The organism is Sphingomonas sp., assembly GCF_029239295.1.
Classification (GTDB): Bacteria; Pseudomonadota; Alphaproteobacteria; order Sphingomonadales; family Sphingomonadaceae; genus Sphingomonas.
Genome location: NZ_JAQZBC010000004.1, coordinates 1 through 207583, shown reverse-complemented (window position 1 = coordinate 207583; position 207583 = coordinate 1). Strand labels below are relative to the sequence as shown.

Genomic DNA, 207583 nt, shown 5'->3' with positions numbered 1-207583 from the left:
CGCAACTTGACCCGCAACCCAGCGGGTATGACATAAACTTCACGACACGGGTCCATTCTCGATGAAAACTCCGGGTCAACTCTCAGTGCAAATCAACAGAAGGTGGCTTAAGCGACCTATTCAGCTTCTCACGCTGGATCGGTGGACACGATGAGGATCACCACGAAGGCACAAGCCTCATCACTCTCGAATACCGAGAGGTCGCCGCGCAGAAGGTGCGCGATATGCTGCCAGAGCTAGGTTTGGCCTGTTACGAGATCGACACCCAGACCGGACGCAGCAAGACGGTCCTGTTCGCATTTCCGGTAGCCGAACCGCTCGACCACATCGAGACAACGCGCGCCGCGAGCCTCATCGCAGAGATGCTGGAAGCCTCTGGCCTCAAGAGGCACTCATTCCTCTCCACCTATTTCTGGCGCTTCCGACACAACGGCTCAATCACGTTTCATGACGGGGTGCCGTTCTCTCGTAAGATCATCACTGCCGCCTTTGATGCTCAGGTCTATGTCGAGATCAAGAGGTGGATGCGATGAGCCGCGACGCATTGGATGCGATCGTGCTCAACGAGATTGCCGATCAGCCAGACCTCACTCCGAATGAGCGCATCAAGCGTGCCATCGATATTGCTTTGGCGCTCCTGAACGTCTCGATTGAAAAGCATGATTGAATGGCGAGCATTGGGTGGAAAGCGGACGTTGGCTGACAAGAGCAATCATGCCTGCCTCAGGCATCGGAAGAGGATCGAACCGTCTGTTGATCGTAGTCGATAGGACGACCGAAGATACAGGCGCGCGCGGGTGCCAGCGGCTTTTGGAGTCAGGATCACTGTCAGGAACCGAACCTCGTTAACCAACGGCTTGCCTGGATCGAGGCGACCTCCTCGAACAAACAAGTTGAGAAATGACCGTCGTCGCCCACGGACAGGGTTGGCGACTGCCAATCCGACACCGGAACGCTTCCCCAAACACGCTGCCACTTCACGGGGCGACATCGGCCCGGAAGCATCAAGCCTAAGCGACGAGCCGTAATCGTTTGGAATGGCCTCGCCTCGACTGCTTAACGTCAATGATACCAGCCCCAACAGAACAGGTGTGAGGATCTTTGGTGCCATCGCTCGAAGCATACTGGCACCCTCAACGTCCGCAACTGGGGCGGTAGCTGCCTGGCCGCTTCAAATTTCGCGGGTGCCGTCGTGAACGGCTGAGATTGGGTGGAAACCTGCGATCATAGGCCCATTCGCCAATATACGCGAAAAACGAATATCCCTTGAAGGGCTGCGACCGCCGCAAAGATTACGAACGCCGCGACCGAATAATGACTACCGACCTCGCCTAGAAAGAGACTTCCGACGAACACGAACCAAGCAGGAAGTCCGATCGTCACGGCTACGACCTTCACCCAGCCGGGCAACACGTCCCATTGAGTGTCGCGGTTTAAAGAGAAATCGGCGTCGTCATTCGGCATGGATATCTCGTGACACAATAACGCTGGTGTACGCTAGTGGGGCGATTAGGGACAATCGGCACCCAGACTAATGGGAAGCGGAAGAAAGCCGGCGTTCAGGTCATCAGCCTAGAGCGCGTTTAGGGCCTTCGGTGATCAAACAGCGCTTTAACAATCCGGTACATAGCTTCTGCTTCGCTTGTCAGACAGTAGATCGCATCCGACTTAATCCGCACGCCGTTCTTCACCAGCGTGAACTCGTCTGGGCCAACCGCATGACTAGGCGGGGGCGGCGGCCCTTCGAGCTGCTTCGAAGCGCAAGTGTTGTCGTTAACGCCGCTTGCGAAGGCGCGATCTGAAAGCTGGCGCACGTTCTCGAGCACGTCACCTTGCAGCCTACCGGTATGACGGGGTGTCATCGGAAACCCCTTAGGCCAGCCGGCGACAGGCGGAGTCACAACGTAGTCACCCGAGGTCAGATCTAGCTCCAGCGTCTGCGATGGCGTCCATTCTGACAGATCAACATTGATCGTCAGCTTGTCTCCGGCGTCAGCGGCGGCAGTACCGGAGCAGGCCAGTATGGCTAGCGACCCTGCCGCGATGTTGCTCGCCCAAGCTATTCTCATCAATCACCCTCTCCATGCAAAGCCATATCAGCGTGAAACATGTCAATGCGGAAGGGGTATCCGGAAGCTATGGCGCCTCCAGTCGCAAGCTAACTCGACCTCCAGCGGCGAACCGAAGATCTGACCGCTTCCGGCTAGTCCAGCGGGCCGCGCCAATGATTTGAACTGGGGCGGTTCCTGCCTGTCCGCTCGTGGAATGCCCCACCGTGCAAGAGCGGCCTAGATTGGGTGGAAACCGGACGTTACTCTGCAAAGGCGACGAAGGTCACGTAACCAACCGCCACCGCGGCAATCGCAAGGGATAAGACTTGAAGGTAAGGCGCGGCTGCACCGTGTCGCGATAGCCAAATGGCCATTGGGAAAAACAGCAGCAGCAGGAAATTGACCCAGCCGATTGCGCCGTGAGGGCCGCCCATTCCCAAGCCGGATACTGCCAGCAAAGCAAGCGCTGACGACACGCAGAGCGCGGTGCGATAGCGGATTGGTTCCAGGGTGTTGGCCATCGACCGCTGTATGAAGGTAGCAAACATTGTCGGCAATTGGGCGAAAGCGGACAGGCCGCTTTTCTCAGCTAACGGGCTTGAACCGAATCGATTGTTCGTGGTCTGTTCTCGTTATGAAGCACGATCCCTCTAGCCTCGCCCATACCCTCCTCACGGCGCCTGCTTGGGCGCGCGTTGGGCTTACCGCGCCGAGTAAGAGCATCCGCGAAGCAGCGGCAACCGAGTTAGCCGAGACGATCATCGGCGCGCTTCAGGCATCCCAACCCTGCTACGATGCTCGCCAAATGGCTCTGCCGCTGTGACGTGTCTGCCAATTACAAGATAGAGACGCTTAGCCAGATGTCCCGGCTGGGCCGCAATCTGGAAGTCAGGTGTGGATGCGGCCATAGGTCAGTCGTAGATGGAGAGAACTTCGCACGCTGGTTGTTTATAAATCGGTTCGACACCCGCGTTCACATGCCGCGGGAGAGGCTTCGTTGCTCAGTCTGCGGCTCTCGCCCGATCGGCATACGGCCCGCCTCGAACCAGCCCACCGCTCCCAACTGCTGGCCAAAAGATGAGGGCGCGTGGCGGCGCAGGATCGCTCGCCTGCGGGGCTGATCAGCTAAGGACCCCAGGAATCGCCGTTTTGCTTCAGCCCCAGATTTCGTTTGCGTAAGCTACATGCTTGAACGCCGGCAGCCCCGCGATCAGTTGCACCTGCACCTCGACCGCGCGCGCCTCCAGCCCCAGATACGCCACCGTCGCGACGATTGCCGCCATGCATCCCCCGCCCCTGTTATGCCGTCGTTCATAGCCGCTTTGTCAGCGCTGCAAACCATTCATCACCGTCTTGTCTTTGCAATACACCGGAGCCACATGCGCCCCATGCGCGATCGCCACCCTGCCATGCGGATCTTCCAGCTCACGCTCGGCGGTGTGCTGCTGGTGGGCGCGGCCGCGCTCGGGCCGCTGCCGGGACCGGGCGGCATCTTCCTGTTTGCCGGCGGCATGATCCTGATCCTGCGCAACTCGCGCCGGGCGCAGGTTCGCTGGGCGCGGATGAAGCGGCGGTGGCCGCGGGTCGGCAACATCGCCGATCGTGCAATGCGCCGTCGCAGCGCGCTTCGGCGCCGCGCGCGTGATCGGGTGCTGGGGTCGCGTTGACTTACCCGTCGCCTTCACCTATGCGGCGCCATGTTCGGGCTGCCCCTCGTGGCGGCCCTTCTTTTTCAGATTCGGGAATGAGCAATGAAGCGGACCTTTCAGCCGAGCAACCTGGTGCGGGCACGCCGTCACGGCTTCCGTGCGCGGATGGCGACGGTCGGCGGCCGCGCGGTGATCCGGGCACGTCGCGCCCGCGGTCGCAAGAAGCTGTCGGCCTAACAGCCGGGCAGCCTCGCGCAGGCGATACGATCATTCAGACGCTTACCCGCCGCCGGGATTTCCTGGCGGCGAACGCGGGCGAGCGCGCACCAATGCCTGGCTTCGTGCTGCTGGTGCGCCCCCGCAATGATGGCGACGCGACGATCCGCGTCGGCTATACCGTCACCAAGAAAATCGGCAACGCCGTGGTACGTAACCGGATGAAGCGCCGGCTGCGTGCGCTCGCGCGGGAACTGCTGCCGGCATCGGGTGTGCCCGGCGCGGATCATGTGCTGATTGGGCGAATGGGCGGGATCGAGCGGGATTACGCCAGCCTTCAGGCCGAACTTGGCAAAGCGTTGCGCAAGACGTCGTCGCGCGTCAACGCCAAGGTTCCGGGATGATCGCCCGCCTGCTGATCCTGGTGGCACGGCTCTGGCAACTTGGCCCGTCGCTGATCCTGCCGCCAACCTGTCGTTACCAGCCCAGCTGTTCGGCCTATGCAATCGAGGCCTTGCGCCGCTATGGCGCAGCACGAGGCAGCTGGCTCGCGGCAAAGCGCATCGCGCGATGTCATCCGTGGGGCGGGCACGGCTATGATCCGGTCCCATGATGGATTGGGCCCAGAGGGAATAAGGCGCTCGTGAACAAAGAGAACAAGAATTTCGTCCTGTTCGCGGTGATCGCGGCGCTGATCCTGTTCGGCTGGCCAGTGGTGCAGAACCGCTTCTTCCCGACCGCCAATCCCCCGGTGACGAAAATCGAGGACGGCAAGACTGAGGTCCTGCCGAACAAGAATGCCGATCCCACCGCTGACACGCCGGCCGCCAATCGCGACCGTGCGGTGGTGCTGCGCGAAACGCCACGGGTGCAGATCGACACGCCGACGATGCACGGCTCGATCAACCTGAAGGGCGCCCGGATCGACGATCTGGTGCTGAAGAATTACAAGGTCACCGTCGCGAAGGATTCGCCGCCGGTGCGCCTGCTGTCGCCGGCCGGCGCCCCGGAGGCGTATTTCGCTGCTTTTGGCTGGCGCGACGACGGCCTCTCGCCGCCCTCGTCCGATACGGTCTGGAAGGCTTCGTCGAACCTGCTCGCGCCGGGTAAGCCGGTGACGCTGACAGCCACCAACGACAAGGGCCAGCGCTTCTCGATCGAACTCACCGTCGACGACGGCTACATGTTCGGCGTCAAGCAGACGGTCGCCAATGCCGGCACCGGCGCTGTTCCGGTCGCTGCTTACGGCCTCGTCAATCGCGCTGGCGTGTCAAAGGATCCCGATAGCTGGACGATCCACGTCGGCCCGATGTCGGTCCACAATGACAAGGCCGACTATGACGTCGACTTCAAGGATCTGGACGAAACCCCGCAGCGCTTCTCCACCACCGGTGGCTGGCTCGGGTTCGCCGACAAATATTGGCTGACGGCGCTGATCCCGGATCAGGCGCGTCCGTTCGACGGGCAGTTCCGCGCCGGCGCCAACAAGGCGTACCAGGGCGATTACACCAGTAACGCCCAGCTGCTGCCGCCCGGTCGCCAGCTGACCCAGACCAGCCGCTTCTTCGCCGGTGCGAAGGAGGTGCGCCTGCTGGATCACTACACCGATAAGGAAGGCGTCACCCGGTTCGACTATGCCCTCGATTGGGGCTGGTTCCGCGTCGTTGAAAAGCCGATCTTCTATTATCTCGACTGGCTGTTCCGCCATGTCGGCAACTTCGGCGTCGCCATCATCCTGCTGACGCTGACGATCCGTCTGCTGATGTTCCCGATCGCGCAGCGCCAGTTCGCGTCGATGGCGAACATGCGCGCCGTGCAGCCGAAGATGAAAGCGATCCAGGAGCGCTTCAAGGACGACAAGCCGCGCATGCAGCAGGAGATCATGGCGCTGTACAAGGCGGAGAAGGTCAACCCGCTCGCGGGTTGCGCCCCCACCCTGCTCCAGATCCCGGTGTTCTACGCGCTGTACAAGATGCTGATGCTGACCATCGAAATGCGGCACCAGCCGTTCGTTGGCTGGATCAAGGATCTGTCCGCGCCGGATCCGTTGACCCCGGTCAACCTGTTCGGCCTGCTCGCCTTCACGCCGCCCTCGTTCCTCGCCATCGGTGTGATCCCGATCCTCCTCGGCATCAGCATGTACTTCCAGTTCAAGCTGAACCCGGCGCCGATGGATGACGCGCAGAAGCAGATCTTTGCGCTGATGCCGTGGGTGTTGATGTTCGTGATGGCGCCGTTCGCGGTCGGTCTCCAGGTGTACTGGATCACCTCCAACGTTCTCACGATTCTGCAGCAGAAGCTGCTCTACGCCCGCCATCCGGGCCTGAAGGAAGCACCATCGAAATGACCGTCTCGTCCTCCGACACCGGTGATACGCCCGGCGCAGCGCCGGTGCCGGAGGCTGCGAGTCACGTTGCGCCAGACATCAACGAGACGGCGGATCGCTCCGCCGACGAGATCGAGTTTGCGCGCAAGGTCTTTGCCGGCCGCATCGAGTTTCTGAAGTCGGCGCCCGCGCTGCAGTTCCTGCCCGATCCGCTGGTGCCGGAGGTGGCGTTTGCCGGCCGCTCGAACGTCGGCAAGTCGTCGCTGATCAACGCGCTGACGGGCCGCAAGACGCTCGCGCGTACCTCCGTCACACCGGGCCGCACGCAGGAACTGAACTTCTTCGACGTGGGCGATCCGCTGCTGTTCCGCCTCGTCGACATGCCCGGCTACGGCTTCGCCAAGGCGCCGAAGGACGTCGTCAAGAAATGGCGCTTCCTGGTGAACGATTTCCTGCGCGGACGTCAGGTGCTGAAGCGCGCCCTCGTACTGATCGACGCGCGCCACGGCGTGAAGGATGTCGACCGCGAGATCCTCGAAATGCTCGACAAGGCGGCGGTCAGCTACCGCATGGTCTTGACCAAGGCGGACAAGATCAAGGCGTCCGAACTGGTCGAGGTCACCGAACGCACGGTCGCCGAGGCACGCAAGCGCCCCGCCGCGCATCCGGAGATCATCGCCACCTCCGCTGAAAAGGGCATGGGCATCCCGGAACTGCGCGCCGCGGTGATCGAGGCGATCGGCTGACCGATCGCCTCGCCGCCCGGCTCAGCCGGTCGCTGCGATCTGGTACAGGAAATCGGCGAACACCGCGGTCGCTCCGTCATAACCGAGCACCTTCGGATTGGTGCTTTCGATCAACAGATATTCGTCGGGCGCATGCGCGCCATTGCCATGACCCAGCCCAAACTGTCCCGCGGGTAGCGACACCGGCGCGCCGGTGAAGATATAGCCCGGCCAGCTGCCCGCGAGCCGCGGATAGACCGTCGTCTTCACCCCCGCCCGCTCGCACGTCGCGCGTTCGGCCTTGATCAGCGCTGAATCCTCCGCCGTCTCGGTCGGGTCATAGCCGCCACCCACCTTGACGGCGATGTCCTTGAACCCGCGCTTGTCGAGATGCGCACGGACCTTGGCGACGCAATCGGCGTAGGTCTGGTTGGGTACCAGCCGGAAATCGAGCTTCGCCGTCGCCTTCGCGGGCAGGATCGTCTTGCCGCCCGGCCCGGTATAGCCCGCAACAAGCCCCTCGATATTGACCGTCGGCATCGCCGCCAGCCGCTCCAGCGTCGCCTGCCAGCTTTCCTCGCCGATCCACTTCTTCACCCCGGCCTGCCGCAGCGCGTCGGCCGAATCGCGTGCCCGCGCGCTCTCCGCGATCAGCGCCTTCTCGCGGGCGGTCAGCGGGCGGACCTTGTCGAACCAACCGTCGATCGTCGGTGTGTTTCCGTCCTCGGACACCAACGTGTCGAGCGCCTTGACCAGCCGCCACGCCGGCGCATCGATGATCGCCTTCTGGCTCGAATGGATGTCGCGCGTCGGCCCGCGATCCCAATTCTCGGCCGAGGCGATCAGCTCCAGCTCGACGATGCCCTTGGCGCCCAGGTTGATCGTGAAATCGCCCGTCGTCGGGTCCTGCCACATCGCCGGGATGATCACGCCGCTGCACTTCTTCAGCGCCGCCAGCACCTCAGGCCGCTCGACGATCTGTTTGAAATGCGGAGAGCCGATCTCCTCCTCGCCCTCCGCCACCAGTACCAGATTGACCGGCGGCTTCACGCCCGCGCGCTTGAACGCGTGAAGCGCGGCCAGCATCGCGCTTTCGGGCCCCTTCTGGTTCACCGCTCCGCGCCCGACCAGCACCTTGCCCAGCCCCGGCTTGTCGACCATCCGTCCTTCCAGCGGCGGCGATGTCCATTCCGCCGGGTCGAACTGCTTGACGTCGTACATGAAATACAGGCCCAGCGTCTTTGCCGCGCCATTATCCATCGTCGCGAACACGCCCGGCGCGCCATCGGTGGGGACGATGGTGGCGTGCTGAAAGCCCGCGTCGCGCGCCATATGCGCCATCATCGCCGCGCCCTTGTCCATGTCGCGGTTCTCCGCCGCGATGGAGGGTAGCGCGATCCACTGCCGCAGCCGCGCAATCGCCTCGTCATGGCCGGCGGCGACCGCGCGCCGGATCTTGTCCATGTTTCCAGCCTGCGCCGTCGCCGCTCCGGGCGCCAGCAACGCCGCCCCTGCCACCGCGCCACCCAGCAGCCCGCGTCGATCCGTCTCCATAATAGCCCCCCGTCTTTTGCGTTTCTCCGGGCGAATGTTGCACGGGGTCGCGCGCGGCTCTACCCCTTGCAGCCATGAAATTGATCATCGGCAACAAGGCCTATTCCTCCTGGTCGCTGCGCGGCTGGCTCGCCTGCAAACAGTCAGGCGTTCCGTTCGAGGAAGTCGTGGTGCCGCTCTACGATCAGGATTGGGACCGGCGTCGCGAGGGCGCCGAGTTCGCCCCCTCCTCGGGCAAGGTGCCGATCCTGTGGGATGGTGAGGCGGTGGTGTGGGACAGCCTGGCCATCATCGAATATCTTGCCGACAAGGTCGGGCGCGATGTCTTCTGGCCTGCCGACGATGCGGCACGGGCAATGGCACGGTCGATGGCGGCGGAAATGCACTCCAGCTTTGTCTCGCTCCGGCGCGAGCACAGCATGAACATCCGCCAGATCTATCCGCCGATCACACCGTCCGAGGGCGTGGTTGCAGACCTTTCGCGGATGATGGAATTGTGGGCGCAGGCCCGCGCGCGATGGGGCGGCGACGGCGATTTCCTGTTCGGCCAGTTCAGCGCCGTGGACATCATGTTCGCGCCGGTGTGCACCCGGATCGTCACCTATTCGCTGCCGGTCGCCCGCTTCGCGCAATCCTATATCGCCGCTGTGCTTGCCCACCCCTTCATGCAGGATTGGATCGCGGGCGCGCAGGAAGAGGATTGGGTGATCGAACAGTTTGAGCAGCCGGCACAGCAATGAGCGACGTTCTCGCGCTGACGCAGGCGCTGCTCGCTTGTGAAAGCGTCACGCCCGCCCGCGGGCCTGTGTTCGATGTGCTGGAGGCGGCATTACGCCCGCTCGGCTTCCAGGTCGATCGCTTCGTCGTCGGCGAGGCACCTGATGGGCCGGTAGAGAACCTGCTCGCTCTGCGCGGCAGCGGCGGGCCGCATATCGCCTTTGCCGGCCACCTCGACGTGGTCCCCCCCGGTCCGGGCTGGACGAGCGGCGCGTTTGAGCCGGAGGTTCGCGGCGACCTCCTCTACGGCCGCGGCGCCGTCGACATGAAAGGCGCCATCGCGGCCTTCGTCGCGGCGACGGCGCAGGTGGAGGGGCCCGGCACCATCAGCCTGCTGATTACCGGTGACGAGGAAGGTCCCGCGCTTTACGGCACCCGCGCGCTGATCGACCGCATGGCCGGGCGGGGCATTCGTCCCGATGCGTGTTTGGTGGGTGAGCCGACCTCCGCTGCCCGCCTAGGGGACATGATGAAGATCGGCCGGCGAGGCTCGGTCAACATCTGGATCGACGTTCCAGGCCGGCAGGGCCATGTCGCCTACCCCCACCTCGCGGACAATCCGATCCCCCGCCTCGTTGCTGCGCTTGCGGAGATCGATGCCATCGTCCTCGACGAGGGTACCGACTGGTTCCAGCCGTCCAATATCGAGGTGACCGACATCACCGTCGGCAACCCCTCGACGAATGTCATTCCAGCCAGCGCCAGCGCCCGCCTATCGATCCGCTTCAACGATCTGCATCGCGGTGAAGAACTCGGTGCTCGCATTGCCGCGATCGTCCATCGCCACGCGCCCGAAGCGATCGTCACGCCGAAGGTGTCGGGCGAAGCGTTTTTGACTGAACCCGGCGCGCTTTCCGCCACGCTGGCAGCTTCAATCGAGGCATGTACCGGGATCACGCCCGAACTCTCCACGACGGGTGGCACATCGGACGCGCGCTTCCTCGCCGCGGTCTGCCCGGTCATTGAGTTCGGCCTGGTCAACGCCACCATGCACAAGCTTGATGAAGCGGTCGCTGTATCTGATCTCCGCGCCCTGACGGCGATCTACGCCGATTTCCTCCGCCGCAGCTTCGGCTGACAAGGGCAACACTGCGCCTGGCGGGGCTGGCCGGGTATGACAAAGGCTCCCCCGGACCGGGTCCGGGAGAGCCTTTGCAAAAGATCGTCGAAGCGGGTGAGTCAGCCGCCCGTCAGGCAGCGTGCTCCGCCAGAACGGTCAGGCCATTCGCGTTCACTTCCGCGAATCCGCCCCGGATGGCGATCGTCTCCGGTGCGCCGCCCGCGGTCTTCTGGACCAGCAGATTGCCGTCGCGGATGGTCGACATCAATGGCGCATGACCCTCCAGCACGCCGAAGTCACCTTCGGTGCCGGGTACGGTGACCATGTAGACGCTCTCGCTGCGGACGAGGCGTTCAGGCGTGACGAGTTCGAAGTGCAGCATTTCTTCTTCTCACTCCCTTCCACACCGGAAGGGGCTGGGAGGGCCTGCGGGAGGGGCAGCGGCTTCGCCAATCCCCGCCCTCGACCCTCCTGTTGGACAGGAGGGAGGTGTGCTTACGCTTCCTGCGCCAGCTTCTCGGCCTTGGCGACGACTTCGTCGATGCCGCCGACCATGTAGAAAGCTGCTTCCGGCAGGTGATCGTACTCACCATTCACCACCGCCTTGAAGCTGCGCACCGTGTCCTCGATCTGCACGAACTTGCCCGGGATGTTGGTGAACACCTCGGCGACGTGGAACGGCTGGCTGAGGAAGCGCTGGATCTTGCGGGCGCGGCTGACGGTCAGCTTATCCTCTTCGGACAGCTCGTCCATGCCGAGGATGGCGATGATGTCCTGCAGCGACTTGTACTTCTGCAGGATCGTCTGCACGGCGCGCGCCGTCTCATAATGCTCCTGGCCGACGACACGCGGCTCGAGAACGCGGCTGGTCGAGTCCAGCGGATCCACCGCCGGGTAGATGCCGAGCTCGGAGATCGCGCGGTTAAGCACGGTCGTTGCGTCCAAGTGGGCGAACGACGTTGCCGGTGCCGGGTCGGTCAGATCGTCCGCGGGAACGTACACGGCCTGAACCGAGGTGATCGAACCCTTGTTGGTCGAGGTGATGCGCTCCTGCAGCGCGCCCATGTCGGTCGACAGCGTCGGCTGATAGCCCACGGCCGACGGAATACGGCCGAGCAGCGCCGACACCTCTGCACCCGCCTGGGTGAAGCGGAAGATGTTGTCGACGAAGAACAGCACGTCCTGGCCTTCGACATCGCGGAAATATTCGGCGATCGTCAGGCCCGACAGCGCGACGCGTGCGCGAGCGCCCGGCGGCTCGTTCATCTGGCCGAACACCAGCGCGACCTTCGAACCTTCGCTGATCGGGTTGCCGTCGGCGTCCTTGGCGATAACGCCGGCGTCGAGGAACTCGTGGTACAGATCGTTGCCCTCACGGGTACGCTCGCCCACGCCTGCGAACACCGAAGTGCCGCCATGGCCCTTCGCGATGTTGTTGATCAGCTCCTGGATCAGCACGGTCTTGCCGACGCCAGCGCCGCCGAACAGGCCGATCTTGCCGCCCTTCGCATAAGGCGCGAGCAGGTCGATCACCTTGATGCCGGTGACCAGGATCGAGCTTTCGGTCGACTGGTCGACGAACAGCGGGGCGGAGGCGTGGATCGGCGCATGGTGTTCCGAATTCACCGGGCCGCGCTCGTCGATCGGCTCGCCGACCACGTTCAGGATGCGGCCGAGCGTCGCCGGGCCGACCGGCACGGTGATCTGCGCGCCGGTATCGGTCACGTGCTGGCCGCGGGTCAGACCCTCGGTCGAATCCATCGCGATCGTGCGGACGGTGTTCTCGCCCAGGTGCTGCGCCACTTCGAGCACCAGCCGCTGGCCGTTGTTGCTCGTCTCCAGCGCCGACAGGATCGCCGGCAGGTGATCCTGCTCGAACGTCACGTCGACCACGGCGCCGATCACCTGGCTGATGCGGCCCACTTTGTTGCTGCCCGAAATGGTCGGGCGATCCTCGAGGACGGTGGCCATCTTGCTTCTACCTTCTTCGTCGTGCCTGCGGGTGCAGGATTGTGTCGTTGGACGTCGTGCGGGGCGTGTCGGCGGCTCAGCTGGCCGTCGGGTCGGTCCCGTTTAATATAGGGTTGCCGGGCGTAAAGGTCACGGCCAGCAACCGATCCTTATCGGTCGTCTTGCGATTGACGGCGTAGCGCGCACCGCCGGGCACCTTGCCCTCCGGCCGCGCCACCCCATGGATCGCCTTCACCGCTTCATCACCGCCAGCCACGCCAAGCTGGGTGAGCGCCTGGCCCATCCACTTGTCGAACTGGTCGCGCGCCTGCTGATCGCTCGACTGAAGCGGCTCGACCAGCGTGAAGGTGATCCGCGACAGCTTCTTCTCGTCACCGGCGGCAACGAACGTGGCCATCACCGGATCGGGTGCGGACGGATCGGTCATCGCCGTCGGCACGGCCTTCGACTGCCACTCGCTTCCGACCTTTTCATACGCGCCGGGCCGAAGCCCGATGCGCGCGAAATGGTCGATCGACGTGGCCGGATCGTCGAACACCCCCTGCCAGGTTCCCCCGGCAAGGTTGGGCGACACGAAGCTGCCGTTGCCCACCGCGTCCACCGACGCAGTTTCGTTGCCGACAGGCGTGCCGGAGCAACCCGCCAGGGCAAGCGTCGCCGCCGCCAGCAGGATGCCCGCCTTCATCACAGTGCTTCGGCGCCCGAGATGATCTCGACCAGCTCGGTCGTGATCGCCGCCTGACGTGCGCGATTGTACTGGATCGACAGGCGCTTGATCATGTCGCCGGCGTTGCGGGTCGCATTGTCCATCGCGGTCATGCGGCTGCCCTGCTCGGACGCGGCGTTTTCCTGCATCGCGCGGAATACCTGGATCGCAACGTTGCGCGGCAGCAGCTCGGCAAGGATCGCTTCCTCGTCGGGCTCATATTCCACGGCAGCGTCGCCGTCGTTCGCGGCAGCGACGGTCGAAGTCGGCACCGACACCGGAATGATCTGCTGCCCCGTGGGGATCTGCACCAGCGCAGACTGGAACTTGGCGTAGAACAGGTGCGCCACGTCGAACTCGCCCGCCTCGAAGCGCGCGATCAGGTCGTCGGCCACTTCACGCGCCTGCTGGAAACCCAGCATCTTGTGCTGGCCAAGCTCATGATCGGCAACGATCGCGTCCGGATAGAAGCGACGCAGCACGCGGCCCTTCTTGCCCGCCAGGTAGAAACGCACGGTCTTGCCCTGGCGCTCCAGCTCTTCGGCCTTCTTGCGCGCCGCGCGAACGATGTTGGTGTTGAACGCGCCGGCCAGGCCACGCTCCGACGTCGCGACGACGAGCAGGTGGACCTGATCCTTGCCGGTGCCCGCGAGCAGCTTGGGGCTGTTCTCGCTGACGGTCACCTTGGACGCGAGGCTGGCCATCACCGCTTCCAGCCGCTCCGCATAGGGGCGACCGGCGATCGCCGCTTCCTGCGCACGGCGCAGCTTCGCGGCGGCGACCATCTTCATCGCCTTGGTGATCTTCTGCGTCGACTTCACCGAGCCGATGCGGATCTTGAGGGCCTTGAGGCTTGCCATTCTAGTTCTTCACCGTCCCCTCACCCGTCATGCCGCGCCTACGCGGCCTCCCACTTTCCTGCATGGCAGAAGCGGGACCCCGGCCAGCCGCCGGGGTGACGAGGTGTGTTGCCCTATCCGTTACGCAAACGTCTTCGCAAAGGCGTCAAGCGCGCTCTTCACGCCCGCCTTGGCTTCGTCGCCCAGGTCGCGCGTGTCGCGGATCTTTGCCAGCGTGTCGCCATGCTGGTCGCGCATGAAGGCCAGCATTGCCGCTTCGTAGCGAACCACGTCCTGCACCGCGACATTGTCGAGGTAACCGTTCGTGCCGGCGAAGATCGACACCGTCTGCTCCTCGAACGGCAGCGGCGAGAACTGCGGCTGCTTCAGCAGCTCGGTCAGGCGCGCACCGCGGTTCAGCAGCTTCTGGGTCGACGCGTCGAGGTCGGAACCGAACTGAGCGAACGCTGCCATCTCGCGATACTGCGCCAGCTCCAGCTTGATCGAGCCCGAGACCTTCTTCATCGCCTTCGTCTGTGCCGCCGAACCCACGCGGCTCACCGACAGACCCACGTTGATCGCCGGACGGATGCCCGCGAAGAACAGGTCGGTTTCGAGGAAGATCTGGCCGTCGGTAATCGAGATTACGTTGGTCGGGATGTAGGCCGACACGTCGCCTGCCTGCGTCTCGATGATCGGCAGCGCGGTCAGCGAACCACCGCCATTGGCATCGTTCATCTTCGCCGCACGCTCCAGCAGGCGCGAGTGGAGATAGAACACGTCGCCCGGATACGCTTCACGGCCCGGCGGACGGCGCAGCAGCAGCGACATCTGACGATAGGCAACGGCCTGCTTCGACAGATCGTCGAACACGATCACGGCGTGCATGCCGTTGTCGCGGAAGAATTCACCCATCGCGGTGCCGGTGTACGGCGCCAGGAACTGCAGCGGTGCGGGGTCCGAAGCGGTCGCGGCGATGATGATGGAATATTCCATCGCGCCGTTTTCCTCGAGCGTGCGCACCAGCTGTGCGACGGTCGAACGCTTCTGGCCGACGGCAACGTAGACGCAGTAAAGCTTCTTCGTTTCGTCGTCGCCCTTGTTCACCTCGCGCTGGTTGATGAACGTGTCGATCGCGATCGCCGACTTGCCGGTCTGACGGTCACCGATGATCAGCTCGCGCTGGCCACGGCCGACCGGCACCAGTGCGTCGATCGCCTTCAGGCCGGTCTGCACCGGCTCATGCACCGACTTGCGCGGAATGATGCCCGGCGCCTTCACTTCGACGCGGCGACGCTCGGTCGACACGATCGGGCCCTTGCCGTCGATCGGGTTGCCCAGGCCATCGACCACGCGGCCCAGCAGGCCACGGCCGACCGGCACGTCCACGATGGTGCCGGTACGACGAACGGTGTCGCCTTCCTTGATCTCGGCGTCCGAGCCGAAGATCACGACGCCGACATTGTCGGCTTCCAGGTTCAGGGCCATGCCCTGCACGCCATTGGCGAACTCGACCATTTCGCCCGCCTGGACGTTGTCGAGGCCATAGATGCGCGCAATGCCGTCACCGACGCTGAGCACCTGGCCGGTCTCGCTGACCTGTGCCTCGGTGCCAAAGTTGGCGATCTGGTCCTTGATGACCTTGGAAATTTCTGCGGCGCGAATATCCATTGTTCTTAGCCCTTCATCGCGCTGGCGAGCGCATTCAAGCGGGTACGGATCGACGAATCGATCATCTGGGAGCCGACGCGGACAACAAGTCCGCCAAGCAGCGCAGGATCAACCGACAGGTCGACCGATACCTCGCGGCCGACGCGCTGGCGCAGCTGCTGCTTCAGTTCGGCGATCTGATCGTCGGTCAGCGGGTGCGCGCTGGTGACGTCAGCGGTGACTTCGCCGCGATGATGCGCGGCAAGCATGCGAAAGGCGCGAATGATCGCGGGCAGCTGCGCAAGCCGGCGATTCTGCGCCAGCACGCCCAGGAAGCTGCGCGTGGTGGGATCAACGCCGAGCTCGTCGGCGGTCGCCAGCACGGCCCTCCCTGCCGCTTCCCGCGGGACGACCGGAGAGGTCGTCAACGCCTTGAAATCGTCGGACTGATCCAGCGCGGCTCGAACCTTTGACAGGCTCGCCTCCACTGTATCGATCGTCCTTGCCTGTTCGGCGAGGTCAAACAGCGCAGTCGCATACCGACCGCCCAGGCTCGCCTGGATGCTGCCACCTAGATTACCGCTGGAACCATCCACGCGAGTCGAATCCCCGTTCGCACTAAGGTTAAACCCCCATGCGAAAACACGACGCGCGAATGGCGCCGACGCTTGGGTTGGCCGCCGCGTAGCAAAGGGGTAGCGTGGATGCAACAATCGGAAACGGAGGGATGACGATGGCAGACGGCGCGAAGGGCGAGATGATCCGCCTCCCGATGAGCGATGGGGCGGACATCGCGGTCTATCACGTCGATCCCGCCGGGGAGCGGCGCGGCGGCGTCGTCCTGGTACAGGAAATATTCGGGGTCACCGATCACATCCGCGACATGGCCGACGATTTCGCCGACGAAGGCTATGAAGTGCTCGCCCCCGCGCTATTTGACCGGGAGCATCCGGGGTTTGAGGCCGACTATAGCGGGCCGGGCTTCGAACGCGCGGTCGAATTGGCCCGTACGCTTCACCCCTTCGATCTGTCCCTGAAGGACACGCAAAGCTGCATCGATCGGCTGCGCGACGAGGGCCCGGTGTTCGTCATTGGCTATTGCTACGGCGGTTCGGTCGCCTGGGCAGCCGCGACGAAGCTGGACGGTGTGGCGGCGGCATCGGCCTATTATGGCAGCATGATCCCCGCCTTTGCGGCCGAGGCGCCGCCGCGCGTTCCGGTGATCGCGCATTTCGGCCGCTACGATCGTGGCATTCCGATGGAGGGCGTGGAGGCGGCGATCGCCAGCAATCACCCGCTCGCCGACATTTTCGTCTACGAGGCGGGCCACGGCTTCAACTCGGATCGGCGCAAGGATTATCACGCGCCGTCCGCAGAGCTCGCACGCGATCGCACGCTGACGCTGTTCCGCGAAACCGGCGGCTGAAAGGCCGCCGCCAGGCTTCCAGCGACGGCCCGGCGCGCAAACACCGCCCGCCACCGGCACCGGTTCAGGGCTGCGCGCCCGGCTCGCCCGGCGTCGCTTCGCCAGCCGCCAGCACGGCGCCGACGTCGTCCCCCGCCTCCATCGCCGTCAGCATTGCGAGTGCCGGATTGTTCGCCGCGCCGTGCGGATCATAGGCGACAGGTCGCAGCAGCCTTTTCGCCTCGGCATATTCCGATGCGCCGATGCGAGTCAGCGCTGCGGCCATCCTGACCGAACGATCCTGCCGCGCGAGTTCCTGCGCGCGGTACAGCCCCTTGATCGCCGACGCGGTCGGCTTGGCTCCCTCCATCTGGAAGCTCAGCCAGAACCACCACAACGGCTCGGCATCGTCGGGATCACTGCGATTGGCGGTGATGATGCTCCGCCGAGCGGCGGTCCATTGCGCCGGGTCGCGAACGCGCGCGTCGCGCAATTGGCGAAGCATCGCGGCCCCGCGGTACAGGTGCGCCTGTACAGATTTCGGGTCACGGGCGATCGCCCGGTCAGCCGCAGCGATCGCGCCCGCATAATCCTGCGTGTCAAAGGCCATTTCGGCGAGCCAGCCCTGCACGATCGGATTATCACCATGGCGCGCCGCGATCGGCCCTGCCTGGGCATGGACCTTGGCGGCCTTCGCCTCGTCCACGCCCCGCACCGATTGCATCCGCAGGTCGATCAGCTCCGCCTCGCCCGGGGACAGCCGCCGCACGTTCACTGTCGGCAAGGCCTGGTCGTCATACTTCATGGTCATCGCCGGCATGCGCGCCTTCGCCAGATATCCGTCCACCTCGACCGACATCGCCTTCAGGTCGCCGAACGCCTGCTCGGCAGCGGCAACACTCGGCGTGCCGGAGTTGAGCGTGCGCAGATACCCCTGGAACTGGCGGAACCGGTCAGGCCGGAATGTCAGGAAATGGGTCAGCAGCCAGCCGCGCCCATAGAATGCATCATACCGCTCGGCGCTGCCCAATCGCGATCGCAACGTCGGATCAAACATCTCCGACACGCGAAACCGCTGCCCCAGGAATAGCCCCCGCGCGCGATGCTGCGCCGGAACGCCGATCTGCACCGAATCGTCGCTGATCCGCATCGTCGACGCGAACTCGGCGAACCCTTCCGAATACCACGCCGGAAAGGCCAGATCGTACGACCCGAGCATGAAATGGTGCGCATATTCGTGGAACAGCACCAACTGCCCGATGCCATTATCGCCAAAGGATGCCGCCTTGCCACTGAACGCGATCGATCCACTCACCCGCGACAGGTAAAAACCCCCGACGTTCTGGCATCCGCACAGCGACCGCACCTGCGAATCATCGACCAGAAAGACGGTGACCTTGCGCGAGGCAATCTCGGGCTCGTCTCCCAGCTGACTGAACCGACGAAGTCCCCAGTCGAGCCGTTCCAGCGCCTCGGACTGACGCCGGAGCGTTTTCTCGCTGGTGTTGGAATATAGCACGAAGTGTCGCGACGACGCCTCCAGCCATTCGGCCGCAGCAGGCGTCGCCGCCAGGATCGCACCGCACAGCGCGACCAGTTTCCCCCAGGTCATCCATCCCCCATTTTTATCCCCGTTCCATGAGCTTAGCGGGGATTGTGGGGAAGAAAAGCGCTATTGCGACCGCCCCCGCGCCTGCACCGCGGCCCTGCGCGCCTCGACCGCTTCCGGCGTCACTGCGCGGTTCGCGGCGGACGATCGTTCATGCTCCAGCGCCATCGCTTCGCCGAACGGGCGCGCAAAGCCGTCGTCGATCAGCTTCTTGTAAGCGGCAATGAAATTTCCGTCCGCGGATGCGATGTCGGCGGCCAGCGCACGTGCGGCCGCCAGCAGTTCCCCGGCCGGCACCACCCGGTTCACCAGTCCCCAGCGCTCCGCGGTCGCCGCATCGATGAAATTGCCACTCAGCGACAATTCCTTTGCCCGCGAAATACCGATCAGCCGCGACAGCTTCTGGCTCAGTCCCCAGCCCGGCATCACCCCGACCCGCGCATGCGTATCAGCAAAGCGCGCATTCTCGCTGGCGATCAGGATGTCGCAGGCCAGCGCCACCTCAAATCCGCCGGTGATTGCAACGCCGTTGATCGCGCCAATCACCGGCTTGCGACACAGCTCGATCGCCTTGACCGGGTTCTCGTCCGCGCCGCGGGCATTGGCTGAACCGAGCGCGCCGGTCTGCGATCCCAGTTCCTTCAGGTCCAGCCCGGCGGTGAAGGCCCGCTCGCCCGCCCCCGTCAGCACCACGGCGCGCACGGCGTCGTCCTCGTCCACCTGCTTCATCACCTGGTACAGGCGTGATCGCAGCGCCGTGGACAATGCGTTCATCGCGCCCGGCCGGTTCAACGTCACCGTCGCCACGCCGCCGTCGATCTCCAGCAACACCAGATCGTCCATTCACCCTCTCCCGTTTCATTGTTCTGTTTTGATCGCAAGCCGTGGGATGCTCGCGTCTGCGCGCTGTCGTACATCAGCACCATGAGCGACGCCATCGACACCGAATCGGCCTGGGCTGCCTTCGCCGCGCGCGATCGTGCTGCCGACGGCCGCTTCGTCGTCGCGGTGCGCACGACCGGCATCTACTGCAAGCCAAGCTGCCCCGCGCGCCACCCGCGGCGCGAGAACGTGTCCTTCTATCCGGCGCCCGATCACGCGCGCGCTGCCGGATACCGCGCCTGCCTGCGCTGCCGCCCGGATGACATCGGCCGGGACCGTACCGCCGTCGCCCGCGCGATCACCCTGCTCGACGCGGCCGATCCCGCCCCATCGCTCGATCAGCTCGCCGCCGCCGTCGGCTATGCGCCGCACCATTTCCATCGCCTGTTCAAACGCGCCACCGGCGTGACACCCGCCGCTTATGCCCGCGGGCTGAAGGCACGCCGCGCGGCCGAGGCGCTTGCCGCCGGCGCCTCGATCTCGGCCGCCATCTATGACAGTGGCTATTCGGCCCCCAGCCGCTTCTACGCGCACGGCGCTCAACGGCTCGGCATGGCGCCCAGCGCGTGGAGCCGGGGCGGCGCGGGAGTCACGATCCGGTGGATCGTCACTGACACCAGCCTTGGCCCGATGCTGGTCGCCGCCACCGATCGCGGCATCTGCCGCATCGCTTTCGATGCCGCGCCCGACGATCTCGGCCGGCTTTTCCCCAATGCCCAGATCAGGCCCGGCGACGCCTCACTTGCCACCCTCGCCCGCCAGGTCGTCGCGCTCGTCGAATCACCGGCGCGCCATCACGATCTTCCGCTCGACGTGCTCGGCACCGCCTTTCAGGAGGCGATCTGGCAGGCGCTGCGCACCATCCCGGCGGGTGAGACGCGCAGCTATGCTGAGTTGGCCGCGCTCGCCGGCCGGCGGGGCGCCGTTCGCGCGGCGGGCAGCGCATGTGGCGCCAACCATGTCCCCGTGCTGATCCCCTGCCACCGCGTCACCCGCAGCGATGGCGCGATCGGTGGCTACGCCTTCGGTCCGGAGCGAAAGCGCGTGCTGCTCACCCGCGAACAGGCCGACGGCTCGGACGCCCCTGCGCGCCCCGTCGACTGACCAGCCAGCGCTTTGGTTAGGCAAATATAAAGCCTTGCCGCTTACCAAATCCGCTTGTGGTAGCAGGACGGACGGCATGAACGCTTTTGGGCGTCGTAACAACGCAGGTACGGCGGCACGCCCCGGTTTCGGTGTGGCGCGCCCGATGCAGGGGGGGGGCCCGGCGGCTCGCCCGGACGCTGGTGAACAGTTCCCGCCGCTCGAATCCCTGCCCTTCCCCGGTGAGCTCGCCGCTCCCGACATCATGGGGACGATGCCGGGGCTTCATACAGACGCGATGCAGCGCCTGGCCGATCGTCAAGCCACCTCGGGCGACGCCGGCAGCAGCCGCGTCGAGGGGTTTGAGGCGTCGATCCACAAGATCAAGGAACAGGTGCTCCCGCGCCTGCTCGAGCGCGTCGATCCGGAAGCCGCCGCGACGCTCGGCAAGGACGAGCTGGCCGAGGAATTTCGCCCGATCATCGGCGAAGTGCTCGCCGAACTGAAGCTCACCCTCAACCGCCGCGAACAGTTCGCGCTGGAAAAGGTGCTGGTCGACGAACTGCTCGGTCTGGGGCCGCTCGAGGAACTGCTGGCCGACCCCGAGATCTCGGACATCATGGTCAACGGCCCCGACCAGACCTTCATCGAGAAGAAGGGCAAGCTGCAGCTCGCCCAGATCCAGTTCCGCGACGAGGAGCATCTGTTCCAGATCGCGCAGCGCATCTGCAACTCGGTCGGCCGCCGCGTCGACCAGACCACGCCGCTCGCCGACGCCCGCCTGAAGGACGGCAGCCGCGTCAACGTGATCGTGCCCCCGCTCTCGCTGCGCGGCACTGCTATCTCGATCCGTAAGTTCTCGGCCAAGCCGATCACGCTCGACATGATGGCCGGCTTCGGATCCATGTCGCCCAAGATGGCGACCGCGCTGAAGATCGCCGGCGCCTGCCGTTTCAACATCGTCATTTCGGGCGGCACCGGCTCGGGCAAGACGACGATGCTGAACGCCCTGTCGAAGATGATCGACCCGGGTGAGCGCGTGCTGACGATCGAGGACGCGGCCGAACTTCGCCTGCAACAGCCGCACTGGCTGCCGCTTGAAACGCGGCCCGCGAACCTTGAGGGTCAGGGCGAAATCAGCATCCGCGATCTCGTCAAGAACGCGCTGCGTATGCGCCCGGATCGCATCATCCTGGGCGAAATCCGTGGCGCCGAATGTTTCGACATGCTCTCGGCGATGAACACCGGCCACGATGGCTCGATGTGTACGCTCCACTCCAACAGCCCGCGTGAGGCGCTGGCGCGTATGGAGAACATGGTGATGATGTCTGACATCAAGGTGCCGAAGGAGGCGATCAGCCGCCAGATCGCCGATTCCGTCGACATGATCATTCAGGTGAAGCGCCTGCGCGACGGCTCACGTCGCGTGACGAACGTCACCGAGGTGATTGGCATGGAAGGCCCCGTGATCGTCACGCAGGAGCTCTTCAAGTTCGAATATCTGGACGAGAGCGCCGACGGAAAGATCATCGGCGAATATCGCGCGATGGGCCTTCGCCCCTACACGATCGACAAGGCCAAGCAGTTCGGCTTCGATCAGGCGTTTCTCGAGGCGTGTCTCTGATCAGCCGCGGCTGACCCGATCTAATAATGAAAGGGGCAGCCGCCGGCCTTATCAGGCTAGCGGCTGTCCTTTTTCATGGGTCAGAAGCTCAGCCGTGCGGCCACCCGGATGTCGCGGCCGGCCAGCGGGACGAAATCCTTGGTGAACGACGCGTGGCGACGCGCGTCGACATCGAAGATGTTGTTCGCCGACACGATGAAGGTCGTCTCGCTTTCCCGTCCGAACGGCTTGAACGACAACGACGCGTTGACCAGCGTGAAATCCTCGGTCGGCGTCTCGAACGATGCGACGCGGTTCTGCGCGGTGACATGCTCCACCTCAACCCGGCCACCGAAGTCACCGGCCCGTGCGCTCAATCCGCCCAGCACGCGCAGCGGCGGGATACGCGGCACCGGCCCGCGATCGTTGGTCAGCGTCGCATTGACATAATCGGCGACGATATTGCCATCCAGCTCGAACCCGTTGGTGCGGATCAGGTCCGCCGTCAGCTCGCCCTCGACGCCATAATAGCGCGCACCAGCCTGGAAATACTGGAAGACCGGCAGTCCGTCGCGCTCCCCGCCGACCGCATTTTCATAGATGTAATCGTCGAACCAGGTGGCATAGCCGCTGACCTGGAAACGCACCGGCCCGGTACGGCCACGCGCGTACAGCTCCAGCCCCCAGCTCTTCTCGGTCTTGAAGTTGGGGTTTCCGATCTCGAACGCCTGGGTGGCGACGTGCGGGCCGTTGGAGAACAGTTCTTCGGCGGACGGCGCTCGTTCTGCGCGCGACCCGTTGATTCCGATGCGCACTTCCGGTCCGACGGCATAGGACAGGCCCAGTGCGCCAGAGAACGCGTTGAAGCTGCGGCTGACGCCGACGGTCGCCTCATCCTCGGGCGGCCCTACTCGCACCGCATTGGATCGCACCGCGGCATGTTCATAACGGCCGGCGAACTCGACCTCCCAATTGCCGCGGTTGATCTCCTGCAGCGTGAACAGGCCATATTGATCGGTCACGTTGGGCGGCACGAACGCTTCTGCGCCCACGGCTGAAAAGTCGCGGGTAAATCCCTGAAAACCGGTCACGCCGCGCCAGCCACCGCGATCCGCCTGAACCACTTCTACGCGGCCCTCGAACGCTTGCGAGTTGAACACGGTGCCGACCTCAGCGCCTTCGAATTCGGTATGTTCGTAATCGGCAAATCCGGCGCGGAAGCGGATACGATCGAGGAAGTCCCCCCCGGCGATCACTTCGCCGCGCATGTCCGCGCGGAACTGCTTCATCGCGATCGTCACGTCGCCATGATCATGACCTTCTTCCTCATGATCATGGTCGTGGTCGTGGTCGTGGTCGTGGTCGTGGTCGTGGTCGTGGTCATGGTCATGGTCATGGTCATGGTCATGGTCATGGCCGCCCTCACCATGCGCATGCCCGGCACCCGGCCGCTCCGGCACGCCATATTTGCTGTCATAATAGCCGACGGAGAAACCTAGGCTGCCCCCTTCGTTGATCAACGCCACGCCGGCGCCCAGCGTGTAGGTCTCGGTCCCGCTGTTGGGCAGCCGCCCACGGCGATTGGCCAGCGCGCGTGCCTCGGCGGCCTCCTCAACATGCCCCTCCGCCGCTTCCTCGGCGGCAATGCCGAGTTGCTCGTTCCGCAGCGTTGGCGACAATTGATACCCGCCGATCCGCAGGTCGTCCGACTTGCGATAGCTGCCGTCGACATGCGCGACGATCTGTGAGGAAAGCGCGACGTCGACACCGGCGCCGCCGCTACGCTCGTTCGCGGCCGAACCATAGGTGCCGATCGCGTCGACGTGATAGCCATGCTCGGGCACGCCGCGCGGAATGCGTCGGTCGATCACGTTTACCGCACCGCCGATCGCCTGGCTGCCGAACAGCATCACCGCCGGCCCGCGCAACACCTCGATCCGTTCCGCCGTCAGCGGGTCGATCGTGACGCCATGGTCGGTGGAGGTGTTGGATACGTCCAGCGACCCCAGTCCGTCGGTCAGCACCCGCACCCGCTCCCCCTGGAACCCGCGCAGCACAGGGCGCGACGCACCGGGGCTGAACGACGTCGCCGACACGCCCGGCAGGCTGGTCAGCGTGTCACCGATCTGCGGGCGAAGGTCACGGATCAACTCATCACCCGTGACGACAGACTTGCCCGCCAACAGGTTAAGATCACGTACGAAAGGGGCCGTGACGACGATCTCGCGATTGGCCTCGACATGGCCCGTCCGGGTCGGTGCACTGTCGTTGCTGCTGGTCGGCTCGTCGGCCGGCACTTCGGTCGACGGCGCGGCCGGTACGTCGGTCGATTGGGCAAATGCGGGGGCGGCGGTAAACGCAGTACCGGCCAGCAGAACGGCAAAGATCTTCAACGTGGTCCCTCCCTGAGTCACCTGCTCCCTAACCGCGACGTGATAACATCACAAGGCATGATTTACTGCGTTGATCCTCGGGTTGCGCTGCAGCGCGAAAATTACCAATTACGCCGAATGACCGACCCGGAGCCGCCTGACGATCAAGCGCTTCCCGCCGATGCCGAGCCTGAGCGGGAGCAGCTCGCCCGCGCGCCGCGCAACAGCGTTTTCCTGAGTGCCACGGTGGAGCGGTTTGGCGGCGGTGCCCCGACGCGCCATCGCGTCCGCGATCTGTCCACCGGCGGCGTTCGCCTCGATCAGGCGACCATGCTCCAGACCGGCGCCACGGTGCTGGTCTCGGTCGGCGCGCTGGAGGCGGTCGCGGCCACCATCGTGTGGGTCAAGGACGGTCAGGCCGGCATCAAATTCGCCGAGGCGATCGATCCCGACGCCGCCCGCGCGCGCGCCGCCGTCGCCCCGCGCCCGGCGCAGCAGGGCGCCGGATCCTCAGCGCCGGGGGCCCCATCCGTCGGCTGGATCCCCGCGCTCAAGAACCCCTACGGCCGCTAACCTCCCGCTAACTTCCCGCCTGCTCGGGCTTTCTCCCGCCATTCCAAGATTTTGTGTCGAGCCGAGCGTCGATTTTCGACGATGCGCGTTTGCAAGAGATCAAACGGGGAGATCGATCATGACGGAGGACCGCGACGAACTGATCCGGCAGCGCGCGTACCGGATCTGGCAGGAAGAAGGCGAGCCTGAGGGCCGCGACCACGACCATTGGACCCGCGCGGAGCAGGAACATGGCGCGGAGCCGTCCGATAAGGATGCGTTGCTGCCCGGCGCCGCCGACGATCTGCCCTTTGGCGAACCCGCCGACACCGGCAGCCAGGATAGCGCCGTGAGCAATAGCCACCCGCAAACCATCGCTGCTGAGCCGAGCGACAGCACGCAATCATCCCCCCCCGCCGCCGATTCAACCGGCGCCAAGAAGCCACGCCGCGGCAAGGGAAGCATCAGGGCGGTCACCTGATCGCCCGCGGCGCGCCGCTCTTACCTCCTCTGTCCGGGCGCTAGCCGCGTCACGCCCTCCCTCACCTTCGGGAGAGAGGAGCCGTCCGACGTTCGATCATCCCCCACCCCTACTCATCCTGCAGCGAGGCTCGCGCATTGCTCCCTTCGATTGACCGGCTCCAGCCCGGCACTCCCTACCCGCTCGGCGCCACCTTCGACGGCCTCGGCATCAATTTCGCGGTGTTCTCGGCGAACGCCGATGCGATCGAGCTGTGCCTGTTCGATCCCGCCGGCAAGCGCGAGATCAAGCGGTTCTGGCTGCCCGAATGCACCGATGAGGTGTTCCACGGCTATCTGCCCGACGTGGAGCCCGGCCTCCTCTACGGCTATCGCGCGCACGGCCGCTATGAGCCGGAGGCGGGCCACCGCTTCAATCCCAACAAGCTGCTGCTCGATCCCTATGCGCGAAAGCTCCACGGCCAGATCCGCTGGACCGATGCACTCCACGGCTATCGCATCGGCTCGCGGCGCGAGGATCTGAGCTTCGATAAGCGTGACAGCGCCGCCGCCATGCCCAAGGCGGTGGTCGTCGACGATCATTGGGACTGGTCACGCGATCGCCGCCCCAACACGCCCTGGTCGGAAACGGTCATCTACGAGGCGCACGTCAAGGGCCTGACGAAGCTGATGGAGGAAGTGCCCGCGCGCGATCGCGGCACCTATGCCGCGCTCGGCCACCCCGCCGTTATCCGCAACCTCCAGCGGCTCGGCGTCACCGCGATCGAGCTGCTCCCGATCCAGGCCTTCACGCAGGATCGCTTCCTGCAGGAGAAGGGCCTCAGGAATTACTGGGGCTACAACACGCTCGGCTTCTTCGCCCCCGAACAGGCCTATATGGCGCGCGAGCAGCAGGACGAGCTTCGCCGCGCCGTCTTCCGGCTCCACCAGGCCGGCATCGAAGTCATCATGGACGTGGTGTACAACCACACCTGCGAAGGCTCCGAAAAGGGTCCGACGCTCTCCTGGCGCGGGCTCGACAATGCCAGTTACTATCGCCTCGTCGCCGATAACCCCCGCTACACGATCAACGACACCGGCACCGGCAACACGCTCAACATGAGCAAGGCGCGCGTGATCCAGATGGTGGCGGACAGCTTGCGCTATTGGGCGACCAGCTTCGGCATCGACGGCTTCCGCTTCGATCTCGGCCTCACCCTCGGCCGCGAGGCGACCGGCTTCGATCCGGGCTCGGCCTTCTTCGATGTCGTGCGACAGGACCCGGTCCTCAGCCGGTTGAAGCTGATCGCGGAGCCATGGGATGTCGGCCCCGGCGGCTACCAGCTTGGCCGCTTCCCGCCGGGCTTTGCCGAGTGGAACGACAAATACCGCGACACGGTGCGCAGCTATTGGAAGGGCGATGCCGGCACCCGCGGCGATCTTGCCGCGCGGCTCTCCGGCTCGGGCGACCTGTTCGATCGCCGCGCCCGCCGCCCCTGGGCCAGCGTCAATTTCCTCGTCGCGCATGATGGCTTCACGCTCGCCGACACGGTGATGTACGAGGAGCGCCACAATGAGGCGAACGGCGAGGACAATCGCGACGGCCACGACAACAACCATTCGCGCAACTGGGGCGCGGAGGGGCCGACCGACGATCCCGCGATCAACGATGCGCGCGGCCGGGTCATGCGCTCGATGCTGACCACACTGCTCGCCTCGCTCGGCACGCCGATGCTGGTCGCCGGCGACGAATTCGGTCGCACGCAGCAAGGCAACAACAACGCCTATTGCCAGGATAATGAGATCAGCTGGCTCGACTGGAACGCCGCCGCCACGCCCGAGGGTCAGCAGCAGATCGATTTCACTGCCCGCCTGACGGAGCTTCGCCGCCGCTACCCCGTGCTTCGCGCACCGACCTTCCTCTACGGCCAGGATTCGCCCGGCCACGGCGTCAACGATGTCGAATGGTGGGACGAGCGTGGCGAGCGGCTCAGCGATGAGGATTGGCAGAATCCAGAGGGCCGCGCGCTCATGATGCGCCGCGCCGCGATGAACGACGCTGGCGAGGTGGAGGCCGTCTCGCTGCTCCTCAATGCCAGTAGCGATCCCGTCACCTTCCACCTGCCGAAACCCGACACCCGGCGCACCGTGCTGATCGACAGCGCGAAACCCGATCAGGGGGAGATCGACATCGGCAGCGAATATGAAGTCGCACCGCAGGGCGCGGTGCTGTTGAGCTGGACCAGCGCATGGGAGGATTAAACGCCTGGGGGCCGCAGCCGCTGGATGACGGCACCACGCGCTTCCGCCTCTGGGCGCCGGGCGCGCCGCAGGTCACGCTGGACTTTGACGGCACCCAGCTACCGATGACGCCGCAGGATGATGGCTGGCATGTCGCCGATCACGCGGTCGGCGCCGGTGCCCGCTACCGCTTCCACGTCGGCGACACACCCGTTCCCGACCCGGCCTCGCGCCGCCAGCACGGCGGCGTCCACGGCTGGAGCATCGTTCCCGATCACAGCCACGACTGGCGCGTGCCGGAGTGGCGCGGGCGTGCGTGGCACGAAATGGTGATCATGGAGCTTCATGCCGGCGTGCTCGGCGGCTTCAGCGGCGTCACTCAGCGGCTGCCGGCGATCGCCGCGCTTGGCGTCACGGCGATTCAGCTCATGCCGATCAACGCCTTCGCCGGCGATCGCGGCTGGGGCTATGACGGTGTCCTGCCCTATGCCGTGCACGAGGCTTATGGCTCCCCGGCAGAGCTGCGCACGCTGATCGACGCGGCGCACGAACTCGGGCTCAGCGTCTTCCTCGACGTGGTCTACAATCACTTCGGGCCCGACGGTAACTACCTCGGCCTCTATGCCGACCGCTTCTTCCACCGCGACGTGGCGACGCCGTGGGGCGGGGCAGTGGCGGTGGACGAAAAACCCGTCGCCCGCTTCTTCATCGACAATGCACTGATGTGGCTGCGCGATTATCGCTTCGATGGGCTTCGCTTCGATGCCGTCCACGCGATCGACAACCCCGCCTTCCTCGACGCCATGGCCGCCGAAATCCGCGAGGCGCTGCCGGACCGCCACGTCCATCTCGTGCTCGAGAACGAACATAACGACGCCGCCCGCCTCCACGCCGACGGCTATGACGCGCAGTGGAACGACGATTTCCACAATGTCATGCATGTCCTGCTGACCGGCGAGACCAGCGCCTATTATGCGGACTTCGCTGATCGTCCGGCAGAGCGGCTCGCCCGCGCCTTGTCGGAGGGCTTCATCTACCAGGGCGATCCCTCGCCCAATCAGGACGGCCGCCCGCGCGGCACCCCCAGCGGGCACCTCTCGCCAACCCGCTTCGTCAGCTTCCTCCAGAACCACGATCAGGTCGGCAACCGGGCGCTGGGCGATCGGCTCACCCTTCTCACCGATCCTGCAAAGCTGCGCGCTGCTACGGCGCTCATGCTGCTCGCGCCGCAAATCCCCTTGCTCTTCATGGGCGAGGAAGAGGGGAGCGAAAGCCCGTTCCTCTTCTTCACCGATTTCCACGATGATCTGGCCGACGCGGTGCGCGAGGGCCGCCGCCGTGAGTTCGCCAAATTTCCCGCCTTCGCCGATCCTGCGGCGCGCGAGCGGATCCCCGATCCCAACGCACCCGAGACCTTCCAGGCGTCGCTGCCACAGCCCGGTCCCGACGCGCTGGTCTGGCGCGCCTTTTACCAGGCCCTGCTGCGCCGGCGCCGTGAACACATCATCCCGCATCTCCCCGGCGCCGTCGCACTGGGGGCGGAGGCGATCGGCGATGCCGCAGTCATCGCGCGCTGGCAGCTCGGCGATGGCTCCCGACTGACCATCGCGATTGACCTTGCGGACGCCCCCGCCGCGCTGCCCGATGCCGGACGACCGGCGCCGATCTTCGCCACTGACGATCGTTTCGCCGCATGGATCGGATGACCGATCTTCACGCCGCCGCGGTCGCCGCCGGGCTCAAACGGCACTGGACCGACGCGAGCGGCCGGCCGCAGCAGGTCGACGACGCCATATTGGAGGCGCTGCTCGCCCGCCTCGATCTGACACCGGCAGATGAACCGTTCGTACCCGGCACGCTGGGCGCACCCATCGCCTTGCCCGGGGCCCCCGCCGGCACGGCCGATCTCATGCTGGAGGACGGAACCACGCTGCCACTGGCGATCGCCGGCGGCGGCATGGCGGCCCCCATCCACGTCATCGGCTACCATCGGCTGTCGATCGGGGGGCGCCGCTACACCCTTGCCGTCGGCCCGCCCCGTTGCCCGCAGCCGGTCGGGCGAAGCTGGGGCGTATCGGTCCAGATCCCCGCACTCCGCGATGATCGCCCCGCGGCCTATGGCGATTTCGGCACCCTCGCCCACTCGGCAACCGAGTTCGGGAATGCCGGTGCTGCCGCTGTGGCGATCAGCCCGACGCATGCGCTCTTCCCCGCCGATCCGCATCGCTTCAGCCCCTACGCCCCCTCCTCCCGGCTGTTCCACAATGTCATGCTCGCGGACCCGGCGCTGATCGGCGCGCCGTTCCCGCCCGAACCTTGCGCCGAGTTGATCGACTGGCCTGGCGCGCTCACCGAACGGCTGGCGCATCTGGGCCGCGTCTATCTGGCCAATTTCTCCCGGTACCAGGCCGCGACCGCCGCGTTCGCGGCCGAAAAGGGGCCGGACCTCGCCGCCCATGCCCTCTTCGATGCCCTGCACGGCCACCTCGGCGGCGCCGGATGGACCGACTGGCCAATCGCCTATCAGGATCCCGCCAGCCCCCCCGTCAGACGCTTCGCAACGGAGCATGCGGCGGAGGTTTCCTTCTTCGTCTTTCTTCAATGGTTGGCAGACCAAGGGCTTGCGTATGCACAGGAAAGTGCCCGTTCCCGCATGTCGATCGGGCTGATCGCTGACTTGGCGGTGGGCACCGATCGGGCGGGCAGCCATGGGTGGAGCCGGCGGTCCGATCTGCTCAGCGGCGTCTCGATCGGCGCGCCCCCTGATCCGCTCGGCCCGGACGGTCAGAATTGGGGCATCTCCGCGCTCGATCCCTACGCGCTTCAGCGCAGTGGATTTGCACCGTTTATCAAGACGATACGGACTGCTCTTCAGCACGCCGGCGGCCTGCGCATCGATCATGCGATCGGGCTCGATCACCTTTGGATCGTCCCTGATGGCGGCAGCGCGGCCGACGGCGCGTACCTCACCATGCCCGGCGATACGCTAAAGACCATTGTGGCGATCGAAGCCCATCGCGCCGAGGCCATCGTCATTGCCGAGGATCTCGGCACCGTCCCCGCAGGTCTGCGCGCCGATCTGTCGCGCCGCGGCATGCTCGGCATGCGCGTGCTCCCCTTCGAGCGCGATGTCACCGGCGCCTTCGTCTCGCCGGCCCGCTGGGATGCCGATGCTGTGGCGATGACCGGCACCCACGACACTCCGACAGTAGCTGGCTGGTGGAAAGGCCGCGACATTGAATGGCGTGAGCACATCAGCGGCATCGCCAATCCCACGGCCTTTGAGGAACGTACAGCCGAACGGAAGTCCTTGGCACAAGCGATTGGCTTGTCGCCGGTTTTAGCCGAGCCGCCGATCGATGAGGTTATGGAAGCGGTCGCTGATGCGCCCGCCGCGCTCGCCATCTTTCCGCTGGAGGATCTCCTCGGCCTGGAGGAGCAACCGAACCTGCCCGGCACCGTTGACCAGCATCCGAATTGGCGCCGGCGCATGCTCGCCACCACCGGCGCTCTTCTCGCCCGCCCTGATGTTCACCGGCGCGCTGCCATGTTGACCCAAAAGAGGCCTGGATGATCCCGCGCGCCACGTACCGCCTGCAATTCCACCGGGATTTCACCTTCGCCGATGCGGAGGCGATCGTTCCTTATCTGGACCGGCTGGGCATCAGCCACATCTACGCTTCCCCCGTCACCACCGCCGCGCCGGGCTCAACGCACGGTTATGACGTAGTCGACCCTACGCGCATCAACCCGGAACTGGGCGGCGAGGCCGGCTTTCGGCGCCTCGTTGCCAGTCTTCGCGCCCATGGCATGGGGATCATCATCGACATCGTACCCAACCATATGGGCGTGGCTGGCGATACCAACGGCTGGTGGAACGATGTCCTTCGCCATGGTCGCAACAGCTCCTACGCCGACGTCTTCGACATTGATTGGTCGCGCCCGATCCTCCTGCCGATACTCGGCAGCTCGCTGACCGACGCCTTGGCGGAGGGCGCACTGACGCTGGAGCATCATCAGGACCGTTGGTGGCTGACTGCCTATGGCAATCGGCGCCTTCCCTTGCGGGACGAGGATCAGGCAGCCGCCGATCAGCAGCCGATCGCCGCACTGCTCGATAGTCAGCATTACCGGCTCGCCTCATGGCGCACGGCCAATGACGAACTCAACTGGCGCCGCTTCTTCGCGATCAACGAACTGGCCGGGGTTCGGGTTGAGGATCCTGCCGTCTTGGACCGCACCCATGAACTCTACTTCCGCCTCCATGACGAAGGCCTGATCGATGGGGTGCGGATCGACCATGTCGACGGCCTCACCGATCCGTTGGGCTATTGCCGCGCCTTGCGGGCACGGCTGGGCGATGACGCATGGATCGTCATCGAAAAGATCCTCGGCCCTGGTGAGGAATTGTCGCCGGAGTGGGCGGTAAATGGCACCAGCGGCTATGATTTCATGGAAGAATCCGCCGCGCTGCTCCATCATCCATCAGGCGCCGAGCCGCTCGGCCGCTTGTGGCACGAGATCAGCGGCCGCCCCGCCGAACTCGCGCCGGAGGAGCTGCTCGCCGGTCAGCAGCTTCTCGCGTGGCAATTCAGCGGACAGCTGGAATTCTGCGTCGACGCCTTCGCCGCGATCGCGCCGGACGGGATCACCCGCGCGATGCTGCGCCGCGCAATCGAACGCCTGCTGTGGGTGTTCCCGGTGTACCGCACCTACGGCCCCACCCCGCCGGCCAGTGACGAAAGCGTGCGCGCCGCGGTGCGCGTCCGGGTCGCACGGCATATTCCGCCGGGCGAGACGCCAGTGGTCGATCTGGTGCTGCGCTGGCTGTCGGGCGAAGGCAGCCATTCAGAAGCCGTTCGCCGCTTCCAGCAACTCTCCGCGCCGATTGCGGCAAAGGCGCTCGAGGATACCGCCTTCTACCGCTACGGCCGGCTGCTCTCGCGCAACGATGTCGGGTTCGACGCAGGGCTGATGGCGCTCGATCCCGCCGCCTTTCACCTGCGCATGCAGGCGCGCGCGCAGCAATGGCCCACCGCTATGCTCACCACCGCCACGCACGATCACAAGCGAGGCGAGGACACGCGCGCGCGGCTGGCCGTGCTCAGCGCCATCCCCGATCGGTGGCGCGAGGTGGTCAGCGATTGGGAAGCGATGGCCGATCCGCTATCGCACGGCGTAGATTGCGGCGATCGCTACATGTTGTTCCAGGCGCTGCTCGGAGCATGGCCATCGGACGCTCGCGAGCTTGAGGACGGCACCCTTGGCGAGCGTATCAGCGCCTGGCAGACCAAGGCACTGCGCGAGGCGAAGCTGCGCTCCTCATGGGAGGCGCCTGACGAACGGTATGAGGCGTGCTGCAACGATCTGGCGCTGGCATTGATCGACAGCCCGGCGTTCGTGGCATCAATCAGCAGTTTCCTAGGCGAGATCGGCGAAGCGGCCCACCGCAACAGCTTGGTTCAGGTCGCGCTCCGCTGCACCATGCCTGGCGTGCCGGATCTCTACCAAGGCACCGAATTCGCCGACCTGAGCCTCGTTGATCCCGACAACCGCCGCCCGGTCGATTACCGGGCGCGTATCGCCGCGCTGGACGATCCGCCTGCCAAGATGCGGCTGATCGCCACCCTGTTGAACCTCCGTCGCACTCATCCAACGCTGTTCACCCAGGGCAGCTATGAGGCGGCAGTGGTTGACGGCGACGCTCGCCTGCTCGCGTTCGAGCGACGTCATGGCGACGCAATCTTCCGCTGTGCGATATCACTCGGCGAGGATCAGCCGGGCAGCGTGATCCGCTTCCCCTCTGGCGTCGTGCGGCAAGCAGCCTCGCTATTCGATAAAACACCCGTGTGGTTCGAACTCGCCTGAGGCCGCCGTTCCTCGACCAAGCGATTTGAAGGGCGGCAACGGCGAGCAGCGCATGCTGCTGTCGGCCATTCACATCCGGTCTGCGCGCCGCCGCTCGCTTGCTTGCGCCAGGACACCCATGGCCGCCGCATTGTCAGCCAGCGCGTCAGCCACTTGCCCGCGCCCGCGACGCAGCGCCACGCTCAACGTCGCCACTTCCTCCAGCTTCCGCGTGGCAAGCGCCAGCCAATCCGCGCTTGTCCGATCTGGAGGCGTGTCCGAGCCCCCATGGACCGGTGAACGCCCCAGCGAGCAGGAGGGCGCGATCTGGATCACGATCTTTCCAACCAGCGGCTCCAGCCGATCAAGGATGGCGACAAGGTCCGAGCGAGCGGCTTCGCGTCCGTCCACCACTCCCAGCGACAGTACGAGATCCTGTCGCCCCGCCCCCAGCACCAGCGCCAGTTGCTCCGGCGCACACACCAGGTCGAGATGAAGCCCCGCCACCGGCAAGCCAAGTGCGGCATCCAGATTGTCCCCGATCGCCCCGAAATAGGTCGCCAGCATGATCTTCGGGGCGCCCCGTCCCGCCAGCGACCAGTAGGTCGTCCGCAGCGCGGCGCGTACCGCCGCCGACATGTCCCGCACCATCACCGGCTCGTCGATCTGCACCCAGTCTGCGCCCGCCAGCTTCAGCTGCAGCAACAGCTCGGCATACACCGGCAGCAAGCGGTTCAGCAGAGACAGCGGATCGACGCTAGGATCGGTGGATTTCGCGAGATGCAGGAAGGTGACCGGCCCCAGGATCACCGGCCGGCAATGATATCCCAGCGCCTTCGCCTCGTTGAATTCGTTTAGCACCTTGCGCGTCGACAGCGCGAACTGCTGGTCGGGCGACACCTCGGGCACGATGTACTGGTCGCTGGTTTCAAACCATTGCGCGGTTTGCGATGCCTGAACCTCGCTGGGCACTACGCCGCCCCCCTGCGCCATCGCAAAAGCAAGGTCGAGCGAACCGGGCGGGCCGACCGGCCGGTATCGGTCGGGGATGGCACCCACCATCACGCTGGTATCCAGCACCTGATCATGGAGTGAGAAGTCATTGCAGGGGATCACATCAACCCCCGCTTGCCGTTGCCGCTCCCACCCTGCCGCGCGCAGTCCCTTCGCCGCGTCCTGCAGCTGGTCCGCGCTGAGCCTGCCGGCCAGATAGCCTTCGGTCGCACCGTTCAGTTCATGACGCGCGCCGACCCGCGGAAAGCCGAGGCAGGCGGCGGAAATGGTCATCGGGACGAAATTCCAATCGTGGCAACGCAAGGATCAGGACAGAACGCGCGAAGGCGCGACACGATGCGAATGGATTTGCTAGCAGGGCACAACGCCCCCCTGTGCGAGCAGAAGCGACACGACGCCCGCCAATAGCCAGCGATAGCGTCAGCTTCGCGACAACCGCGCATTCCGACCCATACGGTACGCGCGCCCGGTCATCTTGAACCGCTCGCGCGGGTACCCGCTGCTCAGTTCCTCACGTGCTCAAGGCGCTTCATCGGCGCCGTAGAACAGCTTCCCGATCTCGATCTCCGGCCGCCCCTGCGACACGCGATGGGCGTTAGTATCGCGCAGCGAATAGACGCAGCCGCAATATTCCTGCTGGTAGAAATGCTCGCGCTTGGAAATCTCGATCATCCGCGCCGCACCGCCGCCCTTGCGCCAGTTGAACGTCCAATAGCTCAGGTCGGGATAGTGTGACGCCGCGCGCTCGCCGCTGTCGTTGATCTGCGCCATGTTCTTCCAGCGTGAGATGCCGAGCGACGAGGTGATGACCGGAAAGCCATTCTCATAGGCATAAAGCGCCGTACGCTCGAACCGCATATCGAAACACATGGTGCAGCGGACACCCCGCTCCGGCTCCTGCTCCATCCCCTTGGCGCGCTTGAACCAGTTTACCGTGTCATAATCGGCATCGACGAACGGCACGTCGTGTTTCTCGGCAAAGCGGATATTCTCCTCCTTGCGCAGCAGATACTCTTCCTTGGGGTGAATGTTCGGATTGTAGAAGAAGATCGTGTAATCGATCCCGCTCGCCGTCATGGCTTCCATCACCTCGCCCGAACACGGCGCACAACAGCTGTGCAGCAGCACTTTCTTGTGGCCATCGGGCGGCGTCAGCAGGGGGCGTTCGATCTCGGTCATAAGGCGGCGATATACGGGAAGTCGCGGCGGAGGGCAAAAGCACGATCTTCGCAAAGTTCGCAGCGCCAGCAGCACGTATCCGCCGATCTTCGCCCTTTCGCCGGACGCCATGGGTTGCGTCCTTGCGGATAATGCACAAATGAAGGGACCGTGATCGTACGACGCGACGCGCACGCCCGGGTCTAGAGCCTCGTTCCTGTGCGCCGAGCAACGCCAGGTAGAGATTCGCCCATGAACAAAGCTTTCCGCAAACAGCTTCCCGGCAGCGACGTCGACTTCTTCGACACGCGTGAGGCGATCGAGGCGATCCGCCCCGGCGCCTATGACGGCCTGCCCTATGTCTCGCGCGTCCTGGCCGAGCAGCTCGTGCGCCGCTGCGATCCCGCCTTGCTCACCGATGCGCTGACCCAGATCGTCGAGCGCAAGCGCGATCTCGATTTCCCCTGGTATCCCGCCCGCGTGGTCTGCCACGACATCCTGGGCCAGACAGCGCTGGTGGACCTCGCCGGCCTGCGCGACGCCATTGCTGACAAGGGCGGCGATCCGGCGAAGGTGAACCCGGTCGTCCCGACCCAGCTGATCGTCGATCACAGCCTTGCGGTGGAGCATGGCGGCTTCGATCCGCAGGCGTTCGAAAAGAACCGCGCGATCGAGGATCGCCGCAACGAGGATCGCTTCCACTTCATCGAATGGACCAAGGAGGCGTTCCAGAACGTCGACGTGATCCCGGCCGGCAATGGCATCATGCACCAGATCAATCTGGAGAAGATGTCGCCCGTCATTCAGCTGCGCGACGGCGTCGCCTTCCCTGACACGTGCGTCGGCACGGACAGCCACACCCCGCACGTCGATGCGCTGGGCGTCATCGCCATCGGCGTCGGCGGGCTTGAGGCGGAAACGGTCATGCTTGGCCGCGCGTCGATGATGCGCCTGCCCGACATCGTCGGCGTGAAGCTCACCGGCAAGCGCCAGCCGGGCATCACTGCGACCGACATCGTGCTCGCGATCACCGAATTCCTCCGCAAGGAGCGAGTGGTCGGAGCGTGGCTCGAATTCTTCGGCGATGGTGCGGAAAGCCTCACGATCGGTGACCGCGCGACCATTTCCAACATGTGCCCGGAATATGGCGCCACCGCCTCGATGTTCTACATCGATCAGCAGACGATCGATTATCTCCTGCTCACCGGTCGCGAGCCCGCGCAGGTCAAGCTGGTCGAAACCTATGCCAAGCACACCGGCCTGTGGGCCGACGCGCTGACGGCCGCGCAGTACGAACGCGTGCTCGAATTCGACCTCTCGACAGTAGTCCGCAACCTCGCCGGTCCGTCCAACCCGCACCGTCGCCTTCCCACGTCGGCGCTCGAGGAAAGCGGCATCGCCGTGGGGCTGGCCGCCGCCCAGGCAGAAGAGCGCCAGGGATTGCTGCCCGACGGCGCGGTCATCATCGCCGCGATCACCAGCTGCACCAACACTTCGAACCCGCGCAACGTCGTTGCCGCTGGCCTCGTCGCGAAGAAGGCCAACGATCTTGGCCTAGTCCGCAAGCCCTGGGTGAAGACCAGCTTCGCGCCCGGCTCGATCGTCGCGCGTCTGTATCTGGAGGAATCGGGCCTGCTGCCGGAGCTGGAGAAGCTCGGCTTCGGTATCGTCGGCTTCGCCTGCACGACCTGCAACGGTATGTCTGGCGCGCTCGATCCGACGATCCAAAAGGAGATCATCGATCGCGATCTCTATGCGACTGCCGTCCTCTCCGGAAACCGCAACTTCGACGGGCGCATCCATCCCTATGCCAAGCAGGCGTTCCTCGCCTCGCCGCCGCTGGTGGTGGCCTATGCGATTGCCGGCACGATCCGCTTCGACATCGAACAGGACGTGCTCGGCGTCGTCGACGGCAAGGAGATCCGCCTCAAGGATCTGTGGCCGACCGATGAAGAGATCGACGCAATCGTTTCCGCGCATGTAAAGCCGGAGCAGTTCCGCTCGGTCTATGAGCCGATGTTCGGCGCCCGCGCCCGCTCGGCGGAGAAGATCAGCCCGCTGTACGATTGGCGCCCGACCTCCACCTACATCCGCCGCCCGCCCTATTGGGATACCGAGGGCGTCGGTGCGCTCGCGGCGCATCCGCGTACGCTGAAGGGCATGCGTCCGCTGGCGATCCTGCCGGACAACATCACCACCGACCACCTCTCGCCATCGAACGCGATCCTGCGCTCGTCCGCAGCAGGCGAATATCTGGCGAAGATGGGCGTGCCGGAGGAGGACTTTAACTCCTACGCCACCCACCGTGGCGATCACCTCACCGCAATGCGCGCGACCTTCGCCAACCCGCAGCTCGTCAACGAGATGGCGGTGGTCGACGGCCAGGTGAAGCGCGGCAGCCTCGCCCGCGTCGAGCCCGATGGCGTCGTCATGCGCATGTGGGAGGCGATGGAAACCTACCATGAGCGCCGGCAGCCGCTCATCATCATCGCCGGCGCCGATTACGGCCAGGGTTCGTCGCGCGACTGGGCGGCAAAGGGCGTTCGCCTCGCCGGTGTGGAGGCGATCGTCGCCGAAGGGTTCGAGCGTATCCACCGCACCAACCTCATCGGCATGGGCGTGCTGCCGTGCGAGTTCAAACCGGGCACGACGCGTCTGACGCTCGGTCTCGACGGCACCGAAACCTATGACGTTGTCGGTGAGCGTCGCCCGGGTGCGGAATTGACGCTCCTCATCCACCGCAAGAATGGAGAGACGGTCGAAGTGCCCGTCACCTGCCGACTCGACACCGCAGAGGAAGTCTCGATCTACGAGGCCGGCGGCGTGCTGCAGCGGTTCGCGCAGGACTTCCTGGCCTCGGAAGCGGAGGCCGCTTGATGGCCGGACAGGTCCGCATCCCCGCCACCTATATGCGCGGCGGCACCAGCAAGGGCGTGTTCTTCCGGCTGGAGGATCTGCCCGAAGCCGCCCGGGTTCCGGGGCCCGCGCGCGACAAGCTGTTCCAGCGCGTCATCGGCAGCCCCGATCCCTATGCCGCGCAGATCGACGGCATGGGCGGCGCGACGTCCAGCACCAGCAAGTGCGTCATCATCTCCCCCAGCAGCCAGCCGGGTCACGATGTCGACTACCTCTACGGTCAGGTGTCGATCGACACCGATTTCGTCGACTGGTCGGGCAATTGCGGCAACCTCTCCACCGGCGCGGGCGCCTTCGCGATCCACGCCGGCTATGTCGATGCGAACCGCGCCGAAAACGGCATGTGCACCGTCCGCATCTGGCAGGCGAACATCAACAAGACGATCATCGCCCACGTCCCCGTCTCAAATGGGGAAGTGCAGGAAACCGGCGACTTTGAACTCGATGGCGTCACCTTCCCATCGGCCGAGATCGTCCTCGAATTCGTCGACCCCGCCGACGACGGCGAAGAGGGCGGCTCGATGTTCCCGACCGGCAATCTCATCGACGAGCTCGACGTGCCGGAGGAAATCGTGCCGGGCGGCAAGCTCAAGGCAACGATGATCACCGCCGGCATCCCGACGATCTTCGTCAATGCCGCCGACATCGGCTTCACCGGCACCGAACTGCGGGAGGCGATCAATTCCAATCCGGATACGCTGCGCCGGTTCGAGGCGCTGCGCACGATCGGCGCGATGAAGATGGGCCTTATCAAGTCGCCCGAGGAAGCCGCCAAGCGGCAGCACACGCCAAAGATCGCCTTTGTCGCGCCACCGACCGACTATTCTTCGTCCAGCGGCAAGATCGTGAAGGCCGCGGACATCGACCTGCTCGTCCGCGCGCTGTCGATGGGCAAGCTCCATCACGCAATGATGGGTACCGCCTCGGTCGCCATCGCTACGGCGGCGGCGGTCCCTGGCACGCTCGTCAACCAGGCGGCTGGCGGCGGTGAGCGTCAGGCGGTCCGCTTCGGCCACCCGTCCGGCACGCTGCGCGTCGGCGCGGAGGTTCGCCAGGTTGATGGCCAGTGGACCGTCACCAAGGCGATCATGAGCCGCAGCGCGCGCATCCTGATGGAAGGCCATGTGCGCGTTCCCGAGGGAAGCTTCTGAACAGCCGACCAGCCCGCACCCTCGCGGGCTGCGCCACGGCAGCACCAGTTACACGCCCCTCGCCGGGCGACACGTAAAATCAGAAAGAGGACTGAAAGAGCATGACCGACACCGCCACCGCTCCCACCTTCAAGCCGAAGAAGTCCGTCGCCCTCTCCGGCGTCACCGCCGGCAACACCGCACTGTGCACCGTCGGCCGCACCGGCAACGACCTGCACTATCGCGGCTATGACATTCTCGATTTCGCCGAGACGGCCGAGTTCGAGGAAATCGCCCACCTGCTCGTCCACGGCTGGCTCCCCAATGCGGCTGAGCTCAAGGCTTATAAGACGAAGCTGAAGGCGCTCCGTGGCCTGCCGCTCGCCGTGAAGGAGGCGCTCGCCGCGCTCCCCGCCGCCGCTCACCCGATGGACGTGATGCGCACCGGCGTGTCGGCACTCGGCTGCGCGCTCCCCGAAAAGGACGATCATAACGCACCGGGCGCCCGCGACATCGCCGACCGGCTGATGGCCAGCCTCGGCTCGATGCTGCTCTATTGGTACCATCTGTCGAACAACGGCGTGGAGATCGATGTCGAGACCGACGACGAATCGATCGGCGGCCACTTCCTCCACCTGCTCCACGGCGAAGCGCCGAGCGAGAGCTGGGTGCAGGCGATGCACACCTCGCTGATCCTCTATGCCGAGCATGAGTTCAACGCGTCGACCTTCACCTCGCGCGTCATTGCCGGCACCGGCTCGGACATGCACTCGTGCATCACCGGTGCAATCGGCGCACTGCGCGGGCCCAAGCATGGCGGCGCCAATGAAGTCGCCTTTGAAATCCAGAAGCGCTACCAGAACCCGGACGAGGCAGAGGCCGATATCCGCAAGCGGATGGAAGCCAAGGAAGTCATCATCGGCTTCGGTCACCCGGTCTATACGATCAGCGATCCGCGCAACGTCGTGATCAAGCGCGTCGCCAAGAAGCTGTCGGACGAGGCAGGCTCGACCAAGATGTACGACATCGCCGACCGCCTCGAGACGGTGATGATGGACGTGAAGAAGATGTTCCCGAACCTCGATTGGTTCTCGGCCGTCTCCTACCACATGATGGGCATCCCCACCGCGATGTTCACGCCGCTCTTCGTGATCGCGCGCACCTCGGGCTGGGCGGCGCACGTGATCGAACAGCGCGAAGACAATAAGATCATCCGCCCCTCGGCCAATTACACCGGCCCCGAGGATCTCCAGTGGGTGCCGCTGGCCGAGCGCAAGTAAGCGCCCGCTGACGTAGTGAGAGGATCGGAGGCGCGGCCGTCGTCGAGGGCCGCGCCAAGCTACAAAAAATGCTGACGCATACCCAAATCTGACGTCGAATAAACAAGGACCGACAATGCCTTACCTCCTCGCCTCCGACCTCCCCACCGAATCCGCCGGCAAGCGCTTCCGCGCCGGCCTTGAGCGTCCCGGCATCTTCCAGTTGCCCGGCGCGCACAACGGCCAGGCCGCAATCCAGGCGCGCAACGCCGGCTTCGACGGCCTGTACCTCTCGGGCGCGGCGATGACCGCCTCGATGGGCCTGCCCGATCTCGGTATCATCACCGTCGATGAAGTTGCCTTCTTCATCCGCCAGATCGTCCGTTCGTCCGGCCTCCCGCTGCTCGTCGATGGCGACACCGGCTATGGCGAGGCGCTGAACGTCATGCACATGGTCCGCACCTTCGAGGACGCGGGCGCCGGCGCGGTCCACCTTGAGGACCAGATCCTGCCGAAGAAGTGTGGCCATCTGAACGGCAAGAACCTCGTCTCAGCGATGGACATGGCGACCAAGGTTGCCGCCGCGAAGAAGGCCGCGCGTGACATCGTCATCGTCGCCCGTACCGACGCCGCCGGCGTGGAGGGCTTCGACGCCGCGGTCGACCGCGCCAAGCTCTACGTCGAGGCCGGCGCCGACGCGATCTTCCCCGAGGCGCTCAACACCCGCGAGATGTTCGAGAAGTTCGCCAAGGCGATGCCGAACGTGCCGCTGCTCGCCAATATGACCGAATTCGGCAAGACCCCCTTCTACACCGCGGCCGAGTTCGAGGAGATGGGCTATAAGATGGTGATCTGGCCGGTCTCGTCCTTGCGCGTCGCCAACAAGGCGCAGGCAGAGCTCTACGCCTCGATCAAGGAAAACGGCGGCACCCACAAGTACGTCGACCGGATGCAGACCCGTCAGGAGCTGTACGACACGATCGGCTTGCACGATTTCGAGGAACTCGACGCCAGCATCATCAAGACGGTTGTTCCCGTGATGCCGCAGGAGGGCTGATCCCCCCCGTCTGCCCGGCTGGGATCGAGCCGGCCGGGCAGGCTCCTCTCTTTTCGCAACATCCGCAAAACGCTAAGCTCACGATCCGGTAACGCTGGCTCCCCGCCGACCCCTGGATGCGAAAGGTGCAAAGGCGCACATGCGGAAAACTTTCATGGGCGTGCGGCTGCGGCGGCTGCGCGAGGAACGGCGGCTGAAACAGGTCGAGCTTGCCCAGGCGCTCGGCATCTCGACCAGCTACCTCAACCAGATCGAACAGAATCAGCGCCCGCTGACCGTGCCGGTGCTGCTGAAGATCAACGCCGTCTTCGGCATCGATGTGCAACTCTTCTCGGAGGATGAAGAGGCCCGCCTCATCACCGACCTTCGCGACAGTCTCGCCGAGGCGCCCGAACCGATCTCGCTCGCCGAGATCCGCGAACTCGCCACCAACATGCCCGCCGTCGCCCGCACCCTGATCGGGCTCCAGCGGCGCCACCGCGAGATGATCGAGCGGACCGAGGCGATGGCCGATCAACTCGGCAACGAATGGCTCGCCGGCGGTTCAGCACGGATGCCGTTCGAACAGGTGCGCGAATTCTTCCACGCGCATTACAACCACATCGAACCGCTCGATCAGGCGGCCGAGCGGCTCTACCAGGAGGCCGGTTTCGCCCCGCGGATGGTCCATTCGGGGCTGATCGAGCGTCTGGCGCGGCTGCATGACATCCGCGTCGTCCATGCCCAACCCGGCTCGGTGCAGCGCCGCTACGATCCCGATACGCGCGTGCTGCACGTCTCGCCGGACCTTCGCCCGGGGCAGCAGGCGTTCCAGATGGCGACCCAGCTTGCCTTCCTCGAGGTCGGCGACCTGATCGACGATCTGGCGAGCAGCCCTGTCCTCACCGGCAGCGAGGCACGGCGCCTCGCGCGCATCGGGCTGGCCAATTACTTTGCCGGCGCGCTCCTCCTGCCCTATGGCGATTTCCTCGCCACGGCGGAGGCGCAGGCCTATGACATCGAACGACTGGGTCGCCATTTCGGCGTCGGGTTCGAAACGATATGCCACCGCCTCTCGACGCTCCAGCGGCCCGAAGCGCGCGGCGTTCCCTTCTTCTTCATACGCGTCGACCGCGCCGGCAACATCTCGAAGCGGCAATCCGCGACCGACTTCCACTTCTCGCGCGTGGGCGGCAGCTGTCCCTTGTGGAAAGTCTATGAGGCGTTCGCCCAGCCCGGCCGCGTCCTGCGTCAGGTCGCGCAAATGCCCGACGGCCGAACGTATCTTTGGGTCGCGCGGACGGTGCGGCGCACCGCCGGCGCCTTTGGCGAACCGGGCAAGACCTTTGCCATTGCGCTCGGCTGCGACATTCGCCACGCGCACCGGCTCGTCTATTCGCGCGGCTTCGACCTCAGCGATCCGTCGGCGGCCACGCCGATCGGTGTCGGGTGCAAAGTGTGCGAACGCACGGCCTGCCCGCAGCGGGCGTTCCCGATGATCGGCCGGGCGGTCGCGGCTGACGAGAACCGCAGCACGCTCACCCCCTATCCGGTTGCCTTCGCCAGCGGCAGCGACCGGCCCTAGCGCCTCAGTTGCCCAGCGCTTCCATCGCGCTGGCCAGATTACCGTTGTGGCTCGCCAGCGCTGCCGCCGCCGCCGCCGGGCTCGCCCCGCGCGCGATCAGCACCGCGCGCCGCACATCATCACCGCCCCGCGCGAGCGCCTCGCGCGCCAAGCCTTGGTCGACGCCCGCGATCGTCACGATCATGCGCTCGGCACGCGCCCGCAGCTTGGCGTTCGAAACGCGCATGTTGACCATCAACCCCGCGTGAACCAGCCCCAGCCGCACCATGATCGTGGTCGACAGCATGTTGAGCGCGGCCTTTTGCGCGGTACCCGCCTTCATCCGCGTCGACCCGGCGACAATCTCGCTTCCGGTGTCGGCCAGGATGGTATGCTCCGCGGCGGTCAGCAGCGGCGTCTCCGGATTGTTGGCGATCCCGATCGTCAGCGCGCCAGCGGCACGCGCCGCGTCGATCACAGCTACCGTATAGGGCGTGCGACCACTGGCCGCGACGCCGATCACCACATCCTGCGGCGTCAGGGACGAGGCAGCCACCGTCTCACGCGCTTCAACCGGGTCATCCTCCGCCCCCTCTGCGCTCTCGATCAGCGCGCGGGTGCCGCCCGCCATCAGGAACAGCAGCCGCTCGCGGGGCCAGTTATAGGTCGGGTACAGTTCGACCCCGTCCTGAACCGCGACACGGCCCGACGTGCCGGCCCCGGCATACACAAGCCGCCCCGTCTCGCCGAGCCGCCGCGCGGCCGCCTCTGCGGCGCCCGCGATCGCCGTCACTTGGCTCTTCAGCGCGGCGACCGCCGCCAGCTGCCCTTCCAGCATGGCTTCGACGGCGCTCGACGCGGGCCAACGATCGATGCTGGCGTAGCGCGGATCAACGGTTTCAGTGCTCACGCACGACGCTCCTTCACTGACGGTCGCTGGCCTTCATCGACGGGCGCGTCGTCGACAGCGAAGGCGCCGGTAAACCCGGCCAGCCGCAACGCCCCATGCAGCGCATCCCCCTTTGGCTCGCTGAGCTTTGCTGCGGTCCGGTCGCGCAGCCACGGGCGAAGATGGGGCGCCAGCCCCCCCAGCATCGCGCACGCCGGCGCGCCCCGCGCAAAGATCGTGTCGATGAAACATTCGACGTGCCCGGCGGCCTCCGTCACGATCGCACGCGCAATGTCATCGTCCTGCTCCGCATGGTCGATCACGATCGGTGCCAGCGCCGCGTAATCGGCCGGCCCTGCGCGATCCATCCACGCGATGGCGCGCGGGATCATCTCCTCGAACCGCGCGGTGATCGCACAGGTCAGCGGCGTCCGCTTGGTCCGACCGTCCAGCGCGCGTAGCGCATGGCGCATCGCCGATAGACCCAGCGCCGCACCACTTCCCTCGTCCGAAATGGGAAAGCCGTAGCCGCCGATCGAACAATCCACGCCATCGATGCGCAATTGCGCGATGCTTCCCGTGCCCAGGATCAACGTCGCGCCGTCCTGTCCGTCATGCGCGCCGATATTGGCGATCACTGCGTCCGACGCCCACGCCGTGCTGGCGAGCCCAAGCTCCATCGCCTCCAGCGCCGCGGCGCTGCCCGGACGCGAAATCCCGGCAATGCCGATCCCCGCCGCCACGCGCCCGCGATCCTCGCGGGTCAGGCCGGCGCTCCCCACCGCCTGATCGATCACTTCGTCGATCGCCGATCGCACTGCTTCCATGCCAAGGCGTGTGCTGGCAGGGCCGCTATGCCCGGTGCCGACGATCGTTCCGGCGGCATCCACCAGCCGGCCGCGGCAATGGCTGCCGCCCGCATCGATGCCAAGGTACCATTCCACCATGCTGGGCAATGTGTCCGTCCTGGCCGCCATCGGCCCATTCCCTTTGACCCCGCCGGTATAACCCCCAGTGATGCGGATCGCCTATCGCGCCTATAGCGGGATTGACGCGCGCGCCGCCGCGTAGAACGATCGGGCCATGACGCACATCGCCGCCGCTGCGGCGCCCGACCAGGACAGCATCCCCCGCGCGCCCGTCAACCGGCGCGGCATGGCGTTGTACGGGCTGCTTGGCTTTGCCGCTGGCCTGCCCTTCTACATGTTCTCCACCGTGCTCGCGCTCCGCTTGCAGGCGCATGGCGTGGCACTGGCGGTGATCGGCTTCTTCGCCTGGGTTCAGCTTCTTCCCACGCTGAAGTTCGTGTGGGCGCCGCTGTTGGATCGCTATGCCGTCCCGGGTTTCTCGCGCTTTTATGGCAAGCGGCGCGGCTGGCTGATGCTGGCGCAGCTGGGCATCTTCGTCTCGATGCTGGGGATGGCGCTCACCGCCGGCGATGACAGTCTGGCGATCACGGCATTGTTCGCGGTGCTGCTGGCGTTCTGGACAACGACGCTGGAGATCGCCGCCGACGCCTGGCGTATCGAGCTGTTCCCCTCCCAGGACGAACAGGGCCCGATCGTCGCGGCGAACCTGTGGGGCTATCGCAGCGCAATGGTCGCGGCCGGCAGCGGCGCGTTGCTGCTCGCCGACTGGAGCGGCTGGACGCTCGCCTATCTCGCCATCGCGTTGGCTGCGTTCCTGCCCTTCCCGGTCCTCGCCGCCATGAACGGCGCGGATGATCGCGACGTGGAGCGGTTCACCTCGCTCACCACCGGCATCCTCGCCAGCGTCATCATCCTGGCAGCGACCACCGTCGCGACGATGGCGATCGGCTGGCTGATCCTGCGCGCCGCGGAAGGGGCCGGAATCGATGCCGGCTCCAACGTCACGCCCTGGGTGCTCGGCCTGTGCATGTTGCCGTTCCTCGCCATGGCCGCCGCCTTGCCCCGCATCCGTTGTTCGCCGCCGACATCGAAGCTTCGGCGGTCGGTCGCGCTCGGGCCGTTCGTCAACTTCTTTTGGCGGTTCGGCTTCGGCGCGCTGGTGCTGATGGCGTTCGTGTCGCTCTACCGCATGGGCGACGTCCTCGCGCTCAACCTGTCGAAGCCGATGATCAAGGATCTGGGCTATTCGCTGTCGCAGATCGGCCGGGCCGACAGTCTGGTGGCGCTCGTCTCCAGCATCGTCGGCGTGGGGCTCGCCGGCTGGCTGGTGACACGCTGGAGCATGACATGGGCATTGACCGCCGGTGCGCTGCTCGCCGGGATCGGCAACTTTGCCTTTGTCTGGCTCGCGCAGCAGCCGGTCAACGAAACGCTGCTGTACATCGCGACCGGCGCTGATCAGTTCGGCAACGGTTTCGCGGGCACCGTGTTCGTCGTGTACCTGTCGCTGCTGGTCAATCCACGCTTCGCCGGCGCGCAATATGCCTTCCTCACCGGCTTCGCCTTCATGTTGCCGCGGCTGCTGGCCGGCGCGGGAGGGACGATCGTCGGCGCGATCGGCTACGACAATTTCTTTCTCCTCTCCGGCGCGCTCAGCGTGGTCACCATCGTGTTCCTTCCAGCGCTGGCCCGGATTCATTCTCGCCCGGATGACGACGCATGAGCGATACCGTGATTGACCAGGCTTTTGGGCCCGCTGCTCAGGCGATAGCATCCGGCCGCATCCCCGGCGCGACGCTCGGCATCGTCACGGCGCGCGGTGATCGTGCGGTCCGCCTGACTGGCGCTGCACAAAAGATACCGGTCGACCACGCGCTGACCCGCGAGCACTGGTTTGATCTCGCCTCACTGACAAAGGTCATCGCCACCACCACCTTTGTCCTGCGCCTCGCCGACGAGGGGCGGATCGACCTTGATCGCCCGCTCACCGATGCGATCCCCGACCTGCGGCAATATGACGTCGCCAACGCGCCCGAACGGCGCCTCACCTTTCGCGATTGCCTCGTCCACCGCACCTTCCTGCCCGCGGTCGAGCCGATCTACACCTATGGCGACAACCCCGCGCGGCTGCGCGCCTTCGTTCTGCAGCGCGAGTGGCGTCACGGCCCGCCGGTCTATTCCGACATCAACTTCATCCTGCTAGGCATTGCGCTCGAGCGACTGACCGGCGGGGGGATCGACGCGCTGCCGCTCGGCAACGGCCTCTGCTGGGGGCCGCCTCCCGGCCCTGCGGTCGCGACCGAATATTGCCAGTGGCGCGGACGCGTTCTCGTTGGCGAGGTGCACGACGAAAACTGCTCGGCCATGGGCGGGAAGATCGGCCACGCCGGCCTCTTCGGCACGGTCGATGGTGTGCTCGATTTCGCACAGGGGCTGCTCGACGGCACCGGGGCCAGCCCGGCGATGCTCGACGCCACGAAGACCCCGGTGGAGGGGCACCGCACGGCCGGCTGGGAAATTCGCTTCCCCGGCTGGTCCGGCGGGCAATCATGTTCGCCGGGCACCATCGGGCATACCGGCTTCACCGGCACTGGCCTGTGGGTGGACTTCGATCGCGGACTGGCTTGGACGCTGCTCACCAATCGCGTTCATCCGACGCGTCACTTCGACAGCGGCATCTTCACGCTGCGTCCGGAAACGGGCGAGGCGCTGATCGACGCCTTCGACGCCGCGCAGTCAGCCTAACCGCCCGCCTGATTCTTCCCGATCAGTTCGCCTCCGCCACCGCCACCAGCGCAGCGTCGATCGCCGCCGTCGCGCTGACGTCGCCCGGCATGTCGTTGGCATAAGCGGCAAAGGTGAACGTGCGCCCGCTCGCGGTGGTCATGTAACCGGCCAGCGCGTTGGAGGCGTTCAGCGTCCCCGTCTTGGCATACAACCGCCCGGCTAGCCGCGTGCCCTTGAAGCGGTTGGACAAGGTCCCGTCGACACCCGCCACCGGGAACGTTTCGCGCCATGCCGGTCCCCATGTCTGGGTGGCGCCCCAGCGAAGCAGGGCCACCGTCCCGCGCGGCGTCACGCGGTTGTAGTTCGACATGCCCGAGCCATCGGCAAAGTCATATTGCCACGGCGAGAGGCCCGCTTGATCGAGTACGCGCCTCACCGCCCGCTGCCCGTCCGCGACCGATCCGCTGCCGTCCACCGCGCCAACCCGGCGCAGCAGCAACTCGGTGTGGAGATTCTGGCTCACCTTGTTGGTGTGGATCAGATCTTCGCTCAGCGGCCCCGGTGCCAGCCGCGCCAGCACCTGTGGCTGGGGCGCACGCGCCGCCGGCGCCGTGCCGCGTACCTCGGGATCATCACCCGGCATCAGCGGCCGGTGACGCGCGGCCACCGTCCCCGTCACCTTGACACCCTGCTCACGCAGCAGGCCCGACAGCAGCCACGCCGCACGATGCGCGGGATCGTCTAGGCCGACCCGCATCTCGTACGGCGCGATGCCGGCCGGGATGGTCCCGGTCAGCCGCAACAGATCGGTGCCGGGCTCACGGGTGGCGCTGATCGCGCGCTTTCCGCCCGCCGGTACCGTGATCACCCGATTGTCGATCGTGAAATACCCGTCGCCGGCCACCACTGCCGACGCGCCGACCGCGCCCGGCGCGACTGACAGCGCCACTTCATTGTCGTCGATCGTCAGCGCGGAAATGGCGGTGCCATATTTCCCCACCATGTTGTTCCAGCTCATCCCCGCCGGCCAGCGTTCGTCAGGGAAGGCAGTATCGTCACCAATGACGTTGCGGACCTGCCGGGTCTGGCGTGCCACGGCGGCGGCAAGATCCTTCAGGCAGTTGCGTGTGCAATCCGCCGCGCTGGACAGTCGCGCGTCGCCCCCGCCCGCCAGGATCACGTCGCCATCCTCCAGGCGAACACTGGCGCCCGCCGCTTCGTCTGTCCCGTTCGTGTCGAGCAGCGCGAAGGCCGCAGCGGTCGTGTACAGCTTGGTATTGGATGCCGGCACGAACCGCTCATCGGGGCGCACCGCGACGATTTCGCGCCCGTCCTCGTCCACCACCAGCAACCCCAATCGGGTGCCTTGTGCCGCTTGCGCAATGGCGCTGGCAACCGGCGCCTCCGTCGCAGGCGGAGCGGCCGCGGCACTTTGGGCGATCGCCAGCAGGGGCAGCAGGACCAGCATCATTCGGCGTCAATCTCCTCTTTCAGCACCGCCAGGAACTCGCTCGCCAGCGCCGATGGTGGCCGGTCGAGCAGATGGATCGCGTGGAGGTCGAATGTCAGCGACGGACGCAGCGGCCGCATCGCCAGCCCCGGGCACAGCCATGCTTCGGCGGTAAAGCTGTCGACCACGGTCACGCCGACGCCGGCGCGTACCAGCCCTGCGGCGATGTAGAATGTCCGGGCCGCGACAACCTCGTTCAGCTCCAGCCCAAGGCGATCGAGCTCATCGGTCAGCAGCGTGCCGATCGGCCCACTTCCCGCGAGCGAGATGAACGGCCGGTCCACCAGATCGGACAGCTCGACCCGCGCTGGCGCGTCCGGCATGTCGGCTTCACGATACAGGACGACCAGTTCGCCCTCGCCCAGCCACGTCGTGTTCAGCGCCGCGCCGCGCGGCGGCTCGCTGGCGATCGCAATATCCGCTTCGCGCTCGTACAGCTTGCGCAGCAGGTCGTCGTGATGAACCGTCTGCAGGTCGAAATGCACCTTCGGATGCTTCTGCAGAAAACGCGATACCGCCATCGGCAACACGCCGAGCGCCAGGCTCGGCAACGCCGATATGCGCAACCGTCCGCCGCCGCCGCTGCGCATGTTGCGCCCCGCCTCGCGCAGCGCGCGGACCCGTTCCTGGATCTCGGCGACATCGGCAAACAGGTTGCGCGCGTCCTCCGTCGGGACCAGCCGGCCACCGGTACGCTGGAACAGGTCGAAGCCAAGCAGCGTCTCGGCATGCCGCAGCGTCTTGGAGACGGACGGCTGGGAGACGTTGAGTGCACGGGCGGCGGCGGAAACGGAGCCGTTGACGTACACGGCGTGGAATATTTCGATATGGCGCAGGTTCACCGGCAAGGTCCTACCGCCGATGCCATCACTCTACCACCCGCCCGCGATACCGCGCCTCGTCCAGCGCGCCCTCGGCCTTGGCGACCAGCGTCGCCACGGTGAGATTGGCAGAAGCGGACGGCACGGTGCGCGTCATGTCGAGCAAGCGGTCGAACGGCAGCACCAGCCCCACTACCAGCGCGGTCTGCTCCGGCGACACGCCCACGGCGGATAGCATCGCGGCCAGCATGAAAAGCGATGCCGACGGCACCGGCGCGGTGCCGAATGCCGCCAGCGCGCCGGTCGCCAGCATCACCACCAGCATCTGCGCATCGGGGATGATGCCCAGCGCCTGAAGCGCGAACTGTCCCAGCAGGCCGACGTACATCGCCGTCCCGTCCTTGCCGATCGCCGCGCCCAGCGGCAGCACGGTGGACGCAACGGGCTTTGCCACGCCCAGATTGTCATGCGCCACGCGCAGCGCGACCGGCAATGTCGCAGAGGAGGATGCGGTGGAGAAGGCGATCGCCAGTGCATCCACGATGCCCCGGAAAAAGCGGATCACCGGCAGCCGCGCGACCAGCGCGATCAGGCCGGCGTGCACCACCAGCATCTGCGCCAAAGAGGCGACGATCACGCACAGCGCCAGCCATCCGACATTGACGAATACCGCCGCGCCGTTCGCCGCGACGGCGTTGGCGATCAGGGCAAAGACACCAAAGGGCGTCACTTCCATCACGATCCGCACGATGTGCATCAGCACGGCGGCAAGGCCCTGCAGCAGCGCCACGACCGGCTTGCCCGCATTGCCGGCCAGCACGCTGCCGATGCCGAGCAGGATCGCCGTGAAGATGATCGCCAGCATGTCGCCCCTGGCCAGCGCCTCGATGATGTTGGCCGGTACGATCGACAGCAACTGGTCGCTCGGGGAAACCGCTGTCCCCAGCACGTGCGGCGCGACCCCTGCCAGCACGATCCCCTCGCCCGGCCGCACCAGCAGGCCCACCGCCATGCCCAGCGATACCGCGATCAGCGTCGTCGCCGCGAACAGCCCGATCGTGCGCCCGCCGATCGGCCCCAGCCGGCGCGGATCGCCCAAGCCGGCGATCCCGGCGGCGATCGTGATCAGCACGACCGGCACGACCAGCATCTTGATCAGCCGCACGAACAGGTCGCCGACGATCTTCACCGCCGGCGCCGCATCGGGCCAGAGCGAGCCGAGCAGCACCCCGAGCACCAGCCCGGCGACCACCCGCTTCCATAAAGTTATCGCGAACCATCCACGCAGGATGGTCACGCGGGCGTTCCCCAGAAACCGGGCGCCGGCGGCTGCATCCAGCCGGCCTCGTCGCGCACCCCGCCCTCGCGGTCATTGGCCAGCCACAATGGCCCGTCCAGATCGACGAACGACGCGCGCTCCGCGACCAGCATCGCCGGCGCAATGCCCAGCGACGACGAAACCATGCACCCCACCATCAAGCCAAACCCCATCCCCAGCGCCGCATCAGCGAGCGCCAGGGCTTCGGTCAGACCACCGGTCTTGTCGAGCTTGATGTTGACGTAATCATACCGGCCACGCAGCCGCGGCAGGTCGGCGCGCGTGTGCAGCGCCTCGTCGGCGCAGATCGGGATCTGGCTGCCCAGCCCGTCCAGCCCGGCATCGTCATCGGCCGGTACCGGCTGTTCCAGCAGGTCGACCCGGTACGACAGCAGCATGTCCTGCCAGCGTGCCACATCCTCCACGCGCCAGCTTTCGTTCGGATCGACGATGAGCCGCGGCGCAGGCGCAGCGGCGCGCACCGCCGCCAGTTGGGCTTCCGCCTCTTCGCGGTTGACCTTCAGCTTCAACAACGGAACGGCGGTGTGGCGGCGCGCGACGGCGGCCATCGCCTCGGGCGTATCGATGCCGATCGTGATCGCGGAGGCAAGCGGCTCCGGTGCCCCGCACCCGGCCAGCGCGGCAACGCTTGTGCCTGCCAGCTTCGCCTCGAGATCCCAGAGCGCGCAATCAATCGCGCTGCGCGCCGCGCCAGCCGGCATCGCGGCGGCGAGCTCCTCGCGTGAGGCGCCTGCCTCGACCAGCGCGCGCATCCCGGCGATCGCGACCAGCGAGCCGTCCACCGTCTCTCCATAACGCGGATAGGGAACGCCCTCGCCCCGCCCGACATGCTCGCCCTGCGCGATCGTGACGGTCACCACATCGGCGACTGTCTTTACCCCGCGCGAGATGCGGAACGGGGTGCTCAGCGGGAAGCCGTCGTGGCGGGCGTCAAGCGTTCGGCGCATGGGTCGCCAGCAGATGGTCGATGATGGGGTCGGCGCCGAAGCGGAACGGGTCGGTGCACGGCAGGCCATGCGCGTCGCTCGTCGCGGCCAGCAGGTCGCGGGCCTCGGCCTCGCCCAGCTTCGCGGTATTCAGCGCGATGCCGACGAATTGCACGCTGGGGCTGGTCAGCCGCGCAACGCGCAGGTTCGCGTCGATGCACTCGGCCAGATCGACCAGCGGGTAATGCGGCAGGCCGCGCATGTGCGGACGCGTCGGGTCATGGCACATGACCAGGGCATGCGGCTGGGCGCCATGCAGCAGCCCGGTCGACACGCCGGCAAAGGCGGGGTGGAACAGCGATCCCTGCCCTTCGATCAGATCCCAGCCATCGTCCTCACGCGCGGGCGACAGGTCCTCGATCGCGCCGGCGATGAAATCCGCCACCACCGCGTCCAGCGGCACGCCGTCGCCGGCAATCAGGATGCCGGTCTGGCCCGTCGCGCGGAAATCTGCCGTGACGCCCCGGCTGCGCAGCGCATCGCGCAGGCACAGCGTCGTGTACATCTTGCCCACCGAACAATCGGTGCCGACCGTCAGCAGCCGCTTGCCCGCGCGCTTCTTGCCGTTGCCGACCGGCAGGTCCGGGCGCGGATCGCGAATGTCGAACAATTGCACGCCGGCAGCCTTGGCCGCTTCCACCAGCCGGGGTTCATCCTTCAGCCGCTGGTGCAGCCCGCAGGCCAGGTTCATCCCCGCGGCGATCGCCGCCAGTGCGTCGGCCATCATCCATTCGGGGAAGCGTCCGCCCGCATTGGCGATGCCCAGCACCAGCGTGCGCGCGCCCGCCGCCGCGCCGGCCGCCGCGTCCATCCGCGGCAGGTCGAAGCTGAAGGGGCAATCGTCGTGCCGCCACTCACCGACGCAATCCTCGCGTCGGAACGTGGCCAGGCCGCGCGAGGTCTTGAGGCCGAACTCGTCGTCCGAATGGCCGAGGTACAGCAGATATGGTGCCGGAATGGTCATAGCGCTGGACGATAGATGCCGCCTGTAGGAGCCCGCCAATCGTGCTCGCGGCTTTGCCTATAACGCAAGGCTATTGCCCGCAATGTGCCGGCCGCGGACGTAGCAGCGCCCGACCCGCAGCCGCACCGGTGGTCGCGCCGTTCTTCAGCGCCAGCTTGCCGTTCACGAACAGCGCGCTGACGCCGGCACTCGGCTCGCGCGGCCGGATGTAATCGGCGCGCGGCGTATAACCGACGGGATCGAACACCACGACGTCGGCGAACGCGCCGGGTTTCAGATACCCGCGATCCTTGATGCGATACATGTCGGCGGTCGCGCCGGTCGATCGCCGGATGAACTGGCCGATCGTGATCACCGGCCGCTTCACGACATAATCCTGATACAGCTTCGGGAAGGTCGCATATTGCCGCGGATGACCGTTCGACCCGTCCGACGATGTCACCACCCAGGGCTGCTTCATGATCAGGTCGACGTCGCGCTCGGCCATGTTGAAGCTGGCAACGCCGGCGCCTGCCGGATCGGTCCCCTTGGCATTGGCCACGCGCAGGATGCGGACCGCGGCGTCGATCGGATCGATCTTCCATGTCGCCGCCATCTGCGCCAGCGTCTTGCCGGTCCACGGCTGCCCCTGGGAGATCAGCAGCAGCGATTCCGCTCCGCCCCGACGGCGCATGTTCTCGCGCATTTCCGCCTTGATCTTCGCCATCGTCGCGGGCGTGTCGAACCGCTTGATCATCGCCTGATAGCCGCCATCGACCGCCCACGCGGGCACCAGGGAGGCGTCAACGCTCGAACCGCTGGCGAGCCAGGGATATTGATCGGCGGTCACATCCTGCCCTGCCGCGCGCGCTTCCTCGATCGTGCGGATCAGTTCGGGCGCCTTGCCATGCAGGTCGACGCCCAGCGCCTTCAGATGCGCGAAATGCACCGGCGTGCCGGCGCGGCGGCCGATCTCGATCGCTTCCTTGGTGGAGGCGATCAAACCGATGTTATAGTTGGATTCATCGCGCTGATGGCTGTCATACATGCCCCCGCGCTTGCCCACCTCGGCGGCCACCGCTGCCACTTCATCGGTCTTGGCAAAGCTCTGCGGCGGATAGAACAGGCCGGCCGACAGGCCATAAGCGCCCTCGCACATCGCCTTGGCGGCCAGCCGCTTTTCCTCTGCCAGTTCGGCCGGCGTCGGCGCACGGTCGGCCTTGCCCAGCACGCGCTGCCGGATCCCGCCAAAGCCAACGAACGGCACCACATTGGTCCCGACGCCGCTCGCCTCCAGCTTGCGCGCGTCATCACCCACATCGGGCGTGCCATAGCCGTCGACGCCGATCACGATCGTCGAGACGCCCTGCGCCAGCCACGGCAGGTTGAGCCGCACCTTCGGATCGTCCGATCGGATGTAGCTGTCGGGATGGGTATGCGCGTCGATGAAGCCCGGCGCCACGATCTGCCCCTTGGCCTCCACGATCTGCCCGGCCCGCGTGCCGCGGCTTGGCCCGACATAGACGATGCGGTCGCCGGCGATCTCGACGTCGCCGGTGATCGGTGGGGTCTCCGCACCGGTGTAGATCGTGCCACCGCGGATCACGACATCCACCTTCGGCGCGGCGGCCGCGCCAAGCACCAACAGCGATCCGAGCGCCACGCCGGCGCGCAACATTCCACGCATCACTTGCCCTTCCCCTGCGGCGTCAGCGTCGAACGGCTGACCGCCACCGCGTCCACCGCGGCGCGGCTGAACGGCATCGGCTGCATTTCGCCCTTGATCCACGGCGCATATTGATCGCGGTAATGCGGCGAGCGCGGGTCGTTCGACTGCCCCGGCAGGTTCAGCATCACCGATTTGTCCCAGTCGCCCACGTCGATCACATGCAGGTAGCTCGCCCCGCCGCCGGTGCGCCAGCCCGGGCCATTGCCCAGCCAACGCGCCATGACGGTATAGCTGTCGCCGCCCGATCCCTCGCCCTCAATCGGGGGGAACGCCGCGGCGATGGCCGGGATGCTCGACAGCGGATGCGCGATCCGCACCTGGTGCAACGTGCCCCAGCGCCAGGCTGATGGATCGCTGCCCATCAGTCGCTGCGCCTCGGCCCAGCCGCTCGCCAGCGCCTCGTCCACCATCGCCGGCCGGCTTGCCGCACGGCGCAGCAGCTCGGATGGTGCGATCTCGTCCACCAGCTCCTTCGCCTGCTCCGGCACGATGGCCGCCAGCATCCGCTTGCCCAGGTCACGCCACACGATCTCGTACAGCGCCGCCGCGCCGCTATCCTTGTCCAGCTTCGCGTCCCACCCCGACAGCATCTTCACCGCCGGGGCCGCACCCGCGGACGGCTGCTTGGGTAGCAACGCCAGGAACTGCTTGGCCGGCGTCGACAGCGTGTCGAACTGCAATGCCACGCTGTCCGCCACCGAATGGCGCGGCTGCGATGCCAGCACCTCGGCGACGCGCTCGTAACGATAAGGGTCGCGGAACGAGAACGCCGGAATGCGATCGCGCGGCCAATTCGCCGGCAGGTTGTTCTGGTTGGCAGATGCGAACCAGCCCTTGGACGGGTTGAACTCGCTCGGCAGCACGCGGAAATCGCGATAGCTGTTCCAGTCGTAGCGCCCGTCGCCCGGCACCGGCATCAGCCCGTCGCCCTTCTTGCGCTGCGGAACGAAGCCGATCACTTGCCAGCCGTGGTTCCCGTCAACGTCGGCATAATGCAGGTTGGTGGGCGACGGGTGCAGCTTGAACGCTTCCTTCAGGCTGTTCCAGTCGCGCGACAGGTTGATCGCCACCATCGCGAACGATCCGAACCCGCCGGGCTGCATCCCGATCGACCCGAGCACCGTCGCCCGGCGCGCCGCCGGATCGTGCATGATCACCGGGCCCTGTACCGCGTAGCGCAGGACCACCTTCTGCGGCGGACCGTCCTTGACCGGGATCGTCTCCTCCACCCGCTCGAACCGCTTCCAGCCGCCGTCGTGGCGGTACCGCTCGGGATCGTTGGGATCCAGCTCCAGGACGAACAGATCCTGCTGGTCGATATGGAAATTGGTCCGGCCAAAGGCGAAACGGTCGGTATGCCCCTGCATGATGCCGGGCAGTCCAGGCGCGCCACCGCCAATCACGTCGAGACCCGGCGCGGTCAGATGCGCCACATGCCGCGGCCCGAACCCGCCGATCCCCAGATGCGGATCATTGGCCAGAATGGGGCGGCCAGTGCTGGTGCGGCTGCCAGCGACGGTCCAGGCGTTCGACCCCGCCTGCGCGCGGTCCAGATCCTCTTCTGGCTCACGCGTCGGCGTGTCGGGTCCGAACGGCAGCCGTCCCAGCTGAAGCACGCCCAGATCCGCATCACTCACCTTTGACGGGTCCAGCCCCTCCGGCACGGCCAGCTTCCACGTCGGCCGCAGCGGCGCGATCACCGCGTCCAGCTCCAGCATGCCGAGCGCGGCCAGTTTCGCACGGCGGATCTCGTCGTCGGCATTGCCGATTGAGCTGCCCCGCGCGCGCACCAGATCGCGGATGTCCCAGCGCAGCGGCGTCACCCCCAGGATGCGATATTCCGGCGGCAATAGGCTCGGGTCCTTCTCGACCTCGGCGATCCGCGCATTGATGCCTGCGACATATCCGGCCACGCAGTCGCGAACTTCCTTGGGTACGCGCGCCAGCTCGGCGTCCAGGTCGCCGCGATAATGGAACAGTCGGGCGACGGCATCATGCTTGGCAAAATCCGGCCCGAACGCTTCCGCCATCCGGCCCAGTTCGCGGCGATGCGCCAGGTCGATCTGGAACAGTCGGTCGCGCGCCACGACATAGCCCTGTCCGAAAAACGCATCCGCCTTAGTCTGCGCGCGGATATGCGGCACGCCCCAGCGATCGTCGATGATCTCGATCGGTGCCGAAAGCCCCGCCACGCGGGTCGGTGCTGTCGCCGGTACCGACTGGCCGTGGCAGGCGGCAGACACCAGCACGGTCGCCGCCGAACCAAGCAGAAATAGGCGCCGGTCGAGCATTGCTATCCTTTCGTCGTGGGTCCCGCCACAGGCTAACCCCCTCGGCGGCGGGCCGTCCATGACAAGCAGGTCGCGTCTCATAGCGAGCGGTTATGCAGACCCGGTCGGGGGCGACCCATATGCCCGATCTATGGATCGACAAACACAGGTAGGCCGATCTTCACTTGACGGCTTTCTGCTCGTACCGGCACCTTCCAACCTATCGGCGATCTGCGACAACAGCATGACGCATGCAGGTAGGCACAGGTTACTAAGCTTTCGGGGGACGGCACGTGCGTGATATTATCTTGTCCAGAACAATGCTCGGCGGGACGGCGCTTCTTGCGCTCGCATCCGGTCTGGCGATGCCGGCTGCGGCACAGACCCAGCCGTCCAGCACCGCCACGGCGCAGATCGGTGATCCGGCACCGGATACCGGCACCGATGGCAACGGCCCGGACGTGGTCGTCACCGGCACGCGCATCGTGCGCGACGGCTTCCAGGCGCCCACGCCGCTGACCGTTCTGACGCAGCAGGAAATCCAGAGCTCCTCGCCGTCGAACAACGTCGCGGATTTCGTCAATCAGCTGCCGGCGCTCGCGGGCTCCACCCGTCCGGCCAACTCGCGCCTCAACCTTTCCAGCGGACAGGCCGGCATCAACGCGCTGAACCTGCGCAACCTGGGTGAAACGCGCACGCTGGTGCTGCTCGACGGCCGCCGCTCGGTCGCCTCGACCGTCACAGGCCTGGTCGACGTCAACACGATCCCGCAGGCGCTGATCAAGAGCGTTGAGGTCGTCACTGGCGGTGCTTCCTCCGCTTATGGCTCGGACGCGGTCGCCGGCGTGGTGAACTTCGTCCTCGACAAGAAGTACACCGGCCTCAAGGTCGCGATCGACAGCGGCATCACCGAGAAGGGTGACGGCGGCAACTATTCGTTCAGCGTCACCGGCGGCCTCGCCTGGGGCAGCGAAGGTCGTGGCCACCTGCTGCTGAACGCAGAACTCGCGCATCAGGACGGCATCTTCCGCGTTGATCGCGACTGGAACGCCACCGGTTACGTCCGCATCCAGAATCCGAACTGGTCCGCCAACAGCAGCGAGCCGCAGTTCCTGATCCGTCGCCAGGTCGGCGCGGCAAACTCCACGCCCGGCGGTCTCATCACCGGCTCCACCGGTGCCCGCGCGAACAGCCTGCGCGGCACCTATTTCGGCTTCAACGGTGCTGTCGGCCAATATCAATATGGCCCCCTCACCTTCCCGTCGCCGACCGGCACCGCCCCGCCGACCCTGACGCAGGGCGGCGACTGGCGCGTCAACGATACCGGCCGCCGTATCGGCCTCAGCCCCGAGGATGATCGCCGCGGCCTCTTCGCGCGCGCCAGCTACGAGATCGCCGACGATATCGAAGTGTTCGCCGAAGGGTCGTACAACTGGCAGGAGATCTTCTTCAACGCCGGCCCGAACCTGCAGACCGGCATCGCGCTCAACGCGACCGGCTGCACCACCGTGCCGGTTGCGGCCAGCTGCAACGCGTTCCTCTACAACACGCTCGGCCCGGCGGCGCTGACCGGCATCACCGGCGTCACCCTCGCCACGAGCGCCGCGGACCTGCCGTTCCGCGCGATCAACAACAAGCGCGAGGTGCAGCGTTACGCCATCGGTGCAGAGGGCAGCACCGAGATGTTCGGCAACAACGCCACCTGGAACATCTTCGGTCAGTACGGCCGCGCCGATCTGCGGGAGCAGCTGCGCAACATCATGAACATCAGCCGGATGGCCAACGCCACCAACGCGGTGTTCGCCCCGGCCGGCAGCGGCTTCGCGGCCGGCTCGATCCAGTGCGCGATCAACGTCGACACCAATCCGAACAACAATGATCCGAACTGCGTCCCGCTCAACCGGCTGGGTCTTGGCGTCGCCAATCCGGCCGCCTTCAACTACGTGTTGGGCGATCCGTACCGCGACGAAGTGGTCGAACAGTATAACGCCGGCTTCAACGTGTCAGTCGCGCCGTTCCGCACCTGGGCGGGCGACGTCAGCGTCGCGGTCGGTGCCGAATATCGCGAGGAAAAGATCCGCGGCTTCGTGCCGACCGAGTTCCAGCCGATCGCCACGACCAACGCTGCCGGCCTGCCGACCACGTCGAACGCCTGGTCGGTCGGCAACTACCTGCCCACCAACGGCAGCTACAATGTGAAGGAAGTCTACCTCGAAACCGTGGTCCCGCTGGGCGCCGGTCTCGAGTTCAACGGCGCAGTCCGCGCGACCGACTATTCCACGGCTGGCTATGTCACCACGTGGAAGGCCGGCGCCACCTGGCAGCCGATCGACGACTTCCGTGTTCGCGTCACCCGCTCGCGTGACATTCGCGCACCTAATTTGAACGAACTGTATCAGGGCGGTTCCGCCAACAGCGATTCGGTGCGCAACCCGGCCTACACCGCCGATGGTGCCAATGGCCCGGCCAGCTTCGGCTATTCCGGCCTCGTCACGGGCAACCCGCGTCTCGGCGTGGAAAAGTCGAATTCGTGGAACGCCGGTGTCGTGCTGACGCCGCGCTTCATCCCCGGCTTCGCGCTGTCGGTCGATTACTTCGATATCGACATCAAGGACGGCATCACCACGTTCAGCGCGCAGGACATCCTGAACCTGTGCAACGCCGGCAACGAGCGGCTCTGCGGGGCGATCTCCGAGGATCCCGCTCGCTCGGTGCCGGGGCAGCCGTACCTCCTCATCCGCACCCAGCCGTTCAACGCGGCGAGCCAGGTCGTGCGCGGCGTCGATATCGACGCATCGTACCGCCTCCCGCTCGATCGCCTGTTCGGCGATACCGAGGGGAACCTGACGCTGCGCGGTGTCGCCACGCGCTACATCGACAACATCCTCGACAGCGGCGTGCCACAGGCGGTGATCGCCAATTCGGTCGGCGTGAACGGCGGCCAGTCGACCACTCCGGACTGGATCTACCGTTTCACCGCCACCTACGACACGCCGAACTTCGCCATCACGGCCACTGGCCGCGGCGTCAGCTCGGGCAAATATGTCGCGACCGGCATCGAATGCACCAGCGGGTGCCCGATCTCGACGCCGCAGCGGCCCACCTATGACGTGAACCGCGTCTCGGGCGTGTTCTACGCGGATCTCAACGTGACGCAGAAGGTCCGCTTCGGCGATGCCGACGCTCAGTTCTTCGTCAACGTGACCAACCTGTTCGATCGTTGGCCGCTGCTGCTTCCGGAAACGGGCCTGGCTGCGAACAGCACCTATTCGGACCTGCTAGGTCGTCAGTTCCGCATCGGCCTGCGGATGCAGACCCGGTAATCGCACTACCGCCGCTACGCTCCTGCCGGGGCGTAGCGGCCTTTCCTCGGGCCTGCTCGCACCGCAACAGCAGCGCGGCCGCCGCCTCCAGGGTCATCGGCTGCATCAGCGCATCGCCCCAGCCGGCCACCACATCCAGATCGAACGCCCACCATCGCGATCGCGCGATCGTCGCAGCGACCTCCGGCGAAAATCGCTGGCCGATCACCCGCGCCGGCACACCGCCCACGATGGAAAAGGGCGCCACATCGCGCGTGACCACCGCGCCCGCCGCGATCACCGCGCCATCACCCACCGATCGGCAGCCACCCACGATCGTCACCCGATCGCCGATCCACACGTCGTTTCCGATCCGCAGCGGGTTCTCCTCCTCGGCGCCGATCGTGTCGTGCGCGACATGCCCCAGCTTGGCGTTGTAGAAGAACGGATGCTGGGTCATCCGCGCGATCGGATGGTCCCGCCGTCGCGATCAGGCCCTGCCCCACCGAACACCATCGCCCGACGATGCTGCCGCCCGGCAGCAGCCCCGGCCGCAGGATGGGTCCGTAGGAATAGTCGCCGACGGACACGCCATGCCGCCGCAGGAGCATGGCACGCAGATGTCGTGATCGCAGTTCGCCCCCGTCCCATCGGTTGATGAGGCGTAGGTACCAGCGGTGCGTCCGCCGACGGCCGTAGAGCGGGCTCAGCATCCCATTCCGCAGTGCCCCGATCAATCTGCCCCTCCCGCTTTCAGCCTGCGTCGTCAGATACCGGGCATCCGATCCGCCGTGGTGCGAGGTTGATCCGTTTCTGCACCAATTCCTGCCCGCGGCCGACTAGCGGGGATACATAGGCGCAGCCCCAAGGGAGGGGGCAGGATCACGCCGTCATGCCCGGACACATCATCCCTTCCGTCGTCGGCCTAGCCGCGACCTTCCTGGCTTGCTCCTCCGCCGTGCCCGCGCCGACATCCCGCGATTTGCTCGTCCGAACGACACCGCAACTGATCGCCGCGATCCGCCGGGCGCGCGGCGGAGAGCGTATCCAGCTCGCGCCCGGAATCTTTCCGCCGTTCAACATACGCGGGATCAATCCCGCCCGCCCGGTCACGCTGGTGTCGCGCAATCCATCGGATCCTGCAATCCTGACCGGCATCACCCTGCGCGACAGCAGCAACCTTACCCTCTCGCAGCTGACGCTGCAAAGCGCGGGCTCGGCCGTCCAGCACGGCTTCGTTTTCCACCGTGTCCATGACGTCTCGTCAGCGACATCTTTGACCGACTGGCCGGAACAAGGCTATTGATCGTAATCGACGAATTCGATCGCGCGGGAGACGCGGATCTACGCCGATCAATCGCTGAACTCATCAAGAACCTGTCCGATCGCGGCAGCCGAGTGCAATTGATCATCGCTGGCGTGGCGCAGAATTTGACCGAGATCATTGAGCATGTGCCCTCGATAAGGCGCAATATTCTCGGCCTGCTTCTACCCAACATGGCGCAGGCTGAGATCGCCGAACTGATCGAAGCCGGGCAGCAGGCGAGCGGCATGAGTTACACACCCAAGGCGCTCCAGTTGATCAGCTTGGCCGCGCTGGGCCTCCCCTATCTCGCAAGCCTTATTGCGCAACATGCCGGCTTCGCGGCGCTTGAGCGTCAATCGGCCAACGTCGATCACAGCGATGTCGAAAAGGGGCTTGGACAAGTGCTCGACCATCTCGAGCTGCGGATTGCCCCGGTCACCCGGCTCCGCCTGGACGAAGCCGCTAGGGACGGCCGGCAGCGCGTACTGGGAAGCCTCGCCCAGATCTCGCTCACCAACAGTTTTCGGCTGCCAAAAGCACAGCTTACTCGTGAACTCACTGACCCGCAAAACGCGTTAGAAGAGTTGCGGGACCGGTATCAATTGATCGCGGACGTCGCCGAAGAACCGGGCGCGTACGTGTTCATCGACGATGGCGTTCCGCTCTTCCTCTGGGTGCGGCTCATGCTCGATCACGCACGGAGCAGCAGCGGCCTTGCCTCCTGATCCGCGCTGAAACAGTCGCGAGGTCGGGTGCGGCCGGGCCTTAGCCCAGCTTGTTCACCTTCTCCTGGAGACGCGATAACTCCGCCTTCAACGCGGCAATTTCATCGTCCTTGCTGGCGGCCGGGGCGGCTGTTGCGGGCGGCTTGAACGCACTGGTTGCCGCTTCAAACATCGCCATGTTGCGCTTGGCCATTTCTGCGAACGGCGATCCGGCGAACGCCCCCTCCACAGCAGACTTGAACTGAGCTTGGTTCCGCCGAAAGCTCTCCATGGAGGCATCCAAATATCCCGGGACCATCGCCTGCATTGAATCGCCGTACATGGAAATCAGCTGTCGCAGGAAATTGACCGGCAGCATTGGCTGATCGCCGCGGCCCTCCTCCTCCATGATAATCTGGGTCAGGATGCCGTGGGTGATATCTTCATCGGTCTTGGCGTCGACGACTTTGAACTCGCGTCCTTCTCGGGTCAACGCCGCGAGATGCTCGAGCGTAATGTAGGAAGAGCTTTCGGTGTTGTAGAGCCGCCTGTTCGCATACTTCTTGATGATAATCGTGCCGTCTATGCTGTGCTGCTTCTTCATCGCGCTGCCCCGCCAAGATCTCCGTTCTGCGGTACAGCATCTAATATGGCGCTGCAACAAGGCCGCCCGCGCATGACATCGGTGTCATGCTGCACGTTCGCACAGCAGCATCCCAAATTCGCTCCAAAGGAAACGCTGCAAGCCTTTCTCAAGAGCAAGGCTGCCCCCGTAAATACTGAGCGGCAGAAACGTTGCGGATGGCGAGCGCAGCAAGTGATGCTGCGCAGCACAACCCTTGTCAGGTCTCGACTGACGAGCGCCCCCCATCCGCCCCTTAGAGGAGATGACTCGCTTCCACCGAGTAAGAGCCCAACCCTAGCGGTACCTGCGCCGCTAACGAGCCTCACCGTTGCGAGGTAATCACGGTGATTTAGCTGACTAGCAGGGCTACGTAGGGAAGCATCGGGGCGAAGCCCGCGACGTGACACCGCAGGATTGCGAACGCCTTCAGCGGCGCGGGGAGATCAACTACCCTACTGCGTCAGCTCAAACTCCGACTCACAAGAACGGTAAGACGCAGGTCCAGCGCACCAACGCTCGGTACGCCAAACCCGATCAGCATGGCCGCCCTCAATCGGGCCGAACATCCAGGATCGTGATCGCATCGTCGCGACCATTGAACGGCACAACCTCATCGGCCGCCCCTCCCAACAGCGCGCGGACGAGCGGCGCAGAAAAGGCGATCTTGCCTGCTGCCGGGTCTGCCTCGTCATCGCCGACGATGACGATCTCCTGCTCCTTGCCATTCAGCCGGAAACGAACGCGGCTGCCAAAGGCAACTTCATCCGCGGGAGGGCGCGGCGCCACCACCGCGGTCACCCGCCGCGTGTTCCAATAGCGCAGCTCGCGCGCGATCTCGCTCGCCCTGGGTTCCTCGGCGCCGGCCTGTTCGTCGGTTAGCGCCGCAATGCGTTCATTGATCAGCGCCAGCCCGCGTTCGGTGACAAGGTTCGGCCCTTTGGGCAGCGGCAGTTCGAACCGCGGCTCAAGGTGCTCCTCGTCGCTCTCGCGTCGAAACGCGACGCTCATGGCTTATTCTGGAACGTTTGAATGATGCCGGAGAAGTCGGTGCTGGCGTTCCCACCTTCGGCGAACGCGGCATACAGCTCGGCCGCATGTTTGCCGAATGGCAGGTCGATCCCGGATTGATCCGCCGCCCCCATCGCAAGCCGGAGATCCTTCAGCATCAACGCAGCCGCGAAACCGCCTTGATAACCGCGATCGGCCGGACTCTCGGGCCCTACACCCGGCACCGGGCAATAGGTGTTCAGCGACCAGCTTTGCGCCGTCGCCTTACTGGCGATGTCGTAGAATACCTGGAGATCCAGCCCCAGCTTCTCGGCCAGCGCCAGCCCCTCGCAGGTGGCGATCATCGTGCCCGCCAGGATCAGGTTGTTGCACATCTTCACGGCCTGTCCCGCGCCGCTTTCGCCCGCGTGGATCACAGCCTGCCCCATCGCCTCCAGATAGGGCTGCGCTTGCTCAAAGCCGTTGGCGGTGCCGCCGACCATGAACGTCAGGGTGCCGCCATTCGCCGCAGCAATGCCGCCGGAGACGGGCGCATCGACCGCCTCAAGCCCTTTCGCCGCGGCTGCCGCCGCAAGCTCACGGGCGGTCGCGACATCGATCGTGGAACAGTCGATCAGCACAGCGGAAGGCGCCGCATTCCCGAACACCGCTTCCTTGTAGGTCGCGGCAACGTGGGCGCCCGCCGGCAGCATTGTGATGACCGCCTCAGCACCGACCACTGCATCCGCGGCGCTCTGAACCGGCAGGCACCCACTCTGCTTGGCGCGGTCAAGCGCCTCCGCATCCAGATCGAATGCGCGGACGTCATGTCCCGCTTTGGCAAGGTTAGCGGCCATCCCGCCGCCCATGTTGCCGAGGCCGATGAAAGCAACGCGTGCCATATAATTCTCCTGGGGCCTCGACAATCGTCAGGCGCAGCCGATAGCGGAGCTGAGATCAGCGATACCGCGCTTCAATGGTGGTTCGTGCGGATAGGGTCTTGAGGCGCCCTAGCGCCCCTTCCAGACGCCCGGCCGCTTCTCGACAAACGCCGCCATCCCCTCGGCCTTGTCCTCGGTTGCCGTCAGGATCTGGAACAGACGTCGCTCGGTCAGGATTCCCTGAGCCAACCCGGTCTCGAACGCGGTGTTGACCATCTCCTTGTTCACCATGGCGGCCATCGGCGGCATGCCAGCGATCAACTCGGCGGTCTTCAGCGTCTCCTCCAGGAGCGAGGCCAAGGGCACAACCTTGGCTACCAGCCCGCTACGCTCCGCCTCGGCTGCATCCATCATTCGGCCGGTCAGGCACATCTCCATCGCCTTCGCCTTGCCGATCGCGCGAGTCAGTCGCTGCGATCCGCCCATCCCCGGTGCGACGCCCAGCTTGATCTCGGGCTGGCCGAACTTCGCGGTGTCTGCGGCGTAGATGAAGTCCGCCATCATCGCGAGTTCACACCCGCCACCCAGCGCAAAACCGTTGACGGCGGCGATCCACGGCTTGCGCGTCGCAACCACGCCGCTCTGCCATCCTGCGAAGAAGTCCTGCAGGAAGAAATCCGCGGCCGCCATGTCCGCCATCTGCTTGATGTCAGCGCCTGCGGCGAAGGCCTTTTCTCCGGCGCCGGTCAGGACGAGGCAGCGCTGCGCAGGATCCTTGTCATAGGCACCGAAGGCTGCAGAGAGGTCGGCCAGTACATCGCTGTTCAGGGCGTTCAGCGATTGCGGTCGATTGAGCGTGACGATCGTCACCGCGCCGCGCTGTTCAACCAGGATATTAGCGTAATCGGTCATGATACTATTCCCGCAAGAGCAGAGACTGTTCGCCTCCGCGAGTGACGGTCAGGCCACGTTAGACAGAAAGCGCGTCAGCGCGGCACCCAGGCCTCTGCCTCCGGCAACGGCGCGAAGATCTGGTCGATCAGATGATCGCTCACGCCTTCCGGCGTTGCCGGGTTCCATTTTGGTGCATGATCCTTGTCGACGATCACCGCACGCACGCCTTCCAGGAAGTCATGCCGCTGCACCACCCGCGAACCGACGGCATATTCCTGCCGCATCTCATCCTCGAAGGTAGGCATGGACTTGCCATCGAGCAGGAGCTTGAGGCTCACCTTCATGGTCTGGGGCGACTTGGTTTGGAGCGTTGCGAGCGTGGCCCGCGCGAATTCCTGATCGTCGGCAGTCAGCGCCGCGTAGATCTCTTCCAGCCGGTCGGACGCAAACAGCCGATCGATCTCCGCCTTGTGGTCCAACAGCTTGGCCGTTCCAGGCGCAACAGACAGATCCGACAGGATCGTGGCGATCTCTTCAGGCCGCTCGGCAATCCGCGCCTTGGCCTCTTCAAGCCGATCGGCAGGCAGATAATGCGTGGCAAGCCCCAGCGCGAATGTCTCGGCACCGTCCAGACGATGGCCCGTCAGCGCCAGATATTGTCCGATCCGACCCGGCAGACGCGACAGAAACCAACCGCCTCCCACGTCAGGGAACAGGCCGATGCCGGTCTCGGGCATAGCAAATCGGGTGTTCTCGGTCGCCACGCAGAACCGGCACGGCTGCGACAGGCCAACGCCGCCGCCCATGGTGATGCCATCCATGAACGCGACCGTATTCTTTGCGTAGGTGAACAGCCGATGGTTCATCTGATATTCGGTGTGAAAGAACTGCCGCGCCTCGGCGCCATCCTTCGCGCCACTCTCCGCCAGCATGCGGATGTCGCCACCTGCGCAGAAGCCGCGGCCCTCGGCATGATCGATCATGATCACCCGGACCGACGCATCTTCCCGCCACTCCTCCAGAGCAGAAAGCACCCCGTCACACATGCCCTTGGTAAGCGCATGGAGCGCCTTCGGGCGGTTCAGGCGGATTCGGCCGGCTTCACCCTCTTTGACGACGATAAGGTCTTCAGTCATCGATCCTCTCTCTCGGGAAGGTTGGCAATCGCGCGGCACCAAGCCCTTACGCGACGCTGCCGCCCTTCCCGTTCTATGCGTATTATGGATCCTCGCCGCGCAGCTTACTGCCGCGTCAGCTCGCGTCCAATGATCATCCGCATGACCTGGTTGGTGCCCTCCAGGATCGAATGCACCCGCAGATCGCGCCAGAAGCGCTCAATCGGATAATCCATGAGATAGCCGTAGCCGCCATGCAGCTGCAGTGCGCGGTCTACCACGGACGATCCGGTGTCCGTGGCCAGCCGTTTTGCCATTGCCGCAAACCGCGTCTTGTCAGGCGCGTTGGCGGTCACTTTCGCCGCGGCCACATAGAGCAGGTAGCGAGCGGCCTGAAGTTCGGTGTCCATGTCCGCCAGCGTGAACTGCGTGTTCTGGAAATCGGCAATCGGCTTCCCAAACTGCTGACGGTCGCGGGTGTAGGCGATCGTTTCGTCCAGGCAGCGCTGCGCGCCGCCAAGCGAACACGCACCGATGTTCAGACGTCCGCCGTCCAGCCCCATCATGGCGAAGCGGAACCCTTCACCCTCGTCGCCGACGCGGTTGGCTACCGGAACCTTGACGTTGTCGAACAGCACTTGGCGCGTCGGCTGCGCATGCCAGCCCAGCTTGCGCTCGTTCGCACCGAAGCTGACGCCCGGCATATCCTTGTCGATAACAAGGCACGAAATGCCCTTTGGACCATCGGCGCCCGTGCGCACCATGGTCACATAGACTTCGTTCTCACCAGCGCCGGAAATGAACTGCTTGCTGCCGTTGACGACATAATGGTCGCCTTCCAGCCGAGCCGTCGTCTTCAGGGCGGCTGCGTCGGAGCCAGAGCCCGGCTCCGTCAGGCAATAGCTCGCCATCCGCTCCATCGTCACCAGATCGGGCAGGTAACGTCCCTTCAGGTCGGCCGATGCGAAACGGTCGATCATCCACGACGCCATGTTGTGGATGGAGATAAAGGCGCTCGTCGCGGGGCAGCCATAAGCCATGGCTTCCATGATCAACGCCGCTTCGAGGCGTCCAAGGTTGATGCCGCCGCTTTCCTCGCTGACATAAATAGCCGCAAAGCCCAGCTCCGCGGCCGCCTTGATCGTGTCGCGCGGAAAAATATGCTTCTCATCCCATTCCGCCGCGAACGGAGTGATGCGATCCGCGGTGAAGCGGCGGGCGAGATCCTGGATCTCGCGCTGGTCGTCCGTAAGATCAAATTGGTCAGTCATGTTCCGGCTCTAGCGAAAGACAACGGTGCGTGCACCATTGCGCAGGACACGGCGCTCCGCGATCCAGCGAACAGCGCGCGCAAGCACCTGCGCCTCGATATCGCGCCCGATCCCAATGAGTTCCTCCACCGTGGCGCGGTGGTCCACGCGCTCGGCCGCCTGTTCGATGATCGGGCCTTCATCAAGGTCGGTGGTGACGAAATGAGCTGTTGCCCCGATCAGCTTCACCCCGCGCGCATGCGCCTGATGATAGGGCTTGGCCCCTTTGAAGCTTGGGAGAAAGCTGTGGTGGATGTTGACGCACCGTCCAGCCACCTTCGCCACCAGGTCCGGGGACAACACCTGCATGTAACGCGCGAGCACGAGCAACTCGGCACCGCTCTGCTCAAACAGGTCGAAAAGGTCCTGTTCCTGTTCAGCCCGGTTCGCCGCCGATACCGGCAAGTGATGGAACGGCAGCCCGTGCCACTCGGCAAGGCTACGCAACGTCTGGTGATTGGACACGACGCCAACCGGATCGATCGGCAGTGCCCCGATCGACCAGCGGTGCAGCAGATCGTTCAGGCAGTGGGACGTGTTGGAACAGGCGATCAGCACCTTTGGACGATGATCCGCGGGCACCAACGTCCAGTCAAAGCCAAAACGCTCGGCAACGTCGGCCAAGGCCTCGCGGCAGTCAGGGCCCCGGAACACCAGGCGCATGAAAAATCGACCGGAATCGAGATCAGCATATTGCTGGCTGTCGAGGATGAACCCGTCGGCTTCCGCCACGCATCCAGCGACGGCGGCAACGATCCCGCCCCGATCGTCACAAGAAAACGTCAGGATCCAGCTCGGCTGGCCGCCGTCGCTCATGCGCCGCACCGCCCATATTGCAGCTTCCGCCCATCGACGAGGCGGCTCAGCTTCGTCCCGCCCTCTTCAAATTTCAGCGGCGTTTCCTGCGTCCAATCCTGCCCCTCCCGGGTTAAGGCCAGTGTCACTCGAACTTCGGTAGGGGAAATCACCTGCAAGTCCCGCACGGCGGCGCGCGCTTCGTAAAAGCTGATCAGGTCAGGTGCGATCACCATCAACCCTTTGTTATTTCCCGCCGTCCCGGTGCAATCTTCACTCGTCAGCCCCCAACGGCCGACAAATGGCTGGGGCATTCGGTTACCCGCCGTTGTCGTGAGCTCTGCCGGGAGCATCGCGACGGTATTGTCAGCCGCCACGATGTTCCCGACTTCTTCCATCACATTGTTGCCCATCTCGCCGCTTGGTGTTCCACAAGCGGCGAGCGTCAGGGCGGCGAACGCGACGAACAAGAGACTCTTTGACAAAATCGGTCAGCCCATCGTCGGAATGACAAACGCGTCCTGAATACGGGAGGGGCCACCATCCTCGCTGCCGCGCGGCAGATCAGCCGATCCGTCGGGCCAACGCTGCGTGATCGTCTTGACCTTGGTCCAGAATTTCACGCCTTCCATACCGTGCTGGTTGGTGTCGCCGAACGCAGACCGCTTCCACCCGCCGAAGGTGTGGTAGGCGACCGGCACCGGGATCGGCACGTTGATGCCGACCATGCCGACGTTAACGCGCGCTGCAAATTCGCGGGCGGCATGGCCGTTGCGGGTGAAGATGGCGACGCCATTGCCATATTGATGGTCGCTGGGCAGCCGAACCGCGGTATCGAAGTCTGGTGCGCGAACGATCTGCAGCACCGGTCCGAAAATCTCTTCCTGATAGCTCTTCATCTGCGGGGTGACGCGATCGAACAGCGACGGCCCGACGAAGAAGCCGTCCTCATGCCCCTGCAACTTGAACCCGCGACCATCGACGACCAGCTCGGCGCCCTCGTCGACACCGGTCTGGATCCACTGCTCAACCCGCTGCTTATGCGCTTCGTTGATGACGGGGCCGTAATGCGCCTCGGCGTCGGTCGACACGCCGACGCGCAACGCCTCGATTGCCGGGATCAGCTTTGCACGAAGGGCATCGGCAGTCTTGTCGCCGATCGGCACAACGACCGGCAGCGCCATGCAGCGCTCGCCTGCCGAACCGAATGCCGCGCCGGCGAGGTCGGCGACCACCTGGTCGAGGTCGGCATCGGGCATGACGATGCCATGGTTCTTCGCGCCGCCCATCGCCTGCACGCGCTTCCCCGCTGCGACGCCGCGACGGTAAACATAATGCGCGATGTCTGACGATCCGACGAAGCTGACCGCGCCGATCGCCGGGTGATCCAAGATCGCGTCGACCATTTCCTTGTCGCCGTTCACGACCTGGAAAATGCCCTCGGGCATCCCGGCGTCACGCATCAGCTCTGCCAAGCGGACCGGCACCGAAGGATCACGTTCGGAGGGCTTGAGGATGAACGCATTGCCGCACGCGGTGGCAACGGCGCCCATCCACAGCGGGATCATCGCAGGGAAGTTGAACGGCGTAATGCCGGCCCCGATGCCGATCGGCTGGCGCATCGAATAAACATCGATGCCCGGCCCCGCGCCTTGGGTGAATTCACCCTTCAGCACGTGCGGAATGCCGCACGCGAACTCCACCACTTCAAGGCCGCGCTGAATGTCGCCCTTGGAATCGGCGATGACCTTGCCGTGCTCAGACGACAGGAGATGCGCGAGCTCGTCCATATTGGCTTCGACCAGCGCTTTGAACGCGAACATCACGCGCGCGCGGCGCTGCGGGTTCGTCGCCGCCCAAGCCGGCTGAGCCGCCTCTGCCGCCGCCACCGCGCGGTCCAGATCGGCCTGGGTACCCAGCGTCACCTGCGCCTGGACGCGCCCGGTGTTGGGATCGAACACCTCGGACACACGCCCGCCCGCCTCACTCTGGTGCCCGAAGATATGATGGTCGATGACGCGCATGATACTCTCCGTTGTTCAGGCCGGCCTTTAGCGCCGCCGCCTCGGGACCGCCAACCCATCTCTTGCAACTCGAAGCCGTCAGGCGGGCACCGGATCCCGCACGACTTCCGGCAGGATTGCATCCAGCAACAGCATCCCCTCCTCACTGACGGTGAGGCGATCGTTCTGTAGCGCGATGAGGTGCGGATGACGTTCGATTGCGGCAATGTCGACGATGTCGGGGATCGGACGCCCGGCAAGCGATGCGATACGCTGAAGGTCAACGCCCTCGCGAAGCCGCAAGCCCATCAGCAGCGCTTCCGACGCCTGGGTTGCAGGTGACAACGGCTCTTCCGCCTCAATCCCATGGCCATTGCGTGCGATGGCGGAAAGCCAGTTTTCCGGCTTCTTGCGCCGTACCGTGGCCAGGCCCTGCCGCCGACCGTGCGCGCCAGGACCGACGCCCGCATAGGTCCCGTAGCGCCAATATGCCAGATTGTGGCGGCTCTCCGCGCCCGGCCGCGCATGATTGCTGATCTCGTAAGCCGGCAGCCCCGCCGCTGCGGTGATCGCGCGCGTCATTTCAAACAGATCAGCAGCCGCATCTCCATCGGGGATGGTCAGCCTGCCCGCGGCAGCCTCGGTGGCAAAGCGCGTACCCGGCTCAATCGTGAGCTGATACAAAGACAGATGCTCCGTACCGAAGGACAGCGCGCGACGAAGCTCCTCCTCCCACGCAGCCAGCGTCTGCTCGGGCCGCGCATAGATCAAGTCGAAGCTGACGCGTGGGAAGACCGACTGCGCAATGTCCAGCGCGCCAAGCCCCTCTGCCACATCATGCGCTCGCCCAAGAAATTGCAGCGCCGTTTCATCCAGCGCCTGGAGCCCCAGCGACACGCGATTGATCCCCGCCGTTGCCAGATCCGCGAAGCAGGCTGCTTCCACTGACGAAGGGTTGGCTTCCAGCGTGATCTCGATCCCCTGATCGAAGCCCCAGTGCCGCTCGGCTGCGTCGAGCAGCGCAGCTACGGTCGACGGTGGCATCAACGAGGGCGTGCCACCCCCGAAAAAGATCGACCGCAGCTTGCGCCCGGGCAGGACAGCAGCCTCGTGGGCAAGATCGGCGAGCAGCGCTTCTCGCCACATGTCCTGATCCACCGAGGCACGAACGTGGCTGTTGAAATCGCAATAGGGACATTTCGAGACGCAGAACGGCCAGTGAATGTAAAGCGCAAGGGCATTGTCGAAGGGCATGGTGCCGCCGATATGGCCGCGATGCTCCTCCGACGCCACCTCGCTGCGCTTGTTCTTATTCTCTCAGGGTGCGCACAGGGCCCGGAACGCGTTGTCGAAGAGAAGATATCCGACAGGCCCGCTCCCCGCGGGACGTCGCTGTTGAGGGACGTCATGCTCTCGGCGCACAATCAAACACGCGCCGAGGCTGGTGTGCCGCCCTTGCAGTGGGATTCGGCACTGGTGGAGACGGCCGATCGCTATGCGCGCGAACTGGCGCGCACCGGCCGCTTCGCGCACGCCAGGCAACCATCCGGCCCACAGCGCGAGGGCGAGAATTTGTGGACGGGTACGCGCGGCGCCTATCGCTTCGATGAAATGGCAGGGCACTGGATCGCCGAAAAACGCCATTTCGTAAACGGGGTGACCCCCTCGTTCAGCCGTACCGGCAAGTGGCAGGATGTGTCCCACTACACCCAGATTATCTGGCGAAACGCAACACGGGTCGGCTGTGCGCTAGCCTCAAACCGGCGCGACGATTATCTGGTTTGCCGTTACAGCCCGCCGGGCAATGTGGTGGGCCAGCGCACCTTGTAAGGCGCGCCGGCCACGTTTCAGAAGATCGCGGCGACCATCTGGCGGAACGCGTCTGCACGATGGCTGATGGCGTGCTTGTCGTCTTCGTCCATCTCGCCAAAGGTCAGATCACGGCCGTTGGGCAGGAACATCGGATCATAGCCGAAGCCCTTGGTCCCGCGCGGCGGCCAGACGAGCGTGCCGTCGACGCGCCCCTCGAACCATTCAACATGGCCGTCGGGCCAGGCGAGCGCGAGGGCGCAGACGAAATGCGCATCGCGCGGTGCATCTTCGATCGCTTCGACCCGGGAATGCACCCGGCGCATCGCTTCGCCGAAGTCCTTCGTTTCCCCGGCCCAGCGCGCCGAAAAGATGCCCGGTTCGCCGTTCAAGGCAGCGACACAGATGCCGCTGTCGTCAGCCAGAGCCGGCAGCCCGGACAGATCGGCTGCCGCCTGCGCCTTCAGCTCGGCATTCATGACGAATGTCGTGCCGGTTTCTTCCGGCTCGGGGAGATCGAGATCACCGGCGGATACCACCTCCAGCCCATGGCCTTCCAGCAAGGCCGCGATTTCGCGCACCTTGCCGGGATTGTGGCTGGCAATAACCAGCTTGCCGGGTTGCAGCTTGCGGATCGCCTGCGGCTCGTTCCCCTCGCCGCTCACGCGCCGATCGCCCGATCTTGCGCTGCGAAGATTTCATTGCAGCCGATCCGCGCCAGGCGGAGCAGACGCAGCAGCGCCTCCTCGTCATAGGTCGCATGTTCCGCCGTGGCCTGCACTTCTGCGATATGCCCGTTCTGCAGCAGAACGAAGTTCGCATCGGCGTCAGCGTTCGAATCCTCGTCATAGTCGAGGTCGAGCACCGGCTGGCCCTGGAAGATGCCGCAGCTGACCGCCGCGACCTTCTGCGAAATCGGATCCTTCTCGATCTTGCCAGCCGCCATCAGGCTGTTCACCGCCATGCGAAGCGCGACCCATGCGCCCGAAATCGCCGCCGTGCGCGTGCCGCCATCCGCCTGGATCACGTCGCAATCCAGCACGATCTGCCGTTCGCCCAGCGCCTGCATGTCCGTGACGGCGCGCAGGGAGCGGCCGATCAGCCGCTGGATCTCCTGGGTTCGACCGGATTGCTTGCCCTTGGCCGCCTCACGGCTGCCGCGGGTGTGTGTGGCGCGAGGCAACATGCCGTATTCGGCCGTGACCCAGCCCTGGCCCTTGCCGCGAAGGAACGGGGGAACCCGCTCCTCGACGCTGGCTGTCACAAGCACCTTGGTATCACCAAAGCCGATCAGCACCGATCCTTCGGCATGACGGGTAAAATTCGGCTCGACGGTGATGGCGCGCATCTGGTCGGGCGCACGGCCGCTGGGACGCATGATCATTGTACTCCGCAGATCATCGGATGGCGTCTGCATGGGCGCTGTTTTCCAGGAGGAAGGCGACCGTCGGCAAACGTCATCGGGATGTTGATGTGCAATCGCGGTAGCCGCTTGGCAATTGTCGCGCCAGCCTGTCCGTCCTAGATTTACGATGTGAGTGCATCCCCCCCCATCACCGAACTGTCGGACCGCGCGCGCGACATCTTTCGTCGCGTCGTGGACGGCTACCTGCATAACGGGCAGCCGGTCGGCTCCAAAACGCTGGCCCAGGCTGGCCTCAACCTGTCGCCGGCCTCCATTCGCAGCGTCCTCGCCCAACTTGAGGAGGCAGGGCTGCTCGCCTCGCCGCATACCTCCGCCGGCCGAATGCCGACCGACCTTGGCCTGCGTCTCTTTGTCGATGGCATGATGCAGTCGCTGGAACCGTCAGCGGAGGAACGCGCGACGATCGAGGCGCGCGCCGGGCTGGGCGGCCCGGTGGAAGAGGCATTGGCCGCTACTACCGCCGCCCTCTCCGGCCTGTCGGCGTGCGCCGGGCTGGTAATGGTGCCCAAGCGTGAGCAGGTGCTGCGCTCGATCGGCTTCGTCCCGCTCTCGCATGGTCAGGCGCTGGCCGTCCTCGTCAGCGAAGACGGCGCGGTGGAAAACCGCGTGCTGGAACTCCCGCCGGGCGTGGGCGCCTCGGCCCTGATCGAGGCGGGCAATTACATGTCGGCGACGCTGTCCGGCCTGACGCTGGCGGCAGCGCGCGGGCGGATCGAGCAGGAACTGGCGCGCGATCGCGCCGCACTTGATAGCGCGGCCCGTACGCTGATCGAACGCGGGATCGCCGTCTGGAGCGAAGATGGCGGGCGCCGACCAGTGCTGATCGTGCGTGGCCAGGGCCGATTGCTCGACGATGCGGCGGCGGCGGATCTCGATCGGGTGCGCGATCTGCTGGATGATCTCGACGGGAAGCAGGAAATCGCGGCCCTGCTCGATTCCGCGCGCGCCGGCGATGCGACGCGCATCTTTATCGGCGCCGAGAACAAGCTTTTCGCCCTTTCCGGCTCCTCGGTGATCGCAAAGCCGTTCCGCGGCAGCGACGGACGGGTGGTCGGCGTGGTGGGCGTGATCGGGCCCACGCGGTTGAACTACGCCCGCGTCGTGCCCATGGTGGATTTCACGGCAGCAACGCTCGCTCGCCTGATGGGTTGAGCAGCCAGAATGATGACAGGGAAATGATGACCGACACGCAAAGCACCCCGCCGGCCGACGATCTGCGCGACGAGACCGCTGCGCAGGCGCCGGAAGTCGCCGAGCATGACCGCACGGCGGAGTTGGAGAACCAACTGGCGGAGGCGAAGCAGCAGACGCTGTATGCACAGGCCGAAATTCAGAACGTGCGCCGCCGGGCGGAAAAGGACGTGGCCGACGCCCGCGCCTATGCCGCGACGAACTTTGCCCGCGATGTCCTGAGCGTCAACGACAACCTCGAGCGCGCGCTGGCAGCAATTCCTGCCGACCTGCGTGAGGATGATCGGGTGAAGGGACTGATTGCCGGACTGGAGGCGACCGGGCGTGAGCTGGTGAACGTGTTCCAGCGCAACGGTCTCAGCCGCATCGACGCGATGGGCCAGCCGCTCGATCCCAATCGCCATCAGGCGATGATGGAAGTTCCGTCGGACGCCGAACCGGGCACGATCGTGCAGGAAATGCAGTCCGGCTGGATGATCCGCGATCGCCTGCTTCGCCCCTCGCTGGTCGGCGTCGCCAAGAAGCCGGCCTGAACTCTCCAACCGCGCGGCCTGCCCCGATCGGGCGGGCCGCTAGCGGCCGGTGCCAGGTCCCACCGCCGTGCCATCGGCCAGGTTGGCCATCATCAGCGGCTGACGTTCTCTGACCCCGGCAGCGATCTTCGCCAGCCAGATCCGTTCCCGCTCCGCCGCAGCCCGTGTTTCCGCGATCGCCTCTGCGGCACTGATCATCTGGAAACGGACCTGCGCGCCGGACGGCAATTGCGCCAACGCATCAATGTCGGGTTCGATCACCACCGCGATGCGCGGATATCCCCCGGTGGTCTGATGGTCGGCGGTCAGCAGGCTGATCCGCCCCTCCCCATCCACCTGCAACGCGCCGCGCACCGCTGGCCCGCTCGGCATGTCGATCCGCAGCGGCCGCAGCGGCGGTCCATCGATGCCCCGGCCCATCCGGTCGAAGCGGCTCGTCGCCACGAAACTGGCCGATGTCAGAAGCGGAACGGCGTTCTGGCCAAAATACGCCTGCTGGGGGCCGATCACCGCACGAAACAGGCCGGCGGGCGGCCGATCCGGTGCCGGCGGCAGCGTGACGGAGGCCAGGTTTTCGCGCGGATCCGCAATCTCCACCGTGTCGCCCGCGCTCACCTTCCCTCCGCCCAGCCCGGCAATCAGATGGGTCGACCGACTTCCCAGCCATGATGGCGCCACCAGCTGGCCGGCAAAGCTGACATAGCCCCAGCACCCCTCATCGATACGCAACGAACAGGTAGCGCCGGCCGGCACAGTGACGATCGTCCAGCCCGCGACATCCACCCCGTTCACCACGGCGCGCGCTGCGCCGGTGACTGCCATCGCAACAGGATTCTCCTGGCAAATGAAGGTCATACCGCCCGGCGCAAGCTCGATCGCGCTGGCCGAGCCTCCGCACGCCCCGACCGCCGCGGCAAACGCCCGCCGGTCCACCGGCCCCGACGGCGGGACCCCGAACCGGCGCCAGCCCGGCCGCCCGGCGTCCTGGACCGTTATCATCGGCCCGGCATCGACAATCCGCAGCAAGGTCCGGCTCACGCCAGCGCCTCCGCGCCGACGCGTGTAAAACGCACCCGATCTCCGGGATCGAACAGGAACGGGCGGTCAGCTGTCGGGTCGAGCACGCGCAACGGTGTACGTCCGATCACCCACCAACCGGTCGGCATCGGCAGCGTCGTTATCAGGCATTGGGCGCCCGCCACCATCACGCTGCCGACCGGATAGCCGCGCACCGCCGCCGCCTTGCGGGGAAGATGAACCCTCTCCGGCACGCCGCCGAGATAGGCATAACCCGGCGCAAAACCGTACATGTAGACCCGATACTCAGCCTCCAGATGCGCCTTCACCAAGGTGTCCGGCGCGATCTTCAGCTGCAGGGCCGCAGCCGCCAGGTCGGGAGCCGCATCGCCGTCATAACAGACCGGCACCTCATGCAGCTTCGATCCCGCCGCACGCCGCTTGGGCGTCGCCGGCAGGCGCAGCACGTGCCGGCTCACCGTTTCATGATCGGTGAGGATCGGATTGAACACTATCAACAGGCTGGTGTATGCCGGAACAGTTTCGCACAGCCCCGCAGGAGGGGCAGCCTGGATGGCCTGATCCAGCGCCACCACTTGCGCATAAACATCATCGTCGAAAACATCGCCGAAGTCCGCCATCACCGCCGCCGCGCCGGCCGGTCGGAGCACCGGCGAGCTCATGCGCCGCGCAGGAACGGCTGTATTGTCACGCCATGAGCACCCAAGGCGCGCCGGATCTGCTGCGCCATCTGCACGGCCGACGGGTTGTCACCGTGAACGCAGATCGAATCCGCCTGCAGCGCGACCTGACCGCCATCCACCGTGGTCATCATCCCGCTATCCAGAAATCGCAGGAGCCGGTCACTTGCCTCCATTGGATCGTGGATGATCGCGCCGGGCTGGTCGCGCGGCACGAGCAACCCGTCGGCCGTGTAGCCACGGTCGGCATACACTTCGCGGAACACGGTAAGGCCAAGCTCGCGCGCCGCTCGCTCCAATGCCGTGCCTGCGATGGCCAGGATACCGAGGCGCTCGTCCACGGCCTGAATGGACTGCGCGATGGCGACCGCCACGTCCCGCTCCAGGGCCGCGACGTTGGCCAGCGCCCCATGCGGTTTGACATAGCGGACGCGGTGCCGCGCCAGCGCCGCAACGGCGATCAGAGACCCCACCTGCGCCGCGACAAAACGACTGATCTCATCGGCTGTCGCAGTCAGTCGCCGACGGCCGAAACCGGCCATGTCGGGATAGCTGGGATGAGCGCCGACCACGACATCGCGGCCACGAGCCATCTCCAGCGTGCGAAACATCGTTTCGGGATCACTCGCGTGGCCCCCACAGGCGACATTGGCACTGGTGACCAGCGACAGCATGGCCTCATCGTCGCCCATGGACCAAGGGCCGAAGCCTTCACCCAGATCGGCGTTGAGATCGATTGTCTGCACAACCCCTAATTAAGGGCGAGGACGCTGAATGTCGAAGCTGATCGCGTCAGAGCGACTGACCATCATCGATGTCGATCACCGATCCCGTCACCATCGCGCTGGCGTCCGAGGCGAAATAGAGAAGCTGGGGATCGAGCACGTCGATCGGCATGAAGCGACGACGATGCCAGCTAGCCACCTGCTTTGCGCCGCCTTCCGTGTCGAACCAGTCGCCCGCGATCTCGGTCTGGATATAGCCGGGCTGAAGCACGTTCACATTGATGCCAAGCCGCACCCATTCACGCGCCAGATTGCGCCCCAGATGCGCAACCGCCGCCTTGGAAGCCGCATAGGCACTATCGCCATGCCCTGTGACATGCGCGGTGATTGACCCGATCAGGACGATGCGCCCGCGTCCGCTCTCGCGCGACCCCGCAGCGATCATCCGCCGCGCACCTTCGCGCGCCGTCAGAAGAACGCCGGTGAAGTTGGTGTCGATCGTCTGGCGCAGCTTGTCCGCATCGATGTCGATCGCCCTGCCGCCGTTGGCGACGCCAGCGTTGGCGACGACCGTGTCGATCGGTCCGAAATGGGCCCCTGCCGCATCATAGGCCGACGCGATGGATTGCTCGTCGACGACATCGATCGCCACCGGGAGTGCGCGGTCACCCAGTCGATCAGCCAGCTCGCGCACGCGGTCAACGCGGCGCGCGCAAATGACGACGCGTGCCCCGGCAGCAACGAAGATTTCAGCGAAATGGGCGCCCAGACCCGAAGACGCGCCTGTTATCAGCGCCGTGCGCCCCGTGAGATCGAAACTCATATCGCCTCTCCTGACGCCCATCATGGCGCCAGTCCGGCGAAGCGGGCTTTATAGCTGGTGACCCCTACGGGACTCGAACCCGTGTTTCAGCCGTGAAAGGGCCGCGTCCTAACCACTAGACGAAGGGGCCAGCGAGGGGGCTGCTAGATGGGCAAAAGCCGGCTGTCAACGCCCGCTTTCATCAATCTGCCCATGCCGCATCATCAATATGCAATTCGGCTGCCGGTCGCTGAGCCCAGTCATCCACCTTGGCGCGGCCAGCGAGCCATAGCCGCCGGTGTGATGCCGCGCCAAGAAGCGCCGCGCCCAGCGGCGTATCGGCCGCGCGAAAGGCCATCGCCTTTAGGCTGCGCCCATCATCCCCCGCGACGATCGCTCGAACGTGACCGTTACCGACGACGTCAACGCGGACCGCACGAACACGGCCGATGGCGACCCGCGGACTTGGCCAGCCGGCACCGTAGGGGCCGCCGACCTCGAGCGCGTTGACCAGGTCCGGCGTCACACCACCGGGTGCATGAACGGAATCGATCAGCAGCGCGCGGTCCGCAACAGCAGCCGCTATACGGTCGCGCAGCAACTCTTCGAGGAAGTCGGCGAACGCCTGTATCTTGTCTGCGGCGATCGTCAGCCCCGCCGCCATGGCGTGGCCGCCACCGGCAACGATCAGGCCGGCTTCCTTGGCCGCATGAATGGCCTGGCCGAGGTCAACACCGGTGATTGATCGTCCGGACCCCTTGCCCACCCCATGTTCATCGATCGCGATGACGATTGCCGGCTGAGCCAGCTTCTCCTTCAGCCGACCGGCCACGATCCCGATCACGCCCGGGTGCCAGCCGCGGCCAGCGACGACAGTCATGCTACGCCCCGCCGCGCTCATCGTCTCCGCCTCTGCCTGAACAGCCGCCTCAATTGCGCGGCGTTCTTCGTTCAGGCGATCGAGCTCGGCAGCGATCGCACGGGCTTCGGCGGGGTCGGTGGTGGTCAGCAAGCGGACGCCCAGATCGGCCTGTCCAACGCGGCCGCCGGCATTGATCCTCGGCCCGAGCGCGAAGCCGAGATCCGTCGCCGTGGGCGCGCGCGTCAAACGGGACGCTTCGATCAACGCGGCAAGGCCGATATTGCGGCGCCCCGCCATAACCTTCAGGCCCTGCGCGACGAAGGCTCGGTTCAAGCCGCGGAGCTGCGCAACGTCCGCCACCGTCCCGAGAGCGACGAGATCCAGCAGGTCGAGCAGACGCGGCTCCTCACGTCCGCGGAAAAATCCCCGCCCGCGCAGAACCCGGAGGAGCGCTGCGCCAAGCAGGAAGGCAACACCCACGGCTGCCAGATGCCCGTGGGCGGCGCCCTCCCCCTCGTCGAGCCGGTTGGGGTTCACCACGGCATGCGCCAGCGGCAGCTCACTCGAACATTGATGGTGATCGACAACAATGACGTCGACTGGCGCCTCGTGAGCAGCCGCCAGCGCGTCGAACGCCTGCGCCCCGCAATCGACGGTGACGATCAGCGAAGCGCCTTCCTGTGCAAGCCGTGTCATCGCGGCAACCGTCGGGCCATAGCCCTCAGTCATCCGGTCGGGGATGTAGACGCGTGCCTCGACACCCAGTTGCCGCAGCAACAAAACCAACAGCGCGGACGACGTGGCGCCGTCCACGTCATAATCACCGAAGACCGCGATCTTCTCCGATCGCTCGATGGCATCCGCAACGCGCTCGGCAGCGGTATCCATGTCGCGGAAGATCGACGGATCGGGCATGAACGCGCGGATCGACGGCGCGCGATGATCATCCAGTGCTTCCGGTGGGCACCCGCGGGCCAGCAGCAACTGAGTCACCAGATCGGTCGGGGCAAGATCCTCGGCCGCGGTGGCCCGCCAGCGCCAGGGCTGGCCAAGGATCGACCGCTCGACGTCCAATACATGCCTCATCGGGTCAAACCGCGGGTGTCCACGGCGCTTCGCGAAACCACTTCGTGATGATGTACTTGACCCCTTCGGATACGGAAGTGCCTTCGTGCAGCGTTGCCGTATTGGGGCTGCCGTCTGGCTTCATGTTGTTCCAGGCCAGCAATGTTCCCCGCTTGGGCTTCACGCGCACGCCAGCCTGCGGGAACCACGTCGCGCCCCCTTCCTCCACATCGTTGAGAAAGATCATCGCCGTCCAGACGCGCTGGCCACCGGAGGCCTTCATCGACGGCCAATAGCTCTCGCCCTCATGGAAATAGTCGTGATGCGCCTTGAAATACTGCCCGGGTGCGTAGCGCTGTCCTTGCATGGTTTCGCCCCAGGCAGGCTCGATGCCGAGCAACTCAGCCAGCCCGACGTCGATCGGCTCGATCTCCGGCGAACGGCGGTTCATGTCGCAACTTTCGGAGGTCCGGAACGAACTGTTGCCATTGTCGGACAACAGCGTCGACGGTCGCCGATTGGTATCGATCATCGCAACAAGGCGCTTGCACGTCGCCACGTCCAGATAATTCGGGATCTTCCACGCCGCCGCCTGGTCGCTCGGCAGACGAATGGAACGGGGATCAGCCTCCAATCGCGCGGCCACCGCAGCACCGATAGCGGCGCGGTGGGCGGACGGATGGCCGGGTACGCTGGTGCTCGCCATGTCGCCTATTTGCGCGCGATCGTGGCAATGGCAAGGTCAAGGCAGCGTGGAGCGGCAGGCGCCATCATCGGCAGGATGCCGAAACAGGCGCGCTCTCAGAAGATCAAAGGCCGGGTGGGGAGCTTCTGTTGCCCGGCGCTCCCCGTGCCGCTGGAATCCGCTTCTGTTGCCCGGTGCGGTCCAACCGCGCTATTTTGGTATAACCTTAGGCCGTTAAGCCGTCAGGTTACGCCGCAATCGCGAGTGCTTCGTTATCGTTGGCACTTGTGTATGGGCCGTCACGGTGGTCCCATTCCGAGCAAAAGCCAGCGCTTTTCAACACACGTCGATCCTGGTTCGGCCCCGTCAACGCGGTTGCTGAAAGCAACTGCGATGGTGGAGCCGCCGGGTACTGCCCCCGGGTCCGCTGTGCCTATTTTTCACCGGCGTTTATCGCCATAGCCGTGGGGCAAGCCCCGCGAGCCCGGCCTATATAGGTGACTCGGCAGAAAGTTGGAAGAGGCGCCTTTCGGTCGCCATAATGCGGGTGCATATAACAGGGTATCATGCTTACCCAGCGTTCCCGTTACGGCCTCCGTTCGATGATTTTCCTGGCGACGACACCGGCTGGCGGGCCTCCGGTGCCGATGAATCGCATTGCGGTGGAAGCCAATGTGCCGCGCAAATTCCTGGAACTGATCCTCGCCGATCTGCGCGACGCCGGCCTGCTCCACAGCCATCGCGGCAAGATGGGCGGCTATATGCTCGCGCGGCCGGCACACCTTATCTCGCTGGGTGAAATCATCCGCGTGATCGAAGGGCCGCTTGCGCTCGTGCCCTGCGTCAGCCGCACCGCTTATCGCCCGTGCAAGGACTGCAAGAGCGAGGCGGATTGTGCGATCCGGCATGCGATGGCGCGCGTACGCGACGAAACCGCTCGGATCCTCGACGGCACCAGTCTTGCCGATGCGACTGCGGAGGAAGTGGCGGCCGCCTGACCGGCGGTACGCTCCTCCTCTACTGGCCGTTGCGCGTCAGGCGAGCGGCCGCGCCTTTAACTCGTCACGGATTTCGCGCAGCAGCGCGATCTCTGCCGCCTCCGCCTTGGGCGCTTCGGCTGCCTGTGCCTTCTCCTTCTCGAACACGCCCATTGCGCGATTTACCGTCCGCAGCAGCATGAAGATGATGAAGGCGATGATCAGGAAATTGACCGCCTGGGTGATGAAGGCGCCATAGCCGATCAGCGGAACGCCGGCCTGCTTCAGCGCGACGTAGTCGGTGGAACCGGCGAGGTTCGCTGGGACCTTGCCCAGCGGTATGAAGTAGCTGGAGAAATCGAGACCGCCGAAGATCCTGCCGATGATCGGCATCAGCACGTCTTCGGTCAGCGAGGTGACGATCTTCCCGAACGCCGCGCCGATGATCACCGCCACCGCCAGATCCAGCACGTTGCCGCGCGCGATGAAGGCTCTGAATTCCTTGAGCATGGCCATCCCTTCGTCGTTTCCGTGACGATATCGGGGCATTGCCCTATCGCCAAGCGCTCTCACCGTCCTATATTGATCATACAGTGTTTTCTTGGAGACCCACGCCCATGACGTTCCGTCCCCTGCTTCTTGTCGCGCTTTCCGCGAGCCTCGCCGGCTGCGGCATCAACAGCGTGCCCACCGCGGAGGAGAATGCCAAGGCTCGCTGGGCTGATGTGCAGAACCAGTACCAGCGCCGCGCCGATCTGATCCCTAACCTCGTGTCGACGGTGAAGGCAGCCGGCGCGCAGGAAAAGGATATCCTGACCGAAGTGACGCAGGCGCGCGCCTCGGCCAATCAGATCCAGGTTTCGCCCGAAGACCTCAGCGATCCGACGAAGATGCAGGCGTATCAGCGCGCCCAGGCCGGCCTGACGCTGTCGCTGCAGCGGCTGCAGGAAGCGTATCCGGAGCTGAAGAGCCAGGGCAATTACACGACCCTGATGAGCCAGCTCGAGGGGACGGAGAACCGCATCACGATCGCCCGCAACGACTACAACACTGCGGTGCAGGAATATAACACGAAGATCCGCACCTTCCCCGACGCGATCGGCGCGAAGGTCTTCTACGGTGCGAAGCCGATGGTACCCTTCGCGGCGACGACGCCCGGCGCCGAGACCGCGCCCAAGGTAGATTTCGGAGCCTGATGCCCGAATGACCATGCCCGTGACAGATCGTTGGTTTTCCGGCTCGCTCGTGGCTGCCGGTTCAGCAGGTATCCTCCCGATCCATCAGCATCCGCTGCGTCGGTGGATAGTCCACCTGCTTGCCCTGTCGATGATGGTCCTGGCCCTTTTGGCCAGCCCGTCGTCGGCGCAGACCTTCCCTAAGTTCACGGGCTTCGTCGTCGACGCCGCGAACGTTCTGCCGCCCGAGGTGGAAGCCGACCTTACCAGCAAGCTCGACGCGCTTCAGCGCGATACGAAGCGACAGCTGGTGGTCGTCACGGTGCCCAGCCTCGAGAATTATCCCATCGAGGAATATGGCTACAAGCTCGGCCGCGAATGGGGGGTCGGGCTGAAGGATGTCGACAATGGGGCCATCCTTCTCGTCGCTCCGAACGAGCGCAAGGTAAGGATCGAGGTCGGCTACGGCCTGGAACCGTTCGTCACCGATGCCTTGTCCAGCGTCGTTATCAACCAGGCCATTTTGCCCCGTTTCAAGGCGGGCGATCTGCCGGGCGGCGTGGTGGCGGGCACGGACGCCCTGGTCACTCAGCTTCGCTCTTCGCCCGAAGAAGCGCAGGCGCGCCTCGATGCCGCCGTGAAGCAGTTCGACCAGGCGAACAAAACGCAGCGTACCGGTGGCGATGGTGTCCCGCTCGGCATCATCTTCTGGGGAATGGTGGCGCTCTTCGTCTTCCTGTCGATCGCGCGCCGCCGCGGCGGGGGCGGCAAGCGCTATCGCGGCGACGGCAGCGGCGTTCTTCCCGTTGTGTTGTGGTCTATCGCTAACGAGATCGGGCGCGAGGCCGGTCGCGGCGGCTGGGGCGGCGGCTCATCGGGCGGCAGCGATTGGGGCGGTGGTGGCGGCTGGGGCGGCGGCGGCTTCGGCGGCGGCGGTGGTGGCGGCTTCGGCGGCGGCGGCGCGTCGGGGGATTGGTAATGCATCTCACACCGGAAGATCATGCCGCGGTGACCGCCGCGGTGAAGGCTGCCGAAGCGAACACCAGTGGCGAGATCGTGACGATCGTTGCCGGGAAGTCGGACGGCTACGTCGACATCGCGGTCCAATATGCGGTCCTGGCGATGCTGCTCGTCCTGGCGCTGCTGGCAACCTTTCCGGCATGGGTGGATCATCTTCACGCGCTGATCCGCGATCCATGGACGGAACATGTGTCGACTGGCGCGGCACTTACGATCGCCACGGCGCTTGCTGCGGCAACCTTCCTTGCAGTTCGGCTGATCCTGACGGCTGCGCCGCTGCGGATCGCCCTGACCCCCAAAGCGACCAAGGCCAGGCGGGTGCGCCGTCGTGCATTGGCGCTCTTTCGCGCTTCTGCCGAACATCGCACGATGGCGGCTACCGGCGTGCTGCTTTACCTCAGCCTTGCCGAACACCGCGCAGAAATCATCGCCGATGTCGGCATCCATGAGCGTGTCTCGCCCGATGTGTGGGGCCATGCGATGGCTGCGCTGATCGCGGGCGTGAAGGATGGCCGCGCAGGTGATGGCATGGCCGCCGCGGTTGAGGAAATTGGCGTCGTGCTGGCGGAGCATTTCCCGCGCACCGGCAGCAATCCGAACGAACTGCCGGACCGGCTGATCGAACTGTAACGATGAGCGAGGATACGCCGGTCACCGTGTGGGAGGGCCGCTTCATCAAGATGGAGAAGCAGGGTCAGTGGGAATATGCCGCGCGTTCACGGGGCATCGGCGCTGCGGTCATCCTGGCGATCACCGACGCTGACGAGATCATTCTGGTCGAGCAGTATCGCGTTCCATTGGGGCGCCCCTGCCTTGAGCTACCCGCGGGGCTCGTCGGCGATATCGAAGAGGACGAGGATCTCGCCGATGCTGCAGCGCGCGAGCTTGAGGAGGAAACCGGCTACCGGGCGGGCTCGATCGAGCGTCTCGGCGAATTCAGTTCCTCTCCCGGTATGGTCAGCGAAGGCTTCACCCTGGTTCGCGCGCGCAACCTGACGAAGGTCGGGGATGGCGGCGGCGACGAACACGAAGACATCACCGTCTACGCGGTGCCTAGAGCCAACATGAGCGACTTCGTCGATCGCAAGCGGCAGCAGGGCGTGGCGATGGACGTCAAATTGCTCCTGCTGCTGGGTGACCAGCTGATGCGGTGAGCCGGCTTCGGCACGCCCGCGCAAACATCAAGCTCCCTCTTCCCCGCCCCACGGCCACCGGCTATCTCCGGTGTATGCGCAAACACATATTGATCGTGCTTGGCCTCATCATCCTTGTGGGGGTGGGCATTTTCGTCTGGCTGGGCTGGCCTGATAAGGCCCGGCTCAGCGTGGAGGAAGTGACTGGACAGCGACCGAACATCACGGCGCCGCGAAGTCAGGTCATCCCCACCGTCAAGGTTGCCGACGCGATCGGCTGGCCTGCCAATGCGAAGCCGACCCCCGCTGCCGGACTGAAGGTGGAGCGTTTTGCGGACAATCTCGATCACCCGCGCTGGATGTACCGCCTACCCAACGGCGACATTCTGGTGGCTGAGACAAACTCGCCGCCACGCGGCCGGAGCTTTGTCGATCGGGTGATGCGGTATCTGATGGGACGCGCCGGGGCTGGCGTGCCCTCGGCCAATCGCATCACCCTTCTTCGCGATCAGAATGGCGACGGAAAGGTTGATTTCCGTTCGGTCTTCATGACGGGTCTCAACTCACCCTTCGGCATGACCCTGTTCGACGGCCAGCTGTACATCGCCAACACGGATGCGCTGGTGCGCGTGCCGTATGAAGAAGGCGCGACGAAGATCACCGCCAAGCCAGAGGTGGTTGTGAAGTTGCCCGGCGGCGAAAATCACTGGGCGCGCAACGTGATCCCGGCCGAAGACGGTCGCACGCTCTATGTCTCCGTCGGATCGGCGTCCAACATCGCTGAGAAGGGGCTGGACCTTGAGCGGCGACGCGCCGTGATCCTTCAGGTCTGGCCGAAGGAGAAGACGTCCCGCGTCTATGCGGCGGGGCTTCGCAATGCCAACGGCATGGCGATCAACCCACAGTCCAACCAACTGTGGACCGTCGTCAACGAACGCGACATGCTCGGGTCAGACATCGTTCCCGACTACCTGACCGCCGTGGAGCTCGGTGACCACTTTGGTTGGCCCTGGTATTATTGGGGTGGATATCCCGACAAGCGGGTGGAGCCAGGCAATCCCCAGCTTCAGCAATATTCGAAGCGTCCTGACTATGCACTGGGGCCGCACGTCGCCGCTCTCGGCCTGACCTTTGCCGGCGACGTGAAGCTGGGAGAGCGGTTCAACTATGGCGCCTTCATCGGCGAACATGGTTCGTGGAACCGAGTGCCGCCGTCCGGCTACAAGGTCGTCTTCGTTCCGTTCACCGACAAGGGTTGGCCAGTTCCTGGTACGAAGCCGGTCGATGTGCTGACTGGCTTCCTTGATGCCAAGGGCAAGGCGATGGGCCGCCCTGTCGGTGTCATTGGCGATCGCAGCGGCGCGATGCTCGTGGCCGACGATGTGGGCAACGTCATCTGGCGCGTGACGCCGGCGCAGCAGCAGCCCGCGACACAATGACGTGACAATTGAGAGGATGGAGGCACGCACCGGCCTCCAATCTCTTGAAATTTCACCGATCGTGACAATGCCGCGCAAGACAGGCGGGGCACCGCGGGCTAACGGGTCGCCATGATTCGCAGACTCGTTCCCGCCTTAGCCGCCCTCTCTGCCGTTGCCGGCTGCGCCTACCCCGAAACGCCCCCTGCGCTTCCATCCGCTGCGGCACCCGCAGGCGTCGCTGCGTCGCGCGTGGAGGCGGAGCGTGCACCCGTGACCATCCTCGTCTCGATCGACGGCTTTCGCCCCGATTATCTGGATCGCGGCTTGACTCCAAACCTGTCACGGCTGGCGGCGCAGGGCGTGACGGGTCCCATGCGCCCGTCCTTCCCTTCGAAGACATACCCCAATCACTGGACTTTGGTGACCGGCGTTCGCCCTGATCGCCACGGCATCACCGCGAACATGATGGAGGACCCGAGCCGCCCGGGTGAGGTGTTCACGATGGCGACCGATGACCCGTTCTGGTGGAACGCGGTACCGCCGATCTGGGTGACGGCTGAAAAGGCCGGCGTTCGCACCGCGTCGATGTTCTGGCCGGGGTCCAACGTCGCCTGGGGAGGATCGCGTGCCACAGCCTGGCCGAACGATATCACTGGCGGCGCTCGCCCCCATGATTGGCAAGCGTTCAGTCAGCAGCTGCCTGGCGACAATCGCGTCCGCCAGGTGATTGACTGGATGCGCCGTCCTGCAGCGAGCCGTCCGCGGTTCGTCACCACCTATTTTGATGTCGTCGACACGGAGGGGCATCGCAATGGTCCTGACTCCGCCGGTGTGAACGCCGCGCTTCAGGAAGTGGACGGCCAGATCGGCGCGCTCGTCGCCGGCCTGGCAGAACTGGGGCAGCCAGCGAACCTGATCATCGTTTCCGATCACGGCATGGCGCCCACCTCGAGCGAGCGCGTCGTCGCGCTCGACAAGATCGTCTCCGCCAGCGACGCGCGGGTGGTTGAATCGGGGCCGTATGCGACGTTCGCGCCGCTGCCCGGCCGCGACGCCGCGGTGGCAAGCGCGCTGCTGAGGCCGCAACCGCACATGGAATGCTGGCGCAAGGAAGCGATCCCGGCGAAGTTCCACTACGGCCGCAATCCTCGCATTCCAGCCTTCGTGTGCCTCGCGGAGGACGGCTGGGAACTCCAGAAGACCGCGCCGTCAGTCGCCTACTCGCGCGGCAGCCACGGCTTCGATCCTTATGCTCCCAGCATGACGGCGTTGTTCATCGCCAATGGTCCGGCATTCGCCGCTGGCAAGCGCGTCAACGCGTTTGACAACGTGGCGGTCGCTCCCCTGCTTCGAACATTGCTTGGCCTGCCTGCCGATCCTACGCTGGACGGCACCGACGCGGTATTCCGCCCGGTGCTACGCCGCAAATAGGAGAGGCAATGCAGTATTTCGAAGATATCGCCGTTGGAACACGCGCAAGCTTCGGCAGCTATCAGGTGACGCGCGAGGAGGTGATTGATTTCGCCTCGCGCTACGATCCGCAACCATTCCACCTCTCGGACGACGCGGCGGCGCAGACTCACTTCGGCCGCCTGTCGGCCAGCGGCTGGCACACGTGCGCGATGGTCATGTCGATGATCGTCGAAAACGGAAAACGTCATCCCTCCGCAGGCCTGGGATCGCCCGGCATCGACGAACTCCGCTGGGTGAAGCCCGTCTATCCCGGCGATACGCTACGATGCGAGACGGAAGTGATCGAGAAGCGCCAGTCGCAATCGCGGCCGGAGATGGGGATCTTCAAGAGCCGGATGAGCGTGCTCAACCAAGACAATGTCGTCGTCATGACGATGATCTCGAACGGGCTGATCGCTACCCGGCCAGCCTGAACCGTTCCGCGCCGCTGCCGGCGCGGACACCAGTTATTGTGGCTGAGTCACGGGCCGGTCTGCACCGCGGCCAGGCCCGCCACGATTGCCGAAGCCACCGGGACGTGGGCCGGGGCGCCTACCCGCTCCGGGCGTGGAGCCTTGCGGGCGGTTGTAGCCGGGCCCGCGATTGTAGCCCGGCCTGCCGACGCCGTCCGGACGTGGCCGCCCCTGGTTCGCTCCTGGCGGCCGCGGACGATTAGGGCGAACGCCGTCGCCATAGCCCGGCCGACCGGGCTGCCAATTAGGCTGACCCGGACGGACATTGTCCCGATTAAAGCCACCCCAATCCGGCCGACCGCCCGAACGGTTCCAGCCTGGACGTCCCTGCCAGTAACGCCGCTGCGCATTGTTCCAGCGACGCGGCCGGCGGTAACGGTCGTAAACATACACCCCGGTGCCGGGGTAGTAGAAATCACCATACCAGCCGAACGTGCTTCCAAGCCCTACCCCGTAGGGCGCGCCGCCGTAGTAAGGGTCGCTGTAATAAGGATCGGCATAATAGCCGGAGCCATAGCCAAGGCCGACGCCACTGTAGCCATAGCCGTCAGTACAGGCGCTCGAGGCGAACCCAAGGGCCGAAATAATAGCAATCAGCCCTGCACGTTGCCAATTCATGGCTTCCTCCTACAACGGCGGAGAAACGGTAAATACGCACCGCTCTTCTTCGACAAACGACAGCGCCCCGGCGAAGTTCCTAATCGCCCTCGAACGCTACCAGCGCATGCACATCGACGCCATCCTCGCGCAATGCCGCAGCGCCGCCCAGGTCTGGCAGATCAACCAGGAACTGCGCCTGGGTAATCCTTGCCCCCGCCTTGCGCAGCAGGCGGACGGCGGCGCGCGCCGTCCCACCGGTGGCGATCAGATCATCGACCAGCAGGACGTTCGCTCCCGGCGCGCACGCATCCGCATGCATCGCTATCCGATCCTGCCCATATTCCAGGGCATAATCCTCCGCGATGGTCGCCCCGGGCAATTTCCCGTCCTTGCGGATCAGGAGTACCCCGGCGCCGAGGCGGTCCGCCAGTGCGCCAGCGAACAGAAAGCCGCGGGCTTCAATTCCTGCCACGAGGTCGACCGGTCCGGTCGCTGCCCTCGCCATCCGCGCGATGCAACTGGAGAAGCCCCTGCGATCGAGCAGCAGCGTGGTGACGTCGCGGAACTGAATGCCCGGCTTCGGGAAGTCGGGGATGGTGCGGATCAGCGCCTTCAGGTCGTCGTTTGCCGTGGCGGGTGCCGGCTGCTCGACGTGGCTCTGCCCGCCGCGGTCGTTCGTGGTCATGCGACGGTTCATGCTCTTGCGCATGAAAGGCCGCAACCCGGACAACGAAAAAGCCCCGATCGCTGTGGGCGACCGGGGCGTTGTTCAGTTTACTTCCAGACGTGCTGGCGGTCAGCTCAATGCTTAACCCCGCGCCAAACGTTCTGGTACGCGCCCCAGGTCAGGAACACGAAGATCGCGAGGAAGATGACGGCCGCGAAACCGGCTGCGTGACGCGATTCAAGGTTCGGCTCAGCCGTCCAGGCAAGGAATGCGGACACGTCCTTCGACATCTGCTCGCGCGTTGCCGGCGTGCCATCCTCATAGGTCACCTGACCATCAGCCGTGATCGGCGGCGGCATCGCGATGTTCAGGTTCGCGAAGTACGGATTGTAGTGAAGGCCCTGCGGGGTCTTCGCATCCGGGAACTTACGCAGCAACTCGGCCGGCTGGTTCTGATAGCCGTTCAGGAGCGACGCAACGTAATTGGCGCCATCATGACGGGCTTTGGTGATCAGCGACAGATCCGGCGGCAGCGCGTTGTTGTTCGCGGCGCGCGCAGCAACTTCGTTCGGGTACGGGCTCGGGATACGATCCGATGCCACGTTCTTCCGCGTCGCCGCTTCGCCCGTGTCGGGGTTCACGCTCGGCTGCTCGATCGGCCACGCCTGGGCCAGAGCCTTCACCTGGCCTTCGCTGTACCCAAGCTGTTCGAAGTCACGGAACGAAACGTACTTCAGGCTATGACAGGCGGCGCAAACCTCCTGGTAAACCTTGAGCCCGCGCTGCAGCTGCTGGCGGTCGAACTTGCCGAACAGGCCAGCCGACGACAGCTCCGCATCCTTGGGATGAAGGTGGAATTCATGTTCGGCGGTTTCCGGTGCCGGATCAGTGATCGCGGTGGAAATCGTCCCGAACAGCGCGATGCCGAGCACGAAGACGAATCCCGCGCCGATCAGGAGTGCGATGGTACGAACCATTTTCTTTCAATTCCCCCGTATCGGCTCAGTGCGCCAGCGCGGTCTGTGCAGGCGACGTTCCGCCATGCTTGGCAAGCACCGCCTCGGTGATCGAATTCGGCAGCGGGCGCGGACGCTCCGAGCGCGAGACGATCGGCAGGATGATCAGGAAGTGCGCGAAGTAGTAAGCCGTCGCGATCTGACCGATGATGACGTTGCGAGCGTTCGCTTCCGCGCCACCGACATAGCCCAGCACCAGTACGTCGATCGCAAGAACGATCAGGAACCAGCGATAGGTCGGACGGTAGTTGGCCGAACGAACCGGCGAGCTGTCCAGCCAAGGCAGGAAGAACAGCAGCAGGATCGAACCGAACATCGCCAGCACGCCCCACAGCTTACCCGTCAGGATGAAGTCTGCGGTGAAGCTCTTCAGGATCGCGTAGAACGGCAGGAAGTACCATTCCGGAACGATGTGTGCCGGCGTCGAGAGCGGGTTCGCCTCGATGTAATTGTCCGGGTGCCCGAGCATGTTGGGCGAGAAGAAGATCAGCGCCGCAAAGATCAGGAAGAACACCGCAACGCCTACGCCGTCCTTGGCCGTGTAGTACGGATGGAACGGCACCGTGTCCTGCTCACCCTTCACGTCGACACCCGTCGGGTTGTTCGAACCCGGGATATGCAGCGCCCAGATGTGAAGGATGATGACGCCCGCGATCACGAACGGCAGCAGGTAGTGGAGCGAGAAGAAGCGGTTCAGCGCGGCGTTGTCCGGCGCATAGCCACCGAGCAGCAGAACGCGGATCGGCTCACCCACCAAAGGAATGGCGGAGAAGAACCCCGTGATCACCTGCGCGCCCCAGAAGCTCATCTGGCCCCACGGCAGCACGTAACCCATGAAGGCGGTCGCCATCATAAGCAGGAAGATCACAACGCCCAGCAGCCACACCATTTCGCGCGGGGCCTTGTACGACCCGTAATAAAGGCCACGGGCAATGTGGATGTAGACCACGGCAAGGAACATCGAAGCGCCGTTCGCATGCGCATAGCGCAGGAACCAGCCGCCGTTCACGTCGCGCATGATGCTTTCGACGGAGCTGAAGGCGACCAGGCCATTGGGCGCATAGTGCATCGCCAGCACGATCCCCGTCACGATCTGGCAGACCAGTGCCAGACCGGCGAGAACGCCGAAGTTCCAGAAGTAATTGAGGTTGCGCGGCACCGGATAGCCGGCACCGACGGCGTTGTAGACGAGGCGCGGCAGAGGCAGCTTCTCGTCCATCCACCGCATCAGCGGCTGCTTTGGCTCATAATGCTTGGCCCAGGGAAAGCTCATCTGTGTGCTACCTCAACCGACCGTCACGACGGTGTCGGACGTGAATTCATAATCGGGAACGACGAGGTTCGTCGGTGCCGGTCCCTGGCGAATACGGCCAGCAGTGTCATAGGCAGAGCCGTGACATGGGCAGAAATAGCCGCCGAACGGCCCCTTGTTCTCACCCTCGCCGGCGCCCAGCGGCACGCAGCCCAGGTGGGTGCACACCCCCAGCGTAATCAGCCAGTTCTTCTTGCCCGACTTGGTGCGCTCCTCCAGCGTCTGCGGATCGCGCAGCTCGCTGACCGGAACCGCATCGGCCTCGGCGATTTCCTTCGGCGTCAGATTGCGCACGAACAATGGCTGCTTGCGGAACGTCGACTTGATCGACTGCCCCGGCTCGATCTTGCTGATGTCGATCTCGGTGGTCGACAGCGCAAGCACGTCAGCCGAGGGGTTCATCTGGTTGATCAGCGGCAGGACGATGACGCCCGCGCCAACGCCAGCCCATGCGACCGCAGCAATATTGATGAAATCCCTACGACGGGGATCATGCCCGTCTTCCGCTTCAGGCGTTGGGTAATCGCCCGGAGTAATTGTGTTGTCAGCCGTCGCCATTCACCAACCCTTGTCCAACCGGTCCCGGCGGGGAACGCGCATATGGAAAGAGCCTCCCCGACGCCCGCCTTTTTCCCCATCGCCCCGCGGGGTCGGCGGGTTGATAGCTTCGCACCCTGCGCCTGCCAATGGTGATTTTGCGATCATTCACCCACGCTTCATCATGGCAGCACCGTGCATCGTTGCTAAAGCACTGCAATGCGACTTGCCCTGTACGAACCTGATATCGCCGGAAATGTGGGCACCATTGTCCGAACTGCCGCTTGCTTCGGCGTTGCGGTCGACCTCATCGAACCCATGGGTTTTCCGTGGAGCGACAAGGCGTTACGCCGGTCTGCTATGGATTATCTGCCTGCGGGACAGGTAACGCGCCACGCCGATTGGGCGGCCTTCCAGGCCGCTCGCCCAAGCCGCATTGTCCTGGCCAGCACACGGGGCGCCGTCGGCCTGTGGGACGCCCGGTTTGAACACTCGGACACACTCCTTTTTGGCAGTGAAAGCGCCGGGGTGCCCGATGCGGTCCACGGTTGCGCCGATCTGACGGTGCGGATTCCCCTCCGAGAAGGCATGCGTTCGCTCAACGTGGCGGTCAGCGCGGGAATTATTCTGGCGGAAGCCCTGCGGCAATTACGACACGCATCGCCGCCTTCTTCCGACTAACGCCGCCGGATGCCGAGGTAGGACATTCTGCCACCTCGACACTAACTCCACCCTGTCGGTAAAGGCCGGTCATGCTGACGCTCGATCCCGAACAGACCGCCGCTCGCCAATGGTTCGAGCACCTTCGTGACCAGATATGCGCGGTGTTCGAGAAGATTGAGCGCGAGGCCGGATCGGACGCCGGCTTTGTCTATACTGGCTGGGATCGCACCGACCCCTCAGGCGAGCCGGGAGGCGGCGGCGTACGGGGGGTGATGAAGGGCCGCGTCTTCGAAAAGGTCGGTGTGAACGTATCCACTGTGGGTGGCACGTTCGAAAGCGATTTTGGGAAGACCATCCACGGCGCCGGCGACGACCCTCGCTTCTTCGCGACGGGGATCAGCCTGGTGGCCCATATGACGAACCCGCATGTGCCGGCCGTTCACATGAATACGCGTTTCCTGGTTACGACTAAGCGTTGGTTTGGCGGCGGAGCCGATCTCAACCCTCCCCTTCCGATCGCGGAGGACACCAACGCGTTCCACGCCGCTTTTAAGGCCGCGTGCGACGCGCACGATCCCGATCATTACCCGCGCTTCAAGAAGTGGGCGGACGACTATTTCTACATTCCGCACCGCAAGGTGCATCGCGGCGTCGGCGGCATTTTCTACGATCACCTCGAAGGCGACTTTGCCGAGAACTTCGCGTTCACGCAGGATGTCGGGCGCGCCTTCCTCGACGTTTATCCGCGTATCGTTCGCCAGCGCATGGGGACGCCGTTCACTGATGCGGATATTGCCACACGCAACGAATGGCGCGGCCGCTATGCCGAGTTCAACCTCGTCTATGATCGCGGCACATTGTTCGGCCTGAAAACGGGCGGCAACATCGACGCTATCCTAATGAGCCTGCCGCCGGTCGCTACATGGGGCTGACGCCCGTCCCCAATGATCAACTGGCGACGGTCGTCACCACATTGGAGATGACTGAACGACCGGCCCTGCGGCCGCTGCCTTCGTCTCCACTGCGCTTGTCGCGGTGGAGACAACCCGGCGCGGACGCCTATCGCATCCTGTTCCGGCGGGTCGGCGGGCCGTGGCTTTGGTTTTCCCGGCTAGCGATGGACGATCCGACGCTGTTGTCGATCATCCACGATCCGCAGATCGAGATTTATGCGGTGACCGATTCGATGGGGATCGAGATCGGCTTCGTCGAACTCGATTTCCGCAACACGGGCCTCTGCGAACTCTCCTACTTCGGGCTTGTCCCGGAGCTGACCGGTCGAGGGCACGGGCGCTGGCTGATGGCGGAAACGCTGGTGCGCGCTTGGCGCCCCGGTATCGAGCGGCTGCGGGTCCACACCTGCACGCTCGACCACCCGTCAGCGCTGAACTTTTACCGCGCGCAGAACTTCACCGCCACCAAGCGCACCATTGAAACCTTTGCCGATCCCCGGATCGCAGGATTGCTCCCCGCGGATCTCGCCCCTCACGTCCCGCTGCTGACACCCCTGCGATAGACGACGATTCCTACCATCAGCAGCGCCAGATTGTAGATCGTCGATGCCGCCGTCAGCATGATCGCCACCAGCGCGATCAGGAAAGGGTTCTCGTGTGCGGGCTGGCGCAGCCAGCTATCCAGCGGGAACAATGGGCTGACGACCATCCATTGCGCCAGGAACAGCGCCACCACGGCGCCCAAGATCGCCCATGCGGGTCGAGCCGTCAGTCGCCAACTCCGGCCGATTGCGCGGGCCGCGCTCTGCTGCGGCTCCGCCGCCATAGCGGGCAAGGCGGCAATCAACCGGGCCTGAAAATACAGCCCCGGGAACACGAAGAGCCACAATCCCAGCCCGACGGGAATGGCCACCAGCAGGTTTAGCAGCACGAACCGCCATAAGCGCCGCCCCGCCGCGCGTAAGCTCTCGGCCACGGACAATCCATCACGAGAAAGCAGCAGCAGCGCGATGGCAGCCAGGCCGACCATGCCGATCAGGTCGGCCAGCACATAGAAGAATGCGTTGCCATTGCCCCAGGCCGACACCGCGTTGATCCATTGCTCCATCGCGGCCTCGTCGCCTCGCTCCGCGGGCAGAGGCGGTAGCGGGTCGCACAGCAACTGAACGGCCAGTGCGGGCAGGAAAAGAAACGCGCCGGCAAGCCGCAGAATCAGGTCCGCTTCACGACGAAACACCCGCCAGCCATCGGCTAACAGCTTCACGAACGTCGGGTTCACACAAGATCCTTCACGTCGCGCGCCGCGAGATAGAATTGGCCCGCAAATACCGACTGGATGACACCGAAGAAGGCCGTCAGCGCCGCCGTCACCACCGCGATTGCCAACGTTACCGCGCCGGGCTGGTCCGGGCCCGCCAGCAACCGCGAGATCAGCCCGACAACGCTCGTTGCGGCGAACAGCGCTACGACGCACACGATCGCAAACAGGATCAGCACGCCGATCAACTTGAGCGTCGAGCCTCGCGTCAGCTGGAACGAGCGGCGGATTGCCCCCAATCCGCGCCGTTCATTCACGATGACGGACAATAGCGGCACGAACCTAGCTGTTGCCCAGAACAGCAGCACGCTGACCACGACGAAATACAAGCCCCCCGCCGCCGCCATCCCCAGGTTCAGATTGCCTTGTGCCTGACCAAGCTGCGCCCGCGTCATGTCAAATCCCGACAAGAGAAGCAGCGCGAAGCCGGGCAGGAAGATCAACACGGCCGCCAGCGACAGGAGGATGATGATGCCCAGCGCAGGCAATACCCGCCCCGTGCCCAAAGAAGCGGCGCGCGCGCGGTCAACGTTGGGATCGGTCGCGACCGCAGTGATTGCCAGCGTGCCGACCGTCGCCAGGATGGAAACCATCAGCGACAGGATACCCGACCCGCCGCTCTGCTCTCCGGGCCGGTTCACCATCACGTCAACAACCGCCTGAACGACGGTCGGAACGAACAGAAACAAGACTGCAAGCGACAGCAGAATATTGAGCCGCCCGGCGATGACCGCCTTTGTGCGGTCCCACACCGTTCCCATGCTGATCATCAATCGACTCTGCTGCTGTTGCAATGGCCTGACGCTACTCGATCGGGGGAACGGTTGCCAATCGCCCCGCCCGGTCGCATCTGCCCAGTTGCGATGGACATCAACGATATCGAATGGCGTGTCACGCCCGGACTGACCGACTATTCCGCCGCGCTGGCCGAAATGGAGGCACGCGCGGCAGACGTCGCCGCCGGCCGGGCACGTGAACTGATCTGGTTGCTCGAACACCCACCGGTTTACACCGCAGGGACGAGCGCAGCGGCCGAGGAATTGCTCGATCCCCGCTTTCCTGTCGTCGATGCGGGCCGCGGAGGCCGGTACACCTATCACGGGCCGGGGCAGCGGATCGGCTATCTCATCCTGAACTTGGCGGAACGCGGGCGTGATGTGCGTTGCTATGTGCACGCGCTCGAAGGTTGGGTCATCGCCGCGCTTGCCGAAATGGGCATCACGTCGTTTCGTGCGGAACGACGCATCGGCATATGGACCCGCGATCCGGACGGGCGGGAGGCGAAGATCGGCGCGATCGGCGTCCGGGTCCGCCGCTGGGTGACCATGCACGGCTTCTCGGTGAACCTGTCGCCGGACCTCTCACACTTCACCGGCATTGTGCCTTGCGGCATCGCCGATTACCCTGTGACGAGCGCAGCGGCGCTGGGGGCGAGCCATACCATGGCAACCTTTGATGCTGCGCTGGCGTTGACGAGCGGCGCTTTCGTCGAAAGTCTAACTTGTTCGCGTAAAATCGAGACTTGAGGGGTCGACGTTCTCTGACTAATATCCACTTTGATTTGGGTATTAAGGATACGTCCGCCGTCCAAATCCTTTATCTAGGGAGCTATCCATGCGTGCTATCTCGAAGATCCTGACCGGTTCGGCCATTGCGGCTGCTGCGCTGGCCGTGTCGGCTTGCGGTTCGAAGACCGAGACCAACATCGACAACACCACCATCACTGATCTGAACGCCACCGAGGGCATGGACACCATGACCGACAACATGACGGCGGTCGACGGCGCGATGAACGACGGCATGATGGCGAACGACACGATGCTGTCGAACGACATGATGATGATGAACGGCACGAACGCGATGTAATCATCGCGTCCTTGACGTGATTTGATGGGCCGCCCGGGCGACTGGGCGGCCTTTCTGATTCAGGCGCGAGAAAATCGTTCCATCGCGCATGATCTGTGTTGGAGGTTCGATCCAAAAGGCGTAAGAATCCCGCGCGTTGACTGTGTCGTGGAGTGTTTTGAATGGTTGGGTTGCGGGTCTTCGGTGCAAGCGTGGTCATCGCCGCGCTGGTCGCGTCGTCGCCGGCTTCGGCGCAGTTCTTCATGAAGTCGAAGGATCTGTCGGGTCAGGCTGTACGCGGTGATGAGCCTGGTATTGCGCAGGCGCTGCCGGGTGCGACCGACAAGGAAATTCGCGCTGCCCTCGCCTGGACGTTGCGCGCCGGCATGAACGTTGCGGCGCTGCAGTGTCAGTTCGAGCCAACACTACTGACGGTAGAGAATTACAACGCGATCCTGCTCGATCATCGTGCGGAGCTGAAGGATACCTACGAAACGATCGAAGGGTATTTCAAGCGCACGAACAAGTCGGCCAAGGCGGCGCAAAATGCGTTCGATCAGTTCGGCACAAAGACCTATTCCAGCTTCAATGCGATCGCCGCGCAGTACAATTTCTGCCAGACGGCTGGTTCGATCGGCCGCGCGCTGATCTATGCGCCGCGTGGCAGCTTCGGCGCAGTCGCGCAAGAGCGTATGCGTGAAATGCGCAACAGCCTGTCGCCGTGGGGCGAACAGCAATTCCCGCGCTCCTTCTATGCCGAATCGCGCGTGCCTCGGCTCGACAAGGTCTGCTGGTCGAAGAAGGGTGAGTGGCAAACGAAGAAGTGCGGCGCGCTCGATTTCCCGCCCCCCGTCGCGGCGGTAAGCCTCGCCCAGCGCTGAGGATAAACGACTGAAAGTGGAAGGCGCCGCTCTTACCGCGGCGCCAACCTCCCGGAGACGCCCTCCTAGTGCTGCCTGAGCGTGGTGCGGGGCGACTGTTAGACGGGCACGAAAGCGTTTTTGCTGCGGTCCTTGCGGACTTTCGTGCCGTCAAAGATCGTCCCGTTCATTGCGATCCATACGCCTGGCGGTGCCACTTGCGCAGTGGCGAACGCCATTCCCAGATTGAACGCGGCATCGCTCTCAGCAAATCGTGCCGGCGCTAGCGCCCCCACCAACACTACTGTTTTTCCCGCGAGACCGCTGAGCGCCTGCGCCGTTTCGGTCATCGTATCGGTACCGTGAGTGATCACGATCCGGTCTTCGGGGGCTTGGGCCACCGCGTCCCGGATCGCGGTGCGATCGTCATCCGTCAGCTCCAGGCTGTCTTTTCGCATCAGTCCCATGATCCGGTGCGGCAAAGTAACCCGCGCGGTTTGAAGCAGTCGGTCGACCACGGAATCGCCGATCTGATACGTGCTCAGCGCATCGAAATAGAGCTTGTCGATCGTTCCACCGGTGGTGAGGATCAGCACTTGCGACACGGGCAATACTCCGCCGTTCTGGGACCACCTGCGCCCTTAACGAAGTCGCCGTGGATCGAAAGACCTCGCGTGAGCGCGACAGCGATCAGGCCGCCGCGCGTGCCTTCGATGGGGCGGGATTCGCAAATTCCATGCTGTCGTCGACTGATCCGAACCGTAACGCCATCACGTCCAGGGCGTAATTCTGGTTCAGCCGCCACGGCTTGCGATCGCCCTGCTTCGGCAATTGCTCCGCCACCCGCTGGATATAGCCGGACGAGAAATCAACGAATGGCTCTTCGCCTACGGGCACATTGCCGATCCGCGGCGTCGCCTGCCGCATGCCGCGCTTCTTCATCGTGTTGAGCACCCGGCACAGGTACATCGCGACCAAATCGGCCTTCAGCGTCCAGGAGGCGTTCGTATAGCCGAACGTGAAGGCAAGGTTCGGAATGTCCGAGAACATCATCCCCTTATACTGCAGGGCGGCGGACAGGTCCTTTGTCACACCGTCTACCACCGGCGCGATCCCGCTCAGCAGCTTCACCTCCAGCCCGGTGGCGGTCACGATAATGTCGGCTGGCAGCACCCGCCCGGACGCGAGCGCAATACCCTCCGGCGTGAACCGCTCGATCGTGTCGGTGACGACCTCTGCCTTCCCGGCCTTGATCGTATCGAACAGGTCGGCATCGGGGACGAGGCAAAGCCGCTGATCCCACGGATTGTAGCGCGGGGTGAAATGCGTCGCCACGTCGTAGTCGGGGCCGAGATGCTCCCGCACCTGGTCCAGCAGCTTCTGCTTCACCTTCTCGGGCTTTTTCCGGGTCATTCGGTAAAAGATCATGCCGAACAGCACGTTCTTCCATCGCGTGATGCCGTAGGCGGCGTGTTGCGGCAGCTTTGCGCGCAGCCAATTGGCCACGGAGTCCTGCGCCGAGCGTGACACGACATAGGTGGGTGAGCGCTGCAGCATCGTGACGCTGGCCGCGCGCTTCGCCATTTCCGGCACCAATGTGACGGCGGTTGCGCCGCTGCCGATCACGACCACGCGCTTGCCGGAATAATCCAGATCCTCCGGCCAGAATTGCGGGTGGACGATAGTGCCGCCAAAGTCCTCCTGCCCAACGAAGTGCGGGGCGTGACCACGCTCATAATCGTAATAGCCGGAGCACATGTGGAGAAAATTGGCCGTGAACGTAACCGGTCCGGCCGCCGTGTCCGCCGTCACCGTCCAGCGTGCGTCGGGGGTGGACCAGGACATGCCGGTGACGCGATGACCCAGGCGGATGTTGCGGTCGATGCCCCCCTCACGCGCCGTATCCTCGATATATTCACGGATCGATGGGCCGTCGGCGATTGCCTTCGCCTTAGTCCAGGGCCGGAAATTATAGCCGAGCGTGTGCATGTCGCTGTCCGAGCGGATACCGGGATAGCGGAACAGGTCCCACGTCCCGCCGATCGCTTCCCGCCCCTCGAGAATCAAATAGGATCTGTCTGGGCAGCGGCGCTGCAGATGATGCGCCGCGCCAACGCCCGACAGCCCTGCGCCCACGATGATTACGTCGACATGTTCGGTCATGGCCGATGCTCTCCTTGTGCAGGAGCGTATCGCATCATGTGAGACGGGGAAAGGGAGCTGACTTACTGCGGTGTAAGTAAGCTCCCTCCCCGGCCCTCAATAGTCCTTCGAGTAGCGAAGCTGCGCGTTCGACCCTCCGAACGAACCGGCCTGGGTCAGCAGGCTGAGCGAGCGGCTGAGCGCGATCGTCAGCTGCGTCGCGGTGAAGCCACGGGCGTCGGTGACAATCTCGACATAGATATTATCCGTGAGATACTTGCCCGCCGCCAGTGCCGTGCCGCGGCCAGTGGCATCGTCAGCGCCCAGGATGCGCAGGCGGTCGAAGCCGGTTGCCGAGCGCAGCTTGCCCAGCGGATTCAGACCGCCGCCCGATCCGCGCAGCGAGTTAAGCGCAGACGCGAGCTGAAGCGCCTCCACTGCCGAAAGGTTTTCGGGGTTTGTGCCGAACAACAGTCGGCTCAGCACCTCGTCCTGCGGCAGCGTCGGGTTAGACGTGAAGGTGATCTGCGGCCGCTGACCGGTGCCGCCGATGTTGATGACGAAGGTCACGCCGTCATTCACGGTCGTCGCGCGGATGTCGATGTCCGGATCAGTCATCGCGCCACCACGGAAGCGGACGCGGCCCTGCTCCAGCTCGAACTGCTTGCCCGCGAAGGAGTAAGTACCACGTACCAGGTCGAGCCCGCCGCTGATCACAGGCGCCGCGGACGTTCCGCCGACCCGGATGTCGGCCTCCCACTCGCTCTCCAGCCCCATGCCGGACACGAACAGCTGGTTGTCGGCGCGCACGCGGATATCGAGCTTGAACAATCCCATCGACTGGGGTTCGGCCTGCGGCCGATCGGTGATCCGCGCAGGCTGGATGTCGCTCTTCCGACGCACCCCGGTCAGCTCGGGCACTTCCGCCGCGCCCTGCCGGATGATCTGGTAGCGCGCCTCGGGGATCGTCAGGTCAGCGCGGATGAGCCCGCCGCCGCGACCGTTGGTGACCGATAGCGTGCCGGTCGCCGTGGCGCCCAGCGAGTCCGAACGCGCGAGGCGAGCGTCCTTCAACTGCGCATCGATCTTCATCGGATAGCCCTGATCCGCCGCCAGACTGACATATCCCTGCGCCTGGACCGATCCGTCACCCGCACGCGCCGTCAGGCTGTCGAGTTGCAGGCGATCGTTATTGAACCGTGCGCGCACCGCCATGTTCGAGAGGCGAGTGCCGAAGCTCTCATTGTCATAGGTCAGACTGTCCGCGCGGATGAGACCATTTAGGCGCGGTGCTGAAACCCGTCCGGCGAAATCCGCCGCGACTACGATCGGGCCGCTCAGTTGCTGATCCGCGAGGCCAGCGAGGCTGAACAACACGCCCGAAGGGCCATTGTAGCGTATGCCCCCGCTGAGCGGCGCGGCCATCAGGCGCGACGCCCAGGACCCACCGCCGCCGATTGGGCGAAGGAAGGCCTGCATGCGGCCCACCGTGGTGGCGCCGCGCTTCACCAGCGCACGCGCTTCCGCGCCGCTTGAGACCAGACGGCCGGCGAAGACGACATCGACCGGCTCAGACACGGTGGCCAGGCTTGACCGCTGGAAGCCAGTGATCGTCATCCGTGCATCGGCTTGCGGCAAAGCGTCGGCGCTCGCCTGCGCGAAGTCGAGGCTGCCCGTCGCCTTGCCGCCAAGGCCGAGGTTGGGGACCAGCGCGTTGGCGATCGACAAGTCCATGCTGTCGAGCCGCATTTGCGCATTCACGCCGCGGCCGTAGGAGCCGGCGAGCCGCAGGCTGCCCTGGTCGAACACGATACGAGTCGGAGCAAGGCGGTACACGCCGTCGCTGCTGGTAATCCGCGCCGGATTGCCGGTGCGGAAGTTGATGTTGTTCGCCTGTCCCTGCAACGCCACCAGATAATTGTTAGGCGACAGCCGTGCATTCGCCGCGAGGCGGAAGGGTACGCTGTTGGACCCGGTGAACAGCGCCTGCGCCGTTCCGCTGCCGCCTGCGTAATTCACCTTCACGCGCCCGGCCTGGATCACCGTCGGGCCGTAGCGCAGGTCAGCGACCTGAGCGTCCGCCACCACCTGCGGCTGATCGTAGAGCACGATGTTGGCGTTCACGATCGCGCGGCCGATCACGAAATCGACATCGCCCGGGAAACGCGCAGCATTCGCGCGGGCGTTGATGGCGGCGGTCTGATAGCGCCCCTGCCCGCCCAGCTGCACGGTACCCCGCGTGCCCGACCCGGCAAATTGCACCCGCCCGCTGAACGGGCCGGCAGCGGTCTGCACAACGCGCCCGGCAAAGTTCACGCCGGCGAAGATCACGCGGCGGATGTCGATGGCCAGCTGCGCCCCCGGTGTGACCAGAACGTCGGCGTTGAACGGCCCATAGGTCGTCCCGCCCGTCGCCGTCACCGCATAGGCTCCGTTTCGCCCGACGATCCGGGCATTCAGATCGGCCAGGCCGATGCCGACACCCGGCCGCGGCGCGCGCAAATTGACGACTGGCGCCGCCGCACTTCCGCTCACGCGGGCGAACAGCGGGCCATATTGGTTGGAGTACGCATCCGCCGACACGGCTACGGCGCCGGTATTCAGGTCATAGCGCCCCTCGCCACGGGTCACGCGGAACAGCGGCGCCGTCACCTTCATGTTGCGGAATGTCACGATCCCGTCGGTGTCATAGCCGAAGTTCGTGAAGGCGACGGCATTGCCGCCCAGGAAGTCGCGCGCGCCTTCGTTGAAGATCTGGCGCGTCTGAACGCCCACGCGCCCGACGATGCCGAACCCGCCATTGGGCTTCGTCACCAGCTCCGCGTCAGTGTTCAGATTGAGGATGCCGACGCTCTCGACGCGATAATTGTTGACCCGGCCCTTCAGCGCACCGGTGTAGCGCCCCGTTTCCATATTCGCGGCGATGATCGCGGTTGCGTCGATCGTGTCCGAACGGATGCGAAGGTTGTCCGACAGAATCGTCGGCATGTCGATCGCGATGTCGCCATCGATGCGCACATTGGTGGTGAGGCCACCCAGCGCAGGGTTCAGCCCCGAAATCCGCCGGGCGCGTCCCTGCACCGGCACGAGGATACGGTCGGCATCAATCCGGGCGAGCCCCTCGGCATAGAGGTTTTCGACGGTCGTTTCGGCAAAGCCAAGCGTGGTGGCGCGAACCTTATAGTCCACCGTCGGCGTCGCGAAGGCACCGTTCAACACGACGCGGGCGAGCACGTCGCGGCCGCGCAGGTTGGGCGCGATCGCACCCGGCGTCAGCAGCTTTGCGTCCACCGCAAAGTTGCCGAACCGGCTGTTCGCCAGATCAACGATGCCCCCACCGTCGACCGCCAGCGCGCTGGAGCGAAGTTTGAACCGCGTGTCGGCGCGGCGCTCGGCCAAGGTCGAATCGATCGCCACGTTCAGTTGCGGCGCCGTCAGCCGCTCGACCGGCCCTTCAAGGTAGAGGCCTGGCCGGGTGGAGCCGCGGACGGCGATACGCCCATCGCGTGCCGACAGGTTGAGATCAGCGAGCTGCCCGCCGCCCAGCGTGGCGTTCAACTTGCCCTGCCACGATTGCCAGCTGCCCCGGCCGTCGATCGTCGCGGTCAGCGGTGCCTTTGTCCCCGCCAGCCCGGACACGAGACCACCGGCCGGTGCGAACAGCCGGGCATCGATCGTCAGCTTGTTATCGTCCGGCACCGCATCCAGCCGAAGGCGAAGCGTGTCCCCGCCGGCGACGCCAGGCCCACGCAACGCGCCGGCATCGACCATCAGCTGCACTCGCCGGTCGGCAATATGCGCCGAACCATCGATCCGCGCGATGTGACGACGCCCGGCGACCGGCGGCTCCATAACGAAGCGTGCGACGCGCAGGCGATCGATATCGATGTCCAGATCGGGCAGCAGCGGCGCGTTCGGATCGCTCGGCTGGGCGATCAGCTCGGGATTGCGCGCCATGGTGATGAGCTCGCTCTGCAAGCTCTTCACATTGACGTGATTGTTGACGAAGGCGAACGGCCGCCAGTCAACGTCCAGCCGCGGCGACGTGATGAACACGCCCTTGGGATCGCTGACGCGCACGTCGGTGAGCACCATCCGGCCGTATAGCGAACCATCAATCCGCCCGACCTTGATGTTGAGGCCACCGGCCGTGGTGTAATTGCCCAGCTGATTGGCGACGAAGCGCCGCCCCGGATCGGTGTTGATGCCAAATACGATCGCCAGGAGCAGCAGGGCCAGTGCGGCCACCACAATGCCGATCCACTTGACGATGCGCTGCCACAGCGGCCGCCGCTCGATGATCACCTCGGTGGTGGCGGGTGCGTTTGCCTCGACCATCAGAATGCCTGCCCGATCGAGACGTAAAGCGCGACTTTGGGATCGCCCGGTCGCGGATTGAGTGGAGTAGCGACGTCGACGCGCATCGGGCCGAAATTGGTGTAGAACCGGCCACCAATGCCTGCGCCGAAGCGCAGATCGGACGCATTGGGGAACGTGCTTTCGTACGCGTTGCCGGCGTCGATAAACGGCACAATGCCGAAATTGCCGAAGCGGTAGCGCGCTTCGAGCGAGAATTCGTTGATGCTTCGGCCGCCGACGGGGCGCAGATCGGCGTAGTCGATTTCGCCATCCTCGTTCGGCTTCAACGACGATACCGGCTCCAGCGGGCCCAGGCGCTGGAACCCGTAGCCGCGCACCGAACCGCCACCGCCGCCATAATACCGCCGCGAGGGCGCCAGATCGTCACGCGAAATGCCGACGATCGAGCCCGCACGCGCCCGGCCTGCGATCACCAGGCTTTCGGTCACAGGATAATAGGCCGTCGCCTCGATCATGGTTCGCGCATAGGGCCGCACCTCTCCCTGCACCGATGCCTCCGGGCTGACGTTCAGCTTCAGGCGGAAGCCGCGTGTCGGGTTCAGCAGGTCGTTGGACTTATCCCACACAGCCTGAGTCGGCAGGGCAGCGATACCATAGGTTCGCCGCACGCGCTCATTGCGCGCAAAATCGAACACACTCTCGTTCGTGGCAACCAGCTCGCCGCCATAGGCGTAGGTGAATTGCTTCTGCCACAACGGCGTGGAGTCATAGGCCCAGCGCGCGAAGATTGACCCAGTGTAGGAATCAAACGCATCGTAGCTGGAGTGGCTGGCGGTCAGGCCGGTGAAGAAGCTGCGATCGCGCCGCCCGGCATTCTGCCGCCGGAACGTGGCTGCTGCGCCTTGCTGCTGCGTCCCCGCCACCGCCGCCAGGATCAGCGCGCCTTCGGGCGGGAAAAGATTGCGATGGGTCCAGCCACCCTCCAGCTTCACGCCCTCGCCGGTGCCGTAGCCTGCGCTGCCGGCAAGACTGCGCCACGGGCCCTTGGATTGACGGACCAGCATGTCGACCTGTTCGGTCCCGTCCGGGCCGGGCCGGCCGGTCCGCACCGGCTCAACACCGATCGTGTCGAACAACCCGGTCGCAATCAGCGCCTCGCGCAGATCGTCGCGCATTCGGTTGTCGTACAACTCGCCCTGCTTGAACCGCGGGAAGATGCTGAGATGGTCGAGGTCGAACACCTTGTCGCCCTCGGTCCGCAGCGCGCCAAAGGATGACCGCGGGCCAGTTTCCACCGGCAGCGTGTAATCGCCCGTCAGCGTCTCGTCATCGAGCAGGATGTCGCGCTGCCCCACTTCAACGAAGGGATAGCCACGCTGCGGCAGCACCAAGGCGACATTCGCCTCGGCACCCTGAATGCGGGCAGCCTCGATCGGCTCTCCCGTTTTCAGCGGCAGTTGCTCGCGGATCAGATTGGGCGGCACCGTCGGGTTCGCGACGACGTTGATGGTACCCAGCTTGAAGATCGGCCCCGGCGTTGCGGTCAGCACGACGCGCAGGCGCCCCGGTTCGTTGGGGATGCTCTCCAGTGCCATGGTGGCGGTGCCGTCGTAATAGCCCAGCGATTTCATCAGCCGGACGGCAAGCTGTTCGTCCTCCCTGCCGCGCGCATTGACCTGGGTGGCGTTCACGGCTTTCCCGCCGCCTTCACGGAGCGCCGAAAGCGACATGAACTCGTCCTCCAGCCCGATCTCTTTCAAGCCGCGGACAACGGTTTCGTACCTGATCTCGGGCGCGTCGGCGCCCTCGACGTCGGCCGCCGTCTGCAACGGCACCGTATCTGTTGCGCTCAGCGGCTGCAGCGGCTGATCCAGCGCCGGATCCTCAGGCGTTGGCGGTGGCAGGGTGTCAGCGGTAGGGGCGCCGCTCCTTGGGGCACCGGCGGATGGCGTTCCGGACGGCAGCGACTGCACCGTCTGCTGAGGCATCGGTTCAAGCGGCGCGTTGATGTCGTCGGAGAGGGACGGCAGAGCGGCATCGAATGTCGCGTCGGAGACAATTGGTTCGTTGCTCTGCGGATCTTGCGCGGCAGTCGCGGATTTAGGCGCGTCAGGCCCAACAGCCGGAGCGGTACCAGGCTTCGCCATCTGTCCGTTCGCCGCTGACGATGCAGCAACCAACGCAACCGCAAGCCACCGATGACACCCCGAATTGAACCGCACAAACGCCCCTTCTTATCGCCGGGACGTCCGATGTTTCGAATCCCCCGGTTGCTGCAACGCCTTGTGGAACGATAAGTTTCCGCAACGTAACCAGTGCGACAAGTTGCGACATGTTCAGGGTGGCAACCCCCGTCGAAACCGATTACGCGACAGACATAACGATGCCACTGGGCTGTCGCACCGGAGCGACCGCTTTCTGCGGAGATCATGGTCAATGTATCGAGCGATTGTTCGGTCACCCGCGGGTGCCCGGTCGGCGAGGGATCTGACGGGCAAGCTGGATTGATGCGGTTGAAAGAGGTGCGAACGCTCGCGTTGCTAGGCGCAGTGGCTCTGGCGGCGTGCAGCAGCGAATCCGGAAAGCCGGCGGGAAAGGGTGACGGCGGCGGCCCGCCACAGGTGGGCTATGTCGTCGTGCAGCAGACGCGCGTCCCGCTGATGGCTGAGCTCCCCGGCCGAACCTTCGCCTATCAAAGCTCCGAGGTGCGCCCCCAGGTCAGCGGCGTCATCCAGAAGCGCTTGTTCAAGGAGGGTTCGCTGGTCCGTCAGGGCGAGCCGCTCTACCAGATCGATCCGAGCCTCTATCGCGCCGCAGTGAACGAGGCGTCGGCTGCGGTCGCGAGCGCGCAGGCCACTGCCGCCGCCGCCCGCGTCCGGGCCGAGCGGTTCCGCCCACTCGCCGAGATCGAGGCCGTCAGCAAACAGGACTATACCGACGCGGTCGCAACTCAGCGGCAGGCGGAGGCCAGCATCGCGCAAAACCGCGCGCAGCTGGAAACCGCGCGCGTCAATTTGCGCTTCACGACGGTTCCGGCGCCGATCACCGGCCGCATCGGCCGATCGCTGTTCACCGTCGGCGCGCTGGTCACCACCAGCCAGGCCGATCCGCTCGCGACGATCCAGCAGCTCGACCCGATCTACGTCGACATCCAGCAATCGGCCGCTGAGCTGTTGCGGCTGCGTCGCCAGCTCGCCAGTGGCGGGGCGCTTCCGGCAAGCGCCGCCGTCCGGCTGAAGCTGGAAGACGGCAGCGACTATGGCCAGACCGGCGTGGTCGAATTCTCCGAAGTGGTGGTCGATCAGCAGACCGGCACGGTCACCTTGCGCGCGCGCTTCCCCAATCCGAACGGCCTGCTGCTGCCGGGCATGTTCGTGCGCGCGGTCTTCGCCCAGGCGATCGAGGCTAACGCCTTCCTCGTCCCGCAGCAGGCGGTGACCCGCGATCCGCAGGGCAATGCGACCGTGTGGGTGGTGGACGCCAACAACAAGGCGCAGCAGCGCAAGGTGCAGACGGTCCGCGCCGATGGCACCAACTGGATCGTTACCGGGGGGCTCAATCCGGGCGACCGCGTCATCACCCAGGGAACGAACAGGCTAAGCCCCAATAGCGCGGTCCGTCCCGTGCCCGCGTCCGCACCGCAGCAGCCAAAGCCCCCCACGCCCGAACAGCTGAAGCAACAGCAAAAGGCAAAGGGCGACTGAGATGTCGCGTATCTTCATTGACCGTCCGATCTTCGCCTGGGTGCTGGCCATCATCGTCATGATGGCGGGCGTCGGCGCGATCATGGGCCTGCCGATTGCTCAATATCCTGACGTGGCGCCGCCGCAGGTGTCGATCCGCGCCACCTATCCGGGCGCCAGCGCGGAGACGATCGAGAATTCGGTCACCCAGATCCTGGAGCAGCAGCTCACCGGGATCGACGGCCTTCTGTATTTCTCCTCGTCATCCAGCTCGCGCGGGTCGGTGTCGATCACCGCAACGTTCGAAAAGGGCACCGATCCCGACATCGCCCAGGTTCAGGTCCAGAACTCGGTCCAGCAGGCGCTGACGCGATTACCGGCGCAGGTGCAGCAGCAGGGTGTGACCGTCCGCAAGTCCAATCCCGACTTCCTGATGATCGCCGGCGTCTATGACGAGAGCGACCGGATGACCAACCGGGACGTCTCCGATCTGATGACCTCCACGCTGCAGGACCCCTTGGGCCGTGTGCAGGGCGTCGGCGACACCAACGTCTTCGGCTCGCAATACGCCATGCGGATCTGGCTCGATCCGGCCAAGCTGGCGAGCTTCCAGATGATGCCCGGCGACGTGGTCAGCGCAATCCAGACGCAGAACACCGAGGTCGCCGCGGGCGAAATCGGCGGGCAGCCGATGCCCTCCGAACAAATGCTGAATGCGACGGTCACCGCGCAGTCGCGGCTTCAAACGCCGCAGCAGTTCCGCGACATCATCCTGAAGACGCTTCCGTCGGGCGCCACCGTGCGCGTCGGTGACGTGGCCCGTGTCGAACTGGGCTCGGAGAATTACAACGCCAGCAGCCGGATCAACGGCCATCCCGGCGCGGGCATCGCCATCCTGCTGGCGCCGGGCGCCGACGCACTGACCACGGCCGAGCTGGTAAAGGCGGAAATCGCGCGCATCGCGAAGACGTATCCGCCCAACATCAAGATCGCCTATGCGAACGATTCGACGGACTTCATCAAGCTGTCGATCGATGAAGTGGTAAAGACGCTGATCGAGGCGATCATCCTCGTCGTCATCGTCATGTTCGTGTTCCTGCAAAGCTGGCGCGCCACGCTGATCCCGACGATCGCGGTGCCGGTCGTGCTGCTCGGCACTTTCGCGGTCTTCTATCTCGCCGGATTCTCGATCAACACGCTGACGCTGTTCGGCCTGGTGCTGGCGATCGGTCTTCTCGTCGATGACGCGATCGTCGTGGTCGAGAATGTGGAGCGTCTGCTCGAAGAAAATCCCGACATGACGCCGCGCGAAGCGACGATCGAGTCGATGAAGGAAATCACCGTCGCGCTGGTGGCGATCGCCTTGGTGCTGTCTGCGGTGTTCCTGCCGATGGCGTTCTTCGGCGGATCGACCGGCGTGATCTATCGCCAGTTCTCGCTCACCATCATCTCGGCGATGGTGCTTTCCGTCGCCGTGGCGATCGTGCTCTCCCCTGCACTCACCGCCACGTTGCTGAAGCAGCGGCACAAGAAGGGCGAGGAACAGCACCAAGGCCGCTTCGCCCGCCACTTCGGATGGGCCAGCGAGCGCCTCGATCGTGCGAGCCACTGGTTCAACAGCAATTTCGAACGCGCCACTGAACGCTACGTCACCGCCACGCGGCGGGTGATCGATCGCAAGTGGCTGTTCGTCGCCATCTACCTCGTCATCGTCGCGTTGCTCGCGGTGCTGTTCCTTCGCCTGCCCACCGGCTTCCTCCCGACTGAGGATCAGGGCGGCGCGCAGGTGCAGTTCCGCTTGCCCGCGGGCGCGACCCGCGGCCGCACCGAAGAGGTGCAGAAGGCGGTCGAGCATTATTTCCAGGAATATGAGAAGGGCAACGTCCGTACGATGCTGACCGTCGCCGGCGGCGGCGGTGGCGGCGCGTCGGGGCAGAACACCGGTCAGGGCTTCATCTCGCTGACCGACTGGGCGGATCGAAAGGGCAAGGACAATTCGGCCGACGCGATCGTCGCACGCGCAGCGGCCGCCTTCCGCGCGTTTCGCGATGCGCAGGTCTTTGCGCTGATCCCACCCGCCATCCGCGGTCTGGGCCAGTCCGAAGGCTTCACCATGGAGCTGCAGAACACCGGCGGGCTTAGCACCAGCGAATTTGCCGCCGCGCGCGACAAGCTGCTGGCGATGGCCAATGCGGACTCAAAGCTGGCAGGCGTCCGCCTGTCGGAGCTGCCGGACATCGGCACCTTGCGGGTCAACACCGATCCGCAGCGGATCGCGGCTTTGGGCCTGTCGCAGACCGACGTGAACACGACCTTGTCGACCGCCTGGGGCGGCCGCTACGTCAACGACTTCGTCGATCGTGGCCGTGTGAAACGCGTGTTCGTTCAGGGCGATGCGCCCTACCGCGACAATCCCGACTCGTTGAACAAATGGTTCGTGCGTGGTGCGAACGGGCAGATGGCGCCCTTCTCCAGCTTCGCAACGACCAGCTGGTCACAGGCGCCGACTACCGTCTCACGCTTCAACGGCATCCAGTCGTTCGAATTCCAGGGCTCGGCCGCGCAGGGCGGCAGCTCGGGTGATGCGATGGCTCGGATCGAAGAGCTCGCCCGGCAGATACCAGGCACCAGCGTCGCCTGGGCCGGTATTTCCTATCAGGAGCGCCTGTCTGCGGGTCAGGCGCCGCTGCTCTACGGCCTCTCGATCATCGTCGTCTTCCTGTGCCTGGCCGCCTTGTACGAAAGCTGGTCGATCCCAATCGCGGTGCTGCTCATCATCCCGCTGGGCCTGATCGGCGCAGTCGCGTTCGTCACGCTGCGCGGGCTGACCAACGACGTCTACCTTCAGATCGGCCTGCTCACGACGATGGGGCTGGCGGCGAAGAACGCCATCCTGATGATCGAATTCGCCGAACAGGAAGAAAGGAAGGGCGCGCGCGTGATCGACGCGGCGTTGACGGCCGCCCGCATCCGCCTTCGCCCGATCCTGATGACCAGCCTCGCGTTCATCTTTGGCGTGCTCCCGCTCGCGATCTCGACCGGCGCAGGCGCGAATAGCCGCATCGCGATCGGCACGGCGGTAATCGGCGGCATGTTCACCGCGACCGTGCTGGCGATCTTCTACATCCCGCTGTTCTTCGTGCTGGTCCGCCGCGGCTTCCGCGATGGCATGGCGAAGCTGCGCGGCGACCCGACGGGGCATCGCCCCCCAGAGGACAACAATGTGCCGCCGCAAGGCACGCCGCATCTGGAGCAGTCGTGATGCGTCTCGTCCTGCCACTCCTGCTGAGCACGGCGCTGGCCGGATGCAGCATGGCGCCAAAGTACGTTCGCCCGGAGCTGCCGGTGCCGACATCGTGGCCGACCGGTGATGCGTATCTGCGGCAAAGCGAGGCCTCGCTGCCCAGCGTCACCTATCGCGACATCTTCCGCGACGCCCGCTTGCAGCGACTGATAGACCAGGCGCTCGCCAACAATCGCGATCTGCGCGCCAGCGTCGCCAATATCGAGGCCGCCCGAGCGCAATATCGTATCCAGCGGGCGGAGCTGTTCCCGCAGATCGACACTGGCGGCACGATTACGCGGCGCGAGATCGGCCAGCAGGCAGCGGGCGGCGCCTTCGCTGTCGGTGGCACCACCTATCAGGCGACTCTGGGCACCAGTGCGTTCGAACTGGACCTGTTCGGCCGTGTCCGCTCGCTCAGCGATGCCGCCCTTTCGCGCTATTTCGGGCAAGAGGCAGCGGCACGGGCGGTGCGGCTGACGCTGACCGGCGACGTGGCAAGCGCGTGGCTGACCTATGCTGCGGACCAGAGCCTTCTCAGCATCGCGCGCGATACCGCAGAGGCGGCGCGCCGATCGGTTGCGCTCACCCGTGCGCGCGTGTCGGGCGGGATCGCGCCGCGCACCGATCTGCGCCAGGCCGAACAGATCCTCGCCAGCGCGGAGGCGAATATCGCTAGTCAGCGTACGGCGCTGGCACAGGATGTGAACGCGCTACAACTGCTGGTCGGCGCGCCGATCGATCCGGCGCTTCTCCCCGCCTCGATCGAGGAAGCCGCCCGCACCGTGGCGGAGCTGCCTGCCGGGCTCGACAGCCAGATTCTGCTGCGTCGCCCGGATGTGGTGCAGGCCGAATATGACCTGCGCGCCGCCAATGCGGAGATCGGCGCCGCCCGCGCGGCTCTGTTCCCGCGCATTTCGCTCACAGGGCTGTTCAGCCTCGCCAGCACCGCGCTGTCCTCGCTGATCACCAGCCAGGCGCTGACCAAGACGGCGTCGGGCAACATCGCCTATCCGATCTTCAGCGCCGGCGCGGCCCGCGCTGGTGTGGAGCAGACGCGTGCACAGCAGCAGGCAGCGCTCGCGCGCTACGAGGGAACGATCCAGACGGCCTTTCGCGAAGTGGCCGATGCTCTCGCCCGGCGCGGGACGATCACTGACGAACTCGCCGCCACAGAACGGTTCGCGGCCGCCGCGCAGGATACCTACCGGCTTGCCGATGCGCGCTACCGCGGCGGCGTCGACACGTTCCTGACCACGCTCGATTCGCAGCGGTCGCTCTATGCGGCACAGCAGCAGCTGGTACAGACCCGGCTGATCCGCGCGACCAATCTCGTGACGCTATACCGCACGCTCGGCGGCGATTCGCAGCTGGCGGTCAGTCCTATCGGCGCTACCCCGTCACCGGTTCTGGCCGGGGAGCCGGCGCCTTCCCGTCCCTAATCGCAGCGCTGGCTACGGCTGGTACCACCGCAAATAACGGGAAAGCGGCAGAACCTTGTGTCGCCCCAACCGTTGTGCGCGGGCCTTGAGGAGACATGTAGTGAAGCCCAGCGACGCGGCGGAAACGGTGGTCGGCCCGCCCTCCCCGCTTCTTGCCTTGACCGAATTGCCCCGCGCCTTGCTTGAATTCGGCATGTTGCCGTGGGCGACGCCGGCACTGGCCAGCGTGCCGCACGGTGACGGCCACCCGGTGCTGGTCATTCCCGGCTTCAACGCGTCGGACAAGTCGACGCGAATCCTGCGCTTCTACCTGCGGCGGCTAGGCTATGACGTGCATGGCTGGGATCTTGGCCGCAACCGCGGGCCGCGTTCGATCGGCGCTGAGGGCGAAAAGCTGATCGAGCGGCTGGAGGCGATCCATGCGGCGGAGAACCGACGCGTCAGCGTGATCGGCTGGAGTCTCGGCGGCATCATGGCTCGCGTCGTCAGCCATCGCCGCCCAGCGCTCGTGCGCCAGGTGATCACTCTTGGCGCGCCATTCGCCGGCACGCCGCGCTCGACACGGGTGTGGCGGATCTACGAGTATCTCTCCGGTCACAAGATCGATGACCCGCTGGCACTGGGCTATATGGGGGAAGCAGCGCAGCCGCTTTCCGTCCCGTCCACCGCCATCTGGAGCCGCGAGGACGGCATCGTGCCTTGGGCGAACTGCGTCGAGCCCTGTTGCGCCACTACAGACAATATCGAGATTTTCGGCAGTCATTTCGGCATGCCGGTCAACCCCGCGGTCCTGTACGCGGTGGCCGATCGACTGGCGCAGCCCGAGGACGGCTGGCAGCCGTTCGACCGACGCGGGCTGGTGCGTGCGATGACCTATCCCAGCGCCGGTCACGCCTGATCGCATGCCGACGGCAACTCCGCCCGATGGCCGCGCCCGTCTATGGGCGGGGCCACCGGGGCAGCGCCTGATCAGTCGGCGGGGCGCGCGGGCTGCCCTGCCTGCGTCGGCCCGTAAAGCGCAGCGTTGAACAGGAATTTGAACGAGGGATAGGGCTGGCCACGCTGCGTGACTTCATTAGCCAGCAGATAGACCCGGCCTTGGCCCAGCGTACCGTCAATCACCATTGCGGTATTGTTCAGCGCCTTCTGACCCCAGGCCCAGCCCGACCGCAGCGGATCGTCGCTGGCGAACCAGGCGACGCGCCGCACGCCTGCCTGCCCCGGGACGGCGGCATAGGTCGGATTGTTGTTATAGAAGATGTCGAGCGTCTCGGGGATGCCATAGGCCAGCGGATCACTGGGATCGACCTTCGCCTGCAACACTGAACCGGGCACATAGAATTTGGTGCTCGGCAGCGGCACCCGCTTGCCCGATGCGTCGACGCTGGTCAGCGCATTGTACACCGGCAGCCCCATTTCAGCCCCAAGGCGTGTGGCGCCACCGACCGCGATCACCGTGCCGCCCGCCTTGGTGAAGGCAGTGAGTTGCGGCACCGTCTTCTCACTCGTGACATGGCCCAGCGTCGGCCGCCATTCGGCCGGCAGGTCGGCGGCGTCCGGCTGCTTCTGCGGCGGCCGTCCTTCGCGCCCCAGCACGTCGGACTGGAACACCAGCACGTCATACTTCGCGTTCAGCCCGCCCTTGTCGAGTTCCTGCGGATAGACGCGGGTGTACGGGAATTCGTATTTCTCGAAGATCCAGCGGTTCCATCCCGACGCCATCGAGCCACCGTAATGATCGACCAGCCCGATGCGCACTGCCTTCAGCTTCACCGTCTCGCCCGCGGGCTTGGCAGCGACCGCATGAGCGTCGATGCCGAGCGTCTTGACCGCCGTTTCGACGATCCCGTCGGCCTGCCCGCCCGCCGGAATCCACAGCGCCCCGGGGGCAAGCTGCTCTCCCGCCACCGTGACGCCCTGCGTCAGCCAGTAGATCGGCGTCCCGGCCTTCAGCAGCCGATTGGTCAGGATGAAGCTGTTGTTGGTCGCATGGCTGACGACATAGCCGGCGCCGCCCTTGCCGATCACGCGGCCAGTGGGCGGTGTCTGGATCACGTCTGCCACTACCGGGAAGTGCTGCGGCGCGCCGTCGAGTAGCCGATCGAACGTCACGTTCATCTGATACGCCAGCGTGTAGCCGGTGATGTCATACGGACGGATCGGTGGCCCGCCCAGATAGGCGAAGTCCTGCGGATGATCCTGCGGCTCGAACATGTCGAGCACGTGCGGGCGGAATGCCTGATCTGATCGCACGATATACGAACCGGCAGCATAGCGCTTTCCGCCGTAAGTGAACGGCCGGTCGGCCTGCTCCACCTCGACGCCGGTCTTTATGAGCGAGTTCAGGAAATCGACGGTGGTCGGCAGATCCGCCTGCTTGTCGACCGGCAGCACGAAGGCCCTCGGCGCGCGATATTGCGGGTTCTGCAGAACCGTCTTGTACAGCGATGACGGCACGATATCGCGCGTATTGTAGCCGGCCAGATCGTCCAGCGCGCTGCCGCCGCCGTCCTTCTTCAGGCTTTCGGCCGCGGCCTTCACTGCGTCGATCCGCTTAGGGGTGACCACCCAGCTGTCCTCGCTACCCTTCTGGATCTGGTTGCGACCCATCACGTAGCGGTTGAACAGCACCGTCTCACGATTGCGCGAGGCGTAGTCGAGGATCGCCCGCGACATTTCCTTCACGTAATCGATCGACTGCTGGAAATGCCATTTCTGTGGCGCGATCGTCATCACGCCGTCTGACGTGGCCAGCTGCTTTGCCGGCACCAACGGAATTTCCATCGGGGTCGGGCTGCCGATAATCTCGGTCAGGATGCCGACCTGATTGTGGAAATAGCCAACCGTCCGGACACCGCCGTTGAACCACGTCGAATAAGGCGCGCCCGAGCGGGAGACCGATCCGCCCTTTCCCTGCGCGACCAGTCGCGCATGCATCGCGGTGCCGACCGCGTCGGTCTGGTTGATCACCAGCGGCTCGTTGTTGAAATTGTACGGATCGCGGAACGGCGGGATGAACACCACGGTGCCGACCGGCCCGGTCTGATGCTGGTTGTATAGGATCTGCGGGAACCACTCGCGATACGCCGCGCGGTTCATGTTGGTCGTCTCGGGCTGATGCGAGGCGTAGCTGTCGCGGTTGTTATCGTGCCCGACATACTTCTGGTAAAGCACTGGAATTGTGTTGGTACTGCGCTTCGCCTTGTCGGTGGGGCGCATGTACCAGTCGGCCACCAGATCCAGCCCATCGGGATTGGCGAAGACGTACAGACCAACCGTGTCTTTCAGGATGCGTGTCGTCTCCGGGTCGGTCCGCGTCAGCATCTCATGGATCAGCTGGACGTGGCTTTGCGCGTTGACGACTTCGGTGGCGTGCAGCCCGGCGTCGATCCAGACGACTGCCTTGCCCTGATCGGCAAGTGCCTTCGCTTGTGCATCGGTCAGTCCCTTGGCCAGCGCGAGCTGCTGCGAGATCCCGCGGTAGCGATCAAGGTTGCGGATGTTCTCCGGCGAGGAGATGATCGCCATATATTGCTCGCGGCCTTCGGCGGTTTTGCCGATGCTGACGAGCTTGATCCGGTCACTTTCCTGCGACACCTGCTGAAGCCAGGAGACGATCTGCTTGTAATTGGCCAGGAAATAGTCCGACCCCGGCTTCGTCTTCAGCACCGCGACCGGATCGGTCACGGTCCGCGACTGCGCGGTCGCAGCACCGCTGGCGAAAACGATCGACAGCCCGGTGGCTGCCAGCATCAATGCACGCATCGTGATCCGCTCCCCTGTTTACTTCGCCCCTGCCAGCATCAGCAACGTGCCAAGGCTCACCGCCATGCTGTCCACATCCTTCGCCTTGTCGATCACCATCGCTTCTTCCAGCGAATGAGCCCGCATCGTCTGGAACCCGGACCCTAGCGTCACCGCCGGGATGCCAAGGCTCATCGGAATGTTGGAATCGGTCGATCCCGCGCCATAGCTGGGGGTGAACCCCGCCGCCTTGGTGACTGCGGTCGCGATCTGGACGATGTCGGTCGTCGGCGCCGTGGTGCCGACCGGCCGGTCGCCGACCTGCTTCGCCTCATAGGTGATCTTGCCCTTGGCAGTCGATCGCGCGGCATTCTCCGCCGCGACCGCACCAGGCAACATGCCCAGGAAGTTCTTTTCCACTGTGTCGAGTTCGGCCTTGCCGACCGAGCGCATGTCCACCGTCATCGCGGTTGCGAACGGGATCGAGTTGACCGAGGTGCCCCCCTCAAGCAGCCCGACGTTGTATACCGTGCGCGGATCGCTCGGCACCTTCATCTTGCCAAATTCGACCATGGCATTGGCCATCGCATAAGCCGGGTTCACTAGCCCGAAATCGCCCATTGAATGGCCGCCCGGTCCCGAAAACGTGACCTTGTACCGCTTTGACCCCACACCGGCATTGGTGATGCGGCCGGCGCGGCCGGGCTCCAGCGAAATGAAATACCCGATCTTGTCCTTCAGCGGCCCCTTGGTGAACAGGTACCGCGTTCCGCGAAGATCGCCCGGTCCCTCCTCGCCGACGTTGCCCATGAAGACGATGTCCGACTTGGTGGTATATTTCGCCTCGTTCATCGCCCGGATGAACGCCAGCAGCACTGGAAGGCTCGACGTGTCGTCACCGATCCCCGGCGCGTAGAGCATGTTGCCGTCTCGCCGCACCTTCACGTTGGTGCCCTCCGGGAATACGGTATCGAGGTGCGCGGTGATGACGATCAGCGGCCCGCCGCCGGTCCCCTTGCGCGTGCCATACACATTGCCCTCAGCGTCGGTGGTAAGGTCCGTCAGCCCCTCGGCACGCAGCATCTCCAGGAAAGCGGCGCCGCGCTTCGTCTCCTTGAAGGGCGGAGCCTCAATCTCAGTGAGCGTGATCACATCGGCGACGATCCGATCGTGATCGGCCGACAGCTTGGCCTTGGCGGTGGCAAACTTCGGGCTGGAAAGCAGAGACTTGGCAGCTGCATCTCGATTTTGCGCGAGTGCCGCCGCGGGCGTCATTGCGCTTGCGAGCAAAGCCAAGGTCATCAGCGTCTTCATTCGTGCCCCCTCGTTGCAACTGTCCCGTGGACCGTCATGTCAGCGGCGGCGCATCGCACCATCAATGCCGCGTCGACGATCCTTGCCTGCGCCGTGCCGCTCTTGCAGTCACGTCCGCGTTCCGATGCATGCTACTCGTGATCTCGCCGGGTACGAGCGCGATTTCGCGCCCTTGAACTGATTGATTGTTCAACGTCACATAACCGAAGGCTAAGTGGGCGCCGCCGCTTAGCCGCGCGCAAATGCCACCGTCCGCTCCGCCAGTACGTCCGTGGTGTCGATCATCGGCACCGGAAGATCGCCGTCAGCGATCACCAGCGGGACTTCGGTGCACCCGGCGATGACGACCTCGGCGCCCCTGTCCAACAGATGACGCGCGATCGCGCGTACGCCCTCTGCTCCACCGACAAGATCGCCCTGCTTGATCTGCCAGATCGCTTCCATGAATACCGCTCGCGCGGCTTCATCGGGCGTAATCGGAACGAGACCCTGCGCTTCCAGCGCTCGCTCGTACAGGCGCGCCTCCGCGGCACCGGCCACCGCCAGCACGCCGATCCGCCTGGCAGCTGGATGCTGTCGGTTCACCACTGCCACCCCCTCGTCGATCAGGTGGATGAACGGCAGCGGCGTTGCGGCACGCACGGCGTCGGCAAAGGCGTGGGCCGCGTTGCAGGGCATCGCCAGAACCTGCGCCCCCGCCGCCGCCAGGCCGCGCGCCATGTCGGCCAGCGCGGGGGCGGGCGACGGCCCGGTCCCGGCGATCGCCGCATTGCGATCCGGCAACCTGGGATTGCTGTCGACGATCACCCGCACATTGTCCTGCTCCCGCGCGGCGTCGCGTTGAGAGTGGCGCAGGATCTTCGCCATGAAATCGATCGTGGCGGCGGGCCCCATGCCCCCCAACACACCGATGACGAGCGGGCGCCCGGTCATCAGAACGTGGCGCCCTCGGCAAATATCGACTGATAAGCGAACAACACCGGTGATCCGCCCGTGTGCACGAACAGCACGCGCTCATCGGCGCCAATCTCGCCCGATCGCACCAGGCCGATCAGCCCGGCCGCTGCCTTGCCGGTATAAACCGGATCCAGCAGCGCACCTTCGAGCGACGCGAACAGCCGCACTGCCTCCACCATCTCCTTGGTGGGCAGCGAATAGCCCGGCCCGACCCACTCGTCGCGGCACTCGATCGCTGCCGGCGTGATCTCGGGTGCGACCCCAGCCAGCGCGGCGACATCGCGCGCCAGGCGAAGGACGTTGGCTTCCTGCTCAGCGCGCGGACGCCGCACGTTGATGCCGGTCACGGGTATGCCGGCGCTGTTGCCGATCAGGCCAGCGACGATGCCTGCATGGGTGCCGGCGCTGCCGCTGGCGACCACGATCCGGTCGAACGCAATACCGCTCTCAAAGGATTGCTGCAGGATTTCTTCCGCACAGGACACATAGCCCAGCGCGCCCAGAGCGTTCGATCCACCGCCGGGAATGATATAGCCGCGGCGGCCCTCCGCGGCGAGATCCGCGGCGACCTTCTCCATCGCGCCTTGCAGATCGTCGCCCAGCGCGACGACCGTCACCGCCTCGACGCCGAGAAGATCGAACAGGAAATTGTTGCCCGATGCGGCCTCGTCATAGCTGTCCGGCACGCGCTGCTCGAGCACCAGACGGCATTTCAGCCCCTCGCGCACGGCGGCGGCCAACGTCAGGCGGCAGTGATTGCTCTGCACCGCGCCGACGGTGATCAGCGTGTCCGCTCCCTGCGCCAGCGCATCGGCGACCAGGAATTCCAGCTTGCGGGTCTTGTTGCCACCGCCGGTCAGGCCGAGCAGATCGTCACGCTTGATGAAAAGCTCGGGGCCGCCAAGTGCCTTGGAAAGATGCGGCATAGGCTCGATCGAGGTAGCGCCGGGCGTGTAGCGACGGCGCGCGAAACGCGCGAGATTCATGATGGTCGGCTCCGATCCTGCTGGTCGAGGCGTCTAACGCCCGGACGACCCTGTGAAGTTCCAAGATCGTCCGGCGCCGTGGTCGCCTGTCGTACGGACTGGAACGATCTGCTGGGTCGCAGTTCACATGGCCGCTTGCCGTTCCACAAGCTTTCAGTGTTGGCGGGCACCCATAGCGTTTCGGCAATCGTCCTCTTCGACGCCCGGCTTCTGCTCCTCGATCATGCCCGCCATCATGTCGGTGAAACTGCGCGCGATGCGTGACAGCGGTTGCGCGGCGAGATGCTGGACCGACAGGCCAAAGGTGATCGCCGGTTCGATCGGGCGGAAGTGCAGGTCGTCCCCGACGAACGCCTGCGCCGTGAACTGGTCGACGATCGCCACCCCCGACCCGCTGCGTGCCAGGGCGGCGGCGATATAGACAGACTTCACTTGGATCGCCGGCGCGCACTTCATCGCGCCCGCCAAAACGGGCGCGATCATGTCCCCGATGGACACGCTGGGCGCCAAGCCGATCAGTTCCTGCTGCCGCAGAAGATCGCGCGGTATCACGCTCAAATCGCTGTCGAACATGCCGTCCACGAACAGCGCGCCAACGCATCCCTGCCCCAGTGAAAAGGCGGCAATCTCCGGATCCCCTACGGCATGATGCCCGATCACGAAATCGCACTCACGCGACATCAGCGACGCGCGAAACTCGTCATGGTGGATCGCGGACACCTCGAACGTCACCCGCGGCCACTTCTGTCGAAAGCTGGAGATCGCACGCGGCACCTTCGCCAGCGCCAGCGAGGGGAGCACGCCAACGCGGATATGCCCCTCAGAGGGAGAGCGCAGGTTACGCGCCGCGCGCTGGAAGGTGTCGATCCGGCTGTGCAGGTCGTCCACTTCGCGGAACAGGATGTGCGCCTCTTCCGTCGGGGTCAGCCGCCCGCGCACCAGCGTGAAGAGCCGAAAGCCGAGCCGCGATTCGGCATGCTTCACGATCTTGCTGACGGACGGTTGGGAAACGTTCAGCAGGCGTGATGCCCCGCTGATCGATCCCACGGAATAGACGGCGTGAAACACCTCGATATGGCGCAGGTTCATGGCGGCCCCTGGTTTGTCTTGCTCCGGTCCCTGCTGCGGATTTTTATGGTTATGAAAGAACGATACCAGAAGGCGTGGCGTTCTCGCCAGACCCCTGGCGGTGCCAAACATAACTTTTTGTTCTAACCTGTTTACGGCTTTTGCGCGCCCGCTACCACAATCGCGGCAAACCTTGGCATCAATGTAGCAGTCATCCTCGCCGTGGCGACATCGCCGCGCTGGCAGGCGGCGTTGCGCAGCGCCCGATTTGCCGCTTAGCGTAATCAGCATGGCTCGACGCGCATTACGATGGTTGCTCAAGGTTACGCTCTGGTTCGTTGCCTTGTCGGTTCTACTTGTGGTGGCGCTGCGGTTCGTGCCGCCGCCCTTCACCTTCACCATGATGGGCGACCTGCTCGCCGGCCGCTCGGTCACCAAGAAGTGGATGCCGCTCGACCGGATCGATCCCGACATGGCTCGCGCTGCGATCGCGGGCGAGGACGCCAAATTCTGCAGCCATCACGGCTTTGATCTGGAGGCGATCGCCGGCGCTGCGTACCGCAACGCACAGGGCGGCCGAATCCGCGGCGGCTCCACGATCAGCCAGCAGACGGCAAAGAACGTCTTCCTGTTTCAGGGGGGCGGCTACATCCGCAAGGCGTTCGAGGCCTGGTTCACCCTGCTGATCGAGACGATCTGGGGCAAGCGCCGGATCATGGAGGTCTATCTGAACGTCGCAGAGACCGGCATCGGCACTTATGGCGTGGAGGCTGGCGCGATGCGCTACTTCAACCATTCGGCCAGCAAGCTGACGCCGACCGAGGCGGCACGCATCGCAGCCGTGCTGCCCTTGCCCAAGAAGCGCGCGGCGATCGCCCCCAGCGGCTTTGTTCGCCGCCATGGCAACACCATCGCCCGCTATGTCGGAGTGGTTCGCCGACAGGGGCTGGACGCCTGCGTTCGGCCATCCAACCCCTGAGCGGCAGATTACTTCGTTGAACCTTCGATCGCGTCGCCGGCCTTTTCGGCGGTATCACCGACGCTCTTGGCGGCCGAACTGATCGCGCGAGATTCCATGTTCTCGTTCTTCGACTGATTGAACAGGAAGAACGCTCCGATCACGACCACCAGCAACACGGCAAGCCCGATCAGCATGCCGCCACCGCCCCCACGCCGCTCGATAATCGTTGTATTCGGCGTGGAGGTCTCGGTCACACGTTCGTCGGTCATGTGTTTCTCCATCATTACTGATGAAGCGCAACGTTGGCCGATCGAATGTTGTTCCAGCGCTGCAATGATCTGCGGCGCCGTGAACAGATCAGAACGGCAGCTTGAAGCCCGGCGGCAGCGGCAGTCCGCTCGTCATCTTCGCCATTTCCTGCGACGATACGGCGTCTGCCTTCGCGCGCGCATCGTTGAACGCGGCAGCGACCAGATCTTCCAGCATCTGCTTTTCGCTCGCGACCATCAGCGAATCATCGATTGCGACTGACAGGATACGGCCCTTCGCCGTCGCCTTGATCTTCACCAGGCCACCGCCGGACACACCCTCGACTTCGATCTTGTCGAGCGTGTTCTGCGCCTCGTCCATCTGCTTCTGGACATTCTCTGCCGCGCTCTGCGCTGCGGCGAGAAGCTCGTTGATATCCTTCACGCGCTATTCCTCTTGTTAGGCCAATCGATAAGTTCGGCGTCGGGAAACGCCTCGAGAGCCGCTTGGACGATCGGCGAGGCGAGCACCGCCTGGCGCTCCGCCTCCGCCACTGCATCCTGCGTCTCCTTCAGCGTCGGTTCGCCCGGCGCATCAAGCAGGCTCAGCTTCCACGTGACACCCGTGATGGTCCGCAGGGCAGCCGCCGTTTCCGACAAGGTGTCGGCCGCGATCGGCCGGCTGCCGCTCAGCACGATCTCCGGCGGCTGATAGCTGACGATCCGCGCGCCATGCGCCAGCCGAACCGCCAGCAGATGATGGCCATGCGCCTCCATCTGCTCGACCAGTGCGGCGAATGTCGTCGGCAACTGCGGCGTAGCGGTCGCTTCCGCCGCCGCCGGCGCTGCAGGCGCCGGCGGTGCGGCGGGCGGCGTCGATCCGCTGCCATTCTCGCTCTTCGCGATCGCCTCACCCTTGGTGATCGCCCGCGCCAGTTCCCCCGGATCGGGCAGCGAGCGGGCATGGATCACACGCAGCAGCGTCATTTCCGCTGCCTCGATCGGCAGCGCGGCGCGTGCCACCTCGTCATGCCCCTTCAGCAGCAATTGCCACAGCCGGTGGAGCAGCGGGAACGACAGCCCCTCGGCCCATTCGCGATAGGCGGCGCGCTCTTCGGCGGGCTGCGCCAGATCTTCCGCCGTGCCCACCTTGGTCAGCGTGATGCCGTGAACCGCCTCCAGCAGGGCGCGCAGCACGGCGGTCGGATCAACCCCGAAATCATATTGTCGCCGTAGCGCGGCCAGCGCGCCGGGGGCGTCGCCCGCCAGCAGCAGCGACAGCAGATCGCGCACCGCGCCACGATCCGACAGGCCCAGCATCTCGCGGACGGCGGCGGCCGAAACGCCGCTGCCCTCGGTATCGGCGTGGGCGATCGCCTGGTCCAGGATCGACAGCCCGTCGCGCGCCGAACCCTCGGCGGCGCGCGCAATCAGCGCCAGCGCCTCCGGCTCCGCCGAGACGCCTTCCTTCGCGCTGACTGCTGCAAAATGCTCGGCCAGCTTCTCCGCCGGAATGCGGCGCAAGTCGAACCGCTGGCAGCGCGACAGCACCGTCACCGGCACCTTGTTCACCTCGGTCGTGGCGAACAGGAATTTCACATGGCCGGGCGGCTCCTCCAGCGTCTTGAGCAGCCCGTTGAAGGCGGCCTTCGACAGCATGTGGACTTCGTCGATGATGTAGATCTTGTAGCGCGCCGACACCGCGGCATAGCGCGACGCCTCGATGATCTCGCGAATGTCGTCGATACCGGTGTGGCTCGCCGCGTCCATCTCGATCACGTCGATGTGCCGGCCCTCTGCGATCGCGCGGCACGGCTCGCACACGCCGCAAGGGTCGATCGTCGGACCGCCCTCGTCATCCGGGCCGATGCAGTTCAGCGCCTTGGCGATCAGCCGCGCGGTAGAGGTCTTGCCGACGCCGCGAACGCCGGTGAGCAGAAAGGCATGGGCGATGCGGTCACGCCGGATGGCGTTCTCCAGCGTCCGCACCATGGCTTCTTGACCGATCAGTGCCTGAAAGGTCTGCGGACGGTATTTGCGCGCCAGCACGCGATACGCTTCCCCGCCACGCGATGGCTGCGCGGGTTCGTCCAGGCCGAGAAGAGAGTCGCTCATCACGGCCTATCTAGTGGCCGGCGGCCCCGTTGTCGAAGGGGCTGTTGCACGGAGGACGCCGTTGGGGTCGGCTTGGCGCGTTCAAGCGGCACACCTCGCCACACGACGATCATCGCACGCGCAGACTAAGACCAAAGTTGAGGCTGGGGTGGGAGCCGGAACGACCCGCAGCGAAATCGTTGTGGCTGCTTCCGTCAGGATCTGACCAGGTTGGCGACGACTACGTCCGCCCGACTCCCGGGGCGCCATATGGCCGAGCAGCGCGCCGGGTTCAAGTCCGCGCGATACGCGCCGTCAGCCCCTCCAGATCATCGCTCAAAACGATCTGGCAGGACAGCCGGCTGGTGCGCGCGGCGTCGGGGGCAAGGTCGAGCATATCCTCCTCCTCCTCGCTGGCTGGCGGCAGCCGATCGAAATCCTCCGCCGCGACGATGACATGGCACGTCGCACACGCCATCTGCCCCTCGCACGTGCCCTCCAGCGGCAGGCCAAGTCGCTGGCCGACGTCGAGCAGCCGCTCGCCAGGCGCGGCCTGCGCGTCGATCGCCCGGCCATCCTCGTCGATGAAGCGGATCTTCATGCGACCATCTGCTGCGCGTCGGCAGCCGCTACGATCGTATGCAGTCCGGCGCGCAGGTCAGCCTCGCTGGTGTAACGGCCAAAACCCAGCCGGATCGACGAGCGAGCGTCGACATCCAGCAAGCCGATCGCCTTCAGCACATGGCTGGTGCGCCCCGACCCGCTGGCGCAGGCCGACCCGGCGGAGAAGGCGACATCACGGCAATCGCTCATCAAACGCGCCACATCCAGTCCGCGCCGACGCACGTTGAGGTTGCCGCAATAGCGATGCTCTGCCGATCCGTTGATCGTCCAACCCGCCAGCCGTTCGCTGGCCAGCGCCCACAGCCGTTCGACATGGGTCGCATCCGCCTCGTACCGCTCGGCCATCAGCCGCGCCGCCACGCCGAAGCCGACGCACAGCGCAGGGCTCAGCGTTCCCGATCGCCCGCCCTCCTGGTCGCCGCCGTGCAGCAGCGGCTCGATCGCCACGCCATCGCGTACCCACAAGGCTCCGATCCCCTTGGGGCCATGGATCTTGTGCGCGGAGATCGCGATGAGGTCACATTCCTCTGGGATCGCGATGCGGCCATACCCCTGCACGGCATCGCACAGCACCAGCGTGCCGTGCCGCTTCGCCGCGCGGACCAGTTCGGGCAGCGGCTGGATCACGCCAATCTCGTTGTTGACCAGCATCGCCGCCAACAGTCCGGCACCCTGTCCGAGCACGCGGTGCGCCACCCACAGGTCGAGCCGCCCGTCGGGCCGCACCGGCAACACCGTCAGCTCGCGACCTCGCGCCTGCTCTGCGCGCGCCGTGTCCAGAACCGCGGCATGTTCGCTGGCGATGGTGATCAGCGATCCCGACGTTCCCTTCAGCGCCCAGTTCAGCGCCTCGGTGGCACCGCTGGTGAAGATCACACGGCCGCCCGGCGGCAGCAGCTCCGCGACCTGCTCACGCGCCACCTCAACCGCGGCGCGGGCTGCCCGCCCCATCCGGCTGGGCGAATGCGGATTGGCGAACTGGTCGCGCAGCCAGGGCACCATGGCCTCGAACGCCTCCGGCGCGAGCGGAGTCGTCGCCTGGTAATCGAGGTACGTCACGCGGCCAGCACGCGTGCGCTGCGCGCCATTTCACGCCAGGCCGAAATGAACCGCTGGACGGCCGAAATGTCCGTGGCGCGGCCGAAACTGACCCGAATGACTTCGCGAGAGGAGTCTTCCGACCACCCCATCGCCCGCAGAACATGGCTCGGCTTCAGGCTGCCACTCGCGCAGGCGCTGCCCGCCGACACCGAGATCCCGGCAAGGTCGAGGCGGATCAATTGCGCATTCGCCGTCATGCCGACCAGCCGATAACTGCCGATCGCCGGGTGGCGGGGCGCATCGCCGGCCACGACAACCCCGCCGGAACGGGCGATCGCATCGTCAAGCATCGTGCGTAACTCTTTATGATCCTGCTCCTTTTCGGCGAGGGCCGCCGCATATCCCAACACCCCGGGAAGGTTCTCCGTCCCCGGTCGATAGCCGCGCTCCTGCCCGCCCGTAGGTTGAAGCGTCGCCAGGTCACGAACCAGCAACGCCCCCACCCCCGGCGGCCCGCCGCGCTTGTGCGATGACAGGGCAATGAAGTCTGCATGTTCCGACAGCACATCGGACGCCGGCATCTGAGCGGCATCTACCAGCAACAGCGCCCCTGCCTCGTGAACAACTTGTGCGATCTCGGCAATCGGCTGAATGACGCCGGTTTCACTGTTGCACCATTGCACGCAGACGATCGATCGCCCGCCCTCATCATCACCGCGCCAGCCCCGATCTTCGCAGAGCGCTGTAACGTCAATCCTTCCGTCCGCGCCAACCGGCAGGACGTAGGCCTTCTCGCCCGCAGCCCGCATCACCGCATCATGCTCCACCGCGGAGATGACCCGAAGCCCAGCGACGGCACGGCCCAACGCGATCGACAGCGACTCACTCGCGCCGCTCGTCAGCAGCACCTCGTGCGGCCAGCCATAGGCCGCCCCGATGGCACGCCGCGCCTCTTCCAGCGCCGCGCGAGCCACCCGCCCCTCCGCATGTGGGGATGATGGGTTGGCCCAGATCGCCAGCCCGCGCGCCATCGCCTCCCGCGCGGCAGGCGTGGCGGGGGTGGTCGCAGCATGATCCAGATAGAGGCGCTCGGGCAAAACTCGTTCCATATTCCGATGCACCCCCTATATAGTGCGGCAACCATGGCGCCACACCCGGCGTCCTTCACACGACAAGAGTAACGATGCCTGAAGTGATCTTTCCTGGCCCTGAGGGCCGCCTAGAGGGTCGTTTTGCACCCGCACCGAAGCCGCGCGCACCGGTGGCCATGATCCTGCATCCGCACCCTACGGCCGGCGGCACGATGAACAACCACATCGTCCAGGCGCTCTACAAGACCTTTCAGCGGCGCGGCTTTGCGACGCTCCGGTTCAACTTCCGCGGGGTCGGCAAGAGCCAGGGGACGTTCGACAACGGCGTCGGCGAACTCTCTGATGCGGCAAGTGCGCTCGATTGGGTGCAGAGCTTCCACCCGGAGGCGTCCACGACCTGGATCGCTGGGTTCAGCTTCGGCGCGTGGATCGGCATGCAGTTGCTGATGCGGCGCCCGGAAATCCGCGGCTTCATCTCGATCGCCCCGCCTGCAAACCTGTACGATTTCACCTTCCTGGCGCCTTGCCCGTCCTCGGGCATCATCATCCAGGGCGCAGAGGATGAAGTAGCGACGCCGCCGGCCACGCAGAAGCTGGTCGACAAGCTGCGGACGCAGAAGCATATCACGATCCATCACGACGTGATCCCGGGCGCAAACCATTTCTTCGAACATGAAATGGGTGACCTGATGAAGTCGGTCGATGGCTATCTCGACATGCGACTCGACCCGAACTGCCCGATCAAGTGACCCTTGCGGCAGCGGGTGGCAAAAGCTCCCCGCTGCCGTAGCGCTGCCAGCGCGTGGCCGCCCTACAGCGTCCAGATCGCGACATTGCCGAACAACACCAGCGACATCACGATCAACAGCCACCCGCGTTTCGGGTCGCGACGTGACCGGATCATCCAGCCCCCGCCCAGAACACATGCGAAGGCTGCGAGCATCGCAACCGCCGGGGCTGCATTGGCAATGGCGTTCATGATTTCCTTCTGATCGTCCTCTGGCCTCCCGTCCGAGCGACCGTATTCGTATGCTGGCCGACGGGCGTATCAGCCCGCGACCACGTGCTCCTCGGTGGCCGCCAGGGTTCGGGCATAAGCGTCACGATCGACGTTGCCGCCGGACAGAATAACCAACGTGCCCGCTTGCGCAGCCACCTTACCGGCGAGCAATGCCGCCAAGGCAACAGCACCGCCCGGCTCCACCACCAGCCGCAGCTTCTCGGCCGCCCAGCGCTGCGCCCGTTCGACATCCAATTCGCTGACCGCCACCCCCTGCGCATCACGGCGCGAAAGCACGTCGAACGTCAACGAAGCGACCTGCTTGGTCATCAACGCGTCGCATGCTGTTGCGGGCGGCGAATCCTCGACCGGCAGGATCCAGCTTGCCTCCAGGCTGCGCCGCATATCGTCCCAGCCCTCCGGCTCGACAACGGTGATCGCCGCCTCGGGCAACGCCAGCGCGAGACCCGCGGCAAGGCCGCCACCCCCGCACGGCACAAGCACGCGTAACGGCGCCCCGAATCCGGCCGCCTCCATCTGGGCCGCAGCTTCGATCCCTGCACTACCTTGCCCCTCGATGATCCAGGGATCATCGAAACTCGGCACCAGCGTCGCGCCGCGTGCCTCCGCCAGCGAGGCAGCAATCTGCTCGCGCGATTCGGTTTGCCGATCGTAGCGAATGACCTCCGCGCCCAGCGCCAGCGTCCCCTCCACCTTGGCACGCGGCGCGTCCGCCGGCATCACTACGCTAGCTGGCATGCCAAGCCGCCGGGCGGCCCAAGCGATTCCCTGCGCGTGGTTGCCGCTGGAGAACGCCACAACGCCTCTTGCGCGCGCCTCGCGGTCCATTGCGGTGAGCCGATGCCACGCCCCGCGAATCTTGAACGCGCCAATTGGTTGCAGCGATTCCGCCTTGAACGCCACAGGAACGCCCTTGATTTCGCTTACGAAAAGAGGGGTCGGCGAGAGGATCGCAGCGATCTTCGCCGCGGCGTCGCGGACGCCTGCACGGGTGGGCTGTCGCAAAATGGTCACGTGTCACCCTTTGCCGGGAAACAGTATCCCGTAAAAGCTCTTTACTTATGGGGTCTCTAAACCTAACTCGCGCCTCCGCTGCCCCATGGGACTTCCACCGCAAGGCAGTGATTTCGTCAACTGAAGACCGGGGGGCTCGCCTCCCTGGCATTGGAGGTCCCTTGAATTGCACCAGGATCATTGCGCGCTGGGGCTAGCGTCCCTCTCGACCGTTGCCTGCAACTCCGTTTCGGGCGCCATCGATATTGCACTGAGCAAGCCGGTCGAACCGGTCACGCTCGTGCGCCCGCACGCCGCGGCACGTGCCGCTCGGTTCTTCGTGGAGAAGTTTCCGGGTCGGTCGATGTATGCGGTGAAGGCAAATCCGTCGCCTGAGCTCATCCAGATCCTCTGGGACAACGGCATCACGCATTTCGACGTCGCGTCGATCGGCGAGGTGCGCATGGTCGCACGGACGCTGCCCGGAGCGACGCTGTGCTTCATGCATCCGGTGAAGGCCGAGGAGGCGATCACCGAGGCGTATTTCAAGCACGGTGTCCGCACGTTCAGCCTCGATTCGCTCGAAGAACTCGACAAGATCATGCGCGCGACCCGCAATGCTGCGGACCTTACGCTGTGCGTTCGCCTGCGTGTGTCGTCCGAGCATTCGAAGCTCAGCCTTGCGTCGAAGTTCGGCGTGGCACCGCAGGATGCCAAGCCGCTGCTGTTCGCCGCCCGCCAGGCCGCCGATGCGCTCGGCATCTGCTTCCACGTGGGCAGCCAGGCGATGACGCCGGAGGCCTATTCGGACGCGATGGAGCGGGTTCGCGGCGCGATCGTCGATGCTGCCGTGACGGTTGACGTGATCGACGTCGGCGGCGGCTTCCCGTCGTCCTACCCGGGCATGGAGCCACCGCCGCTCGAGCTTTATTTCGAGACGATCCACCGCGCGTTCGAGAGCCTGCCGATCAGCTATTCGGCCGAGCTTTGGGCCGAACCGGGTCGTGCGCTGTGTGCGGAATACAGCAGCGTCATGGTGCGCGTCGAAAAGCGCCGCGGTAGCGAGCTGTATATCAACGACGGCGCCTATGGCGCGCTGTTCGATGCAGCACATATCGGCTGGCGTTTCCCGGTCACGCTGCTGCGCGAGCCACAGTCGACGGTGCGCGATCATCCCTTCTCGTTCTACGGCCCGACATGTGACGATCTCGACCATATGGCCGGGCCCTTCCTGCTTCCGGCCGACGTCGAGGCGGGCGATTACATCGAGATCGGCATGCTCGGCGCCTATGGCTCTGCAATGCGAACCGCCTTCAACGGTTTCGGATCCGACGAGACGGTGATCGTTGACGACGAGCCGATGGTCTCCCTCTACGTGGAGCTGGAACGCGAAGCGGCGTCCAACGTCGTAAAGCTGTAACTCAAGACCTACATCGAATAGACGGCGGCGCTCGCAGGGGCGCCGTCGTCCTCACGGGTTAGCGCGTCCCCTTCAGAACGACGTGTGCCATCATGCGAGAGCAACCCATGACTGACACCCTCACGAAGACCGCGGCGGCAAACGCGCCGATCAACGACACGCGCAAGGCGGAATTGCTGTCGAAGCAGGTGAAGCACATCGACATCAAGTCGTTCGACGCGCGTCCGATCGTCGACGCGATGAGCGACATGAGCTTCACCAGCCGTGACCTCGGCCGTGCAACGAAGATCTACAACGAGATGCTGGCCGACAAGGACTGCACCGTCGTGCTCGTCATTGCCGGTTCGACCTCGGCCGGCGGTTGCATGGATCTCTATGCCGATCTCGTCCGCAACAACATGGTCGACTGCATCGTCGCCACCGGCGCGACCATTGTCGACATGGACTTCTTCGAAGGCCTTGGCCACAAGCACTATCAGGCACTCGAGGTGCCGGACGACGATACGCTGCGTTCGCTCTACATCGACCGCATCTACGACACGTACATCGACGAGCAGCAGCTGCAGGACTGCGACTTCACGATCAACAAGATCGCGAACGAGCTAGAGCCCAAGGCCTATTCGTCGCGCGCCTTCATCCGCGAGATGGGCAAGTACCTGGTCGAGCACGGCAAGAAGGAGAACAGCCTCGTCAAGCTCGCCTATGAGCATGATGTGCCGATCTTCTGCCCGGCGTTCGTCGACAGCTCGGCCGGGTTCGGCCTGGTCAAGCACCAGGTCGACCGCGCCAAGGAAGGCAAGCCGTATCTGATGATCGACGCCGTGGCGGATTTCCGCGAGCTGACCGAGATCAAGATCCAGGCGGGTACCACCGGCCTCCTGATGATCGGTGGCGGCGTGCCGAAGAACTTCATCCAGGATACGGTGGTCTGCGCCGAAATCCTCGGCCACGAAGATGTCGAGGTGCACAAATATGCCGTGCAGATCACCGTCGCCGACGTGCGCGACGGTGCCTGCTCGTCGTCGACGCTTCAGGAAGCCGCCAGCTGGGGCAAGGTGAACACCGGCATCGAGCAGATGGTCTTCGCGGAAGCCGGTTCGGTGATGCCGCTGCTCGCCAGCGACGCCTATCACCGCGGGCACTGGAAGGATCGTGCGAAGCGCGGTTGGGCCAAGCTGTTCGCCTAAGCCATCAGGAGGGGCTCCGACGCAAGTCGAAGCCCCTTTCACGTGGAGCACCTCACAAGGGCCTCTGCGCGCCCTCAGCGGCGTCAGGATAGCGGATCCGGCTGTCTCATCATCGACCAGAAGCGCGGGCCACCGCCCGGAACCCGCCACTCCTTCGTCACCTGAAAACCGATCGCGCCGTAGAACCCCAGGTTCCGCTCGGTGGACGTCTCCAGATAGGCGGGGAAGCGCCCGGCGACACGCTGAAGGCCCGCCCTGACCACCAGACCGCCCAGCCCCCTGCCCTGCGCCGCCGGATCGCAGCCCGCCAAGTGAAGATACCAGAAGTCTCCCGTGGGCATGTGCGTCTCCACCGCGTTGGAGACGCTCAGCGCGCGCGGGATCTTGCTTCCCAACGCGCGCCACAACGGCCGCGCCTGGCCTAACAGGCGCAGCGTACCGGTCTTTGCCATTCCAGGCGCCCGCCACAGCGTCGCCGCGGCGCCCTCACCGGCAACCAACCGCATGCCCGCGGCATCCTCGTCGAAGAGCAAGGCGAACAGCCGCACGAGGCGCCGGGCGCGATCTTCGGGGTCGGGAAAGATCCACGACATCCCAGGATCATCGGCAAAGGCGCGCGCCAGCATCGTGGCGACGCGCTCTCGATCGACACTGCCTGCCATCCGCACGGCCGAGTGCGGCGCGCCTTCGGTGTTAATCGCTGAACCCACCAGAGCCTCCCGCTGCGCCAGACAAGGGGCAGCGTGGAGAACGCGGGCCAATAGATCAATCCGGGGCGAGTGTGCCGTGTTTGGGTCATGAACACCCGCCGAGGACTACCAGGCAAAAAGAAAGCGGGTGCCGTCGTCGGGCACCCGCTTCCCATCATTTCGCGTGAGGGCGCCTACTGACGTCCTATCGATCGCCGGTGTACCCGGCGACCGGGTCAGGCAGCGTCGCTGCCCGCCTTTTTCTTCTCGGCATAGACGCGGATCGGCTCCTTGCGGCCGTCCACCACGTCCTTGTCGATCATCACCTCATCGACCGACTCCATACCCGGCAGATCGAACATGGTATCGAGCAGGATGCCTTCGAGTATCGAGCGGAGACCACGCGCACCGGTCTTTCGTTCGATCGCCTTCTTGGCCACGGTCACCAGCGCGTCGTCGGTGAAGCCCAGCTTCACCTCCTCCATTTCGAACAGCTTCTGGTACTGCTTGACCAGCGCGTTCTTCGGCTCGCTCAGGATCTTCACCAGCGCCGGAATGTCGAGATCCTCCAGCGTAGCGATCACGGGCAGACGGCCGACGAACTCGGGGATCAGGCCGAACTTCAGCAGATCCTCCGGCTCAGTCGATCGCAGCACTTCGCCGGTGCGGCGCTCCTCCGGAGTGGCTACATAGGCGCCAAAGCCGATCGACTTGCCCTGCAGACGATCGCCGATGATCTTCTCGAGACCCGAGAAGGCGCCGCCGCAGATGAACAGGATGTTCGTCGTGTCGACCTGCAGGAATTCCTGCTGCGGATGCTTGCGGCCGCCCTGCGGCGGAACGGAGGCGGTAGTGCCTTCCATCAGCTTGAGCAGCGCCTGCTGAACACCCTCGCCCGAAACGTCGCGCGTGATCGACGGATTCTCGGCCTTGCGGCTGATCTTGTCGATCTCGTCGATGTAGACGATGCCTCGCTGCGCCCGCTCGACGTTATAGTCGGATGCCTGCAGCAGCTTCAGGATGATGTTCTCGACATCCTCGCCGACATAGCCGGCTTCCGTCAGCGTCGTCGCGTCCGCCATGGTGAACGGCACGTCGAGGATGCGGGCGAGCGTCTGGGCCAGCAGCGTCTTGCCGCAGCCCGTGGGGCCGACGAGCAGGATGTTCGACTTGGCAAGCTCCACGTCCGCGCCCTTGGCGCCGTGGTTCAGCCGCTTGTAGTGGTTATGCACCGCCACCGACAGCACGCGCTTGGCCTGCTTCTGACCGATCACATAATCGTCGAGAACGTCGCAGATCTCCTGCGGCGTCGGAACGCCGCCGTCCTTCTTCGAGACGAGCGCCGACTTCGTTTCCTCGCGGATGATGTCGTTGCACAGCTCGACGCATTCATCGCAGATGAACACGGTCGGTCCTGCGATGAGCTTGCGAACCTCGTGCTGCGACTTGCCGCAGAAGGAGCAATAGAGCGTGCTCTTCGAGTCACCGCCGCTGAGCTTGGTCATTCAATCACATCCTTTGCCGGCCGGGCATGGTAACCCGGCCAGTCATGATCCGGCAATGCCGGAAAGAGGCCAACGCCGATCAGGCAGCGGCAGCCGTATCGTCGGCCGGTGCAGGCCGCTTGTCGAACACCTCGTCGATCATGCCGAATTCCTTGGCCTCGTCGGTGCTCATGAACTTGTCACGATCCATCGCCCGCTCGATCACCTCGATCGGCTGACCGGTGTACTTGGCGTACAGCTCGTTCATCCGATGCCGGATGCGCAGGATCTCGCGCGCCTGGATCTCGATGTCGCTGGCCATGCCCTGCGCACCGCCCGACGGCTGGTGAATCATGATCCGGGCGTTGGTCAGCGCCACGCGCATCCCCGGCTCGCCGGCCGAGAGCAGGAAGCTACCCATCGACGCGGCCTGACCGATGCAGACTGTGCCCACACGCGGGCGGATGTACTGCATCGTGTCATGGATCGCCATGCCCGCCGTGACGACACCGCCCGGCGAGTTGATGTACATGAAGATGTCCTTCTTCGGATTTTCCGATTCCAGGAACAGCAGCTGCGCCGTGATCAGGCTTGCCATGCCATCCTCAACGCCGCCCGTGACGAACACGATGCGCTCGCGCAGCAGCCGGCTGAAGATATCGAAGGACCGTTCGCCACGATTTGATTGCTCGATGACGATCGGGACGAGACCTGCCTGCGTCGGCTGCATGCCGACCCCGGCGCGTGCCAGGGCACCTGCAAAGTCGCCGGTCTCGAACGGGTTGTGCATGGAAGGCTCTCTCTTGTTCTTTCAGGATGACCTATGTCGCGCGCGCTGGCGGCGACTTCAAGACCTGTCGCTCAGTCGCGATGGCCCCTGAACGTGTAGGTCAGCGACACGCCGCCGGACCATTGATCGCGCGAGCCATAGCGCCTGACAACGGGCGAGCGGCCGGCATCGTCGACCAGCCGGTCATACTTGCCATAGGCATAGACGCCCCATTGCGGCGTCAGCTGCTTCAGGAAGCCGGCATTGGCACCGAGTGCCTGGACCCCGCCGGAGGGGCGGAACGCAGGGAGGCCGGATGCGGCAACGGACTCGACCGGCACGCCAAAATAGGCACGCTGGTACTTGCCGTTGGAGTAGGTGACCCGGGGGCCGATGGCGAACAGCCATTCATCGCGGTCGCGCGCGACATAATCGACGCTGGCGACACCGGCCAGGCCCTTGTGCCCGCCGATACCCTGACGCAGCTCAAGGCGCGCGCGCAGCGGCGCAGCCAGTTCGTATTGCGCGAACACGCCGGGCTCCACGGTAAAGCCGACACCGCGCACGCCGGGCACATCGCGCGTCCGGCGCGACCCTTCGAAGCTCAACGTGGGGCCGATCGCCAGACCATCAGTGTCGAACACAGAGATGCTGGCACTTTCGTCCGCCGCCTCGAACACGAACGGTGCATCGCCGCGCGAACGACTGAAATCCAGGAACGGCCGCAGGACGACGCCCTTGTAGCCGGGGTATCTGGGAACGAGCTGAGGCCCGGCCGCGATCCGGGTGCGGCGTGGCCCCTCCTGCGCGACAGCGCCCGTCACCCCTGTTGTGCCAAGGACGAGGAGGGCCGCAGAACGGCCAAGGAGCGACATCGCCATCGGGCGAGACTAGATCAGTCTTTCGGCCCTGACCAGCGCTTCGGATGCACCTGGGGCGGGATAAGCAAGATAGGCCAATCGCCGCACCTCGCGCCGGCCACGCACCACCGTGTCCAGGATCAACCCCGCCAGGCCGGCCAGCGCTGCGAGGATCGTCAGCCCGGTCACCAGGATCGCAGTGGGAAAACGCGGCACCAGCCCCGTCTGCGCGTAGGTAACCGCCAGCGGGAAGGCGAGGATGACCGCCAGCAGCAGCAGCCCCGCGCCCACATAACCGAAGAACCACAAGGGCCGCTCGATCCGATAGAGGGTCGCGATGGTGCCCAGGATGCGCCAGCCGTCGCGATAGGTGCTCAGCTTGGAGACCGACCCTTCCGGCCGGGCGAAATAGGGCGTTTCCACCTCCCCTACCGGCATCTTCAGCTCCAGCGCATGGACCGAAATTTCGGTCTCGATCTCGAACCCGACGGACAGCACCGGGAAGCTTTTGACGAACCGCCGGGAAAATACCCGGTATCCGCTCAAAATGTCGGTGAAGCTGCGGCCGAACAGACGGGTCAGCATCCCGGTCAGCATGGCGTTACCCAGGCGGTGCCCGCGTCGATAGGCTTCCGTCGCTTCGCCGATCCGGCTGCCCACGACCATGTCGAGTTGCTCGTCGAGCATCCGCCGGATCAGGAGCGGGGCGGACGCGGCGTCATAGGTCGCGTCGCCATCGGCCATGACGTAGATGTCGGCATCCACGTCGGCGAACATGCGCCGCACCACGGCGCCCTTGCCCTGCACCCGTTCGGTACGGACGATCGCGCCCGCCGCCTGTGCGACCTCTACAGTGCGATCGTGCGAATTATTGTCGTAAACATAGATCGCAGCATCCGGCAGCGCCGCGCGAAAGCCCGCAACAGTCTGCGCGATGGCCGCTTCCTCGTTGTAGCAAGGCAGCAGGACCGCAATTCTGATGTCAGTCACAGGTCCCATTGATCCGTACACGCTCGCCTGGTCACCGATCCGCCGTCTCTGATTGCGAAAAAGCGTGCCCCCTGAACAGCTCAGGGGACACGCTTTTCAAGTAAGCGGAACGTCTTAAGATCAGCCTTCGGTCTTCGGCGTCGCCTTCTTGGCAGCAGCCTTCTTCGGCTTGGCCGGTGCTTCAGCGTCAGCATCGGCGTCTGCAGCCGCTGCCTTCTTCTTGGCAGGAGCCTTCTTGGCCGGAGCCGGCGCTTCCTCAGCCGCGTCGTCCTCAGCCGGCGCGGCAGCAGCCTTCTTCTTCGGTGCCGCCTTCTTGGCCGGCTTCACGTCCTCGGCGTCCGTGCTCTCCCCAGCTTCATCGGCCGGTGCGTCGGCCTTCTTCTTGGCGGCGGCCTTCTTCTGCTTAGGCTTGTGGTTGTCGTGATCGTGATGGTGCGTGCCGGTCGCGAAGCCGTCTTCGCTCTCGATCGCGGCTTCCAGCTCCTCGCGGGTTGTCTCGCGCTCGGTCACGTCGGCCTTGTCGAACAGGAAGTCGACAACCTTGTCCTCGTACAGCGGCGCGCGCAGCTGGGCAGCAGCCATCGGCTCCTGCTGAATGTACTGGATGAAGCGCTGCTGGTCCTCGCCGCGATACTGCTGTGCAGCCTGCGCGATCAGGCGGTTCATTTCCTGCTGCGTCACTTCGACGCCGTTCGCCTGGCCGATCTCGCTCAGCAGCAGGCCAAGACGGACGCGGCGCTCGGCGATCTTCAGGTAATCGTCGCGCTCCTTCTCCATCTCTTCCATCGCCGCCTTCGGATCCGGCTCATGGGTCGCCTCATGCTCGAGCTGCGACCAGATCTGCTGGAACTCGGCCTCGACCATCGACGGCGGCACTTCGAAATCGTGGCCTGCGGCGAGCTGGTCGAGCAGCTTGCGCTTCATGTGGGTGCGGGTCAGGTTGCCCAGCTCGCTCTCGATCTGACCACGGACTAGCCCGCGCAGCTGCTCCAGGCTCTCGAGACCAAGGTTCTTGGCCAGATCCTCGTCAATGGCCGCTTCGCCAGCAACCTTCACCGACTTCACCGTCAGGTCGAACGTCGCGTCCTGACCGGCCAGTTCCTTCGCCTGGTAATCCTCCGGGAAGGTCACCTTGATCTGGCGCTCCTCGCCAGCCTTCACGCCAACGGTCGCATCCTCGAAGCCCGGGATCAGGCGGCCCGAGCCCAGCTCGATCGCCATGTCGGTGCCGGTGCCGCCCTCGAAGGCAACGCCGTCCATCGTCTTGCCCACGAAATCGACGGTGACCAGGTCACCCATCTTCGCGGCATAGCCTTCCTCGGCGTCTTCCCACTTCTTGGTCTGGTCGGCGAACTTCTGCAGCTGCTCGTCGATCACGGCGTCGTCGGCCGGCACGGTCAGCTTCTCGAGCTTCAGGTCGTCGATCGCCGGAGTCGGCACCTGCGGCAGCACTTCCAGCTCGACGGTCAGCTCGGCGTCCTTGCCGGGCTCATAGCCATCGGCCAGCTGTACCGAAGGCTGAATCGCCGGGCGCAGCTGCTTTTCGGAAAGCAGCGTCTGGATGCCTTCCTGGATCGACGTGTTGAGCGCGTCCTGCAGCAGGGCGGGGCCGTGCATCTTGCGCACGATGTTGGCGGGAACCTTGCCGGGGCGGAAGCCGGGCATCCGGACCTGCGGCGCGACTCGTGCCAGCTCCGCATCGACGCGGGCCTCGATGTCCTTGGCCGCGATGGTCAGCGTGTAGGCGCGCTTCAGGCCCTCGTTCAACGTCTCGACAGTCTGCATCTTCGTGCCTTCAACTGAAATTTCGTGGATGGTGCCTGTCCGCGGGCACGCCGCGGATAAACTGGTGCGGGCGAAGGGACTCGAACCCCCACATCTTGCGATACTGGAACCTAAATCCAGCGCGTCTACCAGTTCCGCCACGCCCGCATTTAGGCACCGCCGGTCGCGGGCCTCTATACCGGGTGGAGCCGATCGGCAAGCGGCGCGAGCAACCACGTGGTGCGATCGCGCGTTGAAAGCGCGAAGAGGACCCATATCATGGCAACCACGCCCCCGCCCGAGACCCCCGTTCAGCCGTCGCAGCCGGCACAGCCAGCCGCGCCGCCGCCAGAGGTATCGCCCCCTGCGCCGGACATTGATCAGCCCGCCCCGGCGATGCCGTCGACGGACCCTGCCCCTGTGAACCCGAGTATCTGACGTGACCGATCAACGCAGCACCGACCCGCTCGTCGACAGCCTTCCCGAGGATGATGAGGTCGATTCCGCGCCCGACGGTCCGCCCGCCGCGCAGGATGACCTCGCGCGCACCGACATTGAGGGGCAAACCGCGATCCGCAACGAGGCGCTGGATGAGGGCGCAATCGCCGAGCCACACGACGCGCGCCCCCGCTTCAGCGAAACCGACAGCCCCGACGACAGCCGGCACGACCCGCGGGTGAACTGACCCGCGGCCAGCTTGCAGGCCGGCGCTAGCGGCCCCCCGCTCTACTGGTCCAACTCTACTGGTCGAAATCGCTCTTGTTGGAATCGGTGCCATGAAGCTGTGCCCACAGCTTCTGGGTGCCGGCTTCCTGAGCGCGATTGACGAATTGCGAAGCGACCAGCCAACCCTTTATCGGGCGTAGCGGCAGCACGGTACCCACTGCCATGATCGGCACTGACGTCAAAAGATGGACCCAGGCCGGCGGGTCGAACGCCACCTGAATCCACACGATCAGCGCGGTCAGCGGCAAGGCAACGATGCACAACGAAAAGAACGCCGGACCGTCGTCGGGGGCAGCGAACCGGTAATCCAGCCCGCAGGATTCGCACCGATCGACGATCTTCAGCCAGGACTGGAACATGCGTCCCTTGCCGCAACGCGGACAAAGGCCCTTCCACCCGCTCTTCAGAATCCAGCGGAACTTGTCTCCGTCGGATTCGGCCACGGTTTCGATCGCCTGCTTCTCCGTCATGCGCGGCAGATAAGGGCGCGAGAGACGATGCGCGAGTGGACATAATGTCCACGCGTCTGGTCAGCCGCTGAAGAAGGAGTCAGCGCTAGCTCACCAAGCCGTGGCTCAGGAGGGCCGCTGCTGATCCACCGCGGCACGCTGCGACCGTCGCTCCTTCGCGTCTGGACTACCTCCCGCCTTCTCCGCGGCGAAAAGCCGAAGTCCTTCCGGCAGGCGTCGCATGGCCTTGCCCGCGCGGCTCAGCTCGATCGCTTCGATCGACAGAAGAAGATCGCGTTGGTCGAAGGGCTTGTAGAGGCAGCCCACGCCGAACAGCTCCGCCTCGGGCGGACAATGGCCGGTCACGAACAGTGACGGGATGCCCCGTTCACCCGCCACGCGCGCCACGTCGATCCCGCTCCCGTCTGCTAGGTTCACGTCGACGAGGACGAGATGGACGTCATGCCCGGCGCTTAGCGTGGCCACCGCATCCGCAACGCGATCGACCGTCGCGACGATCTCATAATCCTGTTCGGTCAACAGATGCTCGGTATCGAAGGCGACAAGCGGCTCGTCCTCCACGAGGAGGAGGCGAACGATAGACCTCTTTCGCTTCCTGAAGATCATGCGATCGGCCCGCGCCTGTCCCTCTTTCCCATGGCTGGATAACGCACCGACAAGCGGCTGGTCGCAAATATTTTCGCGCTGCGGCATCAACCGCTGTATTAGCGCGGGATGCCGACAGAAAAGCGCGACGGGCCGTCCACCGGACCCGGCAAGAACCATGGCCCGAAATCATTCCCCAAGGCGCCCGAACCAGCGCGCATTGCCAAGCTGCTGGCGCGCGCGGGCGTTGCCTCCCGCCGAGAGATTGAGCGGATGATCGAGGAAGGCCGCGTGGCGTTGAACGGCGTCACGATCGACACGCCGGCGACGCTGCTTGCCTCGCTTCACGGGGTAACGGTCGATGGCAACCCGGTTGAAGAACCCGAGCCCGCCCGCCTGTTCCTGTTCCACAAGCCGGCGGGCCTGCTGACCACCGAGCGTGATCCCGCTGGTCGCCCAACGATCTACGATCGTTTGCCCAAGGGGTTGCCGCGTTTGATGCCGGTCGGCCGGCTCGATCTCAACACCGAGGGGCTGTTGCTGATGACCACCGACGGTGGACTGAAGCGGCTGCTCGAACTGCCCGCCACCGGCGTCGAGCGCGCTTATCGCGCCCGCGCCTACGGCCAGGTCAGCCAGCCTCAGCTTGAGGAACTGATCCACGGCGTCGAGATCGAAGGGGTTCGCTACGGCCCGATCGACGCCAATATCGAACGCCGCACCGGCGCGAACCTGTGGATCGAGATGATCCTCAAGGAAGGAAAGAACCGCGAGGTTCGGCGCGTGCTGGAGCATCTGGGACTTCAGGTCAGCCGCCTGATCCGCACCCGCTACGGACCGTTCGTCCTGGGTGATCTGGCACCGGGGCAGATCGGCGAGGTCCGCCGCCACGATGTCGAAAGCTTCAGCGCGGAGCCGACGCGGCGTGAGCTGCCACAGCCAGCCCGCCGCCGCGCGATCGAGCCGCTCGTCGCGCCACCCGCCGACGCCATCCCGGCGAAGGATGTGCCGGAAAAGAAGAAACCAGCGCCGCGTGCACGCCCCGGCGCCCCCAAGAAAGAGCCGCGCCGCCGCGCTGACGGATCGGTCGCCAGCCGCGGCGGAAAGGCATCGAGCGGCGGCGCCCGAGGCGAACGCGCACGCTCCTTCCGCGCCGATCATGCGCCCGCCGAGAAGCCGTCGCGCGGCCCAGCGCGTGGCCCAGCGCGTGACCCCGGCCGCGACGCTGACCGATCCGCCTCTCGCTCCGCCGAGCGGCCCCAGCGATCGGCCGCCCCCGGCGGTCGTGCACCCGCGAAGCTCGACGGCGAACGGTCCGGCAACGCCTCACGCCGCTCCGCACCGTCGCAGGCCGGCGCGCCGCGCGCAGACCCCTATCGCGCCGACTTAGCTCGGTCTGGTCCGTCGCGCTCGGCTCCGTCTCGTCCCGGCCAATCTCGCTCCGGCCCGCCGCGCTCCGGGTCTTCTCAGTCGGGCCCGTCGGGGCCTGGCGCGTCGCGTTCTGACCCTTCGCGCTCTGGGCCTCCTCGCTCCCGGTCGCCGGGTTCCGGTTCACCGCGCCCGGGTAATGGGCGGCCGCGGGGCAAGCGCTGATGCGGATCATCGCTGGTGAATGGCGCGGGCGCCCGCTCGTCGCGCCAAAGGGCGATGCCACGCGTCCGACTGCCGATCGTACCCGCGAGGCGCTGTTTTCGATGCTGGCGAGTCGCCTCGGCAGTTTCGAGGGGCTGGCGGTAGCGGATCTGTTCGCCGGATCGGGCGCGCTGGGGCTTGAGGCGCTCTCGCGCGGGGCGGCGTCGTGCCTGTTCGTGGAGCAGGATCGCGCGGCGCTCGACGCGCTGCGCGCCAATATCGCCGCGTTGCGGACATCCGCGGCGGAGGTTCGCGCCGGCAGCGTGATGGCGCTCGGCCCCACGCCTCAGCCGCTCGACCTCATCATGATGGATCCGCCCTATGGCACCGGCGCCGGCGCGGTGGCCCTCGACAAGCTCGGCCGGCTCGGCTGGGCTGGTCCCGCAACCTGGATCTCGATTGAGACTGCCAAGCAGGAGGATGTGGAGCTGAAGGGCTTCGTCGTCGACGCGACCCGTGTCTACGGCAAGGCGAAGATCACGCTGCTGCGCACGGCCTGACCCGGTCGCTCAGGGCTCCAGTACCACGGCGTGGACGCGCGGCCGCGGGCGGGTGGCGATCAGCGCCACCAGGCTCAGCGCCGCGGCCACGCTGCCATACCAGCCGACCGCAGACAGGCCGACATTCTCCGCCAGCGCCTGCGCGAACAGCGGGGTCAGGCCGCCGCCCAGCACGCCCGCAACGTTGAACGCCATCGATGCGCCGGTGTAGCGCACGCGCGGCGGAAACAGGCCGGGCAGCCACGCTCCCAACGGCCCATAGACGAACCCCATCAACAGCAGCGCCAGCGCCAGGAAGGCGAATACCAGCGCCAGCGAACCAGCGCCCATCATTGGCCCCAGCAGGAACCCGGCGAATACCACCGCGACACAGCCGCCGGCGAGCACACGCCGCTCATCGAACTTCTTGTCCGCCAGCCAAGCGGAGGCATAGATGCCCACCGCCATGAACAGGATCGCACCAAGCTGCACCAGCAGCATGGACTGCATTGAATAGCCCAGCGTCTTGGTGCCGTAGCCCAGCGCAAAGGCGGTCGCGATATAATAGAGCGCGAAGCACGCGATCGCCCCGACCGTCCCTGCCAACGTCGCCAGACCATGATGCCGCAGCAGTTCGGCGAAGGGCACGGCGGGCGGCGGCGCCTCCTCCAGCGCGGCCGCAAATTCCGCGGTTTCCGTCAGCTTCAGGCGGATCCACAGCCCCAGCCCGACCAGCAGCGCACTGACCAGGAACGGAATACGCCAGCCCCAGTCACGGAACTGCTCGGGCGTCAGCCACAGGCCCAGCAGCAGGAACAAGCCGTTGGCGGCGATGAAGCCTGCGGGCGCGCCCATCTGCGGCGCGCAGCCGAACCGTGCGCGCCATCCCGGCGGCGCATTCTCCACCGCCAGCAGCGCCGCCCCGCCCCATTCGCCGCCCAGGCCAAAGCCCTGACCGAATCGCAGCAGACACAGGATGAACGGTGCCCACCATCCCGCTTGGGCATAGGTGGGAAGGAAGGCGATCAGCGTCGTCGACACCCCCATCGTCAACAGGCTGGCGACCAGCGTCGATTTCCGACCGATCCGATCACCGAAATGCCCGAAGAACGCCGCACCGATCGGTCGGGCAAAGAACGCCACTGCCAGCGTGGCGAAACTCGCCATCTGCTGCATCCCGGGCGCCGCAACCGGAAAGAATATCTGGCCGAACACCAGGCTCGCCGCCGTCGCATAGATGTAGAAATCGTAGAATTCGACGCCCGTCCCGACGAAGCTGGCCAGAAGGACACGGCGCGACGAATTGCCGCCGGAAACGATGGTGCTCATGGCCTTTCTCTCCCCCCGCGCCCCTCCGGCGTCAACACGGCGGCTGCGCAACATCTTTGTCGCGACGAGACATAATTGCGCAACATCGGTCCGGTAGAACGAAGAAGTCGGTCCAGCCCCCTATCTGACACCGGCAGCCGTAGACCATCGGTCTCGGCACTCCCTGAACTGCGGGGCAGTCGATCGTTAGCGGCTGCCCCTGCTTTTTCTTGGCCGCACTATGGTCAGCCGAGGCGCCACCGCTTCAGCTGCGCCAGCACATCGCCAGCGATCTGATCCTGTGAAAAGTCGGTGAGATCGCGAAACCGCTGATCGTTGTTGGTTTGCGCCGCGAGCGTCCAGGTGACGCTTCGTCGGCTTTCCGGTGCCTCCAGCGCAGTATACGCGGCAAGCGGGCGGGCACGAGGCAACAGGCGATAAACGAACGAACGACCGGCGTCTGGTCCCACCGTCAGCACGATCTTACCCTCCTCTACGTCCAAGCGGCTTTCGCTCGGCGTTTCCTGTTGAAGGGCATCGTAAACGGATCGAAGCGCAGGCTCCCCCTGCTGCTCCAGTTGCCGGATGATCTCGCCGCGACGTGCCGGCACGAACAACCTCTTCAGCCGCTCGCTGACCGGGGCCGCATCGTCTGAGAGGGTGACGCCTTTCAGATCAGCATTCGCCTGCCGGATCAGCCCGACCGCCAGCAACAGCATGATGAAGCAGAACGGCAGCGCAGCGATCAGCGTCGCCGCCTGGAGGCCGCCAAGCCCGCCCGCGACCAGCAACAGGGTCGCCGTCGCGCCAAGCAACAGGCACCAATAGACGCGCTGCCACCGCGGCGTATCCTCGGCCCCGCCCGACGTCAACGTATCGATCACCAGCGCGCCCGAGTCCGCCGAGGTGACGAAGAATACGCCGACCAGCACGATCGCCAACGTCGATGTGAAGCCGGCGCCCGGCAGATATTCGAGGAACTTGAACAGCGCGGTCGACAGATTGGCCTGCACCGCATCGGCGATCCCGCCTCCAGCGACACCCAGGTCGAGAGAGATCGCCGTGTTGCCGAACACGGTCATCCAGATAAAGGTGAACGCCGTCGGCACGAACAGCACGCCCGCCACGAACTCGCGCACCGTCCGCCCGCGGGAAATACGGGCGATGAACATACCGACGAATGGCGACCAGGCGATCCACCAGGCCCAGTAGAACAAGGTCCAGTCGGCCATCCAGGCGCGCGGCTCATAGGCATAAAGCGTGAAAGTACGCTGCACGAAGTGATCGAGGTACAGGCCGAAATTCTGGATCAGCGCGCGTAGCAGGAACAGCGTGGGCCCCACCGCCAGCACGAACAGCATCAGCAGTACGGCCAGAACCAGATTCAGCTCCGACAGCCGCCGCACGCCGCGGTCGGCGCCGCTCAGAGCGGACAATGTCGCGGCCCCCATTACCACGACGATCACGACAACCTTCGTGAATGTCGTGTCGGGCACGCCATAGTTATAGGCCAGCCCGGCGGTCATCTGCGACACGCCGAAGCCGAGCGAGGTCGCGATCCCGAACACCGTACCGCAGACGGCGAATATGTCGATAGCATCGCCCAACGGGCCGTTGATCCGCTTGCCCAAAATCGGAGACAGCCCGGACCGCAAGGTCAGCGGCATTCCCTTCCGATAGGTGAAGAACGCCAGGCTCAGGCCGACCAACGCGTAGATCGCCCAGGCATGAACGCCGTAATGATGAAACGTGATCGCCATCGCCTCCCGCGCGGCGAGGATCGTTCCACTCTCCACATCGGGCGGCGAGATATAGTGCTGGATCGGCTCGGCAACGGCGAAATACATCAGCCCGATGCCCATCCCGGCGGCGAAGAGCATTGCCAGCCAGGACACATAGGGAAAGTCAGGTTCCGCATCGTCCGGTCCCAGCTTCAGTTTCCCGGCGGGACCGAAGCCCAGGATCAGCACGATCACCAGAAACGCGGCCACCGACGCGATGTAGAACCAGCCGAACGTGTCGATCGTCCATGCCTGTGCGGCCTTGAACGCCAGATCGGCTCGGCCCGGCATCAGCAATGTCGTTGCCAGCAGTGCGGCAACGACCAGCGACGCCCCCCAGAAAACGCGCGGCACAATCTTGGTCTTCATCATCAAGGCTGGTGAACGCACAAGGCGCGTTTTCGCCCATCCATATCATTGATGTTGATCAGCCGACCGTGGCGTCGCTGATTGCCACGCTTTTTGAACGGGCATAGGGCAGCCGCGGACGTTCACTGGCCGGAGTTGCTTGCGAGAAATGAGGGAGGAACGAGCCACGTTCCGTCGCCGTCTGCGGATTGGCGTGCTGGCGCTGGGTGCGTTGGTGTCACCCGCGCAGGCATTCGCTCAGGCCAAGTCGCCGACGGTCGAGGATCTGCAGCGCCAGATTGACGAGCTGAAGGCGCAGATCCGCGTGCTGACGGAGAATCAGCGCACCGCAACCGCAAGCCCAAGTGCGGCAGCCTCCTCCTCGGTCGCGGCTTCTGCCGCTCCGCCTGGCGCGCCATCGACGGATCACGCCGCCGATACCCAGGTCGCGCGAACGGCGCCGCAAGCGCCCGCTCCTGCGCCGGTCAGCACGCCCACCCCGCCGGTGGCGCTGGCGTCAGCGAACGCTGCGTCTCCTGCAAAGCCGTGGTACGAGCAGATCAACGTGCGCGGCTATGCACAGCTCCGCTTGAATGAGATCGTCTCGGGTGACGCCACGGCCCCCGATGGCCGCTCGCGGCTACGCTCGCCAGGCGATGGCGGAATCACCGATCAGGGCAATTTCACCTTCCGTCGCATCCGCCTCGTCTTCTCGGGGGATCTGTCCGACTCGGTATCCTTCTACTTCCAACCCGACTTCGCGGTGGCGGTCAGCAACCAGTCGGCAGACGAACGGCGCGAGGGGTTTGCCCAGCTACGCGACGCCTATGTCGACTGGTCACCCTGGGCCGATCGCCGCTTTCGCCTGCGCTTTGGCCAGTCGAAAGTGCCCTTTGGATGGGAAAATCTGCAATCCTCCTCCAACCGGCTGACGCTCGACCGGTCTGACGGGATCAACAGCGCGATCCCCGGCGAACGCGATCTGGGTGTCGTCGCCTATTTCACGCCGACGCCGGTGCAGCAGATCTGGGATCGACTGGAAGACGATGGTCAGAAGCTGTTCGGCAATTACGGCGCCTTTGGCTTGGGCGTCTTCAATGGCCAGGGCGTCAACCGGCCGGAACGCAACAACGGCCTGATGAGCGTCGCCATGGCGACGTGGCCCTTCGAACTGGACGGACTCGGCGACACGTTCGACGGTCAGGTGCTGGAGTTGGGCGCATCCGCGATGCGCAACCGCGTCCGGCCCGAGGTGCGCACCGGCGGTGTCAGCGACGCCAGCTTCCGCGACGATCGGGTCGGCGTCCACCTGATCCTTTATCCCCAGCCTTTCGGGCTCCAGGCTGAATGGAATTGGGGCCGCGGGCCCGAGTTCGACCCCGTGTTCGGCACCATCCGCACGCGCGGGCTGAGCGGCGGCTATGTTCAGGCGATAGGACGTGTGCGCCAAAGTCCGCTCGGACCATTCATGCCCTACCTTCGCTGGCAGCGGTATCGCGGCGGATGGAAGGCGATCGTCAATGCGCCACGGCTGGAAACCGACGAGATCGAGCTGGGCATCGAATTCCAGCCGATCGAGGAGCTGGAGCTGACGCTCGCCTACGCCGACATGACCCGGCGGGAGGCAGATGAACGGCGCTTTGGCCGCGCGGAGGGCGATGTGATCCGCGCTCAATTGCAGTGGAATTATTGAGCGCCGCCCAGCCGTGCGCCGGTCAATGTGCCGGAATGGCGGACGTCATCCATCGCGCGTCGGCGCCATAGCCGGCCACTTTCTCCGCCAGCGTCCCGGATATCTCCACCTCTGAGAACCCCATCGCGCGCCAGTAGGTTACGGCGCCCTCCACCGCGATCAACTCCGCCTGACGCAGGCCCTGTCGCGCCGCGCACATGAACGCCGCCTCGACCAGCTCCCGTCCTGCTGAAAGGCCCCGGGCACTCGGCGACACCGCCAGATCGTGAATGAACAACACGTCGGTGCGCGGCGGGTCGGCAAGCACCGCGCCCACCGGCGGCGGCGACCCGGTCGGCCAGCCGTGCGCCAGCACATACCCCGCCATGGTCGCCCCTTGCATCGCCACAAAGCAACATGAACTCGCCAGCCTGACCCTGCTGGCAAAGGCAGGCTCGTCTTCCAGCAGGAAGGCGGGAAAGCTGGCGGCCTGAATGGTCAGCGCGGCCGGGACGTCGCTTTCGACAAAGCGCCGGATCATCAATGCTGGCGGTTTCGACATCATCCTTGGTCCTTGTCCCTGCCGTCGGTGACGACAAGTGGCAGCCGGACTATCGCCCTTGACTGCGCGTCAGTCCATGCCCGGATAGGTGTTGAACGCCGGCAGATCGGCCAGCCCTGTGGACCAGCCGAGCCGTTCCTTTACCATGATCTGCGCGCCCGGCGGCAAGCTTTCCGGATCATCCAGCGTGCCGGACTGGATATCGACAATCCCCGGCAGCGTCTCGGGATTGCGATAGAATAGCCCGGTACCGCAGGCGCTGCAGAACTCACGCGTGCCGTGCTGCGACGAATGATAGCGCGTCGTCGCACCTTCGACCGTCAGCTGATCGTCCTGCCATGCGATCCACCCGACCATCGGCGCGCCCGACCAGCGCCGGCAATCCTCGCAATGACACACAGCGTGGTGCTGCGGCTCTCCCTCCGCCGTCCATGTGACGGCCCCGCAATGACAGCGTCCAGTCGTGCCCATCCCATCGCTCCCGATCGTTTCGCCTTTGTTCTCATGCATTGCGCTGTCGTGCAACCCTGCCTACGTGGCAGGCGTGACCGAATTGTCGACGCAGACCCCGCCCAGCGAACCGCCCTATCTTTCCGGCCTGAACCCGCCGCAGCGGGACGCTGTCTTGACCACCGACGGTCCCGTTCTGGTGCTCGCGGGCGCCGGCACGGGCAAGACTGCGGCGCTCACCGCGCGGCTGGCGCATCTTCTCTACACCCGCCGTGCTTACCCTAGCGAAATCCTGGCGGTGACCTTCACCAACAAGGCCGCGCGCGAGATGCGGGAGCGGGTTGGCCGTCTGGTGGGCGACGCCGTGGAGGGCATGCCCTGGCTCGGCACGTTCCACGCGATCGGGGCAAAGATGCTGCGTCGCCATGCCGAACTCGTCGGCTTGCAGACCAACTTCACCATTCTAGATACCGACGATCAGCTGCGCTTGCTGAAGCAGCTGGTCCTTGCGGCCGACATCGATGAAAAGCGGTTTCCCGCACGCAGCCTCGCCGGGCTGATCGACGAATGGAAGAACAAGGGACTCACCCCGAGAGAGATCGATGCCGGCGAAAGCGAGCGCTACGCCAATGGTCGCGGCGGGGAGCTGTACGAGCAATATCAGGCGCGGCTACGCGCGGTGAACGCGTGCGATTTCGGCGATCTCCTGCTCCACGTCCTCACCATCCTGAAGACCAATCGGGAGGTGCTGGAGCAATATCAGCAGCGCTTCCGCTACATCATGGTGGACGAATATCAGGACACCAACGCGGTCCAGTACCTGTGGCTGCGGCTGCTGGCGCAGGAACGGCGCAACATCTGCTGCGTCGGCGACGATGATCAGTCGATCTATTCGTGGCGCGGGGCGCAGGTGGAGAATATCCTAAAGTTCGAAAAGGACTTCCCGGGCGCGAAGGTGATCCGGCTCGAGCAGAATTACCGCTCCACCCCGCACATTCTCGGCGCGGCCGGCGGCGTCATCGGCAACAACACCGGCCGGCTGGGCAAGTCGCTGTGGACCGAACTCGATGTGGGCGAAAAGGTGCGCGTCATCGGCGTGTGGGATGGCCCGGAAGAGGCACGCCGCGTCGCTGACGAGATCGAATCGTGTCAGCGCGCCGGCAAGAGCCTGGACGACATGGCGATCCTCGTGCGCGCCCAGCACCAGACCCGCGAGTTCGAAGACCGCTTCATCGCCATCGGCCTCCCCTATCGCATCGTCGGCGGCTTCCGCTTCTACGAACGGCAGGAAATTCGCGACGCGCTCGCCTATCTTCGCATCGTCAATCAGCCCGCGGATGACCTGGCGTTCGAACGGATCGTCAATACGCCCAAACGCGGCTTGGGTGATAAGGCAATCGCCAAGCTTCACCAACTTGCCCGGGCGGAAGGGCTGCCACTCAGCTTCGCCGCCGCACGCATCCTCGATACCGACGAACTTACGCCACAGGCCCGCCGCGCGCTGGGCAATTTCGTCGGCGACATCTCGCGGTGGCGCGACATGGCGCGCGATCTCCCGCACCCCGAACTGGCGCGGCAGATCCTCGACGAATCCGGCTACACCGCCATGTGGCAGGCGGAAAAGTCGGCCGAGGCAGCCGGTCGCCTCGAAAACCTCAGCGAACTCGTCCGCGCGATGGAGGAATATGAGAGCCTGGGCGCGTTCCTCGAACACGTCAGCCTCGTCATGGACAATGAGGGCGCCCGCGAGGATCCCAAGGTGACGATCATGACGATCCACGCCGCCAAGGGCCTCGAATATGACACGGTGTTCCTCGTCGGTTGGGAAGAGGGCCTCTTCCCGTCGCAGCGTTCGCTGGATGAAACCGGCACCCGCGGGCTCGAGGAGGAACGGCGCCTCGCCTACGTCGCAATCACGCGTGCGCGGCGGCAGGCAACAATCCTCCACGCCGCCAACCGCCGCATCTACGGGCAGTGGACCAGCTCCATCCCCTCGCGCTTCGTCGCGGAGCTGCCCGACGATCACGTCGAGACGGAAACGACCATGTCCGGCGGCGAAAGCCTCTGGCGCGCGAACTGGTCCGAACGCGCTGATCCCTTCGCCGATGTCGGGCGTGGCACCGGCCGTGGACCCGGCTGGCAGCGCGCGGCCGGGGCGCTTGGCGGCAAGCCCGGCGGAGACTGGCAAAGCCGCACCTTCTCACGCGAACCGTCGCGGGTGGTGGAAAGCCGCGTCCCGGCCGTCGGCCTCGGCAACAAGGGCCGCACCGACCTGTCGGTGGGCCAGCGGGTGTTCCACCAGAAGTTCGGCTATGGCACGATCGAGGAAATCGAAGGCAACAAGCTGGAGATTGAATTCGAAAAGGCCGGGCGCAAGCGGGTGATGGACAGCTTCGTCACCATCCCATGACCGCCAGCGCGCTTTACCTGCGCAGATGAAGCCGCAATAGTTGGGCGATGGCCCTTCCGCGTGCTGACGCCGACAATCTCGCCCGACAGGGACTGGATGCTCTTCGCAATGGCGACGGCGCGCGCGCGCGCATGATCTTCGACCGGCTGGCGACGGACGCCCCGGCCGACGTGCCGCGCCCGTGGCTGCCGCTTGCCCAGGCATGCAGGCTGACGGGGGATACGGCGGCCGAAACTACGGCGTTGCAGGCGCTCCTTCGGGAACAACCGCGCCACCTCGCCGGGTTGTTGCTGATGGGTGATCGCAAGCGGCTGGATGGCGACGATCGCGCCGCGACCGTCTTCTACACCGCCGCGCTCAATCAGGCGGCGGCTACCCGTGAGGTACCCGCCTCGCTCCATCCGATGCTGCGTCAGGCGGAGGCGTTCAAACAGGAAAGCGCCGGGCGGTTCGCCGACCATGTTGAGGCGGCAGTCGGCGCGCTTCCGTCCGGCCGCGTGGCGCAGTCCGTCGACCTTCTGCTCGGGCGGCGCGAACTGCACCTGCAACAACCCTCGATGTTCTATTTCGAAGGACTGCCGCAGCGCCCCTTCTACCGCCGCGATGAGTTCGAATGGGTGGCGGAGCTGGAGGCCGCGACCCCGGCGATCCGCGCTGAACTGGAAGCGATGACCGAGGGTTTTCGTCCCTATGTGGAGGGCGATCCCAACCGCCCGCTACCGAACAACCCGCTGCTCGATGATCCGGCCTGGAGCGCGCTCCATCTATGGCGCAGCGGAGACATCGTCCCGGAAAATGCCGCACGCTTTCCGGTCACCATGGCCGCGTTGGCAAAGCTGCCGATCCCGCGCATCGCCGGCCGTTCGCCAATGGCCTTGTTCTCGCGGCTGACGCCCGGCGCGCACATCCAGCCGCATCATGGGCTGCTCAACACTCGGCTGATCTGTCATCTTCCGATCATCGCGCCTCCCGGCTGCGGCCTGCGAGTGGGCGCCGACACGCACGAGTGGCGCGAGGGCGAACTGGTCATCTTCGATGATTCCTACGAACATGAGGCGTGGAATCGCGGCACATCGACCCGAACGGTTTTGTTGTTCGAGATCTGGAAGCCGGAGATCGCGCCCGACGAGCGCGCCGATCTCACCCGGCTGTTCGAAGCGATCGACGCCTATGGCCCGCAAATGGTCGACCAGGGCTAGCGTCTCACCCGTACCGCGCCACTCGCCCACAGCGCCCACCAGATGATCAGCGGCTGCAACAGCAGGCGTGATGCGTGATAGCCGATCGGCAGCCCCGTGCCGCTCGACAGGTCGATCACTGCGTGCTGCACATTTGCTGGCCAAACGCACAGCGCATAGGCCGCAAGGGCCCAGCCGGCCGCGCGGCGCCATCGCGGAAGGGCAAGCCCGATCACACCGACCAGCTCCGCCAACCCGGTCGCCAGCACCACCAGGCGCGGCGCTGGTACGAACGACGGCACGATCCGTACCATCGCATCCGTAAACACCAGATGGCCGATGCCGGCGATCAGGTAGAACGCCATCAAAAACCAGCGCGCCACGCGCCTGGCGCCGCTCTCCTCGTCCATCACCATCCTCCTGATCGTCGGGAACGATACGCCCGCGCAACCGTATCCGCTTTGCCCGATCGTGGGCGCCCCTTTTAGGGTCGGGAGAGGATCGCGACATGTCGCTTCGTCACTTCGCAATCATCATGGGTGCCGCAACCGCCGGACTCGGCGCCCCGGCGCTGGCGCAATCCGCCGCAGACGACGCGCGATTCCGCGCCGCGCAGGAACGGTTCGAGCGTGAACTGGATACATTCCGCAGCGAATATGATCGCTATCAGTCGGTACGACGCGTGCCCGGCAGCGGATACAGACCGGCACCGGCCGACCCCCGCTACGACGACGCGCAATGGCGCGACGAAGGCGATTATGACCCCAGCCGCTATTATCGCCCGTCCGGCCAGGAACGCGCGCTCGGCCCCAATGATCGCGTCTATTCCGGCTCTGACGGCCGCTATTATTGCCGGCGCTCGGACGGCACCACTGGCCTGATCGTCGGCGGCGCACTCGGCGGCGTGCTCGGCAATGTCATTGACGGTGGCCGCAGCCGCACGGTGGGTACGCTGCTGGGCGGTGCTGCCGGCGCGCTGGCCGGCCGCGCGGTCGATCAAAGCAATCAGCAGATCCGCTGCCGCTGACCGGCGGCGCTAACGCTGCCCGAATGGACGGCGCCAGCGCAAGAGCAGGATCAGCCTTCGACCGCCAGCAGGGTCACCCCGTCGTAACGCTCTTCGCGCGGGTTGAAGAGTTCACTCGGGGTGAACCGCCGCGGGGTTACGCGCATGCCACCCAGCCCGACGATCTTGAATGCACCGATCTTGGGCTCGCGCGGGGGCTTGCCGTCGCGTTCCAGTGTCACCGCGTCGAGGTAATATTCACCATGTTTGGTGTAGACGATGTGCGGCGCGATGGTCACCTCGCCCCGGTTATAGGTCGCGGCCAGCGCCTGCTGCTTGACGATGGCCTCGAAGACGACGGGCATGGTGGCGGGCGGCGGCGGCGGGGCGACCTGATCCTGGTCGGTATTCAGCTTCATGTTCAACGGCAATATCCACCCTGCTGCACCGCAGCAACATTCGTTTTGTGCAACCCTGCGTTCCGCAATTGCACCTGTCGGGGTACGCTCAATCCGCGGTCGGCATCAGCTTTCGCGCGAAATACGTCATTTGCAACGCTTGCAGCCGCGCACCCTGCGCAATGTCGGCATCGCCCGAATGGCCGCCGGCCGTATCCTCGTAGAACAGATATGGCAGTCCGTATTCGTGCATCCGAGCGGCAAATTTGCGCGCATGCTGCGGCCCGACGCGATCGTCCTTTGTCGTCGTCCAGATATACGGCTCCGGGTACCGCCCGTCGCGACGTAGCGCATGATAAGGCGAGATCCGCTCGAGAAACGCGCGCTCCTCGGGCACGCTGACCGAGCCATATTCGTCCACCCACGACGCGCCTGCTGCAATGCCTTCGTAGCGCAGCATGTCCAGCAGCGGCACCTGGATCGTCACCGCCCCCCACAGCTCCGGATGCTGGGTCATCTCGACGCCCATCAGCAAGCCACCGTTCGACCCGCCATAGATGCCCAGGCGTGACGCACTGGTGATCCCGCGCGCGAACAGATCACGCGCGATGTTGGCGAAATCGTCGAAGATCAGCTGGCGGCGTGTCTTGCGGCCCGCCTCGTGCCAGGCCGGCCCGAATTCGCCCCCGCCGCGGATGTTCGCGAGCACGAACGCGCCGCCCCGCTCCAGCCACAGCTTGCCGGTGATGCCCGAATAATAGGGCGTGTTGGACACCGCGAACCCGCCATAAGCCGTCATCAGCGTCGGCGTGCTGCCGTTCAGCGGCGTATCGGACCGGCGAACGACGAAATACGGGATCTTGGTGCCGTCGGACGACGGCGCCTCATGCTGCTCTACCACAAGGCCAGTGGCATCGAAGCGTGCCGGTGCCGACTTGACCGTCACCGGCGCTGCATCGCTCGCGGTGTTGAACGCCATCAGTAGTGTCGGCGTGGTGAAGCCCGACACCGCGAGGTAGCCGTCGTCGCTGGCAATATCGGTGGCCACCATGTCGACCGAAAGATTGTCGGGCAGCTTGAGGCTCCGGCTGCTCCACGCCTCGCCCGACGGCGTAAATACCATCGCGCGGCCGCGCACATTGTCGTAAATTGCCGCGACCACCGCATTGCGCGTCACCCGCACGTTACCGCCCTCGACGGATTGGCGTGCCGCCGGCGCGAAGATCACGGTCGGCGTCCCCGTTCCCGCCAGCGCGTCCTTCAGCGGCAAGGAGGCAAGCGCCCCCTCAGGCACCGCGCCCCACGGCTCGCTGGTACGGAAGATCAGCCGGCCCTTGACCAGTCCGACCGATTCCACCTTGTCCGGCATAGCGATCTTCTTCGCCGTTTTGCCGTCCCACAGCAGGGTTTCGGAGGTAAAGAACGTCTTGGCGCGGGTGATCACCACCGCGCGATTGCCATCGGCGTCCACGATCACCGATGGAAACACACCGATGTCGTCGCTGGTCCCGCGATAGATCTCGCGCGCCTCGCTCAACGGCTGCCCACGCTTCAGGATCTTGACCACGAACGGATAGCCCGACTTGCTCAGCGTGCCCTCGCCCCAGTCGCGCGACAGGATCAGCGTGTCGTTGTCGATCCAACCGGCATTCTGCTTGGACGTCGGCAGCGAAAAGCCGTCCTTCACGAACCGGCCGTCGACCAGATCGAACTCGCGCAGCGACGTCGCGTCCTCGCCACCCTCGCTCAGCGTGATCAGGCAGCGGCGCTCGCCGGGTTCCAGGCAGACTACGCCCTTCCACACCCACTTCTTGCCTTCCGCCTGCGACAGCGCGTCGACATCGATCAGCGTCTGCCAGCGCGGCGTCGCGGTCGCGTAATCCTTCGCCGTCGTCCAGCGCCAGATCCCCTGCGGGTGCTTCTGATCGCGCCAGAAATTGAAGATCCGGTCGCCCAGCATCTCGGGCATCGCGATACGGTCCTGCGCCGACGCGATCGCCAGCGCCTCGTCGTAGAACGTGCGATAGCGCGGGTCGCTCTCCAGCCGCGCGAGCGTCCTGGCGTTTTCAGCTTCCACCCAAGCCAGCGCGCGCGCACCGTCCTTGTCCTCAAGCCAGATGTACGGATCGTTCGTCATGGGAGCGATTTGGGCGACACTTCCCGTCGCCGCAAGCGCTCCCAGAGCGACAGCCACAAGATGTTTCACAACGCGATTGGTCTTCATCCGCCGCTAAATATGGTGCGCGGGCTCGATGTAACAGCCCTGTCGTAGTCAAAAACCGGCATCTCGCGCGGGGTAGGTGAACCCCATGCTCATCGCATCGATCCACGTCGGCCCGCGGGTGCACGCTCGCAACTCTCGACGTCCAACACCGAACGCGTTCCCCCCGGTGCCTTCCGAAATCTCCGCGGGCGATTTTCCCGCAATCGGCCGCTTGTCCGCGTCTTCCATCGGCTTATGACCATCGCGATGTCCGACGGCCTGCCGCTTCCCCGCCGCCTTCTCGCGATCGGCGCGCTCGGTTGCGGATCGGCGCTGGTGATCATCGATGGCACCATCGCCAACGTGGCCCTGCCGACCATCGCGCGCGATCTCGGCGTCGCATCGAGCGCCGTCGTGTCGATCGTCACCGTTTACCAGGTCACGCTGGTGATGCTGCTCCTGCCCTTCTCCGGGATCGCCGAGCGCATCGGCCTCAAACGGACGTATCAGGCCGGACAGATCGTCTTCACCCTGGCGACGCTGCTCTGCTTCTTCGCCGAAAGCCTGCCCTTCCTACTGATCGTTCGCGCCATGCAGGCGATCGGGGCGGCTGGCGTGCTCAGCGTCTCCTCGGCGCTGATCCGCCAGACCTATCCCGCACGGCAGCTCGGTCGTGGCCTCGGGATCAACGCGGTGGTGGTCACCAGCGCTGCCGCCGCCGCGCCGACGATCGGCGGCCTGGTGCTGGCGGTGGCACCCTGGCCATGGGTGTTCGCCTGCACCATCCCGCCGGCACTCATCAGCCTCGTGCTCGGCCGCTGGCTTCCCGATCCGGCGCCGCGCCTCACGCGACTTGATCTGCCTGGCGCGATCATGTGCGCGGCGATGTTCGGGTTGATCATCGGTGGCGCGGAAAGCTTCGTTCACGGCGACAGCCCGGTGGTGAGCGCCGCCGTCGTCGCTGCCGGCGCGGTGATCGGCTGGTTCTTCGTCCGCCGCGAATTGGGCATTGCCGCACCGATCCTGCCGGTTGATCTGCTCGCCCGGCCAATCATCGCCTTGTCAGCGATCGGGAACCTTACCGCCTTCATGGCCTCGATGACGGTGCTGGTCTCCACACCCTTCCGGCTCGCCGCGCTGGGTTTTACCCCGGCGCAGATCGGTACCTGCATCGCGCCCTGGCCACTGACCAACATGTTCGTCGCGCCGCTGTCGGGCGTACTGTCGGACCGGGTACCGGCGGGGATTCTGGGTGGGATCGGCATGGCGGTGACGCTGACCGCTCTCGCGCTTCTCGCCACCCTGCCGGCAGATCCCGGTTTGCTCGACGTCGCGTGGCGCATGGCCTTATGCGGCTCCGGCTTCGGATTGTACCTTTCGCCCAATGCGCGGCTGGTGGTCGGCTCTGCACCACCGCACCGCGCGGCGGCGGCGGGCGGCCTCATCTCCACGCTGCGGCTGACGGGGCAGACGATCGGCGCCACACTGGTGGCCGCGCTGCTCGCCGGCGGCGTGGGCACCGGGGCCGTCCCTCCGCTGGTCGCCGCGGGTCTCGCGCTCGTCGCCGGCCTGTGCAGCGTCGCGCGGCTGCGCCCCTCGATGCGCAGCCCCGACATAGCCGAGATACGCGAGGAAGTGCCGACGCTCCGCCAGCCGCGCTGACCGGAACGCGGGTGCCGTCCGCTCGTTCACGCGACGACACTAACCGGAGTTACTCATGCCCTACGTCAAGACACGTGATGGAGCGGACATCTTCGTGAAGGATTGGGGCGAGGGTCGACCCGTCGTGCTGATCCACGGCTGGCCGCTGTCGGCCGACAGCTGGGATCCGCAGGCCGTTGCGCTGGCAGAGGCCGGCTATCGCGTCATTTCCTATGATCGGCGTGGCTTCGGTCGCTCCAGCCAGCCGTGGTCGGGCTACGATTACGATACACTCACCGATGATCTGGCCGATGTGATGAAGGCCGCCGGTGTCGAACAGGATGCAACGCTGGTCGGCTTCTCGATGGGCGGCGGAGAGGTCGCCCGCTACATGAGCCGCCATGACGGCCGGGGCGTCAATTCCGCCGTGCTCGTCGGTTCGGTCGTGCCCTACATGCTCAAGACGGACGACAATCCGCACGGCGTGCCGGAGCATCAGCTGCTGCAGATCGCGGAGGGTATCAAGGAAGACCGGCCGAACTTCTTCCACAATTTCTTCAAGGATTTCTTCGGCGTCGGCTATGTCACCAGTCCGGTCAGCCAGCCGATGCTTGAATGGGCCTGGCGTATTGCCATGCAGGCCTCGCTCCGCTCGACCCTGGAATGCGCGAAGAGCTTCAGCTTCACCGACTTCCGGCCTGACCTTCCGGCCTTTCGCGTGCCGACGCTCGTCATCCACGGCACCGGCGACAAGACGGTGCCGATCGACGCGACCGGGCGCGCCGCCGCTGCCGGTATCGCGGCCAGCCAGCTGGTCGAATATGATGGCGCACCCCACGGCCTGTTCGCCACTGAGAGCGATCGCCTGACGGAGGATCTGCTGACCTTCCTCAGCCGCTGATCCTCACTCCACGAAAAAGGGGCGGCGGAGGTTTCCTCCGGCCGCCCCTTTTCATAGCGCTGCTGCGATCAGATGTGCAGCGCGCGACCATAGGCGCTCAGCACCGATTCATGCATCGCTTCGCTGATCGTCGGGTGCGGGAACACCGTTTCCATCAACTCCGCCTCGGTCGTCTCCAGCGTCTTGCCGACGGTATAGCCCTGGATCATCTCGGTCACTTCGGCGCCGATCATGTGCGCGCCCAGCAGCTCGCCGGTCTTTGCATCAAACACCGTCTTCACGAAGCCCTCCGGCTCACCCAGCGCAATCGCCTTGCCGTTGCCGATGAAGGGGAAGTTGCCGACCTTCACCTCATATCCGGCTTCCTTCGCCTTCGCTTCGGTCAGGCCGACACTGGCGATCTGCGGCCGGCAGTAGGTGCAGCCCGGTATGTTCCGCGGGTCCATCGCATGCGGGTGTCCGCCGGCGATCGCCTCGGCCGCGATCACGCCCTCATGGCTCGCCTTGTGCGCCAGCCATGGCGGCGCCGTGATATCGCCGATCGCCCACACCCCGGCGACATTGGTGCGGCACATCGCATCGGTCTTCAGGAAGCCGCGGTCGTCCATCTCGACGCCCAGCTCCTTCAGGCCGATATTCTCCGTGTTCGGCACGATCCCGACCGCTACGATGACATGGCTGAACTCGGCGGTCACTTCCTTGCCCGATTGGTCCTTCAGCTTGGCGGTGACGCCCTTGTCGCTGACGTCCACCGCGCTGACCCCGGCAGAGGTCATGATCGTCATGCCCTGCTTCTTCAGCGCCTTCTCCAGATGCGCGGAAATGTCCGCATCCTCTACCGGCACCAGTCGGTCGAGCATCTCGACGACCGTCACGTCGGCGCCCATGTCGTTGTAGAAGCTGGCGAACTCGATCCCGATCGCACCCGATCCGATGACCAGCAGCTTCTTCGGCATTTCGGGCGGCGTCATCGCGTGGCGATAGGTCCAGATGCGCTTTCCGTCGGCCTTGGCAAACGGCAGGTCGCGCGCACGCGCGCCCGTCGCAACGATGATGTTCTTGTACTGGATCTCGGTCGCCTTGCCGTCCTCGGCGGTGACGGTCAGCTTGTTCTTCCCGGTCAGCTTGCCCGTGCCCATGTGGACGGCGATCTTGTTCTTCTTCATCAGGTGCGTCACGCCCTGATTGAGCTGCTTGGCGACGCCGCGCGACCGCTTCACCACCGCCTCCAGATCGGCGACGATGCCGTCCGCCTTCAGGCCATAGTCCTTGGCATGGCTCATCAGGTGGAACACCTCCGCCGATCGCAGCAGCGCCTTGGTCGGAATGCAGCCCCAGTTGAGGCAGATGCCGCCCAGCAGTTCGCGCTCGACGATCGCGACCTTCAGCCCCAGCTGCGCGCCGCGGATTGCCGCCACATATCCCCCCGGCCCCGAGCCGAGGACGACGAGATCATAAGTGTCTGCCACTGTTCAGTTCCTTGGTTTGCGCGCGGCTTTCATCAGCGCCGGCACGCTCATCGCCAGCAATGCCAGCATCACCGCCCAGCTCACCGGCTCCAACGAACCGGCGCCCTGCGGATAGGACCAGATCGCCGCGCGGAAGACCGCTTGCGTCGCCACCAGCCCGATGGCGAGGTAGATCAGCTCGACGGCAGCCGCGCGGGTCATGTCAGGCCAGCATGCCCAGCGGGTTCTCGCACAGCGCCTTGAACGCCTGCATCAGTTCGGCACCGTCGGCACCGTCGATCGCGCGATGGTCGAAACTGCCGGTCGCGCTCATCACCGTGGCGATGCCCAGCGCGTCGTCGATCACATAGGGGCGCTTCTCGCCGGCGCCGACCGCAAGGATCATGCCCTGCGGCGGATTGATCACCGCCTCGAACTGCTTGATCCCGTACATGCCCATGTTGCTCAGCGATGCGGTGCCGCCGGTGAACTCCTCCGGCTTCAGCTTCTTGTCGCGGGCGCGCGCGGCCAGATCCTTCATCCGCGTCGAGATGGACGAAAGCGACGCCGAATCCGCCTCGGTGATCACTGGCGTGATCAGCCCCTCGGGCGTCGACACGGCGACCGAGATGTCGGCGCGCTGGAACGTGACGAGCTCGTTCGGCGTGTACATCACATTGCACTTGGGCACCTGGATCAGCGCAACCGCCAGCGCCTTGATCATCAGGTCGTTGACCGAGAGCTTCACGCCCCGCGCGCTCAGGCTCTCGTTCAATTCGCTGCGCAGCTTCAGCAGCTTGTCGAGGCGCACGTCCACCGTCAGGTAGATGTGCGGCACCTGCTGCTTCGATTCCGTCAGGCGACGCGCAATCGTCTTGCGCATGTTGCTGAGCTTCGTCGTCTCGTGCGGAATGTCGGGGATCTGGACAGCGGCCGGCGCGGCGCTCGGCGCGGCGGCCGGTGCACTGGCAGCCTGCGGGGCGGCGGCAGCGGCGCCCGGCTGCGCGCCTTCCACATCGGCCTTCACGATGCGGCCGTTCGGACCCGATCCCGTCAGCGTCGCGATGTCGACACCCTTCTCGGCGGCGATACGCCGCGCCAGCGGGCTGGCCTTCACGCGTTCGCCATTGCGCGTTGCAGGCTGCTGTGGCTGTGCAGCGGCCGGCTTCGTCTCGGGATTGTCCGCCGCAACAGGCTCGCCGGTCTCACGATCGACCGGCGCGTCGACCTGCTCCTTCGCAGGTGCAGGCGCAGCCGGCTCGGCGGCCGTTTCCTGCTGGGCAGGCGCCTCCTTCTTCGCCGGCGTGCTTTCCTCGCCTTCACCCTCGAGCAGCATGATGACCGTGCCGACCTTCACGCCGTCAGTCCCCTCGGGCACCACCAGCTTGCCGACCACGCCTTCGTCAACGGCTTCGAATTCCATCGTCGCCTTGTCGGTCTCGATCTCGGCCATGAGGTCGCCCGCCTTGACGGTATCGCCTTCCTTCACCAGCCATTTCGCCAGCGTGCCTTCCTCCATCGTGGGGGAGAGCGCGGGCATCTTGATTTCGATCGACATGAAGGTCCTCAGCGGTTCCTGGCGGGGCGCCCGTCTCTTGCGCCGAGGCCTTGCGCGGTCAACCCCGCAGGCGGATAAGTGGCGCCTTACAGGGGCGATGACAATATAATGCGCATTTATCTCACCGTGATTGATGAAACTCCGGAGGCGGAGATCGCGCTTCGCTTCTCCGCGCGTCGCGCCGTCAAGACCGGCGGCGGCGTGGAGATCCTGGCGCTGGTGGAGCAGCAGGAGTTCATCGCCTTTGGCGGCGTCCAGGCAACGATCGAGGATGAGGCCCGCCGCCATGCGGAGGGGCTGGTGGCAAAGGCGGCCGGGACGCTGCTCGAAGAATCGGGGCTGCGCCCTTCGATCACGGTCCGCCAGGGCGATGGGCCCAAGATCATCCGCGAACTGCTCGCCGCCAACCCGGAAGTCGCCGCGCTGGTGCTTGGCGCAGCCGCCGATGGCCCGCCCGGCCCACTCGTCACCCACTTCGCCGGTCAGGCCGGCACGCTGCCCGTCCCGCTGATGATCATCCCGGGCAATCTGGATCGTGAGGCGATCGACCGGCTGAGCTGAGCCACCCGTTCACACCCCCACCCGCCGCGCGAATGCCCATTCAACGGCATTCCGACGGCGAGCGGCGCAGGCGGGGTTAGCGGACGCCGGTGGTGGTGGTCGTCGTCCTCGTCGTCGTCGGTCCGGACGTCACTGGCTGGCTTTCCACCGTGATCGTCGTGATGCTCGTTCCGGGATAATAATAGCCATCGGCATAATAGCCCGGGGCGGGCGTGGTGGTGGTCGTGCTGATCACGCGCGTACCGGGGCCCGCCGTTACCACCGGGCCCGCCGGCGCCGGCGGAACTGCGGGTGGATAAGCAGGAGCGCGCGACGCGACCGCCGGCGGGTAGGATGTGGCGCGCGTCGCGACCGCAGGCGGATAGCCGCCCGGCTCGGGCGCATAGCCGCTCAACGGCGGGACATAACCGCTCGGCGGCGGCGGATAATCAGCGCCATAACGCGGCTGCGTTTGCGGCGGCGGCGGCGGCGGCGGCGGCACGCGGCCGCGATCCTCCGCCTTGTCCACCGCATAGCCTGTCGCGGCGCCCACGCCGCCGCCGATCAATGCGCCGCCTACGCGGTTGCCGCCTCCAGCGACGGCGGCGCCTGCCACGCCGCCCGCCGCGGCACCGATGGCAGCCCCGCCTGCACAGCTATCCCGCGCCGCTGCGCGGGACGGACGCGGGGCGTCATAGGAAGTCCCCGGGGCGGCAGCGGCAGTGGAATAGGCCAGCCCGTCATATCCCGGCAGATCGCGAACGTTCACATAGTCGAGCACGACATCGTCATGCTGGTCCCACTCGACGCCGCCGATCGTGTCGTACACCGACCCACGCGGATCGATGAGCACCGCGTCATCGTAATGGCGCGACCAGACATAGCCTTCCGGCGGGCGGGGCAGGCCATAGGTGGCCCAATCGTTCACCCTCCAGTCGGGCGATACCCAATAGGTCGGTAGCGCCCAGCCACGCAGCGGGCGACGATAGGCCTCCCATCCGCCCGGCGCGCGATCGCCCGCCCACCAGCGCGCGCCGGTGCTCTCGCCCCACCGCCGACGCCGCACGGCGGGTGCTGCCGCTGATGCGCTGGCGGCCGGCCGCGCTTCCGCGGCGCGCCGGCTGCCGGGCGGCGGCGGCACGCGCGGACCGCTCGATCGCTGCGCTGCTGCGTCGCGCAGATCGGGACGATCTGCAGCGGTCGCCGCCGCACCCGTCGCCATCGACAGCACTGCCGAAGTCGCCAAGAGTGCCCACATCGTTCAATCTCCCCGAACTCGCCATCCAGCCAGGCAGCAGCCGGCGACGGTATAGGCGCGGGGTATCAAACCGGGCGTTCGCTCGCCACCGCGGGCATTGTCCCGTAATGATGCAGGCGGAACAGGTTGGTTTTGGCAGTCAGGCGATGCGCGGTGCAAGCAAGGCGGCGATCGCCTCGCACCCTTGCGCGTCCTGCTCGTCAAACCGTCCCGCGATGGGGCTATCGAGATCCAGAACCCCGATCAGGCGATCGCCGCTACAAATCGGCACCACCAGCTCGGACGCGCTCGCCGCGTCGCACGCGATGTGCCCGGTGAAGGCATGGACATCGGCCACCAGCTGGGTCTCGCGCGTCGCCGCCGCCGTGCCGCAGACGCCCGCACCCACCGCGATGCGGATACACGCCGGCTTCCCCTGAAACGGGCCAAGCACCAGCGTGTCATCCACCATGCGATAGAATCCCGACCAGTTCAGGTCAGGCAGATATTGCCACAGCAGCGCCGCCGCATTGGCCATGTTGGCAACCGCATCGGGCTCATCGGCGGTCAGCGCGTCCAGCGCCGACAGGATGTCACGGTAAAGCTCGGCCTTCTCGCCGGCGGTGATATCGAACTGATACATGCGCGCGATGTAGGCGCCGCGGCGAACCAGCGCGAGGGGCTTCCTTCATGCGCCGCTTACCATTGTTGCGCTATGCGGGTATGATGACTGCCGATTCCATCGTGGCCACTGCCGATCGCGCCGATTCCCGCCCGGCCTCCGCCGTGTCGCATGGCGTTGGCCTCGCCGGCCTGGTCGGGGTGATCGTGTGGATCGCGGTCGCTCGCGCCTATGGCATGGACGGCCCCTACGCGGCGCTGGTCAATGTCCTCGCCTGCGGCATCCCGATGATCGCCTGGTCGATCCTGGTGGACAAGGTGCACCGCCGGGCATCGACCGGGATCGACTGGGCATCGCGGCGGCCATGGCGTGAAACGCTCGACATCAGCCTGGTAAAACTGGCTGGCCTCTGGGCCACATGGGCCGGCATCGCGCTAATCTACGCCACCGGCCGCTTCTATTGGGACGGCAATTTCGCCTTTGCCATGTGGTGCCTCGGGACGGCGGCCCCGTTCCTCTTCCTGCTCTCAATTCCCTACGTCCTGTGGCTCGACCGCTATCTGGTTGACCCGCGCGATGGCGCCTGGGCGCTGGGTGCCTGGCTTACCAGCACGGGCAGCCCGGCGCCCGAGGCGATCTATGGCCATCTGCGTGCCTGGGCGGTGAAGGCGTTCTTCCTCGCCTTCATGCTCGCGATCGTGCCGCCCGGCTTCGCCGATTTCATCCGCACGCCCACGTTCGGGATCCTTGCCGATCCGGTCAGGCTGGCGAACTGGCTGATCACCTTCATGTTCGTGATCGACGTGGCTTTCGCGACGGTCGGCTACATTCTGACGATGCGCCCGCTGGATGCCCATATCCGCAGCGCCAATCCCTATGCCGCCGGCTGGGCCGCGGCCCTGATCTGCTATCCGCCCTTCATCCTCATGGATACCGGCGGCCCGCTGGATTATCATCCCGGCACCGCCGACTGGACCTATTGGCTGGACGGCCATCCGATGCTGCTGGCGCTGGTCGGTGCGATCCTGGTCATCCTGACCGGCATTTACGCCTGGGCCACGGTCGCCTTCGGGCTCCGCTTCTCCAATCTCACGCACCGCGGCATCCTGACGCACGGCCCCTACGCATGGTCGCGCCACCCGGCCTATCTGACGAAGAACCTGTTCTGGTGGCTTTCCACTGTGCCGCTGCTTTCGACAGGGTCGCTGGCCGATGCCGCTCGCGCCACCCTGATCCTGGCAGCGGTCAGCGGCGTCTATTACTGGCGCGCCCGGACGGAGGAGCGCCATTTGTCCGCCGATCCAGTCTATCAGGATTACAGCGCCTGGATGAGCCGCAACGCCCCGGTACCGCGGTTCTTCCGCTGGATCGGCGGGCGTTAGGCGTCAGCCGCGGATCTGGCCGGTACCGACGCCAATCCATTTGTAGGTCGTCAGCCCCTCCAGCGCGACCGGCCCGCGCGCATGAAGCCGCCCGGTAGCAATGCCGATCTCGGCACCCAGCCCGAATTCGCCACCATCCGCGAACTGAGTCGACGCGTTCCACAGTACGATCGCGGAATCGACCTCGGTCAGGAAGCGCCGCGCCACCGCCTCGTCGGACGCGACGATCGCGTCGGTGTGGTGCGAGCTATGCTGCGCAATATGCGCCAGCGCGCCGTCCAGCCCGTCCACCATCGCGGCCGAGCAGATCGCGTCGAGATACTCGGTATCCCAGTCCGCCTCACTGGCCGGCTCGACCTCCGCAGCAGCCCGGACCCGCGCGTCGCCCCGAACTTCGCAGCCGGCATCCGTGAGCGCGGCGATCAACCCTGCCGGATCGGCGTAGGCGGCGTCGATCAGCAGCGTCTCCGTTGCACCGCAAATGCCGGTGCGGCGCATCTTCGCGTCCACCACGATCCGCTCTGCCATCGCCAGGTCGGCAGACTGATGGACGAACAGGTGGTTGATGCCGTCCAGATGCGCCAGCACCGGTACCCGTGCCTCCGCCTGGACCCGGGCGACAAGGCTCTTTCCCCCGCGCGGTACGATCATGTCGATCAAGCCATCGGCCGCCAGCATGGCACCGACGGCCGCACGATCCGTGGTCGCGACCCGCTGGACCGCATCGGCCGGCAGCCCGCCCGCCGCCAGCCCCTCGCAAAAGGCACGGTGAATCGCCGCGCTGCTTTCCCGCGCCTCCGATCCACCACGCAGAAGCACGGCATTGCCGGACATGACGCACAGGGCAGCCGCGTCGGCGGTCACATTGGGCCGGCTTTCGTAGATGATCCCGATCACGCCGATTGGCACCCGCACTCGTGACAGGTGCAGGCCGTTTGGCCGCGTCGTGCTGTCGATCACTTGGCCCAGCGGATCCGCCAGGCCCGCCACCGCTTCCACCGCGTCCGCCATCGCCGCGACACGCCCCGCATCCAGCCGCAGCCGATCCAGCATCGCGCCCGACAGGCCGGCAGCCTCCGCGCGCGCTACATCATCCTCATTGGCGTCCAGGATCGCGTCCGATGCCGCCCGCATCGCGCGCGCAACGTGGCGAAGCCCGCCACGCCGCTCGTCGGTCGTGGTTTGCGACAGTACGCGCTGAGCAGCGCGCGCCTTTGTCGCAAGTTCGGCGATCAGGGCAGATGGGGATTGCGGGTCCAACATGGCGTCGCTTCTACCATGCCGGGATGCGGCGGACGAGTAGGTGCGCCCGCCAACAAATGGTCAGCAGGACACGTGCACATTCCGCTGCCTGCCCGGTGACCCGTCGGCGACCGTAATCGCCCTCCCCGCCGCTCCCCGGGGACGCTTCACCCCGCCCGACCGCGCCACTCGCGCGACCAGCAGGCGCAAGAGAGTGCGTCAGCTCGAAAGTCGCTCCACTGTGGAACAGCCCGGTTAAGACCGATCAAGGATCGCATTCCGGGGCGCTAGCCAACAACTGGCGCCTATGCTCGCCATGATCTGCTCGATGGCTCAAGATCTTCAATCTTCGCCTCGCAAGCCGGCCGACCGTCCCGCTCTCCCTCTGTGAGGCGAAGCTGCTCCTCCCTATATCGAGGCGCATGGGACAGTCAGTCGATCGACGGCGAATGCTGGGCGTGCTCGGTGCGGGTTTCGTGGCGACGGCGCTCGGCGCCTGCCGCGCATCACCCGCCACTGCTGAAAGCTTTCCGGTCCGGTTCAGCGATGAGCAATGGCGCAAGCGCCTCACCCCCGCGGCCTATCGCGTGCTGCGCGAGGAGGCGACCGAACGCCCCTTCTCCAGCCCGCTCGACAAGGAGAAACGCGCCGGCGTCTTCGGCTGTGCCGGCTGCGATCAGCCGCTCTTTTCATCGCGCACAAAATTCGACAGCGGCACTGGCTGGCCGAGCTTCTATGCGCCGATGAAGAATGCGATCGGCACGCGGCGCGACTTCGCGCTCGGCATCCCGCGAACGGAGGTGCATTGCGCGCGCTGCGGCGGGCACCTCGGTCATGTCTTTGATGATGGCCCGCCGCCTACTGGCAAGCGTTACTGCATGAATGGGGTCGCGATGCAGTTTCGCGCCGTATGATGCCCGGCGCTGGCGTTCAGGCGATCGCGCAACTCGCTCGGCGCCGCCCGACCGACAGACTTACTGCGTAACCGAAATGCCGCCGCTGACGGGGACCGAAGCGGCCGACGCGATCGCCAGATTGGCCAGGCGCGTTTCGTCCGAACCTTCGCCTTCGCCGCCGCGGATCATCGGCGCACCGGCATTGCCGTCGGCGTAGATGAAGCCGTTGGTCGGGTAGTCGGAGGTGCCGAGGCCGCCGTTCGGCGCATACCACACCTTCACCATGCTCCAGTCGCCCGCCGGCGACACGTCGATGGCGCGAACGTCGCGCTCGATCTGGCCGCGGCGCGACCAGTTGGCATGCGTCAGGCGAACTTCGCGATCGCTGACAACCTGGCTGACCATGGCGACATGGCCCACCCGCATCCGGCGCGTCGGCTGGAAGGAAAGCACGGCGCCAACCTTGGGCGCATTGCCGCGTTCGTACCGGCCGGCCGCCTGGCCCCACCAGGTGTTGGCGTTGCCATGGATCTTGATGCCCGAGATCTCACGCGCATAGGGCGCGCACTGCCAGAACTGAGCATTTGCTGCAGTCGCCGTCATCAGACCGCACGACACCACCAGCGCAAAACGCGCTGCTAAAGACTTGAATTTCATTGCGACCCCCCGGCCAAACCGACGTTCGTTGCAGTCCGGCTACGGGGAGTCCGGCGGAATACCAATAGCTGCGGGAACCAAACCCGATGAACGGTGTTGCGGCGCCGATGAACAGCAATAGCGCGCGAATTTTAACCATTTCTGCGCCTGCGCAGTGGCCGCACTGCATTGTCTTTCGCCCGGGATTGCTCGCGGAAATGCCTGCCTCGCCCCCTGCCTCCGGCCGTCAAAAACCATCTGATTCGAAAGAAAAAGGCCCCGGAGGTTTAACCCCCGAGGCCCTTTCAGGTCGTCGCTGGCGCGGCGTCGATCAGGCGCTCAAGGCACCGGCTCGATACGCTCCGCGTCAAGCGCCTGCAGCCGCAAGGCCTCCAGCCGCGCGGTATGCTCCGCCCGGCCGAACGGGAAGGCGCGATAGGTGAACGCGGCGACCAGCGCGAGCACCGTGGCGGCGATGATGTAGATCACCGTCAGGCGATCCAGCACTTCGACGGGTACCTGGCCGGGCACCGCCTTGGCCGGGAAGTTCGCCGCCGCCAGGATCAGCCCGGTGGCAAAGATCCCCACGCCACTGGTGCATTTCTGGATGAAGAAACTGCCGGCGAAGAACACGCCTTCCGAGCGCCGCCCGGTGCGCTGCTCCGAATCTTCCACCACGTCGGCCATCATCGAGGCGCCCAGGATGTGCGCCGTCACGCTCGCCGCGGTGCCCGCCGCCAGCATGCCGAACAGCAGCGGCAGCATCATCGGATTGTCGGGGCCCGGGAATACGCCCGCCAGCCGCAACCAGTAAGGCGTCGTGCCAATGATGATCGCCAGGATCGCCGCCGTCGACGCCGCCTTGGGCTTGCTCGTCACCGCCCCGATCCGCGGCGCAATGACAAACGCCACCAGCACGCCGCCAAACAGCACCATGCTCAACGGCACGAACGTCGGCACCGTCAGCCCGAAGAACGGCACCGTCGTGAAGCCCCACACATAAGTGTAGAGGTAATTGGAGATCGCATAGGTGATCCCCTGGTTGGTGAAGACGAACAGGCCGGCGATCATCAGGATCACGAACGCCTTGTTGTTCAGCGTCTCCAGCAGCTCGGCGAAATTGCGCTTCAACGATTGCTTCTCGATCACCGGCGCCGGCAGGTTCGGGATCTCGCGATGCGTCCCCATTGCCGATGTCAGGATCGCAATTCCCATGAAGATCGCGCCCGCGACGGCGAAGCTCTTGTACCCATTGGGGTTGAGCAGCCCGTTGGGATATTCCGGCGTCGGCGCCAGGAACACCCAATAGGCGGCGATCAGCATCACCAGCCCGCCGGCCCAGCCGAACAGGTAGCGATAGGCCATGATCCGCGTCCGCTCGTCATAATCGGCGCTCAGTTCCGCGGCCATCGCCTGGCTGGGCACCTCATAGGCGCTCACCGCGCTGCGCACGAGCACCGCCATCGCGAACAGCCAGCCCAGCGTCGCGGCCTGTGACGATTGCGGCGGGTTCCACAGCATGATCCAACCGAGCATGATCGGCAGCGCTGAGCCGTACAGCCAGGGATGCCGCCGGCCCCACCGGGTGCGCGTACGATCCGACAGGAAGCCGATCGTCGGATCGACGAAGGCGTCGATGATCAACGCCATCATGATGACGAAGCCCACCGTTGCGGCGGGCACGCCGATCACCTGATTGTAGAACAGGAGCAAGAACGTGCCGAAGCCGGAATCCTTCACCCCATAGGCCGCAGCGCCGAAGCCATAGCTGGCCATCGTCCTCGGGCGCAGGCGGCGGGCTGGCGGGGCGGCGCCCGCCGGTGCAGCGCCGGGTACCGCGACGGTCCCGGTGCTGGCGATCGTGGCGTTCATTGGAATGCCTCCAGTGCAGCGAACAGTCCCGGCTGGTCGGGATCCCAGCTTTGCCGGGTGCCGATGGTGATGCCGCCATCCACGACGAGATGGGTTCCCGTGACGAACCCTGCCTCGTCGCTGAGCAGGAACGCGACGGCCGCCGCGATGTCCTCCGGGCGCCCCGCCCGCTTCACCGGCTGCGCACCTGCGGCCACATGGGCAATCGCACGGTTGGCCAGGTCCAGCTTGTCGGCGGGCACGTTCAGATGCCGGGTGAAGATGTTGGTGGTGATGAAGCCCGGGATCACCGCGTTGACGCGGATATTGTCCTTCGCCAGGTCCGCCGCCGCCAGCTTGGAGAGGTGCAGAACCCCTGCCTTGGCGGTCGAATAGGCGATCGGCGCATAGCCGGTGCCCAGGGCCGACACGGACGATGTGTTGACGATCGATCCGCCGCCGCGCTTCGCCATCAGCGGGGCTGCATAGCGGATGCCCAGCGCCACCGATCGAAGCAGCAGCGACTGGGTACGATCCCAGGCATCGGCCGGCATTTCATCGATCTTTTCCGGGGCGCCGCCCGCACCGGCATTGTTGAACAGGACGTCCAATTCACCCGGCGCCTCGATCAGTGCCTTGATGTCACTCTCGCTGGTAACGTCGCATCGTCGGAAATGGATCTTGCCGTTGGAGGTACTCGCGAGCTCCTCGCCCCCGGCCTCGTCGATGTCGCCGATCCAGACGTCGGCTCCTTCTTCCGCCAGCCGCAGCGCAGTCGCGCGACCGATACCGGACGCGCCGCCTGTTACAACGGCACGCTTACCCGAAAAGCGCATCCTCTCGTCCTGTCTTTCTGTTTTCGGCAGCATAGTATGGCGCTGCCCTTCGTCAATCATAACCTGTTCGAAAAAGCGGTAGGCCGCTTGCCGTCGTCAGACCCGCTCGCTAGCCCCGCTGCAAACGAGGAGGGATGACGATGAGCCTGAACAATCTTTTCAGCCTTGAAGGGCGCACGGCGCTGATCACCGGCGGAAGTCGCGGCATTGGCAAGATCATTGCCAACGCGTTCGTCGAACAGGGCGCGACGGTCTACATCTCGTCGCGCAAGGCCGCGGCCTGCGAGGAAACCGCCGCCGAACTCGGTCCGAAGTGCATTCCGCTGCCGATGGATGTCGGCACCGTCGAGGGCTGCCGGGCGCTTGCCGCGGCGCTGGCCGAACGCGAGGACCATCTCGACATTCTGGTGAACAATGCCGGCGCCGCCTGGGGCGTGCCGTTCGAGGAGTTCCCGGAAAGCGGCTGGGACAAGGTCATGGACCTCAACGTCAAATCGCCGTTCTTCCTGACCCAGGCACTGCATGATCTGCTGAAGGTGAAGGCCAGCCATGACCGGCCGTCAAAGGTGATCAACATCACCTCGATCGACGGCATCCGCCTCAACCCGTGGGACACCTACAGCTATCACGCGTCGAAGGCGGCGCTGATCTACCTGACGAAGCGGATGGCCGCGCGGCTGATCAAGGACGGGATCATCGTCACCAGCCTTGCGCCCGGCGCCTTCGCCAGCGAGATGAACCGCGCCGCCCGCGATCACGGCGACACGGTGGCAAAGGGCATCCCGATGCAGCGGATCGGCAATTTCGAGGACATGGCCGGCGCCGCGATCTTCCTCGCGAGTCGCGCCAGCGATTACGTCGTTGGCGATACGCTGGTGGTCGACGGCGGGCTGGTGAACGCGGCCTTGGGGACCAGCGTGGACGCCTGACGGCGCCTGCTGCTCCCAAACACAACGGGGCGGATGGATCGACCATCCGCCCCGGTTTATGTTACCAGAAGATGTTCTGGATCACGTCGACGACCTCGCCGGAATAGACGTCGACCAACAGCGCATCGTTGTAATAACGTACCCAGCGGAAGTCGTCATACGCCTCGGGCAGGCGATAGGCCCATGGATCGTTGATCCAGTAGCTTTGCGCGAACAGGCCGGCCGAAAGGACCGCGCCGATCCCGAACGGGCGATATCCCTGGTTCCAGCCGTAGGGCGCATAATAGCGCGGCAGGCGGAAGGCATTGCGGTTGCTGTTGCGCCAGCCTGACCAGTCATAGCGCGTGTCGCGCCGCCAATCACGGTTCCAGCCCCCGCGATCGTTGCGATAGCCGCGGTCGTTACGATAGCCGCGATCGAAATTGCCGGCCCGCCAGCTGTTGCGCTGCCACCCGTCGCGATCGTCCCGGCCGTTCCAGCCACGCTGGCCGTCGTTGCGGCGCTGGTCGTTCCATTCCGCGCGGCGGGCGGCATCGCGCGCCTGCTCGTTTCGGTCGAACCCGCTGCCAAGGCCGTTACGCGGCCCTTCATTGCGTCGATTGCCCGCCTCACCGCGCCGCCAATCCTCGCGGCCACGCAGCGAGTCGCGATCGGGTCGGACCTGCCCCACGTTCGCACCGGGACGCGGGCCTTCGGCTCCCTGCGCCGGGCGGATCGGCCGGTAGTTGCGGGTCGGCGCCTGCTGCTGCGCACGCTGCCAGCTCTCTGGACCACCAACATCGGGCTGGGCTGGTCGCGGTGCTGGCGCAGGACGCTGGGCGCGGGGCTGCCCATCGCCGCGCGACTGGCCGCCCTGGCGCTGCTGCCATCCGCCACCGGGCTGCCCGGCCTGGCGCTGCTGCCAGTCTCCGCGCGGCTGGCCGCCCTGACGGGCCTGCCAGCCGCCCGATTGCGCGCGTTCGGCGCGTGGTCCACGATTGCCGCCACCGCGATCCTGCGCGGTGGCGATCCCGGGAACCAGCGCCGCGGCCGCCATGAGCGCCGCCATCAACTTCCTGGCCATGATCTGATCTACTCCATCGCCGACACACAACGCCGGCCCTGCCTATGACGAACGATTAGGCGAGCCGTGGCGAATACCGGCTGAATGCAGCAGACAGCATTATGAAAGAATTGGCGACGACTTGCCGATGCCGGTAGCAATCCTTGTTCGCGTGAACCACGCACCATTGGTGACGTGTAATTCCGACAAGGCGGCAACCGATCACACTAGCAGCCTGACGATTTGCCAGGCTGATGAGCTTAGCGGTCCTGTCGCTCCGCAGGGCGCCGGCGGACGGCCAGCCGACGTGCGCGGCCTCGACCTAGGCTGCCCCGGACAAATGACCTGGCGCGAAACGCCCGCCCCAGCTCGCCAGATCAGGCGACGCCGGCGAGCGCCTTCGCCTTGGCATAATCCGCCTTGCCATTGGGCGCCCGAAGCGACTGGTTGGTCGCGACGATCATCTTGGGCAGTTTGTACCCCGCCAGGCGGTGTCGCAACACGTCGCGCGCCGCATCCTCGTCAAAGCCTTCGGACTGGACGACGGCGGCCACCGCTTGCCCCCATTTCGGATCCGGCACGCCGAATACCAGCGCGTCATCCACCTTGGGACATAATTTCAGCGCTTCCTCGACCTCCTCGGGGAAAATCTTCTCGCCGGCCGAATTGATGCACGCCGATCCGCGGCCCAGCAGGATGACGCTGCCATCCTCCGCGACCTGCGCATAATCGCCGGACACGGTGTAGCGCACGCCATCGATCAGGCGGAACGTCCGCGCGCTCTTCTCGGCGTCCTTGTGATATTCCACCGGGTTGGGAGGCCCCAGCACGACCTTGCCGGTCACGCCCGACCCGGGCACCACATCCTTGTCGTCATCGTCCAGCACCCGGCAGCGCGGTCCCACGACGAACTTCGCGGTCTCGACCGTACCGTCCTTGCTGGTCAGTGACACGCCCATGCCGATCGCCTCGGAGGAGCTGAAATTGTCCTGGCACGTCGCCTCGGGCATGTGCCGGATCAGCCCGTCCTTCACGCCTTGCGTCCACATCACGCCCGACGAATTGATCAGCCGCATCGCCGACACGTCCCAACGCTGGGGCTCCGCATCCAGCGCCTCCAGGATCGGGCGGGCAAAGGCGTCGCCCACCACCACCAGCCGGTTCGCCTGCCAGCGATCGATCGCGTCCAGCGCCTCTTCCGCGCGGAAGCTGCGGCTCGGCAGCGTCGCGACGAAGCCGCCCGCGAGCAACGATCCGTAGGATGTCAGCAGGCCGGTGCCGTGCATCAGCGGGGGGCCGCACACGGTACGCGGATAATCGGGATTGGCCGCCGCCATCGCTGCCGCCTCCTGAACGGTGGTCGGCACCGGCAGGCCCGCCGCCGCCGCCGCGCCATGCGCAATGGCGTTCAAGTCGGCATGGGTCCACACCACGCCCTTGGGCATGCCCGTCGTCCCGCCGGTATAGATGAAGAACCGGTCCTGCGGATCGCGCCCCACGGCCACCGCCTCGCCGCTGCCGGCGACCAGATCCTCGAACGCCTCGGCGAACGACGGCAAATCGCCCGGCTCTCCGCCGATCTCGACATAGCTGCGCACGTGTGGCGATCGATCCACGACCTCCGCCACGCAATCGCGCAACCGCGCATCATAGACCAGCACCGTCGCATCGCTGTCGGCCAGGATATAGGCCAGTTCCTCGGCGACATAGCGATAGTTGACGTTGACGTGCGTGCCGCGCGCCTTCCAGCACGCCATCAGCGCGACAAGATAGTCGGCCGAATTATAGGCATAGAAGGCGAACCGGTCGCCCGGTTTCAGCCCGCGTTCGATCAGAGCGCGCGCCAGATTGTTCGACTGGATACGCAGCGCGTTCCAGTCGATCACCTGGTCGCCATGGGCCAGCGCCACCCGGTCACCCGGCACTGCGGCCTCGACCGCCTCGATCAGGTCACCGAAGTTGAAGCTCATGCCGCCTGCTCCGCCGGCTTGGTCTCGGCCGGCTTCGCCTTGCCCCAATATTCGTCGCGCAGCAGCCGCTTGTAGAGCTTGCCCGTGTCGTGCCGCGGCAATTCCTCGCGGAAATCCCAGCGGCGCGGCGATTTGACGTGGCTGAGGTTGGCGCGCGCATATTGCGACAGCTCCGCTGCCAGCGCCTCGCGGTCTTCCAGCGGATCCTTGGGCTGGATCACGGCCACCACTTCCTCGCCCATCTCCTCGTGCGGCGCACCGATCACTGCGACATCGGCGACCTTGGGATGGGTGATCAGCAGGTTCTCGATCTCCGCCGGATAGATGTTCACCCCGCCCGAAATGATCATGAAGCTCTTGCGGTCGGTGAGGTAGAGATACCCTTCCTCGTCCATCCAGCCCACATCACCCAGCGTGGTCCAGCCGCGCGCGTTGGTGCTGTCCTTCGTCTTTTCGGGATCGTTGTGATAGCTGAACGGCGCCGCGCCCGTCGGGTTCAGGTCCGTCACCGGCGCCTCGAAATAGATCGTACCCTCCGTGCGCGGCGGCACCTCGTTGCCGTCCTCGTCGCAGATATGCGTGATCGTGGTCAGGTTGCGGCCGACCGATCCCTTGTGGGTCAGCCATTCCGGCGACAGGATGTTGTGGAATCCATTGCCCTCGGTCCCGGCATAATATTCGCCGATGATCGGGCCCCACCATTCGATCATCGCTTCCTTCACCGGCACCGGGCACGGCGCGGCGGCGTGCCACACCGCCTTCAGCGAGGAGACATCGAACTTCTTGCGCACGTCCTCCGGCAATTTCAGCATGCGGATGAAATGCGTCGGCACCCATTGCGCATGGGTCACCTTGTGGGTCTCGATCGCTTCCAGCGCCTTTTCGGGATCGAAGCGCTCCATGACGATCACCGTGCCGCCAAGCTGCTGCACCGCCATCGACCAGCGCAGCGGCGCCGCGTGATACAGCGGCGCTGGCGACAGATAGACCATGTCGGGATTGAACCCGTAGAGCCCCTGCCCGATCGCGGCGAGCGGCGAGACGTTCTCGCCATAGGGCTCCTCCGGCAACGCAAAGCGCACGCCCTTGGGCTTGCCCGTCGTGCCCGAGGAATAAAGCATGATCTGCCCCGGCGACGGATCGGCGATCGCCGTTTCCGGCTGCCCGCGGGCGGCATCCTCCCAGCTCTCATAGCCTTCGATGGTGCCGTCGACCATGAAACGGTCCAGATCGCCGACCAGCGGCAGCAGCGCCTCCGCACAAGCCGCGCACCCCTTGGACGCGATCAGCGCGCGGCAATCGCCGTCGCGAATGATATATTCCGCCTCACTCGCCATCAGCTTCGACGAGATGCAGGTGAGATAGACGCCGGCGCGCTCCGCCGCCCACACCACTTCGAAATAGCGCGGCGAATTGTCCATCATCAGCGCAATGGCATCGCCACGCTTCAGGCCGAGTGAGCGGATCAGATGCGCACCCTGGTTCGCGCGCGCATCGAGCTGGGCGAAAGTAACCGTCTCGCCGGTTCCCGCCATGACATAGGCGGCTTTGTCGGGCGTGGCGGCGGCATGCTTGTACGGGTGCGTCATCATTCTCTCCGCCGCGGCGGGCGCTATCGGCCCGCTCGCGGTCTTGCTTCTGCTTGGATCAGGCGGCCAGGCGTTCGACGATGATCGCCGGCGCCATGCCACCTGCGGCACACATGGTGACGAGGCCGTAGCGCTTTTCCTGGCGCTCCAGTTCGTCGACGATCGTGCCGATCAGGATCGATCCGGTCGCGCCGATCGGGTGGCCGAGCGCGATCGAGCCGCCGTTCACGTTCACCTTGTCACGCGGCAGTTCGAGGTCGCGGATGAACTTCTCGGACACCACGGCAAACGCCTCGTTGATCTCCCAAAGGTCGATGTCCTCCTTCTTGAGGCCCGCCTTCTCCAGCACCTTCTTCGCCGCCGGCACCGGCGCGTTCAGCATCAGCGTGGGATCGTCACCGATGTTCGCCATCGCAACGATGCGCGCGCGCGGCTTCCAGCCCATCTTCTCGGCATATTCCTTGGATGCCAGCAGCACCGCCGCCGCACCATCGACCACGCCCGACGAATTGCCGGCGTGGTGGAAATGCTGGATCTCCAGGTCCGGATACTTGCGGTTGATCTGCTTGCGGAACGTGTCGCCCGACTTGTTGTACGGCACGTCGGCCAGCGCCGCGAACGACGGCTTCAGGCTCGCAAGCCCTTCGGCGGTGGTCTGCGGGCGCGGGAATTCGTCATGGTCGAGGACGACATTGCCCTCATCGTCCACCACCGGCACGATCGACTTGTTGAACCGGCCCTCGGCAATCGCCTTCGCTGCCTTCTGCTGGCTTTCGAGGCCGGCATTGTCGAGCTGCTCGCGCGTGAAGCCTTCCATGCTGGCGATCGCGTCGCCGCAAATGCCCTGGTGCGACTGCGGGTGGTTGATGTTCAGGCGCTCGTTGCCCGAACCCATGCCCAGCGGCGGCTTGCCGCTTTCCATGTCTTCCTGGCCCATCGCTGCGGTCAGGCTCATCATCTCGGTACCACCGGCGATGACGCAATCTTCCATGCCGCTCATGATCTGCGCCGCGGCGAAGTTCACCGCGGTGATGCCGCCGCCGCAGAAGCGGTCGAGCGTGGTGCCCGATGCCTTGACGTCATAGCCGGCGTCCAGCGCCGCCATGCGGCCCATGTCGCCGCCCTGCTTGCCGCGCTGCGAGCTGGTCGACCAGATGATGTCGTCCACTTCGGCAGTATTCAGGTTGTTGCGCTCTTTCAGCGCCTTCAGAACCGTGGCGGCAAGATGCTGCGGGTGCATGTGCGCCAGCGCACCCTTGCCCTGCTTGCCGATCCCGCGCGGCGTACGAACGGCGTCGATGATGTAAGCGTCGGCCATTGCTTCCAAACCTCTCCAGATATCCCACCCCGACCGGCCCTTTACCGGCGCGGATTTCCGGCATAACCTTCGTTATGGTAGACAGGATGTCAAGCGTGCCGCCAGCCGCCACAGGACCAGTGCTCGCGTCACGCTCCCCCGATCTCACACCGCGCGACTGGCTGGAGGCGGGGCAGTCGCTGCTGCGCCGCGGCGGTCTGCGCGCCCTGAAGCTGCGCCCGCTGGCGGAGGAGCTGAAGGTTTCGACCGGCAGCTTCTACCACCACTTCCGCGATTTCGACGATTACCAGGGGAAGCTTGCGGCCTATTTCGCGGAGGATCAGGTCAGTGATCTGATCGCCGCGCTGGAACGGGCCACGCCCGAGCCGATCGACCGCATCCGGTTGCTGGGACAGACCGTCCGTCGGCGCGGCTCGTCCCGACTCGCGGTGGCGATGCGTGCCTGGGCGGAAAGCGATCCGCGCGCCCGCCTTGCCGTCGAACGGCATGACGAACTGATGCTGGATTTCCTGGCCCGAAACCTGACGGCCATCGGCTTCAGCCGCGAGGAGGCGGAGGTGCGCGCCTACGGCCTCATCACGCTCGGCCTCAGCAAGGTGCATGCGCCTCACCTCGAAATGTCGAGCCTGTTCGAATCGCTGCTGGATATCCTGGTGGCGCGTCCGTGAGGGCATTGGTCGTATCCCAGCTTTCGCCCGATCTGTCGGGCACCGCCCTCATCGAAATGCCGGAGCCTGCGGCGACGCCGGGAAAGGTGCTGATCCGGGTAAAGGCCGCAGCGCTCAACTTCCCTGACCTGCTGATGACCAAGGGCGAATATCAGCTGAAACCGCCCCTCCCCTTTTCGCCGGGGATGGAAGTGGCCGGAGAGGTCATCAGCGGTGATGGCTTTGCGCCCGGTGACGAAGTGGTTGCCGGAACGCGGCTCGGCGGCTTTGCCGATGTGGTGGCGGTCGATGCCGCCGCCGTTCGGCGGAAGCCGGCGCATCTCTCCTTCGCCCAGGCCGCTGGCGTCGGCGCGGCGTATCTCACCGCTTATGTGGCGCTGGTCCGGCTGGCGCGGGTGGAGGCCGGCGAATGGGTGCTTATCCATGGCGCGACGGGCGGTGTCGGCCTGGCAGCGGTCGATCTGGCCAAGGGGCTTGGCGCCCGCGTGATCGCCACCTCCCGCTCACCTGAAAAGCTGAAGGTCGTGGCGGAGGAATATGGGGTCGACGCCACCCTCCCCGCCCCGGGCTTCCGGGATGCGGTAAAGGAACTCACCGGCGGCGGCGCCGACGTCATCTACGATCCGGTCGGCGGCGACGTGTTCGATGAATCGGTGCGTTCAATCGCCTTTGGCGGGCGGCTGTGCGTCATCGGCTTCACCTCGGGGCGTATCGCCACCGTCTCCACCAACATGCCGCTGATCAAGGGGTTCTCGGTGGTCGGCGTACGCGCGGGCGAATATGGCCGGCAGTTCCCCGAAAGAGGCCGCGAAAACCAGGAAGCGATCTGGGCGCTGGCCAACGAAGGCCGCATCCGGCCGCGCGTCCACGCCGAATATCCGCTCGCCGACTGGCGCGCCGCGTTCGACGCGATGGCGCGCAGCGACATGGTCGGAAAAATCGTGCTCGTGCCATGATCGTGCGGCGCCGGCCCACCTTCCGGCTGGCGTCCACCCGGCGACTTTTATAGCATCATCGCAGCAACAAGAATCCCGCCCAAACGGGGTCACAGAACAGAAAAGTGGAGAGGCAAGATGCCCGGTTTCGATTACGTCATCATCGGCGGGGGTTCGGCCGGCTGTGCGCTGGCGGCACGGCTCAGTGAGGATCCCGCGGTCAGCGTCTGCCTGCTCGAAGCGGGCGGCGCGAACAAGGAACTGCTGGTGCGGATGCCCGCCGGCGTCGGCAGCCTGATCAAGGCCAAGGGCAAGCACAATTGGGGTTTCTGGACCGAACCGGAGCCGCATCTCGACAACCGCCGCTTGTGGTGGCCGCGCGGCAAGGGGCTGGGCGGATCGTCCTCGATCAACGGCATGGTCTATACCCGCGGCCACCCGCAGGATTTCGACGAATGGCGCCAGATGGGGCTGACCGGCTGGTCCTGGTCCGACGTGCTGCCCTATTTCCGCAAGCTGGAGGGGCATCACCGCGGCGGCGATTATCACGGTGCAGAGGGCCCGCTCACCATCTCCGGCGGTGAGAGCGACAGCCCGTTCCACGATGCGCTGGTCGAGGCGGGCGTGCAGGCCGGCTATCGCTCCTGTGACAATTTCAACGGCGCCGACCAGGAAGGCTTCGGCCGCTACGACCTGACCATTTCCAACGGGCAGCGCTGGTCAACCGCCGCGGCCTATCTGCGCCCGGTCGAGCACCGCAAGAATTTGACCGTGATCACCGACGCACGCACCACCGGCATCGCCGTATCGGGCGGGCGCGCCGTGGCGGTCAATTACCTCCTCGGGTCGCATCAGGAGCGTGTCGAGGCCGCCCGCGAGGTCATTCTGTGCGCCGGCGCGGTGCAGAGCCCACAAACCCTGCAGCTCTCGGGCATCGGCAATGCAGCGCAGCTACGCGACGTCGGCGTGCGGCCAGTCCATGATCTTCCGGGTGTCGGCGAAAACCTGCAGGACCATCTCGACATCATCATGAGCTGGCACAGCAAGGGCCTGCTCACCGCTTATTCGCAGACCAAGGGTCTCGGGCAGCTGCGCGTGGGCCTGGAATATATGCTGCGCGGTACTGGTCTCGGCCGGCAGCAGTTCCTGGAATCAGGCGCGTTCCTCTGCTCGCGCGAGGGGCTCTCGCGTCCCGACGTGCAGATCCACGGCGTGCTGGCGATCATGAAGGATCATGGCCGGACGCGGGTGAAGTCGGATGGCTTCTCGCTTCACCTCTGCCAGCTGCGCCCGGAAAGCCGTGGTCGGATCAGCATCTCGTCGACCGATCCCAACGCCGATCCGCTGATCCACGCTAATTATCTGGCGAGCGAGGTCGACCGACGCGTCATGCGCGATTGCGTCCATATGGGCCGCGAGATCGCCTATCAGGCGGCGCTCGATCCCTATCGCGGCGCGGAATATGCGCCCGGCCGCGATATCCAGACGGATGATCAGATCGACGCCTGGATCCGCGCCAATGCGGAAACGATCTATCACCCGGTCGGCACGTGCAAGATGGGGACCGATGGCGATCCAATGGCGGTCGTCGATGAACAGCTGCGCGTGCGCGGCCTCAGCGGCCTGCGTGTGGTCGACGCCTCGGTCATGCCGACGCTGGTGGGATCGAACACCAATGCGCCGACGATCATGATCGCCGAAAAGGCCGCCGACATGATCCGCGGCATCGAAAAACCAGCCGCGCTCGCGGCCTGATCAGCCGTTCGGCCGCTCCCCGGATATTCCCCGGGGAGCGGCCAGTCGGATTACTGCATCAGTGCGGCAACGCCCGGAAGCTCGCGCCCTTCCATCCATTCCAGGAAGGCGCCGCCAGCGGTCGAGACAAAGGTGAAATCGTCCCCCACCCCGGCGTGGTTCAGCGCGGCCACCGTGTCGCCGCCACCGGCAACCGATACCAGGCTGCCGTCCACCGTCAGCGCCGCCGCCGTCTTGGCCAGCGCGACTGTCGCGGTGTCGAACGGCGGCGTCTCGAACGCGCCCAGCGGGCCGTTCCACACCAGCGTGCGGCAATTCTTCAGCACATCGCCCAGCGCCTCGACCGCGGCAGGCCCGACGTCCAGGATCATCTCATCCGCCGCGACCTCATGCACGTTCACCGTGCGCGTCGGCGGGTTCGGCTTGAACTCCTTCGCCACCACCACGTCATAGGGCAGGTGCACAGTGCAGCCGGCGCGGTCGGCCGCTTCCATGATCTCGTCGGCCGTGCCGGTCAGGTCATGCTCGCACAGGCTCTTGCCGACATTGACGCCGCGCGCCGCGAGGAAGGTGTTCGCCATCCCGCCGCCGATGATCAGGTGATCGACCTTGCCGACCAGATGCTTCAGCACCGCCAGCTTCGTCGACACCTTGGCGCCGCCGACCACCGCCGCCACCGGGTGCTCCGGCTCGCCCAGCGCCTTTTGCAGCGCGTCCAGCTCGGCCTCCATCGCACGGCCAGCGTAGGCCGGCAGCTTATGCGCCAGACCCTCGGTCGACGCGTGGGCGCGATGCGCGGCGGAAAAGGCGTCGTTGACGTACAGGTCGCCCAGCGCCGCGAAGCGGTCCACGACCTGCGGATCGTTCTTCTCTTCGCCACCGAAGAAGCGGGTATTCTCCAGCACCGCGATATCGCCGGGCTGAAGCGTGGCGACATTCGCCGCGTCGCCTTCCCAATCGACGTAGCGTACCGGGCGGCCGAGCACCGCCTCATAAGGCTTCACGATCTGCGCGAGCGACATTTCCGGGTTCGGAACGCCTTTGGGCCGGCCGAAATGCGCCAGGATCAGCACGATCGCGCCCTTGTCGGACAGTTCGCTGACGGTCGGCACCGTGGCGCGCAGCCGCGTGTCGTCGGTGACCTGCCCGTCGGCGAACGGGACGTTCAGGTCCTCGCGGACGAGAACCCGCTTGCCGCGGACGTCACCGATGTCGTCGAGCGTGCGGAATGATTTGGCCATGATTCCTCGATCCTGATTTCATCACCGACGGCAATATGGCCGCCCTGTATCACCATTGCGCATGCGCCGCCGCGCCAATCCGGTGTCAACGCGGCGCGAAGCCCCTCGGCCAGTGCTTCCATCCGCTCGCACGGATCGCATTCGCGCGTGATCTCCAGGATCACGTCGTCGCCGATCCGCACGCGGCAACCCGCCGTCTGGGGCAGGTCGAACCCGTCGACCAGCAGGTTGGCCCGGCGCTCTTCCCAGCCGATACTGTGCGCGACCTCGGTCATCGCCTGATCCCAGTCGCCGCGCTCCAGCAGGGTGATCTGCCGCTTGTGCGGCTTGCCCTTCATCGCGCCGCGAAAATCGCCGACAATCCCGCCTTCCGGCGTCACCTCGGCACTGGTCAGCAACTCCATGGGCGCTCGCGATCGCGCATGGCGCGCGATTCCGATGAGGATCCCGTTTGCCATGCACAGGTCGCCTGGTCGCCCCGGCACATCGCCGGGACGACCACACGTGTTAGCCCAGCTTCGCCATCAGCGTCGCGGTGTCGACCATGCGGTTGGAGAAGCCCCACTCATTGTCGTACCAGCTGACGACACGCACCAGCTTGCCGTCGATCACGGCCGTTTCCAGGCTGTCGACGGTCGACGAATAGGGCGTGTGAACGATGTCGATCGACACCAGCGGCTCGTCCGAGAAGTGCAGCACGCCCTTCATCGGGCCCTCCGCCGCTGCCTTCAGCAGCGCGTTGACTTCCTCGGCGCTGGTGTCGCGCTTCGGCGTGAAGGTCAGGTCGACAAGGCTGCCGTCCGGCACCGGCACGCGGATCGCCGAACCGTCCAGCTTGCCCTTCAGCTCCGGCAGCACTTCGCCCACCGCACGTGCAGCGCCCGTGGTCGTCGGGATCATGCTCATCGCCGCGGCGCGGGCACGGCGCAGGTCGGGATGGATCTGATCCAGGATCTTCTGGTCGTTGGTATAGGCGTGAACGGTGGTCATCAGGCCTCGCTCGATGCCGATCGAATCATTCAGCACCTTGGCGACCGGCGCCAGGCAGTTGGTGGTGCACGATGCGTTCGACACGATCGTGTGGCCGGCCTCCAGCTTGTCGTGGTTCACGCCATAGACGACGGTCAGGTCGACGTGCTTGCCCGGGGCGGAGATCAGCACCTTCTTGGCGCCGGCGGCGATGTGCTTCTCGCACGATGCACGATCGGTGAAGAAGCCGGTGCACTCCAGCACCAGGTCGACGCCCAGTTCCTTGTGCGGCAGGTTCGCCGGGTCGCGCTCTGCGGTCACGCGGATGTGCTTGCCGTCGATCACCAGGTCGTTGCCGACCGCCTCGACGGTGCCCGGATACTTGCCATGGACGCTGTCGCGGCTGAACAGCCAGGCATTCGACTTGGCATCAGCGAGATCGTTGATCGTCACCAGCTCGAGATCGCTGCCGCCCCGCTCCAGCATCGCACGTGCCACCAAGCGTCCGATGCGGCCGAAGCCGTTGATCGCAACCTTCGTCATAATGCCGACTCACCTCTCGTTCAGATTTTGGCGCGCTGTTGCAAGAGAAGCATGATGCGTCAACCGGAGCAGCGACAGCTGTGGTTTACGCGGAAGCGCGGGGGTTGCCGTTGCGGCACCGCGATCCTAATCCTGATGCATGACACAAAGTGACGCTGTGACGCGGATCCACGCCGCGATCAGGCGCATCGAGGCAGCCATCGATAGTCGTGAGCAGCAGACAGAGGCGCTGCGCAAGCGGCATGCCGCCTTGCGCGACGAAGTGGCCCAGGCGGTCGCCGCCATCGACACGCTCGTCGCGGCGCAAGACGGCGCTGACGCCTCCGCCGCGCCGGACGCTCGCTGATGGCGCGCGTAACTCTCGATATCGGCGGCACGCGCTGGACGGTGAACACCCGCGATGGCGGCGAGGCGGAGGTGAATCGCCTCGGCGGCATCGTTGCCGAACGCTGGCCGACGGCGCTTCGCGCGGCCGGCGACGGCGGTATCCCGCAGGCGCTGCTGCTCACCGCGCTGATGCTCGCCGATGAACTGAGCGAGGCGCAGGCGGCGCTGGCGGATCAGACCGCGCGCCTCGAATCTCAATCGGTGCAGATCGAGGAGCAATCCGCGCTGATCGACGCGCAGACGGCGCAGCTGGAGGAACAATCCGCGCTGCTCGACGCACAGACCGCGCAGTTCAGCGATCAGTCGGCCCGGATTGAAGCCCGGTCCACCGCGCCGGAAGCGGCGCCCGACGGCGGCGTCGATCTCGATACGCTGGTCGCCATCGCGGAACGGCTGGAGGGTTTGGCACAGGCCCTTGAGCAACACGGCGGGAATGACTAGATCAGGCGTGACGGGTACTGCCCGGTACGAGCCCTTAATATCCCTGAGGCTATTCATCATCCAAAGGGGGCTGTCCCTGCCCGGACCCTGGTCCGACGTACATGGTCCCCACCTGACGTACCGTGCGTCAGTGGATATCCCGGCAAACGGCCATGGCGGTCCCGTCACCCGCCTCCTCGCATCATGAACGAAGCGCCGCTCGACAAGCAGGCATTGCGCCGCGCCGCCCGCTCGGCGCGTCAGGCGCTCGATTCACCTCCTCCCGTCATCACACCCCGTGCGGAACTCGCCGCGCTGCTTGTGCCGGGCATGACGGTGGCCAGCTATGCGCCAGTGGGAAGCGAGGCAGACCCGCAGCCTTTGGTCGACGCTGCAATCGCGGCCGGTTGCCGGATCGCGCTTCCCCATGTCGTCGATCACGAAACGCCGATGCGCTTTCTGTATTGGGAACCCGGCACGCCGCTCACAACCGGCCCGTTCAACCTCCGCCAACCGGATGCGGTGGCTGGCGTCGCATCGCCCGACCTGATCCTCACACCGCTCGTCGCCTTTGATCGAACGCTCGCGCGGCTCGGTCAGGGCGCCGGCCACTATGATCGCGCCTTTGCCGCCCATCCGGCTGCGCGACGCATCGGGGTTGCCTTTTCGGTGCAGGAGGTCGAACGGCTGCCGACCGATCCGTGGGACGTGCCGCTCCATGCGATCATCACCGAACAGGAATGGATCACCTCATGACGCCGTCTTGGCGCAAGCCGGTGGGGATGCTCGCCATCCTCCTCCTCATCGCCGTCTGGTGCGGACTGATCGTCAGCTTTTCCAACACCGTCAGCCAGTGGCACGCGCTGGTGCAGGCGCTGTTTTACGTCGTCACCGGCATCATCTGGATCACCCCGCTGAAGCCGCTGCTGCGCTGGATGGAGACTGGCCGCTGGCGCTAAGTCGCGGCGGCGGCCCCTCACCGACGATCTGGCCATAGGCTGATCAAACGAGGCCGATCTTCTCCGCCAGCAGGCCGCTTCTCTCCGTAAACCACCCTTTCTGTTCCGCTTTTGTTCCGCTAACATGATCGTAGAATCGATTATGCGGAAACCACGCCCCCACCGCGGCGCGACCATCAACCCGGTCAGCGAGCGCTTCAATCTCGCCTCCAGAGAGTTGGACGGCGACTGGCTCGATGCGCGCGACGCGATCGATGGGCCCCCGCCTGCGACCCGCACCACCGTCCAGCGTCTGTCGCCTAAGACCATCATTTCGCACAACAAAAGCCCCGACGTGCCGTTCGAACGCAGCATCAATCCGTACGTTGGATGTGAACATGGCTGCATCTATTGCTTCGCCCGCCCCTCCCACGCCTTCCACGATCTCTCCCCTGGGCTGGACTTCGAGACAAAGCTCTTCGTGAAACCGGATGCCCCCCGGCTGCTGCGCGAGGAACTGGCCAAACCCAGCTACCGCTGCGTCCCCATCGCGCTGGGTACCAACACCGATCCTTATCAGCCGATCGAGGCACAATGGCAGGTCATGCGCGGCATCATCGAGGTGCTCGCCGCCTGCAACCATCCGCTTGTAATCACGACCAAATCCGACCGGGTGGTCAGGGACATCGACCTGCTGGCGCCGATGGCCGAGCGTAATCTCGTTAGCGTCGCCATCTCGATCACCTCGCTTGATCCGCGCGTCGGGCTGACCATCGAACCGCGCGCACCGCATCCGGAACGGCGGCTCAAGGCCGTGACGCAACTGACCGCCGCAGGCATTCCGACCTACGTCAACATGGCTCCCGTCATCCCGGCGCTCACGGACCATGAGGTAGAAACGATCGTTGCGCGCGCGGCGGCCGCGGGCGCGCTCGACGTCTCATTCATTCCGGTGCGCCTGCCCTGGGAGGTTGCTCCGCTATTCCGCGCATGGCTGGACGAACACTTTCCGGACCGCGCGGGCAAGGTGATGGCGACGATCGCCGCCATGCGCGGCGGCAGGGACAATGATCCTGGCTTCTTCACGCGTATGCGCGGGCAAGGGCCGTGGGCGGACCTTCTCAGGACCCGTTTTGACATCGCCCGCAAGCGGCACGGCATTACGCGCCGTGCGCGGCGCCTTGGGCTGACCACCGATCTATTCCGGCCGCCCGCTGGTGCTCAGGGTGAATTGTTCGGCTGAGCCGGCCGTGGCCGCTCAGAACCGGGTGGTAGCGCCCAGGAAGATCGTCGCCCGATCGGCATCACCGCTGAACCCGATGCGGGTACCCGCATCGAGCATCACATTCTCCTCGAGCAGCCAGGTGAACCCTGTCGATGCAATCGCCTGATAGGCACCCGCACGGCCGCCGCCTGCCCCCTCCCGCACGATGCCGACATATTCGATGTAGCCGGATAGCGGGCCGGCGATGCTGTGACCCAGCGATGCGGTGTGAACCAGATCGATGCCGTATTGATGTTGATCGTCGTGATAGACGAGATCGGCCTCTATCATCGTCCCCAGGTTGAAATCCCCCGGCAGATCAACCGCCACCGGAAAGATCAGGCCGCCCTCGACATGGCCGTTCGACAAGCCGCCCGTTCCGGTCGGCACCTTGATATAGGGAATGATTCCCAGCGCCACGCCGTCCCCGTCATTCCCCTGCAGGTTGACCTTGAAGCGCAGCAGCGTCTCGTCGCCGATCCCGGCCTCCACTCCGTCGTCGCCGCGCACCCGCTGGTAAGGCGTGAAGAACAACTCAAGTTCTAGCTGATGGAGTACGCCGACCCGGATTTCCACCGGGGCGACGTCCAGCGTGCGGCTGCGATCACGCCCCAGCGTATATTCCGCCGCGCTCAGCTCGAGCTGAACATGCCCCGGATCAACCGTATAGGGGCTTTCGGTGACGTTCGGCCGGTCGGGGTTGAACGAACGCAGCTCCGCCGGAGGAGTCGGGCGGGACAAGGAATACCGCACCGTAGGGCGCGCTTCCTGCTCCACTTGCTCTGGAGGCGGCCCTGCATCGGCTGCAGCGAGTAGCAGGAGCGCGCCTAAGAGCATCATCCGACCAACGAGAGCCGTGTTTCGGACTGGCGCAATGTCACTGTGTCAACGCCAGGCAGTTCCTCGATCCGGTGCACCAGTTCCAGATCAAGAAGGAAATCCCGGCCCAACAACAGCGTCGCTTTGCCCGCCGCGACGTCGTCACCAACGGGCGCCCGCAGGATCACTTCACCGCGCGCGCCGCGCTGATGTTCAAGCAGCGCCGCTAGCGCCGGCAATGCGGACGCGGATTGCACCACGACCTCGACGACGAACCTGGCCTGAGATGCAAGCGTCTCGAACGGCTGAAGGCGCTTCACCGTCACCCGCGGCGTTTCCTCGCCCGGCCGCCGGTCCAGCTCGACTGTGGCGAGCCCACAGCCACCCGCGCGCGCCGCTTCCTCCAGATCGCCGGCCACGGCATCGTCGAAGCATGTGGCGACGAACTGACCGCTCTGATCGCTAAGCGTTGCCATGAGATATCGCTTACCCCGCGCCGACGTTCTCCAGCGCGCGTCCTCGACCAGAACCGCCATGGTGGCACCGGCGCGCGTTCCATCGTCCGGGATCGCGAGTTCGGCAAGCGCCGTGTAAAGTCGGGCGCCGTGGGATTTAGCCAGATGGGCGTGCCGATCAACCGGATGCGCGGAAAAGTAGAAGCCGAACGCTTCCTTTTCCTGCTCCATCCGTTCCGACATGCTCCAGCGTGCCGATGCGGGAAGCTTGATCGCGTCGCCAGCGGGCTCGGCATCACCAAACAGTCCGCCTTGCCCGCTGATCTTGGCATCGTGCGTTCGCGCGGCGACCGCCAGCATCGTCTCCGCCACGGCATGGACGCCAGCCCGATTGGGCTCGATCTCATCGAATGCGCCGGCCGCCGCCAGCGTTTCCAGCTGCCGCTTGTTGATCAGCCGCGGGTCGACACGATGGGCTAGGTCGTCGAGCCGGGCAAACGGCCCGCCTGCATCACGCTCGGCTACCAGCCGCTCCATCGCGCCCTCGCCGACGGATTTCAGCGCCGCCAGCGCATATCTTACGGCTGGCCCGTCCTCATCGATCTCGACATCGAAGTCGGCCTGACTGCGATTGATGTCGGGCGGCAGCACGCGAACCTGCATTCGACGCATGTCGTCGCAGAAGATCGCCAGCTTGTCGGTCTGATGAATGTCATACGCCATCGACGCCGCGAAGAATTCGTGCGGGTAGTGCGCCTTCAGCCACGCCGTCTGATAGGCGAGCAGCGCATAGGCCGCGGCGTGGCTCTTGTTGAAACCGTATCCGGCGAACTTGTCGATCAAGTCGAATAGTGCATTCGCTCGATCGGCGGGTATCTGATTATGGTTCGCGCAGCCTTCGACGAAGGTCGCGCGCTGGGCGTCCATCTCTGCCTTGATCTTCTTGCCCATGGCGCGCCGCAACAGGTCTGCGCCGCCGAGCGAATAGCCGGCCAGCACCTGTGCGGCCTGCATCACCTGTTCCTGATAGACGAAAATCCCGTAGGTCTCGGCGAGGATCGGCTCCAGCAGCGGATGGGGATAATCGATCGCCTCCGTTCCCTGCTTACGGCGGCCGAACGACGGGATATTGTCCATCGGGCCGGGACGATAAAGCGAAACGAGCGCGATGATGTCGCCGAAGTTCGTCGGCCGCACCGCGGACAGCGTGCGCCGCATGCCCTCCGATTCCAGCTGGAACACGCCAACCGTGTCACCCTTCTGGAGCAGCGCGTAGACCGCCTCGTCATCCCAGGACAGGGCATCCAGATCGACACGAATGCCGCGCTTGTCGAGCAGCTGCACCGCGCGCTTCAGCACCGACAGCGTCTTCAGTCCCAGGAAGTCGAACTTCACCAGGCCCGCACCCTCGACATATTTCATGTCGAACTGAGTGACCGGCATGTCCGACCGCGGATCGCGATATAGCGGGACGAGCTGCGACAGTGGACGATCGCCGATCACAACACCCGCGGCATGGGTGGATGAGTGGCGCGGCAACCCCTCCAGCTGCATCGCCAAATCCAGCAGATGGCGGACCTGATTGTCGTTGGCGTACTCACGGTGCAGTTCGGCCACGCCGTCGATCGCGCGCTTCAGCGTCCACGGATCAGTCGGGTGATTGGGAACCAGCTTGGCCAGACGATCGACCTGACCGTAGCTCATCTGAAGGACACGGCCGGTGTCCTTCAGAACGGCGCGTGCCTTGAGCTTACCGAAGGTGATGATCTGCGCCACCTGATCGCGGCCGTATTTCTCCTGCACGTAGCGGATCACCTCGCCGCGCCGCGTTTCGCAGAAATCGATGTCAAAGTCCGGCATCGACACGCGCTCGGGATTGAGGAAGCGTTCGAACAGCAGGCCGAGATGCAGCGGATCGAGATCAGTGATCGTCAACGCCCAGGCAACGACCGATCCTGCGCCCGAACCACGCCCCGGACCCACCGGAATGTCATTAGACTTCGCCCATTGGATGAAGTCAGCGACGATCAGGAAGTAGCCCGGGAACCCCATCTGGATGATGACATCCAGCTCAAAGTCCAGCCGCTTTCGATAGGCATCCTGCCAGCCATCGGCGAGTGGCTCCGTGGCCAGTTCGGCGATCCGCTTCAGCCGCGCGTCCAGCCCGGCGTGGGACCGTTCGCGCAGCATCGTCGCCTCGCCTTCGCGATCACCGGCAAGGCTGGGCAGGATCGGCTTGCGCTTGGGGGCGGCGACGGCGCAGCGCTGCGCCACGATCAACGTATTGGCGATGGCTTCCGGAAGATCCGCGAACAGCGCCTTCATTTCCTCCGCCGGCTTCATCCAGGCGTCCGGCGAGCTGCGCGGCCGGTCATCGCTTTCGACATAGGTCGAGTGAGCGATGCACAACATCGCGTCGTGCGCCGGCCCGAAGCCGCGCTCGGCAAAGCAGCAAGGATTGGTGGCGACGAGCGGCAGATCCTTGTCGTACGCCAGGTCGATCAACGCTGTTTCCGCGCGCTCCTCCACCTCGTTGCCGCGGCGACTGAGTTCGACGTACAGCCGATCACCGAACAGCTCGCTGAGCCGTTCCGCATAGGCGAGCGCACGTGCCGGCTGATCTTCCGCGAACAATCGCGCCAGCGTCCCCTCACCCCCAGCCGTTAGCGCGATCAGACCATCGGTGAAGCGCGCGAGAGTGGCGAGGTCGACATGCGGCGCGAGATCGATTGGCCGATCGAGGTGCGCGCGGCTCACAAGTTCACAAAGATTGTCGTAACCGCGTTCATCCTGCGCATAGAGCGCCAGCCAGTCGACCATTGGCGCCACCCCATCCGGCAGGTCAGGACGCGCCACGCCCAGCATCGTGCCGATGACCGGCTGGACCCCTTCGGCGAACGCCGCGTCGGAAAACGCCATGGCCGCGTACAGCCCGTTGCGATCGGTGAGGGCAGCCGCGGGAAAGCCGCGTTTGGCCGCCCGCTTGGCGATTTCCTTCGGCTCGATCGCCCCGTCGAGCATCGTGTAGGAGGAGAAGATGCGGAGCGGAACGAACCCGGAATGCGGCATTACCGAAGGCTACCGTAATTGTCCTGATTCGACCAGCGGCAGCGCGATGGCACTCTAGCGTTCTTTCGACGCGCAGGATCAGGAGCATCCAGCCATGACCGACACCCGGCAAAGCGAAACGATGTTCGGCAACACAGGCAGGGTCGGGGGCGGCTGGGGCTGGCTAGTCGCTTATGGCGTGGTATCTACCCTGCTGGGCATTGCGGCGCTCATCTGGCCGTTTCCCGCTACCCTCGCCGCCACGATGGTGATCGCCTTCGGCTTCGTGGTTTCAGGCGTGTTCTCGCTGATCGCCGGCATCCGCGGCACCGGCTCCGAAAGCCGCGTTTATTCGATCCTGCTCGGGCTTTTGTCGCTGGTCGCCGGCGGGATCATGGTGGCTCAACCGCTGACCGGTGCCATTTCGCTGACCGTCATCGTTGCAGCCTGGTTGATGGTGCGCGGCGTGATGGAGATCGTGTTCGGCATCCGCTTCCGGCGCCAGCGCTGGCTGATGATCGTGCTGGGGATCGTCAACATCCTGCTCGCCATGCTGATCGTGGCGACAGTGCCCATGTCCGCGCTCACCCTGCCAGGCTTCATCCTGGGGATCAGCTTCCTGCTCGGCGGGATCACCGCGATCATGGCCGGCATCGACCATCGCAGCAATGCATCGGCCTTCACCTTCCCGGGGTGAGAGGCTGAGGAGCTGAGCAGTCAGCTCCGGACGTTGCGACGCCGGAGCTGCACCGCCTACAGCAGCGCTGAGGTCAAAGCAGCTTTTCGATATCCTTCCGGATATCCTCGGGCTTGGTCGTCGGCGCATAACGATGCACCACCGCTCCCTCGCGATCGACCAGGAATTTGGTGAAGTTCCACTTGATCGCCTTGGATCCGAGCACGCCCGGTGCCTCGGCCTTGAGGCGTTCGAACAGCGGATCGGCGTTTGGCCCGTTCACCTCGACCTTCGCGAAGACCGGGAAGGTCACATCGTAGGTCAGCGAACAGAAGTTGGCGATTTCCGCAGCGTCGCCAGGCTCCTGAGCGCCGAATTGGTTGCAGGGGAAGCCAAGCACCTCGAACCCGCGTTCGCCATAGTCGCGGTGCAGCGTCTCCAATCCCTCATACTGCAGGGTGAAGCCGCATTTGGAGGCGGTGTTGACGATCAGCAGCACCTTGCCGCGGTAGTCCGCCAGCGAGGCCGTTGCGCCATCCGCGGTCTTCACCTCGAAATCGGTGATCGCAGCCATCAGCCCCTCTCCCTGTTACCTGTTGCTTCGTGCGAAGCGTCCCTCAAACCGGCAGCAAACTCAAGCAGGCTCGATCACGCCGTCGTGCAGGCGCACCACCCGGTCCATCTTGCTCGCCAGCCGTTCGTTGTGGGTGGCGATCAACGCCGCTGATCCCTCGCCGCGCACCAGCTTCAGAAATTCGCCCAGCACGCGATCGGCGGTTTGTTCGTCGAGATTGCCGGTCGGCTCATCCGCGAGCACCAGCGCTGGCCGGTTCGCCAGCGCGCGCGCCACGGCTACGCGCTGCTGCTCGCCGCCCGACAATTGGCTGGGACGGTGGGTCAGCCGATGGCCCAGGCCAAGCGCGGTCAGCAAGGTCGTGGCACGCGCCGTCGCTGCCTCGGTGGTCGCGCCATGAATCAGCTGCGGCAGCACGACATTCTCGATCGCGTTGAAATCGGGTAACAGGTGATGGAACTGGTACACGAAGCCCAATTGATCGCGGCGCACCTGCGTCCGTCCGTTCGCGTCGAGCTTCGCTGCTTCCTCCCCCGCGATGCGGATCGAGCCGTCGAAGCCGCCCTCCAGCAAACCGACGGCCTGAAGCAGCGTGGACTTGCCCGAGCCTGACGGGCCCAGCAGCGCGACGATCTCTCCCGGCCCGACCGACAGGTCGACGCCGCGGAGCACCTCAATCGTTTCCTCGCCCTGGGTGAAGCTGCGCGAAAGCCCTTCGGTCTGCAGAACGGCGGTCATCGACGAATTACTCATAACGCAGCACCTGCACCGGATCGGTGCTCGCCGCCTTGAACGCCGGGTAGATGGTGGCGAGCAGCGTCATGAGCGCAGTGATGACCACGATCGCAACGATCTCCACAGGGTCCGGCTTGGACGGGAGCTCGGTCAGGTAGCGGATCGAGGGATCCCACAGCTCCTGCCCGGTGACGAACTGAACGAAATTCACCACCGCCTGGCGATAGAACAGGAACAGCGCGCCCAAGACCAGGCCTGCCACAATGCCGAGCGTGCCGATCGTCACGCCCACCGTCATAAAAATCCGCATCATCGCGCCGCGCGTCGCGCCCATCGTGCGCAGGATGGCAATGTCGCGCGTCTTCGCCCGTACCAGCATGATCAGCGAGGACGCGATGTTGAACGCCGCGACCAGGATGATGATGCACAGCACCACGAACATCGCGATCCGCTCCACCGCCAGCGCCTCGAACAATTGCGCGTTCATCTGGCGCCAGTCGCTGATCACGGCAAAGCGGCTGACCTTCTGCGCCAGCGGCGCCAGTATCTGGCCGACGCGATCTGCATCCACAGTTTCCAGCTCAATCATGCCCACCGCGTCGCCGAGCAGCAGCAGCGTCTGCGCATCCTCCATCGGCATGATGACGTACGCCTTGTCGAAATCGTACACGCCGATCTCGAACACGGAAGAAACCGTGTAGTTGACGTAGCGCGGCACTGTACCGAACGGCGTCGTCTGCCCTGCCGGATTGATCAGCGTGATCTCAGAACCGACGGTCGCACCTAGCGATTCGGCGAGCCGCGATCCGATCGCGACGCGTCCGGCCCCGGGCGTCAGCGAACTGAGCGTGCCCGTGATCACCTTGCTACCGATGGTCGTGTTCGACCGGATATCCTGCACGCGCATACCGCGCACCAGCACCGCCTCGACACGGCCGTTATAGGTCGACATCAGCGGCTGTTCGACCAACGGCACGGCGCTGATCACGCCCGGCGTGGCATCAGCCTCGCGCACCACGTCGCGCCAGTCAGTCAGTCGCCCGCCGACACCCTGCACCACCGCATGGCCATTGAGCCCGACGATCTTGTCGAACAGTTCGGCCCGGAAGCCATTCATGACGCTCATCACGATCACGAGCGCCGCAACACCCAGCATCACCGCGCCGAGGCTGAACCCGGCCACGAGGACAATGAAGCGTTCGCCGCGCCCGGGAAGCAGATAGCGCCGCGCGATCATTCGTTCGTAGCGCGACAGGATCATGGCCCCCGCTCTATCGGCGCGGCTTCACACTGGCAACGTTGCTGTTGCGGAATCATCACAGCCCCCGATCAATCTGTTTAGCTGGCGTTCATTTTCGTGGACGCCTAACCAAGGAGCACGTAGCAACAGGCTACTGGCACACAGGCAAAGGCCGTGGTTCGGGGAAGCTTTCTGCCCCGCCTCTTGGTTGAGGCGCGCGGGCGGTAGCACAAGGGGGCTGACGAGCAATCGTCACGCAGGCGCCCGGATCGGAAACGATCCGGGCGTTTCCTTTTGCAGCAATGGCGGCAACCAAGCGCACCACTAAATCATCTTGTCCTGATCTAGATCGTTGTTCGCCACGTCGCCGCCATTACGGTGAAAGGCATGAGCAACAACGCCGCCATCCTCGCCATCGACCTTCTCAATACGTTCGACTTCGACGGCGGGGACAAATTGAAGCAAGCTGTTGCCGATATGGTGGAACCGGTTACCTCGCTTCGTCGCCAGGCTGCCGAGGCTGACGTTCCGGTCATCTTCGTCAACGACAATTACGGTCGCTGGCATGACGAACCGCATCAGCTGGTCGCCCATGTCGCCGCAGGAAAGGGCGGCGACCTTCTCGATCAACTGAAGCCTGGGCCGGACGACTATTTCGTCATCAAGCCGGAATCCTCCGGCTTCTATGCCACCACGCTTCCCGCGCTGCTGCCGCGGCTGGGCGTCTCGCGACTTGTGCTGATCGGCGTTGCGGCGGACATCTGCGTCCTGTTCACTGCGGCAGACGCTCATATGCGCGAATATGATCTGTGGGTGCCGAGCGATGCCGTCGCCTCTCAGCATGGTGAGCGCGCACATTGGGCGCTCGAGATGATGGAAAACGGCATGAGCGCAGAGACCCGCCCGACCAGCGACTTGTCGCTCAGCGACTGGCTCGTGAGCGAACCCAAGGTTCAGCCAGGCGCGCGCGGCTGATCTGTTGACCTGATCTGGCGGAAGCCTGCCGATCCTGCCAGAGTTGCCGGCAATGAACCGGCTAGCTCCCGACGACGACGATGCGCGCTTTGTACGTCGCCTTTTTCTGACCGTCGCCGTCGCGGCCCTGACCGCGATCCTTTACTTCACCGGCGACTTGCTGATCCTCGCGTTCGGATCGATCCTGGGCGCGATCGTCATTCACGCGATTGCCGAGATCTACGAAGAGCGGCTGCGTATCCCGACACGACCCGCGCTGATCACCGCGATCATCACGGTTCTAGCGCTGATCGTCTTTCTGGGCTGGCTGTTCGGCGTCGAGTTCCGGACGCAGGTCAACGTCCTCGTCACGCGATTGCCGGGCATTCTGAACGAGATTGGCGATCAGCTATCGGTATCGCCGGTGGGCGCCAAGGTGGTCGACGCGGTGCGCGCGGCATTCGCCGGTAGTCGCGTCGCGCAGGATATTGGCGGCATCGCGGAAGGCGCCGGGCAGTTCGTGCTGAACGCTCTCCTGGTCCTGGTCGGGGCGATCTTCTTCGCGGTGGATCCCAAGGTGTATGAGCGCGGCTTCCTCTTGCTGATGCCGCCCTCGAAGCGAGCGGTGGTCGAGGACGCGCTTCTCGATACCGCTTCCACGCTTCGCCTGTGGCTCCGCGCGCAGCTGATCCAGATGACGACCATGGGCGTCCTCGTCGGTCTGGGCCTCTGGTGGCTGGGTGTCCCCTCCGCTCCCGCGCTTGGCCTGTTGACCGGCCTCAGTGAGTTCATTCCCTATGTCGGGCCGGTCGCCGCAATGGTGCCGGCGCTCGGCCTCGCCGCGACTCAATCGATTAGCCACGTGCTGTGGACGCTGGGGGTGTTCGCAATCGTCCGGGTCATCCAGACCAACTTCATCACGCCCTTCGTCACCAGCCGCGTCGTGGCGATCCCGCCGGCGATCACGCTTTTCGCGATCCTGGCGATCGGTGCGGTATTTGGCTTGTTCGGCCTGTTCTTCTCGGCCGCTATCCTGGTGGTGGTCTACACCCTGATCCGCAGCCTCTATCTGCGTGATACGCTGGGCGAGCATATCCCTCGTTCGCGGCACCGGACACTTTTCGACTCCGCTGGAAATCAGCGCGACTCGCCGGAAAAGCTGGATTAATGTCTTATTTACCTTTTGCGTTCAGATGTTGAATGGTTAATGGATCGCTTGGGGTGTGTCGTTCAACCGCACGCTCGCAAACGGGGGACTGACGTATGCGCGTGCTGTTGATCGAGGACGAGCCGACGACCGCCAAGGCCATCGACCTGATGCTTTCGGCCGAAGGGTTCAACGTCTATTCGACGGATCTGGGCGAAGAGGGTTTGGACCTCGGCAAGCTCTACGATTACGATATCATCCTGCTCGACCTGAACCTGCCGGATATGCACGGCTATGACGTGCTGAAGAAGCTGCGCGTTGCGCGAGTGTCTACGCCGGTGCTGATCCTGTCCGGCGTGAACGAGATGGACTCCAAGATCCGCAGCTTCGGCTTCGGCGCGGATGATTACGTGACCAAGCCGTTCCATCGCGAGGAACTGGTAGCGCGCATCCACGCCGTGATCCGCCGGTCCAAGGGGCATTCCCAGTCGGTGATCCGCACCGGCAAGCTCTCGGTGAACCTTGATGCCAAGACCGTCGAGGTCGATGGCGCGCGCGTTCACCTGACGGGCAAGGAATATGCGATGCTGGAGCTGCTGTCGCTCCGCAAGGGCACGACGCTGACCAAGGAGATGTTCCTGAACCATCTCTATGGCGGCATGGATGAGCCCGAACTCAAGATCATCGACGTCTTTATCTGCAAGCTGCGCAAGAAGCTCAGCATGGCGTGCGAAGGCGAAAATTACATCGAAACGGTCTGGGGCCGCGGCTACGTGCTGCGCGAACTCGACGAGGTGCCCGCCAAGGTCGCCTGACGCTTCCCATAATATGGGGAAAGAAGCCGCGGCGTCGGGGGGCGCCGCGGCTTTTTATTTGTCTATCCGGCCCGTCAGGCTGCCGCGGCGCGTTTGCGTGCAACCAGATCCAGCAGATGATCGCGGAGCGCCGCCGTATTTGCGCTCCAGGTAAATCCTGCAGCATGTGCCCGGACCTGCTCGGCCGGTACGGCGGCAGTCAGAAGGTCGTTGATCGCCCCCGCCAAGGCGCCTGCGTCTCGCTCCACGATCCGCCCGGCGGTGGGGTCAGTCACCACTTCCTGTGCCCCGCCCGCGGCCGTGATCACGATCGGCGTGCCACAGGCCAGCGCCTCCACCCAGGCATTGGCCAGCCCCTCCGAGGATGAGGCAAGCGCCATCACGTCTGCCGCCGCCATCAGCGAGGGCAAGTCCCGGTGCGGCACTGATCCGAGCAGGCGCACCCTGTCGGCAACCCCGGCGCTGGCGGCGGCGGCCTGGATCGCGACACGTGACGGGCCCTCCCCGGCGATCAACAGCGTCGCGTCCGGCACGCTTTGCATCGCGCGGGCGACAATCTCATGCCCCTTGCGTGGGATCAGCGCCCCGACCGAGACGATCAGCGGCCCTTCCACCCCAAACCTGGTCTTGGCAATGCATCGGTCAAGCGGCGCAAAGCGGTCTAGATCAACCCCGGTATGATGCACGCGGATGCGCTCACTGAGCATGCCGGCCGAGACCATGTCGTCCCGCATTGCGCCCGAAACCGCGAGCAGCCCGTCCGCTGCCCTTCCTGCCGCCACGACAGAAGCCGCCGTCGCGGACTGTGTTCCCCAGAAATGGATGTCCGCGCCGCGCGCCTTGATCGACACAGGGACGCCATACCGCTTGCCCAGCGTGATTGCTGCCGGGCCATCGGGGAAGAAGAAGGACGCGTCGATCACATCGAAGGGGAAGTCCCGGCGCATGTCATCAAGCAGCGGGATCAGCGCTCGCGTCAGGGCGGCCACATGGAACCGGCCCTGTGTTCCCGGCCAGGTGGTGAATCGGGGCCGCTGCACCTGCATCCCCTTCCAGGTCTCGGCGGTGGGCACGCCCGCAAATGAGCGATATTGACGATGCAGGCGCACGGGCCAGGGCGGCATGCCGATCGGCGCAACGACCCTGACGGCCACGTCCTCTGCAGCGGCAAGCCCCAGCGTCTGGCGCTCCACGAACACACCAAAATTGGGCCGCGTCTGGTCGGGGAACAGGCTGGAAAGCGTTAGTACACGAAGCATCAACTTCCCCTTACAGCCCAGACGTTAAGGCCACGTAGGCATCGTTTTGGCCCCTTCTGGTCACCGGATCAGGCCGCTGCTAGACGATAGCGCATGGGTCACGCGCATCACCACGGACACGCGCATACGGCAACCGGTGGCCACGGCGCTGATCAGGATCACGGCCACGGGCATAGCCACGGACACGGGCACGGGCACGGGCATCACCATCATCCCGAGCCGCCAGCATCCTGGGACCGGGCATTTGCGATCGGCATTGGGCTGAACCTGATCTACGTGGTGGCGGAGGCGGGTGCCGGCCTATGGACGGGCTCGGTCGCGCTGCTGGCGGATGCCGGGCATAATCTTTCGGATGTTCTCGGCCTGGCTGTGGCCTGGGCAGGAGCAGCGCTGGCCCGCACCCCGCCGTCGAAGCGATTTACCTACGGGCTGAAGGGATCGACGATCCTCGCGGCACTGGCGAATGCGCTGCTGTTGCTCGTCGCGCTTGGCGCGATCGTGCTTGAGGCCGCGCAACGCTTTGCGGATCCGGCGCCGGTGCCGGGCCTGACGATTTCAGCGGTGGCGGCGGTAGGCATACTGATCAACGGCCTGACGGCCTGGCTGTTCGCCCGCGGGCGCAAGGGCGACGTGAACATTCGCGGCGCCTATCTCCACATGCTCGCCGACGCGGCCGTATCCGCAGGCGTTGTGATCGCCGGCATCGGCATCTGGATGTCGGGCTTCGGCTGGATCGACCCGGTCGTCAGCATCGTCATCGCTGCGCTGATTTTCTGGCAGACATGGGGGCTGCTGCGCGAGACAGTGGAGATGAGTCTCGCCGCCGTTCCCCGCGCAATCGATTATGATCGTGTGCGGGGCGCGCTGGGCGAACTGCCGGGCGTGATCCAGGTCCACGATCTGCACATCTGGCCGATGTCGACGACCGAACCGGTGCTGACCGCGCACCTATTGATGCCGGCGGGTCACCCCGGTGACGCCTTCCTCGCGGAGGCGCAGGACATGCTGCGTCAGCGCTTCAACATCGGTCACGCGACGCTTCAGGTCGAAACGGGCGAGGCCCCTTGCGTGCTGGAGCCGCACGGGGCGGTCTAGCCGTCAGTAACGATTAGCCGCAGCGACTGCGACTCGGGCGCCTCAATAGGCGCGCGCCACCGCGAACTCGACCGCCTCGATCATGGCGTCCTTTGCCGCGCCCGCGGGGAACGGCGCGATCGCGTCGATCGCCTGCTGCCCATAATGGCGCGCGCGCGCCATCGTATCGTCCACCGCATGGCTCGACCGGACCAGGGCGATCGCCTGCGCGAAATCCTCGTCGCTGTCGCGCCGACCCTCCACCGCATCTTTCCAGAAGGCGCGCTGCTCCGCGTCACCGCGCGCATATGCAAGGATGACCGGAAGCGTCATCTTTCCCTCGCGGAAGTCGTCGCCCGCGTCCTTGCCCATGGTGCCCGCGTCAGAGGTATAGTCGATCGCGTCGTCGACCAGCTGAAACGCGATACCCAGGTTCCGTCCGTAAGCGTCGAGCGCGGTCTCCTCCGCGTCGGAGCGATCCGCCACAACCGCAGCAATGCGGCAGGCCGCCGCAAACAGCGCAGCAGTCTTCGCATTGATGATTTCGAGGTAACGATCCTCGCCCAGATCAACGCGGCGGGCGGCGGTCAGCTGGTTCACCTCACCCTCGGCGATCACAGCGCTGGCGTTGGACAGGATCTTCAGCGCGCGCAGGCTGCCCGATTCCACCATCAACTCGAACGAGCGCGAAAAAAGGAAATCGCCCACCAGCACGCTAGCGGGATTGCCCCAGATGGTGTTGGCAGTGCGCTTGCCGCGCCGCAGGTCCGATCCATCGACCACGTCATCGTGCAGCAGCGTCGCGGTGTGGATGAATTCGACCGCAGCGGCGAGCCCGTGATGCTTGCTGCCCGAATAGCCGACCAGCTGCGCGCTCGCGAGCGTCAGCATCGGGCGCATCCGCTTGCCGCCCCCGGCGATCAGATGACCGGCGAGTTCGGGGATCAGCGGTATCTGCGACGTCATCCGGTTACGGATCGCATCATTCACGCGAAGCATGTCTTCCGCGACGAGGTGAATCATCGGGTCTAGCGACGGCTGGGTGCCGGCAAGGCGTTGGACGGTGGCGCTCATCTGCGACAGCCTCTACGGACGCGCGAGCAAGGCCGCAACTGCGGGGAACGTCATGGGAGGGCGCGAATGACAGACGAGGTGCTGAGGGGCTATCGCAAGAGCATCGACAATATCGATGCAGCGCTCGTCTGCCTGCTCGCCGAACGGTTCAAGGTGACCCAGGCTGTCGGGCGTCACAAGGCCGAGGCCGGTCTGCCCCCGGCAGACCCCGGCCGCGAAGACGCGCAGATTGCCCGGCTGCGCGCCTTGGCCGAGGAAGCCGAGCTCGATCCCGAATTCAGCGAGAAATTCCTGCGCTTCATCATCGATGAAGTGATCCGTCACCATGAGCGGCTGCGCGGCTGACAATTCGGCGTGCAGCCCGCGATCAGGACGGACGCGCCGGATCAGTTGCACCAGGGCCGGCGGCGTCCCTCCCACGGGCGGGCCAGTCCTTCTTCGACCAGCGCGTCACCCAGCGATTGGCCATTACGCGTGACGATGGCGAGACGTCGGCCATAACGGTCGGTGGCGCGATCGGCGTCAGCCAGCGTGACAGGGCCGGCGTTGAGCAGTTCCTGCAACCGGTGGGTGGCCTGCTCGCCGAGCGCCGCCTCCTCGGCACAGCGCGGCGGATGCGTTTCAGGCGTGTCTATATCGGCCAGGCGCACCTTCTCGCCGCCGATCCAGATCGTGTCGCCATCGACCACGCAATTCTCGCCCCCGCCCGTGTGGCACAGGGAGAAGTGGCGAACTGCCGCCCCGGCGCTGCTGGTCGAGGTGGCAGCGCCCGGCATGGTCGCATCGGGAACAAGCCACACGCCGGAGGCCAGCCCGGTGGCAATTGCCACCAACAGCGCCGCCACAAACGGCAGCTTCTTCCGCCGCCGCCGCTGCGCCGGCCAGAAGGAGATCGGTGTCGCCTGGCGACGAGCGGTGCGGTGGAAGGAACGATCATGGCGCATGAGGCAAGCTCGTGCCTGCCGATGGTAAGCGATCGATCAACCGTCATCGTTAACGCGCGCAATCGGCGCCGCGGGACGGTATCCGCGACGCCGTTTTGATACGTTTATTTTCCGGTGAACATCGCCGGGCGCTTCTCAAGGAAGCTTGCCATGCCCTCGCGGAAATCCTGGCTCTGGAACAAGGGCAGCAGCTGAAGATAGACGTGCTGCACATGGGTATCGAAGGTTTCCTCCATGCCCATACGCATCAGCCGCTTGGCGCCCTGCACCGCCATCGGCGCATTGGCAGCGATCTCCAGCGCCAGCTCCCGGGCGCGGGCGGCGACCTGATCGGCCGGCACGACTTCGTTGACGAGGCGTTCCTTGAGGCAATCTTCGGCGGACAGCGTGCGGCCGGTGAAGACGATCTCCGCCGCCTTGGCCCAGCCGATCATCCGCGGCAGGAACCAGGTGCCGCCCGATTCGGGCAGTACGCCGCGCTTCACGAAGGCCGCAGCGAGCTTCGCCTCCGCCGCCATCACGCGGATGTCGCAGCCCAGCGCCAGATCCATGCCATAGCCGGCGGCCGAGCCGTTGAGCGCTGCGATCACCGGCTTGTCGAGCGCGTGAAGCACCGTTGGCGGCGTGTTGCGCAGGTCGATCGTCGCGCCGAAGGTGGCCGACGAAGAGCCGATCCCCTCGCCCTGCGAGGCGGCATTCAGATCCAGCCCGGCGCAAAAGGCGCGGCCGGTGCCGGTCAGCACGATCACCCGCACCTCGCGATCCTCGCCCGCCTTAACCAAGAGGCGGGTCAGCTCGTCCAGCATCGGGCCGGAGATGGTGTTCATCCGCTCCGGGCGGTTCAGCGTCAGCGTGGCGACGCCGTCGGACACTTCATAGGTTACGTCTTCGCTCATTCTTCCTCTCCCCTCACGCGGACCGCGACAGGCGCGCGACCGTCGCTTCATATTCCGCCATCGTCTCATCGAAGATCTGCGCGATCGGCTTCACGTCGCGGATGCGGCCGGCGACCTGACCAGTGAGCGCGATGCCAGCCTCCAGATCGCCGCCGAAATAGACCGCTTGGGTATCGGCGAATTCGCCGAAGATGTTGGACGTCCCTTCCTTCTCGATCCGCGTCGTGCGTTCGGTGCGCAGCGCGCGGAGCGCCGGGCCGGGGCCGCTGCGGTTGAGGAACACGGTGTCGGTCGAGTCCGCCTCCAAGATCGCCGTCTTCCAATTCTCGTGCACCGGGCTTTCGGCCGAGGACAGGATGCGCGTGCCCATCAGCACGCCCTCCGCACCCAGCGCAAAGGCCGCGGCCATCGTCCGCCCGTCCATGATCCCGCCGGCGGCGACGACCGGCACGTCGACGGCTTCCACCACTTGGGGCACCAGCACCATGGTAGAGACGTCCTTGGCGTTCTTGAAACCGCCACCCTCGCCGCCTTCGACGATCAGGCCATCGACGCCCGCCTCCACCGCGCGCAGCGCGCCCGCGAGGCTGGGGACGACGTGGAACACGGTGAGGCCCGCCGCCTTCAGCATGCCGGTATATTTCATCGGGTCACCCGCCGAGGTGGTGACGAAGCGGATGCCCTGATCGATCACGAACTGGACGATGCCCGGATCGCGCACGAACGCCTGCGCGACGTTCACGCCGAACGGCTTGTCGGTCAGCTCTCGCATTTTCAGGATTTCGCCGCGCACGGCCTCCAGATCGCCCGACGAGGTCTCGATGATCCCCATGCCGCCGGCGTTCGACACGGCCGATGACAGATGCGATCGGGCGATCCAGCCCATCGCCGCCTGGATGATCGGTTTCTCGATCCCGAGCATTTCCGTGATGCGCGTCGTCAACGCCATCTTCCTCTCCCGTCCCAATTTGAAGGTCGGGTTCGCACGAGCAGCGCCTTGACGCTAGCCCCTTTCAAACAGTGAGTGCGAGGAGCGCAAAGGTCGCCAGCCAGTGCGTGCCCATGTAATCGTCGGCGAGATGCGCCAGGCTGGCGCCCAGGTGATCGTCCGCCGCCGCACGCGCTACCGGCGCGATCGGATGCGTCGGCAGCGCGGCCGCGATCGAGCGCCAGCACCACGCGCGGCTGAGATTGAGGCCGTCGAGATGCGCGATCTTCCCGTCGCTGCGATCCGAGACCACGGCGGGGGTGAACAGGCTTTGCGGGCGACCGGCCACGGCCTCCGGCAGAAAGACGTCGAACCAGCCGGCGAAGCCGTCGCCGAGCACGCGGCTCATCAGCAGCGCCTCGCACAAGGCGGAGGACAGGAATTCGTCGCCGCCCGGCTCCCATGCCTGGCAGCCGCGATCCTCGCCGAACCAGTCGCGCGCGCGCGCGTCGATCAGCGTCACCAGCACGGCATCATGCGTCAGGCCCCAGTCGCGCGCGAGCGTCAGCGCGAAGGCGGTGTTGTAGTGGGTGCCGACGCGGATCGGATAGGTGAGTTTGGGCAAATGCTGGTGAAAGCGCTCGGCAAAGGCGCGCGCGAGTGGCTCAAGCGCCGCGCCCCAGCCCGCGTCATGCCGCCCCGCTTCGCCATGCAGCGCCAGCGCCCAGGCCCAGCCATACGGCCGCTCGAAGCCGGCGGCGTACGGCCGCGCCAGCACCGCCAGTTCGCCGGCGACCTTCTCCGGCACCAGCATCTCGTCTGTGCGGCGGTGGATCTCGGCGGCCTCAGGCAGATCCGGGAACAGCCGCGCGATCGTCAGCAGCTGCCACCAGCCGTGGACGCAGCTGTGCCAATCGAAACTACCGTGAAAGATCGGGTGGATTTCATGCGGCTCGCGCAGATCCTCCGGCCCGGTCAGCACCTGATCAAGCTTGAAGGGATAACGCTGCCCGACGTGGCCCAGCGTTAGCCGGGCGAAGCCGGCGGCGACATCGGGCGTCAGGGTCATGCAACAATCCACCACAACAAAAGCACATTGAACACGAGCAGCGGCAGCGCCGTCGGCACCTGCGCACGGATCACGCCGTTGCGATCCTTCAGCTCAAGCAGTGCGGCGGGCACGAGATTGAAGTTCGCCGCCATCGGCGTCATCAGCGTGCCGCAGAAGCCCGCCAGCATGCCGACCGCCGCGACCGGTGCGGGATCCGCGCCATAGGCCTGGACCAGAAGCGGAATGCCGACCGCCGCGGCCATCACCGGAAAAGCGGCAAAGGCATTGCCCATCACCATCGTGAACAGCGCCATGCCGAGCCCGAAGGCGAGCACGGCGCCGAGCACGCTGCCGGTGGGGATGACGACACCGACCAGCCGGCCGACCACCTCGCCGACGCCCGCCAGCGCGAAGACCGCGCCGAGGCTCGCCAGCATCTGCGGCAGCACCGCGGCCCAGCCGATATCGTCCATCAATGCACGGCCAGCGCGGAACGGCTCGGCCGGCGCGGGCCGGAGCCAGGCGTAGCAAAGCGCAAGCGCCAGCAGCACGCCTGCCGCCAGCGCCACCAAGGTTGCCTGCTTGCCGTCGAACACGGCCGGGAATTGCTTGAATACGAAGGTGCCGATCAGCGCGGTCGCCGGGATCACCAGCGCGGGCACGAACACCATCGCGCCGCGCGCCGCGGGCTCACCGGCGGGTATGCGGCGCTTCATCCGCCCGCTCGCCGCGATCGCCACCAGCGCGAGGACGAGCACACCGTTGCCGATGTCGCCCAGCCAGTCGCCGGCGAGGAAGCTCGTCGCCACCAGCCCGTAGAAGCCGGTGTTGGCCCAGCGCCGCTCGGTGAAAGACAGGATCGCGAAGGCGAGGAAGGTGAGCCCCGCGACGAGATAGACGAAGTTCAGCCCGATCATGCGCGGCGCGCCTTGCGATCGAGCAGCCACAGCCGCGTGCCGTGGATGGCGAAGGCGGCGATTGCGGTGGGGATCGCCCAGACCGACATGTGCAGTGGCTCGACGAAGATGCCGTAGCCCTCCAGCACGCCCTTCATCAGCAGGATCGATCCGATCGCGATGAAGATGTCCTCGCCGAAGAACAGCCCGATATTGTCGGTGGCGGCGGCCATCGCCTTCACCTTTTCGGGATCATGCGCCTGCCCCGCCGCGGCCTCTGCCATGGGCGCAATCAGCGGGCGGACGGTCTGCGCCGGCCCGGCAACGGAGGTGAGGCCAAGCGCGGCCGTGATCTGGCGAAAGGCGAGATAGGCCATTAGCAGCCGCCCGGTCGTCAGCCCCTTCAGCCCGCCCACCAGTGAGCGCGCGCGTGCCTGCAAGCCGTTGCGCTCCAGCAGACCGATGACGGGAAGCACGATATAGATGGCGGTAACGTAGCGCGTGTCGTTGAACGCCTTGCCAAACGCGGCGAGAATCGCGAGCGGATCGATGCCCGCGGCCAGCCCGGTGACGAGCGCAGAGGCAGCGATCACCAACATCGGATTGAAGCGCAAGAGGAAGCCGAGCGCGATGATCGCGATGCCGGCGAGGACGAGCATCAGGCCACGCCCCGAGCGTCACTCCGCCGCCGCCCCGGGCGCCGCCATGTCATGGAAACCATCCGCCGATCTGTGCGGCAGCCGCGAGGCCGGGACAAGCCCGAAGCGGCGTCAGGGGCTTCGGTGTGATAGGTGCTTACCGATCAGATGCTGCAATGCTTTATAACCGTCACCGCTCGTGAAAGCGGGCCGGCAGGAACCGCCCATGTGTGGACGGCCCTCCGTTGGCAAGCTTGAACATCTGCTCTGCAATGCTGGTTGGTGCGGCCATGTGTCCGACCTGTTGGTGCGGCGCATGGTG

194 protein-coding genes, 2 tRNA genes, 2 other RNA genes and 1 pseudogene are annotated in these 207583 nt (G+C 65.3%); 82 read left to right on the top strand and 117 right to left on the bottom strand.

Annotation, left to right across the window (positions count from 1 at the left end; all coding sequences use genetic code 11):
- The first annotated feature begins 215 nt into the window (after positions 1-215).
- Together K0S66_RS05885 and K0S66_RS05880 are read left to right on the top strand one after the other, a co-directional pair.
- Positions 216-533, top strand: a complete 318-nt coding sequence (locus K0S66_RS05885) for a hypothetical protein (RefSeq protein ID WP_301074278.1) — start codon at positions 216-218, stop codon at positions 531-533.
- Positions 530-667, top strand: a complete 138-nt coding sequence (locus K0S66_RS05880) for a hypothetical protein (protein ID WP_301074276.1) — start codon at positions 530-532, stop codon at positions 665-667. The genes K0S66_RS05885 and K0S66_RS05880 overlap by 4 nt, the downstream gene beginning before the upstream one ends.
- Before the next feature lie 557 nt (positions 668-1224).
- Here the strand turns inward: K0S66_RS05880 and K0S66_RS05875 are convergent.
- The 3 genes from K0S66_RS05875 to K0S66_RS05865 form a co-directional block, all read right to left on the bottom strand.
- Complete coding sequence (locus tag K0S66_RS05875) at positions 1225-1464, bottom strand: hypothetical protein (protein WP_301074275.1); 240 nt, start codon at positions 1462-1464, stop codon at positions 1225-1227.
- Between the two features lie 119 nt (positions 1465-1583).
- Positions 1584-2072, bottom strand: a complete 489-nt coding sequence (locus K0S66_RS05870; protein ID WP_301074274.1) for a hypothetical protein — start codon at positions 2070-2072, stop codon at positions 1584-1586.
- A gap of 239 nt (positions 2073-2311) precedes the next feature.
- A complete protein-coding gene (locus K0S66_RS05865; RefSeq protein WP_301074272.1) occupies positions 2312-2572 on the bottom strand; it encodes a hypothetical protein in 261 nt (86 codons plus the stop codon).
- A gap of 113 nt (positions 2573-2685) precedes the next feature.
- On the opposite strand from K0S66_RS05865, the gene K0S66_RS16755 reads away from it, so the two are divergent.
- Positions 2686-2874 carry a DUF6771 family protein gene (locus tag K0S66_RS16755; protein WP_366520783.1) on the top strand — a complete coding sequence of 63 codons (189 nt, stop codon included), beginning with the start codon at positions 2686-2688 and terminating at the stop codon, positions 2872-2874.
- 331 nt (positions 2875-3205) lie between these two features.
- Here the strand turns inward: K0S66_RS16755 and K0S66_RS05860 are convergent, their stop codons facing one another.
- A complete protein-coding gene (locus K0S66_RS05860; RefSeq protein ID WP_301074300.1) occupies positions 3206-3334 on the bottom strand; it encodes a hypothetical protein in 129 nt (42 codons plus the stop codon).
- Positions 3335-3439: 105 nt separating this feature from the next.
- On the opposite strand from K0S66_RS05860, the gene K0S66_RS05855 reads away from it, so the two are divergent.
- From K0S66_RS05855 to yihA, 6 genes are all read left to right on the top strand, one after another.
- Positions 3440-3718 carry a hypothetical protein gene (locus tag K0S66_RS05855; protein WP_301074270.1) on the top strand — a complete coding sequence of 93 codons (279 nt, stop codon included), beginning with the start codon at positions 3440-3442 and terminating at the stop codon, positions 3716-3718.
- A gap of 84 nt (positions 3719-3802) precedes the next feature.
- The gene (rpmH, locus tag K0S66_RS05850) at positions 3803-3937 is read left to right on the top strand and encodes a 50S ribosomal protein L34 (RefSeq protein ID WP_028056723.1); all 135 of its coding nucleotides are present in this window, start codon (positions 3803-3805) and stop codon (positions 3935-3937) included.
- Between the two features lie 32 nt (positions 3938-3969).
- Complete coding sequence (gene rnpA / locus K0S66_RS05845; RefSeq protein ID WP_301074298.1) at positions 3970-4320, top strand: ribonuclease P protein component; 351 nt, start codon at positions 3970-3972, stop codon at positions 4318-4320.
- Positions 4317-4529, top strand: a complete 213-nt coding sequence (yidD, locus tag K0S66_RS05840; RefSeq protein WP_082103069.1) for a membrane protein insertion efficiency factor YidD — start codon at positions 4317-4319, stop codon at positions 4527-4529. Before rnpA ends, yidD begins: the two co-directional genes overlap by 4 nt.
- A gap of 30 nt (positions 4530-4559) precedes the next feature.
- A complete protein-coding gene (yidC, locus tag K0S66_RS05835; RefSeq protein WP_301074269.1) occupies positions 4560-6263 on the top strand; it encodes a membrane protein insertase YidC in 1704 nt (567 codons plus the stop codon).
- A complete protein-coding gene (yihA, locus tag K0S66_RS05830; RefSeq protein ID WP_301074267.1) occupies positions 6260-6988 on the top strand; it encodes a ribosome biogenesis GTP-binding protein YihA/YsxC in 729 nt (242 codons plus the stop codon). Before yidC ends, yihA begins: the two co-directional genes overlap by 4 nt.
- 21 nt (positions 6989-7009) lie before the next feature.
- Here the strand turns inward: yihA and K0S66_RS05825 are convergent, their stop codons facing one another.
- Positions 7010-8521, bottom strand: a complete 1512-nt coding sequence (locus K0S66_RS05825; RefSeq protein WP_301074266.1) for a M20/M25/M40 family metallo-hydrolase — start codon at positions 8519-8521, stop codon at positions 7010-7012.
- A 74-nt stretch (positions 8522-8595) separates the two neighbouring features.
- Here K0S66_RS05825 and K0S66_RS05820 point away from each other — a divergent pair, with 74 nt between their 5' ends.
- Both K0S66_RS05820 and dapE read left to right on the top strand, forming a co-directional pair.
- Complete coding sequence (locus K0S66_RS05820; protein ID WP_301074264.1) at positions 8596-9261, top strand: glutathione S-transferase family protein; 666 nt, start codon at positions 8596-8598, stop codon at positions 9259-9261.
- Complete coding sequence (gene dapE / locus K0S66_RS05815) at positions 9258-10376, top strand: succinyl-diaminopimelate desuccinylase (RefSeq protein WP_301074262.1); 1119 nt, start codon at positions 9258-9260, stop codon at positions 10374-10376. The genes K0S66_RS05820 and dapE overlap by 4 nt, the downstream gene beginning before the upstream one ends.
- A 112-nt stretch (positions 10377-10488) precedes the next feature.
- On the opposite strand, the gene K0S66_RS05810 is transcribed toward dapE, so the two are convergent.
- The 6 genes from K0S66_RS05810 to K0S66_RS05785 form a co-directional block, all read right to left on the bottom strand.
- On the bottom strand, positions 10489-10740 hold the full coding sequence (locus K0S66_RS05810) for an ATP synthase F1 subunit epsilon (protein ID WP_301074261.1): 252 nt from the start codon (positions 10738-10740) through the stop codon (positions 10489-10491).
- A 113-nt stretch (positions 10741-10853) separates the two neighbouring features.
- Complete coding sequence (gene atpD, locus K0S66_RS05805; protein ID WP_301074259.1) at positions 10854-12329, bottom strand: F0F1 ATP synthase subunit beta; 1476 nt, start codon at positions 12327-12329, stop codon at positions 10854-10856.
- Between the two features lie 76 nt (positions 12330-12405).
- Positions 12406-13014, bottom strand: a complete 609-nt coding sequence (locus K0S66_RS05800; RefSeq protein WP_301074257.1) for a hypothetical protein — start codon at positions 13012-13014, stop codon at positions 12406-12408.
- Positions 13014-13895 carry a F0F1 ATP synthase subunit gamma gene (locus tag K0S66_RS05795; RefSeq protein ID WP_301074255.1) on the bottom strand — a complete coding sequence of 294 codons (882 nt, stop codon included), beginning with the start codon at positions 13893-13895 and terminating at the stop codon, positions 13014-13016. The genes K0S66_RS05800 and K0S66_RS05795 overlap by 1 nt, the downstream gene beginning before the upstream one ends.
- Positions 13896-14015: 120 nt before the next feature.
- Positions 14016-15545 carry a F0F1 ATP synthase subunit alpha gene (atpA, locus tag K0S66_RS05790; RefSeq protein WP_301074253.1) on the bottom strand — a complete coding sequence of 510 codons (1530 nt, stop codon included), beginning with the start codon at positions 15543-15545 and terminating at the stop codon, positions 14016-14018.
- A 5-nt stretch (positions 15546-15550) separates the two neighbouring features.
- Positions 15551-16120 (bottom strand): F0F1 ATP synthase subunit delta, encoded by a 570-nt coding sequence (locus K0S66_RS05785; protein ID WP_301074252.1) that lies wholly within the window; start codon positions 16118-16120, stop codon positions 15551-15553.
- 137 nt (positions 16121-16257) lie between these two features.
- On the opposite strand from K0S66_RS05785, the gene K0S66_RS05780 reads away from it, so the two are divergent.
- Positions 16258-16950: a dienelactone hydrolase family protein gene (locus K0S66_RS05780; protein WP_301074251.1), complete on the top strand. Its 693-nt coding sequence runs from the start codon at positions 16258-16260 to the stop codon at positions 16948-16950.
- 64 nt (positions 16951-17014) lie between these two features.
- On the opposite strand, the gene K0S66_RS05775 is transcribed toward K0S66_RS05780, so the two are convergent.
- Both K0S66_RS05775 and K0S66_RS05770 read right to left on the bottom strand, forming a co-directional pair.
- The gene (locus K0S66_RS05775) at positions 17015-18541 is read right to left on the bottom strand and encodes a hypothetical protein (RefSeq protein ID WP_301074250.1); all 1527 of its coding nucleotides are present in this window, start codon (positions 18539-18541) and stop codon (positions 17015-17017) included.
- A 60-nt stretch (positions 18542-18601) separates the two neighbouring features.
- Positions 18602-19381, bottom strand: coding sequence for an enoyl-CoA hydratase (locus tag K0S66_RS05770; RefSeq protein ID WP_301074248.1), 780 nt, complete (start codon positions 19379-19381; stop codon positions 18602-18604).
- An 81-nt stretch (positions 19382-19462) separates the two neighbouring features.
- Between K0S66_RS05770 and ada the strand changes: the two genes are divergently transcribed.
- Complete coding sequence (ada, locus tag K0S66_RS05765) at positions 19463-20524, top strand: bifunctional DNA-binding transcriptional regulator/O6-methylguanine-DNA methyltransferase Ada (protein ID WP_301074247.1); 1062 nt, start codon at positions 19463-19465, stop codon at positions 20522-20524.
- 76 nt (positions 20525-20600) lie between these two features.
- The gene (locus K0S66_RS05760) at positions 20601-22127 is read left to right on the top strand and encodes a CpaF family protein (RefSeq protein ID WP_301074246.1); all 1527 of its coding nucleotides are present in this window, start codon (positions 20601-20603) and stop codon (positions 22125-22127) included.
- A gap of 80 nt (positions 22128-22207) precedes the next feature.
- Here K0S66_RS05760 and K0S66_RS05755 read toward each other — a convergent pair whose 3' ends face one another.
- Positions 22208-24499: a TonB-dependent receptor gene (locus tag K0S66_RS05755; protein ID WP_301074245.1), complete on the bottom strand. Its 2292-nt coding sequence runs from the start codon at positions 24497-24499 to the stop codon at positions 22208-22210.
- A gap of 57 nt (positions 24500-24556) precedes the next feature.
- Here K0S66_RS05755 and K0S66_RS05750 point away from each other — a divergent pair, with 57 nt between their 5' ends.
- The 6 genes from K0S66_RS05750 (at position 24557) to treY (ending at position 33598) form a co-directional block, all read left to right on the top strand.
- Positions 24557-25051 (top strand): PilZ domain-containing protein, encoded by a 495-nt coding sequence (locus K0S66_RS05750; protein ID WP_301074243.1) that lies wholly within the window; start codon positions 24557-24559, stop codon positions 25049-25051.
- 118 nt (positions 25052-25169) lie between these two features.
- A complete protein-coding gene (locus K0S66_RS05745; RefSeq protein ID WP_301074242.1) occupies positions 25170-25511 on the top strand; it encodes a DUF2934 domain-containing protein in 342 nt (113 codons plus the stop codon).
- A gap of 137 nt (positions 25512-25648) precedes the next feature.
- Positions 25649-27751, top strand: coding sequence for a glycogen debranching protein GlgX (glgX, locus tag K0S66_RS05740; protein ID WP_301074240.1), 2103 nt, complete (start codon positions 25649-25651; stop codon positions 27749-27751).
- The gene (gene treZ, locus K0S66_RS05735) at positions 27739-29436 is read left to right on the top strand and encodes a malto-oligosyltrehalose trehalohydrolase (protein WP_301074239.1); all 1698 of its coding nucleotides are present in this window, start codon (positions 27739-27741) and stop codon (positions 29434-29436) included. Before glgX ends, treZ begins: the two co-directional genes overlap by 13 nt.
- Positions 29424-31304, top strand: a complete 1881-nt coding sequence (gene malQ / locus K0S66_RS05730) for a 4-alpha-glucanotransferase (protein ID WP_301074238.1) — start codon at positions 29424-29426, stop codon at positions 31302-31304. The genes treZ and malQ overlap by 13 nt, the downstream gene beginning before the upstream one ends.
- On the top strand, positions 31301-33598 hold the full coding sequence (gene treY, locus K0S66_RS05725) for a malto-oligosyltrehalose synthase (protein WP_301074236.1): 2298 nt from the start codon (positions 31301-31303) through the stop codon (positions 33596-33598). Before malQ ends, treY begins: the two co-directional genes overlap by 4 nt.
- A gap of 69 nt (positions 33599-33667) precedes the next feature.
- On the opposite strand, the gene K0S66_RS05720 is transcribed toward treY, so the two are convergent.
- Together K0S66_RS05720 and K0S66_RS05715 are read right to left on the bottom strand one after the other, a co-directional pair.
- Positions 33668-34864 carry a hypothetical protein gene (locus K0S66_RS05720; protein ID WP_301074235.1) on the bottom strand — a complete coding sequence of 399 codons (1197 nt, stop codon included), beginning with the start codon at positions 34862-34864 and terminating at the stop codon, positions 33668-33670.
- 246 nt (positions 34865-35110) lie between these two features.
- Positions 35111-35770, bottom strand: a complete 660-nt coding sequence (locus K0S66_RS05715; RefSeq protein ID WP_301074233.1) for an epoxyqueuosine reductase QueH — start codon at positions 35768-35770, stop codon at positions 35111-35113.
- A gap of 231 nt (positions 35771-36001) precedes the next feature.
- Between K0S66_RS05715 and acnD the strand changes: the two genes are divergently transcribed.
- From acnD to K0S66_RS05690, 5 genes are all read left to right on the top strand, one after another.
- Positions 36002-38626 carry a Fe/S-dependent 2-methylisocitrate dehydratase AcnD gene (gene acnD, locus K0S66_RS05710; RefSeq protein ID WP_301074231.1) on the top strand — a complete coding sequence of 875 codons (2625 nt, stop codon included), beginning with the start codon at positions 36002-36004 and terminating at the stop codon, positions 38624-38626.
- Complete coding sequence (gene prpF / locus K0S66_RS05705; RefSeq protein WP_301074229.1) at positions 38626-39816, top strand: 2-methylaconitate cis-trans isomerase PrpF; 1191 nt, start codon at positions 38626-38628, stop codon at positions 39814-39816. The genes acnD and prpF overlap by 1 nt, the downstream gene beginning before the upstream one ends.
- Before the next feature lie 101 nt (positions 39817-39917).
- A complete protein-coding gene (prpC, locus tag K0S66_RS05700; RefSeq protein ID WP_301074227.1) occupies positions 39918-41075 on the top strand; it encodes a 2-methylcitrate synthase in 1158 nt (385 codons plus the stop codon).
- A 115-nt stretch (positions 41076-41190) separates the two neighbouring features.
- Entirely contained in the window at positions 41191-42111 is a 921-nt protein-coding gene (prpB, locus tag K0S66_RS05695) for a methylisocitrate lyase (RefSeq protein WP_301074226.1), read from the top strand.
- Positions 42112-42250: 139 nt separating this feature from the next.
- Complete coding sequence (locus K0S66_RS05690; RefSeq protein WP_301074225.1) at positions 42251-43675, top strand: short-chain fatty acyl-CoA regulator family protein; 1425 nt, start codon at positions 42251-42253, stop codon at positions 43673-43675.
- Between the two features lie 4 nt (positions 43676-43679).
- Here the strand turns inward: K0S66_RS05690 and K0S66_RS05685 are convergent, their stop codons facing one another.
- Positions 43680-44564 (bottom strand): N-acetylmuramic acid 6-phosphate etherase, encoded by an 885-nt coding sequence (locus K0S66_RS05685; RefSeq protein WP_301074224.1) that lies wholly within the window; start codon positions 44562-44564, stop codon positions 43680-43682.
- Positions 44561-45520, bottom strand: a complete 960-nt coding sequence (locus tag K0S66_RS05680) for a BadF/BadG/BcrA/BcrD ATPase family protein (protein ID WP_301074222.1) — start codon at positions 45518-45520, stop codon at positions 44561-44563. The genes K0S66_RS05685 and K0S66_RS05680 overlap by 4 nt, the downstream gene beginning before the upstream one ends.
- 106 nt (positions 45521-45626) lie before the next feature.
- Between K0S66_RS05680 and K0S66_RS05675 the strand changes: the two genes are divergently transcribed.
- Positions 45627-47135: a permease gene (locus tag K0S66_RS05675; RefSeq protein ID WP_301074221.1), complete on the top strand. Its 1509-nt coding sequence runs from the start codon at positions 45627-45629 to the stop codon at positions 47133-47135.
- Positions 47132-48157 (top strand): serine hydrolase, encoded by a 1026-nt coding sequence (locus tag K0S66_RS05670; RefSeq protein ID WP_301074219.1) that lies wholly within the window; start codon positions 47132-47134, stop codon positions 48155-48157. The genes K0S66_RS05675 and K0S66_RS05670 overlap by 4 nt, the downstream gene beginning before the upstream one ends.
- 22 nt (positions 48158-48179) lie before the next feature.
- On the opposite strand, the gene dacB is transcribed toward K0S66_RS05670, so the two are convergent.
- The 7 genes from dacB to K0S66_RS05635 form a co-directional block, all read right to left on the bottom strand.
- The gene (dacB, locus tag K0S66_RS05665) at positions 48180-49610 is read right to left on the bottom strand and encodes a D-alanyl-D-alanine carboxypeptidase/D-alanyl-D-alanine-endopeptidase (protein ID WP_366520782.1); all 1431 of its coding nucleotides are present in this window, start codon (positions 49608-49610) and stop codon (positions 48180-48182) included.
- The gene (locus K0S66_RS05660; protein WP_301074216.1) at positions 49607-50491 is read right to left on the bottom strand and encodes a LysR substrate-binding domain-containing protein; all 885 of its coding nucleotides are present in this window, start codon (positions 50489-50491) and stop codon (positions 49607-49609) included. The genes dacB and K0S66_RS05660 overlap by 4 nt, the downstream gene beginning before the upstream one ends.
- 25 nt (positions 50492-50516) lie before the next feature.
- A complete protein-coding gene (locus K0S66_RS05655; RefSeq protein WP_301074214.1) occupies positions 50517-51767 on the bottom strand; it encodes a dicarboxylate/amino acid:cation symporter in 1251 nt (416 codons plus the stop codon).
- Positions 51764-52756: an N-acetyl-D-Glu racemase DgcA gene (gene dgcA, locus K0S66_RS05650; RefSeq protein ID WP_301074213.1), complete on the bottom strand. Its 993-nt coding sequence runs from the start codon at positions 52754-52756 to the stop codon at positions 51764-51766. Before dgcA ends, K0S66_RS05655 begins: the two co-directional genes overlap by 4 nt.
- Positions 52740-53759: an N-acetyltransferase DgcN gene (gene dgcN / locus K0S66_RS05645; protein WP_301074212.1), complete on the bottom strand. Its 1020-nt coding sequence runs from the start codon at positions 53757-53759 to the stop codon at positions 52740-52742. Before dgcN ends, dgcA begins: the two co-directional genes overlap by 17 nt.
- Before the next feature lie 70 nt (positions 53760-53829).
- Positions 53830-55425, bottom strand: coding sequence for an amidohydrolase family protein (locus K0S66_RS05640; RefSeq protein ID WP_301074296.1), 1596 nt, complete (start codon positions 55423-55425; stop codon positions 53830-53832).
- Positions 55425-57758: a penicillin acylase family protein gene (locus K0S66_RS05635; protein ID WP_301074210.1), complete on the bottom strand. Its 2334-nt coding sequence runs from the start codon at positions 57756-57758 to the stop codon at positions 55425-55427. Before K0S66_RS05635 ends, K0S66_RS05640 begins: the two co-directional genes overlap by 1 nt.
- A gap of 272 nt (positions 57759-58030) precedes the next feature.
- Here K0S66_RS05635 and K0S66_RS05630 point away from each other — a divergent pair, with 272 nt between their 5' ends.
- Positions 58031-61060, top strand: coding sequence for a TonB-dependent receptor (locus K0S66_RS05630; RefSeq protein WP_366520781.1), 3030 nt, complete (start codon positions 58031-58033; stop codon positions 61058-61060).
- Between the two features lie 190 nt (positions 61061-61250).
- On the opposite strand, the pseudogene K0S66_RS16750 reads toward K0S66_RS05630, so the two are convergent.
- Positions 61251-61412, bottom strand: a pseudogene (locus tag K0S66_RS16750) (chloramphenicol acetyltransferase); the annotation flags it as partial.
- Between the two features lie 519 nt (positions 61413-61931).
- Between K0S66_RS16750 and K0S66_RS05620 the strand changes: the two are divergent.
- On the top strand, positions 61932-62345 hold the full coding sequence (locus tag K0S66_RS05620; protein ID WP_301074208.1) for a hypothetical protein: 414 nt from the start codon (positions 61932-61934) through the stop codon (positions 62343-62345).
- Complete coding sequence (locus K0S66_RS05615; RefSeq protein WP_301074206.1) at positions 62342-63070, top strand: hypothetical protein; 729 nt, start codon at positions 62342-62344, stop codon at positions 63068-63070. Before K0S66_RS05620 ends, K0S66_RS05615 begins: the two co-directional genes overlap by 4 nt.
- Before the next feature lie 40 nt (positions 63071-63110).
- Here K0S66_RS05615 and phaR read toward each other — a convergent pair whose 3' ends face one another.
- The 10 genes from phaR to hemW all read right to left on the bottom strand — a co-directional run bounded on the left by phaR (position 63111) and on the right by hemW (position 72913).
- Complete coding sequence (phaR, locus tag K0S66_RS05610) at positions 63111-63653, bottom strand: polyhydroxyalkanoate synthesis repressor PhaR (RefSeq protein ID WP_301074205.1); 543 nt, start codon at positions 63651-63653, stop codon at positions 63111-63113.
- Positions 63654-64223: 570 nt separating this feature from the next.
- A complete protein-coding gene (locus K0S66_RS05605) occupies positions 64224-64682 on the bottom strand; it encodes a GreA/GreB family elongation factor (protein ID WP_301074203.1) in 459 nt (152 codons plus the stop codon).
- Entirely contained in the window at positions 64679-65563 is an 885-nt protein-coding gene (gene mmsB, locus K0S66_RS05600) for a 3-hydroxyisobutyrate dehydrogenase (RefSeq protein ID WP_301074201.1), read from the bottom strand. The genes K0S66_RS05605 and mmsB overlap by 4 nt, the downstream gene beginning before the upstream one ends.
- Before the next feature lie 108 nt (positions 65564-65671).
- Positions 65672-66454, bottom strand: a complete 783-nt coding sequence (locus tag K0S66_RS05595; RefSeq protein ID WP_301074200.1) for an enoyl-CoA hydratase-related protein — start codon at positions 66452-66454, stop codon at positions 65672-65674.
- A 74-nt stretch (positions 66455-66528) separates the two neighbouring features.
- Positions 66529-67572 (bottom strand): enoyl-CoA hydratase/isomerase family protein, encoded by a 1044-nt coding sequence (locus K0S66_RS05590; RefSeq protein ID WP_301074199.1) that lies wholly within the window; start codon positions 67570-67572, stop codon positions 66529-66531.
- A gap of 104 nt (positions 67573-67676) precedes the next feature.
- Positions 67677-68822: an acyl-CoA dehydrogenase family protein gene (locus K0S66_RS05585; RefSeq protein ID WP_301074197.1), complete on the bottom strand. Its 1146-nt coding sequence runs from the start codon at positions 68820-68822 to the stop codon at positions 67677-67679.
- 9 nt (positions 68823-68831) lie between these two features.
- Positions 68832-69677 (bottom strand): formyltetrahydrofolate deformylase, encoded by an 846-nt coding sequence (purU, locus tag K0S66_RS05580; protein ID WP_301074196.1) that lies wholly within the window; start codon positions 69675-69677, stop codon positions 68832-68834.
- Positions 69674-70126: a hypothetical protein gene (locus tag K0S66_RS05575; protein WP_301074195.1), complete on the bottom strand. Its 453-nt coding sequence runs from the start codon at positions 70124-70126 to the stop codon at positions 69674-69676. The genes purU and K0S66_RS05575 overlap by 4 nt, the downstream gene beginning before the upstream one ends.
- A 21-nt stretch (positions 70127-70147) precedes the next feature.
- Positions 70148-71680 carry a CoA-acylating methylmalonate-semialdehyde dehydrogenase gene (locus K0S66_RS05570; RefSeq protein WP_301074193.1) on the bottom strand — a complete coding sequence of 511 codons (1533 nt, stop codon included), beginning with the start codon at positions 71678-71680 and terminating at the stop codon, positions 70148-70150.
- 78 nt (positions 71681-71758) lie between these two features.
- Positions 71759-72913 carry a radical SAM family heme chaperone HemW gene (gene hemW, locus K0S66_RS05565; protein ID WP_301074192.1) on the bottom strand — a complete coding sequence of 385 codons (1155 nt, stop codon included), beginning with the start codon at positions 72911-72913 and terminating at the stop codon, positions 71759-71761.
- Between the two features lie 12 nt (positions 72914-72925).
- On the opposite strand from hemW, the gene K0S66_RS05560 reads away from it, so the two are divergent.
- Complete coding sequence (locus K0S66_RS05560; protein WP_301074191.1) at positions 72926-73489, top strand: CAP domain-containing protein; 564 nt, start codon at positions 72926-72928, stop codon at positions 73487-73489.
- 17 nt (positions 73490-73506) lie between these two features.
- Here K0S66_RS05560 and rdgB read toward each other — a convergent pair whose 3' ends face one another.
- Positions 73507-74133, bottom strand: coding sequence for an RdgB/HAM1 family non-canonical purine NTP pyrophosphatase (rdgB, locus tag K0S66_RS05555; protein ID WP_301074189.1), 627 nt, complete (start codon positions 74131-74133; stop codon positions 73507-73509).
- Complete coding sequence (gene rph / locus K0S66_RS05550) at positions 74130-74846, bottom strand: ribonuclease PH (RefSeq protein WP_301074291.1); 717 nt, start codon at positions 74844-74846, stop codon at positions 74130-74132. Before rph ends, rdgB begins: the two co-directional genes overlap by 4 nt.
- 156 nt (positions 74847-75002) lie before the next feature.
- Here rph and hrcA point away from each other — a divergent pair, with 156 nt between their 5' ends.
- Both hrcA and grpE read left to right on the top strand, forming a co-directional pair.
- Positions 75003-76046, top strand: coding sequence for a heat-inducible transcriptional repressor HrcA (hrcA, locus tag K0S66_RS05545; RefSeq protein ID WP_301074185.1), 1044 nt, complete (start codon positions 75003-75005; stop codon positions 76044-76046).
- 26 nt (positions 76047-76072) lie between these two features.
- Positions 76073-76618 carry a nucleotide exchange factor GrpE gene (gene grpE / locus K0S66_RS05540; RefSeq protein WP_301074184.1) on the top strand — a complete coding sequence of 182 codons (546 nt, stop codon included), beginning with the start codon at positions 76073-76075 and terminating at the stop codon, positions 76616-76618.
- Between the two features lie 39 nt (positions 76619-76657).
- Here the strand turns inward: grpE and K0S66_RS05535 are convergent, their stop codons facing one another.
- From K0S66_RS05535 to ssrA, 8 genes are all read right to left on the bottom strand, one after another.
- A complete protein-coding gene (locus tag K0S66_RS05535; RefSeq protein ID WP_301074182.1) occupies positions 76658-77656 on the bottom strand; it encodes a hypothetical protein in 999 nt (332 codons plus the stop codon).
- Positions 77653-78318, bottom strand: coding sequence for a carboxyltransferase domain-containing protein (locus tag K0S66_RS05530; protein WP_301074180.1), 666 nt, complete (start codon positions 78316-78318; stop codon positions 77653-77655). The genes K0S66_RS05535 and K0S66_RS05530 overlap by 4 nt, the downstream gene beginning before the upstream one ends.
- A complete protein-coding gene (locus K0S66_RS05525; RefSeq protein ID WP_301074177.1) occupies positions 78315-79082 on the bottom strand; it encodes a 5-oxoprolinase subunit PxpA in 768 nt (255 codons plus the stop codon). The genes K0S66_RS05530 and K0S66_RS05525 overlap by 4 nt, the downstream gene beginning before the upstream one ends.
- 46 nt (positions 79083-79128) lie before the next feature.
- The gene (locus K0S66_RS05520) at positions 79129-79884 is read right to left on the bottom strand and encodes an SDR family NAD(P)-dependent oxidoreductase (protein WP_301074174.1); all 756 of its coding nucleotides are present in this window, start codon (positions 79882-79884) and stop codon (positions 79129-79131) included.
- Between the two features lie 55 nt (positions 79885-79939).
- Positions 79940-80014: transfer RNA gene (locus K0S66_RS05515), tRNA-Glu, on the bottom strand.
- Between the two features lie 51 nt (positions 80015-80065).
- Positions 80066-81811 (bottom strand): single-stranded-DNA-specific exonuclease RecJ, encoded by a 1746-nt coding sequence (recJ, locus tag K0S66_RS05510; RefSeq protein WP_301074172.1) that lies wholly within the window; start codon positions 81809-81811, stop codon positions 80066-80068.
- Between the two features lie 4 nt (positions 81812-81815).
- Positions 81816-82496 carry a 2OG-Fe(II) oxygenase gene (locus K0S66_RS05505; protein WP_301074170.1) on the bottom strand — a complete coding sequence of 227 codons (681 nt, stop codon included), beginning with the start codon at positions 82494-82496 and terminating at the stop codon, positions 81816-81818.
- A gap of 113 nt (positions 82497-82609) precedes the next feature.
- Positions 82610-82998, bottom strand: a transfer-messenger RNA (tmRNA) gene (gene ssrA, locus K0S66_RS05500).
- Positions 82999-83041: 43 nt separating this feature from the next.
- Here ssrA and K0S66_RS05495 point away from each other — a divergent pair.
- On the top strand, positions 83042-83473 hold the full coding sequence (locus K0S66_RS05495; RefSeq protein ID WP_301074168.1) for an Rrf2 family transcriptional regulator: 432 nt from the start codon (positions 83042-83044) through the stop codon (positions 83471-83473).
- Between the two features lie 36 nt (positions 83474-83509).
- On the opposite strand, the gene mscL is transcribed toward K0S66_RS05495, so the two are convergent.
- Positions 83510-83962, bottom strand: a complete 453-nt coding sequence (gene mscL, locus K0S66_RS05490) for a large conductance mechanosensitive channel protein MscL (protein WP_301074166.1) — start codon at positions 83960-83962, stop codon at positions 83510-83512.
- Positions 83963-84069: 107 nt separating this feature from the next.
- Between mscL and K0S66_RS05485 the strand changes: the two genes are divergently transcribed.
- From K0S66_RS05485 to K0S66_RS05455, 7 genes are all read left to right on the top strand, one after another.
- Positions 84070-84648 (top strand): LemA family protein, encoded by a 579-nt coding sequence (locus K0S66_RS05485; protein ID WP_301074164.1) that lies wholly within the window; start codon positions 84070-84072, stop codon positions 84646-84648.
- A 130-nt stretch (positions 84649-84778) separates the two neighbouring features.
- A complete protein-coding gene (locus K0S66_RS05480) occupies positions 84779-85606 on the top strand; it encodes a YgcG family protein (RefSeq protein WP_301074290.1) in 828 nt (275 codons plus the stop codon).
- Positions 85606-86277: a hypothetical protein gene (locus K0S66_RS05475; protein ID WP_301074163.1), complete on the top strand. Its 672-nt coding sequence runs from the start codon at positions 85606-85608 to the stop codon at positions 86275-86277. Before K0S66_RS05480 ends, K0S66_RS05475 begins: the two co-directional genes overlap by 1 nt.
- A gap of 2 nt (positions 86278-86279) precedes the next feature.
- A complete protein-coding gene (locus tag K0S66_RS05470; protein WP_301074161.1) occupies positions 86280-86801 on the top strand; it encodes an NUDIX hydrolase in 522 nt (173 codons plus the stop codon).
- A 74-nt stretch (positions 86802-86875) separates the two neighbouring features.
- Complete coding sequence (locus K0S66_RS05465; RefSeq protein ID WP_301074160.1) at positions 86876-88219, top strand: sorbosone dehydrogenase family protein; 1344 nt, start codon at positions 86876-86878, stop codon at positions 88217-88219.
- A 111-nt stretch (positions 88220-88330) separates the two neighbouring features.
- Entirely contained in the window at positions 88331-89632 is a 1302-nt protein-coding gene (locus tag K0S66_RS05460) for an ectonucleotide pyrophosphatase/phosphodiesterase (protein WP_301074159.1), read from the top strand.
- A gap of 8 nt (positions 89633-89640) precedes the next feature.
- Positions 89641-90087, top strand: coding sequence for a MaoC family dehydratase (locus K0S66_RS05455; protein WP_301074158.1), 447 nt, complete (start codon positions 89641-89643; stop codon positions 90085-90087).
- A gap of 33 nt (positions 90088-90120) precedes the next feature.
- Here K0S66_RS05455 and K0S66_RS05450 read toward each other — a convergent pair whose 3' ends face one another.
- The 5 genes from K0S66_RS05450 to petA all read right to left on the bottom strand — a co-directional run bounded on the left by K0S66_RS05450 (position 90121) and on the right by petA (position 94279).
- Positions 90121-90744 (bottom strand): hypothetical protein, encoded by a 624-nt coding sequence (locus tag K0S66_RS05450; RefSeq protein WP_301074157.1) that lies wholly within the window; start codon positions 90742-90744, stop codon positions 90121-90123.
- 79 nt (positions 90745-90823) lie between these two features.
- A complete protein-coding gene (locus tag K0S66_RS05445; RefSeq protein ID WP_301074156.1) occupies positions 90824-91411 on the bottom strand; it encodes an adenine phosphoribosyltransferase in 588 nt (195 codons plus the stop codon).
- Between the two features lie 116 nt (positions 91412-91527).
- Positions 91528-92370: a cytochrome c1 gene (locus tag K0S66_RS05440; RefSeq protein ID WP_301074154.1), complete on the bottom strand. Its 843-nt coding sequence runs from the start codon at positions 92368-92370 to the stop codon at positions 91528-91530.
- Between the two features lie 25 nt (positions 92371-92395).
- Positions 92396-93682 (bottom strand): cytochrome b N-terminal domain-containing protein, encoded by a 1287-nt coding sequence (locus K0S66_RS05435; RefSeq protein ID WP_301074152.1) that lies wholly within the window; start codon positions 93680-93682, stop codon positions 92396-92398.
- Between the two features lie 12 nt (positions 93683-93694).
- The gene (gene petA, locus K0S66_RS05430; protein WP_301074151.1) at positions 93695-94279 is read right to left on the bottom strand and encodes a ubiquinol-cytochrome c reductase iron-sulfur subunit; all 585 of its coding nucleotides are present in this window, start codon (positions 94277-94279) and stop codon (positions 93695-93697) included.
- Positions 94280-94477: 198 nt separating this feature from the next.
- Between petA and K0S66_RS05425 the strand changes: the two genes are divergently transcribed.
- From K0S66_RS05425 to K0S66_RS05415, 3 genes are all read left to right on the top strand, one after another.
- Positions 94478-94939, top strand: coding sequence for a tRNA (cytidine(34)-2'-O)-methyltransferase (locus K0S66_RS05425; RefSeq protein WP_301074150.1), 462 nt, complete (start codon positions 94478-94480; stop codon positions 94937-94939).
- 71 nt (positions 94940-95010) lie between these two features.
- On the top strand, positions 95011-95853 hold the full coding sequence (gene hemF, locus K0S66_RS05420) for an oxygen-dependent coproporphyrinogen oxidase (RefSeq protein WP_301074148.1): 843 nt from the start codon (positions 95011-95013) through the stop codon (positions 95851-95853).
- Positions 95844-96437 carry a GNAT family N-acetyltransferase gene (locus K0S66_RS05415; protein ID WP_301074147.1) on the top strand — a complete coding sequence of 198 codons (594 nt, stop codon included), beginning with the start codon at positions 95844-95846 and terminating at the stop codon, positions 96435-96437. Before hemF ends, K0S66_RS05415 begins: the two co-directional genes overlap by 10 nt.
- Here the strand turns inward: K0S66_RS05415 and K0S66_RS05410 are convergent.
- Together K0S66_RS05410 and K0S66_RS05405 are read right to left on the bottom strand one after the other, a co-directional pair.
- Positions 96407-97153 (bottom strand): glycerophosphoryl diester phosphodiesterase membrane domain-containing protein, encoded by a 747-nt coding sequence (locus K0S66_RS05410; protein ID WP_301074145.1) that lies wholly within the window; start codon positions 97151-97153, stop codon positions 96407-96409. The genes K0S66_RS05415 and K0S66_RS05410 overlap by 31 nt on opposite strands.
- Positions 97150-97962, bottom strand: coding sequence for a glycerophosphoryl diester phosphodiesterase membrane domain-containing protein (locus K0S66_RS05405; protein WP_301074144.1), 813 nt, complete (start codon positions 97960-97962; stop codon positions 97150-97152). Before K0S66_RS05405 ends, K0S66_RS05410 begins: the two co-directional genes overlap by 4 nt.
- A gap of 93 nt (positions 97963-98055) precedes the next feature.
- Between K0S66_RS05405 and lipB the strand changes: the two genes are divergently transcribed.
- The 3 genes from lipB to K0S66_RS05390 all read left to right on the top strand — a co-directional run bounded on the left by lipB (position 98056) and on the right by K0S66_RS05390 (position 99918).
- On the top strand, positions 98056-98718 hold the full coding sequence (gene lipB / locus K0S66_RS05400) for a lipoyl(octanoyl) transferase LipB (RefSeq protein WP_301074143.1): 663 nt from the start codon (positions 98056-98058) through the stop codon (positions 98716-98718).
- Positions 98719-98806: 88 nt separating this feature from the next.
- Entirely contained in the window at positions 98807-99058 is a 252-nt protein-coding gene (locus K0S66_RS05395) for a hypothetical protein (RefSeq protein ID WP_301074141.1), read from the top strand.
- Positions 99059-99219: 161 nt separating this feature from the next.
- The gene (locus K0S66_RS05390) at positions 99220-99918 is read left to right on the top strand and encodes a hypothetical protein (protein WP_301074140.1); all 699 of its coding nucleotides are present in this window, start codon (positions 99220-99222) and stop codon (positions 99916-99918) included.
- Between the two features lie 98 nt (positions 99919-100016).
- On the opposite strand, the gene K0S66_RS05385 is transcribed toward K0S66_RS05390, so the two are convergent.
- The 4 genes from K0S66_RS05385 to K0S66_RS05370 all read right to left on the bottom strand — a co-directional run bounded on the left by K0S66_RS05385 (position 100017) and on the right by K0S66_RS05370 (position 108506).
- Positions 100017-100508: an asparaginase domain-containing protein gene (locus K0S66_RS05385; protein WP_301074138.1), complete on the bottom strand. Its 492-nt coding sequence runs from the start codon at positions 100506-100508 to the stop codon at positions 100017-100019.
- Between the two features lie 79 nt (positions 100509-100587).
- Positions 100588-102060 carry an NAD(P)/FAD-dependent oxidoreductase gene (locus K0S66_RS05380; RefSeq protein WP_301074137.1) on the bottom strand — a complete coding sequence of 491 codons (1473 nt, stop codon included), beginning with the start codon at positions 102058-102060 and terminating at the stop codon, positions 100588-100590.
- A 96-nt stretch (positions 102061-102156) separates the two neighbouring features.
- Positions 102157-106377, bottom strand: coding sequence for a translocation/assembly module TamB domain-containing protein (locus K0S66_RS05375; protein WP_301074136.1), 4221 nt, complete (start codon positions 106375-106377; stop codon positions 102157-102159).
- Positions 106377-108506, bottom strand: coding sequence for a BamA/TamA family outer membrane protein (locus K0S66_RS05370; protein ID WP_301074135.1), 2130 nt, complete (start codon positions 108504-108506; stop codon positions 106377-106379). Before K0S66_RS05370 ends, K0S66_RS05375 begins: the two co-directional genes overlap by 1 nt.
- 360 nt (positions 108507-108866) lie before the next feature.
- On the opposite strand from K0S66_RS05370, the gene K0S66_RS05365 reads away from it, so the two are divergent.
- The 4 genes from K0S66_RS05365 to K0S66_RS05350 all read left to right on the top strand — a co-directional run bounded on the left by K0S66_RS05365 (position 108867) and on the right by K0S66_RS05350 (position 115665).
- Positions 108867-110063: an efflux RND transporter periplasmic adaptor subunit gene (locus K0S66_RS05365; RefSeq protein WP_301074289.1), complete on the top strand. Its 1197-nt coding sequence runs from the start codon at positions 108867-108869 to the stop codon at positions 110061-110063.
- Between the two features lies 1 nt (position 110064).
- Positions 110065-113304, top strand: a complete 3240-nt coding sequence (locus K0S66_RS05360) for a multidrug efflux RND transporter permease subunit (RefSeq protein WP_301074134.1) — start codon at positions 110065-110067, stop codon at positions 113302-113304.
- Positions 113304-114767, top strand: coding sequence for an efflux transporter outer membrane subunit (locus K0S66_RS05355; RefSeq protein ID WP_301074287.1), 1464 nt, complete (start codon positions 113304-113306; stop codon positions 114765-114767). Before K0S66_RS05360 ends, K0S66_RS05355 begins: the two co-directional genes overlap by 1 nt.
- A gap of 100 nt (positions 114768-114867) precedes the next feature.
- On the top strand, positions 114868-115665 hold the full coding sequence (locus K0S66_RS05350; RefSeq protein WP_301074133.1) for an alpha/beta hydrolase: 798 nt from the start codon (positions 114868-114870) through the stop codon (positions 115663-115665).
- A gap of 71 nt (positions 115666-115736) precedes the next feature.
- Here the strand turns inward: K0S66_RS05350 and K0S66_RS05345 are convergent, their stop codons facing one another.
- The 5 genes from K0S66_RS05345 to K0S66_RS05325 form a co-directional block, all read right to left on the bottom strand.
- Positions 115737-118532, bottom strand: coding sequence for a M14 metallopeptidase family protein (locus tag K0S66_RS05345; RefSeq protein WP_301074132.1), 2796 nt, complete (start codon positions 118530-118532; stop codon positions 115737-115739).
- An 18-nt stretch (positions 118533-118550) separates the two neighbouring features.
- On the bottom strand, positions 118551-119825 hold the full coding sequence (locus K0S66_RS05340) for a M20/M25/M40 family metallo-hydrolase (RefSeq protein ID WP_301074131.1): 1275 nt from the start codon (positions 119823-119825) through the stop codon (positions 118551-118553).
- Positions 119826-120053: 228 nt separating this feature from the next.
- Positions 120054-120758, bottom strand: coding sequence for an amino acid racemase (locus K0S66_RS05335; protein ID WP_301074130.1), 705 nt, complete (start codon positions 120756-120758; stop codon positions 120054-120056).
- Complete coding sequence (locus K0S66_RS05330) at positions 120758-121768, bottom strand: D-cysteine desulfhydrase (RefSeq protein ID WP_301074129.1); 1011 nt, start codon at positions 121766-121768, stop codon at positions 120758-120760. Before K0S66_RS05330 ends, K0S66_RS05335 begins: the two co-directional genes overlap by 1 nt.
- Before the next feature lie 153 nt (positions 121769-121921).
- A complete protein-coding gene (locus K0S66_RS05325; protein ID WP_301074128.1) occupies positions 121922-123238 on the bottom strand; it encodes a LysR family transcriptional regulator in 1317 nt (438 codons plus the stop codon).
- On the opposite strand from K0S66_RS05325, the gene mtgA reads away from it, so the two are divergent.
- Positions 123126-123815, top strand: a complete 690-nt coding sequence (gene mtgA, locus K0S66_RS05320; protein ID WP_301074127.1) for a monofunctional biosynthetic peptidoglycan transglycosylase — start codon at positions 123126-123128, stop codon at positions 123813-123815. The two genes, K0S66_RS05325 and mtgA, sit on opposite strands and share 113 nt — an antisense overlap.
- An 8-nt stretch (positions 123816-123823) precedes the next feature.
- Here the strand turns inward: mtgA and K0S66_RS05315 are convergent, their stop codons facing one another.
- The 7 genes from K0S66_RS05315 to K0S66_RS05285 all read right to left on the bottom strand — a co-directional run bounded on the left by K0S66_RS05315 (position 123824) and on the right by K0S66_RS05285 (position 128913).
- Positions 123824-124066, bottom strand: coding sequence for a hypothetical protein (locus K0S66_RS05315; RefSeq protein ID WP_301074126.1), 243 nt, complete (start codon positions 124064-124066; stop codon positions 123824-123826).
- Positions 124067-124154: 88 nt separating this feature from the next.
- Entirely contained in the window at positions 124155-124490 is a 336-nt protein-coding gene (locus K0S66_RS05310) for a YbaB/EbfC family nucleoid-associated protein (protein ID WP_301074125.1), read from the bottom strand.
- Positions 124487-126160: a DNA polymerase III subunit gamma/tau gene (locus K0S66_RS05305; protein WP_301074124.1), complete on the bottom strand. Its 1674-nt coding sequence runs from the start codon at positions 126158-126160 to the stop codon at positions 124487-124489. Before K0S66_RS05305 ends, K0S66_RS05310 begins: the two co-directional genes overlap by 4 nt.
- Before the next feature lie 144 nt (positions 126161-126304).
- Positions 126305-126402: signal recognition particle sRNA small type (ffs, locus tag K0S66_RS05300), an RNA gene on the bottom strand.
- 29 nt (positions 126403-126431) lie between these two features.
- Positions 126432-126740 (bottom strand): 2Fe-2S iron-sulfur cluster-binding protein, encoded by a 309-nt coding sequence (locus K0S66_RS05295; protein WP_301074123.1) that lies wholly within the window; start codon positions 126738-126740, stop codon positions 126432-126434.
- Complete coding sequence (locus K0S66_RS05290) at positions 126737-127822, bottom strand: cysteine desulfurase family protein (protein WP_301074122.1); 1086 nt, start codon at positions 127820-127822, stop codon at positions 126737-126739. The genes K0S66_RS05295 and K0S66_RS05290 overlap by 4 nt, the downstream gene beginning before the upstream one ends.
- Positions 127819-128913 carry an aminotransferase class V-fold PLP-dependent enzyme gene (locus tag K0S66_RS05285; RefSeq protein WP_301074121.1) on the bottom strand — a complete coding sequence of 365 codons (1095 nt, stop codon included), beginning with the start codon at positions 128911-128913 and terminating at the stop codon, positions 127819-127821. The genes K0S66_RS05290 and K0S66_RS05285 overlap by 4 nt, the downstream gene beginning before the upstream one ends.
- Positions 128914-128987: 74 nt before the next feature.
- Between K0S66_RS05285 and K0S66_RS05280 the strand changes: the two genes are divergently transcribed.
- On the top strand, positions 128988-129644 hold the full coding sequence (locus K0S66_RS05280; RefSeq protein WP_301074120.1) for an alpha/beta hydrolase: 657 nt from the start codon (positions 128988-128990) through the stop codon (positions 129642-129644).
- A gap of 62 nt (positions 129645-129706) precedes the next feature.
- Here K0S66_RS05280 and K0S66_RS05275 read toward each other — a convergent pair whose 3' ends face one another.
- Both K0S66_RS05275 and K0S66_RS05270 read right to left on the bottom strand, forming a co-directional pair.
- Positions 129707-129874, bottom strand: coding sequence for a hypothetical protein (locus tag K0S66_RS05275; protein WP_301074119.1), 168 nt, complete (start codon positions 129872-129874; stop codon positions 129707-129709).
- A 69-nt stretch (positions 129875-129943) separates the two neighbouring features.
- A complete protein-coding gene (locus tag K0S66_RS05270; protein WP_301074118.1) occupies positions 129944-130930 on the bottom strand; it encodes a pyridoxal-phosphate dependent enzyme in 987 nt (328 codons plus the stop codon).
- 166 nt (positions 130931-131096) lie between these two features.
- Here K0S66_RS05270 and K0S66_RS05265 point away from each other — a divergent pair, with 166 nt between their 5' ends.
- Both K0S66_RS05265 and K0S66_RS05260 read left to right on the top strand, forming a co-directional pair.
- Positions 131097-132329 carry a type III PLP-dependent enzyme gene (locus K0S66_RS05265; protein ID WP_301074117.1) on the top strand — a complete coding sequence of 411 codons (1233 nt, stop codon included), beginning with the start codon at positions 131097-131099 and terminating at the stop codon, positions 132327-132329.
- 107 nt (positions 132330-132436) lie between these two features.
- A complete protein-coding gene (locus K0S66_RS05260) occupies positions 132437-133516 on the top strand; it encodes a deoxyhypusine synthase (RefSeq protein WP_301074116.1) in 1080 nt (359 codons plus the stop codon).
- Positions 133517-133599: 83 nt separating this feature from the next.
- Here the strand turns inward: K0S66_RS05260 and K0S66_RS05255 are convergent, their stop codons facing one another.
- From K0S66_RS05255 to K0S66_RS05225, 7 genes are all read right to left on the bottom strand, one after another.
- Positions 133600-134226, bottom strand: a complete 627-nt coding sequence (locus K0S66_RS05255) for a GNAT family N-acetyltransferase (RefSeq protein WP_366520779.1) — start codon at positions 134224-134226, stop codon at positions 133600-133602.
- Positions 134227-134441: 215 nt separating this feature from the next.
- Positions 134442-135710: an ATP-dependent Clp protease ATP-binding subunit ClpX gene (gene clpX, locus K0S66_RS05250; RefSeq protein ID WP_301074115.1), complete on the bottom strand. Its 1269-nt coding sequence runs from the start codon at positions 135708-135710 to the stop codon at positions 134442-134444.
- Between the two features lie 79 nt (positions 135711-135789).
- Positions 135790-136479: an ATP-dependent Clp endopeptidase proteolytic subunit ClpP gene (clpP, locus tag K0S66_RS05245; protein ID WP_301074114.1), complete on the bottom strand. Its 690-nt coding sequence runs from the start codon at positions 136477-136479 to the stop codon at positions 135790-135792.
- A gap of 71 nt (positions 136480-136550) precedes the next feature.
- Positions 136551-137339 carry a MipA/OmpV family protein gene (locus tag K0S66_RS05240; protein WP_301074113.1) on the bottom strand — a complete coding sequence of 263 codons (789 nt, stop codon included), beginning with the start codon at positions 137337-137339 and terminating at the stop codon, positions 136551-136553.
- Between the two features lie 9 nt (positions 137340-137348).
- Entirely contained in the window at positions 137349-138317 is a 969-nt protein-coding gene (locus tag K0S66_RS05235; RefSeq protein ID WP_301074112.1) for a glycosyltransferase family 2 protein, read from the bottom strand.
- A 111-nt stretch (positions 138318-138428) separates the two neighbouring features.
- Positions 138429-140093, bottom strand: a complete 1665-nt coding sequence (tig, locus tag K0S66_RS05230; protein WP_301074111.1) for a trigger factor — start codon at positions 140091-140093, stop codon at positions 138429-138431.
- 62 nt (positions 140094-140155) lie between these two features.
- Positions 140156-140240, bottom strand: a tRNA-Leu gene (locus K0S66_RS05225).
- A 271-nt stretch (positions 140241-140511) separates the two neighbouring features.
- On the opposite strand from K0S66_RS05225, the gene K0S66_RS05220 reads away from it, so the two are divergent.
- The gene (locus K0S66_RS05220; protein ID WP_301074110.1) at positions 140512-140757 is read left to right on the top strand and encodes a hypothetical protein; all 246 of its coding nucleotides are present in this window, start codon (positions 140512-140514) and stop codon (positions 140755-140757) included.
- Between the two features lie 55 nt (positions 140758-140812).
- Here K0S66_RS05220 and K0S66_RS05215 read toward each other — a convergent pair whose 3' ends face one another.
- Entirely contained in the window at positions 140813-141268 is a 456-nt protein-coding gene (locus K0S66_RS05215; RefSeq protein WP_301074109.1) for a DUF983 domain-containing protein, read from the bottom strand.
- A 105-nt stretch (positions 141269-141373) separates the two neighbouring features.
- The gene (locus tag K0S66_RS05210) at positions 141374-141874 is read right to left on the bottom strand and encodes a response regulator (RefSeq protein WP_301074108.1); all 501 of its coding nucleotides are present in this window, start codon (positions 141872-141874) and stop codon (positions 141374-141376) included.
- A 108-nt stretch (positions 141875-141982) separates the two neighbouring features.
- Here K0S66_RS05210 and K0S66_RS05205 point away from each other — a divergent pair, with 108 nt between their 5' ends.
- Entirely contained in the window at positions 141983-143446 is a 1464-nt protein-coding gene (locus K0S66_RS05205; RefSeq protein WP_301074107.1) for a pseudouridine synthase, read from the top strand.
- Positions 143446-143985, top strand: a complete 540-nt coding sequence (gene rsmD / locus K0S66_RS05200; protein WP_301074106.1) for a 16S rRNA (guanine(966)-N(2))-methyltransferase RsmD — start codon at positions 143446-143448, stop codon at positions 143983-143985. The genes K0S66_RS05205 and rsmD overlap by 1 nt, the downstream gene beginning before the upstream one ends.
- Positions 143986-143994: 9 nt before the next feature.
- On the opposite strand, the gene K0S66_RS05195 is transcribed toward rsmD, so the two are convergent.
- Together K0S66_RS05195 and K0S66_RS05190 are read right to left on the bottom strand one after the other, a co-directional pair.
- Entirely contained in the window at positions 143995-145293 is a 1299-nt protein-coding gene (locus K0S66_RS05195) for an MFS transporter (protein ID WP_301074105.1), read from the bottom strand.
- A 224-nt stretch (positions 145294-145517) separates the two neighbouring features.
- On the bottom strand, positions 145518-147422 hold the full coding sequence (locus tag K0S66_RS05190) for a BCCT family transporter (protein WP_301074104.1): 1905 nt from the start codon (positions 147420-147422) through the stop codon (positions 145518-145520).
- Between the two features lie 148 nt (positions 147423-147570).
- Here K0S66_RS05190 and K0S66_RS05185 point away from each other — a divergent pair, with 148 nt between their 5' ends.
- A complete protein-coding gene (locus K0S66_RS05185) occupies positions 147571-149094 on the top strand; it encodes a porin (RefSeq protein ID WP_301074103.1) in 1524 nt (507 codons plus the stop codon).
- Between the two features lie 22 nt (positions 149095-149116).
- Here the strand turns inward: K0S66_RS05185 and K0S66_RS05180 are convergent, their stop codons facing one another.
- Entirely contained in the window at positions 149117-149638 is a 522-nt protein-coding gene (locus K0S66_RS05180; protein WP_301074101.1) for a GNAT family N-acetyltransferase, read from the bottom strand.
- Positions 149639-149704: 66 nt separating this feature from the next.
- Positions 149705-150106, bottom strand: coding sequence for a GFA family protein (locus K0S66_RS05175; protein WP_301074100.1), 402 nt, complete (start codon positions 150104-150106; stop codon positions 149705-149707).
- 82 nt (positions 150107-150188) lie between these two features.
- Between K0S66_RS05175 and K0S66_RS05170 the strand changes: the two genes are divergently transcribed.
- A complete protein-coding gene (locus K0S66_RS05170; RefSeq protein ID WP_301074285.1) occupies positions 150189-152495 on the top strand; it encodes a UvrD-helicase domain-containing protein in 2307 nt (768 codons plus the stop codon).
- A 47-nt stretch (positions 152496-152542) separates the two neighbouring features.
- Entirely contained in the window at positions 152543-153694 is a 1152-nt protein-coding gene (locus K0S66_RS05165) for an aspartyl/asparaginyl beta-hydroxylase domain-containing protein (protein ID WP_301074099.1), read from the top strand.
- On the opposite strand, the gene K0S66_RS05160 is transcribed toward K0S66_RS05165, so the two are convergent.
- On the bottom strand, positions 153691-154089 hold the full coding sequence (locus K0S66_RS05160) for a DoxX family membrane protein (RefSeq protein ID WP_301074098.1): 399 nt from the start codon (positions 154087-154089) through the stop codon (positions 153691-153693). The two genes, K0S66_RS05165 and K0S66_RS05160, sit on opposite strands and share 4 nt — an antisense overlap.
- A 92-nt stretch (positions 154090-154181) precedes the next feature.
- Here K0S66_RS05160 and K0S66_RS05155 point away from each other — a divergent pair, with 92 nt between their 5' ends.
- Positions 154182-154700, top strand: a complete 519-nt coding sequence (locus K0S66_RS05155; RefSeq protein ID WP_301074097.1) for a glycine zipper 2TM domain-containing protein — start codon at positions 154182-154184, stop codon at positions 154698-154700.
- Between the two features lie 50 nt (positions 154701-154750).
- Here K0S66_RS05155 and K0S66_RS05150 read toward each other — a convergent pair whose 3' ends face one another.
- Both K0S66_RS05150 and K0S66_RS05145 read right to left on the bottom strand, forming a co-directional pair.
- The gene (locus K0S66_RS05150) at positions 154751-155098 is read right to left on the bottom strand and encodes a hypothetical protein (protein WP_301074096.1); all 348 of its coding nucleotides are present in this window, start codon (positions 155096-155098) and stop codon (positions 154751-154753) included.
- 88 nt (positions 155099-155186) lie between these two features.
- Entirely contained in the window at positions 155187-157214 is a 2028-nt protein-coding gene (locus K0S66_RS05145; RefSeq protein ID WP_301074095.1) for a prolyl oligopeptidase family serine peptidase, read from the bottom strand.
- 333 nt (positions 157215-157547) lie between these two features.
- Here K0S66_RS05145 and K0S66_RS05140 point away from each other — a divergent pair, with 333 nt between their 5' ends.
- Positions 157548-158942 carry an MFS transporter gene (locus K0S66_RS05140; protein ID WP_301074284.1) on the top strand — a complete coding sequence of 465 codons (1395 nt, stop codon included), beginning with the start codon at positions 157548-157550 and terminating at the stop codon, positions 158940-158942.
- A gap of 55 nt (positions 158943-158997) precedes the next feature.
- Positions 158998-159822 carry an alpha/beta hydrolase gene (locus tag K0S66_RS05135; RefSeq protein WP_301074094.1) on the top strand — a complete coding sequence of 275 codons (825 nt, stop codon included), beginning with the start codon at positions 158998-159000 and terminating at the stop codon, positions 159820-159822.
- 68 nt (positions 159823-159890) lie between these two features.
- On the opposite strand, the gene lpdA is transcribed toward K0S66_RS05135, so the two are convergent.
- Genes lpdA through K0S66_RS05120 form a run of 3 tightly spaced genes read right to left on the bottom strand, consistent with a single transcriptional unit; the run spans position 159891 to position 162828 of the window.
- Positions 159891-161291 carry a dihydrolipoyl dehydrogenase gene (lpdA, locus tag K0S66_RS05130; RefSeq protein ID WP_301074093.1) on the bottom strand — a complete coding sequence of 467 codons (1401 nt, stop codon included), beginning with the start codon at positions 161289-161291 and terminating at the stop codon, positions 159891-159893.
- A gap of 3 nt (positions 161292-161294) precedes the next feature.
- Entirely contained in the window at positions 161295-161492 is a 198-nt protein-coding gene (locus tag K0S66_RS05125) for a hypothetical protein (protein ID WP_301074092.1), read from the bottom strand.
- Between the two features lies 1 nt (position 161493).
- Positions 161494-162828: a pyruvate dehydrogenase complex dihydrolipoamide acetyltransferase gene (locus K0S66_RS05120; RefSeq protein ID WP_301074091.1), complete on the bottom strand. Its 1335-nt coding sequence runs from the start codon at positions 162826-162828 to the stop codon at positions 161494-161496.
- A 108-nt stretch (positions 162829-162936) separates the two neighbouring features.
- On the opposite strand from K0S66_RS05120, the gene K0S66_RS05115 reads away from it, so the two are divergent.
- Positions 162937-163389, top strand: coding sequence for a universal stress protein (locus K0S66_RS05115; protein ID WP_301074090.1), 453 nt, complete (start codon positions 162937-162939; stop codon positions 163387-163389).
- Between the two features lie 76 nt (positions 163390-163465).
- Here the strand turns inward: K0S66_RS05115 and K0S66_RS05110 are convergent, their stop codons facing one another.
- Entirely contained in the window at positions 163466-164626 is a 1161-nt protein-coding gene (locus tag K0S66_RS05110; RefSeq protein ID WP_301074089.1) for an RcnB family protein, read from the bottom strand.
- A 139-nt stretch (positions 164627-164765) separates the two neighbouring features.
- A complete protein-coding gene (locus K0S66_RS05105) occupies positions 164766-165248 on the bottom strand; it encodes a GAF domain-containing protein (RefSeq protein WP_301074088.1) in 483 nt (160 codons plus the stop codon).
- 83 nt (positions 165249-165331) lie between these two features.
- On the opposite strand from K0S66_RS05105, the gene K0S66_RS05100 reads away from it, so the two are divergent.
- Entirely contained in the window at positions 165332-166609 is a 1278-nt protein-coding gene (locus K0S66_RS05100) for an isoprenylcysteine carboxylmethyltransferase family protein (protein ID WP_301074087.1), read from the top strand.
- Positions 166610-166612: 3 nt separating this feature from the next.
- On the opposite strand, the gene K0S66_RS05095 is transcribed toward K0S66_RS05100, so the two are convergent.
- Entirely contained in the window at positions 166613-167872 is a 1260-nt protein-coding gene (locus tag K0S66_RS05095; RefSeq protein WP_301074085.1) for a glutamate-5-semialdehyde dehydrogenase, read from the bottom strand.
- Positions 167873-168273: 401 nt separating this feature from the next.
- Here K0S66_RS05095 and msrB point away from each other — a divergent pair, with 401 nt between their 5' ends.
- Positions 168274-168765, top strand: coding sequence for a peptide-methionine (R)-S-oxide reductase MsrB (msrB, locus tag K0S66_RS05090; protein WP_301074084.1), 492 nt, complete (start codon positions 168274-168276; stop codon positions 168763-168765).
- Positions 168766-168825: 60 nt separating this feature from the next.
- On the opposite strand, the gene K0S66_RS05085 is transcribed toward msrB, so the two are convergent.
- From K0S66_RS05085 to K0S66_RS05075, 3 genes are all read right to left on the bottom strand, one after another.
- On the bottom strand, positions 168826-169404 hold the full coding sequence (locus K0S66_RS05085; RefSeq protein ID WP_301074082.1) for a CHAP domain-containing protein: 579 nt from the start codon (positions 169402-169404) through the stop codon (positions 168826-168828).
- Between the two features lie 318 nt (positions 169405-169722).
- Positions 169723-171255, bottom strand: coding sequence for an MFS transporter (locus tag K0S66_RS05080; protein WP_366520777.1), 1533 nt, complete (start codon positions 171253-171255; stop codon positions 169723-169725).
- Positions 171252-172070, bottom strand: a complete 819-nt coding sequence (locus K0S66_RS05075) for an SDR family NAD(P)-dependent oxidoreductase (RefSeq protein WP_301074080.1) — start codon at positions 172068-172070, stop codon at positions 171252-171254. Before K0S66_RS05075 ends, K0S66_RS05080 begins: the two co-directional genes overlap by 4 nt.
- A 140-nt stretch (positions 172071-172210) precedes the next feature.
- Here K0S66_RS05075 and K0S66_RS05070 point away from each other — a divergent pair, with 140 nt between their 5' ends.
- Positions 172211-172999, top strand: coding sequence for an SDR family oxidoreductase (locus K0S66_RS05070; protein WP_301074079.1), 789 nt, complete (start codon positions 172211-172213; stop codon positions 172997-172999).
- Between the two features lie 61 nt (positions 173000-173060).
- On the opposite strand, the gene K0S66_RS05065 is transcribed toward K0S66_RS05070, so the two are convergent.
- From K0S66_RS05065 to K0S66_RS05050, 4 genes are all read right to left on the bottom strand, one after another.
- Positions 173061-174062 (bottom strand): RcnB family protein, encoded by a 1002-nt coding sequence (locus K0S66_RS05065; RefSeq protein WP_301074077.1) that lies wholly within the window; start codon positions 174060-174062, stop codon positions 173061-173063.
- Positions 174063-174418: 356 nt separating this feature from the next.
- Positions 174419-176011 (bottom strand): AMP-binding protein, encoded by a 1593-nt coding sequence (locus K0S66_RS05060; RefSeq protein WP_301074076.1) that lies wholly within the window; start codon positions 176009-176011, stop codon positions 174419-174421.
- A complete protein-coding gene (locus K0S66_RS05055) occupies positions 176008-177600 on the bottom strand; it encodes an acyl-CoA synthetase (protein ID WP_301074075.1) in 1593 nt (530 codons plus the stop codon). Before K0S66_RS05055 ends, K0S66_RS05060 begins: the two co-directional genes overlap by 4 nt.
- A 58-nt stretch (positions 177601-177658) precedes the next feature.
- Positions 177659-178918, bottom strand: coding sequence for an acetyl-CoA C-acetyltransferase (locus K0S66_RS05050; protein ID WP_301074074.1), 1260 nt, complete (start codon positions 178916-178918; stop codon positions 177659-177661).
- Positions 178919-179013: 95 nt separating this feature from the next.
- Between K0S66_RS05050 and K0S66_RS05045 the strand changes: the two genes are divergently transcribed.
- The 3 genes from K0S66_RS05045 to K0S66_RS05035 all read left to right on the top strand — a co-directional run bounded on the left by K0S66_RS05045 (position 179014) and on the right by K0S66_RS05035 (position 182276).
- Positions 179014-179586, top strand: a complete 573-nt coding sequence (locus K0S66_RS05045) for a TetR/AcrR family transcriptional regulator (protein ID WP_301074073.1) — start codon at positions 179014-179016, stop codon at positions 179584-179586.
- Complete coding sequence (locus K0S66_RS05040; protein ID WP_301074072.1) at positions 179583-180542, top strand: NADPH:quinone oxidoreductase family protein; 960 nt, start codon at positions 179583-179585, stop codon at positions 180540-180542. Before K0S66_RS05045 ends, K0S66_RS05040 begins: the two co-directional genes overlap by 4 nt.
- Before the next feature lie 117 nt (positions 180543-180659).
- Positions 180660-182276 carry a choline dehydrogenase gene (locus K0S66_RS05035; RefSeq protein WP_301074070.1) on the top strand — a complete coding sequence of 539 codons (1617 nt, stop codon included), beginning with the start codon at positions 180660-180662 and terminating at the stop codon, positions 182274-182276.
- 50 nt (positions 182277-182326) lie between these two features.
- Here K0S66_RS05035 and K0S66_RS05030 read toward each other — a convergent pair whose 3' ends face one another.
- From K0S66_RS05030 to gap, 3 genes are all read right to left on the bottom strand, one after another.
- Positions 182327-183517, bottom strand: coding sequence for a phosphoglycerate kinase (locus K0S66_RS05030; RefSeq protein ID WP_301074069.1), 1191 nt, complete (start codon positions 183515-183517; stop codon positions 182327-182329).
- Positions 183442-183921 (bottom strand): MOSC domain-containing protein, encoded by a 480-nt coding sequence (locus tag K0S66_RS05025; RefSeq protein WP_366520776.1) that lies wholly within the window; start codon positions 183919-183921, stop codon positions 183442-183444. Before K0S66_RS05025 ends, K0S66_RS05030 begins: the two co-directional genes overlap by 76 nt.
- A 103-nt stretch (positions 183922-184024) precedes the next feature.
- The gene (gap, locus tag K0S66_RS05020; RefSeq protein WP_301074281.1) at positions 184025-185032 is read right to left on the bottom strand and encodes a type I glyceraldehyde-3-phosphate dehydrogenase; all 1008 of its coding nucleotides are present in this window, start codon (positions 185030-185032) and stop codon (positions 184025-184027) included.
- Between the two features lie 136 nt (positions 185033-185168).
- On the opposite strand from gap, the gene K0S66_RS05015 reads away from it, so the two are divergent.
- The 5 genes from K0S66_RS05015 to K0S66_RS04995 all read left to right on the top strand — a co-directional run bounded on the left by K0S66_RS05015 (position 185169) and on the right by K0S66_RS04995 (position 188017).
- On the top strand, positions 185169-185375 hold the full coding sequence (locus tag K0S66_RS05015; RefSeq protein ID WP_301074068.1) for a hypothetical protein: 207 nt from the start codon (positions 185169-185171) through the stop codon (positions 185373-185375).
- Positions 185375-185857, top strand: coding sequence for a cell division protein ZapA (zapA, locus tag K0S66_RS05010; protein ID WP_301074067.1), 483 nt, complete (start codon positions 185375-185377; stop codon positions 185855-185857). The genes K0S66_RS05015 and zapA overlap by 1 nt, the downstream gene beginning before the upstream one ends.
- Positions 185858-186040: 183 nt before the next feature.
- Positions 186041-186592, top strand: a complete 552-nt coding sequence (locus tag K0S66_RS05005; RefSeq protein WP_301074066.1) for a 5-formyltetrahydrofolate cyclo-ligase — start codon at positions 186041-186043, stop codon at positions 186590-186592.
- Entirely contained in the window at positions 186589-186795 is a 207-nt protein-coding gene (locus K0S66_RS05000) for a DUF2842 domain-containing protein (protein ID WP_301074065.1), read from the top strand. The genes K0S66_RS05005 and K0S66_RS05000 overlap by 4 nt, the downstream gene beginning before the upstream one ends.
- 142 nt (positions 186796-186937) lie before the next feature.
- A complete protein-coding gene (locus tag K0S66_RS04995) occupies positions 186938-188017 on the top strand; it encodes a PA0069 family radical SAM protein (protein ID WP_301074064.1) in 1080 nt (359 codons plus the stop codon).
- A 15-nt stretch (positions 188018-188032) separates the two neighbouring features.
- Here the strand turns inward: K0S66_RS04995 and K0S66_RS04990 are convergent, their stop codons facing one another.
- The gene (locus K0S66_RS04990) at positions 188033-188878 is read right to left on the bottom strand and encodes a transporter (protein WP_301074063.1); all 846 of its coding nucleotides are present in this window, start codon (positions 188876-188878) and stop codon (positions 188033-188035) included.
- Entirely contained in the window at positions 188875-192381 is a 3507-nt protein-coding gene (gene dnaE, locus K0S66_RS04985) for a DNA polymerase III subunit alpha (protein ID WP_301074062.1), read from the bottom strand. The genes K0S66_RS04990 and dnaE overlap by 4 nt, the downstream gene beginning before the upstream one ends.
- 94 nt (positions 192382-192475) lie before the next feature.
- Between dnaE and K0S66_RS04980 the strand changes: the two genes are divergently transcribed.
- Positions 192476-193057 (top strand): DUF308 domain-containing protein, encoded by a 582-nt coding sequence (locus K0S66_RS04980; RefSeq protein WP_301074061.1) that lies wholly within the window; start codon positions 192476-192478, stop codon positions 193055-193057.
- Positions 193058-193130: 73 nt separating this feature from the next.
- On the opposite strand, the gene K0S66_RS04975 is transcribed toward K0S66_RS04980, so the two are convergent.
- The 3 genes from K0S66_RS04975 to K0S66_RS04965 are packed head-to-tail and all read right to left on the bottom strand — an operon-like array spanning position 193131 to position 195606.
- Positions 193131-193610 carry a glutathione peroxidase gene (locus K0S66_RS04975; RefSeq protein WP_301074059.1) on the bottom strand — a complete coding sequence of 160 codons (480 nt, stop codon included), beginning with the start codon at positions 193608-193610 and terminating at the stop codon, positions 193131-193133.
- A gap of 60 nt (positions 193611-193670) precedes the next feature.
- Positions 193671-194348 (bottom strand): ABC transporter ATP-binding protein, encoded by a 678-nt coding sequence (locus K0S66_RS04970; protein WP_301074058.1) that lies wholly within the window; start codon positions 194346-194348, stop codon positions 193671-193673.
- 7 nt (positions 194349-194355) lie between these two features.
- A complete protein-coding gene (locus K0S66_RS04965) occupies positions 194356-195606 on the bottom strand; it encodes a lipoprotein-releasing ABC transporter permease subunit (RefSeq protein WP_301074057.1) in 1251 nt (416 codons plus the stop codon).
- Between the two features lie 366 nt (positions 195607-195972).
- On the opposite strand from K0S66_RS04965, the gene K0S66_RS04960 reads away from it, so the two are divergent.
- The 3 genes from K0S66_RS04960 (at position 195973) to ctrA (ending at position 198501) form a co-directional block, all read left to right on the top strand.
- The gene (locus tag K0S66_RS04960; RefSeq protein ID WP_301074056.1) at positions 195973-196560 is read left to right on the top strand and encodes an isochorismatase family cysteine hydrolase; all 588 of its coding nucleotides are present in this window, start codon (positions 195973-195975) and stop codon (positions 196558-196560) included.
- Between the two features lie 52 nt (positions 196561-196612).
- On the top strand, positions 196613-197707 hold the full coding sequence (locus K0S66_RS04955; protein ID WP_301074055.1) for an AI-2E family transporter: 1095 nt from the start codon (positions 196613-196615) through the stop codon (positions 197705-197707).
- Between the two features lie 95 nt (positions 197708-197802).
- On the top strand, positions 197803-198501 hold the full coding sequence (ctrA, locus tag K0S66_RS04950) for a response regulator transcription factor CtrA (RefSeq protein ID WP_301074054.1): 699 nt from the start codon (positions 197803-197805) through the stop codon (positions 198499-198501).
- A gap of 74 nt (positions 198502-198575) precedes the next feature.
- Here ctrA and K0S66_RS04945 read toward each other — a convergent pair whose 3' ends face one another.
- Entirely contained in the window at positions 198576-199760 is a 1185-nt protein-coding gene (locus tag K0S66_RS04945; protein WP_301074053.1) for a glycosyltransferase, read from the bottom strand.
- Between the two features lie 93 nt (positions 199761-199853).
- Here K0S66_RS04945 and K0S66_RS04940 point away from each other — a divergent pair, with 93 nt between their 5' ends.
- Positions 199854-200855 (top strand): cation diffusion facilitator family transporter, encoded by a 1002-nt coding sequence (locus tag K0S66_RS04940; RefSeq protein WP_301074052.1) that lies wholly within the window; start codon positions 199854-199856, stop codon positions 200853-200855.
- Between the two features lie 42 nt (positions 200856-200897).
- Here the strand turns inward: K0S66_RS04940 and K0S66_RS04935 are convergent, their stop codons facing one another.
- A complete protein-coding gene (locus tag K0S66_RS04935) occupies positions 200898-201908 on the bottom strand; it encodes a polyprenyl synthetase family protein (RefSeq protein WP_301074051.1) in 1011 nt (336 codons plus the stop codon).
- 66 nt (positions 201909-201974) lie between these two features.
- Between K0S66_RS04935 and K0S66_RS04930 the strand changes: the two genes are divergently transcribed.
- Positions 201975-202253: a chorismate mutase gene (locus tag K0S66_RS04930; protein WP_301074050.1), complete on the top strand. Its 279-nt coding sequence runs from the start codon at positions 201975-201977 to the stop codon at positions 202251-202253.
- Positions 202254-202294: 41 nt separating this feature from the next.
- On the opposite strand, the gene K0S66_RS04925 is transcribed toward K0S66_RS04930, so the two are convergent.
- The 6 genes from K0S66_RS04925 to K0S66_RS04900 all read right to left on the bottom strand — a co-directional run bounded on the left by K0S66_RS04925 (position 202295) and on the right by K0S66_RS04900 (position 207282).
- Positions 202295-202852 carry a thermonuclease family protein gene (locus K0S66_RS04925; RefSeq protein ID WP_301074049.1) on the bottom strand — a complete coding sequence of 186 codons (558 nt, stop codon included), beginning with the start codon at positions 202850-202852 and terminating at the stop codon, positions 202295-202297.
- A 104-nt stretch (positions 202853-202956) separates the two neighbouring features.
- On the bottom strand, positions 202957-203748 hold the full coding sequence (locus K0S66_RS04920) for an enoyl-CoA hydratase/isomerase family protein (RefSeq protein WP_301074048.1): 792 nt from the start codon (positions 203746-203748) through the stop codon (positions 202957-202959).
- 13 nt (positions 203749-203761) lie between these two features.
- Positions 203762-204697 carry a nitronate monooxygenase gene (locus tag K0S66_RS04915; RefSeq protein ID WP_301074047.1) on the bottom strand — a complete coding sequence of 312 codons (936 nt, stop codon included), beginning with the start codon at positions 204695-204697 and terminating at the stop codon, positions 203762-203764.
- A gap of 64 nt (positions 204698-204761) precedes the next feature.
- Complete coding sequence (locus K0S66_RS04910; RefSeq protein ID WP_301074046.1) at positions 204762-205745, bottom strand: DUF2891 domain-containing protein; 984 nt, start codon at positions 205743-205745, stop codon at positions 204762-204764.
- On the bottom strand, positions 205742-206644 hold the full coding sequence (locus tag K0S66_RS04905) for a DUF979 domain-containing protein (RefSeq protein WP_301074045.1): 903 nt from the start codon (positions 206642-206644) through the stop codon (positions 205742-205744). The genes K0S66_RS04910 and K0S66_RS04905 overlap by 4 nt, the downstream gene beginning before the upstream one ends.
- The gene (locus K0S66_RS04900; RefSeq protein WP_301074044.1) at positions 206641-207282 is read right to left on the bottom strand and encodes a DUF969 domain-containing protein; all 642 of its coding nucleotides are present in this window, start codon (positions 207280-207282) and stop codon (positions 206641-206643) included. Before K0S66_RS04900 ends, K0S66_RS04905 begins: the two co-directional genes overlap by 4 nt.
- Positions 207283-207583 lie beyond the last annotated feature (301 nt).

What these genes read in the sequence shown, in the direction of transcription:
- K0S66_RS05880 (WP_301074276.1), top strand. Translation starts at nt 530, where the DNA reads ATGAGCCGCGACGCATTGGATGCGATCGTGCTCAACGAGATTGCCGAT.
- K0S66_RS05875 (WP_301074275.1), bottom strand. Translation starts at nt 1,464, where the DNA reads ATGCCGAATGACGACGCCGATTTCTCTTTAAACCGCGACACTCAATGG.
- K0S66_RS05865 (WP_301074272.1), bottom strand. Translation starts at nt 2,572, where the DNA reads ATGGCCAACACCCTGGAACCAATCCGCTATCGCACCGCGCTCTGCGTG.
- K0S66_RS16755 (WP_366520783.1), top strand. Translation starts at nt 2,686, where the DNA reads ATGAAGCACGATCCCTCTAGCCTCGCCCATACCCTCCTCACGGCGCCT.
- K0S66_RS05860 (WP_301074300.1), bottom strand. Translation starts at nt 3,334, where the DNA reads ATGGCGGCAATCGTCGCGACGGTGGCGTATCTGGGGCTGGAGGCGCGC.
- K0S66_RS05855 (WP_301074270.1), top strand. Translation starts at nt 3,440, where the DNA reads ATGCGCGATCGCCACCCTGCCATGCGGATCTTCCAGCTCACGCTCGGC.
- rpmH (WP_028056723.1), top strand. Translation starts at nt 3,803, where the DNA reads ATGAAGCGGACCTTTCAGCCGAGCAACCTGGTGCGGGCACGCCGTCAC.
- yidD (WP_082103069.1), top strand. Translation starts at nt 4,317, where the DNA reads ATGATCGCCCGCCTGCTGATCCTGGTGGCACGGCTCTGGCAACTTGGC.
- yihA (WP_301074267.1), top strand. Translation starts at nt 6,260, where the DNA reads ATGACCGTCTCGTCCTCCGACACCGGTGATACGCCCGGCGCAGCGCCG.
- K0S66_RS05825 (WP_301074266.1), bottom strand. Translation starts at nt 8,521, where the DNA reads ATGGAGACGGATCGACGCGGGCTGCTGGGTGGCGCGGTGGCAGGGGCG.
- K0S66_RS05820 (WP_301074264.1), top strand. Translation starts at nt 8,596, where the DNA reads ATGAAATTGATCATCGGCAACAAGGCCTATTCCTCCTGGTCGCTGCGC.
- dapE (WP_301074262.1), top strand. Translation starts at nt 9,258, where the DNA reads ATGAGCGACGTTCTCGCGCTGACGCAGGCGCTGCTCGCTTGTGAAAGC.
- K0S66_RS05810 (WP_301074261.1), bottom strand. Translation starts at nt 10,740, where the DNA reads ATGCTGCACTTCGAACTCGTCACGCCTGAACGCCTCGTCCGCAGCGAG.
- atpD (WP_301074259.1), bottom strand. Translation starts at nt 12,329, where the DNA reads ATGGCCACCGTCCTCGAGGATCGCCCGACCATTTCGGGCAGCAACAAA.
- K0S66_RS05800 (WP_301074257.1), bottom strand. Translation starts at nt 13,014, where the DNA reads ATGAAGGCGGGCATCCTGCTGGCGGCGGCGACGCTTGCCCTGGCGGGT.
- K0S66_RS05795 (WP_301074255.1), bottom strand. Translation starts at nt 13,895, where the DNA reads ATGGCAAGCCTCAAGGCCCTCAAGATCCGCATCGGCTCGGTGAAGTCG.
- atpA (WP_301074253.1), bottom strand. Translation starts at nt 15,545, where the DNA reads ATGGATATTCGCGCCGCAGAAATTTCCAAGGTCATCAAGGACCAGATC.
- K0S66_RS05780 (WP_301074251.1), top strand. Translation starts at nt 16,258, where the DNA reads ATGGCAGACGGCGCGAAGGGCGAGATGATCCGCCTCCCGATGAGCGAT.
- K0S66_RS05775 (WP_301074250.1), bottom strand. Translation starts at nt 18,541, where the DNA reads ATGACCTGGGGGAAACTGGTCGCGCTGTGCGGTGCGATCCTGGCGGCG.
- K0S66_RS05770 (WP_301074248.1), bottom strand. Translation starts at nt 19,381, where the DNA reads ATGGACGATCTGGTGTTGCTGGAGATCGACGGCGGCGTGGCGACGGTG.
- ada (WP_301074247.1), top strand. Translation starts at nt 19,463, where the DNA reads ATGAGCGACGCCATCGACACCGAATCGGCCTGGGCTGCCTTCGCCGCG.
- K0S66_RS05760 (WP_301074246.1), top strand. Translation starts at nt 20,601, where the DNA reads ATGAACGCTTTTGGGCGTCGTAACAACGCAGGTACGGCGGCACGCCCC.
- K0S66_RS05750 (WP_301074243.1), top strand. Translation starts at nt 24,557, where the DNA reads ATGATTTACTGCGTTGATCCTCGGGTTGCGCTGCAGCGCGAAAATTAC.
- K0S66_RS05745 (WP_301074242.1), top strand. Translation starts at nt 25,170, where the DNA reads ATGACGGAGGACCGCGACGAACTGATCCGGCAGCGCGCGTACCGGATC.
- treZ (WP_301074239.1), top strand. Translation starts at nt 27,739, where the DNA reads ATGGGAGGATTAAACGCCTGGGGGCCGCAGCCGCTGGATGACGGCACC.
- malQ (WP_301074238.1), top strand. Translation starts at nt 29,424, where the DNA reads ATGGATCGGATGACCGATCTTCACGCCGCCGCGGTCGCCGCCGGGCTC.
- treY (WP_301074236.1), top strand. Translation starts at nt 31,301, where the DNA reads ATGATCCCGCGCGCCACGTACCGCCTGCAATTCCACCGGGATTTCACC.
- K0S66_RS05720 (WP_301074235.1), bottom strand. Translation starts at nt 34,864, where the DNA reads ATGACCATTTCCGCCGCCTGCCTCGGCTTTCCGCGGGTCGGCGCGCGT.
- K0S66_RS05715 (WP_301074233.1), bottom strand. Translation starts at nt 35,770, where the DNA reads ATGACCGAGATCGAACGCCCCCTGCTGACGCCGCCCGATGGCCACAAG.
- acnD (WP_301074231.1), top strand. Translation starts at nt 36,002, where the DNA reads ATGAACAAAGCTTTCCGCAAACAGCTTCCCGGCAGCGACGTCGACTTC.
- prpF (WP_301074229.1), top strand. Translation starts at nt 38,626, where the DNA reads ATGGCCGGACAGGTCCGCATCCCCGCCACCTATATGCGCGGCGGCACC.
- prpC (WP_301074227.1), top strand. Translation starts at nt 39,918, where the DNA reads ATGACCGACACCGCCACCGCTCCCACCTTCAAGCCGAAGAAGTCCGTC.
- prpB (WP_301074226.1), top strand. Translation starts at nt 41,191, where the DNA reads ATGCCTTACCTCCTCGCCTCCGACCTCCCCACCGAATCCGCCGGCAAG.
- K0S66_RS05690 (WP_301074225.1), top strand. Translation starts at nt 42,251, where the DNA reads ATGCGGAAAACTTTCATGGGCGTGCGGCTGCGGCGGCTGCGCGAGGAA.
- K0S66_RS05680 (WP_301074222.1), bottom strand. Translation starts at nt 45,520, where the DNA reads ATGGCGGCCAGGACGGACACATTGCCCAGCATGGTGGAATGGTACCTT.
- K0S66_RS05675 (WP_301074221.1), top strand. Translation starts at nt 45,627, where the DNA reads ATGACGCACATCGCCGCCGCTGCGGCGCCCGACCAGGACAGCATCCCC.
- K0S66_RS05670 (WP_301074219.1), top strand. Translation starts at nt 47,132, where the DNA reads ATGAGCGATACCGTGATTGACCAGGCTTTTGGGCCCGCTGCTCAGGCG.
- dacB (WP_366520782.1), bottom strand. Translation starts at nt 49,610, where the DNA reads ATGATGCTGGTCCTGCTGCCCCTGCTGGCGATCGCCCAAAGTGCCGCG.
- dgcA (WP_301074213.1), bottom strand. Translation starts at nt 52,756, where the DNA reads ATGCGCCGAACGCTTGACGCCCGCCACGACGGCTTCCCGCTGAGCACC.
- dgcN (WP_301074212.1), bottom strand. Translation starts at nt 53,759, where the DNA reads ATGACCATTCCGGCACCATATCTGCTGTACCTCGGCCATTCGGACGAC.
- K0S66_RS05640 (WP_301074296.1), bottom strand. Translation starts at nt 55,425, where the DNA reads ATGCGTGGAATGTTGCGCGCCGGCGTGGCGCTCGGATCGCTGTTGGTG.
- K0S66_RS05635 (WP_301074210.1), bottom strand. Translation starts at nt 57,758, where the DNA reads ATGCTCGACCGGCGCCTATTTCTGCTTGGTTCGGCGGCGACCGTGCTG.
- K0S66_RS05620 (WP_301074208.1), top strand. Translation starts at nt 61,932, where the DNA reads ATGCCCGGACACATCATCCCTTCCGTCGTCGGCCTAGCCGCGACCTTC.
- phaR (WP_301074205.1), bottom strand. Translation starts at nt 63,653, where the DNA reads ATGAAGAAGCAGCACAGCATAGACGGCACGATTATCATCAAGAAGTAT.
- K0S66_RS05605 (WP_301074203.1), bottom strand. Translation starts at nt 64,682, where the DNA reads ATGAGCGTCGCGTTTCGACGCGAGAGCGACGAGGAGCACCTTGAGCCG.
- mmsB (WP_301074201.1), bottom strand. Translation starts at nt 65,563, where the DNA reads ATGGCACGCGTTGCTTTCATCGGCCTCGGCAACATGGGCGGCGGGATG.
- K0S66_RS05595 (WP_301074200.1), bottom strand. Translation starts at nt 66,454, where the DNA reads ATGACCGATTACGCTAATATCCTGGTTGAACAGCGCGGCGCGGTGACG.
- K0S66_RS05590 (WP_301074199.1), bottom strand. Translation starts at nt 67,572, where the DNA reads ATGACTGAAGACCTTATCGTCGTCAAAGAGGGTGAAGCCGGCCGAATC.
- K0S66_RS05585 (WP_301074197.1), bottom strand. Translation starts at nt 68,822, where the DNA reads ATGACTGACCAATTTGATCTTACGGACGACCAGCGCGAGATCCAGGAT.
- purU (WP_301074196.1), bottom strand. Translation starts at nt 69,677, where the DNA reads ATGAGCGACGGCGGCCAGCCGAGCTGGATCCTGACGTTTTCTTGTGAC.
- K0S66_RS05570 (WP_301074193.1), bottom strand. Translation starts at nt 71,680, where the DNA reads ATGCGCGTCATCGACCATCATATCTTCGGGCACCAGAGTGAGGCGGGC.
- hemW (WP_301074192.1), bottom strand. Translation starts at nt 72,913, where the DNA reads ATGCCCTTCGACAATGCCCTTGCGCTTTACATTCACTGGCCGTTCTGC.
- K0S66_RS05560 (WP_301074191.1), top strand. Translation starts at nt 72,926, where the DNA reads ATGGCCGCGATGCTCCTCCGACGCCACCTCGCTGCGCTTGTTCTTATT.
- rph (WP_301074291.1), bottom strand. Translation starts at nt 74,846, where the DNA reads ATGCGTCCCAGCGGCCGTGCGCCCGACCAGATGCGCGCCATCACCGTC.
- grpE (WP_301074184.1), top strand. Translation starts at nt 76,073, where the DNA reads ATGACCGACACGCAAAGCACCCCGCCGGCCGACGATCTGCGCGACGAG.
- K0S66_RS05530 (WP_301074180.1), bottom strand. Translation starts at nt 78,318, where the DNA reads ATGAGCTCGCCGGTGCTCCGACCGGCCGGCGCGGCGGCGGTGATGGCG.
- K0S66_RS05520 (WP_301074174.1), bottom strand. Translation starts at nt 79,884, where the DNA reads ATGAGTTTCGATCTCACGGGGCGCACGGCGCTGATAACAGGCGCGTCT.
- recJ (WP_301074172.1), bottom strand. Translation starts at nt 81,811, where the DNA reads ATGAGGCATGTATTGGACGTCGAGCGGTCGATCCTTGGCCAGCCCTGG.
- K0S66_RS05505 (WP_301074170.1), bottom strand. Translation starts at nt 82,496, where the DNA reads ATGGCGAGCACCAGCGTACCCGGCCATCCGTCCGCCCACCGCGCCGCT.
- K0S66_RS05495 (WP_301074168.1), top strand. Translation starts at nt 83,042, where the DNA reads ATGCTTACCCAGCGTTCCCGTTACGGCCTCCGTTCGATGATTTTCCTG.
- mscL (WP_301074166.1), bottom strand. Translation starts at nt 83,962, where the DNA reads ATGCTCAAGGAATTCAGAGCCTTCATCGCGCGCGGCAACGTGCTGGAT.
- K0S66_RS05485 (WP_301074164.1), top strand. Translation starts at nt 84,070, where the DNA reads ATGACGTTCCGTCCCCTGCTTCTTGTCGCGCTTTCCGCGAGCCTCGCC.
- K0S66_RS05480 (WP_301074290.1), top strand. Translation starts at nt 84,779, where the DNA reads ATGATGGTCCTGGCCCTTTTGGCCAGCCCGTCGTCGGCGCAGACCTTC.
- K0S66_RS05475 (WP_301074163.1), top strand. Translation starts at nt 85,606, where the DNA reads ATGCATCTCACACCGGAAGATCATGCCGCGGTGACCGCCGCGGTGAAG.
- K0S66_RS05470 (WP_301074161.1), top strand. Translation starts at nt 86,280, where the DNA reads ATGAGCGAGGATACGCCGGTCACCGTGTGGGAGGGCCGCTTCATCAAG.
- K0S66_RS05465 (WP_301074160.1), top strand. Translation starts at nt 86,876, where the DNA reads ATGCGCAAACACATATTGATCGTGCTTGGCCTCATCATCCTTGTGGGG.
- K0S66_RS05460 (WP_301074159.1), top strand. Translation starts at nt 88,331, where the DNA reads ATGATTCGCAGACTCGTTCCCGCCTTAGCCGCCCTCTCTGCCGTTGCC.
- K0S66_RS05455 (WP_301074158.1), top strand. Translation starts at nt 89,641, where the DNA reads ATGCAGTATTTCGAAGATATCGCCGTTGGAACACGCGCAAGCTTCGGC.
- K0S66_RS05450 (WP_301074157.1), bottom strand. Translation starts at nt 90,744, where the DNA reads ATGAATTGGCAACGTGCAGGGCTGATTGCTATTATTTCGGCCCTTGGG.
- K0S66_RS05445 (WP_301074156.1), bottom strand. Translation starts at nt 91,411, where the DNA reads ATGACCACGAACGACCGCGGCGGGCAGAGCCACGTCGAGCAGCCGGCA.
- K0S66_RS05440 (WP_301074154.1), bottom strand. Translation starts at nt 92,370, where the DNA reads ATGGTTCGTACCATCGCACTCCTGATCGGCGCGGGATTCGTCTTCGTG.
- K0S66_RS05435 (WP_301074152.1), bottom strand. Translation starts at nt 93,682, where the DNA reads ATGAGCTTTCCCTGGGCCAAGCATTATGAGCCAAAGCAGCCGCTGATG.
- petA (WP_301074151.1), bottom strand. Translation starts at nt 94,279, where the DNA reads ATGGCGACGGCTGACAACACAATTACTCCGGGCGATTACCCAACGCCT.
- K0S66_RS05425 (WP_301074150.1), top strand. Translation starts at nt 94,478, where the DNA reads ATGCGACTTGCCCTGTACGAACCTGATATCGCCGGAAATGTGGGCACC.
- hemF (WP_301074148.1), top strand. Translation starts at nt 95,011, where the DNA reads ATGCTGACGCTCGATCCCGAACAGACCGCCGCTCGCCAATGGTTCGAG.
- K0S66_RS05415 (WP_301074147.1), top strand. Translation starts at nt 95,844, where the DNA reads ATGGGGCTGACGCCCGTCCCCAATGATCAACTGGCGACGGTCGTCACC.
- K0S66_RS05405 (WP_301074144.1), bottom strand. Translation starts at nt 97,962, where the DNA reads ATGATCAGCATGGGAACGGTGTGGGACCGCACAAAGGCGGTCATCGCC.
- lipB (WP_301074143.1), top strand. Translation starts at nt 98,056, where the DNA reads ATGGACATCAACGATATCGAATGGCGTGTCACGCCCGGACTGACCGAC.
- K0S66_RS05395 (WP_301074141.1), top strand. Translation starts at nt 98,807, where the DNA reads ATGCGTGCTATCTCGAAGATCCTGACCGGTTCGGCCATTGCGGCTGCT.
- K0S66_RS05390 (WP_301074140.1), top strand. Translation starts at nt 99,220, where the DNA reads ATGGTTGGGTTGCGGGTCTTCGGTGCAAGCGTGGTCATCGCCGCGCTG.
- K0S66_RS05380 (WP_301074137.1), bottom strand. Translation starts at nt 102,060, where the DNA reads ATGACCGAACATGTCGACGTAATCATCGTGGGCGCAGGGCTGTCGGGC.
- K0S66_RS05375 (WP_301074136.1), bottom strand. Translation starts at nt 106,377, where the DNA reads ATGGTCGAGGCAAACGCACCCGCCACCACCGAGGTGATCATCGAGCGG.
- K0S66_RS05370 (WP_301074135.1), bottom strand. Translation starts at nt 108,506, where the DNA reads ATGGCGAAGCCTGGTACCGCTCCGGCTGTTGGGCCTGACGCGCCTAAA.
- K0S66_RS05365 (WP_301074289.1), top strand. Translation starts at nt 108,867, where the DNA reads ATGCGGTTGAAAGAGGTGCGAACGCTCGCGTTGCTAGGCGCAGTGGCT.
- K0S66_RS05360 (WP_301074134.1), top strand. Translation starts at nt 110,065, where the DNA reads ATGTCGCGTATCTTCATTGACCGTCCGATCTTCGCCTGGGTGCTGGCC.
- K0S66_RS05355 (WP_301074287.1), top strand. Translation starts at nt 113,304, where the DNA reads ATGCGTCTCGTCCTGCCACTCCTGCTGAGCACGGCGCTGGCCGGATGC.
- K0S66_RS05345 (WP_301074132.1), bottom strand. Translation starts at nt 118,532, where the DNA reads ATGCGTGCATTGATGCTGGCAGCCACCGGGCTGTCGATCGTTTTCGCC.
- K0S66_RS05340 (WP_301074131.1), bottom strand. Translation starts at nt 119,825, where the DNA reads ATGAAGACGCTGATGACCTTGGCTTTGCTCGCAAGCGCAATGACGCCC.
- K0S66_RS05335 (WP_301074130.1), bottom strand. Translation starts at nt 120,758, where the DNA reads ATGACCGGGCGCCCGCTCGTCATCGGTGTGTTGGGGGGCATGGGGCCC.
- K0S66_RS05330 (WP_301074129.1), bottom strand. Translation starts at nt 121,768, where the DNA reads ATGAATCTCGCGCGTTTCGCGCGCCGTCGCTACACGCCCGGCGCTACC.
- mtgA (WP_301074127.1), top strand. Translation starts at nt 123,126, where the DNA reads ATGGCTCGACGCGCATTACGATGGTTGCTCAAGGTTACGCTCTGGTTC.
- K0S66_RS05325 (WP_301074128.1), bottom strand. Translation starts at nt 123,238, where the DNA reads ATGGTGAAGGTGAAGGGCGGCGGCACGAACCGCAGCGCCACCACAAGT.
- K0S66_RS05315 (WP_301074126.1), bottom strand. Translation starts at nt 124,066, where the DNA reads ATGACCGACGAACGTGTGACCGAGACCTCCACGCCGAATACAACGATT.
- K0S66_RS05305 (WP_301074124.1), bottom strand. Translation starts at nt 126,160, where the DNA reads ATGAGCGACTCTCTTCTCGGCCTGGACGAACCCGCGCAGCCATCGCGT.
- K0S66_RS05295 (WP_301074123.1), bottom strand. Translation starts at nt 126,740, where the DNA reads ATGAAGATCCGCTTCATCGACGAGGATGGCCGGGCGATCGACGCGCAG.
- K0S66_RS05285 (WP_301074121.1), bottom strand. Translation starts at nt 128,913, where the DNA reads ATGGAACGAGTTTTGCCCGAGCGCCTCTATCTGGATCATGCTGCGACC.
- K0S66_RS05280 (WP_301074120.1), top strand. Translation starts at nt 128,988, where the DNA reads ATGCCTGAAGTGATCTTTCCTGGCCCTGAGGGCCGCCTAGAGGGTCGT.
- K0S66_RS05275 (WP_301074119.1), bottom strand. Translation starts at nt 129,874, where the DNA reads ATGAACGCCATTGCCAATGCAGCCCCGGCGGTTGCGATGCTCGCAGCC.
- K0S66_RS05260 (WP_301074116.1), top strand. Translation starts at nt 132,437, where the DNA reads ATGACTGACACCCTCACGAAGACCGCGGCGGCAAACGCGCCGATCAAC.
- clpX (WP_301074115.1), bottom strand. Translation starts at nt 135,710, where the DNA reads ATGACCAAGCTCAGCGGCGGTGACTCGAAGAGCACGCTCTATTGCTCC.
- clpP (WP_301074114.1), bottom strand. Translation starts at nt 136,479, where the DNA reads ATGCACAACCCGTTCGAGACCGGCGACTTTGCAGGTGCCCTGGCACGC.
- K0S66_RS05240 (WP_301074113.1), bottom strand. Translation starts at nt 137,339, where the DNA reads ATGGCGATGTCGCTCCTTGGCCGTTCTGCGGCCCTCCTCGTCCTTGGC.
- K0S66_RS05235 (WP_301074112.1), bottom strand. Translation starts at nt 138,317, where the DNA reads ATGGGACCTGTGACTGACATCAGAATTGCGGTCCTGCTGCCTTGCTAC.
- tig (WP_301074111.1), bottom strand. Translation starts at nt 140,093, where the DNA reads ATGCAGACTGTCGAGACGTTGAACGAGGGCCTGAAGCGCGCCTACACG.
- K0S66_RS05215 (WP_301074109.1), bottom strand. Translation starts at nt 141,268, where the DNA reads ATGACGGAGAAGCAGGCGATCGAAACCGTGGCCGAATCCGACGGAGAC.
- K0S66_RS05210 (WP_301074108.1), bottom strand. Translation starts at nt 141,874, where the DNA reads ATGATCTTCAGGAAGCGAAAGAGGTCTATCGTTCGCCTCCTCCTCGTG.
- K0S66_RS05205 (WP_301074107.1), top strand. Translation starts at nt 141,983, where the DNA reads ATGCCGACAGAAAAGCGCGACGGGCCGTCCACCGGACCCGGCAAGAAC.
- rsmD (WP_301074106.1), top strand. Translation starts at nt 143,446, where the DNA reads ATGCGGATCATCGCTGGTGAATGGCGCGGGCGCCCGCTCGTCGCGCCA.
- K0S66_RS05195 (WP_301074105.1), bottom strand. Translation starts at nt 145,293, where the DNA reads ATGAGCACCATCGTTTCCGGCGGCAATTCGTCGCGCCGTGTCCTTCTG.
- K0S66_RS05190 (WP_301074104.1), bottom strand. Translation starts at nt 147,422, where the DNA reads ATGAAGACCAAGATTGTGCCGCGCGTTTTCTGGGGGGCGTCGCTGGTC.
- K0S66_RS05185 (WP_301074103.1), top strand. Translation starts at nt 147,571, where the DNA reads ATGAGGGAGGAACGAGCCACGTTCCGTCGCCGTCTGCGGATTGGCGTG.
- K0S66_RS05180 (WP_301074101.1), bottom strand. Translation starts at nt 149,638, where the DNA reads ATGATGTCGAAACCGCCAGCATTGATGATCCGGCGCTTTGTCGAAAGC.
- K0S66_RS05175 (WP_301074100.1), bottom strand. Translation starts at nt 150,106, where the DNA reads ATGGGCACGACTGGACGCTGTCATTGCGGGGCCGTCACATGGACGGCG.
- K0S66_RS05165 (WP_301074099.1), top strand. Translation starts at nt 152,543, where the DNA reads ATGGCCCTTCCGCGTGCTGACGCCGACAATCTCGCCCGACAGGGACTG.
- K0S66_RS05160 (WP_301074098.1), bottom strand. Translation starts at nt 154,089, where the DNA reads ATGGTGATGGACGAGGAGAGCGGCGCCAGGCGCGTGGCGCGCTGGTTT.
- K0S66_RS05155 (WP_301074097.1), top strand. Translation starts at nt 154,182, where the DNA reads ATGTCGCTTCGTCACTTCGCAATCATCATGGGTGCCGCAACCGCCGGA.
- K0S66_RS05150 (WP_301074096.1), bottom strand. Translation starts at nt 155,098, where the DNA reads ATGAAGCTGAATACCGACCAGGATCAGGTCGCCCCGCCGCCGCCGCCC.
- K0S66_RS05145 (WP_301074095.1), bottom strand. Translation starts at nt 157,214, where the DNA reads ATGACGAACGATCCGTACATCTGGCTTGAGGACAAGGACGGTGCGCGC.
- K0S66_RS05140 (WP_301074284.1), top strand. Translation starts at nt 157,548, where the DNA reads ATGTCCGACGGCCTGCCGCTTCCCCGCCGCCTTCTCGCGATCGGCGCG.
- K0S66_RS05135 (WP_301074094.1), top strand. Translation starts at nt 158,998, where the DNA reads ATGCCCTACGTCAAGACACGTGATGGAGCGGACATCTTCGTGAAGGAT.
- K0S66_RS05125 (WP_301074092.1), bottom strand. Translation starts at nt 161,492, where the DNA reads ATGACCCGCGCGGCTGCCGTCGAGCTGATCTACCTCGCCATCGGGCTG.
- K0S66_RS05120 (WP_301074091.1), bottom strand. Translation starts at nt 162,828, where the DNA reads ATGTCGATCGAAATCAAGATGCCCGCGCTCTCCCCCACGATGGAGGAA.
- K0S66_RS05115 (WP_301074090.1), top strand. Translation starts at nt 162,937, where the DNA reads ATGCGCATTTATCTCACCGTGATTGATGAAACTCCGGAGGCGGAGATC.
- K0S66_RS05110 (WP_301074089.1), bottom strand. Translation starts at nt 164,626, where the DNA reads ATGTGGGCACTCTTGGCGACTTCGGCAGTGCTGTCGATGGCGACGGGT.
- K0S66_RS05105 (WP_301074088.1), bottom strand. Translation starts at nt 165,248, where the DNA reads ATGTATCAGTTCGATATCACCGCCGGCGAGAAGGCCGAGCTTTACCGT.
- K0S66_RS05100 (WP_301074087.1), top strand. Translation starts at nt 165,332, where the DNA reads ATGACTGCCGATTCCATCGTGGCCACTGCCGATCGCGCCGATTCCCGC.
- K0S66_RS05095 (WP_301074085.1), bottom strand. Translation starts at nt 167,872, where the DNA reads ATGTTGGACCCGCAATCCCCATCTGCCCTGATCGCCGAACTTGCGACA.
- msrB (WP_301074084.1), top strand. Translation starts at nt 168,274, where the DNA reads ATGGGACAGTCAGTCGATCGACGGCGAATGCTGGGCGTGCTCGGTGCG.
- K0S66_RS05085 (WP_301074082.1), bottom strand. Translation starts at nt 169,404, where the DNA reads ATGAAATTCAAGTCTTTAGCAGCGCGTTTTGCGCTGGTGGTGTCGTGC.
- K0S66_RS05080 (WP_366520777.1), bottom strand. Translation starts at nt 171,255, where the DNA reads ATGAACGCCACGATCGCCAGCACCGGGACCGTCGCGGTACCCGGCGCT.
- K0S66_RS05075 (WP_301074080.1), bottom strand. Translation starts at nt 172,070, where the DNA reads ATGCGCTTTTCGGGTAAGCGTGCCGTTGTAACAGGCGGCGCGTCCGGT.
- K0S66_RS05070 (WP_301074079.1), top strand. Translation starts at nt 172,211, where the DNA reads ATGAGCCTGAACAATCTTTTCAGCCTTGAAGGGCGCACGGCGCTGATC.
- K0S66_RS05065 (WP_301074077.1), bottom strand. Translation starts at nt 174,062, where the DNA reads ATGGCCAGGAAGTTGATGGCGGCGCTCATGGCGGCCGCGGCGCTGGTT.
- K0S66_RS05060 (WP_301074076.1), bottom strand. Translation starts at nt 176,011, where the DNA reads ATGAGCTTCAACTTCGGTGACCTGATCGAGGCGGTCGAGGCCGCAGTG.
- K0S66_RS05055 (WP_301074075.1), bottom strand. Translation starts at nt 177,600, where the DNA reads ATGACGCACCCGTACAAGCATGCCGCCGCCACGCCCGACAAAGCCGCC.
- K0S66_RS05050 (WP_301074074.1), bottom strand. Translation starts at nt 178,918, where the DNA reads ATGGCCGACGCTTACATCATCGACGCCGTTCGTACGCCGCGCGGGATC.
- K0S66_RS05035 (WP_301074070.1), top strand. Translation starts at nt 180,660, where the DNA reads ATGCCCGGTTTCGATTACGTCATCATCGGCGGGGGTTCGGCCGGCTGT.
- K0S66_RS05030 (WP_301074069.1), bottom strand. Translation starts at nt 183,517, where the DNA reads ATGGCCAAATCATTCCGCACGCTCGACGACATCGGTGACGTCCGCGGC.
- K0S66_RS05025 (WP_366520776.1), bottom strand. Translation starts at nt 183,921, where the DNA reads ATGGAGTTGCTGACCAGTGCCGAGGTGACGCCGGAAGGCGGGATTGTC.
- K0S66_RS05015 (WP_301074068.1), top strand. Translation starts at nt 185,169, where the DNA reads ATGACACAAAGTGACGCTGTGACGCGGATCCACGCCGCGATCAGGCGC.
- zapA (WP_301074067.1), top strand. Translation starts at nt 185,375, where the DNA reads ATGGCGCGCGTAACTCTCGATATCGGCGGCACGCGCTGGACGGTGAAC.
- K0S66_RS05005 (WP_301074066.1), top strand. Translation starts at nt 186,041, where the DNA reads ATGAACGAAGCGCCGCTCGACAAGCAGGCATTGCGCCGCGCCGCCCGC.
- K0S66_RS05000 (WP_301074065.1), top strand. Translation starts at nt 186,589, where the DNA reads ATGACGCCGTCTTGGCGCAAGCCGGTGGGGATGCTCGCCATCCTCCTC.
- K0S66_RS04995 (WP_301074064.1), top strand. Translation starts at nt 186,938, where the DNA reads ATGCGGAAACCACGCCCCCACCGCGGCGCGACCATCAACCCGGTCAGC.
- K0S66_RS04990 (WP_301074063.1), bottom strand. Translation starts at nt 188,878, where the DNA reads ATGATGCTCTTAGGCGCGCTCCTGCTACTCGCTGCAGCCGATGCAGGG.
- dnaE (WP_301074062.1), bottom strand. Translation starts at nt 192,381, where the DNA reads ATGCCGCATTCCGGGTTCGTTCCGCTCCGCATCTTCTCCTCCTACACG.
- K0S66_RS04980 (WP_301074061.1), top strand. Translation starts at nt 192,476, where the DNA reads ATGACCGACACCCGGCAAAGCGAAACGATGTTCGGCAACACAGGCAGG.
- K0S66_RS04975 (WP_301074059.1), bottom strand. Translation starts at nt 193,610, where the DNA reads ATGGCTGCGATCACCGATTTCGAGGTGAAGACCGCGGATGGCGCAACG.
- K0S66_RS04970 (WP_301074058.1), bottom strand. Translation starts at nt 194,348, where the DNA reads ATGACCGCCGTTCTGCAGACCGAAGGGCTTTCGCGCAGCTTCACCCAG.
- K0S66_RS04965 (WP_301074057.1), bottom strand. Translation starts at nt 195,606, where the DNA reads ATGATCCTGTCGCGCTACGAACGAATGATCGCGCGGCGCTATCTGCTT.
- K0S66_RS04960 (WP_301074056.1), top strand. Translation starts at nt 195,973, where the DNA reads ATGAGCAACAACGCCGCCATCCTCGCCATCGACCTTCTCAATACGTTC.
- K0S66_RS04955 (WP_301074055.1), top strand. Translation starts at nt 196,613, where the DNA reads ATGAACCGGCTAGCTCCCGACGACGACGATGCGCGCTTTGTACGTCGC.
- ctrA (WP_301074054.1), top strand. Translation starts at nt 197,803, where the DNA reads ATGCGCGTGCTGTTGATCGAGGACGAGCCGACGACCGCCAAGGCCATC.
- K0S66_RS04945 (WP_301074053.1), bottom strand. Translation starts at nt 199,760, where the DNA reads ATGCTTCGTGTACTAACGCTTTCCAGCCTGTTCCCCGACCAGACGCGG.
- K0S66_RS04940 (WP_301074052.1), top strand. Translation starts at nt 199,854, where the DNA reads ATGGGTCACGCGCATCACCACGGACACGCGCATACGGCAACCGGTGGC.
- K0S66_RS04935 (WP_301074051.1), bottom strand. Translation starts at nt 201,908, where the DNA reads ATGAGCGCCACCGTCCAACGCCTTGCCGGCACCCAGCCGTCGCTAGAC.
- K0S66_RS04930 (WP_301074050.1), top strand. Translation starts at nt 201,975, where the DNA reads ATGACAGACGAGGTGCTGAGGGGCTATCGCAAGAGCATCGACAATATC.
- K0S66_RS04925 (WP_301074049.1), bottom strand. Translation starts at nt 202,852, where the DNA reads ATGCGCCATGATCGTTCCTTCCACCGCACCGCTCGTCGCCAGGCGACA.
- K0S66_RS04920 (WP_301074048.1), bottom strand. Translation starts at nt 203,748, where the DNA reads ATGAGCGAAGACGTAACCTATGAAGTGTCCGACGGCGTCGCCACGCTG.
- K0S66_RS04915 (WP_301074047.1), bottom strand. Translation starts at nt 204,697, where the DNA reads ATGGCGTTGACGACGCGCATCACGGAAATGCTCGGGATCGAGAAACCG.
- K0S66_RS04910 (WP_301074046.1), bottom strand. Translation starts at nt 205,745, where the DNA reads ATGACCCTGACGCCCGATGTCGCCGCCGGCTTCGCCCGGCTAACGCTG.
- K0S66_RS04905 (WP_301074045.1), bottom strand. Translation starts at nt 206,644, where the DNA reads ATGATCGGGCTGAACTTCGTCTATCTCGTCGCGGGGCTCACCTTCCTC.
- K0S66_RS04900 (WP_301074044.1), bottom strand. Translation starts at nt 207,282, where the DNA reads ATGCTCGTCCTCGCCGGCATCGCGATCATCGCGCTCGGCTTCCTCTTG.